At 43.5% G+C, this 230,686-nt stretch carries 203 protein-coding genes, 2 tRNA genes, 3 pseudogenes, 1 riboswitch and 1 other annotated feature (1 of these 210 cut by a window edge); of the genes and pseudogenes, 32 read left to right on the forward strand and 176 right to left on the reverse strand.

Going from position 1 to position 230,686, the window contains the following annotated elements; genetic code table 11:
• Nucleotides 1–61: 61 nt before the first annotated feature.
• The 4 genes from ACZQK9_RS04075 to ACZQK9_RS04090 are packed head-to-tail and all read right to left on the reverse strand — an operon-like array spanning nucleotide 62 to nucleotide 1,678.
• Nucleotides 62–799, reverse strand: coding sequence for a transglycosylase SLT domain-containing protein (locus tag ACZQK9_RS04075; protein WP_483269711.1), 738 nt, complete (start codon nucleotides 797–799; stop codon nucleotides 62–64).
• Nucleotides 765–935 (reverse strand): hypothetical protein, encoded by a 171-nt coding sequence (locus ACZQK9_RS04080; RefSeq protein WP_483269712.1) that lies wholly within the window; start codon nucleotides 933–935, stop codon nucleotides 765–767. The genes ACZQK9_RS04075 and ACZQK9_RS04080 overlap by 35 nt, the downstream gene beginning before the upstream one ends.
• 10 nt (nucleotides 936–945) lie before the next feature.
• Nucleotides 946–1,440, reverse strand: a complete 495-nt coding sequence (locus tag ACZQK9_RS04085) for a helix-turn-helix domain-containing protein (protein ID WP_483269713.1) — start codon at nucleotides 1,438–1,440, stop codon at nucleotides 946–948.
• 28 nt (nucleotides 1,441–1,468) lie between these two features.
• Nucleotides 1,469–1,678 (reverse strand): hypothetical protein, encoded by a 210-nt coding sequence (locus ACZQK9_RS04090; RefSeq protein ID WP_022503222.1) that lies wholly within the window; start codon nucleotides 1,676–1,678, stop codon nucleotides 1,469–1,471.
• Between the two features lie 230 nt (nucleotides 1,679–1,908).
• Here ACZQK9_RS04090 and ACZQK9_RS04095 point away from each other — a divergent pair, with 230 nt between their 5' ends.
• The 3 genes from ACZQK9_RS04095 to ACZQK9_RS04105 are packed head-to-tail and all read left to right on the forward strand — an operon-like array spanning nucleotide 1,909 to nucleotide 4,609.
• On the forward strand, nucleotides 1,909–2,265 hold the full coding sequence (locus ACZQK9_RS04095) for a transcriptional regulator (RefSeq protein ID WP_022503221.1): 357 nt from the start codon (nucleotides 1,909–1,911) through the stop codon (nucleotides 2,263–2,265).
• A 34-nt stretch (nucleotides 2,266–2,299) separates the two neighbouring features.
• Nucleotides 2,300–2,839 (forward strand): hypothetical protein, encoded by a 540-nt coding sequence (locus tag ACZQK9_RS04100; protein WP_483269714.1) that lies wholly within the window; start codon nucleotides 2,300–2,302, stop codon nucleotides 2,837–2,839.
• Between the two features lie 48 nt (nucleotides 2,840–2,887).
• Nucleotides 2,888–4,609, forward strand: coding sequence for a recombinase family protein (locus tag ACZQK9_RS04105; RefSeq protein ID WP_483269715.1), 1,722 nt, complete (start codon nucleotides 2,888–2,890; stop codon nucleotides 4,607–4,609).
• Nucleotides 4,610–4,677: 68 nt separating this feature from the next.
• Here ACZQK9_RS04105 and queA read toward each other — a convergent pair whose 3' ends face one another.
• The 4 genes from queA to ACZQK9_RS04125 all read right to left on the reverse strand — a co-directional run bounded on the left by queA (nucleotide 4,678) and on the right by ACZQK9_RS04125 (nucleotide 10,833).
• Complete coding sequence (gene queA, locus ACZQK9_RS04110; RefSeq protein ID WP_483269856.1) at nucleotides 4,678–5,703, reverse strand: tRNA preQ1(34) S-adenosylmethionine ribosyltransferase-isomerase QueA; 1,026 nt, start codon at nucleotides 5,701–5,703, stop codon at nucleotides 4,678–4,680.
• 135 nt (nucleotides 5,704–5,838) lie between these two features.
• Complete coding sequence (gene pheT, locus ACZQK9_RS04115) at nucleotides 5,839–8,265, reverse strand: phenylalanine--tRNA ligase subunit beta (protein WP_483269716.1); 2,427 nt, start codon at nucleotides 8,263–8,265, stop codon at nucleotides 5,839–5,841.
• A gap of 15 nt (nucleotides 8,266–8,280) precedes the next feature.
• Complete coding sequence (gene pheS / locus ACZQK9_RS04120) at nucleotides 8,281–9,300, reverse strand: phenylalanine--tRNA ligase subunit alpha (protein ID WP_177970109.1); 1,020 nt, start codon at nucleotides 9,298–9,300, stop codon at nucleotides 8,281–8,283.
• A gap of 293 nt (nucleotides 9,301–9,593) precedes the next feature.
• Nucleotides 9,594–9,834, reverse strand: a binding site (T-box leader).
• Nucleotides 9,835–9,918: 84 nt separating this feature from the next.
• On the reverse strand, nucleotides 9,919–10,833 hold the full coding sequence (locus ACZQK9_RS04125) for a hypothetical protein (RefSeq protein ID WP_216507303.1): 915 nt from the start codon (nucleotides 10,831–10,833) through the stop codon (nucleotides 9,919–9,921).
• A gap of 127 nt (nucleotides 10,834–10,960) precedes the next feature.
• On the opposite strand from ACZQK9_RS04125, the gene ACZQK9_RS04130 reads away from it, so the two are divergent.
• The 3 genes from ACZQK9_RS04130 to ACZQK9_RS04140 all read left to right on the forward strand — a co-directional run bounded on the left by ACZQK9_RS04130 (nucleotide 10,961) and on the right by ACZQK9_RS04140 (nucleotide 12,254).
• On the forward strand, nucleotides 10,961–11,203 hold the full coding sequence (locus ACZQK9_RS04130) for a hypothetical protein (protein WP_021986210.1): 243 nt from the start codon (nucleotides 10,961–10,963) through the stop codon (nucleotides 11,201–11,203).
• Nucleotides 11,204–11,491: 288 nt separating this feature from the next.
• Nucleotides 11,492–11,983 carry a hypothetical protein gene (locus ACZQK9_RS04135; protein WP_483269717.1) on the forward strand — a complete coding sequence of 164 codons (492 nt, stop codon included), beginning with the start codon at nucleotides 11,492–11,494 and terminating at the stop codon, nucleotides 11,981–11,983.
• 16 nt (nucleotides 11,984–11,999) lie between these two features.
• Nucleotides 12,000–12,254, forward strand: coding sequence for a hypothetical protein (locus ACZQK9_RS04140; RefSeq protein WP_177970822.1), 255 nt, complete (start codon nucleotides 12,000–12,002; stop codon nucleotides 12,252–12,254).
• 60 nt (nucleotides 12,255–12,314) lie between these two features.
• Here ACZQK9_RS04140 and leuS read toward each other — a convergent pair whose 3' ends face one another.
• The 4 genes from leuS to ACZQK9_RS04160 are packed head-to-tail and all read right to left on the reverse strand — an operon-like array spanning nucleotide 12,315 to nucleotide 17,241.
• Complete coding sequence (gene leuS, locus ACZQK9_RS04145) at nucleotides 12,315–14,708, reverse strand: leucine--tRNA ligase (protein WP_483269718.1); 2,394 nt, start codon at nucleotides 14,706–14,708, stop codon at nucleotides 12,315–12,317.
• Nucleotides 14,709–14,735: 27 nt separating this feature from the next.
• Nucleotides 14,736–14,921: a DUF4250 domain-containing protein gene (locus tag ACZQK9_RS04150; protein WP_216507306.1), complete on the reverse strand. Its 186-nt coding sequence runs from the start codon at nucleotides 14,919–14,921 to the stop codon at nucleotides 14,736–14,738.
• Nucleotides 14,921–15,823, reverse strand: a complete 903-nt coding sequence (locus ACZQK9_RS04155; RefSeq protein WP_483269719.1) for a Precorrin-6B methylase 2 — start codon at nucleotides 15,821–15,823, stop codon at nucleotides 14,921–14,923. Before ACZQK9_RS04155 ends, ACZQK9_RS04150 begins: the two co-directional genes overlap by 1 nt.
• Before the next feature lie 35 nt (nucleotides 15,824–15,858).
• Nucleotides 15,859–17,241 (reverse strand): AI-2E family transporter, encoded by a 1,383-nt coding sequence (locus ACZQK9_RS04160; protein WP_483269720.1) that lies wholly within the window; start codon nucleotides 17,239–17,241, stop codon nucleotides 15,859–15,861.
• 142 nt (nucleotides 17,242–17,383) lie between these two features.
• Here ACZQK9_RS04160 and ACZQK9_RS04165 point away from each other — a divergent pair, with 142 nt between their 5' ends.
• Complete coding sequence (locus tag ACZQK9_RS04165; protein WP_483269721.1) at nucleotides 17,384–18,655, forward strand: ATP-binding protein; 1,272 nt, start codon at nucleotides 17,384–17,386, stop codon at nucleotides 18,653–18,655.
• 1 nt (nucleotide 18,656) lies between these two features.
• Here the strand turns inward: ACZQK9_RS04165 and ACZQK9_RS04170 are convergent, their stop codons facing one another.
• The 7 genes from ACZQK9_RS04170 to tig all read right to left on the reverse strand — a co-directional run bounded on the left by ACZQK9_RS04170 (nucleotide 18,657) and on the right by tig (nucleotide 27,812).
• Nucleotides 18,657–20,570: an EAL domain-containing protein gene (locus ACZQK9_RS04170; RefSeq protein WP_483269722.1), complete on the reverse strand. Its 1,914-nt coding sequence runs from the start codon at nucleotides 20,568–20,570 to the stop codon at nucleotides 18,657–18,659.
• A 15-nt stretch (nucleotides 20,571–20,585) separates the two neighbouring features.
• On the reverse strand, nucleotides 20,586–21,575 hold the full coding sequence (locus tag ACZQK9_RS04175) for a glycoside hydrolase family 25 protein (protein ID WP_483269723.1): 990 nt from the start codon (nucleotides 21,573–21,575) through the stop codon (nucleotides 20,586–20,588).
• Between the two features lie 39 nt (nucleotides 21,576–21,614).
• A complete protein-coding gene (locus ACZQK9_RS04180) occupies nucleotides 21,615–23,651 on the reverse strand; it encodes an ABC transporter permease subunit/CPBP intramembrane protease (protein ID WP_216507312.1) in 2,037 nt (678 codons plus the stop codon).
• Complete coding sequence (locus tag ACZQK9_RS04185) at nucleotides 23,648–24,433, reverse strand: ABC transporter ATP-binding protein (protein ID WP_483269724.1); 786 nt, start codon at nucleotides 24,431–24,433, stop codon at nucleotides 23,648–23,650. Before ACZQK9_RS04185 ends, ACZQK9_RS04180 begins: the two co-directional genes overlap by 4 nt.
• 77 nt (nucleotides 24,434–24,510) lie before the next feature.
• A complete protein-coding gene (locus ACZQK9_RS04190) occupies nucleotides 24,511–26,229 on the reverse strand; it encodes an alpha/beta hydrolase fold domain-containing protein (RefSeq protein WP_483269725.1) in 1,719 nt (572 codons plus the stop codon).
• A gap of 264 nt (nucleotides 26,230–26,493) precedes the next feature.
• Nucleotides 26,494–26,577, reverse strand: a tRNA-Leu gene (locus ACZQK9_RS04195).
• Between the two features lie 83 nt (nucleotides 26,578–26,660).
• Complete coding sequence (gene tig, locus ACZQK9_RS04200) at nucleotides 26,661–27,812, reverse strand: trigger factor (RefSeq protein WP_483269726.1); 1,152 nt, start codon at nucleotides 27,810–27,812, stop codon at nucleotides 26,661–26,663.
• Between the two features lie 354 nt (nucleotides 27,813–28,166).
• Between tig and nrdD the strand changes: the two genes are divergently transcribed.
• Genes nrdD through dut form a run of 3 tightly spaced genes read left to right on the forward strand, consistent with a single transcriptional unit; the run spans nucleotide 28,167 to nucleotide 31,287 of the window.
• A complete protein-coding gene (gene nrdD / locus ACZQK9_RS04205; RefSeq protein ID WP_178016334.1) occupies nucleotides 28,167–30,293 on the forward strand; it encodes an anaerobic ribonucleoside-triphosphate reductase in 2,127 nt (708 codons plus the stop codon).
• Nucleotides 30,294–30,313: 20 nt separating this feature from the next.
• The gene (nrdG, locus tag ACZQK9_RS04210) at nucleotides 30,314–30,844 is read left to right on the forward strand and encodes an anaerobic ribonucleoside-triphosphate reductase activating protein (protein WP_178016333.1); all 531 of its coding nucleotides are present in this window, start codon (nucleotides 30,314–30,316) and stop codon (nucleotides 30,842–30,844) included.
• Nucleotides 30,841–31,287: a dUTP diphosphatase gene (dut, locus tag ACZQK9_RS04215; RefSeq protein WP_483269727.1), complete on the forward strand. Its 447-nt coding sequence runs from the start codon at nucleotides 30,841–30,843 to the stop codon at nucleotides 31,285–31,287. Before nrdG ends, dut begins: the two co-directional genes overlap by 4 nt.
• Here the strand turns inward: dut and ACZQK9_RS04220 are convergent.
• From ACZQK9_RS04220 to ACZQK9_RS04280, 13 genes are all read right to left on the reverse strand, one after another.
• Nucleotides 31,284–32,627 (reverse strand): hypothetical protein, encoded by a 1,344-nt coding sequence (locus tag ACZQK9_RS04220; RefSeq protein ID WP_483269728.1) that lies wholly within the window; start codon nucleotides 32,625–32,627, stop codon nucleotides 31,284–31,286. The genes dut and ACZQK9_RS04220 overlap by 4 nt on opposite strands.
• Nucleotides 32,628–32,766: 139 nt before the next feature.
• Entirely contained in the window at nucleotides 32,767–33,573 is an 807-nt protein-coding gene (locus ACZQK9_RS04225) for a hypothetical protein (RefSeq protein WP_483269729.1), read from the reverse strand.
• On the reverse strand, nucleotides 33,567–34,268 hold the full coding sequence (locus tag ACZQK9_RS04230) for an ABC transporter ATP-binding protein (RefSeq protein ID WP_483269730.1): 702 nt from the start codon (nucleotides 34,266–34,268) through the stop codon (nucleotides 33,567–33,569). Before ACZQK9_RS04230 ends, ACZQK9_RS04225 begins: the two co-directional genes overlap by 7 nt.
• Complete coding sequence (locus tag ACZQK9_RS04235) at nucleotides 34,261–34,638, reverse strand: GntR family transcriptional regulator (RefSeq protein ID WP_483269731.1); 378 nt, start codon at nucleotides 34,636–34,638, stop codon at nucleotides 34,261–34,263. Before ACZQK9_RS04235 ends, ACZQK9_RS04230 begins: the two co-directional genes overlap by 8 nt.
• A gap of 376 nt (nucleotides 34,639–35,014) precedes the next feature.
• Nucleotides 35,015–36,196, reverse strand: a complete 1,182-nt coding sequence (locus tag ACZQK9_RS04240; protein ID WP_483269732.1) for a hypothetical protein — start codon at nucleotides 36,194–36,196, stop codon at nucleotides 35,015–35,017.
• A gap of 2 nt (nucleotides 36,197–36,198) precedes the next feature.
• Complete coding sequence (locus ACZQK9_RS04245) at nucleotides 36,199–39,258, reverse strand: cellulose binding domain-containing protein (protein WP_021986232.1); 3,060 nt, start codon at nucleotides 39,256–39,258, stop codon at nucleotides 36,199–36,201.
• Nucleotides 39,259–39,358: 100 nt separating this feature from the next.
• Nucleotides 39,359–40,486 carry a sensor histidine kinase gene (locus ACZQK9_RS04250; protein WP_483269857.1) on the reverse strand — a complete coding sequence of 376 codons (1,128 nt, stop codon included), beginning with the start codon at nucleotides 40,484–40,486 and terminating at the stop codon, nucleotides 39,359–39,361.
• Between the two features lie 167 nt (nucleotides 40,487–40,653).
• Nucleotides 40,654–41,373, reverse strand: coding sequence for a LytR/AlgR family response regulator transcription factor (locus ACZQK9_RS04255; RefSeq protein ID WP_483269733.1), 720 nt, complete (start codon nucleotides 41,371–41,373; stop codon nucleotides 40,654–40,656).
• Between the two features lie 108 nt (nucleotides 41,374–41,481).
• Complete coding sequence (locus ACZQK9_RS04260) at nucleotides 41,482–42,558, reverse strand: peptidyl-prolyl cis-trans isomerase (RefSeq protein WP_483269734.1); 1,077 nt, start codon at nucleotides 42,556–42,558, stop codon at nucleotides 41,482–41,484.
• Nucleotides 42,548–46,084: a transcription-repair coupling factor gene (mfd, locus tag ACZQK9_RS04265; protein ID WP_483269735.1), complete on the reverse strand. Its 3,537-nt coding sequence runs from the start codon at nucleotides 46,082–46,084 to the stop codon at nucleotides 42,548–42,550. The genes ACZQK9_RS04260 and mfd overlap by 11 nt, the downstream gene beginning before the upstream one ends.
• A 200-nt stretch (nucleotides 46,085–46,284) precedes the next feature.
• Nucleotides 46,285–46,842, reverse strand: coding sequence for an aminoacyl-tRNA hydrolase (gene pth, locus ACZQK9_RS04270; RefSeq protein ID WP_483269736.1), 558 nt, complete (start codon nucleotides 46,840–46,842; stop codon nucleotides 46,285–46,287).
• A gap of 10 nt (nucleotides 46,843–46,852) precedes the next feature.
• A complete protein-coding gene (locus tag ACZQK9_RS04275) occupies nucleotides 46,853–47,593 on the reverse strand; it encodes a sugar phosphate nucleotidyltransferase (RefSeq protein WP_483269737.1) in 741 nt (246 codons plus the stop codon).
• Between the two features lie 24 nt (nucleotides 47,594–47,617).
• Nucleotides 47,618–48,532: a hypothetical protein gene (locus tag ACZQK9_RS04280; protein ID WP_483269738.1), complete on the reverse strand. Its 915-nt coding sequence runs from the start codon at nucleotides 48,530–48,532 to the stop codon at nucleotides 47,618–47,620.
• A 210-nt stretch (nucleotides 48,533–48,742) separates the two neighbouring features.
• On the opposite strand from ACZQK9_RS04280, the pseudogene ACZQK9_RS04285 reads away from it, so the two are divergent.
• A pseudogene (locus ACZQK9_RS04285) lies at nucleotides 48,743–48,916 on the forward strand (TrpB-like pyridoxal phosphate-dependent enzyme); the annotation flags it as partial.
• Between the two features lie 160 nt (nucleotides 48,917–49,076).
• Here the strand turns inward: ACZQK9_RS04285 and ACZQK9_RS04290 are convergent.
• Complete coding sequence (locus ACZQK9_RS04290) at nucleotides 49,077–50,657, reverse strand: family 43 glycosylhydrolase (RefSeq protein ID WP_483269739.1); 1,581 nt, start codon at nucleotides 50,655–50,657, stop codon at nucleotides 49,077–49,079.
• 262 nt (nucleotides 50,658–50,919) lie between these two features.
• Here ACZQK9_RS04290 and ACZQK9_RS04295 point away from each other — a divergent pair, with 262 nt between their 5' ends.
• Nucleotides 50,920–51,810 carry an AraC family transcriptional regulator gene (locus tag ACZQK9_RS04295; protein ID WP_118374016.1) on the forward strand — a complete coding sequence of 297 codons (891 nt, stop codon included), beginning with the start codon at nucleotides 50,920–50,922 and terminating at the stop codon, nucleotides 51,808–51,810.
• Here the strand turns inward: ACZQK9_RS04295 and ACZQK9_RS04300 are convergent.
• The 6 genes from ACZQK9_RS04300 to ACZQK9_RS04325 form a co-directional block, all read right to left on the reverse strand.
• Nucleotides 51,788–52,762 (reverse strand): ATP-dependent 6-phosphofructokinase, encoded by a 975-nt coding sequence (locus ACZQK9_RS04300; protein ID WP_483269740.1) that lies wholly within the window; start codon nucleotides 52,760–52,762, stop codon nucleotides 51,788–51,790. The two genes, ACZQK9_RS04295 and ACZQK9_RS04300, sit on opposite strands and share 23 nt — an antisense overlap.
• A gap of 28 nt (nucleotides 52,763–52,790) precedes the next feature.
• Nucleotides 52,791–53,951, reverse strand: coding sequence for a rhomboid family intramembrane serine protease (locus ACZQK9_RS04305; RefSeq protein WP_483269741.1), 1,161 nt, complete (start codon nucleotides 53,949–53,951; stop codon nucleotides 52,791–52,793).
• Nucleotides 53,952–54,592: 641 nt separating this feature from the next.
• Entirely contained in the window at nucleotides 54,593–54,754 is a 162-nt protein-coding gene (locus ACZQK9_RS04310; RefSeq protein WP_021986246.1) for a FeoB-associated Cys-rich membrane protein, read from the reverse strand.
• A 187-nt stretch (nucleotides 54,755–54,941) separates the two neighbouring features.
• Nucleotides 54,942–57,446, reverse strand: coding sequence for a ferrous iron transporter B (feoB, locus tag ACZQK9_RS04315; protein ID WP_483269742.1), 2,505 nt, complete (start codon nucleotides 57,444–57,446; stop codon nucleotides 54,942–54,944).
• A 313-nt stretch (nucleotides 57,447–57,759) separates the two neighbouring features.
• A complete protein-coding gene (locus tag ACZQK9_RS04320; protein WP_021986248.1) occupies nucleotides 57,760–57,981 on the reverse strand; it encodes a FeoA family protein in 222 nt (73 codons plus the stop codon).
• A 32-nt stretch (nucleotides 57,982–58,013) separates the two neighbouring features.
• Entirely contained in the window at nucleotides 58,014–58,226 is a 213-nt protein-coding gene (locus ACZQK9_RS04325) for a FeoA family protein (RefSeq protein WP_021986249.1), read from the reverse strand.
• A gap of 242 nt (nucleotides 58,227–58,468) precedes the next feature.
• On the opposite strand from ACZQK9_RS04325, the gene ACZQK9_RS04330 reads away from it, so the two are divergent.
• A complete protein-coding gene (locus ACZQK9_RS04330) occupies nucleotides 58,469–58,846 on the forward strand; it encodes a metal-dependent transcriptional regulator (RefSeq protein ID WP_483269743.1) in 378 nt (125 codons plus the stop codon).
• 115 nt (nucleotides 58,847–58,961) lie between these two features.
• Here the strand turns inward: ACZQK9_RS04330 and ACZQK9_RS04335 are convergent, their stop codons facing one another.
• From ACZQK9_RS04335 to ACZQK9_RS04350, 4 genes are all read right to left on the reverse strand, one after another.
• Complete coding sequence (locus tag ACZQK9_RS04335) at nucleotides 58,962–60,350, reverse strand: MATE family efflux transporter (RefSeq protein WP_483269744.1); 1,389 nt, start codon at nucleotides 60,348–60,350, stop codon at nucleotides 58,962–58,964.
• Between the two features lie 143 nt (nucleotides 60,351–60,493).
• On the reverse strand, nucleotides 60,494–61,096 hold the full coding sequence (gene thrH / locus ACZQK9_RS04340; RefSeq protein WP_177981444.1) for a bifunctional phosphoserine phosphatase/homoserine phosphotransferase ThrH: 603 nt from the start codon (nucleotides 61,094–61,096) through the stop codon (nucleotides 60,494–60,496).
• Between the two features lie 60 nt (nucleotides 61,097–61,156).
• Nucleotides 61,157–62,002, reverse strand: coding sequence for a L,D-transpeptidase family protein (locus tag ACZQK9_RS04345; RefSeq protein WP_483269745.1), 846 nt, complete (start codon nucleotides 62,000–62,002; stop codon nucleotides 61,157–61,159).
• Nucleotides 62,003–62,026: 24 nt separating this feature from the next.
• Nucleotides 62,027–63,601, reverse strand: coding sequence for a protein kinase domain-containing protein (locus ACZQK9_RS04350; RefSeq protein WP_483269746.1), 1,575 nt, complete (start codon nucleotides 63,599–63,601; stop codon nucleotides 62,027–62,029).
• Nucleotides 63,602–63,778: 177 nt separating this feature from the next.
• On the opposite strand from ACZQK9_RS04350, the gene ACZQK9_RS04355 reads away from it, so the two are divergent.
• Nucleotides 63,779–65,026 carry a CapA family protein gene (locus ACZQK9_RS04355; RefSeq protein WP_483269747.1) on the forward strand — a complete coding sequence of 416 codons (1,248 nt, stop codon included), beginning with the start codon at nucleotides 63,779–63,781 and terminating at the stop codon, nucleotides 65,024–65,026.
• On the opposite strand, the gene ACZQK9_RS04360 is transcribed toward ACZQK9_RS04355, so the two are convergent.
• From ACZQK9_RS04360 to ACZQK9_RS04370, 3 genes are all read right to left on the reverse strand, one after another.
• Nucleotides 65,023–65,673: a sce7726 family protein gene (locus ACZQK9_RS04360; RefSeq protein ID WP_483269748.1), complete on the reverse strand. Its 651-nt coding sequence runs from the start codon at nucleotides 65,671–65,673 to the stop codon at nucleotides 65,023–65,025. The genes ACZQK9_RS04355 and ACZQK9_RS04360 overlap by 4 nt on opposite strands.
• 54 nt (nucleotides 65,674–65,727) lie before the next feature.
• Entirely contained in the window at nucleotides 65,728–66,339 is a 612-nt protein-coding gene (locus ACZQK9_RS04365) for a DUF6796 family protein (protein WP_483269749.1), read from the reverse strand.
• 152 nt (nucleotides 66,340–66,491) lie between these two features.
• Entirely contained in the window at nucleotides 66,492–68,492 is a 2,001-nt protein-coding gene (locus tag ACZQK9_RS04370) for a glycoside hydrolase family 31 protein (protein ID WP_483269750.1), read from the reverse strand.
• A 203-nt stretch (nucleotides 68,493–68,695) separates the two neighbouring features.
• On the opposite strand from ACZQK9_RS04370, the gene ACZQK9_RS04375 reads away from it, so the two are divergent.
• Nucleotides 68,696–69,598, forward strand: a complete 903-nt coding sequence (locus ACZQK9_RS04375) for an AraC family transcriptional regulator (RefSeq protein ID WP_483269751.1) — start codon at nucleotides 68,696–68,698, stop codon at nucleotides 69,596–69,598.
• A gap of 40 nt (nucleotides 69,599–69,638) precedes the next feature.
• Here the strand turns inward: ACZQK9_RS04375 and ACZQK9_RS04380 are convergent, their stop codons facing one another.
• From ACZQK9_RS04380 to ACZQK9_RS04550, 35 genes and pseudogenes are all read right to left on the reverse strand, one after another.
• The gene (locus ACZQK9_RS04380; protein ID WP_483269752.1) at nucleotides 69,639–70,256 is read right to left on the reverse strand and encodes a type II secretion system protein; all 618 of its coding nucleotides are present in this window, start codon (nucleotides 70,254–70,256) and stop codon (nucleotides 69,639–69,641) included.
• A gap of 147 nt (nucleotides 70,257–70,403) precedes the next feature.
• Nucleotides 70,404–71,735, reverse strand: a complete 1,332-nt coding sequence (locus ACZQK9_RS04385; protein WP_483269753.1) for an MATE family efflux transporter — start codon at nucleotides 71,733–71,735, stop codon at nucleotides 70,404–70,406.
• 31 nt (nucleotides 71,736–71,766) lie between these two features.
• A complete protein-coding gene (gene bilS, locus ACZQK9_RS04390; RefSeq protein ID WP_483269754.1) occupies nucleotides 71,767–72,264 on the reverse strand; it encodes a flavodoxin family protein BilS in 498 nt (165 codons plus the stop codon).
• 50 nt (nucleotides 72,265–72,314) lie between these two features.
• Nucleotides 72,315–72,404 (reverse strand): annotated as a pseudogene (locus tag ACZQK9_RS04395) (VOC family protein); the annotation flags it as partial.
• Nucleotides 72,405–72,450: 46 nt separating this feature from the next.
• On the reverse strand, nucleotides 72,451–73,362 hold the full coding sequence (locus ACZQK9_RS04400; RefSeq protein ID WP_483269755.1) for a hypothetical protein: 912 nt from the start codon (nucleotides 73,360–73,362) through the stop codon (nucleotides 72,451–72,453).
• 78 nt (nucleotides 73,363–73,440) lie between these two features.
• Nucleotides 73,441–74,199 carry an arginase family protein gene (locus ACZQK9_RS04405; protein WP_483269756.1) on the reverse strand — a complete coding sequence of 253 codons (759 nt, stop codon included), beginning with the start codon at nucleotides 74,197–74,199 and terminating at the stop codon, nucleotides 73,441–73,443.
• Nucleotides 74,200–74,233: 34 nt separating this feature from the next.
• Nucleotides 74,234–74,944, reverse strand: coding sequence for a gamma-glutamyl-gamma-aminobutyrate hydrolase family protein (locus ACZQK9_RS04410; protein WP_483269757.1), 711 nt, complete (start codon nucleotides 74,942–74,944; stop codon nucleotides 74,234–74,236).
• A 116-nt stretch (nucleotides 74,945–75,060) separates the two neighbouring features.
• Nucleotides 75,061–75,438 carry a hypothetical protein gene (locus ACZQK9_RS04415; protein ID WP_483269758.1) on the reverse strand — a complete coding sequence of 126 codons (378 nt, stop codon included), beginning with the start codon at nucleotides 75,436–75,438 and terminating at the stop codon, nucleotides 75,061–75,063.
• Complete coding sequence (locus tag ACZQK9_RS04420; RefSeq protein ID WP_118546266.1) at nucleotides 75,425–75,913, reverse strand: hypothetical protein; 489 nt, start codon at nucleotides 75,911–75,913, stop codon at nucleotides 75,425–75,427. The genes ACZQK9_RS04415 and ACZQK9_RS04420 overlap by 14 nt, the downstream gene beginning before the upstream one ends.
• Before the next feature lie 75 nt (nucleotides 75,914–75,988).
• A complete protein-coding gene (locus ACZQK9_RS04425) occupies nucleotides 75,989–76,444 on the reverse strand; it encodes a GNAT family N-acetyltransferase (RefSeq protein WP_483269759.1) in 456 nt (151 codons plus the stop codon).
• 49 nt (nucleotides 76,445–76,493) lie between these two features.
• Complete coding sequence (locus tag ACZQK9_RS04430; RefSeq protein ID WP_483269760.1) at nucleotides 76,494–77,105, reverse strand: hypothetical protein; 612 nt, start codon at nucleotides 77,103–77,105, stop codon at nucleotides 76,494–76,496.
• 107 nt (nucleotides 77,106–77,212) lie between these two features.
• Nucleotides 77,213–78,250 carry an RpnC/YadD family protein gene (locus tag ACZQK9_RS04435; protein ID WP_483269761.1) on the reverse strand — a complete coding sequence of 346 codons (1,038 nt, stop codon included), beginning with the start codon at nucleotides 78,248–78,250 and terminating at the stop codon, nucleotides 77,213–77,215.
• A gap of 320 nt (nucleotides 78,251–78,570) precedes the next feature.
• Nucleotides 78,571–79,212, reverse strand: a complete 642-nt coding sequence (locus ACZQK9_RS04440) for a GyrI-like domain-containing protein (protein ID WP_483269762.1) — start codon at nucleotides 79,210–79,212, stop codon at nucleotides 78,571–78,573.
• Complete coding sequence (locus tag ACZQK9_RS04445; protein ID WP_483269763.1) at nucleotides 79,202–79,591, reverse strand: ribosomal maturation YjgA family protein; 390 nt, start codon at nucleotides 79,589–79,591, stop codon at nucleotides 79,202–79,204. The genes ACZQK9_RS04440 and ACZQK9_RS04445 overlap by 11 nt, the downstream gene beginning before the upstream one ends.
• Nucleotides 79,592–79,695: 104 nt before the next feature.
• Nucleotides 79,696–80,781, reverse strand: coding sequence for an HD domain-containing phosphohydrolase (locus ACZQK9_RS04450; RefSeq protein ID WP_483269764.1), 1,086 nt, complete (start codon nucleotides 80,779–80,781; stop codon nucleotides 79,696–79,698).
• A complete protein-coding gene (locus ACZQK9_RS04455; protein ID WP_483269765.1) occupies nucleotides 80,782–82,956 on the reverse strand; it encodes a flagellar assembly protein A in 2,175 nt (724 codons plus the stop codon).
• A 41-nt stretch (nucleotides 82,957–82,997) separates the two neighbouring features.
• Nucleotides 82,998–83,348, reverse strand: coding sequence for an Hpt domain-containing protein (locus tag ACZQK9_RS04460; protein ID WP_483269766.1), 351 nt, complete (start codon nucleotides 83,346–83,348; stop codon nucleotides 82,998–83,000).
• A gap of 93 nt (nucleotides 83,349–83,441) precedes the next feature.
• Nucleotides 83,442–85,463: an ATP-binding response regulator gene (locus ACZQK9_RS04465; protein WP_483269767.1), complete on the reverse strand. Its 2,022-nt coding sequence runs from the start codon at nucleotides 85,461–85,463 to the stop codon at nucleotides 83,442–83,444.
• 106 nt (nucleotides 85,464–85,569) lie between these two features.
• Nucleotides 85,570–88,443, reverse strand: a complete 2,874-nt coding sequence (locus ACZQK9_RS04470; RefSeq protein ID WP_483269768.1) for an ATP-binding protein — start codon at nucleotides 88,441–88,443, stop codon at nucleotides 85,570–85,572.
• A gap of 186 nt (nucleotides 88,444–88,629) precedes the next feature.
• A riboswitch (cyclic di-GMP riboswitch) is annotated at nucleotides 88,630–88,705 on the reverse strand.
• A 101-nt stretch (nucleotides 88,706–88,806) separates the two neighbouring features.
• A complete protein-coding gene (locus ACZQK9_RS04475) occupies nucleotides 88,807–89,352 on the reverse strand; it encodes a histidine phosphatase family protein (protein WP_483269769.1) in 546 nt (181 codons plus the stop codon).
• A 43-nt stretch (nucleotides 89,353–89,395) separates the two neighbouring features.
• Nucleotides 89,396–90,160 carry a TIGR03915 family putative DNA repair protein gene (locus ACZQK9_RS04480; protein WP_483269770.1) on the reverse strand — a complete coding sequence of 255 codons (765 nt, stop codon included), beginning with the start codon at nucleotides 90,158–90,160 and terminating at the stop codon, nucleotides 89,396–89,398.
• A gap of 9 nt (nucleotides 90,161–90,169) precedes the next feature.
• The gene (locus tag ACZQK9_RS04485) at nucleotides 90,170–91,882 is read right to left on the reverse strand and encodes a putative DNA modification/repair radical SAM protein (RefSeq protein WP_483269771.1); all 1,713 of its coding nucleotides are present in this window, start codon (nucleotides 91,880–91,882) and stop codon (nucleotides 90,170–90,172) included.
• 128 nt (nucleotides 91,883–92,010) lie between these two features.
• Nucleotides 92,011–93,189 carry an ABC transporter permease gene (locus ACZQK9_RS04490; RefSeq protein ID WP_483269772.1) on the reverse strand — a complete coding sequence of 393 codons (1,179 nt, stop codon included), beginning with the start codon at nucleotides 93,187–93,189 and terminating at the stop codon, nucleotides 92,011–92,013.
• Nucleotides 93,176–94,342 carry an ABC transporter permease gene (locus ACZQK9_RS04495; RefSeq protein WP_483269773.1) on the reverse strand — a complete coding sequence of 389 codons (1,167 nt, stop codon included), beginning with the start codon at nucleotides 94,340–94,342 and terminating at the stop codon, nucleotides 93,176–93,178. Before ACZQK9_RS04495 ends, ACZQK9_RS04490 begins: the two co-directional genes overlap by 14 nt.
• Nucleotides 94,342–95,280, reverse strand: a complete 939-nt coding sequence (locus tag ACZQK9_RS04500) for an ABC transporter ATP-binding protein (protein WP_483269774.1) — start codon at nucleotides 95,278–95,280, stop codon at nucleotides 94,342–94,344. The genes ACZQK9_RS04495 and ACZQK9_RS04500 overlap by 1 nt, the downstream gene beginning before the upstream one ends.
• Nucleotides 95,281–95,597: 317 nt before the next feature.
• Entirely contained in the window at nucleotides 95,598–96,176 is a 579-nt protein-coding gene (locus tag ACZQK9_RS04505) for a TetR/AcrR family transcriptional regulator (RefSeq protein WP_483269775.1), read from the reverse strand.
• 139 nt (nucleotides 96,177–96,315) lie between these two features.
• On the reverse strand, nucleotides 96,316–98,391 hold the full coding sequence (locus ACZQK9_RS04510) for a heavy metal translocating P-type ATPase (RefSeq protein ID WP_483269776.1): 2,076 nt from the start codon (nucleotides 98,389–98,391) through the stop codon (nucleotides 96,316–96,318).
• Nucleotides 98,375–98,683: a DUF6110 family protein gene (locus ACZQK9_RS04515; RefSeq protein ID WP_483269777.1), complete on the reverse strand. Its 309-nt coding sequence runs from the start codon at nucleotides 98,681–98,683 to the stop codon at nucleotides 98,375–98,377. Before ACZQK9_RS04515 ends, ACZQK9_RS04510 begins: the two co-directional genes overlap by 17 nt.
• 101 nt (nucleotides 98,684–98,784) lie before the next feature.
• On the reverse strand, nucleotides 98,785–99,327 hold the full coding sequence (locus tag ACZQK9_RS04520) for an HdeD family acid-resistance protein (RefSeq protein WP_483269778.1): 543 nt from the start codon (nucleotides 99,325–99,327) through the stop codon (nucleotides 98,785–98,787).
• Complete coding sequence (gene ftsH / locus ACZQK9_RS04525) at nucleotides 99,324–101,159, reverse strand: ATP-dependent zinc metalloprotease FtsH (RefSeq protein ID WP_483269779.1); 1,836 nt, start codon at nucleotides 101,157–101,159, stop codon at nucleotides 99,324–99,326. The genes ACZQK9_RS04520 and ftsH (ACZQK9_RS04525) overlap by 4 nt, the downstream gene beginning before the upstream one ends.
• A 321-nt stretch (nucleotides 101,160–101,480) precedes the next feature.
• On the reverse strand, nucleotides 101,481–102,398 hold the full coding sequence (locus ACZQK9_RS04530) for a ketopantoate reductase family protein (RefSeq protein WP_483269780.1): 918 nt from the start codon (nucleotides 102,396–102,398) through the stop codon (nucleotides 101,481–101,483).
• 131 nt (nucleotides 102,399–102,529) lie between these two features.
• The gene (gene cobI, locus ACZQK9_RS04535; RefSeq protein WP_483269781.1) at nucleotides 102,530–103,267 is read right to left on the reverse strand and encodes a precorrin-2 C(20)-methyltransferase; all 738 of its coding nucleotides are present in this window, start codon (nucleotides 103,265–103,267) and stop codon (nucleotides 102,530–102,532) included.
• A gap of 63 nt (nucleotides 103,268–103,330) precedes the next feature.
• Nucleotides 103,331–104,914, reverse strand: coding sequence for a DUF4153 domain-containing protein (locus ACZQK9_RS04540; RefSeq protein WP_483269782.1), 1,584 nt, complete (start codon nucleotides 104,912–104,914; stop codon nucleotides 103,331–103,333).
• A gap of 338 nt (nucleotides 104,915–105,252) precedes the next feature.
• On the reverse strand, nucleotides 105,253–105,462 hold the full coding sequence (locus tag ACZQK9_RS04545) for a helix-turn-helix domain-containing protein (RefSeq protein WP_178018149.1): 210 nt from the start codon (nucleotides 105,460–105,462) through the stop codon (nucleotides 105,253–105,255).
• 103 nt (nucleotides 105,463–105,565) lie between these two features.
• Nucleotides 105,566–106,018 (reverse strand): DUF2975 domain-containing protein, encoded by a 453-nt coding sequence (locus tag ACZQK9_RS04550; protein ID WP_216507369.1) that lies wholly within the window; start codon nucleotides 106,016–106,018, stop codon nucleotides 105,566–105,568.
• 457 nt (nucleotides 106,019–106,475) lie between these two features.
• Between ACZQK9_RS04550 and ACZQK9_RS04555 the strand changes: the two genes are divergently transcribed.
• The gene (locus ACZQK9_RS04555; protein WP_178018147.1) at nucleotides 106,476–107,933 is read left to right on the forward strand and encodes a hypothetical protein; all 1,458 of its coding nucleotides are present in this window, start codon (nucleotides 106,476–106,478) and stop codon (nucleotides 107,931–107,933) included.
• Here the strand turns inward: ACZQK9_RS04555 and ACZQK9_RS04560 are convergent.
• Both ACZQK9_RS04560 and ACZQK9_RS04565 read right to left on the reverse strand, forming a co-directional pair.
• A complete protein-coding gene (locus tag ACZQK9_RS04560; protein WP_178018146.1) occupies nucleotides 107,930–108,226 on the reverse strand; it encodes a helix-turn-helix domain-containing protein in 297 nt (98 codons plus the stop codon). The two genes, ACZQK9_RS04555 and ACZQK9_RS04560, sit on opposite strands and share 4 nt — an antisense overlap.
• Before the next feature lie 100 nt (nucleotides 108,227–108,326).
• Complete coding sequence (locus tag ACZQK9_RS04565; protein ID WP_216507371.1) at nucleotides 108,327–108,944, reverse strand: sugar O-acetyltransferase; 618 nt, start codon at nucleotides 108,942–108,944, stop codon at nucleotides 108,327–108,329.
• Nucleotides 108,945–109,180: 236 nt separating this feature from the next.
• Here ACZQK9_RS04565 and ACZQK9_RS04570 point away from each other — a divergent pair, with 236 nt between their 5' ends.
• The gene (locus ACZQK9_RS04570; protein WP_483269783.1) at nucleotides 109,181–110,503 is read left to right on the forward strand and encodes a sodium-dependent transporter; all 1,323 of its coding nucleotides are present in this window, start codon (nucleotides 109,181–109,183) and stop codon (nucleotides 110,501–110,503) included.
• Nucleotides 110,504–110,825: 322 nt separating this feature from the next.
• On the opposite strand, the gene ACZQK9_RS04575 is transcribed toward ACZQK9_RS04570, so the two are convergent.
• Nucleotides 110,826–112,196, reverse strand: a complete 1,371-nt coding sequence (locus tag ACZQK9_RS04575) for a hydroxymethylglutaryl-CoA lyase-like TIM-barrel protein (RefSeq protein ID WP_483269784.1) — start codon at nucleotides 112,194–112,196, stop codon at nucleotides 110,826–110,828.
• 128 nt (nucleotides 112,197–112,324) lie between these two features.
• On the opposite strand from ACZQK9_RS04575, the gene ACZQK9_RS04580 reads away from it, so the two are divergent.
• Nucleotides 112,325–113,173, forward strand: a complete 849-nt coding sequence (locus ACZQK9_RS04580) for a LysR family transcriptional regulator (protein WP_483269785.1) — start codon at nucleotides 112,325–112,327, stop codon at nucleotides 113,171–113,173.
• A gap of 59 nt (nucleotides 113,174–113,232) precedes the next feature.
• Here ACZQK9_RS04580 and ACZQK9_RS04585 read toward each other — a convergent pair whose 3' ends face one another.
• Both ACZQK9_RS04585 and ACZQK9_RS04590 read right to left on the reverse strand, forming a co-directional pair.
• Nucleotides 113,233–114,615 carry an ATP-binding protein gene (locus tag ACZQK9_RS04585; RefSeq protein WP_483269786.1) on the reverse strand — a complete coding sequence of 461 codons (1,383 nt, stop codon included), beginning with the start codon at nucleotides 114,613–114,615 and terminating at the stop codon, nucleotides 113,233–113,235.
• A 3-nt stretch (nucleotides 114,616–114,618) separates the two neighbouring features.
• Nucleotides 114,619–115,314, reverse strand: a complete 696-nt coding sequence (locus ACZQK9_RS04590; protein ID WP_483269787.1) for a response regulator transcription factor — start codon at nucleotides 115,312–115,314, stop codon at nucleotides 114,619–114,621.
• A 472-nt stretch (nucleotides 115,315–115,786) separates the two neighbouring features.
• Between ACZQK9_RS04590 and ACZQK9_RS04595 the strand changes: the two genes are divergently transcribed.
• Nucleotides 115,787–117,118: a sodium-dependent transporter gene (locus ACZQK9_RS04595; RefSeq protein WP_483269788.1), complete on the forward strand. Its 1,332-nt coding sequence runs from the start codon at nucleotides 115,787–115,789 to the stop codon at nucleotides 117,116–117,118.
• Between the two features lie 179 nt (nucleotides 117,119–117,297).
• Here ACZQK9_RS04595 and ACZQK9_RS04600 read toward each other — a convergent pair whose 3' ends face one another.
• The 9 genes from ACZQK9_RS04600 to ACZQK9_RS04640 form a co-directional block, all read right to left on the reverse strand.
• Nucleotides 117,298–117,756: a ferritin-like domain-containing protein gene (locus ACZQK9_RS04600; protein ID WP_483269789.1), complete on the reverse strand. Its 459-nt coding sequence runs from the start codon at nucleotides 117,754–117,756 to the stop codon at nucleotides 117,298–117,300.
• 88 nt (nucleotides 117,757–117,844) lie between these two features.
• On the reverse strand, nucleotides 117,845–118,276 hold the full coding sequence (locus ACZQK9_RS04605; protein ID WP_216507386.1) for a GNAT family N-acetyltransferase: 432 nt from the start codon (nucleotides 118,274–118,276) through the stop codon (nucleotides 117,845–117,847).
• A gap of 155 nt (nucleotides 118,277–118,431) precedes the next feature.
• A complete protein-coding gene (locus tag ACZQK9_RS04610; protein ID WP_216507387.1) occupies nucleotides 118,432–118,776 on the reverse strand; it encodes a phenylpyruvate tautomerase MIF-related protein in 345 nt (114 codons plus the stop codon).
• 15 nt (nucleotides 118,777–118,791) lie between these two features.
• Nucleotides 118,792–119,082, reverse strand: coding sequence for a hypothetical protein (locus tag ACZQK9_RS04615; RefSeq protein ID WP_021985982.1), 291 nt, complete (start codon nucleotides 119,080–119,082; stop codon nucleotides 118,792–118,794).
• A gap of 43 nt (nucleotides 119,083–119,125) precedes the next feature.
• On the reverse strand, nucleotides 119,126–119,476 hold the full coding sequence (locus ACZQK9_RS04620; protein WP_483269790.1) for an arsenate reductase family protein: 351 nt from the start codon (nucleotides 119,474–119,476) through the stop codon (nucleotides 119,126–119,128).
• 80 nt (nucleotides 119,477–119,556) lie between these two features.
• A complete protein-coding gene (locus ACZQK9_RS04625) occupies nucleotides 119,557–120,540 on the reverse strand; it encodes a diacylglycerol/lipid kinase family protein (RefSeq protein WP_483269791.1) in 984 nt (327 codons plus the stop codon).
• Nucleotides 120,541–120,564: 24 nt separating this feature from the next.
• On the reverse strand, nucleotides 120,565–120,963 hold the full coding sequence (locus ACZQK9_RS04630) for a hypothetical protein (RefSeq protein WP_178018010.1): 399 nt from the start codon (nucleotides 120,961–120,963) through the stop codon (nucleotides 120,565–120,567).
• A gap of 220 nt (nucleotides 120,964–121,183) precedes the next feature.
• A complete protein-coding gene (locus tag ACZQK9_RS04635; protein ID WP_118374054.1) occupies nucleotides 121,184–121,663 on the reverse strand; it encodes a DUF308 domain-containing protein in 480 nt (159 codons plus the stop codon).
• 82 nt (nucleotides 121,664–121,745) lie between these two features.
• Entirely contained in the window at nucleotides 121,746–123,851 is a 2,106-nt protein-coding gene (locus ACZQK9_RS04640) for an EAL domain-containing protein (RefSeq protein ID WP_483269792.1), read from the reverse strand.
• 602 nt (nucleotides 123,852–124,453) lie between these two features.
• Between ACZQK9_RS04640 and ACZQK9_RS04645 the strand changes: the two genes are divergently transcribed.
• A complete protein-coding gene (locus tag ACZQK9_RS04645) occupies nucleotides 124,454–126,184 on the forward strand; it encodes a methyl-accepting chemotaxis protein (RefSeq protein WP_483269793.1) in 1,731 nt (576 codons plus the stop codon).
• A gap of 103 nt (nucleotides 126,185–126,287) precedes the next feature.
• Here ACZQK9_RS04645 and ACZQK9_RS04650 read toward each other — a convergent pair whose 3' ends face one another.
• The 22 genes from ACZQK9_RS04650 to ACZQK9_RS04755 form a co-directional block, all read right to left on the reverse strand.
• On the reverse strand, nucleotides 126,288–126,626 hold the full coding sequence (locus tag ACZQK9_RS04650; protein ID WP_483269794.1) for a hypothetical protein: 339 nt from the start codon (nucleotides 126,624–126,626) through the stop codon (nucleotides 126,288–126,290).
• Nucleotides 126,627–126,870: 244 nt separating this feature from the next.
• Nucleotides 126,871–128,451, reverse strand: a complete 1,581-nt coding sequence (locus ACZQK9_RS04655; RefSeq protein ID WP_483269795.1) for a PIN domain-containing protein — start codon at nucleotides 128,449–128,451, stop codon at nucleotides 126,871–126,873.
• A gap of 36 nt (nucleotides 128,452–128,487) precedes the next feature.
• Complete coding sequence (locus tag ACZQK9_RS04660; RefSeq protein ID WP_483269796.1) at nucleotides 128,488–129,828, reverse strand: UvrD-helicase domain-containing protein; 1,341 nt, start codon at nucleotides 129,826–129,828, stop codon at nucleotides 128,488–128,490.
• 1 nt (nucleotide 129,829) lies between these two features.
• A complete protein-coding gene (locus ACZQK9_RS04665) occupies nucleotides 129,830–131,596 on the reverse strand; it encodes an ATP-dependent nuclease (RefSeq protein WP_483269797.1) in 1,767 nt (588 codons plus the stop codon).
• A 50-nt stretch (nucleotides 131,597–131,646) separates the two neighbouring features.
• Nucleotides 131,647–132,324, reverse strand: coding sequence for a hypothetical protein (locus tag ACZQK9_RS04670; protein ID WP_483269798.1), 678 nt, complete (start codon nucleotides 132,322–132,324; stop codon nucleotides 131,647–131,649).
• Between the two features lies 1 nt (nucleotide 132,325).
• On the reverse strand, nucleotides 132,326–132,727 hold the full coding sequence (locus ACZQK9_RS04675; RefSeq protein ID WP_483269799.1) for a P-loop NTPase family protein: 402 nt from the start codon (nucleotides 132,725–132,727) through the stop codon (nucleotides 132,326–132,328).
• Complete coding sequence (locus ACZQK9_RS04680) at nucleotides 132,717–133,169, reverse strand: DUF4869 domain-containing protein (protein ID WP_483269800.1); 453 nt, start codon at nucleotides 133,167–133,169, stop codon at nucleotides 132,717–132,719. Before ACZQK9_RS04680 ends, ACZQK9_RS04675 begins: the two co-directional genes overlap by 11 nt.
• 18 nt (nucleotides 133,170–133,187) lie before the next feature.
• A complete protein-coding gene (locus ACZQK9_RS04685) occupies nucleotides 133,188–133,829 on the reverse strand; it encodes a hypothetical protein (protein WP_483269801.1) in 642 nt (213 codons plus the stop codon).
• A 53-nt stretch (nucleotides 133,830–133,882) separates the two neighbouring features.
• Nucleotides 133,883–135,379, reverse strand: coding sequence for a DUF3800 domain-containing protein (locus ACZQK9_RS04690; protein WP_483269802.1), 1,497 nt, complete (start codon nucleotides 135,377–135,379; stop codon nucleotides 133,883–133,885).
• Between the two features lie 13 nt (nucleotides 135,380–135,392).
• Nucleotides 135,393–138,842 carry a type I restriction endonuclease subunit R gene (locus tag ACZQK9_RS04695; protein WP_483269803.1) on the reverse strand — a complete coding sequence of 1,150 codons (3,450 nt, stop codon included), beginning with the start codon at nucleotides 138,840–138,842 and terminating at the stop codon, nucleotides 135,393–135,395.
• Nucleotides 138,843–138,848: 6 nt separating this feature from the next.
• Nucleotides 138,849–139,985: a restriction endonuclease subunit S gene (locus ACZQK9_RS04700; protein ID WP_483269804.1), complete on the reverse strand. Its 1,137-nt coding sequence runs from the start codon at nucleotides 139,983–139,985 to the stop codon at nucleotides 138,849–138,851.
• Nucleotides 139,972–141,576, reverse strand: a complete 1,605-nt coding sequence (locus ACZQK9_RS04705) for a class I SAM-dependent DNA methyltransferase (RefSeq protein WP_483269805.1) — start codon at nucleotides 141,574–141,576, stop codon at nucleotides 139,972–139,974. Before ACZQK9_RS04705 ends, ACZQK9_RS04700 begins: the two co-directional genes overlap by 14 nt.
• 556 nt (nucleotides 141,577–142,132) lie before the next feature.
• Nucleotides 142,133–143,551 carry a hypothetical protein gene (locus ACZQK9_RS04710; RefSeq protein ID WP_483269806.1) on the reverse strand — a complete coding sequence of 473 codons (1,419 nt, stop codon included), beginning with the start codon at nucleotides 143,549–143,551 and terminating at the stop codon, nucleotides 142,133–142,135.
• Nucleotides 143,552–143,946: 395 nt separating this feature from the next.
• The gene (guaA, locus tag ACZQK9_RS04715) at nucleotides 143,947–145,488 is read right to left on the reverse strand and encodes a glutamine-hydrolyzing GMP synthase (protein ID WP_483269807.1); all 1,542 of its coding nucleotides are present in this window, start codon (nucleotides 145,486–145,488) and stop codon (nucleotides 143,947–143,949) included.
• Nucleotides 145,489–145,683: 195 nt separating this feature from the next.
• Nucleotides 145,684–146,946: a S41 family peptidase gene (locus ACZQK9_RS04720; protein WP_483269808.1), complete on the reverse strand. Its 1,263-nt coding sequence runs from the start codon at nucleotides 146,944–146,946 to the stop codon at nucleotides 145,684–145,686.
• Between the two features lie 36 nt (nucleotides 146,947–146,982).
• Nucleotides 146,983–148,170, reverse strand: coding sequence for a murein hydrolase activator EnvC family protein (locus ACZQK9_RS04725; RefSeq protein WP_178018029.1), 1,188 nt, complete (start codon nucleotides 148,168–148,170; stop codon nucleotides 146,983–146,985).
• A gap of 11 nt (nucleotides 148,171–148,181) precedes the next feature.
• Nucleotides 148,182–149,090 carry a permease-like cell division protein FtsX gene (gene ftsX, locus ACZQK9_RS04730; RefSeq protein ID WP_178018030.1) on the reverse strand — a complete coding sequence of 303 codons (909 nt, stop codon included), beginning with the start codon at nucleotides 149,088–149,090 and terminating at the stop codon, nucleotides 148,182–148,184.
• The gene (gene ftsE / locus ACZQK9_RS04735) at nucleotides 149,080–149,769 is read right to left on the reverse strand and encodes a cell division ATP-binding protein FtsE (protein ID WP_178018032.1); all 690 of its coding nucleotides are present in this window, start codon (nucleotides 149,767–149,769) and stop codon (nucleotides 149,080–149,082) included. Before ftsE ends, ftsX begins: the two co-directional genes overlap by 11 nt.
• 31 nt (nucleotides 149,770–149,800) lie before the next feature.
• Nucleotides 149,801–150,889 (reverse strand): PucR family transcriptional regulator, encoded by a 1,089-nt coding sequence (locus ACZQK9_RS04740; RefSeq protein ID WP_178018033.1) that lies wholly within the window; start codon nucleotides 150,887–150,889, stop codon nucleotides 149,801–149,803.
• Nucleotides 150,890–151,119: 230 nt separating this feature from the next.
• Entirely contained in the window at nucleotides 151,120–152,232 is a 1,113-nt protein-coding gene (locus ACZQK9_RS04745; RefSeq protein WP_021985955.1) for an ABC transporter ATP-binding protein, read from the reverse strand.
• Between the two features lie 188 nt (nucleotides 152,233–152,420).
• Nucleotides 152,421–153,251 carry a YitT family protein gene (locus ACZQK9_RS04750; RefSeq protein WP_483269809.1) on the reverse strand — a complete coding sequence of 277 codons (831 nt, stop codon included), beginning with the start codon at nucleotides 153,249–153,251 and terminating at the stop codon, nucleotides 152,421–152,423.
• Nucleotides 153,252–153,344: 93 nt separating this feature from the next.
• Complete coding sequence (locus ACZQK9_RS04755) at nucleotides 153,345–153,899, reverse strand: LytR C-terminal domain-containing protein (RefSeq protein WP_178018037.1); 555 nt, start codon at nucleotides 153,897–153,899, stop codon at nucleotides 153,345–153,347.
• A 198-nt stretch (nucleotides 153,900–154,097) separates the two neighbouring features.
• On the opposite strand from ACZQK9_RS04755, the gene ymfI reads away from it, so the two are divergent.
• Nucleotides 154,098–154,826 carry an elongation factor P 5-aminopentanone reductase gene (ymfI, locus tag ACZQK9_RS04760; protein ID WP_483269810.1) on the forward strand — a complete coding sequence of 243 codons (729 nt, stop codon included), beginning with the start codon at nucleotides 154,098–154,100 and terminating at the stop codon, nucleotides 154,824–154,826.
• A gap of 37 nt (nucleotides 154,827–154,863) precedes the next feature.
• Here the strand turns inward: ymfI and ACZQK9_RS04765 are convergent, their stop codons facing one another.
• From ACZQK9_RS04765 to spoIIID, 15 genes are all read right to left on the reverse strand, one after another.
• Nucleotides 154,864–156,138 carry an ABC transporter permease gene (locus tag ACZQK9_RS04765; protein WP_483269811.1) on the reverse strand — a complete coding sequence of 425 codons (1,275 nt, stop codon included), beginning with the start codon at nucleotides 156,136–156,138 and terminating at the stop codon, nucleotides 154,864–154,866.
• A gap of 1 nt (nucleotide 156,139) precedes the next feature.
• The gene (locus ACZQK9_RS04770; RefSeq protein ID WP_483269812.1) at nucleotides 156,140–157,087 is read right to left on the reverse strand and encodes an ABC transporter ATP-binding protein; all 948 of its coding nucleotides are present in this window, start codon (nucleotides 157,085–157,087) and stop codon (nucleotides 156,140–156,142) included.
• Between the two features lie 250 nt (nucleotides 157,088–157,337).
• Nucleotides 157,338–159,110: a Na/Pi cotransporter family protein gene (locus tag ACZQK9_RS04775; RefSeq protein WP_117780036.1), complete on the reverse strand. Its 1,773-nt coding sequence runs from the start codon at nucleotides 159,108–159,110 to the stop codon at nucleotides 157,338–157,340.
• A gap of 66 nt (nucleotides 159,111–159,176) precedes the next feature.
• Nucleotides 159,177–161,534: a sensor histidine kinase gene (locus ACZQK9_RS04780; protein WP_483269813.1), complete on the reverse strand. Its 2,358-nt coding sequence runs from the start codon at nucleotides 161,532–161,534 to the stop codon at nucleotides 159,177–159,179.
• Between the two features lie 4 nt (nucleotides 161,535–161,538).
• A complete protein-coding gene (locus ACZQK9_RS04785) occupies nucleotides 161,539–162,237 on the reverse strand; it encodes a response regulator transcription factor (protein ID WP_118670987.1) in 699 nt (232 codons plus the stop codon).
• A 127-nt stretch (nucleotides 162,238–162,364) separates the two neighbouring features.
• Nucleotides 162,365–163,210 (reverse strand): nitrilase-related carbon-nitrogen hydrolase, encoded by an 846-nt coding sequence (locus ACZQK9_RS04790; RefSeq protein WP_483269814.1) that lies wholly within the window; start codon nucleotides 163,208–163,210, stop codon nucleotides 162,365–162,367.
• A 21-nt stretch (nucleotides 163,211–163,231) separates the two neighbouring features.
• A complete protein-coding gene (locus ACZQK9_RS04795) occupies nucleotides 163,232–164,155 on the reverse strand; it encodes an alpha/beta hydrolase (RefSeq protein ID WP_216508098.1) in 924 nt (307 codons plus the stop codon).
• A 403-nt stretch (nucleotides 164,156–164,558) separates the two neighbouring features.
• Nucleotides 164,559–165,221, reverse strand: a complete 663-nt coding sequence (locus tag ACZQK9_RS04800) for a DUF6320 domain-containing protein (RefSeq protein WP_483269815.1) — start codon at nucleotides 165,219–165,221, stop codon at nucleotides 164,559–164,561.
• The gene (locus ACZQK9_RS04805; protein WP_483269816.1) at nucleotides 165,214–166,611 is read right to left on the reverse strand and encodes a hypothetical protein; all 1,398 of its coding nucleotides are present in this window, start codon (nucleotides 166,609–166,611) and stop codon (nucleotides 165,214–165,216) included. The genes ACZQK9_RS04800 and ACZQK9_RS04805 overlap by 8 nt, the downstream gene beginning before the upstream one ends.
• 130 nt (nucleotides 166,612–166,741) lie before the next feature.
• Nucleotides 166,742–166,814, reverse strand: a tRNA-Thr gene (locus tag ACZQK9_RS04810).
• Between the two features lie 58 nt (nucleotides 166,815–166,872).
• Complete coding sequence (locus tag ACZQK9_RS04815; RefSeq protein ID WP_216508099.1) at nucleotides 166,873–168,558, reverse strand: ATP-binding protein; 1,686 nt, start codon at nucleotides 168,556–168,558, stop codon at nucleotides 166,873–166,875.
• Between the two features lie 2 nt (nucleotides 168,559–168,560).
• Entirely contained in the window at nucleotides 168,561–169,628 is a 1,068-nt protein-coding gene (locus ACZQK9_RS04820; protein WP_216508100.1) for a metallophosphoesterase family protein, read from the reverse strand.
• Nucleotides 169,625–170,008, reverse strand: coding sequence for a DUF3783 domain-containing protein (locus ACZQK9_RS04825; protein WP_216508101.1), 384 nt, complete (start codon nucleotides 170,006–170,008; stop codon nucleotides 169,625–169,627). The genes ACZQK9_RS04820 and ACZQK9_RS04825 overlap by 4 nt, the downstream gene beginning before the upstream one ends.
• A 167-nt stretch (nucleotides 170,009–170,175) precedes the next feature.
• Nucleotides 170,176–170,952 carry a PocR ligand-binding domain-containing protein gene (locus tag ACZQK9_RS04830; RefSeq protein ID WP_305855478.1) on the reverse strand — a complete coding sequence of 259 codons (777 nt, stop codon included), beginning with the start codon at nucleotides 170,950–170,952 and terminating at the stop codon, nucleotides 170,176–170,178.
• Nucleotides 170,953–171,040: 88 nt separating this feature from the next.
• Complete coding sequence (gene spoIIID, locus ACZQK9_RS04835) at nucleotides 171,041–171,295, reverse strand: sporulation transcriptional regulator SpoIIID (RefSeq protein ID WP_177969395.1); 255 nt, start codon at nucleotides 171,293–171,295, stop codon at nucleotides 171,041–171,043.
• Nucleotides 171,296–171,824: 529 nt separating this feature from the next.
• Here spoIIID and ACZQK9_RS04840 point away from each other — a divergent pair.
• The 3 genes from ACZQK9_RS04840 to ACZQK9_RS04850 are packed head-to-tail and all read left to right on the forward strand — an operon-like array spanning nucleotide 171,825 to nucleotide 173,410.
• Entirely contained in the window at nucleotides 171,825–172,457 is a 633-nt protein-coding gene (locus ACZQK9_RS04840; RefSeq protein ID WP_483269817.1) for a class I SAM-dependent methyltransferase, read from the forward strand.
• A 16-nt stretch (nucleotides 172,458–172,473) separates the two neighbouring features.
• Nucleotides 172,474–172,887 carry an RHS repeat domain-containing protein gene (locus ACZQK9_RS04845; RefSeq protein ID WP_483269818.1) on the forward strand — a complete coding sequence of 138 codons (414 nt, stop codon included), beginning with the start codon at nucleotides 172,474–172,476 and terminating at the stop codon, nucleotides 172,885–172,887.
• A 55-nt stretch (nucleotides 172,888–172,942) separates the two neighbouring features.
• Nucleotides 172,943–173,410 (forward strand): hypothetical protein, encoded by a 468-nt coding sequence (locus tag ACZQK9_RS04850; RefSeq protein ID WP_118374358.1) that lies wholly within the window; start codon nucleotides 172,943–172,945, stop codon nucleotides 173,408–173,410.
• A 98-nt stretch (nucleotides 173,411–173,508) separates the two neighbouring features.
• Here ACZQK9_RS04850 and ACZQK9_RS04855 read toward each other — a convergent pair whose 3' ends face one another.
• Complete coding sequence (locus tag ACZQK9_RS04855) at nucleotides 173,509–173,637, reverse strand: hypothetical protein (RefSeq protein ID WP_279217384.1); 129 nt, start codon at nucleotides 173,635–173,637, stop codon at nucleotides 173,509–173,511.
• A gap of 123 nt (nucleotides 173,638–173,760) precedes the next feature.
• Entirely contained in the window at nucleotides 173,761–174,546 is a 786-nt protein-coding gene (locus ACZQK9_RS04860) for a Uma2 family endonuclease (RefSeq protein WP_483269819.1), read from the reverse strand.
• Between the two features lie 266 nt (nucleotides 174,547–174,812).
• Between ACZQK9_RS04860 and ACZQK9_RS04865 the strand changes: the two genes are divergently transcribed.
• Nucleotides 174,813–176,201, forward strand: a complete 1,389-nt coding sequence (locus ACZQK9_RS04865) for an MATE family efflux transporter (protein ID WP_483269820.1) — start codon at nucleotides 174,813–174,815, stop codon at nucleotides 176,199–176,201.
• 141 nt (nucleotides 176,202–176,342) lie between these two features.
• On the opposite strand, the gene ACZQK9_RS04870 is transcribed toward ACZQK9_RS04865, so the two are convergent.
• The 5 genes from ACZQK9_RS04870 to ACZQK9_RS04890 all read right to left on the reverse strand — a co-directional run bounded on the left by ACZQK9_RS04870 (nucleotide 176,343) and on the right by ACZQK9_RS04890 (nucleotide 183,793).
• Nucleotides 176,343–177,332 (reverse strand): aldo/keto reductase, encoded by a 990-nt coding sequence (locus tag ACZQK9_RS04870; protein WP_483269821.1) that lies wholly within the window; start codon nucleotides 177,330–177,332, stop codon nucleotides 176,343–176,345.
• A gap of 330 nt (nucleotides 177,333–177,662) precedes the next feature.
• Nucleotides 177,663–180,497 (reverse strand): excinuclease ABC subunit UvrA, encoded by a 2,835-nt coding sequence (gene uvrA / locus ACZQK9_RS04875; RefSeq protein WP_483269822.1) that lies wholly within the window; start codon nucleotides 180,495–180,497, stop codon nucleotides 177,663–177,665.
• Between the two features lie 27 nt (nucleotides 180,498–180,524).
• Nucleotides 180,525–180,845: a hypothetical protein gene (locus tag ACZQK9_RS04880; protein ID WP_118374354.1), complete on the reverse strand. Its 321-nt coding sequence runs from the start codon at nucleotides 180,843–180,845 to the stop codon at nucleotides 180,525–180,527.
• 353 nt (nucleotides 180,846–181,198) lie between these two features.
• Nucleotides 181,199–183,190: an excinuclease ABC subunit UvrB gene (gene uvrB / locus ACZQK9_RS04885; protein ID WP_216508160.1), complete on the reverse strand. Its 1,992-nt coding sequence runs from the start codon at nucleotides 183,188–183,190 to the stop codon at nucleotides 181,199–181,201.
• Nucleotides 183,191–183,493: 303 nt separating this feature from the next.
• Nucleotides 183,494–183,793, reverse strand: a complete 300-nt coding sequence (locus tag ACZQK9_RS04890; RefSeq protein WP_178018066.1) for a Dabb family protein — start codon at nucleotides 183,791–183,793, stop codon at nucleotides 183,494–183,496.
• Nucleotides 183,794–183,967: 174 nt separating this feature from the next.
• On the opposite strand from ACZQK9_RS04890, the gene ACZQK9_RS04895 reads away from it, so the two are divergent.
• Nucleotides 183,968–184,510 (forward strand): accessory gene regulator B family protein, encoded by a 543-nt coding sequence (locus ACZQK9_RS04895; protein ID WP_483269858.1) that lies wholly within the window; start codon nucleotides 183,968–183,970, stop codon nucleotides 184,508–184,510.
• A 59-nt stretch (nucleotides 184,511–184,569) separates the two neighbouring features.
• On the opposite strand, the gene ACZQK9_RS04900 is transcribed toward ACZQK9_RS04895, so the two are convergent.
• From ACZQK9_RS04900 to ACZQK9_RS04980, 17 genes are all read right to left on the reverse strand, one after another.
• Entirely contained in the window at nucleotides 184,570–185,568 is a 999-nt protein-coding gene (locus ACZQK9_RS04900) for a sensor histidine kinase (RefSeq protein WP_483269823.1), read from the reverse strand.
• 244 nt (nucleotides 185,569–185,812) lie between these two features.
• A complete protein-coding gene (locus ACZQK9_RS04905; protein WP_178018071.1) occupies nucleotides 185,813–186,538 on the reverse strand; it encodes a LytR/AlgR family response regulator transcription factor in 726 nt (241 codons plus the stop codon).
• Between the two features lies 1 nt (nucleotide 186,539).
• Entirely contained in the window at nucleotides 186,540–186,938 is a 399-nt protein-coding gene (locus ACZQK9_RS04910; RefSeq protein ID WP_178018073.1) for a helix-turn-helix transcriptional regulator, read from the reverse strand.
• A 115-nt stretch (nucleotides 186,939–187,053) separates the two neighbouring features.
• The gene (locus tag ACZQK9_RS04915; protein WP_178018075.1) at nucleotides 187,054–187,383 is read right to left on the reverse strand and encodes a helix-turn-helix domain-containing protein; all 330 of its coding nucleotides are present in this window, start codon (nucleotides 187,381–187,383) and stop codon (nucleotides 187,054–187,056) included.
• A gap of 342 nt (nucleotides 187,384–187,725) precedes the next feature.
• Complete coding sequence (locus tag ACZQK9_RS04920; RefSeq protein WP_483269824.1) at nucleotides 187,726–189,822, reverse strand: glycoside hydrolase family 13 protein; 2,097 nt, start codon at nucleotides 189,820–189,822, stop codon at nucleotides 187,726–187,728.
• A gap of 356 nt (nucleotides 189,823–190,178) precedes the next feature.
• Nucleotides 190,179–192,074 (reverse strand): ATP-dependent zinc metalloprotease FtsH, encoded by a 1,896-nt coding sequence (gene ftsH / locus ACZQK9_RS04925; RefSeq protein ID WP_483269825.1) that lies wholly within the window; start codon nucleotides 192,072–192,074, stop codon nucleotides 190,179–190,181.
• 30 nt (nucleotides 192,075–192,104) lie between these two features.
• Nucleotides 192,105–192,626 carry a hypoxanthine phosphoribosyltransferase gene (hpt, locus tag ACZQK9_RS04930; RefSeq protein WP_178018078.1) on the reverse strand — a complete coding sequence of 174 codons (522 nt, stop codon included), beginning with the start codon at nucleotides 192,624–192,626 and terminating at the stop codon, nucleotides 192,105–192,107.
• The gene (gene tilS, locus ACZQK9_RS04935) at nucleotides 192,610–194,028 is read right to left on the reverse strand and encodes a tRNA lysidine(34) synthetase TilS (RefSeq protein ID WP_483269826.1); all 1,419 of its coding nucleotides are present in this window, start codon (nucleotides 194,026–194,028) and stop codon (nucleotides 192,610–192,612) included. Before tilS ends, hpt begins: the two co-directional genes overlap by 17 nt.
• 69 nt (nucleotides 194,029–194,097) lie before the next feature.
• A complete protein-coding gene (locus ACZQK9_RS04940; RefSeq protein ID WP_483269827.1) occupies nucleotides 194,098–196,095 on the reverse strand; it encodes a SpoIIE family protein phosphatase in 1,998 nt (665 codons plus the stop codon).
• Between the two features lie 189 nt (nucleotides 196,096–196,284).
• Nucleotides 196,285–196,596, reverse strand: a complete 312-nt coding sequence (locus tag ACZQK9_RS04945) for an FtsB family cell division protein (protein WP_178018084.1) — start codon at nucleotides 196,594–196,596, stop codon at nucleotides 196,285–196,287.
• Between the two features lie 31 nt (nucleotides 196,597–196,627).
• Nucleotides 196,628–196,999, reverse strand: a complete 372-nt coding sequence (gene yabQ, locus ACZQK9_RS04950) for a spore cortex biosynthesis protein YabQ (RefSeq protein WP_483269828.1) — start codon at nucleotides 196,997–196,999, stop codon at nucleotides 196,628–196,630.
• Nucleotides 197,000–197,002: 3 nt separating this feature from the next.
• Nucleotides 197,003–197,266, reverse strand: a complete 264-nt coding sequence (locus ACZQK9_RS04955; RefSeq protein WP_483269829.1) for a YabP/YqfC family sporulation protein — start codon at nucleotides 197,264–197,266, stop codon at nucleotides 197,003–197,005.
• Between the two features lie 59 nt (nucleotides 197,267–197,325).
• On the reverse strand, nucleotides 197,326–197,565 hold the full coding sequence (locus ACZQK9_RS04960; RefSeq protein ID WP_178018089.1) for an RNA-binding S4 domain-containing protein: 240 nt from the start codon (nucleotides 197,563–197,565) through the stop codon (nucleotides 197,326–197,328).
• A gap of 109 nt (nucleotides 197,566–197,674) precedes the next feature.
• On the reverse strand, nucleotides 197,675–197,947 hold the full coding sequence (locus tag ACZQK9_RS04965) for an HU family DNA-binding protein (protein WP_177969617.1): 273 nt from the start codon (nucleotides 197,945–197,947) through the stop codon (nucleotides 197,675–197,677).
• A 174-nt stretch (nucleotides 197,948–198,121) separates the two neighbouring features.
• Nucleotides 198,122–198,670, reverse strand: a complete 549-nt coding sequence (gene spoVT / locus ACZQK9_RS04970; RefSeq protein WP_483269830.1) for a stage V sporulation protein T — start codon at nucleotides 198,668–198,670, stop codon at nucleotides 198,122–198,124.
• A gap of 101 nt (nucleotides 198,671–198,771) precedes the next feature.
• Entirely contained in the window at nucleotides 198,772–199,602 is an 831-nt protein-coding gene (locus tag ACZQK9_RS04975; protein WP_483269831.1) for a substrate-binding periplasmic protein, read from the reverse strand.
• Nucleotides 199,603–199,717: 115 nt separating this feature from the next.
• Nucleotides 199,718–201,835: a glutamine synthetase III family protein gene (locus ACZQK9_RS04980; protein ID WP_178018094.1), complete on the reverse strand. Its 2,118-nt coding sequence runs from the start codon at nucleotides 201,833–201,835 to the stop codon at nucleotides 199,718–199,720.
• A gap of 175 nt (nucleotides 201,836–202,010) precedes the next feature.
• On the opposite strand from ACZQK9_RS04980, the gene ACZQK9_RS04985 reads away from it, so the two are divergent.
• A complete protein-coding gene (locus tag ACZQK9_RS04985; RefSeq protein ID WP_483269832.1) occupies nucleotides 202,011–203,366 on the forward strand; it encodes a sodium-dependent transporter in 1,356 nt (451 codons plus the stop codon).
• Nucleotides 203,367–203,467: 101 nt separating this feature from the next.
• Nucleotides 203,468–205,081, forward strand: coding sequence for a SulP family inorganic anion transporter (locus tag ACZQK9_RS04990; RefSeq protein WP_483269833.1), 1,614 nt, complete (start codon nucleotides 203,468–203,470; stop codon nucleotides 205,079–205,081).
• An 85-nt stretch (nucleotides 205,082–205,166) separates the two neighbouring features.
• On the opposite strand, the gene ACZQK9_RS04995 is transcribed toward ACZQK9_RS04990, so the two are convergent.
• The 19 genes from ACZQK9_RS04995 to ACZQK9_RS05085 all read right to left on the reverse strand — a co-directional run bounded on the left by ACZQK9_RS04995 (nucleotide 205,167) and on the right by ACZQK9_RS05085 (nucleotide 227,511).
• Nucleotides 205,167–205,727 carry an alpha/beta hydrolase gene (locus tag ACZQK9_RS04995; RefSeq protein WP_483269834.1) on the reverse strand — a complete coding sequence of 187 codons (561 nt, stop codon included), beginning with the start codon at nucleotides 205,725–205,727 and terminating at the stop codon, nucleotides 205,167–205,169.
• A 67-nt stretch (nucleotides 205,728–205,794) separates the two neighbouring features.
• Nucleotides 205,795–206,799: a hypothetical protein gene (locus ACZQK9_RS05000; RefSeq protein ID WP_483269835.1), complete on the reverse strand. Its 1,005-nt coding sequence runs from the start codon at nucleotides 206,797–206,799 to the stop codon at nucleotides 205,795–205,797.
• An 81-nt stretch (nucleotides 206,800–206,880) separates the two neighbouring features.
• Nucleotides 206,881–208,650 (reverse strand): RNA polymerase sigma factor, encoded by a 1,770-nt coding sequence (locus ACZQK9_RS05005; RefSeq protein ID WP_483269836.1) that lies wholly within the window; start codon nucleotides 208,648–208,650, stop codon nucleotides 206,881–206,883.
• A gap of 37 nt (nucleotides 208,651–208,687) precedes the next feature.
• Nucleotides 208,688–210,508 (reverse strand): RNA polymerase sigma factor, encoded by a 1,821-nt coding sequence (locus ACZQK9_RS05010; protein ID WP_483269837.1) that lies wholly within the window; start codon nucleotides 210,506–210,508, stop codon nucleotides 208,688–208,690.
• Nucleotides 210,480–211,058: an FHA domain-containing protein gene (locus tag ACZQK9_RS05015; protein WP_483269838.1), complete on the reverse strand. Its 579-nt coding sequence runs from the start codon at nucleotides 211,056–211,058 to the stop codon at nucleotides 210,480–210,482. The genes ACZQK9_RS05010 and ACZQK9_RS05015 overlap by 29 nt, the downstream gene beginning before the upstream one ends.
• A 1-nt stretch (nucleotide 211,059) precedes the next feature.
• Nucleotides 211,060–212,115, reverse strand: a complete 1,056-nt coding sequence (locus tag ACZQK9_RS05020) for a hypothetical protein (protein ID WP_483269839.1) — start codon at nucleotides 212,113–212,115, stop codon at nucleotides 211,060–211,062.
• A 36-nt stretch (nucleotides 212,116–212,151) separates the two neighbouring features.
• Nucleotides 212,152–212,481 carry a hypothetical protein gene (locus ACZQK9_RS05025; protein ID WP_021985904.1) on the reverse strand — a complete coding sequence of 110 codons (330 nt, stop codon included), beginning with the start codon at nucleotides 212,479–212,481 and terminating at the stop codon, nucleotides 212,152–212,154.
• 170 nt (nucleotides 212,482–212,651) lie between these two features.
• Complete coding sequence (locus ACZQK9_RS05030) at nucleotides 212,652–213,227, reverse strand: indolepyruvate oxidoreductase subunit beta (RefSeq protein ID WP_117780013.1); 576 nt, start codon at nucleotides 213,225–213,227, stop codon at nucleotides 212,652–212,654.
• A 1-nt stretch (nucleotide 213,228) separates the two neighbouring features.
• Nucleotides 213,229–214,971: an indolepyruvate ferredoxin oxidoreductase subunit alpha gene (iorA, locus tag ACZQK9_RS05035; protein WP_483269840.1), complete on the reverse strand. Its 1,743-nt coding sequence runs from the start codon at nucleotides 214,969–214,971 to the stop codon at nucleotides 213,229–213,231.
• 348 nt (nucleotides 214,972–215,319) lie between these two features.
• The gene (locus ACZQK9_RS05040; protein ID WP_483269841.1) at nucleotides 215,320–216,954 is read right to left on the reverse strand and encodes a class I adenylate-forming enzyme family protein; all 1,635 of its coding nucleotides are present in this window, start codon (nucleotides 216,952–216,954) and stop codon (nucleotides 215,320–215,322) included.
• Between the two features lie 16 nt (nucleotides 216,955–216,970).
• Entirely contained in the window at nucleotides 216,971–218,614 is a 1,644-nt protein-coding gene (locus tag ACZQK9_RS05045; protein WP_483269842.1) for a hybrid sensor histidine kinase/response regulator, read from the reverse strand.
• 48 nt (nucleotides 218,615–218,662) lie between these two features.
• Nucleotides 218,663–220,198, reverse strand: coding sequence for a serine/threonine protein kinase (locus ACZQK9_RS05050; RefSeq protein WP_483269843.1), 1,536 nt, complete (start codon nucleotides 220,196–220,198; stop codon nucleotides 218,663–218,665).
• A gap of 50 nt (nucleotides 220,199–220,248) precedes the next feature.
• On the reverse strand, nucleotides 220,249–220,821 hold the full coding sequence (locus tag ACZQK9_RS05055; RefSeq protein WP_483269844.1) for a cob(I)yrinic acid a,c-diamide adenosyltransferase: 573 nt from the start codon (nucleotides 220,819–220,821) through the stop codon (nucleotides 220,249–220,251).
• Between the two features lie 53 nt (nucleotides 220,822–220,874).
• Nucleotides 220,875–222,446, reverse strand: a complete 1,572-nt coding sequence (locus ACZQK9_RS05060) for a cobyric acid synthase (protein ID WP_483269845.1) — start codon at nucleotides 222,444–222,446, stop codon at nucleotides 220,875–220,877.
• Nucleotides 222,428–223,537: a pyridoxal phosphate-dependent aminotransferase gene (locus ACZQK9_RS05065; RefSeq protein WP_483269846.1), complete on the reverse strand. Its 1,110-nt coding sequence runs from the start codon at nucleotides 223,535–223,537 to the stop codon at nucleotides 222,428–222,430. The genes ACZQK9_RS05060 and ACZQK9_RS05065 overlap by 19 nt, the downstream gene beginning before the upstream one ends.
• A gap of 122 nt (nucleotides 223,538–223,659) precedes the next feature.
• Complete coding sequence (locus ACZQK9_RS05070; protein WP_483269847.1) at nucleotides 223,660–224,349, reverse strand: TMEM165/GDT1 family protein; 690 nt, start codon at nucleotides 224,347–224,349, stop codon at nucleotides 223,660–223,662.
• 16 nt (nucleotides 224,350–224,365) lie between these two features.
• A complete protein-coding gene (locus tag ACZQK9_RS05075; protein ID WP_483269848.1) occupies nucleotides 224,366–225,367 on the reverse strand; it encodes a calcium/sodium antiporter in 1,002 nt (333 codons plus the stop codon).
• 318 nt (nucleotides 225,368–225,685) lie between these two features.
• Nucleotides 225,686–226,834, reverse strand: coding sequence for a sensor histidine kinase (locus ACZQK9_RS05080; RefSeq protein ID WP_483269849.1), 1,149 nt, complete (start codon nucleotides 226,832–226,834; stop codon nucleotides 225,686–225,688).
• Entirely contained in the window at nucleotides 226,831–227,511 is a 681-nt protein-coding gene (locus ACZQK9_RS05085; RefSeq protein WP_483269850.1) for a response regulator transcription factor, read from the reverse strand. The genes ACZQK9_RS05080 and ACZQK9_RS05085 overlap by 4 nt, the downstream gene beginning before the upstream one ends.
• A 98-nt stretch (nucleotides 227,512–227,609) precedes the next feature.
• Here ACZQK9_RS05085 and ACZQK9_RS05090 point away from each other — a divergent pair, with 98 nt between their 5' ends.
• The 4 genes and pseudogenes from ACZQK9_RS05090 to ACZQK9_RS05105 all read left to right on the forward strand — a co-directional run bounded on the left by ACZQK9_RS05090 (nucleotide 227,610) and on the right by ACZQK9_RS05105 (nucleotide 230,300).
• Nucleotides 227,610–227,753, forward strand: coding sequence for a CD1871A family CXXC motif-containing protein (locus ACZQK9_RS05090; protein ID WP_483269859.1), 144 nt, complete (start codon nucleotides 227,610–227,612; stop codon nucleotides 227,751–227,753).
• Nucleotides 227,746–228,660 carry a 4Fe-4S binding protein gene (locus ACZQK9_RS05095; RefSeq protein WP_483269851.1) on the forward strand — a complete coding sequence of 305 codons (915 nt, stop codon included), beginning with the start codon at nucleotides 227,746–227,748 and terminating at the stop codon, nucleotides 228,658–228,660. Before ACZQK9_RS05090 ends, ACZQK9_RS05095 begins: the two co-directional genes overlap by 8 nt.
• A 31-nt stretch (nucleotides 228,661–228,691) precedes the next feature.
• A complete protein-coding gene (locus ACZQK9_RS05100) occupies nucleotides 228,692–229,600 on the forward strand; it encodes a TlpA disulfide reductase family protein (protein WP_483269852.1) in 909 nt (302 codons plus the stop codon).
• Between the two features lie 262 nt (nucleotides 229,601–229,862).
• Nucleotides 229,863–230,300, forward strand: a pseudogene (locus ACZQK9_RS05105) (MerR family transcriptional regulator).
• Between the two features lie 56 nt (nucleotides 230,301–230,356).
• On the opposite strand, the gene ACZQK9_RS05110 reads toward ACZQK9_RS05105, so the two are convergent.
• A protein-coding gene (locus ACZQK9_RS05110) for a GNAT family N-acetyltransferase (protein WP_483269853.1) crosses the window boundary here: on the reverse strand, nucleotides 230,357–230,686 show its 3' portion. 129 nt of this gene lie beyond the right edge of the window; the window shows 330 of its 459 coding nt (coding positions 130–459); its start codon lies beyond the right edge, outside the window; the stop codon is at nucleotides 230,357–230,359.

Consider the following 230,686-nt stretch of genomic DNA (forward strand, 5'->3'; position numbering starts at 1 on the left):
CCAAGTGATATTGAAAGCCAGTAGTGCATGATGAACCGTTTTGTTTTTTTCAGAAATTGTTTCATTGTGATAACTCCTTTTCGATTTCAGCGGCTCTATTCAATACCTTTTCGGAGTATTCCGTCTGATATTGTCCTTTATCCGCTAAGTCCAAAGCTCCTGTACCTGAATCATTGTGTGCTCCTCTGTTATAAGCAGAAACCGCAACTGGTGTCTGGTATTGCCCCAGAAGTTCAGCCATATAGTCAATTCCAACTCTGACATTTTGATATGGATTTTTCAGGTCGGTAGCTCCCAGCCTTTCCATTCTGTCTGTGTGCCATTCCTGATTTATCTGCATATAACCTATGTCGCCGCCTTTACCGACTGCGTCATATTTATAGCCACTCTCAATCTCTATCATGGCAATAATCAGGCTGTAATCTACGCCGTAATCCTTGCAGATAATGTAGGTGTATTCCTGCATTTCCAGCGGAAAATAGCCTCCGTAAAGCTCGTAATCATCCGGTATCTGATACTCTTTGAATCCAGCTATCTGTTCTCCGCTCCAATCAAGCGACATTGTATCGAATGGGTATGGCAACTTTGAATACTGTTCTGTATGCTCCTGTGTGCTTATTGTCTGTGCCTGTATAGGCTGTGAGCTTTCCACAATTCTTATTACCGTTGGCTTGTCCGTCTGTCGGAAGTTTGCATTTGTGATATTCATAATTATTCCAGAGACCATAAAACCCAGACTGCAAACCACAACTCCCATCTTTACCCTACGCTGTAACCTTAATTTCTTTCTGATATTCACTTTCAGCACTCCTTTCAGGAAGCGGCTGTGTAAATATTCCAAGGTTGATTCCTGCGAAGTTCCTTACTGCCGCTTCAAATTCCTCTTTATCGTTGATTCCATATTCGCTTTTCAGGACTTCTTTCAGCTTTTCCACCATACCTGCTTCATCTGCCTTTCAAAATCTTCTCTCCTGCCAGTTTTAACTCACTGATTATCTCTGCCAGTCTGTCCAGATGTTCCATTAACTTCTTAAGCTCCGTCAATTCATCATCTGACACTTTACCGTCCTCCAGAATGTCAATCATGCTGGTTTTAAGTTCCTGCATATCGTCATCATTCAGACCTTTCAGAAGCCTAAGTGCGATTCCTTGCAAGTTCTTTTCTTCTGTTGCCAGCGGCATGAATCCATGTATCGGACACTGGTATTTGCAGTAGCCGGTAATCAGTTCTGGTGCGTTATAAAGATCTGCCATAAGAACTACCTTATCCACCGGCACAACCTTTGTATTTCCAAGTTCGTAATCGGCAAGTGTATATGGGGATATTCCCAATAGCTCCGCTGCATTTTCACGACTGAAAAGCCTGTCATTACTCATAGCCGCTCTTTTTCTGGCTTGAAAATACACATTCGTATTCTCTTTCAAGGGTTCCTTTCCCATGTGTTTTCCTCCATAAATGCCTTATAATTTATTCAGAACTTGTTAAGGCTGTCTGCTCGATATTCAGTACATCACTGATGACTTTAACCGCTGGCTCTGAAATCACTCTACCGTTGATGACTGCGGAAGTATATTCTTTTGTCATCTTAACCGCCTGTGCCAAGTCAGCCACGCCCCAGTCTTTCTGAATCATTGCGATTTTGACAGCCTTACACCAAGGCGATAGTTTTCTTTTCATTTGCCTTACCTCCTTAACCTTATATTTGTGCTTTACTTTTTTAACATTTTCCCTTAAAATCAAAGGGAGCCATTTTGAAAAATTCACTCACAATGGCAAGTTACAAAGCTCGCTATCTCGCCAGAAATGCTTTAACTTTGTAACTTATGTATATAATATAACTCACAATTAGTAGCTTGTCAATACTTTTCGCTACTTAAAGTGAGCTTATTTTCAAAAGGTGGAATTTTATGTTTTGGGATAATTTTTTGCACATTTGCAATGAAAAGGGCTTAAAGCCTACTCCAGTTATCAAAGCTGCCGGTCTTGCTACCAGTAGCATTGCTCGCTGGCAAGGCGGTGCGGCTCCTAATAGTGATTCGTTAATAGGGCTTTCAAGATACCTGAATGTTTCCATTGACTATCTTTTGACCGGTTCTGAATTTTCCAGACCCGGAGAAAAGCAGGTAAGCAGCGACGAATTAAAAATGCTGGAGATGTACCGGTATCTGCCGGAGGCTTCACAGGAATTTATCTACGATTCCATAGAAGCGGCATACGAAAAAGAAATTAAACGCAAAGAAGCAAGTTCACAGTCATTAGCATAAACGACCGTCATAAAAAATGAATGGAGGCTTGCCTATGGATTTTGTGCCGGTTGCCGGAGATACTGCCGGTAATAACTTAAAATGGGATTCCATGAAGATTGAGGCTGATATGTACTTGAAAACAGGGAACTATTCTCTGCTTCGTGATGTCCGTATGCGTCAGGCTCGCTTTACGGAGCTGGAGGAAAATGAGCGTATCGCCATATCCTATTACTGCATGGCGTTTTATGCGGACCTGAATGGTTTTGAAAATCTTGACCGGCTTATTGCAGCTCGTGACAGTTCTTTTTCTGACTGGAAGTGTATGGCTCATGTTGATGTTGGTGTTGTCAATAAGATATTCTACCTCTGCTCCAGATGTTCCGTTTCTGAATCAGAGCTTTTGAATGTGTTTTGCCGCTCTGCTTTCAAGCCGCATACATACCAGTATCATATCTTCACAATCAAAGAGTGTCAGGAACTCTTGTTACTCGCAAAGAACGGACAAATAGGAGAAATCAACAACCGCATACAGCACGCTACGGCTCGTTTCCTTGCGGATAATTCCCCTGACAATAAAAATATTGCTGTTTGAGATAAAGCCCCTGCATGGGGCTTTTCGCTTTATATGGAGGTATATATTATGGCGTACAACGCACAAAACAAGACCGGTGCAAGGGTGGCTATCTATGTCAGGGTATCGACATTGCACCAGATAGACAGGGATTCTCTGCCTATGCAGAAACAAGACCTGCTCGCATACGCAAAATTGATGTTGAATACAGATGATTGTGTCATATTTGAGGATGCCGGATATTCCGGCAAGAATACAGACCGTCCTAAATTTCAGGAAATGATGTCGCAAATGAGAGCTGGTGCCTTTACGCACCTGCTTGTCTGGAAGATAGACCGTATCTCTCGTAACCTGCTGGACTTTGCAACCATGTATAATGAGCTGAAAGCCCTCGGCGTTACCTTTGTTTCAAAAAATGAGCAGTTTGACACTTCTACCGCTATGGGCGAAGCAATGCTTAAAATCATTCTGGTATTTGCCGAACTGGAGCGTAACATGACATCAGAGCGTGTCACTGCAACCATGATTTCAAGAGCCAATAATGGGCTTTGGAATGGCGGCAGGATTCCTTTTGGCTATAATTACGATTATGAAACACATGAATTTTCAGTGAATGAGGAAGAATCGAAAGTTGTTATCCTTATGCACGATATGTACGAGCAGGAACGCTCTCTTGTGCGTGTGGTTCGTGAACTGAACGAAAGAGGCTACCGCTCCAGAGCTGGTAATCTCTGGTCGCCGGTATCGCTCCTGATTATCCTTAGGAATGTGTTTTACTGCGGCGACTACCGCTACAATATGCTCAAAGAGGGCGACCGCCAGAAAGTCAAAGACGAATCCGAATGGGTTACTGTTGAAAATCATCATGTAGCAATCATTCCGAAAGACCAGAAAGAGCGTATCATGGCTACGCTGGATTCCAACTCTAAATTGTGCAAGCAGCGGAATATTTACAAGTCATCAAAACATACTCATGTATTCGGTGGTTTGATTTACTGTGGTTCCTGTGGTAAGCCTTTAGGCAGCACTCCGGGGAATCTCACAAGGGACGGCTGGCATTATTCAAAATACACCTGTCCTACCAGAAGAAAGTCCGTTACACTGTGTACTGGTAAATCTACCTCTGACCCAATCATTGGAGAATTTGTTTTTAACTATATCCTGAATATGCTGAATGCTCAAAATGACTTTGAAAAAATCAGCTCCCCGGAGGAACTGGAAAAGCTGTTGCTTATCGGAGATACATTTGCATACATAGACCATATCGAACCAAACGGACTTAATGACCTGTTCAATGTCCTATCCTCTGGAGCCGCTAAGGGTGCTGTCTTTGGCAAGGGTGCCAGCCTGCCAACCAAGAAAGCTACTGTTGAACCGGAGGTTGCCAGACTTCGGAATGAAAAGCAGAAAACAGAGCGTGCCTTAGACCGTCTGCGTAGCCTGTACCTGTATGCTGATGAAGCCATGTCGGAGGCTGAATACATGATACAGAAAAATAAGCTGGAGGAAACTCTGGAAGATATAAACGACCAGATAGGAATGATGAATACCGATTCATGGCAGCAATCGGTTTCTGATGAAGAATTTATACAGCGTGCCAGCGAATTTATCATAGCCCAGAAGTTATCCGGCAGAAAGTATGTCAATTACAAACGACTTGCCATGTCGGTAGATTCAGAAGTGTTAAAGAATTTCGTCGTGAGCATTATTGACAGCATAACCATACAAGACGGTCTGGTGTCAAACATTGTATTCAAGAACGGCTTATGCCATACATTTATTTTCAGGTAAGCAAAAAGCAGGGAACTAAGCCCTGCTTTTCTTCTTTTCCGTTATCCTTACAAATATAAGATTTTAAGTTACAAAATTAGCATAGCGTCTCCAAATGAGAAAAATCTATACTTTTCCTCCACTGCGATCTTATATGCTTCGAGAATCTTCTCCCTGTCATATAATGCAGAAACCAGCATCAAAAGTGTCGATTCCGGCAGATGGAAATTCGTAATCAGCCGGTCAACCACCTTGAATTTATATCCCGGATAAATAAAGATATCCGTCCAGCCACTGCAGGCACGCACATGCCCTGTCTCATCTGCGACCGTCTCAAGCGTACGCGTACTCGTGGTACCAACCGAAACGACCTTGCCGCCATTTGCTTTCGTCTCATTGATCGTATTGGCAGCTTCCTCGTCGATCACATAGAACTCACTGTGCATGTGATGCTCTAAGATGTTATCGACCTTCACCGGACGAAATGTACCAAGGCCGACGTGCAGAGTCACTCTTGCAATCTTGATGCCTTTCTCCGTGATCTCTTGCAGAAGCTCCTTCGTAAAATGCAATCCCGCTGTCGGTGCCGCTGCTGAACCGGTATGTGTTGCATAGACTGTCTGATAACGGTCCTTGTCCTCCAGCCGGTGTGTGATATACGGCGGAAGCGGCATCTGCCCAAGCTCGTCCAACACTTCCTCAAAGATTCCTTCGTATTCAAAGCGGATCAGACGATTGCCTTCTTCGACTATATCAATCACTTCGCCGACCAATTTGCCCTCACCAAAAGAGATACGCGCACCCACACGTGCCTTTTTGCCCGGCTTTACCAATGTCTCCCAGACCTTATCATCATGGCGTTTTAAGAGCAGCACCTCAATGGATGCCCCTGTATCTTCCTTCACGCCAATCAGTCTGGCCGGAATAACCTTTGTATCATTGATGACCAGACAATCACCCGGATTTAAGTATTCGATCACATCCGAGAAATGCCGGTGCTCGATTCCACCCGTCTCACGGTTCAACACCATAAGCCGGGAATCGCTTCGCTTCAGGAGCGGATCCTGTGCGATCAGCTCCTGCGGCAGTTCATAATTAAAATCACTTAACTTCATTTCGTTCATATCTATCTGCTCCATGTTTCTTCTATATACACTGGGTGCAAAGTATAAAATGCGGTACTACGCATAAGCCATATCCATTTTTCCACACACAATGTACAAAAAGGCTTCCCACACTGCACAATTTTATTATGCCCGGATTTCAATACCCATCTTCAAAAGCTCTGCAAGAAGCTTCTCTACAACCGGATTGACATCTGCATCGGTCAAAGTCTTTGTCTTGTCACGGAATACAAGTGAATATGCAACAGACTTCTTGCCAGGTGCTACCTGCTCACCTTCATAGACATCGAACAGCTTGTAGCTTTCTAACATCTTTCCGCCACACTTCTTGATGACCTTCTCGATCTCACCAACGAATACGCCCTTATCCACAACCAACGCCAGATCTCGTGTAACGCTTGGGAACTTCGCGATACCTTCGTACTTTCTGTCAAAGGTTGTAAGCATCGTAACTGTCTGCATATCGAGAACTGCAACATAGACTTCCTTCTTCATGCCATAGTTTTCGACAACCTCTGGATGAAGCTGTCCGAGATAACCAACCGAAAGCTTGCCCTTCGTGATATTTGCCTGACGTCCCGGATGTAAGAATGGATGCTCAGAAGTTGGCTCGTAGCTTACTTCCTTTGCAAATCCAAGCTTCTCTGTCAGCTCTTCGATTACACCCTTCAGATCGAAGAAATCGCCCTCGCCGAACATACCGAGGGTTAACATCATGCGTTCATCCGGAAGCTCTGTCAGTGGAAGTGCCTTTGGCAGATATACATTTGCAAGCTCATACAATCTTGCATGCTTATTTCTACGGTTATAGTTGGTAGAAAGGGATGTCAGCATACCATTTAACGGAAGTGTTCTCATGATAGAGAAATCCTCGCCAAGTGGGTTCATGATCTGGATTGCATTTCTATATATGGAATCCTGTGGGATTAACAGCTTATCAAATACCTTCGGGCTCTCGAACGAATAATGCATAGCTCCGGAGAAACCATCGCCCTCGACAATATTTCTTACAATGTCATTTACACGCTCTGCATAGCTCTTCTTACCGGCAGTGGACTCGCCGTGTGGCAGAGTCGTCGGAATATTGGCGTAGCCATAGAAACGTGCCACTTCCTCTGCAAGATCTGCCATACATTTCAGATCCTGACGGAAAGTAGGAATCGTCAGCATGTTTGTCTTTTCATCATAACGAAGCTCCAGCTTCTTGAAGATAGAAAGCATAACGTCAGAAGAAATGTCGGTTCCAAGCAGCTTATTCATCTTCTCTGGCTCGAACGGAAGTGCAATCTCCTTGACCGGGTTTGGATATACATCCACCATACCGTCAACGACCTTACCACAGCCAAGTTCCTCTATCAACTGACATGCACGATTGATTGCCTGTTCTGCTAAGTTTGGATCAAGTCCCTTCACGAATTTTGCGGCTGCATCTGTAGCAAGACCGATTCGCTTTGTTGTGAGACGGATATTCGTACCGTCGAAGCAGGCTGCCTCAAACAACAATGTCTTGATGTCATCCGTAACCATGGAATTTTCGCCACCCATGATACCGGCGATACCGATTTCCTTCTCGCCGTCACAAATCATCAGAACGTCTTTATCCATCTTACGTTCCTGACCGTCCAGTGTCACAAATGTATCACCGTCATTTGCACGTTTTACAACAATCTTCTTGCCTGCGATCGTATCTAAGTCATACGCGTGCATTGGCTGACCGTACTCTTCCATAACATAGTTTGTGATATCAACCAGATTGTTGATGGAACGGATTCCCTGCGAAGCCAGTCTCTCACGCATCCATTTTGGAGAAGGTCCGATCTTCAAATCTGTCACAACTCTGGCTGTGTAACGCGGGCACAGATCCGGTGCCTGTACATCCACGGTAATATAATCATTTACATCGCCACCGCTGCCCTGTACTTTAATCTCCGGCTCGTGGAATTCCTTGTCAAAGGTTGCAGCGGTTTCTCTTGCCATACCGATCATAGAGAAACAATCCACACGGTTCGATGTAATCTCATACTCTACAACTGAATCATGCAGGCCAAGTGCTGCGATTGCATCATCGCCCGGCTTTACGCCTGACTCTTCGTTGAAAATGTAAATACCATACTCCGGTGCCTCCGGATACAGATCTCTGGATGAACCAAGCTCTTCGATGGAGCACATCATACCATCGCTCTCAATACCACGAAGCTTGCCTTTCTTGATCTTGATGCCGTCCTCCGGAAGTGGCTCGCCATCATGTCCGCCTGCAACCTTGCCGCCATCTAGGACAACCGGTACGAGGTCACCTTCCTTTACATTTGGAGCACCTGTTACGATCTGGATCGTCCCGGCACCGATATTTACCTGACAGATAATCAGCTTATCTGCATCCGGGTGCTTCTCGATCTTCTCGATCTTACCAACGACTATCTTCTCTAAGTTCTTATCTTTTTTCTCGTATCCTTCTACATGGGAACCGGACAGAGTCATCGCATCTACGAAGTCCTGTACGTCCACATCTAAATCAGGAACATATACTTTTAACCATGAAATCGGTGTATTCATCTTCTTACCTCCATCTTAAAATTGATTCAAAAATCTTGTATCGTTTTCGTACAAGAGACGCATATCATCGATCTCGTACTTTAAGAGTGTGATACGCTCAAGTCCGATACCAAATGCGAATCCCGAATACTCTTCCGGATCAATGCCACACATTTCCAATACATGTGGATGAACCATACCACAACCAAGAATCTCGATCCAGCCGCTGCCCTTACATACACGGCAGCCCTTGCCACCACACTTGAAGCAGGTGATATCCACCTCTGCGGAAGGCTCTGTAAATGGAAAATGATGCGGACGGAACTTCGTCTTTGTCTTCTCACCGAAGAATTCCTTCGCGAACTGATCGAGTGTTCCCTTCAGATCCGCCATTGTGATTCCCTTGTCAACAACCAGTCCCTCAACCTGATGGAAGGATGGTGAATGGGTTGCATCTACTTCGTCTGAACGGAATACACGTCCCGGTGACAGAATACGGATTGGCAGCTTGCCCTGCTCCATGATTCTTGCCTGTACCGGTGATGTCTGTGTACGAAGCAGAATGTCCTTTGTGATATAGAATGTATCCTGCTCATCCTTCGCCGGATGGTTTGCAGGGATATTCAAAAGTTCAAAATTGTATTTGTCATATTCGATTTCCGGTCCGGATACAATCTCATATCCCATACCGATAAATACTCGCTCTAAGTCTTCAAGTGCAATCTGGTTTGGATGTCTGTGTCCGTCGATTTTCTTCACACCCGGAAGTGTAACATCGATTGTCTCACGCTTCATCTTCTCTGCACGCAGAGCAGAATTGATGGACTTCATCTTCTCCTCGAGCTTTGCTTCGATGTTCGCACGTGTCTCATTTACCATCTGTCCAACCTTCGGACGATCTTCCGGAGCCACGTCCTTCATGCTCTTCAATACCTGAGTTAATTCACCCTTCTTACCAAGGATCGACACCTTGATATCATTCAAGAGGTTGATATCCTGTGCCTCTGCGATCTTGGAAAGTGCCTGTTCTCTGATGCTTTGCAACTTTTCTTTCATTTCCTGTTTTCCTCCATGTTATACCAATTTCAGACGATTGCAATTCAGAAACACATCATACCATACGAGCGATTCATAATTACCATTTCTATGCAGACGCGCTCTCGCTCGGTTCATCACGCAGTGGTACTAAATTCACGACGATGAATCCGTCGTTCATTAAGTACCAGCGTGCTTCAACGGTCTGCTTTAGAATTGGTAATTATGAATCACTCAATCCACATATTGGAATTGCAATCATCTGATATGTGTTTCTAACCAGTCATAAAAGGCAATAAAAAACTTCGCCCTTGACTAGGGACGAAGTAATATCCGCGGTACCACCCTGATTCGACTTCTATAGTCGCACTCATTGTATGCGTAACGTGCATAACACGACGAATCCTACTTTCCACTGCACCACGACAATGGCATGTTCAAATCCGCGACTTCGGTGTGAAAATGAGATCTTCCTCTACTGAACAGGGCTTGCAGCCGTGACCCCGTCTCTCTGTCAGGTCTTGAAAATCCTTGTTGCACCTTCAACGTCTTTCTCCTTATTATGTTCTTGCAGGTGCATCATCATTCATTCCGCAAACACACCTATCAAGAAATATTCTAGCACAATAAATAACTGTGTCAACCCCGAATTGCATCCACGCACGCATCGATCAATTCTTCTTCCCTGAAATCAATCTCATAGAACAAATCCGTCTCCGGTTCGGACAGAGTCAGCCGATACAATTCCCTGCCGCCTTTTTCCTCCACCCGGTTCTTGGACAGATACCGTACATCATCGAGCCGGATCACGTCCGTATGGAACCAATACGTTGCAATCAGGAAATTATCCGTCACATAAATGCCATGATAATGGAAATACAGTTTGTCATGCAATTCTGTATTGAGTTGTTCAATTACCACACTTCTCCGTCCATACGCACGCAGCTTCTTCGCCTGTGGATTCTTGTATGGGCGCATCCAAAGCCGCACAATATAAGCCAGAGCAAACACATATACCATCGAGAATGCCGCAACGATAATATATGCAATGCCTGTATACACATACGGATAATCCGGTTCGCTGATGACATAGGTGTCGTAAAATCCATCCAGAATGTTCATCGGAACATCCCCGTTTTTAGACAGACCCGCTATGATATGTTCTGTGACAACCTCATCCTTTACAATCCGTCCTTTGACGATCCGCTTATCGATACTGTTTTTCGGCTGTGTTGTCTTGATCAGCAGGAATACCATATGGTCATCCTCAAAGCAGTAATAATATGCACCTTTGATCTTATTTTCAACCAGATAATTGTACCCGGTATAATAAAGATTAACCGCATTGTATTTCACACTTGTCATACCGTCCTCATACAGCCGCTCGATCTGATCCTCCACCGGTTCAATCTCTGTAATCTCATAACACTGCACTGCATGGAACAGCGAATAGCGAACACCCACAAAAATGAGCACAAGCAATAAGACCATGATGGGGAGCATCATCGCCAATGTATTCTTTATCATTATGATTTCAAACTTCTTGTGCTTCATCGAATCCTGTCGCCTTTTGTCAATTTTTCTCTATCTTATCATTTAACGTACTTCCATTCAACTTTTTTTAACACTTCGCAGGCAGGCGCATAGTATAAACCATAAGAATTTTTAGCGGAGGCATCTCATGAGCGATTTGTCAGCTACACAGTGCGGTTGCGGCTGTGGAAATGGTTTTAACATCGGAAACGGCAGCAACTGTTCCTGCATCTGGATCATCATCCTGTTGTTATTGTGCGGTGGCTGTGGCGGCGGAGGATTCTGCGGTGGAAACGGTTGCGGTTGCGACAATGACTGTATCTGGATCATCCTGATTCTCCTCTTCTGCTGCGGAAATAACAATGGCGGCGGTTGCGGCTGCGGTTGTTAATAGAGGAATTCTTCGGGACTCCCTTGCAAGTTCACTTGTAGGGGAGTTTTTGTTATCTATTGTGTGACATTGGTTGCATCCTCTTCTTCCGGCTCATATTTTCAAATATGCACACATATATTAGACTAATAAGATTTCAGAGCATCCGCCATGCTGCATAATCATCCACTCGATCAACTGATTCATGATGACTCTCTGTTTTTCTTAGAAGCCATGATTCCTTTTGTGGACTATGCCTACAAAAAGCCGTTGATCCTCTTAATTAAATATCAGGAGATCCGTGCTCTGATGCAATGCTTCGATCACCCGGACTATGTCGCCTCCTGTGGGTTCGACTGCCACCCGGAAAACTCCGAAGAAATGATGGAATGTATGTGCCGTTTTCTGCCGGGCGATTTTGCAGGCAATATCAAGAACATGCAACAGATGCTCAAAATGATGCAGGTTATGCAGGCAATGAACGATTCCGGGGCTCCGGGATCACCACCAAATAATTATGGGAATCCCTGCGATCCCCCTCCACCACCAAACAACTGCGGAAATCCCTGTGATTCCCCTCCGCCACCACCGGGGCACGGTCCCCACTATGATTTTCCCCCACCACCAGGCTGCGGTGCACCACCTCCGCCACCGGACTATGCGCCGCGGCAAAGTCATAGTCCAAATTCCATGAGGAACTATACGCAACAGACGCAGAATCCCAAGGACAGCCAAATGCAGCAGGCATCTACGCACAAGAATCTGTATTCCAGTGTCATGGATATCCTGAATTCCCAATAAATAGAAAGGTTCTCCTATGTTTGAACAAAACCCGAAACTTCGAAACATTCATCCAACCAAACTGAAAATCATCAACGAAATCAAAGAGCAGAGCAAATACCAGTCCGCCGAAGAGCTGCTGCCACAGATCCTGCAGATCAATCAGGAATTAAAGCGGCGGAACTTAAGCTTCACAAAAGAAGAATCCGCATTGCTTCTCGAAGCAATGGAAGAAAGCATGTCCCCGGCAGAGCGGCAGAAATTCCAGATGATCAAATCATTTTTCCTGTAACAAAAAACGGTTGTCTGACATGGTACAAACCACTGTCAGACAACCGTTTTTAATTATTTATTACTTACATACAATATTTACAATCTTTCCTGGCACGTAAATCTCCTTTACGACGTTACCAGTCAGCTTATCAGCAACAATCTCCTTGGCACGGGCAAGCACGGCATCCTTATCCTCATCCTTTGCAACAAGAACGGTACCTCTTACCTTACCATTGACCTGTATACCAATCTCAATCGTTGCATCAACGGTCTTTTCTTCCTCGTACTGTGGCCATGCACTGACAGATAAGAAGTCATCATGTCCGAGGGACTCCCAGATTTCTTCAGTCAGATGTGGTGCAAACGGACAGAGAAGCTTGATGAATATCTCAAGCTGTTCTTTACTCAGCTTACCGGCACTGTACACAGAGTTTGTGAGTGCCATCAGGGTTGCGATTGCAGTATTAAACTTCGTCTCTTCAATATCACTGCTTACCTTCTTGATTGCCTTGTGGAAACTTACTTCCAGAGCATCTGTAGACGGATCATCAGATACCATATCTACCATACCTGCTACACGCTCTAAGAAACGCTTACATCCCTTTACAGAACTGTCACTCCAAGGTGCCGCAGCTGCATAATCGCCCATAAATAATACATATGTCCGAAGAGTATCTGCACCGTAATCTTCTACGATATCAAGCGGATCAATCACATTTCCCTTCGACTTACTCATCTTATCGCCATCCGGTCCTAAGATCAGTCCCTGGATTGTACGCTTTGCATATGGTTCCGGTGTATTTACCTCGCCAAGATCATACAGGAAACGATGCCAGAATCTGGAGTAGATCATATGTCTTGTTACATGCTCCATACCACCGTTATACCAGTCAACCGGCATCCAGTAGTCAATCTTCTTGCGGTCTGCAAATGCCTTATCGTTGTTTGGATCAATATAACGAAGGAAATACCAGGATGAACCTGCCCACTGAGGCATAGTATCTGTCTCACGCTTTGCATCGCCGCCACACTTTGGACACTTACAGTTTACATACGAATCAATCTTTGCCAGTGGAGACTCACCATCCTCACCCGGCTCAAAATTCTTCACATCCGGAAGTTCCAGCGGAAGCTCGTCATATGGTACTGCCACGACACCGCAAGATGGACAATGTACCAGAGGAATCGGCTCACCCCAATATCTCTGACGGTTAAACGCCCAATCCTTCATCTTGAACTGTACGCCTGCTTCACCAACACCCATCTTCTTGATCTCTTCGACCATACGGGCGATAGAATCCTTCTTATTTGTAAATCCATTCAGGAACTCAGAGTTGATCATCTCGCCGTCACCGGTATAGGCTTCCTTCGAGATATCGCCACCCTTGATAACCTGGATGATGTCAACACCAAATGCCTTCGCGAAATCATAGTCACGCTGGTCATGTGCCGGCACCGCCATGATTGCGCCGGTACCATATCCCATCATTACATAGTCAGCGATGAAGATCGGAATCTTCTTGCCATTCATCGGGTTGATTCCCATAAGTCCCTCGATCTTCACACCTGTCTTATCCTTGACAAGCTGTGTACGCTCGAACTCGGTCTTCTTCTGACACTCCGTACGATATGCCTTGATGGCATCCATATTGGCAATTTTATCTGCATATTTATCGATCAGCGGATGCTCCGGTGCGATAACCATGAAAGTTACGCCGAACAAAGTATCTGGTCTTGTTGTATAGATCTGCAGCTTCTCATCGGTACCGTCCACATCGAAGTTTACAAATGCACCGGTAGACTTACCGATCCAGTTTTCCTGCTGTTGCTTCACATTTGCAGGATAATCGACATCTTTGAGTCCCTGCAGAAGCTTATCTGCATATTCTGTAATCTTCAGATACCATACAGTCTTTGACTTCTGTACAACCTCGCTGTGGCAGATATCACATTTACCCCCCTGGCTATCCTCGTTAGAAAGAACGACCTTGCAGCTTGGACAATAGTTAACGAGTGCTGTATCACGGAAAACAAGTCCCTTCTCGAACATCTTCAGGAAGATCCACTGTGTCCACTTGTAGAACTTCTCATCTGTCGTATCGATCACACGGCTCCAGTCAAACGAGAATCCAACCCGCTTCAACTGATCGGTAAATCGCGCGATATTCTGATCGGTAATCTGACGTGGATGTGTACCTGTCTTGATTGCATAGTTCTCTGTTGGCAGACCAAATGCATCGAATCCGATTGGGAACAAAACATTGTAGCCCTCCATGCGGCGCTTTCTGGATACGACCTCCACGCTGGAATAAGCCTTGATATGTCCTACATGCATACCTGCTCCACTTGGATAAGGGAACTCTACCAGACCGTAGAATTTCTTCTTGTCTGAGAAGTCCTGTGCTTCAAACACCTTGGCGTCTTCCCATTTCTTCTGCCATTTTTTCTCGATTACTTTGAAATTGTGTCTCATAATATCTCCTTTTGCTAAAGCCGCATCCTATACGAAGCGGTTTAATTTGTCGTCATATTTATAATCCATGGTTGCAAGCGTTTGCTCGAGATCTTCTCTTGCAGTCTGGAATTGTGAACAAAAACTGTCCAAATCGATGCCATCATCGCGCAGCCTCGTATTCACGAAGCTTAAGAGCATCATCGGATCCTTCGGTAAATTTTCGATTGCCATTATAGCACCTCTCCGGTAATCAGCCAAGGGGCTGGTTGATTTACAAACATACTGTCTTTGTTCGTCTTTGCCACGTTGATCTGCAGTACTTCCATATTCGAGATACCATACTTATCAAAAAGCGGCTTGATGCCGGACAAAATATTTAACTCTAAGGTATAGATAACAAACTGCATCTTCGGATTTTTCTTCAGCAGTCTCTGGATATCTTCCTCTAAATGCTTATTGGCAACGATAAAAGAAAGTCTTGGTGTCGGAATCTTCGCCATCGACTCTTCCGATAAATCCGGGATAATCTGAACATTGTGCACGCCAAACTGCTTGACGTTGTCCTCCATCGTATCCTTCGCGCCCTTATCATTCTCCACACAGATAATCGTGCCATCGCTTGCCACAAACGCTGCCTCGATTGCAATACTCTCCGCATCAACTAAGCAGATTGTATCCTGCGAATCAACCCCAAGCAGACTCATAATCACCGCACGGATTTCTTTGCCTACATACTTGATCGGTCCTTTTGAAAACATCTCGTTGCGCATACCAATCCGGTATGATTCCCGCGTCTTCTCATTCAGGATGAAGATGACTGTCGGTCCTGTAATCTTTCGGTTAATCACCTCTTTGATCTTAACATGCTTGACCTGTCCTTCTTCCTCAATTCCGACCGCATACCACATATCATAATCGCCAAAACCAGCCTCCCAGAAATCATAGAACAGATCTTCATGGGATTCATCCGCGAAGATCAACACACGTTTATGTCCTTCCACCGTCGGTATTACGTTTTTCTGTTTTCCACAGATATCCAGAAGCTTGATTTTCTCCGGACTCACCTGCATCTCCTTTGAAAAATATTCCATCCAGTTCAGGATCTGCTTCGTTGCATAACTACCCTTTGCCATACAAATGCCTCCTTGTCTCTCTTTGTTGTATCTCGTTATTTCTTGTCTTTCTCTGTTCCCGATTTTTCTTCTTTCTTCACTGCATTTTCATGTTTCTTCAGATGCAGCTTCTCCATCCAGCGTCGAAGTACCTGCTTCAGGCGGCTTTCACGCAGCGTTTTTCTCTCATCATGACGTTCCCGGTAGACCGGCTCTCCAGTCTCCTCATCAAACTTCTTCAACCGGATATAATCACCTGTAGCTGAAGACAACTCTTTCGCCCGCAGCTTGTCCCGGAGCTGTACTGCAAAAAACGCATACAGACACGCAAATACCGGCACCCCTAAGATCATACCTGCCACACCGAACAGATCCCCGCCAACCAGGATTGCAAGCAATACCCAGATACCGGAGATTCCCGTTGCATCGCCTAAGATCAATGGTCCTAAAATATTTCCATCAAACTGCTGTAATACAATAATCCAGATGATAAATACTACAAACATAATCGGATCATCCATGAGCGCAAGTAATGCTCCCGGCACTGCACCAATAAATGGTCCAAAAAACGGTATGATATTTGTCACACCGACAACTACACTGATCAACACCGCATACCGCATATGCACAGCTGAGGTAAATACAAAACATATAATTCCGATAATGCAGGAATCCAGGATCTTTCCATTAATGAATCCGCCAAACACAACATTTGCATAGGAACAGCCTTCCATGATCTTGTTACCTGTTTTCTTTGAAAACAGACAATAGATTACTTTCTTGCATTGTGCCAGCAGTACATCCTTACTCATCAAAAGATAGATCATAACAACCAGACCGATAAAGAAATTCAGGATTGCCTTAATACCGACAACCACGCCGGAAGAAAGTGTCTTGACGATCGTGTCAAGATTCGGCATGATCTTATCTTTTAATATTGTAAATACATTATTTTCTGCATAACTGAGTACTTGCGACAGCTTATCTTCAATCATCTTGTTCTGCGCAAATACTTTCTTGATCCACGCTTCCGCGTTGTTAATATAATCCTCCATACTGTTTACAAGATCAGTCAGACTTTCATAGACACGCGGAATCACGAGCCACAACAATCCAGTAAGCAGTCCAAGGAATAAAAGCACTGTCAGAATCAGTGCAGGTACCTTAACTTTGCGGTAAATAGTATCATATTCTGCTTCTTTTTTTATCTTACAAACCAAAAAGGAAAGTCCACGCCGGAGATAGATCATAATTGGATTCAGCATAAACGCAATCACTAACCCGATAATAATCGGCGTCATCGCAGAGACAACATTTCCAAAAAAGCCGAAAATAGACTTCCATTGCTTGATCACTTCTGCAAATAAAATACATGCACAACCAGCAAGCGCAAGCATAACTCCAAGTTGAAGAATATTTTTATTCCACTTATTTTTCACGCTTCCTTCTCCTTTTGTTCATAAAATAATTCCGATTTATTATAGCATTTTTAATCGGTAGAAACAACCTAATTCTTGTTGACACTCCCTATATTATTGACTAAAATATTTTTATATAACACGCAAAGGGGTGTATGCACAGATGTATCGGAATATTATCAATGATTTTGCCAGCTGGTACGATCAGGGAAAGCGCAGAATCTTATATGTAAAAGGAGCAAAGGGCGTTGGTAAAACATGGGCAGTCCGCGATTTTGCCACAGCCTTTTTTAAGCAGCAATGTTATATCAATCTGGCAGTGGATTCTGCCTGTCAGGATGCACTTCATGGTGATTCCAATCTGGATCTTCTGTTGTCACAACGATTTCCGGCGGAAGACACCTCCGATTGTATTTTTATCTTTGATGAGGTACAGGCTGTACCTGACTGTGCGGAATACTTTTATGCATTTCGCAGGAATCATCCGGATTACACAATCTGTCTGATTGCATCATCCATGGAATTTACGGAATTTGAATATAGTCACCCTGACGTTTTTGAGATTTTGCGTATGCGGCCGATGACTTTTGAAGAATATATGATTGCCAGCAAAGCACATCCTTTTTTAGACGCAATCTCCAAACACAAGAATACACCACTTACCAATCTTGAGATTGGAGCTATTTCTTCCATGTTACGAGAATATCTGTTGGTCGGCGGAATGCCCGGCATCGTCCACGCATATCTGAAAAACAGGGATCTGTCTATCATCCGCCCAATGCAGGAATCCATGCTGGAAGACTATGTCCAGCTCACAAAACAGACCTATCCAACTGCATTGTATCAGCGTTGTAAACGTATCTTCCGTAGTATTCCGGAGCAGCTCGCCCGTGAAAACAAGAAGTTCATGTACAAGTCCGTTGATTCCAATGCCCGAAGCCGCGAATATGCAGAAGCCGCACAGGCGCTCTGCAATCTCGGGATTGCGAGAAAGCTTCCACGCCTGACTGCCGGTACACTGCCATTGGAAGAGCATGTCGATTACAAATCATTCGAACTGTTCTTTATTGATCACGGTCTGCTTCGTGCCGCTTATGGACTTCCTATGAATGAAGAGATTGATGTCAATGATATATTGGCAGAAAAATGCGGAGCTATCGCAGAACAGTTTATCTTTCAGGAGTTAAGCTCCAAGATTCCTTACTTGTATTACTGGGTATCCGGTGCGACTGCACGTGTGCCGTTTGTTTACGAGGGAGAAGATGCCCCTGTTCCGGTCGATATCCGTTTCATACCGAACACAAAGGCTCAGAATATTAAGACATTCCGCAGTAAAAATGCGAATACAAAAATCGCAGTCAAGGTAAGCTTCAATCAGGTGTCCCTCGATGGAGACACCCTGAATATCCCGGCTTACGGTTTGTGGAATATGTAAGTCACTGCATCTCAATCAGATGAATAAACTCTGTATCTGATACAGCCTTACTGTAATACCACCCCTGCATATAATGGCAGCCAATATCGGCAAGGTGATCGCGCATTTCCGCGGTCTCCACGCCCTCTGCCACAATGTGTAACTCCAATTCATTCAGCATACCAATCGTATGCTTCAGTGTAATTCCGGCTTTCGTACTCTTAAATGCATCCCAGATAATATATTTATCCAGTTTAATAATTGAAAATGGCATATGATTGATATAATCAATATTGGCATAACCGGAACCATAATCATCCAGCGAGAATTTGATTCCATACTGTACAAGATCCATAATGTTGGCATTTACGGTATCTGCCATACTGATTGTCGCAGTCTCCGTTATTTCAATATTAATCTGTTCCGGCCGCACATCATATTTCTCCATGATCTGTTTTACCCTGTCAGAAAAATGCTGCTGCATGAGCTGTACCGGACTGATATTGACTTCAATATACTCGACTGTCGTCTGTGCCAACTTGAAATCGTGGATAAACCGGCATACCTTATCCAATATTACCTCGCCCATCTCAATGATCATACCATTACGTTCTGCAATCGGGATGAAATCCTCCGGCGATATCCATCCAAGCTGTGCATCATGCAGACGGACCAACGCCTCTGCCGAATTATAAACACCTTTTTGCACCGAGAAAATCGGCTGATAATATACCATCAGCTCATCCCGGTCAAGTGCCTGCTTCACCGCCTTTTCAAACGCTTTATCCTGTTTGATCTTTCCCAGATCATAATCCTTTGCATAGGTGATCATGCCCTTTTTCAGGCGTTTTGCCATCGACATGGAATAATCCATAACCTCAATCAGCTGTCCGTATGCCGACGCATCTGCCGGACAATTCACGCAACAAATCGATGCAGACATCATAATCCCTATCTGATTCTCACTATACCACGGATGACGAAACCGTTCATGTACTGTCTGTGCCACATTGTCAATCTGATCCAATTCTTTATATAATACAATACAAAACTGATCCGCACCCAGGCGGAACACCGTCTTTGCAAACGGAAGCTTATCCATAAAAGCCCCAATCTGACGGAGCAGATTATCTCCATTTTCGACACCATATGTCTTATTGATAAACTTAAAATCATCCATCGCAACAACAACGATGCCAAATGGTTTTTCATTTAAAAAAAACGTATGCAGATATTCTCCAAGGAAGCGGCGGTTAAACTGTTTTGTTACTGTATCTATCACGCTGTTTGGATTTTGTAGATAATAATACAATGTCAGGCAGACCGTTGCTGTCACAAAATTCAAGAAAAGCACATGCGTTTTTAACTGCATAATTACCGCTATCACAACAAGCAGCATATGAAACATCACAACCATCGTCTTGGCAAACAGTGTGTGGTTGACACGGCATATCGCTACAACTGAACTTGCTACAATCGTGAGAATCGCAACCGTAATTAATACAATCACACCATAATCATATATATACCGTCCCTCATCTACTTCATACACCCAGTTTGTATATGGATTTGTCACAAGTACAGCCACATCGATAACTCCACAGACAGACAACATCCATTTCGCCTGCAGCATCTGCTTTGCATTGATATGTACGATCTGTAACACATAATATGCAAACAACAAAGGAATTGCATTCAGTGCAAGATGCTGCAACGTGCTTGTCACCCAAAAAACGGTACTTCCTGCAGTTCCGGTTGTCTGCGCAAGCTTTGTGCTTACAATCTCCAATCCTGTCGACACAAAAACTGCAGAAAGCGCAACTAAAAACGTCCGATGGCTTGCAAGAGGTATTCTTTTTTCATGAAAATACCACATGATTATAATCAGCAGCAGATAAATCGCCGCATAATCATATGCCAGATCCCAATTCAACATAAACATACTCCGTTCTTAATATACACTACCATCCATCCATACATTCAGATCCAGCTCCTGCCCGATTCCCGCAATTGTTCCGTTTCCGGTATACTGCCATCCGGCATACAGGTAAGGAAAATCAGGCTGATTTGCATAATGTGCCAGCCACAGCTTGTAATTTCCCAGTCTTGTCATATCCAGTTTCTGCACAAACCAGTTCCGGTTTGAATAAATCATTGGTGTATATCCTGCATTTTTCACAGTCTCACAGAATCCTACAACTCCATCGGTCCGTACATCATTGGAAATATCCGCTGTTCTTGCGCCATCTGCGTAAACCTCTTCCGTATCAATCACAACCGGCATATCCAGCGTATAAGAAGATGCCAGACTCAATGCAAACTGCGCTTCTGCAACTCCCTCATCATAGCTGATTGCCTGACTGTAAAAATAAATTCCAACCTTGATTCCGGCAGCTTTCGCACCCTCGATATGCGTCTGGAACATCTCATCCGCCACAAGTTTTCCCTCTGAACCATAACCGCGATAACCCACACGGATAAACGCAATCGTAACACCTGCCTGCTTCAACGCGTCCCAGTCAAGCTCTGTCTGATACGATGACACATCAACCGCAAGTGCAGACAACCGGCTGCCATCCTCTGCATGGTAAGCCATGATCGTACTATCGCCATCCTCCATATAGAAGTTGTCCGTCTGGAAGTCATTCCGTGGAACTTCCTTTACAATCTTATAAAATTCACAATTCGGGATATCCCCGACCAACACATAGCTTGCCCTTGCAAACTGCCAGAAATTCGTATAAATCATCTGCGCTTCCGCTCCCGGCTGCAATGTCCATGTATATCCCTGCCCTGTCACAGGAACCGGCTTATATTTCTTACGATTTCCAATATTCACTCCAATGACAACACCGATCAGTACAAGTACGACCGCAATCGCTCCAACCAGAATTACATGTGGCCAGTTTATCTCATAATCTCTTTTTTTCTGCTGTTCCATACTCTTTGGTGAACCTTTCTTAACCTACTTCTTATCATATCACAAACGGGCATCTGACTCAACCGGAAACGCCTTATTTTTCGAGCGATTTATCATGTAACCGCCAAGCACGCACAACCCGACACCCATGACAATAACGATGAGCGCCGGCACTCCTTTCTCCGAAAAAAACGGCAGGACACGGGCCACCTGTTTTGGATAAAATGCAGCTGTCACGGACAACGCATTGTTGAAAAAATGCATGAGCATCCCCGGAAGCAGACTACCCGATTGAACAGCAACATAGCAGAGTGCCACACCGATGAGTGCTGTCGTCGGTGTCTGCACCAGATTCATATGATACAGCCCAAACACGATCGCCGCCGTCAGGATTGCAGCCCGTTTCTTCATCGTATGTTCCAGCGAAGATAAGAAAAATCCCCGGAACAACAGTTCCTCGCACACTGCTGGAAGCAACGCAATCAGCAGTAGGCAGATGCCATACCCATATGTATAGATTGCTTCCATAGATCCTGTCATGCTCTCTGCACTCTTCGGGAACAACATGCTCGTGATACTCGTCAGGATCATACCAACCAGGATCGTTCCCATCATCAATATAAGCCCGCCAGCAAAAAAGCCCGGGTGGCAAAGCCGGATACGAAATGTCTTTCGCATGTCCTTCTTCGTATACCACGCAGTGAAAAGCGGAACTCCACCGACAATTCCCTGTGTGACAAACAATCCAACAAGCATACTCTTCGCACTGGCAAAGCCGCCGACATAGATCATCAGCACCAGCACGACCGGAAGCACCAGACAGGCATCTCCAACTGATGGAACATCGCCTTTTAACATGTTACTTCTGCGCTCAAAAATCTGTACGTTTCCAGTTCCATCGCCGAACAGAATCGCTTCACTGTTATAAAGTTTTCCGAGCATAAGCACCGCAATGATTCCGTATGCCACGTTGCTGAACAAAACGATCGTGATTGCGGAAAAACTGAACTTAAATGCCATCAGATCGCGAATCAGCAGACAGATATTGGCAACCGGGACAAGTGCCATGTTTCTGGTGAGTGTTACATTTGGCATAAACCCAATAAATGACGCAAACATCACAAGCAGCATAAGCGGCGTAATATAATTATTTGCCTCCTTATACGTCTTCGCAAATACGCAGAAGCACATAGAAAGCGCACTGATTAAAATCGCAAAGGCAAGAATACACAGGCAGCAGACTAAGATTGCCGGAACGAATTTTGACACCTGTATCCTCGAAACCATACCGGTCGTCTGCACCGCCAGTTTGTACAGATATACACCGATTCCACCCATCGAAAGGACATTTAACAAGGCGGAAGCAACTCCGATCGTTCCAACTGTCAGGAACTTACTGAAAATCAGTTCCTGATTTGTGACCGGCAGCGTCAATATCGTCTCCAGTGTTCCACGTTCCCGTTCTCCAGCGGTCGTGTCAATCGCCGGGTACATCGTTCCCATCAGCAGGCTCACAACAAGCATAAACGGCACGATCACGCCGAGCAGGCTTCCGGTCGACTCCTCAGTTGTCGCACGATCGTCGGCCTCTATCTGAAATGGATGTAACACCGTATCCGGATCTAAGCCTGCCGCCTCCAGACTCTGATTCGTCAGAGAATCTGAATATGCTTCAAGTACCTGACGCACCTTCTGTTCCGCATAGCTTGAATTCGTAACCGAGGACAGATACGCGATATTATATCCGGTTCCATCTTCATTTTCATATACGATTGCATTGATCTTTTCTCCCCGCAGAATGATCGAAATATCTGCATTCATGACATTCAGATCTTCCAGCTTGAAATGCAGCGTGTCATCGTCCGGATGCAGAAACATCTGGACAAGCTCCGGATTCGTATCCATAAAGTCAACCGCAATTTCATACGTTTGTTCATCCATCTGCGTTGTCACCTTCGACATCATAGCCATACCACCGACAAACATCAACGGATAGATGAGAATCGGCACGATCAGCATCATGATCACGGTTTTCTTGTCCCGCAGAACGTCCAGCATTTCCTTCTTATATAACTGTTTTATCACTCGAAAATTCATGTGTTCCCCTCCATCTGTCCTGTCTCTTCTTTGATTTCTTCTGCCATGAATACACGAAATGCGTTCCTCAGGTTTTCACATCCGGTCTGTGCATAGATCTCATCCATCGTCCCCTGTGCGATTACCCTTCCACGCGAGAGCATCACGATCCGGTCACAAAGCATCTCCGCTTCTTCCATATAATGCGTGGAATACAAAACCGCCTTGCCGCGTGCCTTCTCCTTCTGCATAAAATCAATAATCGCACTGCTGCTCATGATATCGAGTCCCAGCGTTGGTTCATCAAAGATATAAAGCTTCGGACTGTGGATCAGACACCGGGAGATAGACGCCCGCTGCGTCTGTCCGGTAGACAGCTTCTCAATACGGTTATCAATAAAGTCCTCCAGAGACAGGATCCGTGCGATTTCCTCAATCCTCGCCTGTATCACGTCCTCCGACAATCCATAAATATTCCCCGCGATCGTAAGCAGCTCCCGCGTAGAAAGCCTGCCATACAGCTTCGTATTGCCTGACAGATACCCGATCTGCCGTTTGATTTCCGTCTGATCTGTAACGATCCGGTTACCATCTGTATATCGGACAATGCCCTCTGTCGGCTGCATCAGACAGCCAAGCATCCGGAGCAGTGTTGTCTTTCCGGCGCCATTCGGTCCCAATACACCAACGATTTCGCCTGCATTTACATGCAGGTTCACATGATCGACTGCCGAAAATACTACTTTCCTGTGTTTTTTCTCATTTTTTACGAACTGTTTTACGAGATTTTCTGCTTCTAACATTCCTTCTCCTTTCCCTGTTCCCGCTCCGATTATCCTGATCTAAAAAGAAAAGGCTGTCCGGATTTACACCGACAGCCCTAATATTGGTAATTAATCTTATATTCTTCACTGCCAAGCTTGACATGTATGATTCTATGGTTATAACCGATCCGATTATAACGGCACATTAATTTTGTGATCCATCCGAGTTTCTTTGGAATCTCCATATATCGGAAAATGGGTTGTTCCTCAATAACTCGGTAATCCGGTCTCCATGCGCCAAACAGCTGTGCAGCATCATTCACCGAAAATTTCCGTGTCTTCCGTTTTTGTACAGTCTGGCTATGCTTCCATGTATTCGCTGTTGCATTTGCCAGTGTCGTAGATGCAGTAAATACCAGATGGGACCCCGGGAACAATTCCCGGATCTTTGCAATCAGATCCCGGACCTCATTCTTGTTCAGATACGAAAATCCATCATCACATACAAACATGACACCCTGATTCTGTTTACACCGGATCTCATCTAACCATGAGAAATCCATCAGTCTCCGGCCTATTGTCTTTTCTCTCTCACGTTCCCCGTACATCGCCCGGCGAATCGACATAATATTGTGCGAATCGACACTATACCACTGGATTCTTCCATTATCCACCCTGCCAAACATATTATCCAGCCGGCATGCCATATGTACGACCGTTCCCCAAGGGAACTCTTCCGTAAATCTTCGCACCAGCGTATCACAGGCACTCGCATCCGCCGCCATCCGAATATTCTGATACTCACTAATATGCGGATTCAGTCTGGAAAAATCGAATTTGTGATCATATATAAACTTTGAAGCCCAGTCATCCTTGAAATATTCCGGATATTTCTTCGACCACTCTGACATCATTTTCAATGGATAGATTGCCCGCAGCGAAGTATCAAACGTTCCATTGATGCAATCGGTCAAAAAGCCCTGTGCCTTTTTGTATTCCTTAGTTTTATCATAAATCATGAAATCCTCGGCTTCTTCCTCAAACTCAAAGAATCGGATATTCACGCCAGCTTTCTTGGCTTTTTTATAAAACTCCCGTGCATAACAATGGTATAAATCCTGCACCCCGGAAAATAACACCACGTCGTCACAGATATCTGTCATATCTCCATAATACGGACTGGTATACTCTGTTTTTACCGCATAATCACGCACCCAGTATGAATTCAAAAACTCTTTTACATGTTCATTATAAAATGTCCATTTTGCATGTTTAGAATTCTCAATCAACTCCTGTTCCATGCTCTTATCAAAAAACTCTGTATCCATCATCGGAGAGAGCAGATACAACTGATCCGGTTTACGCAAACCTTCCCGCCATGCCGCCATAGCAAGTGACAGAGCCAGTCCGCCGCCGGCACCGCACCCCATCAAAACAACCCGTTCTACGTCCTGTCCCTTCGTACAGTTTGCATATGCCGGCTCCAGCATCTGGAAGACCTCCCGGCAGCAATGTTCAGGCGCCAACGGATACATCGGCAGAAAAATCCCCGCATGACAGGCAAGTGCCGTCTTCGCAAGGAACATCCATTCCGCTGAATTCATCTTGAAACAGAGCTTGCTGGAATACAGGTACATAATGTAAGTACCATTAAACCCCTGTTTCGGTACGAGACGATAGCACAACCGTCCTTCTTCATGCAGCTCATCAATGTCAAACTGCTTGACAACAAACGGTGGAATTTTAAACTCTGATTTCCGCTTGCCAAGTTCCACCTGCCGCTTTAAATCCTCTGCGCGCATCCTATGAAATTTTGAAGATATCGCTTTTCCCATAATACTTACATTTTACCAAACTTATCTTATATGGGCAAGTTGTTTTCCTTCTCATTTTCTCCATGCGGAAGATGGGGTGAGGCGGAAGCATTTACCTCTGTCCGATGCGGAAGATGGGGTGAGGTGGAAACAGAAAAAGGTCCAGTGGACCTTTTTCCCACCGAACCGACCGACGAGCCATTTATGGCGAGGAGACCTTGAACCCATGGGTTCAAGGTCTTTTCCGCATCAAAAAAGGGATAGGCAATTGCCTATCCCTTTTGATGCGGAAGATGGGACTTGAACCCACACGGTATTGCTACCACAGGCACCTGAAGCCTGCGCGTCTGCCAATTCCGCCACTTCCGCGTACTGCGTTTCGTATCATATCATTTCTTTTCACAAATGTCAACAGAAATTTTAATAATTTCGAAACGCTTTTTCATTTTAAATTATTCTGCATCTGTAGAAGACGCATTACTGTCTGTAGCAGCCGGTGTCTCCACTGTTGCATCTGTGGCAGTTGCCTCTACACCCTTACCGTTCTCTAACAGGTAATCAACGACCTTCTGTGCCAGTGCATAATAGACAAGATCTTCTGAACTGTAATTTTCCTCCAGTGTAGATGAATCATAACCATAATAATCCATCACTGTCTTCTTGTAATCATCGACTTCTTCCTTTGTCACAGTAATTCCGGCATCCTTCGCCACCGCACAAACGGCAATCTTCTCTTTCATGTAATCCTCTGCCAGTCCCTGTACATACTCGCGGAAATCATCCTCACTCCGGAAACCATATCTGGCAGTTACATAATCACCAAGAGAATATCCATACTGGGATGCAGCTTTCTCCTGCTGCGCGATGCTCTGATCGATCAGATCCTGCATTTCCTTCTGTGGGTACTCATTGTAAGTCGTCTTCTCTACAAGCACCTGCATAACAGCACTCTCATTTGCACTCTTATCAGACTTTTCATACTGTTCCACCAGATCTTTTCTTACAGAATCCTCATATTCAAGAACTGTTGTTGCATCTGTATAAGAAGCAACAAATGCATCATTATACTCTGGAAGCTGTGTATCTGTCATATAATTGATTGTAACCTTAAAATCTGCTTCCTTACCGTTCAGATTTTCCTTCCCATAATTTTCCGGAAAAGTTGCTTTGATATTAAACGTCTCGCCAACCTTGTGTCCCATGATACCATCCTCAAAGCCCGGAATCATGCTTCCGCTGCCAAGTGTCAGATCGTAACCGGCACCGTTCGAATTGCCACCATCGAATTCCACGCCATCAATACTTCCAACAAAATCAATGTTTACATTATCGCCCTCTTTGACTGTTCCTTCTTTGACCTGTGTCTTAGTCGCATACTGCTGTAAAAGAGAATCAATCTTTGTCTTTACATCTGCATCTGTCACAGTTGATTTTGTCTCCTCATATTCCAGTCCCTTATACTCCGGCAGGTCACAATACGCTGCATATTTGTCAATCATGCTCTCCTGGTCAACGCCATCAACCTTCTTTCCACATCCGGTCAGCATTGTCATACCAAGTGCAAGGCTCAGTACATACCCAAGTGTTCTAAACTGCTTCTTCATAATACATATCCCTTCTAAACCTAAATATAGGATTCAAAAACTTAAATCCCTAGCATTTATACCATATTTTAAGGAAAATGAAAAGGTTATTTTGATATTTCACAAAGAAATCACAGGGCGCATACTATTTTTCTATCCCGTATAAGGCACAAAAATGGCTTGAATACGCGGTTTTCCGGCATTTTAGGTGTCCAAAAAATCGCAACATCTAGTTTTTGTGTAATTTTTCGATACTATATTTAGTGTTTTTATGTTTACAAAGCACAAGAGGGATGGTATAATGTGAAACCGTATTCACGTTTTTATTTGGATACCAAAGAAATATACTGAACAGATAGTTTTAGGAGAGGGTTTATGAAAGTTATCAAACGAGATGGTCATACAGTGACCTATGACCGAAGCAAGATCATCACTGCCATCAAAAAGGCAAATGCTGAGGTTGAACCATGCGAAAAAGTAACAGATGAAAAAATTGAGGAGATTGTCGAAAGTATCGAGAGTAAGAACCGCCCACGTATGCTCGTAGAAGATATCCAGGATATTATCGAGCAGAAATTGATGGCAGACGGCAAGTTTGTTCTTGCAAAAACTTACATTATTTACCGTTATTCCCGTGAGCTTGTCCGTAAAGCTAATACAACTGATGATTCCATTTTAAGTCTGATCAAGAACCGTAACAAGGATGTTATGGAAGAAAATTCCAACAAGAATGCAACGGTTGCTTCTACCCAGCGTGATCTGATTGCGGGTGAAGTATCCAAGGATCTGACACGTCGTGTTCTGCTGCCGGAGAAGATTTCCAAGGCGCACGATGAAGGCGTTCTGCACTTCCATGATGCAGACTACTTCTTACAGCCGATCTTTAACTGCTGTCTGATTAATATCGGAGATATGCTCGATAACGGAACCGTGATGAACGGCAAGCTGATTGAAAGCCCAAAGAGCTTTCAGGTAGCCTGTACCGTTATGACGCAGATCATCTCGTCTGTTGCCAGCAGCCAGTATGGCGGTCAGTCCGTAGATATCCGTCATCTTGGCAAATATCTGCGCAAGAGCTACAACAAATATAAAAACAAATTAGTGGAAGAATTTGGAGATAAGATTGACGACACGATCTTAGAGCAGATGGCTCAGGACCGTTTACAGGACGAGCTTCGTTCCGGTGTTCAGACAATCCAATATCAGATCAATACCCTGATGACCACGAACGGACAGTCTCCATTCGTGACATTATTCCTGAATCTTGATCCAAATGACGAATATATCGAGGAAAACGCGACTATCATCGAAGAAATCCTCCGGCAGCGACTCGAAGGTATCAAGAACGAAAAGGGTGTGTATGTAACGCCTGCATTTCCGAAACTTATTTATGTCTTAGATGAGCACAACTGCTTAAAGGGTGGCAAATACGATTATATTACAAAATTAGCCGTCAAATGTTCTGCAAAGCGTCTCTATCCGGATTATATCTCTGCGAAGAAGATGCGTGAGAACTACGAAGGCAATGTCTTCTCCTGCATGGGATGCCGTTCTTTCCTCTCTCCTTGGAAGGACGAGAATGGAAATTACAAATGGGAAGGTCGTTTCAACCAGGGTGTTGTATCTCTGAATCTCCCACAGATCGGTATTCTGGCAAAGGGCAACGAAGAGAAGTTCTGGAGCATGCTGGATGAACGTCTGGATCTCTGCTATGAAGCATTGATGTGCAGACACCATGCTCTGCTCGGTGTGACATCCGATGTCAGCCCGGTACACTGGCAGTACGGTGCGATTGCACGTCTTAAAAAGGGAGAGAAGATTGATCCATTATTGAAGGATGGCTACTCTACGATTTCCCTCGGCTATATCGGTTTGTATGAGGTAACAAAGCTTATGACCGGAAAGAGTCATACGGAACCGGGCGGTGAGGAATTCGCACTCCGCGTCATGAACCGTCTTCGCAAGGCATGCGATACCTGGAAAGAAGAAACCGGTCTTGGCTTCGGTCTGTACGGCACACCTGCAGAAAGCCTCTGCTATCGTTTTGCAAGGATTGACCAGGAGCGTTTCGGAACAATCGAAGACGTCACAGATAAAGGTTATTATACAAACTCTTATCATGTAGATGTCCGGGAAAAGATTGATGCTTTCAGCAAGTTCCGCTTCGAGAGCCAGTTCCAGACAATCTCCTCCGGTGGTGCAATCTCTTATGTAGAGATTCCAAACATGCGTCACAATTTAGAAGCACTTGAAGAAATCGTCCGCTTTATTTACGACAACATCCAGTACGCAGAATTCAACACCAAATCTGATTACTGTCATGTCTGCGATTATGATGGCGAGATCATGATCAACGATGACAACGAATGGGAATGTCCACAGTGCGGTAACAAGGATCATTCAAAAATGAATGTCACACGTCGTACCTGTGGTTATCTCGGTGAAAACTTCTGGAACGTCGGCAAGACAAAAGAAATCAAAGCACGTGTATTACATCTGTAAATCGAGGTTGAAAAATAGATATGAATTATGCTGATATTAAGCGCATTGATGTGGCAAACGGGCTCGGCGTCCGGGTTTCCCTGTTCGTGTCCGGCTGCTCCCATCACTGTAAAGGATGTTTTAACGAAGAAACATGGGATTTCAATTATGGAAAACCTTTCACCGAAGCTGAAATTGAGCTGATCCTGAATTATCTGAAACCTGACTACATCAAAGGCCTGTCGCTTCTTGGCGGCGAGCCTTTTGAATATGTCAACCAACAGGGTTTGCTTCCATTGCTTCGCAGATTTAAAGCGTTGTACCCGCAAAAAGATGTGTGGTGTTACACCGGATATGATTTTGAAAAAGATATACAGGGAAAAATGATGGTCACGTGGCCGGAGACGCGAGAAATGCTCCGCTACATTGATATTCTGGTCGACGGAGAATTCGAGATGGACAAGAAAGACTTATCACTTCGTTTCCGCGGTTCCTCCAACCAGAGAATCATTGATGTCAAACGTTCCCTCGCAGAGGGGAAAATATGTCTGAAGGAGGAATTCTACAAATGATTACACACATGCAGATAAAAGTTAAGAAATTACACGAAAATGCAGTATTGCCAACCTACGGTTCTGTCAATGCTGCGGGTGCCGATTTGTACGCATGTACTGATACTCCACTTACGATTGCGCCGCACGAAACTATAATGGTTCACACCGGTCTTGCCATGGAGATTCCTGAAGGTTACGCCGGCCTTGTCTATGCCCGAAGCGGACTGGCTGCCAAGCGTCATCTGGCACCGGCAAACAAAGTTGGTGTTGTAGATTCCGACTACCGCGGGGAGTTCATGGTTGCTTTGCACAACCACAGCAACGAGACACAGACAATTGAGCCGAAGGAGCGTATTGCGCAGCTTGTCATCACACCGTATATCGTTGGAGATTTCGCTGTGGCTGACCAATTAGACGAAACCGAACGTGGCGCAGGCGGCTTTGGATCCACCGGTCGTTAATCAGATACCACTTTCTGGATATCCGAGGAAATGTCACGCACTGCAAAAACCACTGCAGTGACATTTCCCTGTGGATCCCAGCTTTGCGGTGTCATAATTGAGCATACCCAGCTTTGATTATCATCTCTGGAGATATTTGCGATATATGTTTTTGCTTTCAGGCGTTTTGCTATTGTTCCTAAATCAACAAATTTGCAATACGCCTCCTGGCACTCCTTTGCCACAAAGTTATCAATGTAACAATCCAGCATTATCTCTGCCGTTTTGGCTTCTTTCAGAATGGCTCCCATCTCTCCCGGGATTTTGATAATCTCCCACTCTGACGTTTCAAGCTGGATCAAAATATTCAGCTTATAAATACTCCCCACTGCATTAATGATCCGGAACTGTTTCTGCATCTCCTGCATTGTATTTTGTGCAGAACGGTCACGCAGAAAAGCCAGGATCAACAGGAAAAAGATATAAACTGCCGTACTGAATGCAAGTATTGTCGTACGCGTTGCAAACACTTCTCTAACCGGATATACCACATATAATCTGTACTGTTTATATCTCATTTGTTTTCCATACCAATGTTTACCATTATATTTTATTTTTGTGATTTTCCCTGCCTGCCACGCTGATTCATCTGTAATATCAATCGGACATCCATCAATCAACTGTCCCTGAACATGTTTTTCATTTGTATTCAACACAATTTCTCCGTTCGTTATAACTACCATACCATCCATTTTAAACTGATATCCGGAAATCATGGTATCAAGAGAAATTTCATTTACTCCCATTGGCCGCAATTCCACTTCGTGGTAACAAAGAATCAGTCCTGCGGCATCTTCTCTTGCAACGACCGCAAAATCATATGTTTTTTCTCCAATCTGCAGCCGCTCCATATAGGATTTTTCCGGATATTCCAGAATCTGTGATACGGAATCATTTTTCAGTTCCTTCTCAAACAGGATCTGTGCATCCTCTCCACTGGAAATTACGCACTCTCCCCTCTTGTCTGTCACGACAACACCTGTCAGATTCTCATCCAAAACATATGCATCCAGAATATCCTTGTGTATTGCAACACCATGCTGCTCATACAGAGCAATCGAGATTGCTTTCTCCTGCAGATTGATCAGATCTTTTGTCTTATCATCACTCACGTAATTATCATAGCGTTCACAGGTACGGCGTGCATACAATAATGTCTCATCCGCCACACCACTTACCGTCTGCTTTGCCATATAGGTTGTAAGCAAAAAAATAAATGCCAACAATAAATTTCCCGCTATAATCGGAAGAAATCTTATCATGACATTTTTCTTTGCATTTTTTGTATGTTTCACCATCATTTATCCCCCCTACTATATACCCGGTGTTTTACATTTTCCCCGCACCAATTATATGTCATGATATAAAAACTGTCTACCATTTATTTACAAAAATCCCCCGGAATTTTGACATTCCAGGGGACCTATAGATAGAAGACTCTTACTCCAGATTCAGCTTATGCTTACAGGTAAGCGTCGTAGCCACGGAAAGTATCGCAATTCCGACAACCTCTATGATCGTAACCGTCACAAGCACAACCAGATACTGCTTTGCCGTCGATGAGATCTGCTCCAGAAATAAGTCAATATCCTGCTTTGACAGAATCTCACTGAACACAACAACAAGTATGCCGTATATCATCTGGATCAGAGCAAAAAACACAACTGACCATATGCGTTTTCCCTTTGTGAATGCATGGCCAAATGCATAGGCGGCATTGATCGTCCAGATATTGCACATCACACCGAGCCACATCATAAGAAGTGCCAATACACCATCCAACACAATCAGACTCCGATCCACTGTCATCCCGGACATCGAAAGGAATTGCTGTACGAACCATACGAAATCACTGAACACCTCGAAATTCCCGGTTGCGACGCAGACAGCAAGCCCATAAACAGCAACCATCCAGGCAATCATCACCAGATCACAGATAAGTCTCGCGCCGATGAGTGTGGATGTCTTTACCGGCAGGGTATGGGTAAGATACCCCTGATCCTTGAAGAAGCGATTCCTAAAATCAAGGCATGGAAGCAGTACGACCATCACAATCACGGCAAACATTGCCAGAGCAAACATCACATCTACAAGCTTTACAAATACGGCAAATGCAGTCGTACCAACCACGTTATATAATTTATCCAGCCCGAGCACGATAACCGCAAAAATCATCACACCGGCAGATATCATTCCGACTAATCCGGAACGGTTTACAAATTCATTTTTAATACATTTTCCTAGCATCGAAATACCTCCCTGAATATCTCATCGATTGACTGTCCTTTTTCTGCCCGCAATGCATCCGCATCCTTCTGACAGAGGATCTCGCCCTCCTTGATGAAGATGACTTCATCCAATATGTTCTCAATATCCGAAATCAGATGTGTGGACAGCAGGATCGTCGCTTTCTCATCGTAGTTTGTAAGAATCGTCTGCATGATATAGTCTCTGGCTGCCGGATCGACACCTGCGATCGGCTCATCTAAGACATAGAGTCTTGCCCGGCGGCTCATCACCATAATCAACTGTACCTTCTCTTTGTTACCTTTCGACAGCTTCTTCAAGGTCATATCCGGGTCGATATTTAAGAGCTTCATCATGTCATACGCCCGCGTCTCATCGAAATCCGCATAGAAGTCCTTGAACATATTGACAAGCTGACGGATTTTCAGGTACTCGTTGAAATACGTCCGCTCCGGCAGATACGAAACAACCGCCTTTGATTCCGGTCCAACCTCATGTCCGCAGATGCGGATGCTTCCTTTCTCCGGTTGCAGCAGACCAACCAGCATCTTGATGAGTGTTGTCTTGCCACTTCCGTTCGGTCCCAGCAGACCGATAATCTTTCCTTCCGACAATGTCAGGTTCAGATTCTCAAATACAGTTTTCGAGATTCCATACCCTTTCTTCACACCGGATATTTCTACTAAATTACTCATGTGCTCCCTCCTCGTGTAAATATCCTTTCAATACTGTTATAATCTCACCGTCTGCATATCCAAGTGTTCGCATGCTATCCACAAACGCCTGTAAATGCTTCTGGCTCAGTTCCTCTCGCATACTCGTTCCTCCTGCCTTTTGCTCTGCTACGAATCGCCCTGCCGTCCGCTGGGAATAAAGCACGCCTTCGCGCTCTAACTCCGAAAGTGCTTTCTGCATCGTATTCGGATTCACACCTGCGGTCAACGCAAGTTCCCGCACTGCCGGAACCTGATCGCCCGGCTTCAGGATACCCTGCGCGATCTGCATCTTTATCGCATCCACGATCTGCAGATAGATCGGGGATTCATTGTTAAACTTCCATGCCAATCTTTGCTCCTCCTTTTTGTATTATTGTATTATCTGAGTAGTACAATAATACAGTAGTACAGTTTTGTCAAGTACTTTTTAAAAAATATGCTGAACATGTTTCATCATTGCTTTTATATAAAAAAAGAAGCCATCTGCATACACAGACAGCAGGTGGTTTATTTTTCTATCTATACAAAAAATCGAGCAGGTTAACACCTGCTCGTTATAAAATAATGTTAGACTGTATTCGAATTTAAGAAGAACAATTAAACTATTATATTTTCATTACCCAAACAATCTCTTCAACCAATTCCAAATATCTGACTGCAATAAAATAATTTATACCCCCTTTCTTAATTGCTCTATAAAAGCTTACACTTCACATAACATTTTCTTACTTTGGATGTTGTTTTAAAATCCGATAACTATTTTTATATGAAAACACCAGCCAAGCAAGCCATAACCATAACAACAATTCCAAATAGTAACAGCTATACAAAAATAAGCATATCAAAACCGCACCCAATATTCCATTTGTTTTTTTGCTTCTCAATCTAAAACAATCTAACAAAACATATATACTAAACAATATAAATAGAGCAACATATTTAACACCTATTTGTACCGCTTCTACACCTATACACATACCATAAATTATCAACGTCAACAGAATGCATGCCATTTTCACACGTCGCTTAGTTTCTGTTAAGGTATCCCCACTGTTCCAGACAGCCACAAGCAACACTATCATACCAATACAAAAATTCACATTGGCACAGTACCGATGATACAAATATGATACACTCGGTTTGATATGGAATCTTAGTTTTTCATCAACCGTCACTGGATATTCTACTTCTACATTTCCTTTCAAATCCCCACTCTGTTTTATACGGATTACATCTGTTCCCGGCTTTTCTGCCTTCACCACGCAACCTTGAAAATCCTTATGATTCCATGCCAATCCGATGATTACATATTCATGCTCTATCGTTAAATCTGCATACGGATAGTAACTAGACAAATCCTCACATACAACCGTCGTCCTCGTTTCCTCTGGAATATATGCATAAAACGTCTTCTTTGGTGCAAATATATATGCAAGATTACATACGATCCCACATATTGCAAAAATTATTACAGCTCTGCGCACTGACTTTTTTGCAAATGCATCCCTGACAGAACACCATGCACTTACCCGTTGTTCTATCTTACCTGTCAATATCAGGTATACCACAACTGATGCAATATGCAGGTATATTATAATAGTCATTTTATCTACCTGTGGGAACAACCGAATTAACATCTTACATATGCTGATTCCTGCAAACAAAAAGCTCTCTGAAACAGCTACATTTTTAATCACTGTATAAACCATACAACATGCAAGCAACACAGGCACCCAGTTAATCAGCCTTGGCACCCATAACCATGGAATAATTGTATAGCGTACAGTTTCCGTTGTTTGATTCCTTACAACTGTGGAAAATATGTTATAATCCTGCACAGAAATGCCAACGATCAAAATATATGTAACAATATAAATTATGGTACAACAAATAATTTTTCTTTTCATGTTTAATATATACTTAAGATATTACTAAAGTAACTAATCTTTTTTTCAAAACTAACAAGCTTAATATAATATTCCTCACCCCATGAACATATCCTACAATATGTATCATATTTGCCATCTTCATAGATTTTATATATTCCTGTAATCGTAAAAAAATGTGATTTTATTTTCTGATTAACAGGATATAAAGCCCCCGCATTGTTTTTATAAAGTTGTAACGGTTCCCTTGGTGCATAATACGATGCAACAACTGGTATATTATCATCAAGCATATTAATAATGCCATATTTTATATTATCTCCATCATAACTTTGTGCCCAATTAACTCTATATTCAGCACCATTATTATTTAACGTTATACGAAGTCCTTTTTCCATAGTTTTTGGAAAAACTCCAAAAACTCTGTCTACTTTATATGTTTCAAATTTTTTATTCACAAATTTTTTATAGCTATCATTTGTATATGCGCCTGCATTTTTTTTCAAGATACCTGCATCACTTATCTGATAAGCGCGTGTATCTAACAAATACAACTCTAGATCACTCATTGCAATAAGACCGCATCCACTGTCTTCTATATTCTTATTCTCATTTTTCCACCATCCTTGATTTCCCCCCATCAAGCAGTTTCCATTAGGATCTAATATAGACAAATAATTATATTTTCCCAAATATGCAATATCAACTATATCTTTGCTGAATGGTTTTTCATCAATAGTATCTGGAATACCATCCCCATCTGAATCTTTTTTCCCCGGATGACTCTTCATATGCGCAATAGTACACGAGTATAAATTACCATCCACGTAAACAACTTCTTGAGTGGGCACCCCTCCTAATTCGTCATAATCACTAATCCCATCTCCATCCGAATCTACAAGATTAGGATCTGTATATACAATTTTGTTATTAGATAGTTTTATTCCATTAATTTCATATATATCATATATTCCATCTCCATCACTATCCTTCATATCTATATTATCAACGGTTTCTTTTTGAAGGTTTTCCATCACTTTTATCAAATCTTCAGACCTTGCTGCATAATAATAATTCCCACCTGTAGTGTATGCCAGATTTTCCATCACTCCCGAAGTTCCGCTTGCAACATTAACACAATAAATAACTATATTATTATCATTGGCACATGTTATAATTTTGAGGGACTCGGATACGTCCCCATCACATATTAAAATTATCATTTTTTCATTATCTGATTCCTTATTAATTAATTCAGTAATTGCCAGTTCTAACCCCTCTTCTGCATTTGTCCCCCCCATTGCTTTCAATTGGGTTATATTATTTTTTATTTCTCCTTTACTTGATGTTAGTGGAACTTTGACAGTTGCATATGTATTAAATTCAATCAGCGCAACCCTATCTCTATCCATCAATGCATCTACAAATGCATTTAATGCTGTTTTAGCAAGTTTAATTCTTTGTCCTCCCATACTTCCTGATGTATCCACTACGAGTGCAACATCATAATATGTCAACTGATCTAAATCACGATAGCTAATATTCTGTCTGGATGCATCAAGCCATATAGTTCTATCAACAATTAGATAAGTAGAAAAATGGTTCGTTTCATATTGAACAATATTATTTACAGTGTCCACTTCTGTTTCCTCATCTAATAATACATATTTATCATTTTCCTCATCATACCACATAATACGTAAATCATTTTCATTTACATTACCTAATTTTGTATCATCATAATAAAATTTTAAGATTGCATTATCAAAATCAACTCCTACAGAAATATCCACAGGACAACCAATTAATCCAACAACCTCTGACGATTTCATATCAATGTTCATCATATTTTCCACATTCACAGTGTTATCAATCAATCCTTGGCATTTTAACTCAACACAAACTTTATCTATTATATTATCTTGTATAATTTCTGTATATGTTTGTTCAAAAAATTCATCTGCATCATAAACTCCATTACCGTCTGTATCTTTTAATAATGGGTTCAAACCCAATTTAACTTCATCACCATCACAAATTCCATCGCCATCTGTATCTGGAATATTAGGATTTGTAAAATATATGTACAATTCATCGCTATCACTTAACCCATCATCATCTGTATCATAGCAGAACGGATCTGTATTGTGTTCCATTTCCTGTAAATTAGTAAGATTATCTTTATCGAAATCTTCATCCCCATCGTCTATGCCATTATTATCCGTATCTCTTTTTAATGGATCTGTTTGAAAAATATTCTCTTCATCCTCATCGCTCAATCCATCTCCATCACTATCTTTAATATTGGATTTATCACTATATTCATAAAATTGAATATTATTAATTGATTTATCATACATCCCTTGTTTAACGGTTAATCCTATTTTTAATTGCCCCTGTGCTGCAATATTTTGATCATGATCCATCCCCCTTAGTAGGTAAATGTTATTTTCATATGAAACTTGAATCGCATTCCATACATTAGTAATAATATTTTGTCCAAAATCAAAAGAAAGTCTCCAATCCTCAATTATAACATCTCTATTATTTTGAATCGTTATTTGTGCATTATACGCATCTCCCCAATCTTCAGTAATTTCATATATTATTGTATAATCTCCCTCATCCACTCGTATTTTATTTCCCAATAAAGTATAATACGATGGAAACATTTTCAAACTATTTTCTGCTATAAATCCAAAGGAAACACTTTTTCCTGGCAAAATATCCTGATTCCATCCAGCATTTTTTACAACATAATATTCATCATATTGTTCACCGATTTTTGCATTCCAAAGATTATTTATTTTTTCTTTCAAAGGAAATGCTATACACCAGTTTTGTATTGTTTCATCTCCTGTATTTTTTATAGTCACGGTTGCTTTATACCCCGACTCCCATGTATCAACTAATTCAAACACAACCGAATAATTCTCACCCTCAAATAAATTCTCCGTTTGCCGTTCTCCATCCGTATTCGTATGAACACCCTCATTTGCATAAATATAGTTTTGATCCCCAATAAATAAGGTAAAATTCAGTAATAACATTAACACAATTATTGATAGTATTCTTTTTTTCATTTTTCTTTCTCCTCTCATGGTTATTTTATAAATACTTATATTTTATATACAACCACAAGAATTTAATTCTTTCAACGTTTGCTTCGTGAAACGGAAGTTTTTATTCATTTCGAGTACTTTCAAGAATGATACTTACTATAAATATATTATTTATATCCTGCACCTCTATTTCCCCATCATATTTTTCTACGATCTCTTTCACATTTTTCAGTCCGTATCCATGCCACCCTTCTTCCTTTACACATTCCCCGCCCTGTGTATATGGATTCCTTATATTGATACAAATCAGACTTTCTTTTCTTCCGATTTTCAGTCCGATTTGTCTCTCACCCGTATCTAATTTTTGTACAGCCTCCTTCGCATTCTCCAGAAGATTCGATATCAGTAAACACAGATCTAAATCATCGATTCCAATCTGTTGCGGTATTTTCCCACTGTAATTCAATGTAATTTCATTTCGTTCAAGTTCTGCTCCCAACACGCCATCAATCACGGCATCGACGATTCGATTTTGCGAATAGATAATTTTATTTTTTGTTCCCTCTGACTTTTTCCATTTTTGAATAAACGCCAGAGTTTTTTCATATTCACCCTCTTTCATCATGGCCTCGACGGTCTGTAACATATGATGCATGTCATGCTGTCTTGCTCTTGTCTGTTCATTTTTCTCATACAATCTTGTATAATAGTTCTTTGTAAGTTCCTGTTCTCTTCTGTATATTGCAATCTGCTGCTTCTGCAAATCCCTTATCTGTTCAGACTTATGAATATATAAGAAATATAACGCCATACAAAATGAGGAACCCAGCATAACTATAATCACATATGTATTTTCCACCCGTACATTATTTCTGACGCCATTCCCCAATACATATGTCACAAATGCTATTTGCAAAACAACCAGCAGTTCAACGAGCAGTGCAAATATGAATGTCGGTATTGTAATCGTAACCGTTTTTCTGTTTTTTCTTAATAAATAGGATATCAACGCCAAAAGAACACATTCCGTGGCTGTATTTATCATATCTATCAATGGATTCTCATAAAAACTATCGATCCTTATCGCAAAGCAATTCGAACTTGCTAATGCTATGACCGTACCAAATGCTTCCACCAGCAGATATGCAAGTATCGTTTTCCGCGTGCAATCCAACGGTTTCAGATTCAATACCAGCCAAGCACTCAGCAAATGCAAAATCGGGGATATATCTGCCACATTATTAGTCATTGCCACATATTCCATCCATGTCTCTATAAGTAGCACGCACATACATATTACAATACGAAAAATCCATCCTCGTTGCTTCCACCGCGTCCTGCTGCCAAAAACAATCTGCATAACCAAAACGATACATGTAAACTTGATACATAAAACCAAAAAGTGAAGCACAAAATTCATAGAATCACCACCTGTTTTCTCATATATGCATGGTAAGCAGTCCGGAATTGACGTACCTTCCCCTTTGGAATTTTAAAACATTTGTCATCCGTCATATATACCATATCCCTGTCTATCTTTTTTACATTGCCGTAATTTAATATTACGTTTCTTGCCACTCGGCAAAACTGATTCTCCGGTAATATCTCCTGCCAGCGTGAAAGCGTATATCCTGACAACAAATAATCGTTCTTTATATCCCCCGGCTGTCTGTAATACACCTCACTATATTTATTTGATGCCTGTATATATAATACATATTTCAATTCCAGTTCCTTTGTTTTCCCTTCACATTGTATTTCAAGTACCTTCGAAAGCTCCTGTTCATACTTCGTTAGAATCTCAGCCAGTCGTATTTCATAATTATCTTTATTCAAAAAAGCAACCACATTTCTCCCAAATGCCTCTTGCATCATCTCGCTATGAGATGTCAGATATATGATGTCTATGTCCATCTTATTTTTCTGTAACTGCTTTTGAAATTCCAATCCAGACACTTCTGGCATCTCTATATCCAAAATCAGCAGATCCGGTATGATTCCTCGATAAATACCTTGCATTAAATCTTCCGGTCTTGTATATGAAAAAACTTCTGTCTTTTTCTGCACTATTTTTTTACAATAACAATACACCTTATCCAGCATGCTTCGTTCGTCATCACAAATTGCTATTATCATATGTGTTCTCCTTTTTCACAATAAAAAACACAACGAAAAGTATCGCCACATACTTTTCGTTGTGCCTGTTTTCCTTTATCTCCCCAAGTATGCATCCCCTATGCATTTTTATTTTGTCCCAACTGTATCATTTACGATCGTATCATACACGTCCATATCTACGCTGTCCGGGTACTTGAAGATTGGATCGATTTGTGCCTGCCACTTCGTAAGCGTATCCGATAACGCTTCCTGTACCTGCTGATTATAAAGCACGATTTTCTGCTCATTTGTCTTCGTCTGATCAGTCAGAGCAATCATCTGGAATACATGATAGCCATACTGCGTCTCCACAACCGTGCTGTACTGTCCGTTCTCCATATTGTACAGCAGATCATACACATCCTGCCCATATGTTTCCAGAATATCCTTTGGGCTCATCGTCTGTATCTTCGCCTCGTTCAACTGATAATACTCTGCCAGCTTCTCGATTGCTACGCCTGTGACGTCTTTTGTGTCTGTCGTAGCCAACGTTGCGCACGCTTGTAAAGCATTTTGATACTGTTGATTCTTCTGTTCCTCTGTATAAGGTGTCACTACCCCATTCTCATCCATGCTGTAACACTCAAAATACATGTCATAGAAGGTCGTCATCCGCGCCTCTTCATCAGAAATCTCAATCTTCCGGTCATCTAAGATCTTCGCTTCCACCTTCGATGCGATTGCATTTTCCTGAATCACTTTCTCTGCCTTTTCCTTCGTGATCTCCATCTTCTGCAACTGTTCGTCCGTCAGTCCCTCGCAGAAATCGTCTGCCTTCTGATTTAACTCTGTCAGTTCATCGTCTCCCAGTGTGATTCCAAGCTCCTCTGCATGCGCGCACAGTGTCTTGACACGTACGATCTCATTTACAACTTCCTCACGTGTCAGATTCTCCATAGAAGTTCCCGCACCACCATCCGGAAGCACCGTCTGCCAGACATCACTGCCATACTGCATCTCATACCGCTCCCGCACAGTTTCTATATAGATATATACCTCACCCTTGGTTACCAGATTATTTCCATATTGAAACACCAGGGTTCCGCTGCTTGTCTGCTGTGTTTCTTCTTCCTTTTTCTCTCCACAGCCGGAAAGCATCGGCACCATCAGGCAGATACACAACAATATTGCAATTAGTTTTCGACAACGTCTATTATACTTCATGGTTCACATCCTCCGTATTATACAATGTGCGGATATCCTCAATAACCTTCTCGCAGGAAGATACCATCTCTTCCTCGATCAGCTTCGACATACGGATACGGAAATAGGTCTGCTTGCCTGCGGTAAGCCGCAATGTGTTCTTATACCGTTTCAGCAACGGGTTGACGCGCTCCGCCTGCACAGGTGCCTGCGGCAGCATGTAAAACCGCACCTCATCGCCTACATATTTGATATCCGTAATATAGACCTCATGTGCAATTGCTTTCAGATATGCCACATCAAGCAGGCGGAAGAACGGCTTTGGCGGTTCGCCAAACCGGTCACGCACCTCCTCTAAGATGGCATCATTATCCTCGCGGTTCGCACATTTTGAGATTCTCTTATACAAATCCAGCTTCACATATTCATTCTTCACATAGCTGTCTGGAATATAGGCATTGAGCGGAAGTTCTACGTTTGTCACAAACTCCTCACGCACCGTCTCACCAGACAGACGCCGGATCGCATCGTTCAACATCTGACAATACAAATCGTATCCGACCGCCTCGATATTTCCAGACTGCTCCTGTCCAAGCAAATTTCCGGCTCCACGAATCTCCAGATCCTTCATTGCTATCTTATACCCGGAGCCAAGATCTGTAAACTCCCGGATTGCTTTCAGACGCTTCTCTGCAACTTCTTTTATCATCTTATCCCGCTTATAGAGCAGGAATGCATAGGCACTCCGGTTGGAACGTCCAACACGTCCTCGCAGCTGATAGAGCTGTGACAGACCAAACCGGTCTGCATCATGTATAATGATCGTGTTGACATTTGGAATATCCAGTCCCGTCTCAATGATCGTCGTCGACACAAGCACGTCAATCTCACCTTTGATAAAACGGCGCATCATCGCTTCAAGCTCCCGCTCCGGCATCTTGCCATGTGCAAATTCAATCGTTGCATCCGGCAGTACCTGACGGAGTTGTCCCGTAATGTCCGCGATCGTCTCTACCCGGTTATACACATAATATACCTGTCCGTTTCGTGCAAGTTCCCGGTTGATCGCCTCTTTTACAAACTCCAGATCGTATTCCATAATATACGTCTGAATCGGAAGCCGGTCGACCGGCGGCTCTTCCAGCAAACTGATGTCTCGCAGACCAACCAGACTCATATGCAGCGTTCGCGGAATTGGTGTCGCAGTGAGTGTCAGCACATCCACATTTTTCTTCATCTGCTTGATCTGTTCCTTGTGCTTGACGCCGAACCGCTGTTCCTCATCAATGATCAGAAGTCCCAGATTTTTGAATACAATATCCTTGGAGAGCAGCCGGTGTGTACCAATCACGATATCTACCATACCGGATTTCATCTGCTCCAACGTCTCTTTTACTTCCTTCGGTGTACAAAACCGGGACAGCATCCGGATATTGACCGGATAGTTCTTCATACGCTCACAGAATGTGTTGTAATGCTGTTCGGCAAGAATCGTCGTCGGTACCAGATATGCTACCTGCCGGTTATCCTGTACCGCCTTAAACGCTGCCCGGATGGCAACCTCTGTCTTTCCAAATCCTACATCCCCACAGACGAGACGATCCATGATCTTGCCACTTTCCATGTCATGCTTGGTATCGTCAATGGCTTTCTGCTGATCCAGAGTCTCCTCATATGGGAACATCTCTTCAAACTCCCGCTGCCATACGGTATCCTCCGAATATTTGTAGCCCTGCGTACTCGAACGGATCGCATACAGCTCAATCAGTTCCTTCGCAATATCCTCCACATGTCCTTTGACGCGCGTGCGCACCTTCTCCCACTCCGGACCTCCAAGCTTGTTCAGCTTGACACGCGCACCATCCTTGCCGGACAGCTTGCCAATGCGGTCGAGCTGCTCCACAGGCACGAACAATTTGCTGCCCTTTGCATACTCGATACTGATATAGTCCTTCATGCGTCCATCGGTTTCCACCTTGTCGATACCACGGTAGATTCCGACACCGTGATTTTGATGTACGACATAATCGCCAACGGAAATATCTGAAAATCCGGCAATCTTCTCACCTGCATATTTCGGCAGCTTCTTCCGTTTTTTCAGTTCCTTCGAGGTAAATATATCGCCCTCAGCGATCACAAGCAGATGACACTCCGGGATTTCAAAGCCCGTCTCCATTCGTCCGACACTGATGCGAACCTCGCCCGGTTTAAGCGGCTGTTCCCGGTTCTCAGTAAAGTAAGCCATGACATCATTATCCTGTAAGTTCTTCGCGATACGTTTCCCTCGCGTCGCAGACGGTGACAGAATCAGGATCCGATAGTCCTTCTTCTTATATTTCTCGATGTCCTTCATCAGATCCTCGAAGCTGTTGTTGTAGCTGACAAGCCCCTTTGCATCAATTTGGAATGCAAACTGTTCCTTCCATGCCGGCTGTTTCTTATACAGTTCCGAAAGCAGCACCGGTGTACGGTTCACCAGTCTTGCCACAACTGTCTTGGCATCATAGAGCACATTTGCCTGTGTTGGCAGGACATAACCGCCCTCCAGACGGCCTTCCATCGACATGCCAAACTGCATCGCATAGGCACCGGCACGCTGGTTTACACGCTCCGGATCATCAATGAAGATATCCGTATCTGCCGGGAAATAATCTAAGAATGATACTGTATCGTCGTAGAAATATTCCACCATACTGTCTAATCCCATCGTGGAATTAAACTCCTTTAACTCCTCTAAGACCGACGCCACCATCTTGTTCAGCCGTGCATACTGCTCTGTGTGGAACTGTTCCTTCAAAAGCTTCGCCTGCGCCTTATGTTCCTTCTCCAGCTTTGCAATACCCTTGCTGATCCGCACGTCATCGAGCACCATCTCCGTAGATGGATAGATGACAAACTCCTCGACACGTTCCATTGAACGCTGGCTTTCCACATCAAAGCTCCGGATACTGTCGATATCATCCCCCCACAGCTCAACACGATAAGGGCACTCTTCCGTCAGGGAGAAGATATCGATGATTCCTCCTCTGACCGAAAACTGCCCCGGTGTTTCTACGATTGAAGTTTTTTCATATCCAAGTGTTGTGAGCTTTCTCGAAAATGTATCGAGCTGCAAGGTATCTCCGACCTTGATCGTCAATATATTTTCTATAATATGCGAGATAGATGGAATTTTATCCATCAATCCCTCTATGGTCGTAACAACGGTACAAGGACGTCCTTCTGCAATCTTCTTAAAAATCTCCAGCCGCTCCTGCACGGTATTGTTACTGTGAATATCTGCGGAATAAAAGAGAGCGTCTTTCGCCGGATAATAAAAGGTCTGACGGCTGTAAAACCGATAGTCCTCGACGATTTCCCGCGCGCGTCGCTCCTCATATGTCACAATCAGACGAAATCGTTTTGCGTCCGACAGTGCTTCCATCAAAAGTGGGGTGATCCGGCGATCCATCCCCCATACATGGTGGATACCGCCTGCTTCATCCCGGTGTTTTTTTAACTCTGCAAACCTTGGATCATCCTGAAATGCAAGTGTCAATGCCTTCATTTGCGGATCCTCTTTTCTACTAATTTACATATTTGTAGATGAGACATACAGAATTATCATTCGACGCAGACACGCTCTCGCTCGATTCATCACGCAATGGTACTAAATTCGCAGCAACAAGTTGCTGCTTATTAAGTACCAGCGTGCTTCAACGGTCTGCTTACGAATTGATAATTCTGCATGTCTCTATCTACATTTTATTAATTAAATTTGTTCATGGCAGAGGCTATCCCTTCGGTAAGGATGGTTGCAACTGCCTGTGTTGCGCGGTCTGCGCTCTCCCGGATAACCGGCTGTTCTTCCTTTGAAAAACGCCCGAGCACATAATCTGCAAGATCCATCTTCGCCGGTTTTTCACCGACACCAATCTTGATGCGTGTAAACTCCTGTGTTCCAAGCTGTGCAATGATATTCTTGATTCCATTATGTCCGCCGGCACTACCCTTCGCGCGGATGCGAAGCTTGCCGACATCCAAACTGATATCATCATAAATGACAATCAGATCAGACAGCTCGCATTTATAATAATCCATCAGCTCTCGCACACTCTCGCCACTTAAATTCATATATGTCTGTGGCATGGCAAGAATCACCTTCTCACCCTCAATGATACCTTTTCCGATCAGCGCTTTATGCTTCTTCGTCTCGACCGGAATATTATATGCATCACTGATATTATATATCACGGAGAACCCGACATTATGCCTTGTTCCGGCATATTCCTTCGTCGGATTTCCCAGTCCCACGATTATTTTCATCGTCTGCCTCCTAGTCCTCACGGTGACACATGATCTGCTCCGCTTCTTCCAGCTGGTCGATCGTATTCACACCGCGGATCTCGTCACAGGCATCTCCGGTAAGCGGAAGTGCCGATACCTTGAGACCGATCTTCTTGATCAGTGCAATCGTATCTGTCAGATAATATTCACCTGCGGCGTTATCGTTGCTCAGCAGATCCAGGCTTGCAGAAAGTGCCTCGGAATTAAAGATATACATACCGGAATTCACTTCCTTGCATGCCCGCTCCTCTTCGGTTGCATCCTTGTGCTCGACGATCTTCTCAAAATTGCCTGCCGCATCACGGATGATACGTCCGTACCCGGTTGCATCGTCCAAAATCGCTGACAATACGGTTACACCATTTGCCTCCTTGCGATGCTTCTCAACAAGCTCGGTCAGGGTCTTTCCAGTAATCAGCGGCGTATCTCCACAGAGCACCAGTGTATCGCCCTCTGTGCCAATAAAATCCTTGGCGCATTTCACGGCATGTCCGGTTCCAAGCTGCTCCTTCTGCTCTGCATAGTCGACAACATCATAGATTGCATCCTTGACTTCTCTGCCCTTATAGCCAACGATCACACAGACCTCGCTGGCACCTGCATCCTTACACGCCTGAATGACATAATGCACCATCGGTCTGCCTAAACATTTGTGAATGACCTTCGGTAAATCCGAATTCATTCGTGTTCCTTTTCCTGCTGCCAAAATTACTGCTTTTAATTTGTTCATTTTCTTTCCAACCTTTTTCTATATTTAATACAAACTATCCCGTAGTTCCTTTGCCTTGGCGACTGCATCGTCCGCATCCACTGTCTCGTATACATAGATTTCGTCTGTCATAACCGGTTCCTGCACGCAGAACGTAAATGCATATGCACTGTCCTGATACACCTTGTAATACATCGCATTATCTGCTGCGCAGCCCTGCGTATCGGTCCGCAGCGTCTCTGCCCCTGCATCTGCAAGCAGAACTGTCACATAATAATTGACCTGCTCCGGTACATCTGCGGTTGCTGTCTCGTCATACCGTGTATGTTTTATACCATAAGTCACATAGACATCATTGATATAATCACTTGCAACCACTGTTGCATCCTGCATATCCGTAATATACACATTCCTGTTTTGTTCCATCGAGATGGCTTTCTTCTGCATCTCGGCAAGCTTTGACCGATACCGGTATTCTGCCTCCCGAATCTGATCTTCCACATATTCATACAGTTTCAGAAATTCCCGGTTCGATGGGTTCAGCCCCCCTGAGACATGTTCTCCGGCTGCCGTATACAATGTCAGTTCCTTGTATTCTCCATCCTTCAAATCCCGGCTTCCAATATTTCTTCGCATATGATACAGATCTATGTCCTCTATGATGTCCTTGATCTGTTGGATTGTATCCATCGATAGCTGGATATTTTCCTCCGGACAGGGATCACTTGGCACCCAACGATTAAAATTGTCTGCATAAATACGGACATTTCCATTGTCACTGATCTCCGCATGCAGTGTATACATCTCGTAGGTTTCCACCGCATCCCCTTTTGCTGTCGACGACAACATCAGAAACACTCCGTCCGCAAGTGTCGTCTCTTCTTTCTTTCCGCATCCTGCCAGACTCATAATCAGGCAGCACACAGAGAGGAAATATAAGGTTCTTTTCTTTATGCTCACTGTTTACACCTCAAGTTCTATTGCATAATTAGTGTAATTATAGCACATTTCTATTCGTACTGTCATTATTTTCACTGTAGTTTCACACTTCTTTTGTTGTTTTTACTTGAGAATATTGTGAAACACATAAAAATAATGTAAAACAAATTATATTTTGTTTTAGAGCTTATTTACAACAAAGAAAATACAAAAAAGAAAAGGAGAACAAGCATGGCAAAAGAAATCCCTTACAAGATCTATCTTGAAGAAAACGAGATGCCAACCCAGTGGTACAATGTGCGTGCGGACATGAAGAAAAAGCCTGCACCAATTCTGAATCCGGCTACGTTACAGCCTGTGACACTGGACGAGCTGTCCCATATCTTCTGTACTGAACTTGCAAAGTCATTTGCAACCCTGCCAACCGTATAATTTATATTTACATCATTCATATCTAAAAAGAGTACATAAAAAGCTATGTGTATTTTCTGTTTTCCATTGTCTGACTATCAGCGGTTACGCAGACATATACACATAGCTTTCTTTTTATCTGTTCAATTGCAATCTATAAGAATTTCAGTTCTTTCATCTGAAATTTATCTTTTCCGTGGTAAACCAGATACAACGCATGTATGCCATCTGGAATCTGGACGTCCCCGGTGAAACATTCCCATGCATGCTCATCTTCTGCATCTGTTATGTTGATTTTCCCGCAGGCTGGTCCTTCTGGTTCCAAACGCAATTCGAAGAAATTATTTTCAGGCACCGGCATATCTACTGGTTTATGAATCAGTCTGCTCCGTGCATCGAGCCGGGCTGGTGCATCGAATCGCGCCTTATTTTCTTCTGTCTCAATTCGTCCAACAATTCCGATTCTGGTTACATTCTTAAATTCAAAATACTTGTACCCTATCAACGTTCCATGATCAATCTCGCCAATGAAACGTTCTTCTCCACTATTGGTTATATTGGGGAATTCTTCTTTATATATGCTGTTATTTCCATGCGGCATACTTCCATTCGTCAGATTGCAGGCAATCACTGCTGGGTAGCTCCCCTCCGCAACAAGCGGTCCCTCATTTAATCCACAGCTTGTAACCTCCACCTGCCGAATACTTCCATCTGCTTCGATCTTTATCTTCTCTGCACACGCCTGTCTGCTATAGTCGGATTTGTGTGTGAGTCTGTGATAGAACGCATACCACTGACCATTTATTTCAATAATGCTTCCATGTGTCGTACCGGTCATATTAAGTTTCTCTTCCAATGGTCTGCCATCCAGCCCGACATCGCCGTTTGAGACAATCGTTCCTCCAAACGTAAATCCACCATCCGGCTGGTCACTTACAGCATAACAAAGTTCATGATTCTGCTTTGATGAATAGACAAAATAATATTTATCTCCAACTTTTCGCATGGAAGAAGCTTCAAAAAACGGATGTGCCTCGAATGATGTTCCTTTCACCTTATACGGAATAATATGCTTCGGCTCTTCTTTCACGGTCAGCATATCGTCCTCGAGCACCAGCATCACAGGTCCCATAATGCTGTCCGGGTATGACAGGATTTCTTCTCTTGTACGCCCAAACATCTCCATCTCCTGTTTCACATAGGCATCATTTTCCGGGAAGTCTGGCTGTTCTTCGTAATCATACTGTGTACCATAATAGAGTCTTATCACGCCATCATCATTCAGCACCGCCGGGTCAAAGCATACATACCGCATCATCGGACTGCCATCTTTATTGCGCACATGCCCTAAAAATTTATATTTTCCCGCTGGCGTATCACATACAGCCACGCTGATCGGACATGTATAACCACCCACGCCATAATCGCCGGACATCGCGTAATACAGGTAATATTTTCCATCATTTCCCTGCACAACATCCGGTGCATACATATAACAAAGCTCTGGGTAAGCAGGATCCTGATCTGCCTCATATATCACTCGTTCTTTTCTCCAATCTGTCAGATCATCTATCGGTGCCGAATACACAGTATAGTCATCCATACAGAATGTATATCCCCCCTCATGATCATGGGAACCATACAGATACACCCGGTCTCCGAACACATGTGGTTCCCCATCCGGGATATACTCATTCAAAGGTAAAAAAGGATTAAACACTTGTTTCTTTCTCATAATCTTGTCCTCCTGCTCGTTCTATTCATGCAAAGTGAGATATTATTTCCTCATGCCCTGATCTGACTATATCTTATCGTAATCTTTTTTCACTATCTACCGAATCATTGCTATTTAGTTATTAATTATTGCTATTTTTTTACGAATATTTTTGCTGTTTTTCATAATTTTCTTGATATTTTTTTCTATTTCGTTATGATTTAATAAAATCATCAACGCTCAAAAGCAATTATTGATTATAGAATGGAGACAAAATATTAGCATGGCACTTAACCTGGATGGTTCTTATGAACAGATAAAATTTCACGATTATGAATCTGTGTTGTTATATAACAACACGCAATACGAAACATATGAGCCACATTGGCATGCATCCACAGAAATCATCATGCCTGTCAAAGGCGATTATACTATCATCTGCAATGGGACAAACTATTATCTGAAGGAGCGGGATATCCTGATCATTGCGCCTGGAACTGTTCATTCCATTCCAGCCTGCCATGGTCAACGTTATATTTTTCTGGCAGATTTCTTCCATTATATTAAATCTGACTGTTTTTCAACAATTCAGGCAGCACTCTCTCCAGTTACACTGATCAACGGGAACACACTCCCTGAAATTCATGATACATGTGCCCAACTGATTTCCTCCTGTGCAGAAGAGTATTTCGGCGAAAACCGGTTCCGTGAGACTGCAGTGTTTCATTTCCTTGTTCAGCTTTTTTTGCTGGTTGGGCGCACACTGTCTGACGAAAGTGCAGTCTTCCATGATATATCTCCTGACAAGAAAAGACATTATACCGAAGCATTTTCATCTGTATGTGAATACATCCATCAGCATTACGCAGAAAATCTATGCGTTGATACAGCGGCATCCATGACGGGATTTTCCAAGTATCATTTTCTTCGGCTTTTCAAACAATTTGCAGGCGATACCTTCTACCATTATGTAAATGCACAGCGCATTTATCATGCATGCCTGTTGCTCTCTGACCCTGAAAAAAATATAACGGAGGTCGCAATGAGCTGTGGATTCCACTCTATCTCATCGTTCCTCCGTATCTTCAAACTACAAAAAGGGTGTACCCCGACTGAATTCCGCAGAATTCATAATACAACCAATACCTCCATTACTCTGCCAGCATCAGACTGAGCTGGTACTGGAAGGAATCCAGATTGTTGTTCTGCAGGTCGATTGCCTCCGCAATATCGTAGTCAACCAGAATATCGTTTTTGATCGCAACGATCCGGTTACCTCTGCCCTGTCGCAATATCTCGATTGCATACGCGCCCATCAGCGAACCATACATGCGGTCCTTCGCTGTTGGCTGTCCGCCTCGCTGGATATATCCAAGCACGGACACACGCGATTCGATGCCTGTCTCCTTCTGAATCAGATCTGCCAGCTTGCCTGCATCGGTCACGCCCTCTGCCACAACGACCAAATAACTGTTTCTGCCATCGGTATGTCGTTTGCGCAGTGCATTTATGATGTAATCAAAGTTTCCGTCCCATTTCTCCGGTAACACGATGGCATCTGCGGATGTCGCCATGCCTGCCCAGAGCGCGATATAACCACGCTTTCTGCCCATGACCTCTACGACACTGCAACGGCCATGGGATACCGATGAATCGCGGATCTTATCGATTGCCTCCATCGCAGTATTCGCTGCTGTATCAAACCCCAGCGTGTATTCAGAGCAGGCCACATCCCGGTCGATTGTACCGGGAATACAGACGATATTCACGCCCTCGTCCTTGAATCTAATCGCACCGCGAAGCGTGCCGTCTCCGCCGATTGCGACAACCGCATCCACGTCATGTGCACGCAGGTTCTCCGCTGCAATCTGTCTGTATTTCTGTTCTAAAAAACGTTCACTCCGGCTTGTAAAAAGAATCGTACCACCTTGATTATTGATGTTTCGCACATCGTCTAATCCAAGCGGAATCGTCTCCCAGTCAATCAGACCTTCATAGCCACGCAATACACCGACCACATCAATTCCAAGATTGTTCGCGCTGAATACAACTGCCCGAACTGCCGAATTCATTCCCGGTGCATCTCCTCCACTTGTCAGTACTGCTATCTTCTTGATTTCATTCATTTTGTCTTATCCTCCGGATTATTTATAATTAGTCACATATTGTTTTGAAAAATGCATCTACCTGATACCAGTTACATGCAGTCCCGTCGAACGCAAAATACGACAGCTCATACGATTCGCAGTCACCCGTGATCAAAAACTGGATGATCACTTCCTTCTCGCTTCCCTTATAATACGCGTTTCCATTGAATTGTACGACCTGTTCTCCACTTTCTGCGGTAAAGGATTCCCATTTTGTATTCGTGCAGTAATCATCTAAGGCTTCGCCATATGTTTTTGTTCCATAGCTTTTCATCTCATAATCTGCCACCGGCTGTTCCCGGATATACATTACCCGCTTATCCATCAGAGAGGACTGATCCTTGCCAATATGTGCCTCACCAACGCCCATCACGCAGAGCACGATTGTCGCTATAATCGCCAAGATCTTGCAGAACTGATTCTCTATGAAGCCCTGCCATTTCTTTACATTTAACGCAAACGCCAGAATACCTCCGACAATCGCGCCACCGATATGACCATAGATATCCACATTTCCGCCTGCAGAATAAATCGCATATCCAATCACGAGTGCAATAGCGATAATCATATCCTTCCGCTCGGCATTCTTCCGTCCCATAATCTGGAGGAACACTGCTGCACATATAATTCCGAAGACAGCCCCGGACGCGCCCGCAGCAAACCGTGGACTCTCCGGATGCAGCTTGTGTGCAATCTCCATCGAGAGGAATCCTGCTCCAACGCCGGAACCAAAATAGATGATTGCCATCCGCAGGGAACCAAGCCTTTGTTCTACCAGTTTACCAAACAGAAAGAGCGTCACCATATTTCCTATCAAATGCTCAAAATCCGCATGTATGAACATATAAGAGATCAAACGACGATATTCGTGGTTTATCGTGATGTACTCATAGTTAATTCCTGCAAGCTGGAATGTGTTTTCGATACCAATACACATAATCGCCGCAATCACATTCGCCACAATAATCAGGATTGTAACAATCGGAATCGTCTGCTTTGCACGCACGGGCTGAACCGGTGGCACTGTATGAACCACATACGGATCTTCATATGCATAAGGATTCTGGTTTGTATATGGATTCTGATTCTCATATTTCCGCGACGGCATGCCATAATATGGGCCTGATTTTCTCTCCTGATCCGTTTCATTATCTCTTCTTAACTGCACTTGTACATCCCCTTTCTACTTGTGCATATCTTTTGTTTCTATCACACTGCAACAATTATATTCCACCTTCCCATTCTAGGCAACCAAAACTTGCATCCCGCTTTATTTTATCTTCCGATTGGGGCTTTTTTCTTGTTCCGCCATTTTTCCCCAAACCTGCTTGCTTCTCTTATGCTTCCGGTTGGGGCATTTTTCCTATTCCGCCATTTTTCCCCAAACCTGCTTGCAAGCAAGCTTGCAGCGATGCATGTGCTTGGCTTGTTGCTCCGGATAATCCTGCAGGCTTTCGCCTACACATAACAGGCACTTCGTCTCCGCTTCGCTCCGACTCAGTGTCTGTTATCCCCCAAATACATGCATTCGCTTGCAAGCAAGCTTGCAGCGATGCATGTGCTTGGGCGATTATCACGCAAAAATTTACCCCGCGCTATGTGGAGTAGCGCGGGGCTGTTAGAGAAAGGAGTCGATTATAAATTCCATGTACGCGAATTTATGTTTCGTTGCAGTTAGTTGTTGCTAACTACATGTTGTATGTTAGCGTAAACTAACTAAAAAGTCAACCACTTTTTTCATATTTTTTACTTGTTGATAATTATTCTTAACTGGACGATATTCCTTGCGGATTACTCCGCTTGTTTGCTCTATTTCTGTGTTTTTTTCGGTGCATGACAGACACTTCCACAGTGACTGCAATCCCCGCCACAGCTTGACTTGCCGGCACGCTTATCCTTCACCATCCCCCGGATGACCAAACCAACCACCGCAACAACTACCAATAATATTAAAAATGTACCTAAATTCATTTCCACGACCTCCTACAAGGTAATATTTATTGTATTTACAATCCAGATAAATCAATGATGTAGATGAAAGTGTTTTATGTACAACTTCTACACCAACTGTCTCCATGGTTTGAAACACAATTCCCACATACTTAATATAGCACCGGATATGCTCCGGTGCTATACAATCTTTCTTGAAAACTATGAATTAGTTTGTCTTAATCTTTGCAAACTGCGCATTCTTGTTTGGTCTAAACAGCATATACAGGAAGAAGGCGATGATCAAGAACGCTACAACCGTTCCTACACCAAATGTACCTGCTGTAATGAGCACACCAATCTGATATACAACGAGTGATACAAGATAAGCAAGACCACACTGATATCCGATTGCGAACCAGAACCACTTTGCACTGTTCATCTCTCGCTTGATCGCACCCATTGCTGCGAAACATGGCGCACAGAGAAGGTTGAACAACAGGAATGACAAACCACTTGGCTCTGTAAACTTGCTTGCCAGTGTCTGGTAAACAGTTGCATCTCCGCCACCGTACAGAATACCCATCGTACCAACGATATTCTCCTTTGCTACAAGACCGGTTACACTTGCAACCGTTGCCTGCCAGTTGCCCCAGCCCTGTGGCTTGAAGATCCAGCAGATTGCGTTACCAATCTTAGCGAGGATACTGTAATCCATCTGATCCTCTGAAAGCATTCCGAAGCTTCCGTCAACCCATCCGAAATATGTTGTGAACCATACAACGATGGTAGAAAGAAGGATGATTGTACCGGCCTTCTTGATGAAGGACCAGCCACGCTCCCACATGCTGCGTAAAACAGCGCCAACCTTTGGCCAGTGGTAAGCCGGAAGCTCCATAACGAATGGAGATGTATCACCAGCAAACATCTTTGTCTTCTTCAGGATGATACCTGAACAGATGATTGTAATAACACCGATGAAGTAAGCACCGGTTGAAATGATTGCGGAACCATTGAAGATAGCACCAGCGATCATTGCGATAAATGGAACCTTTGCACCACAAGGGATAAAGGTTGTTGTCATAATTGTCATACGACGGTCTTTCTCGTTCTCAATTGTACGGGAAGCCATGATACCCGGAACACCACATCCCATACCTACGAGCATCGGGATGAACGACTTACCTGACAAACCAAACTTACGGAAGATACGGTCCATGATGAATGCAACACGGGCAAGGTATCCACAGTACTCAAGGATTGCAAGGAGGATGAACAGTACCAGCATCTGAGGTACGAAACCAAGTACTGCACCGACACCGGCGATGATACCATCAACGATCAATCCCTGTAACCAATCTGCACAATTTGCTTTCTCGAGTCCCTTTGATACAAGATCCGGGATAGAAGGAACAAATACACCATAATCTGCAGGGTCCGGCTCTTCACAGCCATAAGACTTGTATGTATCAACTGCGCTCTGCAGATCTGCATATGTAGACTCTGTCTCGTCAGTTGCCAGTGTCTCCTCATCTTCTACAAGATAAGTTGCTGTTGTATCTGCATCAAATACTTTGAGCAGTTCGTCAGCAGCCTTTGCAGCGTTTGCTGGATCAAACTCATCAGATTCTGCATCCATGGCATCTGCAATATCGCCAACTTCTACACCATTTTCTTCACCATAAGAGATGAATCCATCGATTACCTGCATTGCCTCTGCGTAAGCATCTGAATCGTCGCTGTAAGCAACGCCATCGTCATTCTTCTCCATACCAAACAAATGGAAACCATCGCCAAAGAGGTTATCATTTGTCCAGTCTGTTGCAGCAGCACCGACGGTCTGCATTGCAATAAAATACACTAAAAACATAACAAGCGCGAAGATTGGAAGTGCCAGGATACGGTTTGTAACAATCTTATCAATCTTATCAGATACAGAAAGCTTCTTTCCTGACTTCGCCTTCTTCAGACATTTTCCGATGATAGAAGAAATATAAGCATAACGCTCACTCGTCACGATGGACTCTGTATCGTCGTCGAACTTATCTTCCAGTGTCTTGATCTCCGCAGATGCGTCCGGAACATTTTGAAGCTGATCGCCAATCTTGCTATCCTTCTCAAGCACCTTGATTGCGAAGAAACGCTTCTGTGCTTCTGCTACGGAATCATCCAGCTTTGCCTCCACTGCATCGATTGCGGCTTCCACTGCATCGTCAAACTTATGAACACGTGCAACTGCCTTTTTTGCATTTGCTGCTGCAACTGCCTTATCTGCAGCTTCCTTGATTCCTTCGCCCTTTAATGCGGAGATCTCAACAACTTCACAGCCAAGTGCGTTCGAAAGTGCTTTGATATCGATCTTGTCGCCGCTCTTTCTGACTACATCCATCATGTTGACAGCCATAACAACCGGGATGCCAAGCTCGATGATCTGTGTAGACAGATACAGGTTACGCTCCAGGTTCGTACCATCAATGATATTGATGATTGCATCCGGATGCTCACCGATCAGATAATTTCTTGCTACCACTTCCTCCAATGTATACGGAGAAAGAGAATAAATACCAGGTAAGTCCATGATGGCAACATCTTTATGTCCCTTTAACTTACCTTCCTTTTTTTCTACCGTAACACCCGGCCAGTTACCAACATACTGGTTTGCGCCTGTCAGGGCGTTAAACAATGTCGTTTTACCGCAGTTCGGGTTACCTGCGAGTGCAATTGTAATTGCCATGATTTCTCTCCTTATCTTTCTTACATTTCACACAATCGTGAAAGTCATCATATATTTCCATATTGATTATTCGATATACAATGTATTGATGCTAAGAAGTTCTAATTGTTCTGATTACACGCATTACAGCAATACGCCACCGTCGCCAATTCGCCATCCATGGCTCAGTGGCGACTTGTTTGAACATCGTGTTCAAACATGGCTTCTTTTTTAACAGAACAATAAGAACTTCTAAGCCTCAAACATATCGTATATCCTCATTCATCAATATGGAGATATATGATTCGACTTATTCTTTACGATTATGTGAGAATTACTCTACTTCGATAATCGCTGCATCTGCCTTACGAACGGACAGCTCGTAATTACGCACCGTTATTTCAACCGGATCTCCAAGTGGAGCTACCTTGCGTACGTAAATCTCGACGCCCTTTGTGATACCCATATCCATAATTCTTCTCTTGATCGGGCCTTCGCCTGCAATCTTCGTTACCTTTACGGTCTCCCCGACTTTTACCTGATTCAATGTCTTCATTGTTTCACTTCCTCTCTTACGAATACGTTCTTCTAGGCTACCTGGATTTTACTTGCCATGTCACGACCAAGAGCCACTCTTGAATCTTTTACCTTCAAAATCATGTTTCCGCCAAGAGATGATACAACGGTTACAACGGTTCCATCCACAAAGCCGAGGTTCTCAAGGAATTTACGAACTTCCTCTTTCCCACCCACTTTCACGATGGTTTTTGGTTCTCCTTCTTCTACCATTGACAGTGGCATAAAAATCACTCCTTTTCTGTAGTATTCATACTTTATTTTAAGTTAGTTTACAACAACTAACTTTCTGTCGTCACAATATTAGCCCAAACTAACTGTTTTGTCAACAACAAATATAATAGTTTTTTATATTTATTTTTCTTATTCACCATGCATTTTTTCAAAGCGTTTGCAAAGCCGTAAAAATTATGTTAGTATGCAAACATAACGATGTTAAAATCATTATTTGTAAAGGGGATTATTTTATGAAGATACAGGAATCAGCGGAAGATTACCTGGAGGCGATTTTATATCTTGGTAAATCTCGCGAGCACGTCCGTTCTATTGATGTTGTACACCATCTCGGATTATCAAAGCCAAGTGTCAGCGTGTATCTGAAGAACCTCCGTGAAAATGGATATATCAATATGGACGATAAAGGTTACTTATCGCTCACAATCGAAGGCATGAAAATCGCCTCGAAGATTTATGAGCGGCACGAAACACTGGCACATCTGTTTATGGCATTGGGTGTTAATGATGAAGTTGCATATAAGGATGCCTGCCGGATTGAGCATGACCTAAGCGATGAGACATTTCAGGCACTAAAGAATCATTACATCAATCATATGAGTCAGGCATAAACAGCCCATATCTCATAAGATAAGGATATTTCCGGATAATCATTTATTACATACCAAAAGCACGATTTGAACCATGTCAAACCGTGCCTTTTTTGTATGATTAAACTCCATCCAACTAAGCTTTCCCGACTTCCAATTGCCGTGCAACCTTCCGCTTACACAAGAAGAACGCCGGAATCAGGAATGCATCCGCAAGCAGCCATGCGAGCGGGCTGGAATAACAGGCTCCGATATAGCCAAACGCCGGCACGAGCAGCATACCCGCGATACCGCGCGCGATCATTTCCATCACACCTGCGATAATGGCGAGTGACGAAAATCCCATACCCTGAATCGTGAATCGAACCGTATTGACCAGGGTAAGCAGACAGTAAAATGCGGATACAATGATCAAAAACTGTGTTGAATTCTGCATGATAACCGGATCCTTCTCATCTAAGAACAGCATTGTAAGCTGCCCGCCGAACAGCTTCACAACGACCACCATCAGTCCGGACACGATAAATCCAATGATACATGCGGCACGCAGGCCTTTCCCTACACGATCCAGTTTTCTTGCTCCGATGTTCTGTCCGGCATACGGTGCCATCGTCTGACCGAGCGCATCAAACGGGCACGCAAGAAATATATTGATCTTCGAGCCGGCTGTCATAGATGCAACATAGATGGAACCAAGTCCATTGACCGCGGTCTGCAGAATCACCGATCCGATTCCCGTGATGGAATACTGCAGTCCCATCGGAATTCCAACACCCGTCAGTTTTCCTGCCAGATGTCTCTCCAGCTTCCAGTCTCCCTTCTCCATCGCGAGAATATCGAATTTCTTCTTAATGTATATAATACTGATCACACCTGATACGCCCTGGGAAACAACAGTTGCAAGTGCAGCACCCTCGACACCCATCCTGAACACTATAATGAGCAGCAGATCCAGACCGATATTGATGGCAGAAGAAATCGCAAGGAAGATAATTGGCGATTTGCTGTCTCCCAGCGCACGCAGGATAGCTGCCGTCATATTGTACAGAATCGTACACGGAATTCCCGCAAAGATTATAAATATGTAAATATATGCGTATTCAAAAATATTCTCCGGTGTGTTCATCAACGTTAAAACCGGGCGGCAGAACACAAGCATCAAAGTTGTAATTACAACACTGAAAAATGTGCACAGCCACACAGAATTTGTAACCATCTTACGAAGCAGCGGAAAATCCTTGGCTCCAAAACTCTGTGAGATTGGAACCGAAAATCCACTGCAAAGTCCCATACAAAATCCAATGACAATAAAATTCAGACTGCCTGTAGAGCCAACGCCTGCAAATGGATCCACACCCAGATATTTTCCGACAATCATCGTATCAACCAGACTGTAAAACTGCTGGAACAGTAACCCCAGAAACATCGGGAATGCAAATCCGAGAATCAGTTTCATCGGCGATCCTACGGTCAGATCCTTCGCCGGGCTCGATGATTTCTTTAATTTCTTTCTCTCTTCTGTCATCTTCCAGATTCCTCCTATAATATTAATATCTCTCAAATCTTACACACAGCAAAAAGAAATCGCCATAAGCAAATACAGGCGTTGCTCACAGCGATTTCCATCATTTTCCTATTATAAGAGAGCTATTTCTATCCGGTTACCGATTAATCCAGATGCTCTTTGATTGCAGCAAGCAGCTCATCGTAAGTCTCATATGCTGCAAGCTCCGGATTATCCTTCTTAATCTGATCCGTACTCTTAAACAGGAAGCCTGCCTTACTTGCCTTGATCATACCAAGGTCATTATAACTATCTCCACTGGCGATGGTTTCAAATCCGATTGACTGCAATGCCTTAACCGTTGTCAGCTTCGACTGCTCACAACGCATCTTAAATCCTGTGATTTCCCCGCTTTCTGCAACCTCCAGAGAATTACAGAAGATGGTTGGCCAGCCAAGCTTCTTCATCAGCGGTGTTGCAAACTGCGCAAATGTATCACTGATAATGATTACCTGTGTCAGACTACGGAGTTCATCCAAGAATTCCTTCGCGCCCGGAATCGGATCAATCTTCGCGATTGTCTCCTGAATCTCCTTCAGTCCAAGTCCATGCTCCTTCAGGATGCCAAGTCTCCATGTCATCAGCTTATCATAGTCCGGTTCGTCCCTCGTTGTTTTTTTGAGTTCAGGGATTCCGCTCGCCTCTGAGAATGCGATCCAGATCTCCGGTACCAATACGCCTTCCAAGTCCAAACATACAATATTCATTGCCATAATTCTATCCTCCGTTTTTTATTTTTATCATCATGTTAACCTGATGTAAAATTTTTATTGAATTACTATAAATGGATGCATCGTTTCATCCAATTTCTTCAAATATTCCAGCACCATTTCCTCTGACGTGGCAACACATCCAAGCGTTGCGCGATCCCCGATATGAAAAAATATCGCAGATCCCCTGCCAGCCTCAACCGGGTTCATATTGTACCCAATCACGAATCCATATTTGTACGCATCCGGATACTCGATCATATGCTCCGCACTCTTCCATGCCTTCTCGCCGGCAAGTTCTATGCGTTGATTATATAATTCACTCTCCACATCGTCAACCCAATATGTATTTTCCGTGATCTGAAATGTCGTAAGCCCCGTCTCCGGTTTATCTTCGATATAAAATGCCTCTTCGATTGGGAATACGCCCGCGGGTGTCATCCGGCTTCCCTCGTAGGATTCCCGGCTCACACCATTTTCGCCGACGTAGCCTTCTGTTGCCAGCCCTGCATCTGTCCACAAACCATTTTCACCACAGACATACATCGATATTGACGCTTTCTCCTGATCCGCATCCACCACGATTAACTGCCTGCACGAAACATCCGCAAGCTGGGAATAGTTCACCAGACTGCGTCCTAAAATCTCTGTCAGTGCCTCCGGCTGTCTGTCATCCGATACACACGCATCTGCCGGTGTCGTCGCAGCATCGGTCTGTGTCTGGATTTCTTGTGTATTTTCCGCCGCATCCATCGCAGTGGCTTCTTCCGTCACAGCCTCCGTCGTCCTCTCGGTTTGTCTTTTCTTCTGCTGGCTGTGCATGACATTCGTCAGCACAATTCCGGCTACTGTACCAATCAGCAGTCCCATCAACATACAAAAAAGCAATCGCAAATTCTTCATCGCTACCCCCCTGTGCCGCTACCTTTAATTCAATGTAATCTCAATATAAGGATTCAGGCTGCCATCCAACATTGAAAGCAATGTTGCCATATCGTCCACATCTATATCGATACATCCGGCTGTCTCGCTGATCTCCTCATAGCTGTAATTTCCGCATATCGTAATAACAGAGCCTTTGCCCGGTGTCACACCTTCCGGCGAGCTTCCATCTCCGTTATGCTCAATAAAAATGATTGCCTTGAGCTTACCGGATACAATGTTATTTCCGATGCGGTCCACACTCACGTCCCCTGCCTGGGAGGTGTCAACAAGTGTATTGTAAAGTTCTGATTCAGCATCGTCCACGATTCCCAGTGTACTGCTTGCAAGCTTAAAATCCATACCATTGTCTGGATTCACATTTGCCATCACGAATCCAAGCTTGAAGGTTCCCATCGGAGTTACGCCTTTTCCTTCTCCATAATCTGAGCCGATGCCGTTTTTTCCTAATTTACATCCGCATGAAAACTTCTCTGTCCAGTCTCCATTCTCCCAGTTATAGACTGTCAGCGTTCCGCTTGTGCTTCCGGCATGCGCAGTTACCGTTACCTTCTGCGAATACTCATACGGACATTCCGCTTCTTCCGTTGTTGCCTCGGTTGTGGCTTCCGTCGTTGTTATCTCCGTTGTGGTTTCACTTGCCGCTTCCGTTGTTGTGACCGGTTCCGTCGTCGCCTCCGGTTCATTCGAAGGGCGTATCAATATAACATATACAGCGACAGCTGCGCCTATGATCAATACAAGCAGAATCGGAAGCAGGAAATGTAATGCCAGCGATTCTTTCTGCTTTTTCTGTCTCTGCTTTGTGTCTTTTTCTTTCTTCGGCTGCAGATGCATCTCTTCCTGCGGCCGTGTCCGGTAGGAATCTGTCTCCTGCGGATGCCGGTTATTTACAAGCTCCGTCGACTGCTGTGCGTGCGGTACCGGTTGGGTATACGGCTGCTCATACGACTGCGGATTCGGCTGCTGTGCGTGCGATACCGGTTGGGTATACGGCTGCTCATACGACTGCGGATTCGGCTGCTGTGCGTGCGATACCGGCTGGGTATACGGCTGCTCGTACGACTGCGGATTCGGCTGCTCATAGACCGCCTGTGGAGCCGCTGCCACCGTATCCTGCATCAGATCTGCAAGTGTCTGCAACTCCTCTGCGAACTCCAACGCCGTTGTGTACCTTCTGGCCGGATCCGGCTCACATGCTTTGCGAAGAATCTCATCAAGCACACCACTCACGCCCTGCCTCGGAATCAACGATTTCATCATCATGCCAAGTGCATACACATCCGTCCCTGCCTGATACGTGCCACCCTGCTCAAGCTCTGGTGCAACCGCTACCGGAATTGTACCTTCCGGATACTGCCGCACCGGCTCCATACCAATCAGCTGATACGTGCCGGGGGCTGTGATCAGAATATTTCCCGGTTTTACATTTCCATGTACACTTCCCTGCTGATGGATTGCCGCTAATGCATCTGCAATCTGCGCACCCATGCGTACCAGATCCACTTCACGCATCGGCATCTGCACAATATATTGTTCCAAAGTCATTGGATAATTCATTCGTACGTCCTCCGTTCGATTCTGCTGCAAACAAAACTATGCTTAGTTTACCACCATTTCCATGCATTGACTAGCTATTTCTTCTATTTGCTTTCCTTCCAAAATGTGGTATGCTAGAGATACTAGTATACACGGATTCATATGCCACTCAGGCTGTCACAATCATGAGGATAAACTATGCGAAAGATAATTGTTTTTTTAATAATTTTGACATTTGTCGGCATCGCCGGTCTGATCACAATGAATATCCTGAAAAAAGAAGATAATGAAAATCCGGCGACGACGGAAGGAACCGTCCAGCCAATCGACCTTTCGGGGCTTGATTCCTACCAGCCTGCCGGCAGCATGGCAACGGTAACGGATGCCGGCGCAGTTGACGCATCCGCTTCGCAGTCATTTACTATCAGCATGAATTTCGTCGGCGATATCATGCTCGCGGGTAACGACACAGCTACGAGCAGCATCGACGCCATGGCGAACAGCCAGCCGAGCACGTATTTCTTTGAAAATGTGCGGGATTATTTCTTAAATGATGATATCACGATTGCGAATTGTGAAAATGTTTTCTCCGACAATGACAATCTGGTGAAAACGGATAAGGGCGAAGCCGCAGCACTCGAACAATACAATAATGCGGTTGCGGAATATAACTCTGCAGTTGCACTTGCGCAACAATCCGGAACGACTGTCAGCATGGAGAAGCCGGAATATACCTTCCGTGCATTCTGGTTCCGCTCCCACGCTGCAACCGCCAAGCTTCTGCCGGAAAATGGCGTCGATGTTGTCTCGATTGACAACAACCACACCTATGATTTCGGAACCGACGGCAACATGGATACGCGCGCTGCCTTAGATGTTGCGGGTGTTGACTGGGGCAAAGACGGAAAGATTGTCTACAAGGAAATCAACGGATTTACAATTGCATTTGTGTTCGGAAGCATGTACTCTGCCGGAGCCGAACAGGCAATGTTAGTCGATTTGGAAGAAGCAAATGCGAACAGTGATTATCAGATTGTATATTTCCACGGTGGCGAAGAGAAGGTTCACGCCTACGAGGACTGGAAGCAGGCGTCCTGCCATAACTTAGTTGACCACGGTGCTGATCTCGTCATCGGCTCGCACCCACATGTGTTACAGCCGATGGAGACTTACAACGATGCGAACATCGTATATTCGCTCGGGAATTTTATCTTCGGCGGAAATAATTATCCAGAAAACCGGACTTTGATCTATAACCAGACTCTGACTGTCACGCAGGATGCCACGACCGGTGCATTCTCCGTAACAAACACAGATGTAACTTTAATTCCATGTTATGTCTACACCGGGGAATCCAACAACTACCAGCCTGCCGTCATCGAGAATGAAACAGACAAGCAGCTTGTAATCGACTTTATGCAAGGAAAGCGGGAACTGCCTTATTAGGCATCCCGCTTTTTTCTTCGATACTTTTTTCTTTTTTTGCGCACGGTCTTGCCGCGTTTTGCCGCCTGTGCCCTGCGAAATTCCTGAATTTCTGCAAGCATCGCGTCATAGTCCCGCTCAAAGAGCGCATCACTGATTTCCTTATGAACTACCTCGACCGGCAGCCGGTCCACGATGACTGTCCGCACGAAATCCTTGCTCTTCTGCTTATACATCGGCAGTCCGTATTTCTCCTGAATATGGGCAAGCTCCGGGCGCCACAGCACACGGATCGTCCGAAGAAGCTGTGCATGCGGATTGTCCTGCATCTCGCGCACGATATAGAAATCCACATGGTCTTCTTCCTGTTCTACTGACACGATACCCCAATATCCCGGCACATGCTCTGCAACATGGCTTGCATGTGTGCTTCCGACAACCACGATATTCGCATCGAAATACAGATCGTAGTCTGCAACCTGCCGCTCTAACCGCGTATATGTATCCGCATCACTTTTTATCTCGATTCCAACAATCTTTTCGGGAATCACCATCACGACATCCGCCCGCGAACGCCCGACGGTTTTCTCCTCTAAGATGCGCACCTTGCCGTACCGTTCTTCGAGGAATTCAAACAATGGCTCCCGTATATCTTTATCTAGTAACATTGTATGTTCCATCCTGTTTTTCTAGCACATTCTGAACACCATTTTAACAAGATATCACATCAAAAACAAGAGTCCGAGGAACATCCCTGCGCCGATTACATTTGCCTTCGCAGGAAGCTTCGTCGGCAATGTGACGACAGCTAACGGAAGCAGATTGAAGATACATGCCCATCTTGGCATGCCTGTCTTACCTGTTACTACAACAATCAAAAATGCAACTGCAAACACGATCATCGCGAGATATCCAATATACATTGTGTAGACGGTACATTTGAAGAAATCCCACACGCTGTCAAGCGCGTCCTTCGTCAAGCCCTGCCGCACGAAAAACCATTCGCAGGCACAGCAGATGATATGGTGCAATGGCAGTGAAATAAACATCACGAGCGCAGATGCATACATAATCCGGTAATATACGATCGAATAGTCGCGCACATAATTGCAAAGCTGCATATATCCAAACAATTCCAGTGTCATAGCTGCAACGCCCAAGATCATCGCAGTCGTCAGATTCCTGAGTGGCATCCCCCGAAACGAAACACTCGACTTCTCATAATCTTTGAAATCCGTCAGATTCACCTTGCCGTTTGGCGCATAGGTGAGCAGACAGTCCGATGCTCCACAGAAAATATGTCCGATCAATCCCAACAATAACATGAATTTCATTTGTTCTTCCCTCCCACAGTGCGTTAGTTAGTCTTTTCTAACCATCCTCATTCTACCACAGGGACAGGGGAGAAAACAAGAGGGATTACCAATGCAATCCCTCTTTCAGCAATCAATCTTTACTTCTCAGTGCTTCTTCACGCCTTTTTAATTTATTTATTTTCTTCCTTCTTCAACCAGACGGTTGACTTCTCCAGATCATATGCCCTCGTATAACCGTCATCATCATATAACTGATAGGTGCTATTCTCATATCCTATCATCTGCAGGCTGTCCATATCAATCTCATCCACGCACTCTGCAGCATCCACAAGCGGAATACACTTGCCTTGACGGATAAATAAGATAACCTCATTCAACGGAATCTCGACAAAATGATGTCCCTTCGGCATTTCCGTCTGTTCGATTTTTCCGTCCGGGCAAAAACGGACAAGCATCATCGCTTCCGGCAGGTACACATATCTGCCGATTGCATTCTGCGTATACACAGGTGCGATCATGATTTCATTTCCGAGCATCAACTGATCTTCCACATTTACAGCCATCCGATCTTCCGGGTACTCAAATGCAAGTGGCTTGAACATCATGTCATCGGTCAGTGCAGCCTTCATATATTCGCTGTAAATATACGGAATCAACCGATACCGCACACCGATTATATGCCGGAAATCCTCTATGTGTTCAAACTGGTAACATTCCTGTTCTCTAGTCTTCTCACAGGCATGATCCCGCATAAGCGGCGTAAATACACCGAGTGCCAACCAGCGGAGCAGCAGATCCCGTGTCGTGTTACAGCCAAAACCACCCAGATCGGCACCGGTATATAAGAACCCACACATATTCAAGGATGGCAGCATCTTCAGATTCAGCAGAATATGTGACCACCATGATTTATTATCACCGGTCCAGATTCCACCATAGCGATGCATTCCAATGTAGGATGAACGTGAGAACAACAGGCAACGCTTATCCGGCGAAATCTCACGGAGCCCTTCACCCGCTGCACGCGTCATGTTATATCCGAACAGATTGTGCACCTGATCATGCCGCACCATCTTGCCATCTACATTGTGATACATAGATGCATAATCTTCCGCGTTGTTCGCAAGACCGGTCACCTGCGCCCCGATTGCCCATACGTCCTGCACGGTTTCCTCTTTGTCTATGAACGCTTTCATCGCTTCCTTTACATCTTTTACACCCTCCGGTGTAAAAAATATCGCCGGTTCATTCATATCGTTCCAAAATCCCTCTATGCCGGCATCGGTCAGGCGCTTATATTTCTCTCCAAACCATTTTCTGGCATCCGGATTTAATACATCCGGAAAATGTGTATATCCCGGCCAGACAGCGGCTACAAAATCACTTCCATCCTGTCTCTTACAGAAATAATTCTTCTCGACTCCTTCCTCGTATACATCATATCCTTCTTCGATTTTTACACCTGCATCAATAATTGGTACAAGCCGGATATGATCCTTCTTCAGGTTCTCTACATACTGCGGGAAATCACGGAACGCATCATTTACCGTAAAATCTTTATAGTTATCCATATAGTCAATATCCATATAAACCATATCTATCGGAATATGATTTTCCCTGTATTTTTCTGCCACCGTAACAAAATCCTCCGGCGTTTTATATCCCCAGCGGCTCTGCCCGAATCCAAACGCAAATTTCGGTGCAATATAGCTTCTGCCAATCATCTTCCGAAACTGCTTTGTAATATCGTATGGATTTTCGCCTGTAATAACATACAGATCAAGATCTGCCCTGTCACAGAAGATATGAAGCTCGTCCGATCTTGTGTAACCGACATCAAAGGTAAGTGTTGACGGATAATCAAAGTAAAGTCCAAACGTCTGCTCCCCTGACACGATAATAAAATTATGCGCAGCATACAGCGAATATACATCTTCATGATGATGGGGATTATCTGAATTGTTGCTGATATACTGGTAGCCGCGTTTGTTGATGCCACGGTTTGCTTCACCGAGTCCATATACGACATCCTCATCACGAAGCTTATAAGTGAAAGAAAATCCTTCCTGTAAATGAATGACGCCAAACTCCGGCATTCCTTCCGATGCTGCAAATTGCTCTGTCACTGACTCTGTTGGAAACGGGGTTCCATAGGTATATTTTTTAATCATTTCGCATTCTCCTTCCGATTGTTTTGTCTTACGTTTTGTTAATATCATTATATTGTCAAGCAAGCTAATATTCTTGCATTATCTTCGTTATTTTATGACACAATATTGACTTTTCTTAAAAAATAGCATATTTTAACTATAAGAACCTATGCAGGCACAGGTCTGGTGCGAATCTACTTTCAAAAAAGGAACGATTATACGATATGAACCAGGACATTTCTCTAAAAGAAAATATTCATTACGGAACAAAAGAACATCCTATTTCCAGATTACATTTTGATACAGGGGCCGGTACACCCTATCCGGAATATTTCTTTGTTGCGCGCCACTGGCACCACTATATGGAAATTCTCTATATTGAGAAGGGGAGCTTTGAATTTGAAATCAATCTGCAGAGCTTTACCTTATCACAAGGAGATATCTGTATCCTGAATCCCGGTGACCTGCATCAGATCAAGGGGAATTCCTCTGATACCAAGCACAACGTGATCTTATTCGATCCGTGTATTCTGGATTTTTCCTATGAAGATGAAATGCAGGAAAAATGTATCAGACCACTGATAAACCAACTGGCTCTATTGCCAAATATCTACCATTGCGGTTCATCCATCCATGCCGCCCTTTCACCTAAAATCAAGGCTCTTATGGATACTGCCGCAGAAATGGATTCCGGCTGGTATATGACAAGCAAACTACTGATTCTCGATATTATATCATCCATTTATACAGCCAATCTCATGCAATCAGTCCAAAATGCACACGCACAGACAAACCAAAAGAAAATACAGAACTATAAATCTGTCATCTCTTATATGGAGCATAATTATAACCAGCCGGTCACTTTGCAGGACCTGGCGGATACCATCCCGTGCAACAGCCAGTATCTCTGCCGTTTTTTCAAGGATATTGCGGGTGTTTCTCCGATTCAGTATCTGCTTAATTACCGCATTCAAAAGGCATGTATTCTGCTTGAAACGACAAACAATCCAGTGCTTGATATCGCACTGGATTGCGGATTTGAAAATGTCAGTTATTTTATTCGCAAATTCAAAGAAATTATGTGTTGTACGCCCAAAGTCTATCGGAACAAACATACGCAAAGGTAATACAGGCGAATTATTCTCCGTACTGTCATCCGATCTTTTATTATTCCCAGGATGGCAGGCAATTTCCATCATAAACACAGGTTGTTTCTTTGCCTTCTATCATCGTTACCATATACCCATCCTTTGCGAAATTCAAAGCGACCATCTTCCCTTTATCTGTATGAAAGATCTGAATAATCACATCTGTCGGTTTTGAATCCTCCCCAAAATAATTACTTGGTTTCACTCCTCCGCCGGTAACTTTACCGCTTCCAAATGTGTAGCGGGGATTTGCATTTTTGTCTGCACTGTCCAGATACTTTAACACCTGCCCGGCAATCCTGCGGCTGGATGTTCCCGCTTCCACCATATCGTTCGGATCTTTCTGCAGTGCTCCAAGGGCACCGTTCGATATTCTTCCCAGATTTTTCACGGTCCTTCCACCTATGGACGAAGTAAACTTACAGGAAGTCTTAAAGCTTTCCGGATGCAATCCATAACATTCTGTCAAAGCTGCCTGTGAAGCAACCCAGACATCCCGAGCTTCATTTATAATCATCTGTTTTTTTGTCTTATCGATATACCCAAGCAATGTCGGAACCAGAAACGCCGCAAGGATTGCAAGAATCACAAGCACAACAGCCAGTTCCACTAATGTAAAGCCACGATTTTTTTTCATTAATTTCTATATTTATCCTTTATAATGTAATATATCCACATACAACTATATTATATTTCGGGAATTTTCTTCAGATACTTAATAGTTTTGTGTTCTAATTTCCCGCCTTAAGCATCAGAGCGAACACGCCCTGTGCACTGTGTTTATTCAGTGCAGAATCTTCGGCCATGATTTTCTGAGCGCCACATAGGAGATCAGAAAGTTTGCAAGCCAGCCGGCCGGTACGGCAAGCCAGACAAATGCAATTCCAAACCTCGGTGCACAAATCAGAGCAACCGCCAGACGGATTGCCAGATTTACCATATTGGCAACCAGAAACGGCCGCATGATTCCAAGTCCCCGAAGGACTCCATCTGTCGCCATCTTGATACCCATGAAGATAAAGAAATACCCAAGCCATCTCATATAATCCCCGGATACCTGATATGCAAAAGCAGTTCCGTCTTTCCCAAGGAACAACGAAGAAATCTGCGTATGCAGTGTTTCAATGACGACAAAAGCAAGGATTGCAAAACACGCATCTAACACCAACGCAGCATGATAGCCCTTCTTGATACGCTGTGGTTTCTTCGCACCAAGATTCTGGGAAACGTATGGGGACACCGCATTGCCAATAGATACAAATATCAGTGAAAAAACATTTTCTACCCTCATCGTCGCAGCATAACCGGCAAGTGCCTGCGTACCGAACGGATTCACAACTGCCTGTACAATCATCATACCGATCGACACGGTGGACTGCTGGAGAACTGATGGGACAGCAATCTTGAGCATGGAATACAGCTCCTGCCGTTCAAACCAGCGAAAAGGACTCTGATACTGCCGCATCCGATAAATAAAAATCAGGAAGGACAGCACTGCGGAGATTCCTTGTGCAATAAGAGTCGCAAGGGCTGCACCGAACACGCCCAGCCCCAGGCCGGCCACCATCCAGAGATCCATAAGAATATTCAATACCGACGATACGATCAGAAGCACCAACGGAATCTTCGACTCTCCGATGGAAGTAAACATGGTTGATAGAATGTTATACATAAACAGAAACGGAAATCCCATAAAATAGACCCGCAGATACAGCACCGCATCATCCAGTATATCCGCAGGTGTGTGTAATAACCGCATCATCAAATCGGAAAAGCAAAATCCAAGGACGCTCAGAAGTATGCTCAAGCTTAGAAAACTAATCAACGATGTTGATACAATTGTTTTCATTTTTCCATAATTTCGGGCACCAAAATAACGGCTTACAAGCACACCGGCACCTACACCGGCGCCCAATGCCACACAAATAAAAACATTGGTAAGCGCTGCACAGGCGCCAACAGCCGCAAGCGCCGAGGAACCAACATACTGACCGACGATTATGGAATCAGCCATATTATATACCTGCTGGAAGAAGCTGCCGAGAATCATAGGCATTGCAAATACGGTCAACGCTTTCAGAGGCGCATCTGTGATTAAATATTCATCTTTTGACATTATAGTTCCCTCCTGAACTTTCCCGGTCTGTTCATAATGTCTTTTTTAATCTTTCCAGATCATCCGCATCCGGGTGGGATAAGGCGCGGTCAAAATTCTCAATCAGCATATCCAGATTCGCCGGATGTTCCGGATTCTCTTTCATTTTGATATAACGGTCGCGCACAGACTGCGGCATCTTTCCCTGACACATATACGCTCCGATAACCTCATTGCTGGAATCAATAGATTGTCTGACCTGCTCAAGAATTTTGTTAAAATATGTGTCGCTTCCACCGAAGCCGGCTGTTCCAAACAAAAAAATCTTCTTATTTTTTAATTTCGATAACAATTCTGATGTCTTATTATCTGCGTTTCCTTTGTCCGTCCAAAAACCGATATACAGCAAATCAGATTCCGGTACCTGTAATTCATTCCCGCCAAAATAATCACACATATCCTGAGGCAGCGTTTCATGGATTATGTCTGCCAGTTTCTTTGTATTACCGGTTACGCTGCTGAAAATTATTGAATAATTATTTGTTGTCATCCTTCATTATCTCCCTTCATTTCCTGCTAACTTCTATTGGAGTAACATAATAATAGCATATCCAGTCCAAATAAGTCGTGATAATATTTTCTTGCACGCTCTATGTCTTTCACGACAATGAGTATATTTCTTAATTTCATATTTGCTTCTCCTTATAATGCAGGAACTTCTATTCCGCATTTCTCCTCAGATCAGATCCAACATATTATCCAGATAAATCGCTTCCCTCACATGAATCTGATACTCCGGCTTCGTCATGTAATAAAGCAGGAATTCCAACACCAACGCACTTCCCAGTCCGCGTCCTTCAATCTTGAAATTGGAAAATCCCATCGGCAGATAGACGTCTTTTATCGCATCAACTCCAATAAATCCCGGATTCGACATTGCCTTTGAAAACCGGTATCCCTGTTCCGACTCTGGTGCCGTGCATCTATGATCCGGTGCTTTTATGCCAAGTGCTTTCCGGCTCACATCCTCATAACATACTTTCCGTTCTTTGCACCCAAACCAACAACATTCATTGCACAAAAACTCAACCTTCGCCTTTTGCTCATCCGTCAACGTATGCAGATCTTCAAAACGTTTATTCAACCGAAAATCCGGCACTACATACTGAAACTCATCCCGCTTTAACTCATCCCGGAACTGTTCAAACTCCGTCAGAACCTTTGTGGTCGATGAGACAAGATACAAGCCCGGATACTGCCTCTTCAGATACGCCAGTAATAAATCCGAATGCACAATCACTCCATTTTGCACTGTTCCACCTTTTTCAAATAACGTGCAAAGTGTGTTGCATTTTTTGTCGGATAAATGCTCTTCCTGCAATAACGAATTACTGAATGTCAGCCTCGCCGAAATACCATATTCCTGCATCAGATGCAACACTTCCTGCGCACTGTGATCTCCGTCTCCGATCCGTCCGCCACCCCAGATACAATCTGCCGGTGCCCCATAGATGGAGCCAATCTCACACCAATCATAAAAGTATTCCCGATGCTCACGGAATAACGGCAGAAATAATTCATATAACTCATAGAATTCAAATAACCCCGGAAGGTGGTAATATGCCGTTTTCTGTGTTTTTTGCTTCATTTATCGTTTCCTATCCCTTCATACCCTAACCTCTGGTACAAATTTCTTGCTCTTGTATTTCGCACATTTGTATCCAGCTCAACTACAACAATAACTACGCAAAAATCGAAACAGCTCTACATTTGTCTTACCATTTACACCCTCTGCCTGAAAATATTCCGGCAGGGCAATCGCCGTAGAGCTTTCCCCGCAAATATCTATACCATATACAGGTGCCCGCTCCAGAAAATATTGAAGCATATGTTCAAGCATCCCCAGCGTCAGTTCGCCTTGATTCCAATTTGTTTCACTGTATTGTTCAGAAAGCACATCCTTGTCGATTGAAATGTACAACGGTACACCGCCGTGAATCCGTTTTAACCGTTCCACACCTTCTCCTTTACGGATTTCCTCTGCGGAAAAAGTTATGAGTTTATCCAGATGCTTCGTACGAATTTGTTTTATATCGTCTTCCGCCGGCCCGATCAAAATAAATTGTTGCAATGCCGGATTCTGATCAAGAACCATTCCCGCCCAATCGCCACAGCTCATCATTCCTTCCATTAACGGTTGCTGCATATCTGTGTGATGATCGAAAACAATCAAAGAAAATGGGCTGTGAATCTGATCTGTAAATATCTTTGTAACATAATGATAATTGCCAGAATCCACAAAATGGATTCCATGTACTCCATACGGCTCTATTCTCCTGCGGATCTCCCGCTCTGCCTGTGGCGAACAATACAGGTCGCTGCCTTCAATATCCGAGCAGTCAATCCACGAAAATTGCTCTCGATCTGCACAGATTTCATCATCGTATACGTGTGTAAAATCCAGAATCAAATGATATGGTTTCATCTGTAATTCCCCCTTACTATACACCCCGAAATTTTCAGACGGAACTAACAAACGCATTTACTATTTTCCTGCTGTTTTCATCTACTGTATAGGAAAATTCGGGATGCCATTGTACGCCCACTATAAACTTATTCGATGGCATATAGATACTTTCAATCAACCCATCTTCCGAAAATGCCATCGCCTGAAAATCGAGTGCCAGTTCTCTGATTGCTTGATGGTGATAACTGTTTACTCCTATTTGTTCCTTACCTAAAATGTTATAGAGCAATGTATCCTTTTGCAGTGTAACCTGATGTGCCACCCTGTCGTATGGCGGTTTCATATGATGGTCAATACAACTGGTATGCTCTGTTGCCAAATCCTGATACAAAGTCCCACCATAGCAGGCATTCATAAACTGGATCCCTCGACATATACCCAAAACAGATTTATCCCTCTCTACGGCTCCTGTTAAGATATATTGTTCCATTTCATCCCGTAGTTCGCAACAGGAACCACACCACGATTTCTTTTTTTCATGATACACAGACGGGGACACATCATGTCCACCAGTAAACAAAAATCCACCACATATTTCGAGAAAATAATCAAGTTCCTTCTCATTTGCTGTAAGAGGGAGCATCATAGGAATCGCATTTTCCGCCTCTAGCATTTTCATATATCCGGGCAGCATCCAGTAGCTTTCTTTTTCATCATCATAAAGTGGCATAATACCAATCACTTTTCGCATTGTCGATTTCATTTCTCATTCCTCCAAATGCTGATTTTTGCTTTACCCTAGCTATATTTATTGTATTTTTCTTATCTAATCATCTGTGTACCAAACCTCAAGTCACGCCTATTAGAAATAATAAACTTTTACTCTTGAGGATATGGTTCGATTCCCAAAGAATACTTCACCTCGTCACACAATTCTTCATAGGACAAATCAAATGGAAATGGCTCTGCATCCTCCATAATATTGTTCATTAGCTCATCCAGATCCCCACATTCTATTACAATAAAGGGCTTTTGTCTAAAAAGGACTTCATCCACTCTGAAAAATAATCCTTTATATGTAAATACTGATCGTACAGAATGATGCGTTTCTTCAAAATCGTCTGAATAGTTTGTTGTTTTAACCTCATAGGGTAAACGGATTTCGTATTTTGAAGCGCCTAATCGAAACATAATTTGCTCTATCATATCTTTAACCGCTTCAAAATCAACTCTTGTTACATTTTCATACCACCACATCTTTGTCCCCTCTGCTATTTCCAATGTTACTCTCTAGCCTTTTATTATATGCAGTCAATATTCTTCCTGAATGATCCTCTGTATGTTCAAATAAAAGCCATTGTTCACATTCCTCTTCATAATGCGGATAAGCATTGGAAATATAGCATTCTATTCTCACGCCGTTATCCATTTCAACGAACAAATCATTGGATTTACTAATGGATATGCTTGTCACTTTTCCACCAATTATCTGATTCCGAAACTTATCTGTATTGAACCATTCATCATTATGTTTGCTCTCTTCTTGATCCCAAGAATTGTAATCCATCGTTGTTATTATCAAGTCATCATTAAGAAAAATTCTAGTCAATCCCAATCCATGCAATACGAGATTATCGCTGAAACAGAAATCCAGCATTTCACATATGCAGTTAAGCCCTTCAAGCCGTTTTCCAACCCAAAGATTAATAAAATCATTTATCGTTTTATCCATGATAATCCTTTCCTTATGAGTGGTCTCACCTAACACTCATATATTTTTCTGTACTTTCACTGACAATGGTTAGAATCACGAAAGTTTATATTGCATAAAATTTTTATTCGGAACAAATCCAAAGTTCGAATATAACTTAACGCCCATATCTGACGCTGTGATCTGCACTGTTCCACAGCCATATTCTTTTGCATCATGAACAACGCGTGTTAACAGCTCTTTTGCGATACCTTTTCTTCTGTAGTCCGGATCAGTAAACATGCTGGATAGTAACCCTATCTTTCCACTTGGGCAGCCAAAATATGGCGGTTTCTCTACAAAAGACATACCACTCGTTCCAATAATCTTATCCCCGTCAAAAGCAAGCCATGACACAAAAGTCCCATCTCCCATATGGCGTATATAATACTGCTTTAATGCAGGTACCAAATCCATATCCTCCTTAGCACCTTCTTCTCTCAGTTGCTTTATCCGCATATCAATAAACGTATTCAGTTCTTTCTCTGTCAGTCTTCTATACTCTATTTTCATGGTATCCTCCCCTTGATTTTACTTATAATTTTCTCGTAATCCTTGGCAGCTAATCCACCCCATGCTTTATCTTCGCCTCAATCTCTTTCAGCTCAGTTATTCTATCTATCCTGATAATTGTCTTTATGTTATTATCGAAGCCATTAAACAGGCAAATCAATTCATATCCAATTTCCCGAAGTTCTTTGGCAACGATATTTGCTTCCAGTATATCGTAGTTTATTTCAGATGTAATCTCTTTTCCAGACAAAGAATAATTCATAACTTCACGTCGATATTCAGAATTTACCCTCTCCGCGTTCAATTGTTTTCCTGAACCAATACTCAACAAAATTCTATTAATTCCTTTTACAAAGCTATCTATTCCGATGGTATTGTCCAATAAAAAAGCAAAACCATTTTTCTCCAATTCTCTTATCCAACAGTCATAGAAAGTATTGAAATGTTCCTCATCTTTACGGTCAAGCAGCACATGATACTCCGGCAGAGTATTTATATCATATCGCCTGTCCGTAATTATCTCATTGAATGATTCGTAAAGTTTTGCATCTATAGTCCCTTCCTCAAAGACTAAATCATAACCATCATATTCACATGAAATGCTGAATAACTCCGGTTTCATCTGTTTTTTACTTTTTATAAAATCTATAAAATGTCTCACTTTTATGCCCCTTATTGAGTTTCAAACAACAAAATGCCTGTTATATATGTAAAGCAGGACAGTTGACTTTCTATCAGCTATCCTGCCTTTATTTACCTCATAACGTTTTACACTTTTTCGTTTTCCCGTGCTTCCAACACTTCCGTGGTAATTGCATCTACATCATATTCTGGCGCATGCTCCTTCACGATATCATAGATTGGCTGGATATCTTCGACAGATTCTTCAAGTTCATCTGCAATCTGTTCAAGCGACTTATTCTTCTGAAGTTTTTTGATAATTGAATTCACAAGACGACGATACCCTTCTGCGCGACCTTCTGCAATTCCAGATGTATGCCCTTCTGCGATTCCAGATGCACGTCCTTCTGCAATCCCAGATGAATACCCTTCCGCACGTCCTTCTTCCACACCATCGTTAAACCATTCCCGTTTTGCATTCTCCATCTGCTTTTCGTATGTCAGATCAAACATCATAATTTTCTGCACATCCTCTCCGCGTTCCAGCAAAAACTCCTTTAGGATATCTTCTGCAATGCAACGGTTCACCGCATCTCTAATTGCAGTTTCATAATCCTTCTCGCCCTTTTTTGCCTTTGCAAGATTCTCATTTACATATCCAACAAATATCATATACTCCCGCAGCGTCTGACTCCGCTTCTTCAGATCCTCATTATTTCCCGGATTGATGTTATACACGGTACACATCAGCTCTAACTGCGGCTCGTCCGACTGGTTTTCATATGCATCGGACAATTTCAGCACTTCACGCTCTGGTCTGTTTTTGTCTCCATTATAGAACACTGCGAATTTCGGTGTCGGTATCTTCACCAGCTTATGACTAAGCAGATATCTATTTTCGACCAGCTTCTTGATGATTGTCACAAAATAAATCAGTTCACGAAGCGGCATGTTCGGGTTATACGTCGACTGATGCTCGTAGATATTCAGAACCGAATCCATACTCACCACAAACGATGCATCATTGTGCACCGTAAGTGATACACCACTTTCCAGCGTATGAATCTCGATGATCTCCGGATCGGTATACGCCGTCCCAGCCATCGCATTGTAGACATCCAACGCTCTCGCCCTGTCCTCCAACAACATACTAAACACGTCACTTTTGTACTCTCTGTTTGCCATATTTCGTCCTCCTTTGGCTTTCGCAGGAGAAATCCATCGGCAAACATAATCTTAAACTATCTTCCTTGAATACTCCTGCATCTTAAATTAAATGAATTGAATTTAAAAGCATGAATGTTCAAGAATAAATAATTTGACTATTCGTAGAAAGTAACTATCTAGCAGCTACTATATGAAACTTATGCTTTGGTAGTAGACTAGCATAATCGAACTGAACATGTCAAGGACTTTTTCAAGAACGCTTGACAGCGTTTTGTATTTATTTCGGGGATTAATATATTTTCCAAATATTGTTGGATACACCAGAAATTGCCAGTTAATCACTTGGTATCTAACAATGCTATCGGATGCCGGATAACCGTTTTCCATTTTTCAGGAGCAACTTTTCTTGCATCTGAAAGATAAATTTCATGATGCAATCTATCTTTTGACAGATCATTTTCATATCCATTTTCCTGTAAATATGTATCCATGATTTCAACAGTCGCCGGTTCATCATCAAATGCTCCGAAATGCATAATCTGAACGCATAAGCCTTCTTCTATCGTGATAAACTCTGCCGACGAGCAATCCAGTTTCTTCTTTTTTGTAGCGGTTTCTACCGCCCAGTCAAAATCCTTCTTCGTAATAAAATCTGGAAGTCTTATCACGGAAATCCAATTAAATGCATCCTTGTTCGAGTAATCAATCCCATCAACATCATCCTGCCACCAAAAGCCTTCGAGCGGCGGCACAACATATTCGAAGAATCCTTCTATTTTGTAATCCGTCTTGTAACTCATCTTAAGTGTATATGCAACTGCATATAAAACGCCAATCGCCTGCTGATACGCACCATCCTTTTCATTCGGATTGCCTTTTCCTCTTACTGCGATATAGTTTGCCTTTGGAACATTCACTATCTCCGGCTTGTTCTTCGGCATATAAATTTCCTTGTATTCCTTCTTAAAATCAAACGCCATATTTTCTCCCTTTTACCGCCTTTCGCTTCAACACCTCATACACGCCAAGAAATATACACCCGACAGCATAACACAGGATATCTTTCCAATCAAATACGGAACCCACCAGAATGCTTAAGAAACGATTATTCTGCCAGCCTAATGCTTCCACAATATGGAACATCTGCAAAAACTCTACCAGTGCCGCAAACATAAATACGTAAAGCGGTAACAGTTTGCATCGCTCCGGTACAAATATTCTTATAAACGTATATATCACAACCACAACCAGCACGTCGCCAATATATGGTCTTACAAATGCATCATGCACATATATCGCAATCAACACTTCGATCAACAGCAAAACCACAGTTGCGATTGCATATCCGATTCGCTTCATGTTCTTCTCCATTCACATATAAGGTCTCGTAAGCCTTCCACACTCTTCTTCCATATAATTTTCTCCCCATATGCCAAGAAACTCCTATATCTTTCCGCTATTATTTATTTTGCAGTGGCTATTTTTTCAAACTGCGGTCGAACCTTGCGGAATACTTCCATCAGTCTGGGAGAAAATACACCACATTCCCCATTAACAATCATGCGAAATGCTTCCTCGGGAGAAAAGGCGTCCTTATAGCAGCGCTCGTTTACCAACGCATCATATACATCTGCTACGGACACAAGCTGTGCGGAGAGCGGAATGGCATCCCCCTCCAGGCCATCCGGATATCCCTTGCCGTCAAAGCGTTCGTGATGATGACGGCATATCTCACTACTGACCTTTTCATACTTCGGATCGAGTACATTTTTCATAGACTCTAACAGTTCACAACCCCTGGTTGTATGAGACTTCATATACTCGAACTCATCCTTTGTCAGTCGTCCCGGCTTTAATAAAATACTGTCAGGAATTGTAATCTTACCAATATCATGAAGAGCGCTTGCGGATACGATTACGTCAATCTTGTCCTGTGTCAAATCATATTCCGGATACTCCACCATAAAACTCTCTGCAAGAATACGTGTATATTCTCCTACACGCTTGACATGTTCTCCGCTCTCCAGATTACGATATTCTACCACCGTACCCAGAATTTCAATGATATCCTGATTACGACGTTTCAACTGTTCTGCCTGACTCTTCAATGTTCTATAGGCCTTGCGCAGTACATTGGTCTGTTCTTCTACTTTCGCTTCCAGTTCGTTACGATTCGCGTAATGCTCCGCCGCATTCTGAACTCTTTTTCTTACCAAGCGCGCATTAAAGGGTTTCCCGATAAAATCCGCAATACCAAGTTCAAAACAGCGCTGTTCATTCTGTGTGCTGTTCTCTCCGCTGATAATCAATACCGGAATTTTCTCAATCATATTTCTGGCATTCAGTTCTTTCAGCACCTCAAAGCCATCCATCACCGGCATAATCAGATCCAGCAAGATTGCCGAAATCTCATATTTCTCAGCATCCAGTATTTCCAAAGCTGCTTTACCGTCTTCCGCTTCCAATATGTCGTAGGTATCCTTTAATATTTCCTTCAGAATATCCCTGTTCATTATTGCATCATCCACAATGAGAATCTTGTTCTTCATTTATTTTTCCTCCATCGCATTCCGAAATACAGAAATGGTGCCATCTTTTTTCTTCAGTGTAACGTTCTGAATGGTTTTTGAATTCCATTTGAAACCATTGATATTTACCAGTACTCCCTGATAAAGGATGCCCCGGATCACGATTTTCACCTGATCAACGCTGTCTCTTTCCTTCTGCAGTTCTTCCTTCCTCTTATTGAGTTTATCAATTTCAAGATCCTTGGTATAGATGGAATCCTCTATTTTCAGATAGATTGGATTACTGTTACGTACTTCCGGCGCATATTTTCTCCTGAAATCTCCATAGGCATTTTTTAAAAGGACTAACTCCCTCTGGGCAGAACAAAGCTTTTCTTCCAGCATATTTATTTCCGCAAGGAACAATTCATCTCCTCCTACGGAGATATCGGTCCTGATACCGGCTGCATTTCCGATGTTACAAGCACTGATACCTTGTGCGGCATAGGCACTTCCACCTGCCAGACTTCCGTTTCTACCGGCAATTTCAATTCTGCCGCCTGACCAAAGTACACTGTTCAGGCAGTAGTTGGCATGGATGTTTTTCCCTGCCTTGACATCGGACCGTTCGAAGAATCTGCCCATGATGCTTCCCTTAGCCTCCAGTCTTCCTCTGCCGTCACCGTTGTTGCCCCTACGCAGAATGATATCTCCCCCGGCCTCCAGCACAGCTCCTTCTACAAAACCATCCACCAGAATATCCTTCTCCGCGTGGATGACCGCACCATCACCTACCTCGCCTCTGACATAGACCGAACCGTTGAATTCTACCTTACCGGTAGCCTGTGTCACACTGTCCTGTACCAGGATATTCGTGATCTCCAGTCCGCCTCCCTTGTATTCAATCTTACCGTCCATAGATGCGATGTAAGTCTTCTTGTCCGGCTCCAGCGTTACACCCTTGCGGGGCAGATGCGGCAATTCTCTTCCCTTCTTCGCAGGGACTTCATCTCCTAAGATATTAAGCCCCGGATTCCCTGGTTCCGGTTCATGGTATTTCGCTACCACATCCCCCTTTCGCACCAGTTCAAACCATTTGATATTCTGATAGTCTACCGAACCATCTTCCAACAGCTTCGGCTCCTTTTTTATATTTATATCGAAAAAGAACTCATACCATCCATCCGCACCGGGCTGTGGGTTCCTGCCGGCAGCCAGAATGATCATATTACTGTCTGCCCCCTGATTCTCCAACCGTTCCAGCATCATGGTATCAATCCCTGTCTTCACGCCTTTTTCTTTCAGGGACTGTAACAGTCTGTCCTTGCTGATTCGAATGCCCTTTTTAGCCACCAGAATAAAAGCTTTCATTTTATCTGCACTAACCAACAGAGAAAAGTCTTTGTAACTCTCTTCATTCTCTGTCTTTTCCGGATGCTTCCGCTCTTCTAACAGCTTTTTACGTTTCTCTTCCATGCCCCTGGCAGTGTTCATCAGGCTGGAATACAATTCCACTGGCAGATCATCCAGCATTCCCAGACGAATTTCCCGCATCTGCTGCCAGGAATATAACGGATTCGAATATTTCGATACATCGACTCCTTCTTCCATTCCCAAGCGTATCTCACGCATCTGCTGCCAATTCAAATGTTCATCTTCATATAACGATACGTCCAGTCCCTTTTCCAACCCTAAAGCGATTTCCCTGATGGACGGCCCCCTGTGATAGATCTTCACGTGGGATTGAATATCGATTCCTTTCTCCATGGCAATGCGGATCTGCCGAAGCTGTTCCTCCTCATAGCCTTCTCTGATATACATACGGATATCGACCTTGTCCATTATGGCCTTCCGCAGTTCCTTCAGCAGACCGGCAGGGATCGTTTTGGCAAATGACAGGTCGATTCCCTTCATCAACCCCTTACGGATTTGATGCATGACCTCAAAAGAGAGCTTGGGATCTGCGTATTTTTTCACATCCAGATGGCTTTCCAGCCCCTTACGGATTTCCTTCATCTGGAACCAGTCATATGCTTTATCCGCATAAACTGACACATCCACGTTTGCTTCCAGTCCCAGACGGATCTCACGCATCTGAATTGCCAGGAATTCCGGGTTCCGGTAATAGGAGACATCCAGACCTTTCTCCTGCCCCTCTTCTATCTCCTGCAATTGATCTGTGGAATATTGTGTTTTATCCAATATTTCATCTTCCATATAATCCTTATCCTCTCATATGTCTGTTCCTGTCTCTGGTACTATTCTTCCATAGTTCGGATTGCATCTACGGTATTGTGATACTCCTGCTGCACTTTCTCGTAAGCTTCTTCATATCCGTCGAACGCTCTTCCCCGGAGTTTCTCCGTTAGGCATGCACTGACTTCGTAAAGTCTGTCTAATCCCAGATTCAGACAGATTCCTTTTAATGTGTGAGCCGCGCGGAAAGCTTCCTCTGCATTCTGTTCTTCCACTGCCTTTACCAGATTCCCATAGCAGGGATCATCAGGGAATTTCAGGGCGAATCGCTTTACCATTGCTTCACTGCCCATTCTGCCCAATACTCCTTCGAAATCGGAGCCCATACTCTCATAGCATTCTTGTACTGTCATCTACATTTATTCCTTTCTATATTCATATTCTTCCCGTACTCTGTCCTCAATATCTACCGGACATTCCCGTCATCTATACAAATCGTTCTGCCGCTATCCTTTATTATGTATTTTTATATGGTTGTTTTGGGATAAGCATTTTTGAATGGTTCTCTCAATTTTTTCCCTATCCAGCGGTTTTGCAAGATGTGCATTCATTCCTGCAAGCCGGCTTCTGATCATATCATCAGAAAAAGAATTGGCTGACATTGCTATGATAGGAATGATTTCCGCATCTGTTCGTTTCAGTGCCCGGATTTTGCGGGTCGCATCTAATCCGTTTAACACCGGCATCATGATATCCATCAGAATTACATTGTAGTATCCCGGCACTGATTTTTCAAACATTTCTACCGCTTCCTGACCATTTACCGCACCTTCCACTGTCATTCCCTGATCTTCCAGAATAAATCTTGCAATTTCCATATTCAGTTCATTATCTTCTACCAGAAGTACCCGAAGTCCCTGCAAGGAAATCGTTTTGTAGTCCTGAACTGCATTGATATCGTTGTCAGTGCCTATCTTAAATGGTATCCGGACAGTTGCTGTAGTACCAACACCTTTTTCACTCTCCAGACAGATGGTTCCGTGCAGCCGGTCTGTCAGTTTTTTTGCGATTGCAAGTCCAAGACCGGTTCCTTCATATCTGGTACGGCTGCTTTCGTTTTCCTGAGAAAACAGTTCAAATGCATGTTCGGTAAACTCTTTGCTCATTCCAATTCCATGATCTTTGCAGACAAATTCACAAATCACATTCTTATCATCTAACTGCTCTTCGATGCAGTTCACAGATATGGTACTTCCAATGTGCGAAAATTTAATCGCATTATCGGCAAGAATTGATAAGATTCTCGCTGTATAAAGAGGGTTACCCACCAGATACTGATTGGTAAATGAGCTTTTTCCCCACTCAACGATATACTCTATCTGCTTTTCTTCTGCTTTGATCCAGGCTGCTTCATTTACTGTTCTTAACATATCTGTGATATCAAACGTCATATCCTGGTTGACGCTCTCACCAGATTGCAGCTTATTCATATCCAGAATGTCATTCACCATAGATAACAGGTATTTTGACAATTCTCTAATCTGCTTTCTACATTTTTCCTGCATCTGCAGATCATCTGGAAATTCTTCCGCCATATCGAGCAGACCTATGATCCCATTCATCGGAGTGCGGATATCATGGCTCATATTCGACAGAAAACGGGTCTTCAACGCAGTTTCATGCTTGGCTTCTGCCGCCCTTAAGGCAAGCCGCTGTTCCTTTCTTTTTTCATCATTGATCGATCTGACTGCACACAGGACATGGGTTACACGTCCGTGCTCATCTCTTTTCTTCACGATCAGGCGGGTTCTGTGCCAGTCTCCATTCACTGTACGATATTCCATGGATATGGATTCCTTGTCCTGTAAGCGTTCTGCCATTGTTGAAACATCACAGAATAACAGAAAAGCCTCCAAATACTCTTCTGCGACTATCTGCTCACAATTATGGCGGAGTGTCTTACTCATCTCCCCTTTAAGCTTTGCCGTTGCCGGAAAGTTTTCTTCTCCGGATACAACCTCATAATAGTCAGCTTCGAGGTCAATTCTGGAAATATAATTATAACTTTTACCGATTGCTGAAATAATCTCGTTTTTCAGCGTTGCATCTTCCAGAGCCTTTTTAAGTCTGTCCTGAATCTGTTTTTCTTTCACCATGACTTCATCAATATGACGGATTCCCACAAGGATTATGAACTCCGAATCCTCTGTTTCACCATTAAGTTTCACTGCCTGTACTTCAAAATACTGTCGATCTCCCGCATTTGGAATACTCCTGTAATGAAATACGAATCTATCCATGCTGCAAAGCTGTTCTTTCAAATATTGATACGAAAAACATTTTTTGAATTCCGCTCTTTCGTCTTCCGGCACATACTCCTTAGCATACTGAGCCACATAGTCGTGAAACATTTCATACGTCTTCTGTTTTTCATTCAACATTTTAAGCGCATTTGTATTTTGTGCCAGTTTTAGTGTCTCAAACTTTCCGGAATTGAGATCCACAACATACACTGACGTAAAATCCATGCAGAGCTTTTCCATGATATATTTGCTGTATTCTAATTGTTTCAGAATTTTTTTCAATTCTTCACCGTCTTTCTCAATTTCATTCACACAAGATTATTTCATATTTTCAATTATCCTGTTTATTCAATACAGAAAGAATGATTTTTTCCATCTTCTCAATATTAATCGGTTTGGCAATGTGTCCATTCATGCCGGCGTCTAATGCTCTTTTTCTGTCTTCTGCAAAGGCATCTGCTGTCATGGCAACGATCGGGATCTCTGCCTTCTTGTTGTCATTTAAATGCCGGATACACCGGGCTGTCTGATAACCATCCATATTTGGCATCTGGATATCCATAAGTATCAGATCATATGTTCCGTATGGCATCTGCTCGATTCTGTTCACACACTGAATTCCATCTTCCACACGTTCGATAACAATACCTGTATCTTCCAGAACTGCCATCGCAATTTCTGCATTCAGATCATTATCCTCCGCCAGCAGAACATGCTTTCCACGCAGGGGTTCTACTATATCAGATACATCTGCTGTTTCTATCTCCTGGTTGTAATATTTCTTATCCGCTATTTTATGCATCAGCGTAACTGTAAATACGGTTCCTTTTCCCAGTTTGCTTTCCACTTCAAGACTGCCGCCCATCAGATCAACCATTTTCTTTACGATTGCCATTCCAAGACCGGTTCCTCCGACTTTTCCGGTCGTTGTATTATATTCACGGCTGAACGGTTCGAATAACGTTGGAAGATATTCCTCGCTCATGCCAATACCGGTATCCGCTACCTCGGATTTTATCTTTATATATCCTTCTTTTTCACATGGCAGTTCCTGTACAGTGATTGTTACATCTCCACCTCTCGGAGTGTATTTAATAGCATTACTGACAAGATTTACATATATTTCCCTTATTTTTGTACCATCACACAGGATATTTCTATGTGTAACCTGCATACTGCCGCTTAGATGAATTTCCTTTTCTTCCGCTTCCGACGAAAACGTACTTATGATTTCATCTACTACCTCGCCAACTCTCTCATAATTCTCATCTAGGTTCATCTTGCCGCTTTCAATCCGGGCCATATCCAGTACATTATTGATGATGGACAATAACAGTTTCCCGGATTGTTCAATTTTCTTCTGATAATCCAGTTGCTTTGGTTCTGTCAACAGTGATTTCATCAGCTGGTTATATCCCAGGATCACGTTCATCGGCGTCCGGATGTCGTGGGACATATTATTCAGGAATTCTGTTTTGGCTTTATTGGCATTTTCGGCAGCAGCATATGCTTTCTTCAGCTTTTCTTCCTGGTCACGCTCTTTTTTTATCAGACAGTCAATATTTCTTGTTCCGACTACAGCCATCCTTGTTCCATCTTTTTTCTTTACGTATGCCACTCTTACCTGATAATATTTAATCCCTGTTTCCGACTTAAACTCGTATGTCAAGGAATAATCCTCTTCCTGTGAACGCAGGGCTTCCAGACCCAGCTGCTTTTCAAATTTTCCGCTGGTGTTATCAGATACCATCGTCTTGGCATAAGAAGGAATTATTTTTGACCATCTCTTCCCACATTTTCTGCAAAAATCCGAAATAATCTTTCCACTCTCACCTAACTCGCGATAGGGAAACACCTGATCCTTGTCCAAATCTACTGCGAGAACAGAGAAATATACTTTTCCAAGACCTTCGAGAATCTCTCTTTGAAACTCTATCTCCTTCTCTTTTTTAATAATTTCATCTACAGAATAGAAACCAAGGATAATCTTAAAATGCTCTTCCTCATCGGATAGTCGTATTGCTCTTGCCAGGAAATGTGTGGAACCCGTCCCATTCGGTATGGTCTTATGATAAAGCTCTATATTGTCCTTTTCTTTTAATTCGTTCATAAGATGATCCGGCAAAAGTCTTTCCAGATACTCCGGGGCAGATTCTTTGATCAGAACATTTTCAAAAAAATATCGGACTCTCTCCGAATAGCAGTTACTCCCACAAACTAACTGCTGCTTTTCTTCAGGGGCATTGTGTATAAAGGTATCCCCTTTTACCACTTCAAATGTATCCTGCTTTAAATCACACAAAAGTACCGTTGTATAATCCATGGTCAAAGCTGATAAAACCCTGTTACGTTCGTTTAGAATCCGGTTGCTGTATTCCTGTTCTTTCTCTTTTTTCTCTTTTTCCTTCACAAAATCCGTAATATCTGTAATATTTCCCTGAAAAAAGGTCTGGTTCCCGGATTTCACCAATGTTGTGGCATCTGTGACCCAGTGATAGCCATCCTTTCCAAGCACCCGGTAAATCTGATCCTGCCCGGTAAATCCATTCCCGCATGTATCAAGAATCCGGATAGCATATTCTGCGCAAAGATTTCGGTCATCCGGATGCAGCATATTATCAAATTTATTATCGAATTCTGTCTTGATCTCTTCTCTGGTCCACCCGAGAATCGCAAGAAACCTGTTACTGATATATATAAATGGGTGACCCTCCTCCAGGGAACATCTGTGATAACCACCAGGCATTTGATCGATCGTCGCCTGCGACAGCATAGTTTGCTCTTCCAATTTCTTATGTCGTTCCACGAAAGATGTCATATCATAGCAGGCACTGATAATCGCCAGTTTTCCCTCCTCTGTCCGCATGACTTTTCCTTTATCAACCGTCCAGAACCATGATCCGTCTTTTCGTGACATACGATATGTGGTCTCATAAGTTAATCCCTCATAATACTCATCCCCGATATCCTTTAGAACCTGTCCTCTGTCATCAGGATGAATCGTATTAATAACTTTTCCGTCAATTGCTTCAACCAATTCTTCCACTGTATCGTAACCAAGCATCCGTGCCATCTCTTCATTGGCATAATAAACCGGAAACTCATCCTCACAATATCCACCGATTAGTCCGCTGGTTTCCCCCATGGACATAAAATCTGCAAGCAGCTCCTTTTGTACTTTGTCTGAGATTATTAACTGTTTCATATTTCTCCCCTTGTATCGGTTTTTATACTTCCTACCGCCTCTTCCAACGTCTTCTTATCAACCGGTTTGAAATACAAGCTTCATACCGGCTAACCCCAAATTACATACATTTTTCTTTCCTGCTAAACTTATTATGACTATTTCAACAAAAAAAGACACTCCCAAAAACAGACAGTGTACATAGTTTCATGCAACTGGCTGCCATTTTACAGGCCCTCTAGCTTTGCGTCACAGACTTTCGTCTGCTTTGCCCACAATTTTTTTATTATACTCTTCATATTTTTTAGTGTCTATGTTTTTTTGCATCATCGGCAAAAATTGAAAAAATATCTGCAAATCCATCAGAGAACCGTCAACTTTCCCTTAAAATTCATACTTTCTTAACTCACAATTCTTTATCCCAAATGCTGCAAATTCCTCGTTCGTCATATCACGGAAATACGACTCAATAATACGTGAAATTCCGTTATGTGCCACCAACAGGTACACCGTCCCTTCGCTTTCCGCTTCTTTCTTAATATCATCCAGCAGATTATAGATTCTCTGGGAAAGCTTCAACATGGACTCCCCACCACCATAACTGTTGACAAACTGCGCCTTGGCAACAGAAAATTCCGCACCATTTCGCGGGGTGGACTCATACCGTCCAAAATTCTGCTCCTTCAATCGCAGCTCTTCCTCTGCCGGAACGCCGGTCACTTCTGCGATATGCTTTGCGGTATCTGCCGCACGCACGAGCGGTGAATACAGAATCTTATCAATATGGATTCCTGCTGCCTTCATCCGTTCACCCAATTCTTTTGCCTGTGTATGTCCAAGTTCTGTAAGTGCAATATCCGTCGCGCCACAGATTTTATTCTCTACATTCCAGATTGTCTGTCCATGTCTTGTAAAATAGAAGTATGCCATCGTATCTGTTCCTCCTGTCTTTTCTACCAAGATACTACCATATCTAATCCTTAAATTCCACCGCATGTTTCCGCTTCCAGATCGGGAAGAGATTCCGCTGGCAGATATAATTCTCACGCTCTTTGATTCCAACCGCGTGAAAAAATGTCTTCCACATATCGGTATATTCATCCTCGTACTCCTCCGTCTTCCGAAGCGTCTCAAATTCCGCATCGGTCAGATAGCGCAGGTAATTCGTCCCATCCTTCGGATGTACACACGCGGTCTTCCTTGTATCATCAATGATCATCCAATGCTCCGATGGCATACGATCTGCAAAATGTCTGCCAACCAGCATGATCACATCGCTTTTCGGTTCCAGATGACTCACATAGACTTTCCCATTTAACGACTGAAACCGCGCAAATTCCCGGAAATGGTGGCTCTCATTCCCCACCTTCCGCCGTAGCTCCAATATCCGCATCACATGCGGGTTCGTATAATAATCAAGCACACGGCAGCCAGCGGCGAATCCTACCCGCAGGAAATTATAGATTACCTGCAATGCATCTTCCTCTGCGGAAAGCGTCGCATAATAGACATCCAGATACGCCTCATCCGAGATATCTCTCCGGATGGAACGGATCACCTTCTCTGCCTTTTTGGCATCGCCGTCCACATGAATGTACTCATCGAACATCGTCTGTTGAAATACCGGCTCTTTCTTCACTTGTATCTGATCATGACCGACCTGCAAGGCTTCCACCCATGCATCATAGATGCAGGTCATAATATCCTCCAGCCGGTCTTTACATGTATATATCTTCATAACTACAATCTACCCAATTCCGAAATCCGCCAGAGACATCTGCGTGAACGATTCATTCGCATGCTCTGCCCTCCATATATCCTTCTGGTCGACGCCGGTCAACTGCCTTGTGATATACCCTTCCTCGACCGGTGTGTGATACATCTGCCTGCCGTCGCAGGTAATGAAATATTGCGCCCGTTTCAACACGACACCCATCTTCTTCAAGGAAGCGAAATCCAGCCTGCCATAACGTCTTGCATATGTGATCCGCCCTGCCGATTTCGGTCCGATGCCCGGCACACGCAAGAGCATCGCATAGCTTGCCGTCTGCACTTCCACCGGAAATTGCTCCAGATGCCGCAGCGCCCAGTCACACTTCGGATCAACCAGTTCATTGAAATTCGGCTTCTCTTCCGATAACAATTCTCCCGCCTGGAATCCATAGAACCGGAGCAGCCAGTCCGCCTGATACAACCGGTGTTCCCGCAGGAGCGGTGGCGGTGTTCCAATCTGCGGCAATACTTTATCCTCATTCAGCGGAATATATGCCGAATAAAAGACTCGCTTCAAATCGAAGCCCTGATACAACTGCTGTGTCGTCTGCAGCAACGTATAATCGCTCTCGCCGGTTGCCCCGATAATCATCTGCGTGCTCTGCCCCGCCGGTGCAAACCGCCGCTTTAATTTCGACATATCAAGTGGTGCAAGCTGGTATGCGTTGTCCCATGTGAGAGCGCTATCCAGAACCGTTCCATTCATCTTCGCAGCCAAAGCCTCAATCGTAGATTGTGCCTGATCATGCATGGTCTCTCCATTCCCCGACCGACCGTTCCGCTCTTTTTCCTCTTTTAATTTTCCTGCATCCAGTTTTCCATTTGTAATACTATTTGATTCTACAACACCATCCTGTACAGCAGACCTGTTTCCATAAGCACTCGCAGACTCCCGAACCACTGCCCCATCCGCAGCGATTTTCCCTGCGTCCTTCTCCTTCATCAATCCATCTGCAAACTGCTTCTTTGACGCAGTCCCGAAGATACTCTGACTTAAGAACTGATTGCCCTTGCTCCGCTCCATGTGTGCGGATTTCCCGATTGCCATCCGATGGGACGCAATCGTGTTCCGCACCTTTCCCATCGGATCTAAGATTGTCTGCATCGTCTTATTCGGTGCCAGTGTCCGCAATCCTTCCTCTGTCGGCAGCTCCATATTCACGCTGATACGGTCTGCCAGATATCCCGCTGCCGCAAGCAGTTCATCCGATGCACCCGGAATCGTCTTCACATGGATGTATCCGTTAAAATGGTATTTCGTCCGAAGCAGAAGCAACGTCTCACACATCTTCTCCATCGTGTAGGTCGGGTTCTTCAGAACACCGGAGCTTAAGAACAGGCCTTCAATATAATTCCGCTTGTAAAACTCCACCGTGAGCTCGCAGATCTCCTGCGGCGTGAAGGTCGCGCGCTTCACATCATTGCTTGCGCGGTTGATGCAGTATTTGCAATCATAGACGCAGTGATTCGTCATCAATATCTTAAGCAGGGAGATACATCTGCCATCCGAAGCAAAGCTGTGGCAGATGCCGCAAGCTGCCGCATTGCCAAGTTCTCCTTTCTTCCCCCGGCGATCCGATCCGCTGGACGTGCACGCCACATCGTACTTGGCAGCATCCGCAAGAATCTGCAGCTTCTCCTGTGTTGTATATTCTTCTATGTAATTGTTCGTCATTTCTATACTCATAGTTTCATTATACGAACAAATGTTCTTGATTGCAAGGACTTTTGCAAACATTTGTTTGCATTTGTTCAAATTTATCTGAAAACAGCAAAACAGGCGATGCAGAAATTCCACTTCGCCTGTTTTTAGGATTACGCCACCACCCGTTTCTTAGCCGACACGATATTTGCCACAATAATATAGAACGCACCATATCCAGCCATCGCCAGCATATTGATAAATACCGGTCTCAGTGCAGATACACTTACCGTCTCCAGCGTCTTAAGATATTCATTCGTCTGAATATACCAGTACGCCGGGAAGATACGACCCACGGCAAGCACGCCATCCGGCAGCCACTCAACCGGGATAAATGCACCACACAGAAATGCCGAGCCAAGTGCCACAACATTCACGATTCCATTGACCGCCTCCTTGTTGTTGAAGATGCTTGATATCAGGAATGCCATTGTCAATGCACACAAGGTGAATACGAACGAATTTGCCAGATACATGGCTCCCTGCGCACTGAACATTACCTTCCCGACGATCACGAAACTGATCAGACTGTAAAACAACCATAATGCGATTGCAAAAAGCAGATTCGATGCAAGCAGGATCGCATTGTGCTTCTTATAATTCATACTGCTGACCGTGATACGTTTGCGGATTGGCAGCTCCTGGAAACTCGTAAGCACCAGACAGATCACGAAGATCGCACCGGCAAGCAGACTGTAGCTTGCAAAATTATAATAACCCGCTGCCTTAGACATACTGTTTGTATCAAGTGTCGTCGTCACATGTACGGTTGATGTCTGTTCCAAAGTCTGCGTGATATCCTTGCAGACTTCCTCCTCATTCAGAGATATGTTTATTTCATCCGGATTCGCCTGCAGTGCGACATCCACGTAGTTTTGCTGTATGGCAAGATAGCTTTCAACCATCATCTGTGCGAAGCTCGCATCCGCGGTCTGGCTGCTCTTATATCGAAGTTCCGGGTTTTCGCCGTTCAGTACCGCCTGCCGGTAGCCCTGTGGAATATAGATTACAAATGCCACCTGCCGGTAGAAGATTGCATCGTCGATTTCCTCCTCGCTTTTCAGTTCCTTCCGTTCACAGTGCGCTGCGATATAATCCGTAAAATTCTTCGTGATTCCGACATTTTCATCCTGATTCACAATGACGATTTCCGGCTTGTCTGCGGTGAACTGACTCGCCGTATCCCCACTTTTTGCGTTGATGCCACCGAACAATAAAAGCAGCACCGTATACAGGATCACCATGCCTTTACATTTGTTCAACACATGCAGAAATGCTTTAAATACTGTCATACTTCTGCCTCCTTAATCCCTGCGCGGACACAAGCAGCATGAAGGCAGAGAAGATTCCAAGACTCGCTACATCCATCCAAAAACGCTTGTCCACACCATAATAATACAGCGCATAATATCCATCCGTGATCATCGCCGCCGGGTTGATCTTGTCTAAGAACGGCACGTGCTTCTCGATGATATATTTCATGGTAATTCCCATCATGCCAGACAGGAAACAGCACGCCATCGTGATGCCGATCAGGATTCCAAGCTTTCCATTCTCGCCGGTCTTGACAACCGTTGTCACCATAATCGCAAGCGTCAGCCCCGCCAGACTTCCCGCAAGTGCCAGCAGGATCACATATGGCAGATTCTCCCCGTAATCGACTTTCATCACAAAGATCGTATACACAAACAGAATCGCAAGCCCGATCAACTGCGTACAATATGCAGCAAGCAGAGAAGAAAACATCGTCTTTGCCTTACTGATTGGAACGATGGCTGTACGCTTTCCGAGATTCCCCATGTTCGGCAGATTCCGGCTCAGCGCTGTCATTCCAAGGATACCGCCATACAGACACGCCATCGCAATCAATGTGTAATACTCAATCATCGTATAACTCATATTCGCACGGGATGCATCGACCAGGTTCGACTTTCTGCCTGCAACCTGCTCCATTACATCTTTGTAGAGCATCTCGATATCCGGCATAGCGCCCTGCTCAATCTCATTTTGTACACGTTTTTCCATGATTGCAGAGGTATGTACGATCTCGTCCACCACATATTGAAGCACCGTCTGGTTGATGCCATTTTCGTGAATCCAGATCTCCGGCTCCAAGCCATTCATGTACAGCACGCCGTCGACATCCCCATCCGAAAGCAGTGTATCCGCTTCGTCCTTCGACACATACACCGTATCAAACATCTGCTCATCGCCTGATTCATCACTCAAAGTCTCAAATGTCCGGCGGAATGCTTCATTTCCCTGGAAATCCTCGTTATCGATAATCGCAATCGGGATCACGTTCAGCTTCTCGCTGTTCTCGATATTGGAGAACGCCAGCTTGAACATCGTGCCAAGCACGAGCGGGAATACAAATGTCCAGAACAGAAGCATCCGGCTCCGCATCAGGACTTTGAATGTATACTTAAAGTTATGTCCAAACATCAGTCTCTAAGCTCCTTTCCGGTCAGCTCCAGGAACACATCGTTGAGCGTCGGCCGCTCAGAGAAGATCTTGTTACAGGTGATTCCCGCCGCACTCAGTTCCTCGATCAGCTTCGCCACGTTATTTTTTCCGCTCTTATAGGTGATTACAAGCTGATGGTCGGCATATTCTGCCTTGTCGACATTCGATGCCGCCTGCAGCTTCTCTAAGAATTCCGGCTTGAAATGCTTCGTCTCGATCGTAACCTTCTCCTCGATCTTCGCAAGTGCCTTTAACTCGTCGGATGTTCCCTGCGCAATGATCTTTCCCCTATCCAATATGATGATCCGGTCACACAGGATCTCAACTTCTTCCATATAATGTGTCGTGTAACAGATCGTCGCGCCATCATCCCGCAGCTTCCTGATACCATCCAAAATGTTGTTCCGGCTCTGCGGATCGACCGCAACCGTCGGCTCATCTAAGAAGATCAGCTTCGGCTTATGCGCGATACCACATGCGATATTCAATCGCCGGAGTAATCCGCCCGACAACTGCTTCGGATAATATTTGCGGAATTCATCCAATCCAACCAACTTGATTGCATCCTCAATATCCTTCTTCCGCTCCTGCTTATCCTTCACATACAAGCCGCAGAAATAATCGATATTCTCATACACTGTAAGCTCTTCAAACACCGCTACCTCCTGGAAGATGACTCCGATATCCCGCTTGATCTTATAGGCATCCGGTGTCATTTCTTCACCGAAAATCTTGATACTTCCCGCGCTGTATTTTAACAGCGAGAGGATGCAGTTGATCGTGGTTGATTTTCCACTTCCGTTTGGACCAAGCAGCCCAAGGATTTCTCCCTGCCGGATCTCAAACGACAGGTCATCGACCGCCTTCTTCTGTTTATATTCCTTTGTCAGATTCTTTACTTCTACAACTGCGCTCATTTCGCTTTTCCACTCTCCTTTTTATTCCCAGCAATTGCGATATTGTTTCTATATATTTCAATATTGATTTATACGATATACAATGTATTGAATCTGAGAAGTTCTAAATGTTCTGATCTATATTTCCATCCAATACGCCACCGCCGCCAATTCGCCATCCATGGCTCAGTGGCGGCTTGTTTGAACATCGTGTTCAAACATGGCTAATATAATTACAGAACATTAAGAACTTCTATGATTCAAACATATCGTATATCTTTATAAATCAATATTAAAATATATACTGAAATCAATATCGCAATTTCTGCGGTTCATATTCAATCATCCTTCGGCTTCTTGTCATACATGCTTCCGATCTTCATCTGCCTTACCGTGTCGGTCAGAAGTTCTTCAATCTGTTCATCCGTAAATGCGACGGTTCCGTTTGCAACCATGCTGGCGATTCCATGTGTGAAGATCCACACCTTCAGATGAAATGCCTCCTGTTTCTGCCTGTCATATCCTGTGAACTCTGCGCCCTTCTCTAAGATCTGATTTCCAATATTATCCTTCTCGATAAATTCCGTCGGAGAAATCTTCGAATCCCCCATAAATAACACCTTGAAGAAATCCGGATAATCCTTTGCAAACCGGATATACGCAAGTCCCATGCCCCGATATGCTTTTTCTTCCTTAGAACCTGCAATCATATACGACTGGTATATCTTCTGGATATGTGCGATCGTCGCCTGCTTTAAGTCTTCCATATTTTCAAATTGATAGAAGATCGGCTGTACCGAACAACCAAGCTCTTTCGCCACCCGGCGGGCATTGATTGCAGACAGGCCTTCTTTCTTCACCACAGCACACGCCGCCTCAATAATATCTTCCTTCAAAAACTTTGTTGCCCTTGGCATATTATCCTCCATCTTCATTTTATAACATTTGTTATGTAACTTTCGTTATATTATAAGAAATAAAAAAAGAAACGTCAAGCAGATATCGATGAAATGCAGCTACATTCCTGTCACCTGCCTGACGTTTCTATTTTCATTTTTATAATACAAGATCCTTCATCGAATGTAGCCCAATTGCCAGTGTCGATGTGTTGTGCATCAACGCTGATGTTGTCGGCTGGATCACACCTGCCACACCAAGCACGATCAGTCCGGTATTAAATCCGACGATTGTTCTGTAATTCCGGCGGATTCTTCTTGTCAGTGCGGTACTGATCTTCCGCAATGTGATCAGTTCATTCAAGTTATCTGCACCAACGGTTATATCCGCGATCTCCCGTGCAATCTCTGCACCATCGCTGATCGCAATACCGATATCCGCTGCCGAAAGTGCCGGTGAATCATTGATGCCATCACCGATCATAATAACCTTGTGCCCCTCTGCTTTTGCGCGCTCCACGTAGCTTGCCTTATCCTCCGGAAGCACCTCAGAATAATACTCATCCACACCAACCTTGCGCGCGATTGCACTCGCTGTCCGCTCACTGTCTCCGGTCATCATAACGATCTTCGCAAATCCAAGTTCCTTTAATGTCCGGATCACATCGGCTGCCTCATCCCGGATTGGATCTTCGATACAGATCACGGCAGCCAGCCGTCCTTCCACCGCCATATATAGGTGGGAGTATTCCTCCGGCAATGCATCAAACTTCTCCTGCATACCTTCCGGAATCACGCAGCCCTCATCCTCAAATACAAAATGATAGCTGCCGATAATTGTCTTTCTTCCTTCTACCGTAGTAGAAATACCATGTGCCACAATATACGACACCTTCGAGTGAACCTCTTCATGTACCAGATTCTTTTTGCTTGCTGCATCAACAACTGCACGCGCCATCGAATGTGGGAAATGTTCCTCGAGGCATGCGGCAACCCGTAGCAGTTCATCGCTATTTTCATCGCAGAAGGATACAACATCTACTACGTGCGGTGTTGCCTTTGTCAAGGTTCCGGTCTTATCAAATACAATCGTATCTGCTTCTGCCATCGCCTCTAAGAACTTGCCACCCTTCACCGTAATGCTTGACTTGCTCGCCTGCCGGATCGCAGATAAAACTGAAATCGGCATTGCCAGCTTCAGCGCACAGGAGAAATCAACCATCAATACAGACAATGCTTTCGTCACATTCCGTGTGAAAAGATACGTTGCGGCTGTTCCAAGTAATGTATATGGTACAAGCTTGTCTGCCAGATGTGACGCCTTGCTTTCCAGAGAAGATTTGAGCTTCTCGGATTCCTCGATCATCGTCACAACCTTCTCATATCGGCTCGAACCACCGACCTGTCGTACACGGATGCAAAGCTCGCCTTCCTCCAGCACGGTTCCTGCATAGACATAGGAATCTGCCTGCTTATGTACCGGCAAAGGTTCACCTGTCATAGACGCCTGATTGACCATCGCATCGCCATCGACGACGATACCATCAAATGGAATCACATTTCCAACATGAACAACAATCTCATCGTTTACACGGATAGACTCCGCAGATACCTGCACTTCCTGTCCGTCCTTCTTCAACCAGACTTTTCCGATATTCAAGGACATGCTCCGTGCAAGATCACCGACGGATTTCTTGTGTGTCCACTCCTCTAAGATCTCACCGATTCCAAGCAGGAACATGATGGATCCTGCCGTCTGGAAATCTCCACGGAATACGGATACACCGATCGCCGTGCCATCTAAAACCGGAACTTCGATCTTACGTTTTGCTAATGTTTTCAATCCGTTCATGATGTATTTTACCGAACGGATGGCAGTCAGGGTGTTCGCTATCGGCACCGGCAGTAACGCCCGGTTGATGCACCGCAGCAAAACCTTATCTACCAGTTTCTCTTTGTACTCTTCATTCACCTGTCTGCCGGAATTTACCAGATATGACTCCGGCACATCTGCCGAATCATAATGGAACCGCCGGAGTGCTGTTATCATCGCTTCCCGGCTTCCCTCATAACAGACAACCGCATCACAGGTCGAATGATTCACCTTCGCAGAACTGACATGTTTCATGCTGTCAAGATAATACTGAAGGATATCGGCTTCCCGGTACGACATATTCTTCTGTGCAACATGAAAACGAATTCTGCCCCGTATCTCATGTTTAATCACAAATTTCATTTTCTTCCGCCTGCTCTTCTGCTTCATCCTCAACTACTTGTGCCTCAGCCTCGATCTCGCGGTCTGCGTTGATCTGCTTTGCCTCAGCATAGATGTCGCTTGCATTCTCCTGTACATTTGTCACAGTTTTCATGACACAATCCTTTGCACGAAGAACTGCGGCTGTACCATGTGAGTAAACCTTCTTTGCATCACGGCTTGTCAAAAGCTTGATTCCAGCTGTTCCAAACAATACACCTGCTGCAAAAATCCCTGTTTTCTTTCCATCGATCTTCTTAAAAATATTTGACATATCTGCTTCCTCCTTGCATATAAATATTTTTTCTAAAAGAAAAGTATAGCATAATTATGTATTTTAATACAAGAAATATGCTTACTTTTTTTGCAAATCATTTACCAATCCCGACCGAGCTTACTGCAAGCCGATACTACGCTGTCCACCCCTAATATAATCAGGTATGTACCTATCAAAAATCCGACTGAGAACAAAGCTATCTGCGGCCAGAATATCATCAGTACACCTACTACCAGGCCGATCACATTGATGAACAGCGTGACACAGAAATACCTTCCTCTGTACAAACTCCGGATGAATCCAAGGTGACACAACTTCGATACACTATGTGCGATAAACCATAGTGGAAGCAGCAATGTTACAACCAGTTCGCCTATGTGCGGATATGCCATCAGCGCCAGACCGGTGATCACGCTGATCACCCCAGCAGCCAGAGACACGCACGGTGCAAACCCAATGTAACGTTCCGTCTTGGCGTAGAAGATAATATCGGTAATTCCGGTCACGATTGCCATCACACCATAGAAGATCGTGATCCAGCGCAGAATCCCACCCGGTGATATAATCGACAAAGCACCAAGGATTATAAGAAGAATACCCTCGATCAGCTCCAGCCATCCATACCCTGTATGTCTTTTCATAGGGCAGCTCCCCCTTCCTTATTCAGGATCTCCATGAATTCATCCCCAGTAATTGTCTCCTTCTCATAGAGATGCATCGCCAGAATATCCAACAGCCGCTTGTTATCGACAAGCAGCTTCTTCGCCTTCTCATGCTGTGAGCGCACAAGTTCAACCACCTTCCGGTCAATCTCCTTCTGCGTCTCTGCCGAACAGCAAAGCGAAGTATCCCCGCCCAGATACTGGTTCTCCACGGTCTCCATCGCTACCATATCGAACTCATCGCTCATACCATACCGGGTAATCATCGCACGCGCCAGCTTCGTTGCCTGCTCGATATCATTCGAAGCACCGGTTGTGATCTCTCCGCATGCTACTTCCTCTGCGGCACGGCCACCGGTGAGTGTCGCAATCTTGTTCTCGATTTCTTCCTTCGTCATCAGATATTTGTCGGCCTGCTCCACCTGCATCGTGTATCCGAGCGCACCGGATGTACGTGGGATAATCGTAATCTTCTGTACCGGTGCAGAATGGCTCTGCAACGCAGCCACCAATGCATGTCCGACCTCATGATATGCAACCGTCTTTTTCTCCTTATCCGAAAGCACGGCATTCTTCTTCTGATAACCGGCGATTACAACCTCGACACTTTCTTCTAAGTCTGCCTCTGTCACAAATGTCCGTCCTGAACGAACAGCGCGAAGCGCACCCTCGTTGATGATATTCGCAAGCTCCGCGCCGGATGCACCGGATGCCATACGTGCAATCGTATGGAAATCAACATCATCGCCAACTTTGATTTTTCTCGCATGTACCTTGAGGATTGCCTCACGGCCTTTCAGGTCAGGTAGTTCCACAGGTACTCTCCGGTCAAAACGTCCCGGTCTGGTAAGCGCCGGATCGAGTGATTCCGGACGGTTTGTTGCTGCCAGAATGATAACGCCGTTGTTCCCTTCAAATCCATCCATCTCCGTTAAGAGCTGGTTCAATGTCTGCTCCCGCTCATCGTTGCCGCCGTACTTGCCACCGTCACGCTTCTTACCGATCGCATCGATCTCATCGATAAATACGATACAAGGTGCCTTCTCCTTTGCCTGCTTGAACAGATCACGCACCTTCGATGCACCCATACCGACAAACATCTCGACAAACTCCGAACCGGAGATTGAGAAGAATGGTACATTTGCCTCACCGGCAACCGCCTTCGCAAGCATTGTCTTACCGGTTCCCGGAGGCCCGACTAACAAAAGTCCCTTCGGCATCGATGCACCGACGTCCGTATATTTCTTCGGATTGTGCAGATAATCGACAATCTCGGCTAAGTTTTCCTTCGCCTCATCCTCGCCGGCAACATCTGTAAAATGAATTCCTTCGGTGGACTGTACATATACCTTCGCATTGCTCTTTCCGCCCATACCGAACATCATGGAATTCTTGCCGCCTGCCTGTTCCATCAGCTTCTTCGCAAGGAATCTTCCAAGTATCCAGAACAGCAGAAGCGGCACAACCACAGACATCAGAAAGCTCATAAACGGGGATGTCCTCGTCTCGATTTCTTTCGAGAACTTCGCGCCACTGTCATAGAGCCGCTGTGTCAGGTCATCGTCCGGCATGAGTCCGGTCTTGTAGATCGCGCTTTCCGCCTTATCCGTAAATGTGATCTGCGTACTGTCGATCTGAACCTGACCGATATCCTTATCCTCGGTCATCTTCATGAATGTTCCGTAATCAACTTCCTTTACCTGCCGTTCTGCCAGCATCGGGGTGATAAATAAATTAAACACCAGCAATACTACCAGCACGATTCCGTAATAGAAGATCAACGGACGTTTGGGTGATTTTACTTCTTTCATCTCTGCATACTTCCTTTCCATACTATAATGCACAACGTATTCTACATCTATAACATGTATTTCAATATAATTCACTCCATATGCGATGTATTGAAACCAAGAAGTTCTAGATGTTCTGATCTACATATTCTTACCGTACGCAACCGCCGCCGATTCGACATCCCTGTCTCAGCGGCGGCTTGTTTGAACATCGTGTTCAAACATTGCTGATTACAGCAGAACATCAAGAACTTCTAAGTTTCAAACATATGCATATTTCGCGAAATTATATCGAAATACATGTAATCTACACGGATGAATACGTTGTGCAATTTACTCTTTCTACTCTTCGTACTTCTCCTTCAATACCTTCACGATCATCTCGTAATTCGGCATCTCTACTCCATATTGTTGTCCGAGGCGGAGCGGTTCATACACCAATCCGTCCAGTTCAGATGTTTTTCCTGCCCAGATATCCCGCTGCATGGAGGTTGAAGCCTCCGGTACAAGTGCATCTAAGATGTCCAGATTCGTCTTCTCAATATCAACTAAAAATGGGATTCCCATTGCTGTTGCAAGTGCGTCAATTTCTTTCATGCACCGGATCAAAAGCATCCGCTCTTCGCCTGCGCGCTGGAATACTTCTGCCTTTGCATCGTAATACAAACCGCAGGCTGCCATCGGCGACACATATGCGTATTTCTGAAATGCATCCCGTTCAATCTGGTCAGAAAGCACCGCATCGATACCTGCCGCCTTTAACTCCTGTTCCAAAAGAAACATCTTCCGGCAAAGTTCCTGTCCCCTCCGTGCGCCAAATACGATACGGAAGATATCGCCTTTTTGTAAGATCACGCCCGGTTCCTTAATCTCCGCCGCAATGTAGATACATCCATCTACAACTGTCGTATCCGGCAGCTCCTGCTGCAGCTTTGCCCCAGTTCCGTAAATATTTAAGATCGGAACGATCAATGTATCCTCGTTGCTATGTTCTTTCAAAAATGGAATGATATCCGGAATCGAATATCCTTTGACACACACAAACAGGACATCCGGAATCTCCGCATATCCTGCTTCATCAACTGCCTTTATATCTGTCACGGTAAATGTCTGGCTTGGTGACTCCACACATATACCATGTTCTTTGATTGCTGTAAGATGCGCGCCGCGCGCAATCAATGTCACATCCTGTCCGGCTCTCGCCAAAAATGCGCCGATGCTTCCGCCGCATCCGCCGGCTCCTATAATTGCATATTTCATATACGATCAGCCACTTTCTATATGCTCAAGTGGTTTCTCCTTCCCTCTTTTTTCTTCTATCTCTAATCTGTGATACATATTCTATAACAGATTTATGTTTGTTTTGTGAACAAATCCGTTATTGAGAAAATTTATTGTAAATATCGTGATTTGTCCTCTTTTTTCACCTTCACGATCACAATTGTAAGGTAGCTTACTGCCTGTGTCAACGCATCTATCCCATGCATCACACGTTCATCCGGCAGTCCGCAGTTCGAGACGCCATAGACCTCCAAATATTCTCCCTGCTGCCTTCTCCGCACAAGCTCTGTCCGAAGCATGCCGATCAGCCTCTCCAGCTTCTTCCCCGACTTCATATAGATCCGTGTCCCGTCATAGTCCACGGTATCCTCCACCGCGTAGCTGCCCGGAATAATATGGATCTCCTCTCCCTGATCCGCAAGCGAGATTCCAAGTCTTGCCGCCACCGCACAAAAAGACGGCACACCGCTGATTATCGATGCGGACATGCCTGCTGCAAGCACACGCCGGTGAATATAATGGTACGTCGAGTATACACTTGGATCTCCGATTGTAAGAAATACAAGGTTCTTCCCCTGCAGCATCCGCGCCCGTACCTCGGCAAAGCAGCGATCCTGCGCCGCGTGAAGCACGTCCGCATCCTTCGTCATCGGAAACTGCATCGGACAGATCTCCTTTTCCTCGATCTCCGGTACGACCTGCCGCACGATCTTATAAGCATAACATTCTTCTTTCTTCTCATTTGGCAGTAAGATGCAGTCACTCTCACGGATTGCACGCACCGCTGCCAGCGTCAGAAGCTCCGGATCACCCGGGCCGACTCCGACGCCAATCATTCTTCCTTCCATCTATCTTTTTCCTCCGCAGCACATACCAGCCGGACTTACCGGCTGATATCTGTCTGTTGTAGTTTAATTGTCTAAGTAATCCTCCAGTGCCGTCTTCCCGCGATAGGTACTCACATTAAATGTCCGTACGCCTCTCCGGCTCGTGCACATCTCACTGTGATACGAAAGCAGATCCGAGATCTGCCAGGCATCATTTTCATCCGTCCAGATACCGCGTGCCTGCGCCCAGTCTACAAACTCAAATACCGCTGGTGTCGTGTCCGCAGAGCGTTCTTCCATATACCACAGCTCATCCGCCAGCCGCACTTCGATCTCTTCTGTGCTGACATCCGCATCCAGCCACATCTGTACCTCGCCACGTGCACACGCCAGGTTAAAGCGCATCACATACGTATCCGGATGGGAAAATGCAAACGCAATATATAAGCCGCCGCATACAAAAATCATGTATTTCATCAGCGGAAATGTATTCTTATATAGATAGATTATTGTTCCCGTGAATAATGCAATCAGTACAATCAAAGCAAACAGCACAAGCACGCGCAGGTACGACAACCGGTATGCCTGAATGTACATCAGCATCCGTACTGCCGAAGACCCGATCATCACATAGGTGCAGCCACACATAACTGTAAGAATCGTCCGAAGCACACAGCTTTCCGCAAATGCGCGGTTGCAGACCAGCACAATCACCAGATTCACAGCCGCCACAAAAAGCAGCTGGAAAAATCCCTGTCTCGCATATTCCGAATACGAATACCCGGCTGGCAGCATCTGCTTCCCAAGGAATGGAGACAGAATCTGAATGACTGCAAACACCGCATACAGGGCGGTAAGCAGACCACAAAACGTAATACCGATCATCGGCTCCACCATCCGCTTTTCCTCACACTCAATCTTCGGCGGCTGTATTACCATCTTACAGAAGATTCCATAGACGATGATAAATACCGCAACGAGCATCATCACGAAGCCAGCCAGATTCCCGGACAGCCGCAGATTGCCGATACTCCGATCAACCATATATTTGAAGATGGCATCTGCCTGTGAGAGCACGATCAGCATCAATACCAGAAACGGCAGGGCAATTAACACGCCAACCAGAACATAGATTGCCTTGGATTTCTTTTTTTCCCGAAGCTTCACATACACGTAGCAGTCACTGAACCCGCGGAACAGATACCCGAGCGGCGAGAACACTGTACCGAGCACGGCACGGATGTATTTCCCGACGCCCCATTTGTCCGCATCGCAAAAGCAGGTAAAAAATACGGTCATCGAAAGCAGATAAATGCCTATGTAATTACATGTGATCAGGAATCGGTCTGCGGTCAGGAACGTTGATACGCCAAGCAGAAGGATTCCTATATAGTAGATCATCGTATGCGGGTTCGACGTCTTATCCTCGCGGTTATCGTACGCCTTGCTCTGCGGTGCGTGCGAACAGACGTAATATAAGAAGCCAATCGTTGCTGCGGCAAATAAAACTGTCATGATGCCATACGAATTTTTATACAGGCAGATGGTTGTCACAACCGCATAGATGACAGCAGCAAATCCCCCCGTCCGAAACCGGTCTGCCCGCTGCTTCATATCCGCATCCGGGACAGACATATCTAAGTTCTCCTGTCTAATCTCTTCATTCATCTGTATCACTCCTTTTCCGAAATTTAAATGATAATTGCATATTATCCGATGTAATTGGCAGTACATATATTTTATTTTGAATTGTTTCATATACGATGTATTGAAACCAAGAAATTCTAAGATGTTCTGATATTAGGAATTGATAACGGACGCAACCGCCGCCGATTCGCCGTCCATGGCTCAGCGGCGGCTTGTTTGAACATCGTGTTCAAACATTGCTGATAAAAACAGAACATCAAGAATTTCTAGGTTCCTAACATATTGTATATGGAAACATATTCAAAAATAAAATATATGTATCTACAAACGCTATTCGGATAATATGCAATTATCTATAATCAATCCTCGTCCTCATACACCAGTATATCTCCCGGCTGACAGTCGAGCGCCTTGCAGATTGATTCCAACGTGGAAAACCGCACTGCCTTCGCCTTGTTATTTTTCAGGATAGACAGGTTTGCCTGCGTGATGTCGACCTCCTTCGCAAGCTCTGTCAGCCCCTTTTTCTTCTGTGCCATCAACACATCCAGATTCACCTTTATTGCCATATCACCACCGCCTTCTCTTATATGGTAATGCCCCCTCGTTTTGCTCGGCGGCAGGTCGCCGGATGCATCCTGAATCACACGCTTCGCTCATAATAGCATCCTCCTAAATCGTAAAATCATTTTCTTCCTTGTACTGCACTGCCTTGTCAAATACGATGGCAAGCACGCGGGAGAAAAGACCTGCGATCAAAAATACAACAACAATGATAAATACGGCTGGCGTAAAGTAAAGTGGAATCCGGCAAAGCATCACTGCCATGATTGCGAAGCTGTATATGCCCATCCGGTTCAGACTCTTTACATTTTCCTTCACGAAGCAGTCGTCAGCAAGCACGGTCCTAAACATCTTCCGAAGTTCCCGCAAGATCAGCACCGCGAACACACCTGCCGTCATGAAGATCAACACCATCCAGATATAATATTCTCCGAAAAATGGATTGATCACCGTTCCATACCATTTGAACGATACCGGCAAAGTCAGCGTCACGACCATTCCAACAAAATACATGATATCCAGTAAGGTCTTCGTTGCACCGGCAATTTTATTTTCTTTCATATGCAATACACCCTCCTACATCTTTTACAAATCGTCTGATATTATCTCTTAGTTTTTTTACACCATACACCACGCATTATTGATTGTCAATATATTTTTATCGTTTTTCGATATGTTTTTATTGTTTTTCAATCTTTCAGATGTTTCGTAATACAATTTCCATCTTGCTTATCAACAAAAAAAGAACCTGGTACTCAATACCTCCGTTTTAAAACGATATTGAGTATCAGGTTCTTTCATATGTGCAAGGAGTTTATATAATCAATGTCACAATCACATATTTTACATTCTCCCCTATTCTCCGTACACCTTGCCTATATGCATTTATTATATTTCAATAAAGTACATTTTCAATATGTGACAGAAAATGTGACAACTTTTGTCATTTTTGGTCATGGAATTTTTTACGTTGATATTATAAAATAAATTTGGTATGACAATTCAGGGAGAAATAAATATGAACACAATTCAGGAATTATTAAAACACTATATTGAGTCAGATGGATATACGGTATATTCCATTTCCCAACAAAGCGGCATCAACCGCACTACACTTCAAAAAGTACTTTCCAAACAGAGAAAAATCTCAAAAGAACTGTACGATAAGCTGCTTCCATTTCTCTCGCTTTCCCCAATTGATAAGGAAGAATTAGAGCAGGCTTTTTTAATTGAGCAGATTGGAATGGATCGTTTCCAGACACACATGGAAATTAAGCGAATTCTGGAAATGTCCGCATCTACGCTCTATCAGACAGAAGAAGCACCTTATGATGCAGCGGTTTCTAACATTGAGTCATGGTCCGACTGCATGTTGATTCAGGGAACTTACCAGATTGTAAATGCAATTTATTCCGTTGCTTTGAAAAATGTCACAACCGAAGAACAGCCGTTTTTATATACGTTTGCAGATATGAGTCATCCATATGCCTCCATTTTCTTCAAACCGCTATATCATCCGGCCTTTGAACCATTACATGTAAAGCACCTGATCGAATATCAGAAAACGCAGATAGACGGCGAGAACTATGATAATATTCACAACATTCAGATTTTGACAAATCTGCTGCCATCCTTTGCCGCATTTCCTGGTACATTTGAGGTTCATTATTATTACTCTGCCCGGAATCGGTTTAAACAGCTGGCTACCGCATTCCCTTATTATGTCATCACAAACACGCATGTAATCTTACTGTCTCCAACCTACGAGACAGCCATGATACTGAGTGACAAAGCGATTCACGAATATTATCTGCACAACTACGAACAGCTTCTCACAAGGTCTAACACACTGACTTCCGGGGCACAGACACCGCTCGACCTGTTAAATGTATTAAATGGAGTAGATCCATCGTTAAATTATCCGATCTGCCTGAATATCCAGCCAACCATCGAGAAATATCTCACTCCGGAAATGATCGACAAATATATGCTGGAATCCCCTTACAAGGAAGCCATCCGTGCCAAACTATTAGAACGGATCAGCCAGCTTACAAAGGAAAGACATACGATTCTCTTCACAATGGAAGGTTTAAAATTGTTTGCTGAAGAAGGAAAAAACGTAAACTTCCCAGATACACTTGCAGATCGCTTTGACATAACAGACCGTATTTACATTCTCCGCAAATTTGTGGAGGCAAACCAAAATGATTCAGATAATCATTTTCTTCTGTTGGATCCTGCAAAAATACATACGTCACTCAATATCTCGATTGCCTTTGCTCCACCATCCATGACGTTCCTGATGTTGGTACGCAACGACGGCAATTCCATGATTCTTCCCCTGGAAGAACACACCCTTTGCAGCAGTATCATGGATTTTATTCAGACACTTCCAGAATATGGTTTTGTTTGCAGCATAGAAGAGACAAACCGGTATCTTACAGAAGAAATCGAGCAGTTGAAAAACCAGCTTTAAGCAGCAAAACTCCATATAACACAAGAAGAGGGCGATTCGCCCTCTTCTTCGTATCCGCAGGAAACAACGCTTCCCCGGATGATATCTTCCGGTGTTGCATCATACAAGTACATCAACGCAAGCAACGTATCTGCCTGCGGATAGCTGATGCCCCGCTCATACTTATAGACTGCCTGTACGCTTCCAAGCATCAGATACTGACGCACATACTCAACAGACAAGTGCTTTGCTTCGCGCAACTTTCTAAGGTTTGTTCCAATTACATGGAGATCATATTCAGGTCTGTAGTTCATATCATACTCCTTTCAACACTAGTTAATAGAGCGATATTGCAGAATACCTTATTATGTTGTAATTGTCAATCATTTTTTGGTTTTTTCTTTGTCAATACTTCTACCATAATTCCTCGCGATCACGGATAGAATCCGCCTCTGTAATTGGACGAATCACCTTACACGGATTCCCCACTGCCAGCGAATACGGTGGAATATCCTTCGTCACGACGCTACCTGCACCGATCACGCAGCCCTCGCCGATCGTCACACCACCTGTCACTACCACATTGCTTGCAAGCCAGCAGTTATCACCAATCGTGATTGGCTTTGCGTACTCATCATCGTATGCCGTACCATCCGGCTTGAACTTAATATTCCGTTCCTGATGGCGGAACGGATGCATCGGTGTCACCAGTGACACATTCGGTCCAATAAACACATTGTTGCCAATATTCACCGGACAGGTATCTAACACGGTAAAATTAAAGTTGGCAAATGTATTTTCACCGATTGACGTAAATTCCCCATAGTCAAAATAGATCGGTCCCTGCAGATACACGCCCTTTGCGCAATTAGGAATTAGCTCGCGCATCATCTGTCCGCGCGCTTCCTCCTCGGTATCTGCAGTCTGGTTATAGGTCTGGCACAGCTTATGTGCCTTCGTACGGATGGCAAGCAACGTCTCGTCCGACGAATCATAGATCTTGCCTGCCAGCATTTTTTCCTGTTCTGTCATCTCTTATTTTCCTCCTATGGTTTATATCTGCCGGGCATTGCCTGTATTCAATTTCCCCGTTATTGCTCATTCTGGCTCTTACTCATTTATAGCATAGTAATACACACCCCATCAAAAAACAACTACATATCATGCGTTTTTTAACATGCATTTTACTTTTTCTGCGTTATAGGGTATAGTAGGTGTTGGTTTTATTAAAAGGTATTATTAAAAATAAGAAGAGAGAGAGAATATTTATGAACAAGCGAGAGTCTTTTACAAACCGTCTCGGATTTATCCTTGCCTGCATCGGTTCTGCCGTCGGCATGGGCAATATCTGGATGTTCCCGACACGTGTATCCTTATATGGAGGCGGTTCCTACCTTATCCCGTATTTTATCTTTGTTGTATTGATCGCATCGACCGGTGTCATCGGGGAGATGAGCTTCGGCCGTGGCACGCGATCCGGTCCGATTGACGCCTTTGGTGCCGCCTGCGAATCCCGCGGCAAACGTAAGGTCGGCGAAGCACTCGGCTTTATCCCGGTGCTTGGTTCTCTTGCGATGGCGATTGGGTATACCGTCGTCATGGGATGGATTTTGAAATACATGGTCGGAACATTTACCGGAAGCACACTTGCACCGGACAGCGTTGATTCCTTCGCTTCGTCCTTCGGCAGTATGGCATCTGCCTTCGGCAACAATCTGTGGCAGATCATCGCACTTGTAGTTGCAGTAGTGATCTTGATGTTTGGTGTTGGAAATGGTATCGAGAAAGCAAATAAAATCATGATGCCGGTATTCTTCCTGCTGTTTTTGATCCTTGCGATCTACACTGCCTGCCAGCCGGGCGCCATCGACGGCTATAAGTACATCTTCCGCGTCGAGCCTTCTGCTCTGGCAAAGCCGGAAACATGGATCTTCGCTTTGGGACAGGCATTTTTCTCCCTGTCTGTTGCCGGAAACGGAACCCTCATCTATGGTTCGTACCTGCCGGACAACGAGGATATCCCAGCTTCCGCTGGTCGTGTTGCCTTATTCGATACCATCGCTGCGATGCTTGCAGCACTTGTTATTATCCCGGCGATGGCTACAACCGGTGCACAGCTTGACCAGGGTGGTCCGGGACTGATGTTTATCTTCCTGCCGGGCTTATTTAAGTCTATGCCGGGCGGACATATCGTGGCGATCATCTTCTTCGTGGCAGTCTTCTTCGCAGGACTTTCGTCTCTGCTTAACTTATATGAGGCGCCAATCGCAACGGTACAGGAGAAGCTTCATTTAAACCGCAAGCTCTCCTGCCTTGTCATCGGTGTCATCGGCGTGATCGTGTCCATCTGTATTCAGGGAATCGTATCCGACTGGATGGATATTCTGTCCATCTACATCTGCCCGCTTGGTGCAGGTCTCGCCGGTATCATGTTCTTCTGGGTATATGGTAAGAACTATGTCGAAGAGCAGGTCAACCTTGGACGCGACAAAAAATTTACAGACAAGTATGTACCTGTCTGTAAATATCTGTACTGTCCGATCTGTATCCTTGTGCTGATCCTCGGTATCGCACTGGGTGGAATTGGGTAGGACTTCACCAATTGACAGAGTTGTAAATAGAAACGTGCAGATTTTTGTATATAGACATCTCCCGGGTTTGAAATATCAGATGTATTGAAACTAAGAAGTACTAGGATGTTCTGTTGTACATCTTCTTATCGCACGCAAACGCCGCCAATTCGCCATCCATGGCTCAGTGGCGGCTTGTTTGAACATCGTGTTCAAACATTGCTGAATACTGACAGAACATCAAGTACTTCTAAGCTTCAAACATATTTATATTTCAAACCCGGGAGACATCCACATATACAAAAATCTGCACGTTTCATTATGTTTCTTTGTCACTTAGTTACTATTCTGCTTCCATCGCAAGCTCAGTCTGTCGTGTGAGTTCCGCATCACTGATAATGGTAATTCGTCCCTCGTCGTACTGTTCCTGTACCCAATCGTACACACGGCGCACGAGGGGCGATTTTTTATCGACAGGCGACATGCCCTTCTTCTTGCGGTACTGGTTGATCCAGTAGCCGACACCGGCAATACCGGATGTGGAGTTTACTGATACCTTTGGTGGGCGGTCGAGCAGCGTGTCGGTGTCGAAGATATTGTAAATCTCATGGTTCTTGAGCATACCATCGGCATGGATACCCGCTCTTGTCAGGTTGAAGTTCTCGCCGACAAATGGTGTCATCGGCGGGATCTCATAACCGGTTTCTTTGCTGATATAGTCTGCAATCTCTGTGATCACTTTTGTATTCATCCCATTTAAGTGTCCGCGCAGGGATGCATATTCAAATACCATTGCTTCAAGCGGCACATTTCCGGTACGTTCCCCGATGCCAAGCAGCGAACAGTTGACGGCACTTGCGCCATACATCCATGCAGTTGTTGCATTTACGACGCCCTTATAGAAATCGTTGTGTCCATGCCACTCCAGCATCTCGGATGGCACACCGGAATAATGCTGCAAGCCATAGATGATACCGGACACGCTTCGCGGTAAGGATGCACCCGGATACGGCACGCCAAATCCCATCGTGTCACAGGCGCGGATCTTGATCGGTATGCCGCTTTGCTCGGACATTTCCATCAGACGGTTTGCAAATGGAACGACAAATCCATAGAAATCCGCGCGCGTGATATCCTCAAAATGACACCTTGGGCGAAGTCCTGCTTCGATACAGTCTGACACGATCCCAAGGTATTTGTCTAATGCCTGCTTCCTTGTCAGTCCCATCTTGTGGAAGATATGGTAATCCGAACAGCTTACAAGCACGCCCGTCTCCTTGACTCCGATGGATTTCACCATCTCGAAATCCTTCTTATTCGCACGGATCCATGTCGTGATCTCCGGGAATTTGTATCCTAACTCCATACATTTCTCAAGCGCCTTGCGGTCCTTGTCCGAATACACAAAGAACTCGGTCTGGCGGATCATACCGTTTGGTCCGCCAAGTTCGTGTAAAAGTTTGTAGATGTGTACCATCTGCTCCATCGTGTACGGGGCACGTGACTGCTGCCCGTCACGAAATGTCGTATCCGTGATGAAGATATCCTCCGGCATATTTTCAGGCACCCGGCGATAATTAAATGCAATCTTCGGCGTTTCGGTATACGGGAACATCTCGCGGAAAAGCTCCGGCGATTCCACGTCCTGTAACTGATAGCTGTATGGGTCTAATTCCAATTTGTTCGTCTTGTTGCTTAGTCTGATTTCCTGCATATGCCGTCCTCCATCCTTCGGATGTTTCATCCAATTTTGTTGCACTCATTATAAGCACATGCTATATTATATGTAAAATAGATAATTTTGATAATAATAATCGAATTTACGAATAATAGGAGATTTTTATGGATATCGAAGCATTGAATACATTTCTGATACTTGCCAATACGAAGAACTACACGCGCACCGCCGCGCAGCTTTTTGTCGCCCAGTCTACCGTGACAAACCGCATCCACGAGTTGGAAAAAGAGCTGAATATCGCACTCTTTACACGCAACAACCGCAGCGTGGAGCTGACCGTGGAAGGTGAGCAGTTCAAGGACTACGCCGAGAAGGTCATCACGCTGACAAATGCATCGCTCTCCGAGATCAGTTCCTTACACAAATACGAAAACCACTTGCGCATCGGCTGTTCCGATTCGATCTACGAAGGACATCTGGCGCCGATTATCTTGGAGCATCAAAGACAATTTCCAAATGACGCATTAAAAATCACGATTGGTCTTTCCAATCTGCTGATGGAGCAGCTGCAAAACGATATCTTCGATGTGATCTTCACCTATCTTCCTATGAAAAAATCATCCTATCACTGCGAGGTTTACAAGCAGGATAAGATGATTTTAGTGACTGATTATTATAATACGATGTATGCGCGCGGTATCACGAAGCAGGCGTTGATTGCCGAGAATTATCTGATGTGCAACTTCGCCCTGCAGGATGTCGGACAGTTCATCCGAAACTTATTTCCGCGCTATCACCAGTTTTCATTGGAAATTGATGACTGTTCCAAGATCATTCCTTTTTTGCTTGGCTCGGAAAGCTATACGTTCCTGCCTGCAGATACGGCTCGACCATTCTTAGAAGCGGGCAAGCTCCGCGTTATTCCACTGCTGGACTTAGAAACACCGGTTATCAACAGCTACATGATCTGCAAGAACAGTAAGCGGGAACTATGTCAGGTGATTTTTATGTAATTTCATGTCACCACGCGAAAGCGCAATGACCTGCGCACGCATCAGCGTGCTACATTTTACTATAAACGAATGGTCACTTCAAACACGCCATCCTCCATCCGAATCTCCCCGGTATAGCCGCAGGCATCTAAGAAACGCCGCACAATTCCAAGTCCCATGCCTCCACCATTTCTGCCGGTCCGCACATTGTCCCCTTTCTTTGTCGGATTCCACAGTTTCTCCGGCGTACAGTCCGGGATATGTGCCGCCTGATTCCGCACGGTCACAGAATCTTTGTCTATCTGAATCTGCACCTCCGTCTCTGGCTTTGCGTATTTGACTGCGTTCGTCACCAGATTATCCGCAATATAGCCGAACATCTTCGCATCCGTCTGTAGCTTCACATCTCCGCAAATTGCGATCGTCAGCTTATTTTTGTCGATCAGATCCTGATATTGCACAGCTTTCTTCTCGAATATCTCCCGGATGGAAACTACGGATTTCTCACTTTTATCTGCCTCCTGGTCTTTCAGATAACAGATCATGTTCGTAATCATAGCGTTCATATATGAGACATTTGACAGGATTTCGTCCCGGTAATGCCTGCCCTCTTCTGCTTCAATCAACTGTCCCATATTCTCCGCATATCCGCCGATTGCCATCAGAGGACCGCGGATGTCGTGTGCGATGGCGAGCATCAATTCCTCATTTTGCTCTTTCCGAATCAAAGCTTCCTTTTTCTTCCTGCTACACCACACCACCAGAAATGCTGACACCAGCAACATACAGGCGCAACCGCAACCGCCAATTGTCAACAGACGGAATATCTGCAGATTCCAGGTAAACGGATTTGCATACATGGCTGATTGTACATAATAAACCTCATCATTCCAGATTACTTTCGTTGCATACCGAAGATAATCGCCACGCACTTTGCCATATATACTCTCTCTACGTATTTCTTCCAAAATTAATTCGCCTATATCATCAGAGGTCTGATTATTTGTTTCTGATACATGTATTTGAAACATTTCGCTCTTTACATGCAACATGTTCTCATTTCGTTCTCCAATAAATTTTTCCAAACGCTTATCCATCTTTCGCATTGGATTTTCAAATACGGTTTCCATCGTACTGTTTTTGTATACAATCGTTGCAAACGAAAAACTGTCAGTATCCTGAAATTTATCTGTTTCCAACAATATTTTATCTATATACTTTTCTTTATTTGGCGTTCCCGAATCAACAAGCACACGAATAATCTGGTTCTGCACCTGTTCTTTCCGCTCATCAAAATAACTTTGGATCTCAATATTTGCTTTCTCCCGCACCCACAGTCCTGCTGACACAAATATCACCAACGCCAGTATATTGACCAGCACTGCTTTCCAGATCAGATTCCAGCGGTACTTCCGCATTTCCCGCTTCCATCTACCGGTCAGTTTTCTCTTTTTTCCTTTCATATGTTACGCCCCTTTCTTCGGTAACATCTCCTCGATCTTATAGCCTTTTCCAATCACTGTTTTGATACATCTGCCAGCACTTCCAAGATGCTTCCGAAGCTTTCTTACATGGTTATCCACGCACCGGTCTGTACCCTCATAATCATATCCCCAGATGCCGATCAACAGGCGTTCCCGTAACAACAGTGTGCCTTTGTTTTCAAGCAGCATCCGAAGCAGAGCGAATTCCTTCGGTGACAGGTCTACTTCTTTCCCGTCCACAGTCACACGATATTTCAGCACATTCATACGGATGGTGTCGCACACCAGCTCGTCTTCACGTATTGTGCCCTTCGCGCGCTTCATAATCGCCAGACATTTCGCATATAACACAGACAAGGAAAATGGCTTCACCATATAATCATCGCACCCGGTCGCGTATCCCTGCATCATATCCTGCTCGCTGTCCTTCGCCGTCAGGAAGATAATCGGAACAATACTTCGTCTGCGCATATAGCGACATAACTCCAGTCCATTCATCCCCGGCAGCATAATATCAAGCAGCACAAGATCAAATTCGTTTTCATAGAATTTCTCCAATCCCAGCTCTCCATCCTGTGCGTTTTCTATCTGAACCGTTCCCTTGCTCTCACGTGCAAAGAAATCCTGCACAACCTCGCAGATCTGTATATCATCCTCTATCATTAGAAATTTGTACATGTATTTCCTCCTTTCGAAGAAACCTTATCACTACAAAATGACTTTTATATGTTCATTTCTGTATTTTCTTTTTTCCATTGTATCACATGCCACCACGCATCAGCGTGCTTCATTTTATCATATTGCCTGATGGATCCATACATTTTTCGTGGGTCCCCTTTTATTTCCATTATTGGGGAGTTTTGCGCTATTTTACGTTTTTTACCCAACCTGCTTGCTTCCCAAAAGCTTCCGGTTGGGGGACTTTTCCCATTCCACCACTTTCTACCCAACCTGCTTGCTTCTCAAAAGCTTCCGGTTAGGGAGTTTTTCCTATTCCACCACTTTCTACCCAATCTTCCCTGCATATGCATTCTTCCATTGGGGAGTTTTGCGCCATTTCACATTTTCTCCTCAACTCACATTGATTGATTGCAAGCTTTTATGGTAGAATAGATAAACTACAAACTAAATTAGACAGGTATGGTACATTATGAAAAAAGAACAAACTCGAACATCGTTCAAAAGCCGCTGGGGATTTATCCTTGCATCGGTCGGTTCCGCAGTCGGCATGGCAAATGTCTGGGGATTTCCAAATAAAATGGGAAGTAACGGCGGTGGGGCCTTTCTTCTCATCTATTTACTATTTATATTTTTATTCAGCTACGTCGGACTTCCGGCGGAGTTTGCGATCGGGCGTTGGTCGCGCACCGGAACGCTCGGTTCCTATGAAAATGCATGGCGTTCGCGAAACGAAAAACTCGCCCCTGCCGGGCGTGCACTTGGATGGCTACCACTTGCAGGTTCCCTGTGCATCGCAATCGGCTACTCGATCATCGTTGCCTATGTATTAAAAGCATTTGTTGACTCTGCTTCCGGTCTTTTGATGCAGGTCAATACTTCGGAATGGTTCGAATCGTTCTCCATGACGGATTTCTCGGTTATACCATTCCATATTATTGTCATCATCGGCACTTTGCTTACGCTGTTGCTCGGTGCCAGCAGTATCGAGAAGAGCAACAAGATTATGATGCCGCTCTTCTTCCTGATCTTCGTTGTGCTTGCAGCCCGCGTAGCTCTGCTGCCCGGTTCAACAAACGGGTATGAATTCATGTTTATTCCAAGATGGGAAGCATTGAAAGATCCAACCGTCTGGATCACTGCCATGGGACAGGCATTCTTCTCCCTGTCCGTAACCGGAAGTGGTATGATCGCATATGGCTCCTACTTAGACCGGAAAGAAGACGTCATCGCAGTGTCGAGACATACCGCGATTTTCGATACGATTGCTGCCTTGGTTGCCGCGCTTGTGATCATCCCGGCATGCTTCTCTTATGATGTCAGTGTGGACGCAGGGCCAAGCCTGCTCTTTATCACATTGCCATCGATCCTGCAGGATATTCCGCTTGGACAGGTCTTTGCGATCATCCTGTATGCAGCAATGATCTTCGCCGGTGTAAGTTCCCTGCAGAACATGTTTGAAGCTGTTGCCGAATCCCTTCTGCACCGTTTCCCGAAGCTGCGTCGTACTGTTGCACTCGGCATTATCTGCGTGATCTGCCTTGGTGCCGGAATCGGCATGGAAGCCATCACCCGCTGGGGGACCTGGATGGATCTTGTCTCCATCTACATCATTCCGATTGGCGCAACACTTGGTGCAATTTCCTGGTTCTGGATTATGAAGAAAGAAGATTTATTTGCAGCGATCAATGAAGGCGGCAGGAAGCCACGCGGAAAGCTGTGGTATTTCCTTGGGCGATATCTGTATGTGCCAATCGCGATCATTCTGTGCGTGATTGCGCTCGCAATGAAAGTGGCGTTTTAAATGAACCGAACGGGCTGACACCTATTTGATATACACACATTGTCATCCCGCCTATCAGCTTGATGAACACTGGTCCTCTTATAGAAATCTGTACAAGCACAATTTCTGCATGACAGCGTATTACACAGAAAACGGATGATTGCACAATGTCAACCATCCGTTTTCTGTTTTATAATAACTTACGCCATACCATTTGCAGTTTTGTATTTGTAGATCATCTCTGCATGATTCTGTTCTTCAATCTGTATATCTGCAAGCAGCTTCCGCAGTGCTGTATTCGCAAATGCAAACACATCGGTATTATATTCACCGGACACCAGCTTCTCTGTTCCGATACAATCCGTTGCGAGAAATGCGTCGTGCTTCTTATCCTCAGAATTATCCAATGTCCCATACGTCACCTTTGGCTCATAGTCTTTGCCCTGTGTATCGTTGCAATCGCACGCCGGAACAGAACCATCTAACACCTGCTGCAACGTATCGTAATGCTTCTGTTCTTCCTTCTGAATCGTCTCAAACAGACTTTTTAACTCCGGATCCTTCGCCTGCGCTGCGTATTTCGCATATTTTTCCACACAACTCTGCTCCTGTGTCTGTAAATCCTGAATCAGGGTACGTTCTTTCTCTTTTAATTCCATTGCTTTGACTCCTTTTATTTTGTCTTATTTTTATCGCAATGGTATTATTGACAGATCTGTTTGGTTTTATGCCTTTGTCTGCATCAGACTACAAAACAAGCTGAAACCCATAGCAATTTTTTGCAAATCCATAATGTTCGTAAAAGCCATGCGCCTCGACGCGTGGCAATCCGGAATCCAATATCAATGCTTTACAATCTTTCTCTTTTGATTTTTCTTTTACATAATCCAACAAAAACTTTCCATACCCTTTTCCGCGATCCTCTTTGTTCGTGATCAGACTTGCCACATAACAGGTACACCCTGTCATCCAAAATGTTTCAAAATAGCTACCATGACACAATCCATGATAATTTCCTGCGTCATCTAACACAAAGTACACAAAACTATTTGCGTCTGCAAGCACTTTCTCATATACCTTTTTCGTTTCTTCATAGTCATATGTGTTAAATGTCCAAAGCTTCTCAAAATAGGAAAATGCAATATCATAATCTTCCATTGTTGCAATTTTTATCTGCATAAGCAGTCACACTCCTCTTTTACTGATATTTTCCCTAACTTATATCATCCTCCAAGGATATGCAACAGACATTCTACAGAATCTTTCAAATAAAAATATAAAGGCACTTTCGTTTTTATATTTAACAAAAAGTGCCTTTATTCGTTCTTTTATAATTAGAAATTGCCGCCGTTCCAGCCCCAGTTTGCAACTGCCTGATACTTCACATACACATGATCCGGTGCAATTCCGAGCACATCCTCGAATATCTTGCAAATCTCGCCGGTCAACTTGGAAAACGCAGACGGATTCTCGCTCCCATACACACTTACCTCCACCATTGCCATCGGCTGATCCTTTGCTCCTCGGAAGTAAAGCTTATACTCCGGCTCAAAGCCAACCATAAGCCAGCTCTCCGACTTCCCTGGAATCGCTGTAATCGCCTGTCCCAGTCTTGACTTGATTTCCTGCTCCTGATCCTCACTCAATGCTACACTGATTTTTGAATTGATAAATGGCATTTGTTTGTCCTCCTCTTATTCGTCCTCATCCGGTATTCCCGTATGAAGAAATTCATTCCACTTCTTATTGATCTCTTCCAGTTCCTTCTTCTCCATGATTCGGTTCCGGTCATCCAGTATCGCCAGCATCTCATCCGCCACATCCTCCAGTCTTGGATTCGAATACCGATACAGATATCCCATCATCCGTGTCGCCGTAAAATCTGTGTTCAGATTCTTCGTCACAATATCCGCAAACTCCTCCGGATATCCAAGGCGAAGCATAATGTTATAAAGTTGTATGCTCTGTGGAGATTTTGGTTTCATTGTATGTTATAGTCCTTTCCGTACTTTGTCAATTAGTTTGTTGCTATATTAACTTTTCCTTCCACTCTGCTTCCTTAAATCCGACTAACACCTTATCTTCATCCACTATCAAAGGCCGTTTCACTAACATACCATTCGTCGCAAGGAGCTTGATCTGTTCTTCTTCGCTCATCTCTGGAAGCCTGTCCTTTAACTTCATTTCCTTATAGAGCATGCCACTTGTGTTAAAAAACTTCTTAAGCGGAAGCCCACTCCTGTCATACCACGACTTTAACTCCTCCTCCGTTGGAGTCGCTTCTACAATATGACGTTCGGTATACTCAATCTTGTTTTCATCTAACCACTTCTTTGCCTTCTGGCAGGTGGAGCATTTTGGGTAACATATAAATTCCATTGTAGATCTCCTTTTCTGCGTGCGTATTTATAACTTCACGCCTTTTTATCATATCTTATTTTATTTCTTACATTCTGAATTTACCGCACAAACCGCAGCTTGCCCCTGCTCTCCCAGATAATCTCGCTCACCTGGTATGGCGTCTCACCATCCATATGTATCCACTGCGGTGTCTCCGTCACCAGACGCATCTTCTTACACCTGTGATTCGTAATGTTCTTAAACAACAAATGCTTTTTGAAATAAACAAGCACAACCGCCATAAGAAGCTTCAACCTTGACATGCCTTTCACAAGGCAGACATCCAATCTTCCATCTGTCGGATCTGCGTTTGGGCAAAATGGGATTCCACCACCTTCATACATATGATTCATCCCAACGACGAAGAACAGCTCCGGAAGCTTCATCACCGGCGCATCGTCCAGGTATAATTTTGCGCGTACCGTTTTCTTTGCAAATATCTGCTTAACGCCGATCATCACATATACCAATTTACCAAGATGAATCTTATTTAACACCGTTTTCAGCCGGCTCCGGCTGACCTCTTCGCAGATATTTGCATCATAGCCAACCCCAGAACTAATTAAAAATCGTTTTGCACTGTTTCCCTGATGATTCGTTGTCACTTCTCCATAATCAAGCGCAATTTCCTCCGGATTTTCAAGCAGATGCGTAATTGCACGTTCCACATTCTTTTCCAAATGCATATTTCTGGCGAAATCATTTCCGGATCCTGTCTGAATACACGATAACGTCGTATGATCAAATTCCTGAATCCCATTTAGGACTTCATTTAATGTTCCATCGCCGCCAATCACTAAAATATTGATATCTTCCTCATTTTCCCGGACCACTTCCTTGCTTTGATCCATAACAGCCGTTTCGTTTAAAGCCATGTTCCTTCCTGCTGTAAGTTTCCCTGCAACCATCGTTGCTTCTCCCGGCTTCCGCAGTACATACACCTTATACGCCACGTTTTTTCGGTCTAATATGTCTTTTATCTCCCTCCATGCATCCATTCCTTTTCCAGAAGATGAGGTCGGATTTACGATTATATGGTACATTCTTGTTATCCTTTCCACACGCCGCTATCTCTCGATAGCAGGCGTATCTTCATACAGCTGATACTGCAACTTCGTGCGTGCTCCACGGTAGTCGTTTTGCACAACCAATGTGTAACGGGCTCCCTGGAAGGCAACATAGTTCCTGCCGTCCCTCGCAAAGAACGATACCTGCACCCGCTCCTGCCAGATCTCCTCTGGCAGCTGCTTCTGCAAAACCCGCTCCGCAAAACGGATTGCAATATCCTCAAAGCTGTACTGGCGCTCCCGCTTATTCTCCACATAGTAGAGATACAGCTTCTGGACATAACACTCGGACACAGCTTCCATCTGCTTGAAGTAGCTGCCGAGCATCATATAAACTGCATAATTAAATGCATTCTGGTTATTTGTTGCCTTATCGATTGTAGTTGTTGTATTCATCATACATACCTCCTTGAATAAAAACAATAGATTTTTTGATAAAAATAGGCAGACTTGTAGAACTGTCTATCTTCGTCCACAATCTGCCTTCTTCGTTCTATTTAGTTTCATTCAAGAAAAATACTCTGATTTTCCGAAGCTGTTGTCAGTATAACGCATTCCGTTTAGATATACAAGACTTATTTCACCATTACAGTTAAACTCATAGTTCAATTACCTATACCTAATAGGTTTTATTTGCGCCAACCAACGTCATGATACCATTTATTACCAACAGCACACCAGTTGCAATAAATGCCCACGCAATCGTTCCACTCTGATTAAAGAGCAGACATGCTCCGGCAACAACCATCAGTCCCGGTTTAAAATACTCCTGAAACCGTTCTCCCACAGTCAGATTTACAGGCATCGTTTTCTTGATTGACGATATCTGTAACAGTCCCATCAGAATGATTCCTGCTGCCAGAATATAGAATGCAAGACTTGCAAATACCCAGCCAAATACCAAAATACAGATTCCGGCAACCGACTTCACAATTCCATAATTTACGAGTCCTGCCACAAAATCCATAATGGCTCCAACAATTACAAATACTGCCAGAAGCGTAATGGCTGCGGTAATAATTTTTCCTTTCATAACAATCAGCAAAATTCCAAGCAATATGGATCCCAAAGCTGACGCTACGTTTCCTTTCTGGTTCATATGTTGTTCCTCCTTATCAATTATCTGCTATAATAACTCATCCAACAGCTTACTTCATATCTGCCTCAAATGCAACGGACAATTATGAATCTCTGTATGCTATAAGCCATTCAACCAGATCTTCATACCCGATTGCCCGGCTGTAATAAGCGCCCTGGAATACATCACACCCCAATGCTTTCAGCTTCTCTAACTGTTCTTTTGACTCCACCCATTCTGCAATCGTTGTAAAATGAATCGACTCCCCAAGCTTGGTGATCGAACCGATAATTTCCGCATTGGTTTCGTTTTCAAGCACATTCCGTGTCAAAGATCCATCCAGTTTCACGACAGCAAAAAATCCCGTCTGCAAGTAGAGCAGGGAGGTATGCCCCATCCCAAAATCATCAATCAAAAACCGGTGTCCGTGCGCTTTCAATTCTTCTATTTTATGTACCACATCCTCTGTCGAAGATATCGCGTCCTGCTCAGTGATTTCAAGGCACAACTGGCTACAGGAAATTCCATGTGTCTTCACGCTGTTTTCCACCGCTTCCACCAATCCATCCCACTGCAGTGACGCATTGGTCAGATTGACAGAGATATCAAAGCTTTCGTCTACATAATCAGTCAGTCTGGCTCTCGCCGTTGCCGCTTCATCTAAGATTGCTGCATCAAGCGCATGCATAATTCCAAGTTCTTTTGCAAGCTGAATGATAAGTGGTGGGTAAATATTTCCAAACACGGGATGATTCCACCGAATCAAAGCCTCCGCGCCAGAACAATGCCCATTCTTGTCCACCTGTGGCTGATACATCAGAAACAGACTGTGATTTTCAATTGCCTCCTTCAATTCGCCGGCCAGCAGCCGTGCCGTATTTCCACATACATCTTCCCGCTTTGTAAATGCGAACAGAACACCACTTTCTTCCTGCTTTTTGTATTCTTCTACCAATTGGTTCACATTCTGTATCATCTGCTGCCGGCGCTGCATTTCAAACATCCGGATAAACGGACGATATACAAACACGCCGATCACAATGCATATAAGCTGAAGCACTACTCCTTTCCACGAACCAGTTGCCTGATATCCACTCAGAAGAACTGGCGTTGTCCACTCCACCGATGCTACCACATGTGGAACAATGTCAAAATACATTGCCGCATATGTAATCAGGAAATTCAGGATCGGAACTACCAAAAATGGTACAATAAAGATCGGATTCAAAATGACCGGAACTCCAAACAACGCAATCTCACTGATATTAAACAAAACTGCCGGCGCCGCCATACCCGCAACATTCCGCAGACTCTTCGTCTTCGCAAACAGCAAAACCGCGATTACAAGGCAGATCATCACGCCGGTTCCCCCCATGATTACGAACACATCCTGAAAAGACTTGCTGAATATACCAACAGATACATCTGAGAAATTCTGTTTGATCACAACATCCAATACATTGTTTCCATGCACCCCCAAAAACCAAAATATATGTGTCTCCACAATGATTAAGATTCCAGACCAGAAATTATTATTAATCGAACCAAACAGACGATTTACTCCAAGCTCAAACAATTCCTGTACTCCATTTACCCCACTCGTCACATATAGTACCTGATGAAACAGGTTAAACACAAATAATATCCCCAAAGTACAGCCAATTCCATTGATTGCATGCATATAACCACTGTCCGTATCTATTTCCTTGTTTCTCACTGACATAAAATTTATATCCTTTAATTTGAAATACAAAAATCCTGCACCAAGGGATACAAACAGTGCAGTGAATGTATTCATATTGCTAAATGCCTTTATCGAAAAACTCCCATATTGGATTCCTGCACATCCAGCAAAACTGGCAAGCGTAACAACCGCCAGTACAATCGCATCCCCCGTCTCCACAAATCCACATTTCTTTCTGGATTTGATCAGCGCATAGCTGACACTCGTCGTCACTGCAAGCAAAACTGCAAAAATATCATTTACACCATGATATATAAATTGCAGCATATCCATAACATGACCTGACCAGATATGTGCAATAAAATCCTGATAGCCTGCTATCGGCAGACTCATAATCATCAATGCGCCATAGCCAACAACAAGCAGGGGAATAAGCATAATCATCCCCTGGCGGATCGCACCAAAGGCACAGCTTTTTTCTATCTTATTCGTTGCTTTTAATACTCTGTTTTCCATTTTTTTCATTTGTATATTCCTCAATTCATAATATTTTATTATAACATGGATACAGCACAAGCTCAACCACATCTGAACTTTCCTATTTACCAATTCTTTCACATTCACCCCAGAAGAAAATACATTTTCTGTAATTACATTTAAAACAATACTATGCTATAATAAAGTTTACGACAGATGTATTTACAGACACCTTATAAAAACGAATGAAACTGATGAGCAACAGGTTGCCACGGATATATATTCCACGAAGGAGAAAAATTATGAATTACGACGAATCTGTTTTTTAGGAAAAAGCGAATCGAAGAGCCAGACGGATCTGGATTATTTTCGTAGCATTACTTTCTGCCAACTATGGTGCTGATGTAGCAAACCATCTACGTGGCACTTCTTATTATATTGTTTTTTTAGTTCTCTGCTGGCTTCCGATTATCTCGGGCGAGATTCTGCTTCGTGTAAAGGGCTTTGACACCGGCCAATACAAGTTTAATCTGGTCATTGGGTATGGTATTTTCTATACATTTGTGGTATGCACGACAGAATCCCCGATTGCATTCACGTATATTCTTCCTGTGACAAGTCTTCTGGTTCTCTATAAGAGTATCAAATTCATGGTTAGCTGTGGAATCGCGAACTCCCTGATCATTGCGGGCAGTGCTGCATATCATATTTCCCAGGGTTTTAATTCAGCTTCCGACATAAAGAACTATCAACTGGAGCTTGCCTGCATAATTTTATGCTATGTCTGCTATGTCATGTCCATCAAACATCTGATTGAATCGGATGGTGCCATGACGGACAGCATCAAAGCAGATCTGCACCGCGTTATCACGACCGTGGAGCAGGTAAAACAGGCATGTAACACAATCACCAGCGGTATCACAGTTGTCCGCGAGCTTGCATCCGAGAACACACACGGTGCCACGATTGTTGTCGATAGCCTAAATCGTCTGAGTGATCATAACTCCGACCTGCAAAACAGTACAACTTCTTCGAACGAAATGACATCTGATATTCACGCTCAGGTCAACCATGTTGCAGAACTGATTGAACAGATGGTTGCTCTCACAACCACTTCCATGCAGCATGCGAAAGTCAGCTCTGCAGATCTGGCAGATCTGGTCACAACAACCAATACCATGGCTTCCCTCTCCGGGGAAATCGAGCTGACGTTACAGAATTTCAAATCCGAATTTCCCATGGTGAAAAACGAAACTGCTGTCATCGAGAATATCACATCCCAGACGAACCTGCTTGCTTTGAACGCTTCGATTGAAGCTGCCCGTGTCGGCGAATCCGGAAAAGGCTTTGCCGTTGTAGCTGAGCAGATCCGGACATTAAGCGAAGAGACCAAGGCTTCTTCCGGTCAGATCCGGCAGGCACTGGAACATCTGGAAGAAACCTCTGAACGGATGACTGCTTCGATGGAAGAAACATTGAAACTGATTCAGCTCACATTGACGAAGGTTACGCAAACTGGTAAGAGTATGACGGAAATTGCTTCCGATACAAACAAGATCGGTGAGAATATTCAGGTCATCGACCACGCCATGAAGGAAGTCGAGGCTTCCAACATCCATCTTGTGGACAATCTGAATCAGGTAACGGATATCGTCGGCGACATGACAACCTGCATCAGCGACTCCAACGAGATCAACAACCGGATGCTCAGCAAATACGACGAATCCGCGAATAACATTGATTCCATCGAGACAGTCATTGAGTCTCTGATGTGCGAGCTCGGAATCGGCGGTTTCATGGGAACCGAAGATATACAACCCGGCATGAAACTGAGTGTAACACTGAAGGATGGAAAGAACTATTACGGCGAGGTACTGACACGTGAGAATAATACGTTATCAATCTCCCTTGCAAATACACCGAAGCTTACGGAAGTGACAGAATGTAAGCTGCAGGTAACCGTCGGCAACGTGCTTTACTGTTGGGATCCGGCTAAGATTGTGCATACCGCGCAAGAAGAGGATTCCCACTTAACAATCCAGATTGAGTCGCGTCCAAAGATCAACAACCGGCGGAAATACCCTCGTCTGGACATCTCCAATGCCTGCACAATCACACTTGCCGATGGATCGACAACCATCGAAGGCAAGCTGGATAACTTGAGTGCAAACGGCTTTGCGTTCCTGACACATGACAACTACTTTGCTACCCATAAAGGCGTCGACATCCGTGTGAAAATTCACAACTTTGACCTGCCTCAACATGACGTACTGGAAGGACGCGTTATCCGCTGCTCTGATAATGAGGGGCTTTACATCGTCGGTTGCCAGATGCCGGGAGATGATTTCTTTATTCGGGATTATGTGAAGGGGAAGTTGTAGAGAAAAGATAAGCGGATCTACTTTTCAGTGTCTTAATTGAGTAAAAAGAAAAGACCCAACGTGGTCCGCATCGTTGAGAGGCGCGTTGGGTTCTGTTGGGAGATTATAGATGTAGTTGTGGAAAATAGCAACTACTTTGTTCGCAAACTGTATATTCTTTTTTGCAAAGTTCAACAATTTGTATATATAGACTATTCGCGGCTTCTGCGTCACCTAGCTGGTCTAACGGCTTAGAATACATTCCTGGCATCTTGCTTAGTGGGATAAATATATCGCTGTATTTCATATTATTCTCAATCACTTTTTGCTCAACACCTTTTCTGTCAAAAGGTTGTTTTGTATACTTACTCATTGAGGATACTATATCTTTTTCTAAGGAAGATAAATCCTTTTTCTGTTCTAGATATTTTAAGACGACGTCTATAACCAGTTTCCTATCCATAAAGATACTCCTTTGTTCCATAATAATTCTACACGTTATTATGGGACATTGTTATGATATCTTCAAGTTAAATCGTTCGACAAATAGCGACACATATTTCATTCCATCACTTTATTACCATCCTTATAATTGAACTCTTTATATTCCAGAAATTAATTAACTTATTAAGTTCCACTCGGATATTTGGCATATTTTTATGTTTGTTAAAATATCAATTTTATTATTTATATAGCATCCACTGTTTCTATAAATCATACTTCTCCTCGCAATTTATACAAAATGTACCTGATCCTCCTCTCATCATTTCAGGATATTTCAAACCGCAGTTAGCGCAAACAAAGCCATTTTCATTCGTAGTCATACAATCATCACAAATCGGATTTCCCTCATAATCACGCTGATACGAATCCCATTCATAGCCTATTCTCTCTCCACACTCTGAACAATATACATCATATTCAGATTCATCATCTTCATATTTATCTTCTGAAATAATACAATCGCTTATTTCTGTATCTTCAAATTCAAAATCCTCATTCCAATTTATTACATTCTCCACTTCTCGTGTTACAATCACATTAACTGTACCGGAACACTCATGCATTCTGTCTGGCGACATAATTACCTCTTTTGTACCTTCATCCCTGCCCCAATACTCATGTGATACGCCTGTTATCCTAATTTGATATGTAAATATATACTTTGCTACTCCTGAATCAATCTCTATTCTTTCATACTCATCAAATTCTACATCTTCTAATTCCCATTCATCAACCCCTTCTGAACCAATATGTGCATTTTCTTCATCAATGAAATTTGTACCTGAATATGTAATATCACTCCATATAGAATCAAACACTTCTTCTGATACTTCATCTACAAATGCTTCATCCGTGGCATTTAGAATCATCGTTACCGCATCTGGTGCTTCGATATTATAATCGCGTGCAATTGCTCTATAAAAATCATAACCCACAAATGGAACTAAACTTAAACACTTACTTGAATTTGCTGAAATCCTTGTTTTCTTAGAAAATTCTTTTATTAACTCTTTTCTAAACGAAAGACTTCCATCTTCAAGTATATTCCACCAATCTTCTTTTATATCATCTGTTACAAAAATAATATTTTTATTATTTGATGCTGCGTAAGTATATGTTTCAGCCCACACAAGTAAATCACCATATTTACTAACCCCATCCTTTTTTACGTCTTTATATCCTGGCGGTGTTTTCTTTTTATATCTATATTCACCTTCTTGACACTGCTTATATATAAATGATGCTTGGGGTTCTGGCATTCTACAAAATTTTTCTTTCAGTATAAGCACCTTGTCTTCATCCCATTTATTAAGGAAATCTAAATCCTGATGTTCATCAAAATATGTTTCAAATTCATCATTAAGTGTTTCCACTTTTTTCATCATTTCTTCAATAAGTTCATCAATCTCAGGATATCCATTTTTTGATAATTCCTCACATTGTACCTGTACTTTATTCTTTATTGATACGATAAGCTGACTGCACATTTGAGATGCATTTTCCAAAGATTTTATTTTTTTACCATACTCATCTTTCCTATGTTTTTCGTACTCCCAATGTACATTAAATGGCACACATACATAATCCTTTATACATTCTAAGCATTCCAATACAAACTCTGCGTAATCTGGTGATGCACGATATATTTTCAACAATATATTGGTATCTAGAACTACAACATAATTTCCACATTCTAGCATTTCTCTGATTTTAGCACCAGAATTACTATGTCCTTCATCCCCATATATTTTATCCTCGTCTTGCATATCATAAGTATCTTCCATATTCATTCTCCTTTTCATTATGCACAAATTTCAATTTCAAAAAAATCGTTCAAAAAAAACCTGTATTTTCTCCTTTGTGTATTTATCCTCAACCTCTTTTAATATGAATATCGACAATTCATATAGTGAACGTGTAAGTGCTACATAAAGTTTATTCTTTGTCTTATTCGTCTCTGTATTATCGTTAAATAAATGTGCTGCCAAGTCATTTGTGAGAATGAATAAACACTTCTCACCCTCCATTCCCTTTATGTAATCTATAGATTTTACAAAAATCTTATCTTCTTGTTTTATTGGGCTTTCGTCTTCAAAAAGATTTATGATAATGCCATATCTTCTTGAATCTATTTTTTCCCATTTGCTCAGCAATGTCATTGCAGCTTTTTTCTCTCTAGTACTCCTGTACTTTTCAATCATCTTCCCTGCATAATAATATGCTACTTTTTTAACTGTCTGAGCATCTTTGGTTGGATGATTCTCAGACAGCAATGGTTCAAGCTCTTCCGCTAAATTCTCTCTTATGTTATTCTTCTTGTAGTCGTGTGTTTCATATACTCCTTGCTTCTGGGATATATACATCAAATCATATTTTTGTCTTTCAATTAATGTGTGGCAATCAATTTCACTTTCATAATATACTGATAATTGACCGGAATTCTTTTCAGATTTCTGTTTTTCATTTTCATCTACCAAACGATTTGACAGTTCTAAATGTAATTGCGGACATCTATGACATTCTGATATATATATAACATTTTGCTCGTATATAGACATAAGATTTCTTAAGCATTTAAAGCCTTTTAAATCCTGCTTCGGATCTCCCATCAGTAACATGGGGATTCCCATTCTACTTAATTCTTCTATAATTTCTTGCATATGTTTATCTATGTCCTGTACTTCATCTATACAGATTGCACCGCAATATTTTACAATTGCATTTTTAATTATTTGTCTCCCATCTTTTATATTTTTTGTATCCTTTGATTTTTTACATAATACCCATTTAGCATGTTCAGGAATTACTGTTTGATGAAGTACATTCATATCATCAAGTCTTTTAATCTTTGCATTTTTATACTTTGCGTCTTGTGGTAATTCTGCAATAGAAATTTTTTCATATTTCTTTCCATAAAGCAAATGATAATATGGCTTTATTATCTCCCTATACAAAAATGAATGAATCGTACTCACTATTACATTTTCCGGAATTTGCAAATAATGTTCGCACAACTTTCTACGAATGCAGTCCACGGCACTATTAGTAAATGCAATGCAAAATATTTTCTTTTCCACATCAATTTGATTACGAAGAAGTATTATTTTATCAGACATCTTTGTAGTCTTGCCTGCTCCTGCACCTGCTATATTTATTTCCACTTTATAACACCTCTCCTGACTCTTCTAAAAGAAAATCTATAACTTCCTGGATATGTTTTGGCATTTGAAAACCTTCTAATTTTCCTCTAGCTAAATCTTTACAAATTGTAAACATATCAGATGCTTTTGCATTTTTCCACGCTTCTGTAAGCTGCTTAGCTGTTATATCTTTCCAACCAAAAACATCTCCATATTTGTTCTTCAATATCGTATAGTTGTCACCCGTATTTACAATTTCCGGTTCTAAAGTATAATACTCGGTTGTTCTAACACATATTTCCTTATCATCATTATATTTATCATGTTGCTTCTTAGCGTTAGGTTGATTATCATAATCACGAATAATGCCCAATTTATTGCCAGAACCTTCATTGACTTTTTTCCAAATATTCATTATTTTTTCAAACCCTTTATGAAATGACAGCACTTCAATGTCACTTAAGGTTTCTTTTGAGTCAATATAAGATCGAATTAATAATTCTTCCGATATTCCCTCAAACAGAATACATTTCTTAGAGAAAAATAATTTAAATAGATCCAAATTAGGGTTCTTTGCTAAATATGTAAAATCAGCTTCTTCCAATTCATCAGCAAATGAGTAAGCTTTTCCATTATGTAAAACCACCACATTTTTTAAATTCATTTTGTTAACAAATTCTGTGCTATGTGTGGAATAAAATAACTGAACAGTTTTATTCTTATCCGTAAATGCTTTTAAAAAGCTTACCATTAATCTAGTATTATTAATACACAAATGAGCTTCCGGTTCCTCTATCGTTAAAACATTCAGAGCAGTATCTGTTTCCTTTCCAAGCAATGAATTAATCAACACAAACAACAATACTAAGTTGCGATGTCCCAGTCCTTGCATTGACAATTCTTCTTCTGAATATCCCAACCTTACACTACTTAAAATAGATTGCATTGGTGGCATATTCGGAAGAATATTAATGTGTGAAAAAAACTTCTTTGCATCCTTTAGCTCAGATGTTTCTTGCCAGTTAATTATATCATTAATATCACTAATTTCTTTTAGCGACTCAAAGAAATGACTATATTCTTTTTCTATTTTCAATTTATCCTGATCAGAAAGTCTATCTTTCAATAAATCAACCAAAAATTTTGAACCCAACTGATTCTTAGTTTTTGAAAAATCATCTCTTTCTGCCTCAAGAGCCTCGTACTTGAACATTCTCAATGCATCATATGGCACATTACTGCCATCCGGAACTTTTATTGAATAATTATAATATTCTACTGGTAAGAGATTCATTTTAACCTCTTTTAAATTTGCATCGTTAATTTCAGTCTGAGATACAACTTCTTTTACCACTCTGAATATATCTTCGCAATTCTTAGGAGCAAACTCATATTTTATTCCATATTGAATTTCTCCATCTTCGATTGCATACGACATATCCTTAACATAATATTCCTCTGCACCATTTGCATGAATATTCACTTCAACACTTACTATCGGTAAAAATTCTGCAAATTGCTCAACGGTAATCTCATCATACTTAATTTTATTCTGATTCTGAATAATTTTCTTATAATAGCATTTCTTAGTTTCATTGTTTATATCAGTCCATGATAATTTCTTACTGATATGTGTATTATCATCCGTCAAAAAAGGAAGCGTAATTGCTTTTAAAAAGTTACTTTTACCACTATTGTTTTCCCCTATAATTGCTACTGTTTCTGCTAAACCTATATCTATATTCCTTAAATTTCTATAATTACGTATTTTAACATGTGTAATCTTCAAATCTTCACTTCCTTTTTACAATACAGCTATCAATTGTTAGTAGATATAATTTAAATAATGACTTCTCTAATTATTTTCTGCACTTCCTCCGACTGTATCAGTATCCGCATCTTCTCACTTCCATCCTCAACCTCCGGCTTACCACACCTCAGATTATCCGGATGCTCCGACACACAGCAATCCTTATACCAACATTCCCCCATAAGCGCTCCTTTAACAGACCACTTTTCGTTTTGTGCAAATTCACCTACTAACGACTTCATCACACGTTCTGTAGAATATCTCTTAAAACCGGCTATGTACTGCAAAGTCTTCTCGTCATCAATCTTTGACAAATTAATTCTATGACCCTCAACTGCAGCCAATACTTCTTTGCGAATTTTGATTTTATCTGTCTTTCCAGTACCTGTCCATTCCACCAGCCTATCAAAAGCAAGAATCAGGTATTCAAAACAAATCATATCCAGAATTATAATCTTCCCTTCTGCCTTATCTGCTATTGATTTCAACCTACGATACTTGTTACGAATATCCTGATTATCTACCACATAATCAAATGCAATATAATACTTATTGTCCTCTTTCATGTCGATATCTGACAGCGCATCCAATAAGCCCTGATTGCTTCCCTTGCTTTCGATTACATATGCATCATTAAAGAAAAGTTGATTGACCAATTTCCAGAAGTGAAGTCCTGCGCCAGTATCTTCCGTCCATAAATATTTCATATCACGACTCCTCTTTCAGTGTTATCCTATTATTGTCAAATTTCAATACCTTAAAGCTTTTATCAGATACATTGAGGCCATCGCAATTTCGTAGGAAAAGCATATATTGATTTGACGGCTCAAAATTAATGAACCTTCTGACCTCATCATTAATCAAATTATCTGCGTTATCGACCACAATAAAACTATCTCTGCACTGTTCAATTGATTCCAAGAAATTATCTGATTTGTAATTAAACAATTTTATAGCACTGTATTCTTCAGTTAATCGTAAATCTTCTAACATTTCATAAAGCACAGTTTTACCGGTACCGCTATCTCCACCAACAAGGGTTATTCTGTCGTCAAATTCTAAATCGTATGAAAATGGATCAGCTTTGAATGCAATATTCTTATAAATCATCTGCTTCTCTCCTTTCATATTCCTTACTCCACCATACATTATAACCTCTGCCACCGGTCACTATATCAGTCTCATTGAATCTGATTTGCACATCATCCGGAATATCAAAAAGCGTTGGTCTGGACATATAAATCTTAATATTATCCATAGTAAAAATGATTCTAAGTACATTCGGACCACATTCCTCAACATTTACCACCTTATCAGGATGCTTCACAATATTAAGCAATGTCTTGCATCCGGATGACAAATTGCGTATTGTACCTAAGCCATATTTTGTTTCAATGTGCTTATCTGGAGTAAGCTTTGCCTCATCTACTTGCTGAATGAGATTTATTTCATTTTGGGACATTTCTTCATTACTTGTATTCAAATTGAAATACCAATCGTTTTTAAGTATCCAGTCTTTGGAATCTTTTTTTTCTGTATATATGTCTATCATTCGGTGTCACTCCTTCTCTCAATCATACTCAGGAACAAACGTTGCCATTTCTTCATAATATCCAGCAATACAATTTAAGTTATCACCTATCTTTTTGAATGCCTCCACAAACATTTCCAAATCTACAACCTCATTTCCATAATTCTCAATATAAAAATGATATTCGTCATCTGTATTAAACGGATACCGTGAAAAATCCATATTTTTCATCTTTGCATTAGCATTATGGTCTTTATCTATTTTGTCATATAATTCTAAAATATAGTCGTCCAGTTCTTTTGTCATTTCCTTAAACTGTTTTCTCTGGTCTTTATCGGATTCAAAACTCATCATACGTTTTTTTACTGTATTCCATATCTGCCTGATATCGTGCCCTCCGCAAAAGGACTCTTTCGCATTAAGTAACATATTCAAAGACCAGTTTATAGATTTTAGATACAACTCTATTGCATGGTTTGCCGAAAACAACATTGGGAAAACCACAATATCAGCCTTCTTATCCATATTGTCCTGCAAACAGTCCTGTGCAAGCATTATCGCTGCCTTCATATATCCGTCAGCAATAATCATCATATCATGAATCGGTTGATGCGGTCTGGTTCTCCAATTCATATATGCTGTTTTATCTATATCTACATTATATGAAAAAATTTTTTTCATCTATCCACCTACTTTTTAATACTATAAATATAAATTGCTGAACTCACTAAATGTTATAAAATATCAACCAAATACCTTCCATCAATTAACGAAAACACTACTTTAGATGGAAATAATCTTTCACCCATATTAGCCATTCCAACTACATTCATTGCCCACTCACCATATTCGTCTGGTGATCTATAACATATAGGCTTTTCATTCTCCGAAATCGTCACCAAAGGAGCCCCATTTCGTGAACATCCTACTGATAGGACATAATACTCATTCTGTCCACTGTGTAATGGTAACATAGGCTGCTTACTAATATCCCTATAAACCTTTGCGCCTTTTTGATTACGAAAAAAATCTTTTGCATCATCCACAATAGGATCAATCGATAATTTGTTTCTCATTATTTTATAACGCTCACTCAACCTCTTACATGCGAAAGCATTATAATACTCCGGTTGCATTTCTATATTACAGTTACGAATTTCATCTGCATCCGAAAAATGATTCATAAATTGAAGAAGTGCTACCAAAGACACCAAATCATCTGAATAAATCCCAGAAAAAATTTTATACCAATATTTATTATTCTCACAAATTACCCGATATAATTTTTTATACAAATCAAGTTGCCTTTGACTCAATGCAAACCAACCAGAATCCAAAAGAGTCTTCTTAATTTTCGCTTCATTATAATTTCCAGTTAACGATATCTTCAACGATTGCATTAATCGAGATATTAATCCAACAATCATATCCGCCATTCTGATTCCAACATAATCCTTAGAATCTTCTTCGGTGACATTTTCAAGGCCTACACCTATTGCAGAATTCAATGTATGAGATTCTTTCCCTTCTTGGTCAATCATCAACTGATATTCATAAATATTCATCTCTGTCAACAACTTCTTAAATCCATCAAAGGGTGCAAAATAGGACCAATCTAATGTTTCGGGTAGCTCTGTGTTCGCAAGCAATAATAGGATTTCTTCAAATGCTTGATTCTCATGTTCTTTCAACGTACTATTAGCTTGATTTTTAATAATCCTATCCTCTAAAAAAGACCGTAGTTCTTTAACAAATATTTGTGGTTCTTTATAAATTGCTTCTATCACTTTTTGTGGTCGATATATATTGATAGCCTTAATTATTGAGTATTTCATGTAATCAACATCAATAAACATAGAACTGTGATAATTTACAAATAATTGGTTAATAACATATTCTATTTTGCTGAACACAGAGAAATATATAACTATTTTATCATCAAGCAATGATACAAGGTCTTCATAAAACTCAATCGTATGATTATTAAGAGACGCAAACCCCAGCCTAAAATCTTTTGCTTTCATAGTCTGGCTTTTTAGTTCTCCTTCTTTTTTTCTATAAGCATACTTCGATTCAAAAGCAAGATATCTGTCAGAAATACATTCATTTTCTTCTGCTTTCCACCCTACAATTCCAGTTATAAAATTATCACAGTAATTATTCGCAATAACAGTCTCATAATTAATTTTTCTACTATGCTCTGTTTCATCATAGAAAAACATGTATTTCATATTCAGCACCTCCCTACTGATTATTTTTTGAATCACCATACTTCGACGAATCTTCCGCAACCATCATCACTTTATACTCTGGCGCATACTCATAAATCTTTCCAGAAGTAGTTGCTTCACTTCCTATACCTTCTGTTCCAGAATACTCCTCAAAATTCTCCACCTGTTCCATAACTTTGTTGAATACTTCCGGACTATATTGTGGCGGATAACCATTCTTTACCAAGCAAATCTTTATATCCAATTTTAATTGGTTACGAACATTCTGATTATTAAGCCAATCAGCAAACGAAGACTTTGTATCAATAATATCTTTTATTTTCTTTGCTAATTCTTTACACTTGTCGTTGACTATAACACCATCCACTTCTTTATCCGTTCCATACTCAAAGTTATATTGGTCACGCATCGAAATCAAGATATCATAAAATGCCTTTTCCTCAAAAGTGAGTCCAATCTTTCGAAAACTCTCTCTATTTTCATTCATCTCTTTAAGAATAGCCAAAGCTTGTTCTGTTGCGATTTTTATAATATCTTCTGAAGTCTGTTCCTGTGCTTCGCCAGCTTCTTCCGCAGAAAGATGTTTTCGTCTCTCATGATATTCAGCAATAGTTTTTTCCAACATTTCCTGATATGTCTTTGCCGCTAATCTATTAACCTTGCCGTATTCCTTAATCTGTTTCCTAAGCATTTTGACAAGAAGTTCCAATTTAGTCGCCGGCATCTTAACATCAGATAGCTTTTCAAAGTACTCCGGCGAAAAGATATCCTCTTCCTCACCACTTTCAAGGACGCTTTCAACCTGATTATATTTTAATGCTTCTTCCACCATCTTAGAAACCGTTCGATTCATGCTATCAGTATCCACGTCACTTGTCCCATTCATTTTTCGAACAAAGCCTGCTATTGCCATGAAGCACTGTGCAAGTGCAGATTCTTCCTCTCCTAGATAACCGGATGGCTGACATATATCAAACGCCATCCTCATTCGCTTGACCGTATTCAAAAAATATGTTTTAAATGATACTGTCTGAGAACCATTCTTCCCCTCAGACTTTAGCTCCTGCGTTGATGTAAAAACATATTCTCCAGCTTTTGAAAGAAGTCTATATCGATCAAGCGGATCGCATTCCAGATTTATGAATGGCGTTAAATCATATCCTATCAACATATTTTTTAACACTTCCAATTTTTCACGAAAGACAGATGTAGCCTGTTCAACATCATCGGAAGTTGGTGCAACAGAAGTATCTCCACCATATAGTTTCATGGCTTCCCGCATATTATCGCGAATTCCGATATAATCTATTACCATACCAAACGATTTTCCTGGATACTTTCTATTTACACGACTTATAGTCTGTATTAACAAATGCTTCTTTAATGGTTTATCATTGTATAAATACGTAAGGCAAGGAACATCAAATCCAGTAATCCACATATCTACAACAATAACGATATGAAAATTTGACTTTTCTTGTTTAAATGCAGCATCTAATTCTTCAGAGCGTTTATCATTCTTAACACCACCAAGATAATTATACATGTCCGGTTCATCATTTTTTCCAGCACTGGATACCATTGCAATAAACGGCATCGGACTCAATTCATTTAATTCTTCTTCCGTTGCAACGATACCATCCGGCACTTTCTTTTCTTCGAACCACTCAGGATACTTATCCTTGAATTTTGACAACAGAGCATACGCAATTTTTCTATTAGAGCAAACCACCATTGCCTTTTGGATTCTATCTGGATCACCAGCACAGGATGCAACATAATGATCATGAATATCAATAGCAAGTCTCTCTAATCGAGAAGGTTCGCCAAGAATTACTTCCATAGAACTCATTGCCTTTTTGCTTGCTTCTATATCCTCATAAGTTGCACCATCATCCGCACATTTTTTATAATAATTCTCAATTTCTTTTACTTTGGTATTATCTAATAACACTTTTGCTATACGGGGATGATATTTGATAGATACAGTCAGACCATCTGCAACAGCCTGATCCATCGTATATCGATCAATCTCATCGCCAAAAGTCTGATAGGTTTCTGCAATAGGCGTTCCTGTAAATCCTACAAATGTAGCCTGCGGAAACGCTTCTTTTAACACCTTTGCATATGGTTTTGAAACCATTGCCCTCATATTTGCTTCTGCATCTTTACTAAATTGAATTTTCTTAGAATGTTCAAGCTGCGTTCTGTGAGCTTCATCAGAAAAACATATAATATTCTGTCTGTCATTGATAAGGCCTATTTTATCCTCTTCCCTGTCACAGAATTTCTGAATAGTGCATATGTAAAATCCACCACTTTGTCTAGCGCCTAATTCCTGTCTTAACCGTGCTCGATTCTTAACAACAGAAACCTCTCCAAGATTAAGGAATTCTGTACTCTTTGTAAAAAGCTTAGCTCCCTGTTTTTGTAATTCATCTCTGTCAACAATCAATATAATCGTTGGGGAACCAATCTGCGGAATATCTGTACATCTCAATGCCAACTGACGCGCCAGAAAAGCCATCGTATAAGTCTTACCACATCCTGTGGCGCCAAAATATGTACCTCCTTTACCGCTCCTTGTAACAACAGAATCCACAATACTTTGCTTCAGAAGTCTAGTAGCAAAAAACTGTGGGTAACGGCATACAATTTCTACTTCATCACTATCATAGATACTATCTTGAAAATAAATGTAGTCCCTAAAGATTTCTAAGAAACGTTCAGGAGAATAAACGCCCTTAATCATGGTTTCTGTTTCCTCAAAAGGAAGCGTTGATACAGCATCTCCATCATTCACGCGTCTCCAAGCATAAAAATGTTCATATGGCGTACGAACTGTTCCTAGTCTGGTCTTAACGCCATCAGAGATACATGCTAACGGACAGTAATGTAACAAATGTGGTATATCTCTCCAATAACGAATATTAATCTGCTCCCAAGCATCATAAATGGTCGCATTTGCATCAGCAGGATTCTTCAATTCCATGACACATAATGGCATACCATTTACAAAGAGAATTACATCCGGTCTGCGGTTCTCTTTTTGACCATTATTGGTGTATTCTACTGTAAATTGATTCACTACTCGAAAGATATTCTTATCAGAATCCTTTTCAAATTTAATGAGTGGTATCATTCTTGCAATGCCATCTTGAGGTGTAAATTGGATTCCATCCACCATCCAATTATATACCTTGTGCAATATTGCAAAATCACTCTCTGCACCCACAAGCCGTACACTATCATAAATCTGTGTCACTTCATCTTCCGTCAAATCAGGATTTGTTTCCGCAATAAACGTCTTGAAATCATTCTCTATCAATACATCTCTTTTGGTAACACGAGCAATCTTATTACCTGATGTGTAGTTCCAACCTTCCGATTCTAAAAAGTTGATGAAGGCATACTCATAATCCGATTCACAATAATGACCATTATATTCTTTTAATCTAGCCATAATTTTTTATGCCTCCTTTGCTTTTCTCGCCTCTTCTATAGATCCTTTAATAAGAATAGGACAAATATCTTTTATTTGTGCTTTGAGTTTTTCACATATTTTTATACGCTCTTGATAACAAGTATATATATCAATAATACTTTGCTGAACACTCACATCAGGTAGAGGAATGGATATTTCCTTCATATCTTCAAAAGTAAAAATATCTCTAGTTGTCCCAAATGATATAAAGCCCGCATATCTTTGTGTTTCAGCACGATTTAGCCAAAGTAATAGATATTGGGGTAATAATTTATCCGTATTAATTACCTCAAATACTTGATACGAGTTAGATACTACACAGTCAGGACCTTCTCGCAAAGCAATCGGAAGTTTTGTATTATGAGCTTTCATAACTTTATTAAATGCAAATTGTCCTGTCCTAACCACACTACCATTCGCAGAATCCTCGGCAACCCTTTTGGGTTCTATGAAAATATGATCTACATTAACTCCCTGAAATAGAGTGATTGCATTACCTTCGTTCTTTTCGTTTCTTTCTTCAATATACGGACCAATGGGGTCACAAGGTATTTGTCTCCTTAACGCTTCAATATAAGCGTCACAAACAAGTTTCAAATCCTCCAAACCACGCTCATAGCTTAGTTGATTTGAAAGCATTGCATTGTAGACTTTGGCATATTTTTGTTGGATCTCAATATCTGGTAATGTCAGTTCAATTGCTTGTACATCTTCCCAATTATAGAATTCTGTAGAACTTCCCCAAGAGTTGGTAATGACAAATCTATCAAATTCTGGGCGATTAAAAAAAATGTATAACCATCTAGCATTCAAAAGTGTTTTACAATCTTCTCGAATTCGAAACACAACATAGTCTTCTGTACAAATAACAGGTTCTTCTCCATCATTATAAGCAATGCTAAATTTAGATCCGTTTCTTGATGTTCTATGATTAAAAACAAAATCTCCAGGATAAACAATTTGAAATTTACTCAAATCTCTGCCGTTAAGATCTGCCTTGGTAGACATCATTTTCTTTTGGTTGTTAACTCCTCGAACATCGTCAATGCCAAATAACAAATCCGTGTTCTTATTCGAGCATAATTCTAAAAAAGTTCCAAGAATACATTTAGTCAATCCCATATCCAATCCCCCTAAATGCATCTTCCAGCATCTGCTGTGAATTTTTTTCCTGTTTCACTACTTCCTGCATTTCAGCCTGAATACGAGACATTTCCTTTTCATAATCAATCTCTAAATCATGGTCAATGAACTCAATATATTTACTAGGCGTTAATGCCCAGTTGTTCCTTTCAATCTCATCAATATTAATTGATCGGTATAATTCAGGAGATTCATAATTACTGCCATCTGTCCCTCTGTTTTGCCAAGTATGATAGATATTAGCAGCACTTTCAATCTGTTCAGTAACTAAACGGACTTTCTTTTTGTTTTCACCCTTTACAGGATTTTCAGTCCAAGTACGTAAATCCATTACTAAGATTTCGTGTTCTCGATTACGTATATCTCTTCCGTGATATTTTCCACCCTTTTTATTCTGATTCAAGATCCAAAGAGTAACACTGATATCAGTAGTAATAAATAACTCTCTTGGAAGAACGATAATAGCTTCAACCTTATCATTCTGAATAAGTTTTTTGCGAATTTCCAATGTATCACTGTCATTCAATGCCCCATTTGCAAGTAAAAAACCGGCAACGCCATCCGCTGGTTTTAAGTGAGAAAGCATATGTAAAATCCACGCATAATTCGCATTACTTTCAGGCGGTGTTACATAATTTGCCCAGCGTGCATCATTCTTCAAATTCTCATTATACCAACCTTTAAGATTGAACGGCGGATTCGCCATAATATAGTTAAAATACAATCCCTTATGTAAATCGTGAGTAAAGGATGAGTCTGCCTCACCCCCAAGGTTATGACTAATACCGCGAAGTGCTAAATTCATTTTAGCAAGGCGGTATGTCGCAGGTTCTTTTTCCTGTCCATAAATATTGATACTATTAAGATCCCCCTGTTTTGATTTCACAAGTTCTGCACTCTGAATGAACATCCCCCCAGAACCACAAGCAGGATCATAAAGCGTTCCTTCAAATGGTTCAATCATAGTTGCAATAAGTTGAACAACATCGTGAGGGGTATAGAATTCTCCTTCTTCCTTTGTTGCGTTAACTGCAAATTCCTTTAGAAAATATTCATACACATATCCAATTAAATCTTTTTCCTCTCCAAATGCCTTATGACTAATTTTGTTCACTTCATCAACGATTTTCTTTATATCATTCGCAGCCAGATTACGTGCTGTAAATGTACCTTTTACAAAACATCCTTTTAATTGGGGATCTTCTTCCTCCAGTCTTTGTAATGCTGTATCAAGTGCAACATTTAACTTTGGGGCAGGAGTATTGATAATCGTTGACCATCTGGCTTCTGGAGGCAAATTGTATGTACCGTCTGCAAATGTAGCATCATCAAAGAATGCTGCTCTAATATTTTCATCTTCTGGATCTAGCCCCTGTTCTTTAAGTGTCTGCTTTAATTTTTCAACTCCATCTTCATATTTTTCTCCAATAAATCTAAGAAATACAAGAGTCAACATCATATCTCTTTTTTCAAAAAAAGATCCCGAATTACGAGCCGCACGTAAGTAATCTCTGCAGTTAAATAAGATACTATCTATATTCAATGTTTTTTCAACGTTTTTCTTCGCCATGTAACTTTTCCTCTCTTCATTCGCAACAATTATATACTACGATCTGTTTAACCAATTATCCACTATGATTTTTCGTTACTTTTTATTATATCATCGAATTTAATAGATTCCAAATCAAATTTAAGCATTTCAGCCTGATATAGCAACAAATATAATCAGTCCTGAGAGCAGCCATGCCCCTCATCTTACCTGCCACGCTACCGCTTACTCCCCTCAGCTCGATTCCGCTTCGCTCCATCTCGCTGTATGTTGTCGCCGAGCACTTCCATTAAGAAATACAGCATCCGGCTGATTCAGCCGGATGTCTACACACAAGAAAAGGATGAACCGTTTCATGCAAGCATGACGGCTCATCCTTTTCTTGTGTGACATCTGCTTCGCAGATACGGTATTTACTTATGTCGTGTTTGGATCGTTATCACTCAAACTCTTGGGCTGAGAGATTTGTCTGGCTGTTTATCAGTACACATTTGTGTGTTTTATTCTTCATATTCATCTTATTTCGCATTTTTGTGTACCTCGTCTAATATTTTTAGAGCCAAAATAGAGCCATTTTTTAACACACAATTGTATTTATCGCAATTGATGCGGCATTGGCTGCAGCACGTGAATCTCCAGGTGTCTTTCCTAATGTAATCATATATCTATCATCACCATGGAAATATAATTTGTTATGTTTATTTTCCCGACTAATAAATCCCAATTCAATTAATCTTTTTTTGTCTTTTGAACTAATTCTATCTACTTGACTTAATATATTTTTCAGTTCTCGTTCTAATTCTTCTCCTTTTCCAATAATCTCATTGCTCTCCAAAAGTGCTTTTAATACATGATATTTTCTCCAACCTACTTGGTTTGGATCAGTATCCATTTGCGACTTTTCATTCTGCAGCAATCCCATAATCATATCTTTAATTTCTCCATCATAAAACTCTGTTTCATCACACTCAAATACTATATTGCCATGCTGCTCTCTTCTTTTATTTTGAAACGCATATTCATAATTCTGAACCTTGCTTCTAAGCTCATTAAGTTCTGCTTCCATCTCTTCCACTATTTGAGCATGCTCATTTTCCTTAATTTTAAGTATTTCTTCACATGCATTTTCCAGTTCTGAATTTTGTTGTTGATTCTGCCTATATTGAGCTAACAAATTTTGATATCTAATAGTTCCCCATGTATATTTGTCTTCCACTTTAACTTGTGCCAGTCTCCTACATAAAGAATTGACTATCTTCACTCTAAATGAATTTCCATTTTCAAACTCGTCTGGTATAAATCTTGAACCAACTTTATCAGTATAATAAATATGTACAGCACCATTAAATGGATTAATTCCATCTGTTTTTTCTTTCAACTTTGAAGATAATTCCGTACTGTCCTCAACCATTACATGTGCAGTTCCAGCCAAATCTTTTGCCAACTCATTTGTATCCAAAATTGTATTATTATCAATAAACTTTTTTGTTACATATACAACTGGAAGTAAATATTTTGTTTTTCCAGATATAATTTTTTCTGCTTTCTCCAAATTATCCTCTTTTATAAGAAATGGTTTATCTGAGATTGGCAAATCATTATCCATTGCTCCGTATCCTAACTTCAATATCGTTTTCATTAATCTTGGACGATTAAATTTTCTGGATACATAACTCTCCTTATCCGCTGCATCACGTGCCAATCTCACTAATATTATATTATTTATGTCGCCTTCCTCATAAACAAAATCATTCGTCCAAATAACATTCTCATCATCTCTATTTTCCAATCTTAATGCCAATATTTTTTTATCAATAGATTGAACAATAGATAGTTTCTGCTTTTCCGTCTCTATTTCATATAGTGGTTCACCATTCCAACATATTGAATTAAATCCATAATGTGGACTACCATTAACCCAATCAAATGCCAATTCAATGAATTTTTCCATTGTTAATTCTTTATTCACATAAAACTTTGTAGAAAATATAATCATACCCTCTTCTCCTTTGTCATTTATTAATTAAATTTATTTCCTTGCTTTCTTATTATTAGTTTACCATAGAATAATCTGTTTTCCAACATAATACCGCTTTTATAGATATTTTTCAAAGCATGTAGGATTACAATTGATGTGAGATATCTAAGGCTACCCTCATCTTACCTACTGCGCTACCGCTTATTATCCTCCTCAGCTCGATTCCGCTTCGCTCCATCTCGCTGTATGTTGTCGCCAAATACATAAATTCAAATTCAGCATTCGGCCTATCAGCCGAATGTCTCTATACAACAAAAGAGAGGATACTCACATGCAAGCATGTGTATCCTCTCTTTGTTGTATGACATCTGCTTCGCAGATGCTGTATTTGATTTTATGTGCTTGGCTCGTTATCATTCAAACTCAATCGTTCCAGGCGGTTTACTCGTCAGATCATACATTACACGGTTTACGCCCTTTACTTCATTTATAATTCGTGTCATAACTTTCTGCAATACTTCAAATGGAATCTCGGAGCAATCAGCGGTCATGAAATCGCTGGTATTGACTGCACGGAGTGCGATTGCATAATCGTAGGTACGCTCGTCGCCCATAACACCGACACTACGCATGTTGGTCAGTGCTGCGAAATACTGTCCAAGGTTCTTGGCAAGTCCTGCCTTGGCGATCTCCTCGCGGTAAATGTAATCTGCATCCTGCACGATTCGAACCTTATCTGCGGTTACTTCACCGATGATACGGATGCCAAGTCCCGGTCCTGGGAATGGCTGACGGTATACGAGGTATTCTGGAATACCAAGTTCCAATCCAGCTTTTCTTACTTCATCCTTGAAGAGCAGGCGGAGTGGTTCGATGATTTCCTTGAAATCAACATGATCTGGAAGTCCACCTACATTGTGGTGGCTCTTGATCACTGCAGACTTTCCAAGCCCAGACTCGATCACGTCTGGGTAAATCGTTCCCTGTACTAAGAAGTCAACCGCGCCGATCTTCTTTGCCTCTTCCTCGAATACGCGGATAAATTCTTCGCCGATAATCTTACGTTTTGCTTCTGGCTCGGTAACACCGGCTAATTTCTTATAATAACGCTCCTGTGCATTGACACGGATAAAGTTCAGCTCGTATGGGCCATCCGGGCCAAATACTGCCTCTACTTCATCGCCCTCATTCTTACGAAGTAAGCCATGGTCAACGAACACACAGGTAAGCTGCTTTCCTACTGCCTTTGAGAGAAGAACGGCTGCCACAGATGAATCAACGCCTCCAGACAGAGCACACAATACCTTTCCATCTCCAACCTTCTCACGGATTTCACGGATGGTTGTCTCAACGAACGAATCCATCTTCCAGTCACCGGAGCATCCACACACATTATAAACGAAGTTTGACAACATCTTCTGTCCTTCTTCGGTATGCATAACCTCTGGATGGAACTGTGTCGCATACAATTTGCGTTCCGAACATTCCATTGCTGCAACCGGACATACAGGTGTTTTCGCAACAACCTTAAATCCCTCTGGTGCCTTTGAGATATAATCCGTGTGGCTCATCCAGCAAATTGTCTGCGATTTTACTCCCTGGAAGATAGCACTGCTATTATCGACATCCACCTCCGTTCTGCCATACTCGCTGACCGGTGCAGTTTCCACTGTACCTCCAAGCATATATGCCATCAACTGCGAGCCATAGCAGATTCCAAGAATTGGAATTCCCAAATCAAATATTTCCTTCTGATAGCGTGGCGACTCATCGCCATACACACTATTCGGACCACCCGTGAAAATGATTCCCTTTGGATTCATTTCCTTGATCTTGTCGAGCGACAAGGTGTACGGATGCACCTCTGCATACACATTACATTCACGGACACGACGTGCGATCAACTGGTTGTACTGACCACCAAAATCAAGCACGATAATCATTTCCTTATTCATGTGCGTCTCCCTTCTTCTCTATACTTATTGTATTTCATATCTTATAATCACGCCATAGCGTAATGACCTGCACACGCATCAGCGTGCTTCATTATATCATGTGTTGTAACCACGATTATATGGAATTACTCATCCTCTATTCTATAAGAAAATAAGCAAGAGTCCCATCTTTCGATAAAACCCCTGCTTATTATACTAATTATTCAGCATCTCTGCAATAACTTCCTGAGCTTTTTGTAACTGTGTATCATCTGCACGGTCAATATTGACTGCGGATGTCTGTCCATCCGGAAGCTCTACCTCATAATCCGGGGTTATTCCCTTCTTATGAATATCATTGCCATTTGGAGTGAAATACTTTGCAATCGTAAGCTTCACAGCTGTTCCATCGGAAAGCGGAATGACCGACTGAACAATTCCTTTACCGAACGTCGTTGTGCCAACTAATTTTGCCTTACCGGAATCCTGCATTGCACCAGAGAAAATCTCAGATGCGCTGGCACTGTTACCATTTACAAGTACAACCAGCGGAATATCCACGCTGTGCTTTCCACTATCCTTGTACTCGCCAATCACATTTCCATCACGATCCTTCGTAGATACAATCACACCATCATCCATAATATAATCGCACATATCAACAACCGCTGTCAGAAGTCCGCCTGGATTATCTCGCAGATCAATAATCGCTGCCTTGGCACCATTTGCCTGTACTTCATCCATGGCATCCTCAAATTCCTGTGCCGTGTTATCATTAAACTGTGTAACTGCGATATAACCGACCTGATCATCCAACATTTCATTTTCCACCGTATAATTCTCCACCGTACGGCGTTCTACATCAAACTCCAGATAATCCGGTTCACCCTGACGATAAATCTTCAAATGTGCCTTCGTACCTTCTTTCCCACGAATCATATCTACAACCACAGAAAGTTCCTGATCGGTAATCTCCGTGTCATCTACCTGTACTAAGACATCGCCTGCCTTAAGTCCGGCTTCCTCTGCCGGGCTGTTTTTGATCGGACGCACAATCTCCACACGCATATCGGAATTCATCGTCACAACTGCACCAATACCAACATACTCACCGGAAGTATCTTCCTGTAACTCAGCATACTCTTCCTTTGTATAATATACAGAATATGGATCATCCAGACCTTCCATAATTCCGTCATATAATGCCTCTTCCTGCTTATCCCGGTCAACATCAAAATAATAATACTTATCAATCAGAGAATTGATTTCATCCACCTTTTTTGCTACCGAACTGTCCTCCCACAGATCCGATGCAACAACGGACTCCGAATTTGACGGTGTTCCATCCGTTTCTGTCTGTACATCGATGGACTCCCGTGTATTTTTCTTCGACTCGGTCTGCTCACTACAGCCAATACAAACTACAGATAACATAGTTGCCAGAACCAAAGCCCATAGTTTTTTCATATTCTTTTTCACGTCTAGTTTTACACTCCTTTTATCTTGCGCTTCATCTTACTGTAAATAAGGCAATGGGTCAACATAACTACCATTGATTCTTAATCCAAGATGACAGTGTGGACCGGTAGAATTTCCGGTACTTCCCGCAAGTGCAATAACCTGTCCACGTGATACGGTTTCTCCAACGCTCACACACAGGCTTGAGTTATGCATATATGTTGTCGACATAGAAGCGCTATGCGCAATTGTCACATAATTTCCCATAGAACTTGAATATGCTGCCGCAATCACCGTTCCAGCCTCGCATGCTACAATCGGTGTTCCAGCCGGACATCCAATATCCAATCCCTGATGATATCTTGAACCGATACCACCAGGACTCTCTCTCGGTCCAAATTTGGAAGTAATAGTTCCGCCAGTTGATACCGGCCACTGTAAACTGCCACCCGTATACGTAATCTGTACATCGGAAGGTGCGGTGTTTCCTGCTGCAGCCGCCGCTGCCTGTTGCTGTCTGTAAGCCTCCTCTGCAGCCGCGATTGCCTGATTTGTTGCCTCGATATCTTTCTCCAGTTCTGCAATCGTTGCCTCATAATCACCGATAGATGATTCATAATTAGCAACCTGCACCTGCTTGCCTTCAATCATAACCTCAACAGCTGCTTTGTTGTCTTCCACTTCCAGTTTAATATCTTCGACATCCTGCAGATCCTGTTCCAGACCTGCCTTTGTATCTGCAATTGTCTGACGTGTTTCAACCAGATCATCAAACATATTCTTATCATAAGAATAAATCTGATCCGCATACTCCGTCTGATTTACAATATCTGAAATATCAGATGTTGAAAAGAGAACATCCAGATACGATGGATTACCATTTTCGTACGAATACTTGATTCGTTCCTTCATCGCCGCATACTGTTCCTGTTCCTTTTCCTGCGCTGCTGTAAGCTCAACCTGTTTTGTCTCAATATCGGATTCGAGCTGTGCCTGCTGTGCCTCCAGATCAGTGATTTCATTTGTGTATTCTGTCACCTGCGCATCCAGTTCTGCTATTGCATCCAGAATCGAATTCTGTTCTTTCTCCAGCTGTGCAAGAACGGCTTCTGCCTCTTCCTTCTTGCTTTCTTTCTGATCCTTCTGATCCTTCAAGTCCGAAATACTAGTCGCATTTACTGTCATACTCATGCTTCCAGCTACAGCAAATGCAATAATTACTCTTATGAGCTTTTTACACTTCATATGCTTCCCTCCTAGACTTTCAAATGTTTCCGTGTTGTCAATAAACTGCCAATCAAACCAAGTCCGATACCAATACCCGCAGATAACGGAATCAAAACTGCAAAGATCTCCTTAGCCGGTACGAATGCAAATAAATTCTGAACCACAGAGAATCTGCCAATGATATATTGCACAACTGTATCATACATATAATAGATCAATACAAGCGGAATGAGCGAACCTACAAGACCAATTACCACACCTTCCACAATAAATGGTGCACGTACAAAAAAGTTTGTCGCACCAATCAGTTTCATGATACCGATTTCTTCCTTACGCACTGTAATACCAATTGTGATAGTATTGCTGATCAGGAAGATTGATACCAATAACAAAATAACAATAATTCCAATAGACGCATAGCTCACTACACTGTTCAATGCAGCGACGCCATCTGCTGTCACCTCAGAGCTCAGAACCTTACGAACGCCTGTCAGCCCCTTCAGATATTGTACAAACTCTGCCTGATTAGAAAGATCCTTCAATGTAATCTTATACGATGCACTGTTTTTCAAAGGATTGTCTCCCTGAAATGCATCTATCGCTGCCTGTGGGTCGTCGAATTTTTCTTCTGCATACTGCTTCCACGCCTCATCTGCCGAAATGAAATCCAATGTATTGACCTCATCACGTAAACGGATCTGCTGCCCGATCATCGTGATATTCTCATCGGTCACACCTTCATCAAAGAATACAGAAATCGTAACTGTATTCTCCAAATCCGTCATCGCAGTACGGAAATTCACAATCACACAATAAAATAAACCAAACAAGAACAGACAGGAAACGATTGTTCCGATGGATGCCAATGAGAACAAAAGGTTTCTTCTAATATTTTTAATACCCTGTCTGATACTATACATGAATGAACTAATCCTCATCGATATACCCACCTTTTTGCTCATCGCTGATTATTTCGCCATGCTTCAACGTAATTACACGTTTCTTCATCATATTGACGATTTCTTTGTTATGCGTTACAACCACAACGGTTGTTCCCTTCTTATTGACATCCTCCAGAAGTCGCATAATTTCCCATGAATTCTTTGGATCCAGATTTCCAGTTGGCTCATCCGCAAGCAAAATCTCCGGTTTATTTACCAATGCTCTTGCAAGTGCCACTCTCTGCTGCTCACCACCGGATAACTGCTTCGGAAATGATTTGTACTTATCTGCAAGTCCAACCAGTGTCAGCATCGCAGGCACCTGACGACGGATATACCGGCTCGGTGTCTCAATAACACGCTGTGCAAATGCAACATTCTCATATACAGTCCGGTCCTTCAGCAGACGGAAGTTCTGGAATACAACTCCGATCTTTCGTCGGATCTTTGGTATATTTTTTCTCTTTAATTTACTGTAATCCGTATCTGCCACCCGAATCTTACCAGAGGTTGGATCTAATTCCTTTAACAACAGCTTAATCAATGTTGTCTTACCAGATCCGGAAGATCCTACAATAAATACGAATTCACCTTTTTCTATTTTCAAACTCACATCGTTCAAGGCATACGTCTTACTAGCCGGATACCGCATCTTCACATGACTCAGTTCTAACATCTTACTATCTATCTCCTTTTTGGCATCTTTCCTAGTACTCTAGCGATTCCATATACTTCATGTATTTCACAACCATAAGGGCGATTTTAAATGTAATGGCATCTTCAAATACGCGAAGGTCAAGTCCGGTACTCTTCTGAAGTTTATCCAGACGATAAACCAGAGTATTTCGATGAATATACAACTGACGGGATGTTTCAGACACGTTCAAGCTGTTCTCAAAGAACTTATTGATCGTCATCAATGTCTCCTCATCGAACTCATCCGGTGATTTTCCATCAAAAATCTCCTTGATAAACATTTTGCAAAGCGGAAGCGGTAACTGATAAATCAATCGGCCAATTCCAAGATTGCTGTATGCAATAATCTTTCTGTCACTGTAGAAAATCTTTCCTACATCCAAAGCAAGCTTTGCTTCCTTATATGAACGGGATACTTCCTTGATCTCGTTGACAATCGTACCATATGCAACATTGACGGATGACATAGCTTCCGTATTCAGCATATCCACGATCACCTTTGCAGTCTTTCGCATATCATCATACGTTTCACTCGGTTTTACTTCCTTCACCAGAATGATATTCTTCTCATCCACCGCCGTAATGAAATCCTTTGTCTTGCTGGAGAACAGAGTTCTGACTGTCTCCAATGCATTGGTATCCTTCTCCGTCTTTGTCTCAATAATAAATACAATTCTCTTTACATCCGTCTCGATATGTAACTTTTTTGCACGATTATAAATATCTACCAAAAGCAGATTGTCAAGCAGAAGGTTTTTAATAAAGTTATCCTTATCAAAGCGTTCCTTGTATGCTACCAGAAGATTCTGGATCTGGAAAGTCGCCATCTTTCCAATCATATATACATCCTCGGCATCCCCTTTTGCCAGTATTACATATTCCAGTTCGTTCTCATCATACACTTTAAAGAACTGAAAGCCACGAATCACCTGGCTGTCTGCGGCGGATTCTGAGAATTTTACAACCTCATCCTCATATTCTTCCATTCCACGCATCGTTGTCGCAAGTATCTTACCTTCCGTATCCATCACGCAGAGTTCCACTCTTGTAATCGATTTAATTCCGGTAACTGTATCCTGCAGTATCTGATTCGAAATCATTCGTCCACCCCTATTCTTTGTTGTGAATTTTAAAAATTCTGTAACAAAATTGTAACATTTGTGTATTTCTCTGTCAATGTTAAATATTTTCCATACACTTAACATTACCTATACTCATACAAAGTACATTCTACACGAAAAATGCGAAAAAAAAAAGAGGAAACGCATAATTTTTATGCATTTCCTCTGAAAAATCACACTTTGTTCAAATTTTAGAACCAAGCACCTGACTAGTTGATGATGATCTCCTCTGTCTCCTTATCGAAGATGTGGATCTTGCTCAGGTCAAATGCGAACTGAACTGTATCACCAGGTCTTGCTGTTGTACGTGCATTTACTCTTGCTGTGATATCGAACTGATCGATTGTGAAGTACAGATATACTTCAGCACCAAGCATTTCGTAAATATTGATTCTTGCATCGATAACACTCTCAGGTGAAGACTCGATGAAGAGCTGCTCATCATGAATATCCTCTGGACGGATACCAAGAACAACTTCCTTATCAAGGAAATCACCGCTGATAAGCTTCTGAGCCTTAGCATCAGGAACCTTGATTGAGTGAGAACCGAACATAAGTAATACGTCTGCTCCAGACTTAACAACCTTACAATCGATGAAGTTCATAGGTGGCATACCCATGAATCCAGCTACGAACAGGTTGCATGGCTTGTCATACAGATTCTGAGGTGTATCAACCTGCTGGATGATACCATCCTTCATAACTACGATTCTTGTACCAAGAGTCATAGCCTCTGTCTGGTCATGTGTTACGTAAATGATAGTTGTCTGCAGTCTCTGGTGAAGCTTAGAGATCTCAACACGCATCTGAACACGAAGCTTAGCATCCAAGTTTGAAAGAGGCTCGTCCATAAGGAATACCTTAGGCTCACGAACGATTGCACGTCCCATAGCCACACGCTGTCTCTGACCACCTGACAAAGCCTTTGGCTTTCTGTCAAGCAGATGCTCGATATCAAGAATCTTAGCAGCCTCATGTACCTGCTTATCAATCTTCTCCTTTGGTACCTTTCTAAGCTTCAGACCGAATGCCATGTTATCATAAACTGACATATGTGGATACAAAGCGTAGTTCTGGAATACCATCGCAATATCTCTGTCCTTAGGCTCTACATCGTTAACCATCTTGTCACCGATCCAAAGCTCACCGGAACTGATATCCTCAAGACCTGCGATCATACGAAGTGTTGTTGACTTACCACATCCTGAAGGTCCAACGAAGATGATGAACTCTTTATCTTCAATATCCAAGTTGAAGTCCTTTACAGCGTTGAAGCCATTTGGATAAATTTTATAAACATTCTTAAGTTGTAAACTAGCCATTTTGATTTTTCCTCCTTAGATTTTAGCTATAATCATCTGACTCATGATGTTTGTATGATACACCAAACAGCCTGAAGTTGCCATATTACTATTCAACAAATAAGGTAGAAAAATATTGTGTAATTTGTATATGAAAATTTTTTTCATGTTTTTTTTGTGGATTTTTCACAAATTTTACACAAAGTATCCTAGTTATATTTTGTGAAACCTTCACCATAAGCCTCACGAATATCTCCAACAAAACAAATTGCCCGGTCATCCAGTTCATAAATTTTACGCTTGACATTTACCATTTCTTTCGAACTGAGTGCACAGAGCAGCATCTGTTTTGGACAGCCCGTGTAACCGCCCTGTGCCGGAACCCTTGTCACACCGCGTCCAAGCTGTCCGATGATATATTCCGCGACTGCTTTTTCCTCATTTGAAATAATATACATCAGCTTGGCACGATTCGGTCCCTCCAGCACAAAATCTGACACCTTTGTCATAACAAATAATACAATCAGTGCGTAAATTCCATTTCGAAGTCCGAAGACACCGATGCCAAATAAGATAATGATCCCGTCCACACCTGCCATCAATTTCGGAACAGATATATGCGAGATCCGCCGGTTCATAATCTGTGCTGCCATATCCGCGCCACCCGAAGATGCATTTTGCAGAAAAATCAATCCAAGTCCTCCACCCATGATTACACCGCCACACAGGCCATCTACCAGCACATCCCCTGTCAAAAGCGGCAACGGGCGGATCAGTCCAAGGAACACGGACAGACACACCGTCGCATAAACGGTTCGATAAAACGAAAGCTTTCCAAGTACTTTATATCCTATAAGGAACAGGGGGATATTGACCAGCACATTTACCAGCCACATCGGAATCCGAAACAGATGCTCCAGCAAAACCGCCAGTCCCGTCACACCGCCAGTCACAAGCTCCAGCGGATTAAAATATACAACCACAGAAAATGCCATCAGAAATGCTCCGACTGTCATCAATCCATACCGTTTACCTGTCATCCATCAAACCTCCAATCAATTTATTTTTTGACATAAAAAAGACTCCATACTGTATCTTAGTATGAAGTCTCCTGTACATTTTTATTCTCAACACTAATGATTGCTGTCCGATGCGCCAATGATGATAACAACATCATAACCATCTGTGGATTCTGTCACATTGCTTGTGACGGTTCCCACTTCATAGCTTGCATTCGCAAAATACTGCACCAGTTCTTTTCCTACACCATCTTCTCTTGCAACAATCTTGGTATCAGAAAGTGCTTCTGTATAATCGGATGCATTTGTATCCGCATATCCATTTGCATTCAGAGTATCGCACCAGCGTCCTGCAAGTCCGGCTATATCTGTGCTGTTCAGAACTAAAATTTTCTTATCCGTTGCGCTGACTGCTTCCGTCTCCTGAGCAGCTTCCGTTGTCTCCGCTTCCGTGGAAGGTGTGATTTGCAAATCATCCACCTGGGAATCTGTCAATGCATTCTGATCCAATGTTGTTGCCGGTGTATCCTTTGCAGTATTCCCTTTAAATACCTGCAATACAAAAAACGCACCAAATACAACAATCGCAATTCCTAATATAATAACAGCTGCCCGAAGTAACATCGAAAAGAACAATCCAACCGCCGTCTGCTGCTTTCTTCCACTCATAATTTTCTCCTATCTGCAATATACAACTTTTCTTGTAGTTCCTATGTTTCTGTTTTGCACATAATTTCAATACATTTGTCAAGTATAGCAAATGTTATTGTTTTTTTCAACCGTTTATAGCATAATCATAGTATGGTTTTTTTGTGAAAATTTTGCATCCTGCTATATATAATTTTTTATCAAGGAGGTTCTGTCCCTATGAAAACAGCACTTATTACCGGTGCTTCCCGCGGAATCGGCGAAGCCACCGCCTATCAGTTAGCAAAAGAATTCGACTGTGTTGCCATTGTGAGCCGGAATACCGACGGAAAACTAAATACCGTCGCGAATCAGATTCACACCACAACCAATTGTGAATGCATTCCATTTACCGGAGATGTGTCTGACTTCGCATTTGTCGAAGATTGCGTCCGGTCACTTGCCGCATCCGGGCATCCGGTCGATACACTCGTCAACAACGCAGGTATCTCGCTCGTCGGACTTTTTCAGGATCTGACTCCGGAAGAATTCGACCGCATCCTGCGCATCAATGTAACTTCCGTCTACAACACCTGCCATGCTGTGATTCCTAATATGGTACGAAACCAGTATGGACGTATCCTGAATATCTCCTCGGTCTGGGGACTGGTCGGTGCCTCCTGTGAAGTCGCTTATTCGGCAACGAAGGGTGCCATCAACAGTCTGACGATGGCGCTTGCAAAGGAGCTTGCCCCAAGTCATATCGCAGTCAATGCGATTGCTTTCGGTGCCGTGGACACGACCATGAACGGTCATCTGTCTGTCGAGGAGAAGAAGGCACTCTGCGAGGAAATCCCGGCAGAAAAAATGGCGGCTCCCAAAGAAGCCGCCGCCTGTATCTCTCATATTTTGGCAATGCCGGATTATATGACCGGCGAAATATTGAAATTCGATGGTGGCTGGATCTAGCCACCATTCCCCTTTTCCGAATTCTTTTCCAAACTCATTACGAATCCTTCTTACGCAGGTTTTTGATTGCTGTTGTAAGCTTGATCGGATTTCCGTAACGCAATGTCGAACTCCGGAAGATCTTACCGCCGATCACACCCATAAGTGCAACGGAAATATACAGAATGACCGCAGATACGATGATCTCCCATGTCTGTACATGTCCCATCGCCACGCGCGCAAACATGGCACTGTAAGAGCTAAACGGCAGGAAGGAACAGACTTTCATCGGTACACCGTCTACCTTGTCAAGCTGAAGCAGCACAACAAAATATACAATCATGATAATCATCTGCACTGATCCGGCGGACTTATTCAGATCCTCAATCTTCGATACCAGTGCCCCAAGCGCACCATACACAAACGCATAGAAGAGGAATCCGCCAATACCGAATACTGCAAATACAACCAATACATTGGCTGGGATATCCAGGAACATGCCAAGGTCAATGCTCCAGAAATCTTTATTGTACTGGTATGAACCAAGCAGACAGACAGCAATGATTCCGACCTGAAATACCGTTGCCACGGCACCTGCAAATACCTTGCCGAACAGCAGCGCCGTTGAATCGGTACTGGTAACCAGAATCTCGATGGAACGGTTGCTCTTCTCATTTGTAACAGAAGACGCAATACTCATGCCATACATGATGATGAGCATAAATATCAGGATCACAAGCACATAGCAATACCAGAAATTCTGTGTGCTGTCCTTGCCAAGGACATACTCATCATGGGTAATCTCCTTATATGACGCCTCCATGAATTCATTCAGATCCAGGTCATGCTTCTCACAGTAATCCAGCTTGACAAGCATCCCCAGATAGCTGTCAAAGACAGCTGCATCGGAATTATCCATGCTCTTGTTATATACATAATAATCGTAATCAGACAGCGAACGAACCGCAAATCCGGCGGCTGCTTTTTCGTCTTCAACCGCTTTTTTCAAAGCATCCTCACTGTCAAAGCTGACCAGATTTATTCCTGTTTCCATAGACCCCCATACCGAGCCATCCACGTCAATGATCAAATTTCCATCCGGATCGTAGACCCCGTATGTATGCTCTGCATCCGCCTCTGCGGAAGAATCCTCCTTTGAATTGCTGTCCTGAACGGTAGAATCCTTCTTATCTCCCGTAATTGCATCCTTGACACGCGGCACGAACATGATGCCCGCTGCCAAAACAGCAATCAGGATTGTGGAGATCACATATGACTTGCTCTTAAAATAGTTGTCCAGTTCAAACTTTAATATCGTGAAAAACTGTTTCATGTTATACCGCCTCCTTTGCTGCTTCTGTGTCCGGTTCTTCATCTCCGACACATGAGATAAAGATATCATTCAAGGATGGCTCATAGGCTCCAAACTGGTGAATTTCAACTCCTGCCTGTTTACAAATATCAAGAATCTGCCACATATCGGCCTGGGGTTTCAGTTCAAGCACCACGTACTTTTTAGTCACGCGCTCAACAGCTGCATAAGAAGACAGCTTCTCCCTACAGATATCAGCCAGCTCCTGTGGGCTGTAATTGTCCGCCGATATCGTCTTTCTGCCACGTCCGTACGTATCCTTGATATCATCGAGATGTCCGGACAATACGACATCGCCATGGTTAATAATTGCGATATCCTCGCAGAATTCCTCCACATAGCTCATCTGATGACTGGAGAAAATAACGATGCGGCCTTCGCGGATCAATTCCCGGATGACGTCCTTTAACACCTGTGCATTGACCGGATCTAACCCGGAAAACGGCTCGTCTAATATGACTAACTGTGGCTCACCGACCAGAGTTGCCGCAAGCTGTACCTTCTGCTGGTTTCCTTTTGATAATGTCTCTAAATTCCGGTCAATATATTCGGATACATGAAGACGATCCAGCCATTTCACTGTGCTCTCATTCGCCTGTTTCTTATTCATGCCCCTAAGCATTGCCAGATACACCATCTGGTCACGTACTTTCTTCTTCGGGTAAAGTCCCCGTTCCTCCGGCAGATATCCAACCTGGCTTGCCGTCGGACGAAATATTTCTCCATCAAGCATAATCTCGCCGGAATTTGCATGGAATACATCCATGATAATCCGGATAGTTGTCGTCTTACCTGCACCATTTCGACCAAGTAGTCCGAGTGCCCGTCCGCTCTCCACCGCGAAGCTGACCCCGTGCAGGATTTCTTTTTCCCCGAAGCTTTTTCTTATATCTTTTAATTCGAGCTTCATAACCTCTTCCTTCTTTCCTGTCTACCGATTTTGTTATTCCTACGTACTATACAAATCCGAAATTTTGTATAAAAATAACATGTTCCCAATATAGCAGAATCCATTGTCATTTACAACTATCTGCTCCTGCATTTCATCTGTCTGCCAGATAAAATGCCGGTCTATCGAAAACATGTTATGATCCGTCACCATGTATCCGCATGATGACCTGCATGCACATCCGCGCATATCTTTCTATTATTATCAACTGTTATGGCAGTGCATACTTCTGTTCATATGCACGATACTGTTCATCGTACCACTTCGCATCCTGCTCCTTCACTTCTTTGCGGTGCTCATGTGCATCGAGTTCATCATCCTCCACCTGAATTACACAGGTAGCAATATTCGAGCAGTGATCGGAGATACGCTCATAAGTATCCGAGATATCTGACAGGCTCAGTCCAAGCTCAATCGTACATTTGCCTTTACGCAGACGCTTGACATGTCGTTTCTTGAGTTCTTTGTTCATATCGTCCATCAACTCTTCCAAAGGCTGTACAAGTGCCGCCTTATAACGGTCATTTTGCTCAAATGCATTAACTGTCATCGTCAGGATATCTTTGAGTGCCTTGCTGTAGACAGCAAGCTCATCCATCGCCTTCTTCGAGAAGATCAGTTCTTTCTTATGCATCTGTTCCACTGCCAGCAGTATATTCACAGCCAGATCCGAGATACGCTCGATATCTCCCAGCGAATGAAGCATCAGTGACAGACGGTGTCCATCTTCCTTCGAAAGATCTTTCGTAGAGAGCCGGAGCAGATACGTGCCAAGCTGATCCTCGTATTTGTCGACGGTATCCTCTTCCTTGCGGATCCGTTCCGCTATCTCCTCATCGTATGCGGTAAGCAATCCAACTGCGCGGCCAACGGATTTCATAGAGAGCTCTGCCATCGCAGAAGCCACCTTCTGGCACTGCATAATCGCAAAACCAGGTCTCTCTAAGAATACTGGATCCAGAAGCTGCAGTACCTTGTCATGCTTGCTAAGCTCGTCTTCTTCCTCGTCATCATCCTTGATGGTCTTGACAGCAAGAAACTCCAGGAATCCGGAAAGCGGAAGCAGCACAATCGTTGCTGCAATATTAAAGATCGAATGGATCGTTGCAATTCCTACCTCATTTGCTGCCTGCGGCAAGAATGCATAATGTACAAATGCATTGGAGATATAAAATACTAACATGAACACAACCGTTCCAATTACATTAAAGTAAAAATGAACCGCTGCCGCACGTTTCGCGTCCTTACTTGCTCCCACACTTGAAATCATGGCAGTCGTACAGCTGCCGATATTCTGTCCCATAATGATAGGGAGGGCAAGTGCATAGGAGACTGCACCTGTGGAACAAAGTGCCTGCAAAATACCTACGGACACAGAGGAAGACTGCATGATTGTCGTCAATACAAAGCCTGCAATAACTCCGAGAAGCGGATTCTCAAACTTCGTCAGAATCTGTGTGAACTGCGGAACATCCTTGAGCGGTTCCACTGCCGAACTCATTGCGGTCATACCATACATCAAAATCGCAAAGCCAAGCAAGATTGTTCCGATGTTATGTTTCTTCTCACTCTTGCAAAATACAACTAAAATCGCTCCGATTACAGCCAGAATCGGTGTAAAAGAGGTCGGCTTCAGCATCTGAAGGAAGAAGCTTCCTCCGTCAATACCGGACAGTGACAGCAGCCACGAGGTTGCCGTTGTACCAATATTCGCACCCATGATAATACCGACTGCCTGATTGAGCTTCATGATACCGGAGTTAACAAAACCAACGACCATAACCGTCGTCGCTCCGGATGACTGGATGACTGCCGTTACACCTGCGCCAAGCAACACAGCAGACCACTTATTGGAGGTAAGGCGTTCCAAAACCTTTTCCAGCTTACCACCCGACATCTTCGCTAATGCGTCTCCCATTATATGCATACCGTACAGAAACAATGCGAGACCACCAACCATGGATAGAACGTCAAAAATATCCATCTTTTTCTCCTATTCTCTTTATTGACATTTTTAAAGCCGGTCTGCTGGATTTTACCCAAAATTCACCTAATTTTTACAGTTTCCGGTCTTTAACAATAATACAACCTTAAAGAGGTCTCCGTCAATCATTATTTCCACTTTGCCGTTCTGTAATTCCATCAGGCTCTGCGCAATGGATAGTCCTAATCCATTGCCCTCTGTATTTCTTGAACGGTCACCACGGACAAACCGTTCCTTTAATTCATCGCCGGAGATGTTGAGTGGTTCCCTCGAGATGTTCTTGAAGGTCACTGTGATTTCTCCCTGTTCTGCCTCATCAATATCGACGTATACCCGGCTGTTTGGCTGGGCGTACTTGATGATATTTCCGATCAGATTGTCGAACACGCGCCACAGATGTCTGCCATCTGCCATGACATGGCAGTCTGCCTGTGCGCCATATTTCTTCGTCAGATAATTCGTCACTACCGGTTGCAGCTTACATGCCGCAAGCCGCTCTTCGAATTCTCCGAGTGCCTGTTCTAAAAGCATTTCCACATCGGTCGGCTCCATATGCACTTCCAGATTACCCGTAGATGCTTTGCTTGCCTCAATCAGATCCTCAATCAGCTTCTTAAGCCTTGCAGACTGCCTCTGCAGTACCTCCAGATATTCTGCTTCCTTGTCACTTAAATCTCCCTCCTTGGAGAGAATATCCACGTAATTGATAATAGACGTAAGCGGTGTCTTGATATCATGGGAGACGTTCGTGATAAGCTCCGTCTTCATCCGCTCGCTCCTCATCCGCTCTGCCACTGCCACGCGCACGCTGTCCTGAATACAGTTTAATGTCTCGCCATGTGCCGCAAATTCCGGCAGCATATGTGTCGTGTCGATCTTATAATCGGTCTCACCGTCTGCAATCTTCTTTGCACCATCCTTCAACCGATACATCTGCACGATCACGCGGATCACGAATACCGCAAGCAAAACCGCGCATACCAGATCCAGCACGATTGCCAGTCCGGCAGAACCGCTTGCAGCCACGAGAATAAACCGGAGCAGTGCGATTCCTGCCAATCCGCCAATCCATTTCCAATAGAGGTTAAAATGTCTTCCAAGGAAACGGAATGTATCCCGGAGCTTGCCAAACACCCATTTCACAAGCCGCACAAGCAGTTTACAAAGCCGCCAGATCAATGTGTTTGCAAACATTGCCCAGCCATCTGCCTTCATCCTGGTCGATGTCGTCATAAGAAATGGTGGGAAAAGGACTGCCACAACCGCTACGAAAATCCCGATGCCGATAATCTCTTCCATCGTGGAATATGTATACCAGATCAATACATTCTGCGCAACGGCAATCAGTGCAACTGTAAGATACAGAAATATATCATACGGAATCCGGTCAAATGCATTGCAGGTAATCCCTGCCTGTCCTCTCCGGTGTCCGGATGCTGCAATCAGAAATCCTCCCATAATAATCATACAGATCAACGATACACCAAACAACCCGGGTGCCGCCTTCACGACTGGTCTGCAATAGTGAAGCACGATAGACTCTGCATACATATCTTCCGCTGTCAAATCAGATTTTACATATCCGTATAATGTATAAGAAACCGGAACACTCTGTTCCACTACCTGCGAAACCGTCCCGTCATCTGACAGAGTCATTTCCTGATATTGAATATTCCCTTCTCCCAGTTTTTTCGTCGCACGTTCCAACGCTTTCACGTACCCTGCATCATTGGACAGGTAATAAACGAAATTCGTATTTATCAACTGCACATATGGATTCCGGTTGTCATAATCGCAATTAATTTCCAGATCGTTAAAGGTTATATTACTCCAATCCCAGTACTGGTCCCGCACTGAACTTGGAACTTCCCGGTTAGAAGAAAACGCTGTATCATCTTCATCATATACGCACCAGTCGTCATAGCTGTATTCGTCCGGTACATAATTATCTTTCCAAAATGTAATTATATCCGACAGAGAAAGTTTGTAACGAGCCTCTGTCGTTCCGGTAAATATCTCCGTCTGCTGCGGCAGCACGGCATGGAACTGGTACCCCGCCGATTCATAATTCGCAAGTCCCGGATATTTCTTCACATCATCCGGTACGACCCGAAAAAAGAAATTGCTGTTTTTCTCATCAAAATAATCCTCATAATACCGGATGACATGGTTTTCACCGGTCGCCTCCGCATCCTGTATTTCCTGCAGATATTCCTGATAATATGTCTGCACACTGCTTGCGGATTCCTCTACCAGCTGACTCATATACTCATCATAGACGGCATCCGCCTGTGTCTGTCTGGAATTACCATAGGAAAAAGCCATTACTACAACAAACCCGGAAACCACAACCGTAAGGATCGATACTGCAAGCACAATCGCAGCCGCTGTCTTTGCCACTGCACTTTTCTTTAATTTGTCCATTTTATCATTCCTTCCCAAACATATACCCTTGTCCCCAGACTACCTTGATGTAGCGCGGTTCCGAAGGGTCTGCCTCGATTTTCTCACGCAAGTGGCGAATATGTACCGCAACGGTGCCCTCCTGTCCGAACGGTGCATCCTCCCAGACAGCCCGGTAGATATCCTTCGGTGCATAGACCGTATTCGGATGTTCCATCAGGAATTTCAGGATTGCATACTCTGTTTTGGTGAGGTTTACCATATCTCCGTCAATCGTAACCTTCTTCGCCCTGTCATCCAGACAGACGCCGCCGATGGTAAGCGTATCCGCTTCCGGTTCCTTCGGAACATTTCCGCCAAGCATCATGTAACGGCGCAGCTGTGCTTTTACTCTTGCGATCATAACAACCGGGTTAAATGGTTTGGTAATATAGTCGTCGGCGCCAACCGACAAACCAAGGATCTTATCTGTATCTTCACTTTTCGCTGTGAGCAGAATGACCGGAACATTGGACGTCTTGCGAATCTCGTTCATCGCTGTGATACCATCCATCACCGGCATCATGATGTCCATCAGTACAAGCTGCACATCACCGGTTTTCAGCTTCTCACATGCCTCCTGTCCGTTGTACGCTTTCGTCACCTGGTACCCTTCTGCAGACAGGTAAATACCAAGTGCCTCCACGATATCCTTCTCATCATCACAGACTAAAATGTTATACATATGTCTCTCCTCTTCCCAATCGGTAATCTCCGACCATACAGGTATCCCTGTTGTTATGATACCTGTATTATCGCAAAATGAATTTTAAGATACTAGATTTCATATATTTAAGATTTTATTAAGAACGTTACATTTCTTTTCGATCCTGCAATACCGGAAATGCCTTGCGGATCTTTACCACATCGTTTTGTATGTCATATACGAGCAGTTTTTCTTCCTTACAAAGTGCATCCGTAAGTCGGATTTCCTTTGTCGGCACAAGCAGGCTGCCCTCCGGCGCATATATACCGGAATCCCCGGAATAATACTGTCCGTCCATATCTCCGCAGCAATTGATACCTGCCACATAGCACTGATTCTCGATGGCACGTGCAGCAAGAAGTGTCTTCCAATGTGACGTACGTGCTTCCGGCCAGTTCGCAGGCACGATAAAAAACTCTGTCTCCGGCACCATCGCCCGGAACTGTTCCGGGAAGCGGAGATCATAGCAAATTGCAAGTCCTGCCTGAAATTCTCCGAGCCTTCTGGTACAAAGCTTCTCTCCACCACGGAAATGTGCATGTTCTTCCCCATAGGAAAACGGATGAATCTTGGCATAATCCATTGCAATTTTTCCATCCGGTGTCACGATTGAATAATGATTCTCGCAGAGAGGTTCGGTCTTTTTCACCCAGCCAATGCCGATTGTCCTGTGGTGCCGCTTTGCAAGTGTTTTTATCTGTTTAATCGTCCAGCCGGTTGTTGGTAGGTTCGTCATATCCGGAGTGCTATCCATTTGCGTACGCGATGATATCTCAGCATCCGATTGACAAATTTCTGCCGTCACATCAGTATGCATCGAGAATCCCGTCAGACTCATCTCTGGGAACAATACGATCTCCGCGTCCGCGGCTATCACAAATTCCTCTGCCCGGCCGAGATTCGCCTGTTTGTCTTCCCATAAGATATTCGTTTGTGCCAGTGCAATCCGCATACGCTGTCTACCTCCACACTTTTACCACTGTCCCATCACTTTATGCATAAATGCGCCAACCTCTTCCCAGGCGCGCTTTGACTCCGGTATCACTGTGCCGCTCATCTGAAACACATGAAACATACCTTCATATACTGTGAATCGTACCGGAACGCCTTGTTCTTTTGCCTTCTTCGCAACCGATACCGCATCATCATACAACATCTCATGCGTCCCGACCTGGATCAGCATCGGTGGAAATCCGGTAAAGTTACCATACATTGGAGAAATCAAAGGGTTCTTCGCATCATTTTCCCCGATATAAGGGCTGTGCAGCAGCATCTCACCACCGCCATCCGCACCAAATACCGGATCGATCTCCCGGTTCTTCGTATACGATTCTCCCGTGATTGCCAGATCCGTCCACGGTGACATTGCCACCAATCCTGCCGGCATCGGCTCTCCGTTTGTGCGCAGTTCCATGCAGAGTGCCATTGCGAGACCACCACCAGCGGAATCACCTGCAACGATAATCCGTTCTGATTCATAGCCTTTATCACGCAGCCATTTGTATGCAGCGACTGCATCTTCTAATGCCGCCGGAAATGGGTGCTCCGGTGCCAGCCGGTAATCGATGGAAAGCACTGCCGCACCACTGCTGATCTCGGCGTAAAGTCCTGCCATCTTCCGGTACTGTCCCTGTAATCCGGACATATACCCACCGCCGTGAAGCTGCAAGATCACATAGGGATTCTCTGATCCGTTCCATGTCAGATATTCCATCTTGAACAGTCCCATGTCGATATGTTCCACGGAAAGGTGCTCCGGGTATTCAAATTCTGTGTTCTGGATGGATTTCTCCTTTTTTCTCTGCCATGCCTGCTTTAAAACCGGGTTTTGGTTGACCATGGCTACGATATCACGCATCAGTTCTGCGCGGTGACTTGTCTTGTCGTTCTCCTTCATACATACCTCTCTTTTTATTTTTATTGCGAGCTGCCATCTACTCTACACCTATCCATGTGGTGTGTCGCGCATTCCCAAATATGCAATGTCTTGAAGCAAACAAGTTCTAGCCACCCTGATAAAATCATTCCAACCGTACGCAACCGCCGCCAATTCGCCATCCTTGGCTCAGTGGCGGCTTGTTTGAACATCGTGTTCAAACATTGCTGATATTCCACAGCGCGTCAAGAACTTCTAAGCTTCAAACATATGCATATTTATGAATTTCGCGACACACCACATGATAAGCGTATTTCTCGCTGGCACCTCGCAACTAATCATATAAACTATACGGATGGATGAGTTTGTACGGTCAAGACAAGTCAGCCATCCGCTTGCCTTCTTTTATTCTTCTATAACGAAACTACACACGGAAGCGGCGGTTTAGTTCGAGCGTAGTGCTTCGTCCACCGATCATGAAGATCCCGAAGAGCTGGACGAGTACGGTGAATACTGCAACCAGTGTCAGAGGCTTCCATGTGACAACTTCCAGGCTGACCAACAGCAGCTCAATGGCTGCGATCAGGGTCAGTTCGAGCTGCGGCATAATATAGCTTCGCCAGTCGCGGCGGCGCACCATCATAAATACAAAGATTGTAATATTCGTTGCAATCACGACAACCGGAATTCCGATATTGACCGACCAGCCTTCATAGCCAAGAGAAAAATCGACCGCAAGCACAAGTGCCATGCTGATCAATCCCTGAAATATGATTTTTTGCTGTTCATCTGCAAGTGGCTGTGCAGTAAACGTAAATGTAAAATACAGATACGCAATTCCTGCAAGACTCACCAGCGACCAGCGAACACCATGGTACGTCATATAATTGACAATTCCAAGCACGATTACTCCGACAACTACGCAGAACGTCACGATGCGGATTGCCAGACGCATCCGTTGCTGTTTCGGGAACATGTCCGGATAGACCGGCTGCACATGCTCCGTCTCCGATAGTGCGCCCTTGCAAAGCGGGCAGATCAGGCTGTCATCCTTCACTTTTATATTACAGCGATTACATTTACTCATAATATACTCCATTCGTCTCCACAGAGACATCAATTCCATCTTCTGCAAGCTTGCGGAAGAATACCTTCTGCACATCGACTTCCCGCACTGCCGAGCTGAATGTGAACACCAGTGTATCCTTATATGACACAACCGCTGCCTTCAGGTTCTGGTTCTTCGACATGGACAAGATCGCATACAGTGACTCCACATAAGCGTCATATGGACTTGCAAGCTTTACCAACCCTAGATTCGTCACACAGCCGGAATTTGCCTTTGCAGACATCTGATAGACGATTTTCATCGCGATATTCTTGATAAAGAGCGGCGTTGCGCGCAGTGCCTTGTTCTTCTCATTTGACACATTGTAAGCCATGATCTCTTCGAGATGTTCCTTCGTGATCTGGCTTTTCAGGCTCTCTGCCACTTGTGCCAGCACCTCTTCAAACGTATAATCCTCCCGCTCTGCCCGGAACATTGCCGACACGACTGCGAAGAAATTCTTCGTTGTAGCAGACCCATAATATGGCCGCAGATTCACCGGTACGCATACCGCAAGCGGACGCCGATGTGGAATACTATGCATATATCCTTTATACACCGACCACGCAAATACACCAAGCAGATACTGATTGACGGTCACGCCATACTGCTTCGCCACACGCTTAACATCCGGCAGGCACAGATAGCCATGCATGATTCCGAAATACTCCCGCGGGAACATCTCCCCACGGATCACAAGTGCCTTCTCCGTCTTATAACTCTTCTTCGCCGGACGCTTATAATGCTTCAGATAGCTGTCCTCCCGGTCGACAGTTGTCTCCTCGTGCAACTCCATCCGGTCGCCCTTGCCGATCTCCGGATGCACCAGACGCAGATACTGGTACACAAGTTCCTTCAAGAACATCAACGCACCATTTCCATCTGTCAAAGCATGAAAGACTTCCAGACTGATTCTTCGTTCATAATATAAGACACGGAATAGATATTCCCGGTTTAACAGTGGGTTGATATACTGGCAGGGACTCATATCCTCCTGCAGCACACGCGGTGCCGGGTTCGGGTTATCCTCAAAATAATACCAGAATGCACCCGTCTTCATACGCACATGCATGACATCAAAATACGGAAGCACCATATCGAGTGCCTGCTGCAATTTCTCCGGCTGGACTTCTTCTGTCAGTGTTGCCGCAATCCGGTACACATTGCTTGATTTACGGCTGGCAATCACCGGAAAGAGATTCGCGGTATTGTCCAGCTTATCAAACCGTGCCTCACGGATACGTTTCGGCTGTTTTCTCGAAGATTTTGTTTTTGAAGCTATATCTTTCAGCTCAGGCTTTGCATCCGGTTTCTTCTGCATTTCCTTCATTGTATTCTTATTTGTCGTTTTCTGTTTTTTCTTACTCATTTTTTCAGTCCTAACTTCACCATCTACCTGCATGCGTCATTTTGTATCCATACAATTTCTTGCATTCCCGCTCACAGACCTTACAATAAGAAAAAAGCGGGCTGACATATCGTCAACCCGCGTATTTCCAAGCTACTGATCGGATTCGAACCGACGACCTATTCATTACGAGTGAATCGCTCTACCAACTGAGCCACAGTAGCATGACAACCATTCTCCTGTTCACACAGAAGTCTTAGCTGCATGTGATACTCTACCACACTAACTCAGATTTGTCAAAGCATAAGTTGACTTTGTATCCTTTATTTTTGACACCAACTGCTTATCCTCCGTCAGAATCAAAATCTGCCCGGACGGAATCTCTTCTATACTCGCAAAAAATCCCTGCATCTGTGCATCGTTCATCTGCGGTAGTCCATCAATTATAAGAGGCATTTTTTCTTTGCACATCCTTGCTGCTATCCCTACACGCACCGCCATTCGCACCAGCGGGAAATCTCCTGCATCTATCTGCGTAATATCCGTAAATGCACCGTTTTTCTTGACTACCAGTCGAAGCTTTTCATCAATCTTCGCATCCTCATACAATCCACCTGTCACACGCTGCATGATATCCGTCATGTGATCATTGATAATATAATCCCATTCTTCTACATAACTTCGGGAAAGCTCCTGGATTGTATTGATGGCAAGCGTCGTCGCATATATTTCTCGCTCAATTGCCTGTTTTCTGCCCTCGCACACACGAATTTCATCCTCCAGATGCGCTTTCTGTTTCTTCCGCTCCAGAATCTCATTCTCTGTCGCACGTAAATCTTCCTTGATATCCATGTATTTCCGGGCAAAGCTCATGTCAATCTCGACATCCTCATATGCCTCGTTTTTGCGTTCCAGTTCGTAGACAATTTTCTTGAATTCCTCTTCCGAAGGTGCCTGATTTTCCCCGTTCAGCACACCCTTCCGGTGTAATCCATCTATGATCGTCATCACAACAAACAACGCCGTACAGAACACAAAGAGCTGCCGCACGCCATCATCAAACGGAAGTATATACACCAGCGCAGCAATCACGCCAATTACAACCAAACCGGTCAGTGCAATCATCCACCAACGATCAGTCAGCTTCTTCGGTGCCTTATAATCCTTCAGCAGATCTGCATTCAGAAATACACTGTTTTCCTGCAAAGAATCCAGATGCTCATTTAATTCCTCATCTTCCTCGTATTTCGTGCCCTTTTCCGTATCAATCAATCGTCTGGCTTCACGCTTCCGTTTTGCCGTCTCGATTGCAAACTCCTCATCATTGTCCACAATCTTCTTACGGACTTCTTTCAAAGCTTCCTCGTCCCCGTCGTACTGTTTCAGTTCTTCCTTTAACTCTATAATCTGTTGCTCTGTCTCTGTCACATCCAGTGCGTTTTTCTGATCACGCAAGATAGAAAGTGCCCGCCGTTTATCCAGATTGGAAGAACCGGTTGTCGCCAAATTTGTGACAAATGTATTGAGTTCCTCTGCTTCATTCCCTGCATTCTTTTGCTGACGGATATAAAGCGCATCGCTGAATGTCTTTTTATCCACACCGGTTAACGACTCATACAGACTGTTCATATGCTTGAGCTTACCGACACGTCCATTCTTCACATTTAACACCTGCGTTGTCATGTTATGCCTGCTGAAGCTATGCTCTACCAGATATTCATCGCCATCCTTTATCACATACGCCTTTCCAGAAAATCCGCGTCCATCCATCGGCTTATGGTGTGCCAGATCATCGTCCTCTGTCTCCGGAAATGTACCTATGCCATACAGCGTTGCATATTCAAAATCCGCAACCGTACTCTTACCTGCATTTCTCGTACCATACAGTACATTCACGCCCGGCTTCAGGTTGATCTCACGATTATGAAATTTTCCAAAATCTTTTAATAATAATTTACTGAAATACATTGTTATTTGTCTCCTGCGCCAAGCAGGGCTTCCATACAATAATGCAGTGCTTTATCGCGAATTGCCTTATCGCCGCCTTTTTTGTCATCTGACAATTCGTCCATCAACCTGCCAAGCAGATTGTCGTGATTCGACACATATAACTCGTCCATATCGTAATCACATTCTGTCTTATCAATCACTTCGTTGATACAATAACGGCGTGTCAGTTCGCTCAGATTAATTTCCATATTCTGTGCGCTGCGCCCACGCAGCAAAATCCGGTAAATGTTATCCGCCCCCAGCTCCTGCATCTTTCCCTCTACGAGATTACAGATATCGCCGTTTGTATAAGTTGAATTAATATCCATCGCCATATTCACATATTTTCTACACGCAAACGGCACAAATGTGATTGTCGTCTCACCGGAGGTTGTTACCTCTCCTAAAATATAGCCATGCTTTCCGGTCTCCATATAAGAAAGGGGTTCCAATGTTCCGGCAAATGCCATGTGATCTTTCAAAATGTGTGCCGGCTTATGCATATGTCCAAGCGCCACATATTGAAATCCAAGCTTTGCCACATGTTCCTTGGAAAATGGCATATGTTCCATATCTCCACCATGTCCAAGCAGAATGTTATATGCATCTGGCTTGCCTGGCCGCATACGCTCCAGAATCCGTCCAGTGTAAGTCGCATGTCCATAGCTATATCCGCTGATGCAGACATTTAGGTCTTCAAAATACACGCTTGCCGCCTGATCGCGTGGCATCACAACCGTGTTGCTTTCAAATGTATATGTCTCCCATGCAGAACCCGGATCAATATAGTCCTGATCTCCGGCAATAATCACTGTCTTTGTATTCGGAATCTTCCTAAGCTGGAAGTCCAGATCCTTCAAATCCTGTTCTGTCGGCTTTGTATAGAATAAATTTCCTGCAATCAACAATAATTCAATTTTCTGTTCTTCGCACACTTCAATCAAGCGATGAAATGTACTGTAAATCTCCTTTGCCCGCACATCGCTCCAGAGCCTGCCCCGATCCGGCTGTGCGCCCAGATTTACGTCTGCTATATGTATGAATTTCATAGTGTTACTTTGCCTCCATGCAGGCTCTCATGCTCCTGCACCAGTTCCTGATATAAATCCAGCACATTCCAGTGAATGTTATGTTCTGTCACAACTGCCCGATAATTAATCTGTGGCATACCATCTTCTTTACATGCCGCCAGAAAACGATTCAACAACCCATCCGAAAATTCTGAAAATAATATCATCGGATCCGGCAAATCCTTCCCTTCGTACCAATCCCCGGTCTGTTCAAATCCCGGCAATCCGGCATGACATCCAATTGGCTGAAGAAAACGCTTCCGCGCAATCTTCTTGCAGGAATACCCAAGGTGCATGCCAAGTGCTTCTAATTTTCTATGCTGTTCCGCCGGAACACTGTATAAAAATATCGTCGGCATTGCATCCGCCTCCATTCCCTCATTACATACTTCTGATTATTTTATCGCATCGGTACATTGAAATCAAGCTTTTCCAGAAATTCACGAGAGTTTCACAAAACAAAGGACTGTCCACCATTTCCGCGAACAGCCCTTCTTAATTCGATCCATCATCCATGGATTTCCCTTTATTCATTTAACTCATGAATGTTCTTCGACAGTTTCTTCAACGAGTCCACGATCTGGGAACTCGCCTGACTCATGCCATCTGCCAGCTTCTGTACTTCCGATGCAACCACTGTAAAACCACGTCCGGCTTCCCCTGCACGTGCTGCTTCTATCGCGGCATTTAAGGCAAGGATTCTCTGGCGGCCGCTGAATTCCTCGATTTTCTGTGTCTTCTCACTTGCATCATCAATGTATTCCACGCACTCCTGAATCCCCGTCTGCAGTTTATCCAGCAAACGCTTATTCACTGCAGAAGTATAAGATGCGCGCACAAACATATTAATCACATCGCCAAGCAGCGTCGCTGCTGCCTCGATTTCTTCCCTTGTCTTAACATTCACTTTGTGCAATGCCCGGACATAGGCCTCTGCATCGATACCAAGTTCTCCCGCCGTCTTCCGGAATGCATCGTCATCCGGATGTTCCGGCAGCACCTGTCCGCCAATCACGCTTCCCAGCACCGTTCCGTCATCCAGTGTAATCGGAATACCGAAATCCACCAGTCCTGCATGGCAGGAATATACACCCTTTCCTTCCCGGTCACACTTCTCACATCGTCTGCGTCCCTCTGCACTTCCACGAGTCAGATCAATACAAAACTCTGTAAAGTTGTAGCATTCGCTGATGTACTTTCCATCTGCCCCAACAGCCACTGTTGCAAGCCCGGTACTCATCGCCCAGTTCTTCATGATGTCCTCAAACTTCTTCATGTCACAAAAATCTTCAATACGAATCATATACTTCCACCCCATCTCTCATGGCTTCGCCATTTCGTAATAATATACAAATCAGTATACCATTTTTGGTGGTTTTTTACAATCTTAATCAACGTTCCATGTGTGCATATTTTTCTTTGGTCGCAAGTCCTCCCCGGATATGGCGTTCGGACTTGTTGACATCTAACACCTTCCTTGCCTCGTGTGCAAGACGCAGGTTGATCTGCTCTAAGCGTTCCGTGACATCTTTATGTACGGTTGACTTCGAAATACCGAACTTCCGCGCAGCCTGTCTGACCGTTGCCCCTTCCTCAATGATGTATTCACCGATTTCAAGTGCCCGTTCTTCAATGTAATCTCTCAACTATACAAACCTCTGTTTGACTGTTTGTACAGTGTATGAAGATGGTTACGGTAATATGATACCGATTGCTCCCTATATTTCTCAGATAAATCTTGACAATGTTGACTACATTGAAGCACTTGCAGCAAAGGATACAAAACTTAGAAAAACACTACCGGCGTATTGAACAATTCGCACCTAAAACAGGAACCGTCAGGCTTCTACGTCTTACCGAAAAACAATATCAAAATATTTATATGGTGTCCGGCGAAACTGATTATCAAGAAAAAACAGTTAGTAGCAACTGTCATATTATGTTATAATTTAATATAAGCAAGGAACAAATGACTACATATTGTATATATGATGGTTTGTCGCTACTAGATATAATGGTTGAACGCCACTCCAAAAATAGTGTATCGTTCAACTTAAAAGTTGATGAGGATATGCAACAAAGCAGAGATTGCAACAAAAGGAAAATGAGGAACATGGATTAGAGTAATATGAGTCCACTTTGCGAAAAGTAATCAGGGAAACGGAGGACAATTCTATGACAGATAACACAAACAAAGGCTTTTGGGAAAGAATGGCAAGAATATATACTGCATTTATGTCAAAAAACGATACTGCTTATGGGCAAATCTGCAAACTGTCAGAACAGTATATAGACAGTGAGAAGTCTGTCTTGGAATTGGCTTGCGGAACGGGACAGATTACCTTTTTAATGGCAGGAAAATCCGGCTCGTGGGAAGCAACAGATTACTCGGAAAATATGATAAAAGAAGCTGAAAAACGCAATCAAGGCGAACACAAATGTGAACAGCTCCGATTTTGTGTGCAGGACGCAACGAATTTGACTTATGAAGATGAAAAATTTAATGTTGTCGTGATTGCAAATGCTTTACATATTATGCCACAACCGGAGAAAGCATTAAAAGAAATTCACAGAGTTTTGAAAAAGGACGGAATTTTGTTTGCTCCTACCTTTGTTTATGAAAGGGGCTATCCCAAATTGCCGATATGGCTTATGGAAAAAGCCGGGTTTAAAACCTATCATAAATGGCAAAGCAAAGAACTGAAAGAATATGTCGGTAGCGAAGGCTTTCAGGTTGTTGGAGCGGCATTGATAAAAGGCAAACCACTTTCGGAATGTGTTTTGGTTGCAAAAAAATCAATTGATTAAGTCGCTGTGAAATCGGGTGCAAAATAAAAATTATCAATTTATAAAATATTTAGTTGAACACCACTCCAAAAATAGTGTATCGTTCAACCTTGAGAATCGTCCGGAAAAGCAGATACAACCATTCGGATATACGGGCTATCAGATGGAGGCTGCAGGAGGATTATATTTTGCACAGGCTAGACGGTATGATGCCGGAGTGGGAAAGTTTGTCAGTGAGGACAAAATATCGGGATTTACTTCTGTACCGGATACATTAAACCGCTATAATTACTGCTGGAATCAGCCGATGGAGCATGCGGATATGAATGTTGTGGGGATAAATTTCGATGAATATGAAGAAGAAATGACTGGAGGCAAAAGAGTAGCACTCGTTGTTAATCCAAATATGGAGATACGATTACTGACTATACAATTGCAGCAGATATTTTAGGATATAAAGTGGTTGGAGAATATTACATTACTAGACAAGATGGGAGTTGTTTTGAATGAAAAATTATCAGAAATATTTAATTAGTGTATTTTGTATTATTATGTTAATTAGTATATTTAGTTTGGGTTATCAAGTTGGAAAGAAGGAGGAAAATATTGTGAAAGGAAATAATAGTATAAAATCTGAGACAGAGATTATTGCAAATGAGACAAAAGGGGAAAAAACAGGAAATTCAATAAGCGTGGCGGGGATTCTTGCATCGTATAAGTATGTTGATAGGGATATAAATCTCGAATATTTTTATAAATTGAATAATACAAGTACATATGAACAAATTCTTGAAGAAATAGGTGAGCCTAACGGTCAGTTTGGTTCGGGAATAATATATCAATATTACGAAATTGATAATAATTTGTATGTGAGCATTTTGTTTTCAAGTAGTGAAAATAAGGGATATGATAAAATAACATTAATAAGGTTATGCACACAGGAGGAAGTATTAGATACTATATATCCAAGATAAAGTATAGTTGAACACCACTCCAAAAATAGTGTATCGTTCAACCCAATAAGCATCCAGACCTTTGTATTATAATTTCACTTACGTACTTTCTTACTCTATTATCCCTTCCGCTCCACATATCTGGCGATTGTCGCCTTCACTTTTCCGATATCGAGTGGTTTCAATATATGCTCGTTCATACCGGCATTTTTCCGGATTCTGAAATAACAGATACGTAATCCGTACATATTTATTCCATACTGAATAGTAAACATTTGCCTCAAGCTTTGTCAACGCTTCCAACAGGATATTTTGTTGCATGTTATTACACAGAATCTTTAACCTCTATTCGAATAACTACTACTTTTTCATTACAACAGTTTCTCAATCTTCTTTATTAACGCCGCCAAATTGATCGTTAACCTGCCATCATACAGACCGACCGGGATATCCGCATCAATTCCATAAATCACAGGGAAGATTTCTTTGTTAAACTCATACACCATAATGCGCTTCTGGTATGGGTCCACAATCCAGTATTCCTTCACACCGGCATCCATGTATTTGGAAAGTTTCTTTCCATAGTCGCGAAGCCGGGTGGATTTTGAGATTACCTCCAGCACAAAGTCCGGCGCACCATATATACAACGCACCTTCATCCGGTCAATGTCGCACAAAATGACGACGTCCGGCTGCAGCATCGTCTTATCATCACAGTCAAGCTGTACGTCAACCGGAGAAATAAATGGCATGCATGGTCCATCATGCTCCAAAATATAATTCGATATCTGCCTGTAAACCTCTCCTGCGATCAACTGGTGAATCGTCGAAGGTGCCGCCATATCATAGATACAACCGTCAATCAACTCTACCCGGCGATCCTCCGGCAGCGCATAATAATCCTCCAGCGTATACTGTCCCTGAACCTTTGCCGCGTATGCTGTTCCGGAATCCTCTACCATATCCGCATACAGGTAATCACGGTCGCCATTTTCAAAGATACGTGCCAATGCCTCAAGCGTATCATAGCGCGGCGATTTCGTTTCGCCCGTAAATATCTTCTGCACGGTTCCAAGCGGAACCCCCGACATCTGCGACATCATGTTATACGTGTATCCATGTTCCCGCTTCTTTTCTTTCATTTCTTCGATTGTCATATGCATCGCTCCTTTGAAAAATTCTTTCATTACCGATACCTTTATATTTAGTATAATACTCTTCTATGTATAAATCAACCGTTTTTTACCCGTTTTATATCCAAATATTTGATTTTTTATTCTATGTTACATCCGTTAAGTATCCGTTTTTATTCAGTTAAGAACTCGTTTCTACTAAAAATGCAACTTATAATTGACATTTTTTCTCAGATAGTGATAGTTTAATAATCGATAAATGGACATACTACAGAAAAATGGTGAAAAATATGAATGAGAACATAAAATCTGCCAATCCGCTTGGCACACAAAAAGAATCAAAATTACTTGTAAAATTCGCAATTCCATGCATCATTTCGATGCTGGTAACTGCTCTTTATAACATTGTCGACCAGATCTTCATCGGGCAGGGTATCGGAATCAACGGAAATGCAGCGACAAATATTACATTTCCACTCTCGACAACATGTACGGCAATTTCCCTGTTGCTCGGAATCGGAAGTGCGACCAATGTCTCCCTGAAGCTTGGCGCAAAAGAGGATGAAGAAGCTGCCAATTACGCAGGATGTGGTATCTGCTTAATGACGATCTTCGGACTTGCATTATTCACATTTACCTCCATCCTGCTTACACCGATGCTCAACTTCTTCGGTGCAACAGCAGAAGTCCTGCCGTATGCACAGGAATATACGCGTATCGTTGCGATCGGATTCCCATTTCTGATTGCCAACACGGGTATGAGCAAGCTGATCCTTGCCGACGGAAGCCCGCGTTATTCGATGATATCCATGCTGATCGGTGCCATTGTAAATACGATCCTTGACCCAATCTTCATCTTTAAATTAGACATGGGAATGCGTGGGGCCGCACTTGCAACGATTCTTGGACAGATCGTATCATTCAGCATCAGCTTACGCTACATGTTCCATTTCAAGACCATCCGGTTGCGCAGACGGTGTTTTAGAATCCGCGGAAATTATTTTGCCAACATTATGCGCTTCGGTGCCAGTGCATGCTTCAACCAGATTGCTATGACCGTCGTACAAATCGTGATGAACAACGTCCTGTCGCGTTACGGCGCATCATCCGTCTATGGAAGTAATATTCCGCTTGCCTGTGCCGGTATTATCACGAAGGTTAACATGATCTTCATGTCCTTTGTCATCGGTATCTCACAGGGCATCCAGCCGGTCATCGGATTTAATTACGGCGCAAAGAAATACAACCGCGTGAAGAAAACATATCTTCTGGCACTTGCTACCGCTACCTTCCTGTCGCTGATTGCATTTGCATGCTTCCAGCTTTTCCCAAGACAGATCATCCGTGTCTTCGGAGAAGGCAGCGAGCTTTACTATCAGTTCTCCGAGCGGTATTTCCGGATTTATATGTTCTTCACTTTGATTAACGGCATCCAGCCTGTAACTGCGAATTTCTTCAATTCCATCGGCAAATCGCAGCTTGGTATCTTCATGTCGCTGACGAGGCAGATTCTCTTCCTGCTGCCGCTCATCGTGATCTTCCCGATCTTCATGGGAATCGATGGTGTCATGTATGCAGGTCCGATTGCAGATATCGCAGCCGCTGTGGTCTGTGGTGTGTTTACGATCAAGGAATTGCGCGAGCTATCACGGCTGAATTCGCAACAACAAAATGTATAAGAATCGGTTGTCGTTCCGCATTACCAAACATATATTTATTCCATATTAAACAAGCCGTGCACAAGGTATTTCTACAACCTATGCACGGCTTGTTTTTATAAGCGAGAGGACTCCCTCATGACAAAAAATCTTCCCTTATTTCTATTTTGTGATTCGGTCGATCTTCTCGCGTTCTTCCTGCGTAAATGTCATATTCGCGAGCATACCGATATTGTCTAAGATCTGGGAAGGTCTTGATGCACCGATCAGTACACTTGTAATATCATTATCACGCAGAATCCATGCAAGTGCCATCTCTGCCAATGTCTGACCACGGTTTTCTGCAATCACATTCAGTGCACGAACCTTTGCAATCGTCTCCTCATTGATGGCTGTCTCCTGCAGGAATCTGCCATCGGTACGGATACGGCTGTCCTCCGGAATACCATTTAAGTAACGGTTTGTAAGCAATCCCTGTGCCAATGGACAGAATGTGATGATACCGATGCCGTTTGCGACTGCGTAATCTTTCAGTCCATCCTCTTCCATCTCACGGTCAAACATATTGTACCGTCTCTGGTTGATGATAAATGGTGTTTTCATCTCCTTGAAAAGCTTTGCAATCTCGATTGTCTGCTCTTTATTGTAATTGGAGATTCCGACATACAATGCTTTTCCGCTCCGGACAATACCATCAAGTGCGCAGGCAGTCTCTTCGAGCGGGGTATTCGGATCCGGTCTGTGGTGATAGAAGATATCCACATAGTCAAGTCCCATCCGCTTCAGGCTCTGATCGAGACTTGCCACCAGATATTTCTTGCTGCCCCAGTCGCCGTAAGGGCCCGGCCACATCGTATATCCAGCCTTCGTAGAGATAATCATCTCGTCCCGGTATGGACGCAGGCTCTTGTCTAAAATCTTGCCGAAGTTTTCCTCAGCAGCTCCATCATATGGGCCATAATTATTCGCCAGATCGAAATGCGTAATACCGTTATCAAAGGCTGTCTCACACATATCCATCATCGTGTCAAAATTTCCGTTCGAACCAAAGTTGTGCCAAAGTCCAAGTGATACCGCTGGAAGCTTCAAGCCACTTGCACCACAGTAATTGTACTTCATATTGTCATATCTTGTTTCTTTTGCAATATACATGTTGTACCCTCCTTATACTCCGCAAACTGCCTTTTTATCTCTGATGGAAGCAATATAATACACGATTCACAGCAGACGCGCTCTCGCTCACTTCCGCATGTAGCGGTACTAAATTCGTGACTTTGTCACTCATTAAGTGCCGACATGCTCCAATGGTCTGCTTTAGAATTGTGTATTATATTGCTTCCCAATCTACACAATGCGCAGTTTGCTCATCTATAATGGTTATTATAAACAAAAGGAAAATCGAAAAGAATATAATTTCTTACGATTTTCCTTGAATTTTTTGCTTGTACAACTACCTGAAAATTCTTATTTCCAGGCAGCTCCTTACTTCTTCAAATATTTCTTCAGATACTGCCCCGTATAACTCTTCTTGCACTTGGCAATCTCTTCCGGCGTTCCGGTTGCAACAACCGTTCCACCGCCTTCGCCGCCTTCCGGACCGATATCAATGATATAATCGGCGGTTTTGATAACATCCAAGTTGTGCTCAATGACTACGACCGTATTTCCGCCCTCACACAAACGGCGCAGGATATCGACCAGACGATGTACATCCGCGAAATGAAGTCCCGTTGTCGGCTCATCTAAGACATAGATGGTTCTGCCTGTGCTACGGCGGGAAAGCTCTGTTGCAAGCTTGATTCGCTGTGCTTCTCCACCGGACAATGTTGTCGATGGCTGACCAAGCTTGATATAGCCAAGTCCAACCTCCTGCAGGGTTGATATCTTACGCAGAACAGATGGCACATGTGCAAAGAACTCGCACGCTTCATCGACTGTCATATCAAGTACATCGTAAATGCTCTTGCCCTTGTACTTAACTTCCAACGTCTCCCGGTTGTACCGCTTTCCATGACAGACCTCACATGGCACATATACATCTGCTAAAAAATGCATCTCAATCTTGATGATACCATCTCCACGGCACGCCTCACAACGACCACCTGCAACATTGAAGGAGAATCTACCCTTCGTGTAGCCCATTGCCTTTGCATCCTTCGTGTTCGCGAACAGATCACGGATCAGATCAAAGACACCTGTGTAAGTCGCCGGGTTCGAACGCGGACTTCTCCCTATCGGCGACTGGTCGATGTTGATAATTTTATCCAACTGATCCAGTCCTGTGATATCGTCATGCTTACCCGGTTTTACCTTCGCCCGGTTCAGCGTTCTCGCCAGGTGCTTATATAAGATCTCATTGACAAGTGAACTCTTTCCGGAACCGGATACACCTGTCACACAGGTCATCACACCAAGTGGGAACTTCACATCTATATTCTTCAAATTGTTCTGTCTGGCACCAAGTACCTCGATATATCCGGTTGGCGTTCTCCGTTCTTCCGGTACCGGAATCTTGATTCTGCCGCTTAAGTAGGCTCCCGTGATAGATTCCGGACATTGCATGATCTCCTCTGCAGTTCCCTGTGCCACAACTTCACCACCGTTTGCACCTGCACCCGGTCCAATATCGATAACATGATCTGCTGCAAGCATCGTATCCTCATCATGCTCTACGACAAGTAGGGTATTTCCCAGGTCACGCAGACGCTTCAATGCTGCGATTAACTTATCATTGTCACGCTGATGCAGTCCGATACTTGGCTCATCCAGAATGTACGCAACTCCAACCAGACCGGAACCGATCTGCGTCGCCAGACGGATACGCTGTGCTTCTCCACCAGACAGGGTTCCTGTTGCACGAGACAGTGTCAGGTAATCCAGACCAACATTGATCATGAATCCAAGTCTCGCCTGAATCTCCTTTAATACTTGTGCACCGATTATCTTCTGCCGGTCGGTAAGCTCTAACTTCGAGATAAAATCATGCAGGGCTACCACAGAGAGATCTGTGACATCCGCAATGTTCTTTCCACCGATCGTAACTGCCAGAGACTCCGGTTTTAATCTCTTACCATGGCACACCTCACACGGTGTCACGGTCATGTATGTCTCATAATCCTGCTTGATTGATTCCGCAGTTGTCTCTCTGTACCGGCGTTGCAGATTCCGGAGCAGTCCTTCGTAGTTTGCATAAAAAGCATCTTTCCCATTATAAGCACTCTTATAGTGCACATATATTTTCTCGCCCTCAGTTCCGTACAGGATTACATGCTTTGCCTCTTCCGGCAGATCCTTAAATGGTACATCCAACGAGAATTTGTATTCCTCCGCAAGTGCTTCGAGACATGCATGGGCGTAACTCTTCTTATCTCCACTGGACTGCCAGCCCGGTACGGCGATTGCCCCTTGATTCAAAGTCAGACTGTCATCCGGGATAATCAGGTCAATATCAAATTCCGTCTTAAACCCAAGTCCGGTACAGCAAGGGCATGCGCCAAACGGATTGTTGAATGAGAAACTTCGCGGTTCGATCTCCTCGATGCTGATGCCACAATCCGGGCAGGAAAAACTATCAGAAAATAACATCGTTTCTCCGCCGATGACATCAACCTTCACCAAGCCTTCTGCCAGCTTCAGGACAGTCTCGATGGAATCGGTCAGACGGCTTTCAATGCCCTCTTTGACTGCAAGCCGGTCCACAACAATATCGATATTATGCTTCTTGTTCTTATCAAGTTTGATCTCCTCTGACAGATCATACATACTATCATCCACGATCACACGCACATATCCGCTTTTCTTCGCCTGCTGCAGCAGCTTGACATGCTCCCCCTTCCGTCCGCGCACAACAGGCGCGAGCAACTGGAATTTCGTACCCGCAGGTAGCTCCATAATCTCATCGACCATCTGATCGACTGTCTGTCTGGCAATCTCTTTGCCACATTTCGGGCAATGCGGGATACCGATACGCGCATACAGCAGACGCAGATAATCGTAAATCTCAGTCACCGTTCCAACCGTGGAACGTGGGTTCCGGTTCGTTGATTTCTGATCGATGGAAATGGACGGAGAAAGACCTTCAATCGAGTCAATATCCGGCTTGTCCGCAAGTCCTAAGAACTGCCGTGCATAGGACGACAGAGACTCCATGTATTTCCGCTGTCCTTCCGCATAGATCGTATCAAAAGCAAGAGAGGACTTACCGGAACCGGAAAGTCCTGTCAATACTACAAACTGATCACGCGGAATCTTAATGTCAATGTTCTTTAAATTATGCTCTCTTGCACCTTTGATGGTGATATACTTATGTTCACTCATGACGTCTGTTTCCGCTTACTCCTTTGTCTAGCTGAATTTCTTGATCTTATCCATATACTTATCTGTATATTTCTTGACGTTATCTTTCACCATGTCCTCTAAATCTGACATGCTGATCTTCTCCTTCTTGTCAAGGACAAAAAGTGCACACACCGCACCTGCAAGGAAGATTGTGATTGTTCCAAGCATGCACATCTTCTTTCTTCTCTTCTTTTTCTTCATCTGCTGTACAAATTTTTCTTCCTCTTCTAAGCAGATTGCATCCTCCTCATCTAAGATTTCCGCAACCTCTTCCATCGCAATTCCTTTTCTTCTTGAGATCTCCTCAATCAATTCATCTCTTTCCATCGCAAGCTCCTCCTTATTCATTTTATTTACTACCATATATTTGTGAAACATGTTGTGATTTGTGTGTATCTGTCTATATCAGATTCTAATAATATAAATATGTTTGGAACTTAGAAGTTCTTGATGTTCTGTTCTTACTCAGCAATGTTTGAACACGATGTTCAAACAAGCCGCCACTGAGCCATGGATGGCGAATTGGCGGCGGTTGCGTTCATTGCCAATTCATTCATCAGAACATCTAGTACTTCTTAGTTTCAATACATCATATATCATTAGAATCTGATATAGACATTTATACACGCAAATCACATACGTTTTACTATTACCCATAGTATAACTAAAATAATTGTAAACTAATCATCATAATCACGCAAGGCAATCTTTAATTCTTTCAACTCATCCCGAAGTACTGCTGCCTCCTCGAAGTTAAGCTCCATCGCCGCCTTGTTCATCTTCTTTGTCAGACGTGCAATCTCGGCGTTCAATTCCTTCTTCGTCATAGATTCCGGATCCTTCTCACGCTCCTTCTTCGTAGTCACGCTCTCACCGGTATCCAGGCTGATCAGATCCCGGATGTCCTTCTTGATGCTCTGCGGCGTAATGCCATGTTCCTTGTTATAAGCGTCCTGAATCTTCCGCCTGCGGTTCGTCTCGTCGATCGCATGTCGCATCGAATCCGTGACCGTATCGGCATACATGATCACATGTCCGTCCACGTTACGCGCAGCCCGTCCAATCGTCTGTACAAGCGAAGTCTCCGAACGTAAGAAACCTTCTTTATCCGCATCCAGGATTGCAACAAGTGTAATCTCCGGAATATCGAGTCCCTCACGGAGCAGGTTAATTCCGACCAGCACGTCAAATACGCCCATTCGAAGATCACGCACGATCTCCAGACGTTCCAGTGTATCAATATCGGAATGCAGATATTTGACCTTGATATCTAGCTGCTTCATATAGTCGGTCAGATCCTCTGCCATACGCTTTGTCAGTGTCGTAACAAGGATCTTATTGCCCTTTGCGACCTCTTTATTCACTTCTGATACGAGATCATCCACCTGCCCCTCCACCGGACGTACCTCAACCTCCGGATCTAACAATCCGGTTGGCCGAATGATCTGCTCGACACGATTTTCCTCATGTTCCTTCTCATAATCGGAAGGAGTCGCCGATACATATAAGATCTTATCAATCTTGGATTCGAACTCCTGAAAATTCAGTGGACGGTTATCAAGTGCCGATGGCAGACGGAATCCATAATCCACCAACGTTGTCTTACGAGACCGGTCACCCGCATACATACCGCGCACCTGTGGCAATGTGATATGCGACTCATCCACAATAATCAGATAATCGCCATCAAAGAAGTTCAGCAGTGTATTCGGTGTGGCGCCCGGTTTCATGCCAGCCAGTATCCGGGAATAATTCTCGATGCCGGAGCAAAAACCTGTCTCCTGCAGCATCTCCATATCGAACTCTGTCCGTTCGCGGATACGCTGTGCTTCTAACAGCTTGTCATTCTCCTTAAAATATGCTACCTGCTGCTTTAGTTCCTCTTCAATCTCCACGATTGCATGCTTCATCTTCTCCGGTGCAACAACATAATGGGATGCCGGGAAGATACATGCAAAAGAAAGCGCGCGCTTGATCTCGCCGGTCAGCGGATCAAACTCCACGATCCGGTCGATCTCATCACCAAAAAACTCGATCCGGATTCCATCTTCGAATGTTGAGACCGGAAGGATATCTACGATATCACCCTTCACACGAAAAGTTCCACGCGTGAAATCCATCTCATTCCGTGTGTACTGAATATCAATCAACTGACGAATCAGTTCATCCCGGTCTTTCTCCATGCCTGGTCGGAGTGAGAGCATCATGTTCTTATATTCTTCCGGATCACCCAGACCATAAATACACGATACGGAGGATACAACTACAACATCCTTTCGCTCAATCAAAGCAGATGTCGCACTGTGCCGCATCTTATCAATCTCGTCGTTGATGGCTGAATCCTTCGCAATGTACGTGTCCGTCGATGGCACATACGCCTCCGGCTGGTAATAATCGTAATAAGACACAAAATACTCAACCGCATTGTGTGGAAAAAACGCCTTAAACTCACTGTAAAGCTGTGCTGCCAATGTCTTGTTGTGGGATATAATAATCGTCGGTTTATTTAATTTGGCGATGACATTCGCCATCGTAAATGTCTTTCCGGAACCTGTGACACCGAGCAGTGTCTGGCACTTCTTCCCTTCCTGAAAGCCCTTCACCAGTCCTTCGATCGCCTCCGGCTGATCTCCGGTCGGTGCATATTCCGATACTAATTCAAAATGATCCATACTTGTCTCCAGCTTCTGATACAAAAGTATCTTATCTCTTATCCTTATTATGCATCTCAGTTATATCAATATCTGCGGTTCGCACATTCCTGAATCTATTCCTTACAGGGTCGAGACCTCATTTGCTAACTATTTTACCACATCTTTTTTTATTTGTATAGAACAAACGTTCTTTTTGTGAGATACAACAAAATCTTCTTCATAGTCTTATCGTATCATCCGGATATATTACATTTCCGGTAAAAAATAACGGGAATGTCTTGCACTCCCGTTATCCTCTGCGTTTTCAATTCTATTTATTCATTACACTTCGTAATCCATACACATGCGCACATCTGTATATGGACGCACATACGTATTTGCAACCTCTACATGTGCCGGGTGCTTCTGGTATCCCTTCAGCATTTCTTCATTCTCCAGCGTTGTATCCAGCATTACCTCTGCATTCGAAGACGCAAGTGGATGAATTCTTACCTGTACTTCGAGAAGTCCCGGAACTTTTCCAACCAGACCTTCAAGATGTTCTTTCATATCTGCAAGAATCTTTGCCTTTTTCTCTGCATCTGTTTCCTTCAATGTCCATAATATAATATGCTTTACCATAGTTTGTCTCCTTCCATATGCACAATTTGTTGTTTTAGAGATATCACAGGATTCCTTCACTGTCAATATTATTTTAATCCGTTTTTTTCTCATTTCAATTCTTAAATTATTATATACATTTTTTCTTTTTACAATGATTGCATAAGAGATCAACCCTTGAACACGGAGATTGCAATGCGCGAAAAAAACAACCAGCCTTTATCAGAGTATGAAAAAAAACTTATAAAATTTTACATACAATGTCTCATAAGCGAAGGCAGTAAAATACTAATCTACTTTTTCTTTTTCCATGCACTCGGATTGACTCTCCCCTATCTTGCTGCACTGGCATTTCTGGCAATATTCAGAGTATCCGGGGGCGGTCTGCACTTTAAAAATTATATTACCTGCCTTATTGTCAGCTTTCTGTTTCTGGGTTCCGCTGTTTTTCTGCGGAACTGCTATCCAGAGCCTGTCTTTCTCAGATATGCAGCCATATGGATCTGTACAATTCTATGTTGCATACTTGTTCCGATTCAGGCACCTACCAGACCAGACGCAACAAGCTTACTGATTCAAAAATCAAAACGCCGGACGCTATGCTGTTGTATGCTTCTGCTTGTTTTAATCATAATATTTCCGTCCAACCCTTATATCAACATCGGATATTGGACGCTTATGATTCACACAGTCCAGCTTATGATTGCCAGAAGTCTTATCCTAATCCACCGGAGGTGATAATATGTTTATTTTACACGGGTTCCTTGATTGGTTAAAAAATTTTCCAAGCATAATCTTCACGGGAGAGCCTGATTTTCCCAAGGAATAAGTAATTCCAGAAAAAAGTAATTTTCCTGTTCAATACGTTTATTCCCAACTACAATTTTCCCATTGCAGTTGTTTATGATCTTTTGAACACTATGCAGACCGATTCCCCGATTTTTTCCTTTTGTACTGTATCCATATTCAAACATCTTTTCAATCTCTTCGTAAGTGATATACTCTGTCGGATTCAATACGCTTACAGCGATGCCGTCTCCTTTTTCAATCATGGAAAATAATAGCTTATCCTGTCCGGTCAATATGTTATTTTCATATGCATTATCCAACAAAATTCCAACTATCCGGATCAACTCTTTCAACGAAAGAACGGTATCCGTATTCTGTATATGTACCGTATATTCCGTTTGGACTCCTTCTGCCTCAAACGCTCTGATCTTGCTGTACAAAAAGCCAGCCAGCAATGAATTTCCGCATCCTGTCACCAACGATATGTACATGCTATCCTCTCTAAACAGATCTTGTGCCTGATCAGGAATTGCATCGTCCGCTGCCGCACATGCAAATTTAATCGCCTGAATCTCATTTTTATAATCGTGTTGCACCATGCGGACCTGTTGCAACAAATCCTCATAGTCTCTTTGATATTCCGAAAATTCTTCATTCTCAGAATCTCGTTTTATTTTATGTTTATTCTGATATAGTGTCTGAACAAACCGTGCAGCCAAAAGAATCACGGACAAACCAAAAATCAAAAATGCGAATATGTCACTGTCTGTATCCGTTTTTACATACAACACAATCAAATTAACAAGTATCGTCACAAACAACAGCCCTTTATCAATTCTCTCTACCGCTATTTTTCCGTAAATACATATGCGGCAGTAAAAAATAAACATAAGAATTGACATTCCTGCGTTAATCGTAATATACACAACCAGCGGGTCCGACGCGGTTTCATACCATGTATTTAACTCTGCACGCAGAATTGTTTCCAGTACCGCAATCACTGCCATCGCGAGTGCCATCTTTATAATTGTATCTGGAAGTTTTTCACGAAACCGGATAATTGCATAAAGAAAAAATAAAATATGTACTACATAAGTAAGAAGGGGTATCTGCGTAAGATAAGCAGTATATAATATGAAAATTGACAAAAAGAACAAACCAAATACTTCCAAACACCATACAATTCTTCTGCCAAAAACAATATGTACCGCAAGAAGAATCGATATAAATTCTAATAAGTAAATCACAAAATTAACCATGTTCGAATTCTTCTTTAAACCTCCTGAGCATAATCGGACCAATCTCCAATATCTCACTTCGTGTATTCAAATGGATCATCCGATTTGTATAATCTACCGATGCGACATAATCACGATTTACAATCACAAAACGACTACACGGAAGAAATCTTGCAGAATCCAATTCCCGAAGCATTTCCTCCATTGATCTGTATGGAAAATGAAAATCATCCCGAATCGTATGGATCACCATTCCTTTCCGCGCAATCTCAATAAACACGATTTCCGGAATTGAAACTGAGTATATCAGTCCATGATTCCTCAAATACAGAGTATCCTTCTCTTCCATAACCGGAGACTGAAGCGCACTTTTTACCAGTGAATAAAGCTTCTCCTTATCATATGGCTTTTCAAGATATCCATAACAATGCAATTCACTATATGCATATAATTTAGGATCCTCCAACGATGTCAAAATAATAACTGGTGTAAATGCATATTTAGAAATATTACGAATCGTCTGAATGAAAGACATTCCCGAAACATCCCCCGGAACAGATGTTTTCAATATGATATCAACCAAAAACACATGGATACGATGCTGACTTGCTATTACAATCGCCTCTTCAAAAGTAAACGCCTTGAAAATTTTCACATTCACGTCCATATTCTGTAATAATTTACAGGCTTGTTCCATATGCAAAGATTTATCTTCAACAACTAATATGTTCTTCTCCATGTCATTTTCCTGTTTTCAACAAATCCAGTATATCCTTTAAATTTGTTTGCACAAACTCTATATTCCCTACCTGAAACGCCTTTTTCTTGGTCTGTGTAAAGTACAGCATCAGCTGAAGCATAATCGAGAATTTATCCTCTTCAGAGCAGCGTTCCAATTGGTTCCATACAGCCTGTGTATCTTTCATATCTCCAAAAATAATATAATCAACCGGAAATCCAAGCTTATACAACATCAGAATAATATCCAGAGATAAACCATTTTCACCACTTTCAATCTTCTTATAACCAGAACAGGATATCTCCAAATCAGCCGCAAATGCCTCCTGTGTATATTGACATTTTTCACGAACCTCTTTCAACCTATTTGCAATTGCTATTTTTTCAGATTTACTGGCCATCGTATATCTCCTGTTTGTATTATTCCCATGTTTTTGATTATACTTAGTTTTCCAAAAGCAAAACAGCCATTGAAAAGGAACCTTTTATACCTTTTTAATGGCTGTTTCATGAATTTTACTTATTTTGGAGATTATAAATTGCACTTATTACCTGTTCAATCTGTATTAGATCCTCCTGTGAAAAACGATTCAGCATGTACTCTATTTTCGAATCCTGCATATCCCATGCTTCCAATCCCAGCATGGAATCCGCATTTACACGCAACATCCTGCAAATCCTATATAAAATCTCACAGGAAAATCCTTTCTTTCCTGTTTCTATCTCGTAGAGAAATTTTGAGGAAATATCGATCATTTCCGCTAATTTTTCCCTTGTCAGATGACTTCGTTCCCGTTCTCTTTGAATCCTGCTTCCTATCTGTTCATAAAAGTGCTTATCTTTCATCCAGCAGCCGTCCTTACCTGTCTTCTTCCATTGTTTTTCCCAATCATATCATGCTCTGGACTAAGATTGCATCTTCGACATCTAACGTTGTTTTTTTCGTCTCAAACAAGCCATAATTCCCAATGTAATACCTATCAGCAATACAACAATCAGACATCCAATCGCTAAATAAAATATGGCATTTCCCATAAATACAAATCCTTCCACAAAAATTAATAGTAATTTTTGCATATTTCTTTCTCACATAAAACCAGCTATAATTCCTGATCATATACTTTTAGGTATAAAAAATCCCTGTTTGATGATCAAACAGGGATTTTATCTGTTATTCTATTGTCTATCTTATTCTTTATATCGTAAAACTACGGCAGAAATTGGACCAACTGTAATCTTTAATTTATTATTTGCAACCACGTATTCCGCCTCGTCCATCTGGTAGTCACTCTCATTGGTTGTGATACACGTCTTCATAACTGCCCCATCCTGAACGCCCAGTCTGCGCACATGCAGATTCAGTTCGTGCGGTTCATAATCATTGTTCAAAATCACAACCACAGCCTCACCCGGAAGGAAACGTCCATAACTGACAACCTTATATGTGCCATGCAGAAACATAACCGAGCCTTTCATCAACGCTTCGCTGCTCTTGTGTACCTTGATAATATCCCGGTGAAACTGAATCAGCTCCTGATCCTCTCTGCCCCACGGATATCCCCTTCGGTTATCCGGATCGGTCCAACCACAGAGTCCTGCTTCATCACCATAATAAATCGTCGGAGCACCGGGCCATGTCATCTGGAATACAACTGCCTCCCGGAATACACCTTTGTTTATATTTTCCCCAGCCGCTTCCGGTCCCATTGTATGGATACGTCCAACACGACGATTCGTACGTGTCAGGAATCGGGAATGATCATGGTTTGACAGCTCATTCATCGCAATTTCCAGAGAATTCTGGTTAAACCGCGACATATGATGCCTCAATGCACCCGTAAATGCATCCGGATTTCCAAGCAGATCGCCCCGGAACTCATCACTATGTTTTTCCACGCCGGTCAGGAACCACGTGATTGGCTCCATAAACGCATCGTAGTTCATTACCGTATCCCACTGATCGCCTAAAAGCCATGCCTTAGGATCGCCATAATGCTCTGCAAGGATCAGAGCATCTGGGTTTGCTTTCTTGACTCTTGTCCGGAAATCACGCCAGAAACGATGGTTAAATTCCTCTGTATAACCAAGATCGGCAGCCACGTCCAGACGCCAGCCATCCACGTTGTACGGTGGAGAAACCCATTTCTCACCGATACGCATAATATATTCATATAGCTTCTCGGATTCTTCGTAATTTAATTTGGGAAGGGTATCATGTCCCCACCATCCATTATAAGTACCATTATATGGCCACTGCCATGGATCCTGGAACTTAAAAAAGCTCCTGTAAGGACTCTGGTAATCAACATAGGCACCCTTTTCATAGCCCTCCTGATTCTCATAAATACATTCACGGTCCAGCCATTTATTGAAGGAACCGCAATGGTTAAATACACCATCTAAGATCACACGCATGCCACGCTTGTGAATCTCCTCCACGAGCTGTGCAAACAATTCATTGCTGGCTTCTAAGTTTGCCTTATCCGTCACGCGCATAATATATTTGCTGGCTTCCTTATTTATCTTGCATCCCTCTGGCAGACACTCCCCGCCATCCTTGACAATCTTGCCAAAATGTGGATCTACATAATCATAATCCTGAATATCATATTTATGATTGGATGGCGAAACAAAAATCGGATTCAGATAAATAACATCGACACCCAGCCCCTGCAAATAGTCCATTTTATCCATAACGCCCTGCAAATCTCCACCATAGAAGCTGCGGACGTCCATACTATCCGGATACTTAAACCAGTCTGTGACTTTACGTGTGCCTTCGCCAATATAACAGTATTCATTGTCCTCTACGTCATTGCTTGGATCTCCATTATAGAAACGATCCACAAAGATCTGGTAGAATACAGCGCCTCTTGCCCATTTCGGTACGGAGAATCCTGGCGCAATCTGGAAATTATAATCCGGATTCAGATCCTTCTGTGTGCCAAGCTTGTTATAATAACAGGTAACATTTCCAGCAAGCACCATATAATAATAATCAATATCATCCGTTACCTCGGAAATTGTATATGCATAATAATCAAACAACTCGTCGCTGCTTTCCACCTGCATAGCACAACGCTCCCCATTATAAACCAGATAGACCGCATCTACATTATTTCTTCCCGTACGGAATCGTAACGTCACCGAATCTCCAATCTTCAATTCTGCCGGATGCCGGTAGCTGTCTGTTCCATCCGCAAATAATGCACCAAAATTTAATGCTGTCTTCGTATTATATACATACTGTAATACTTTGAGAGCCTGTCTCTGATTCTCCACCATCAAGAGTATCCTCCCTAATTCTTTTTAGACCATTATCTATTATTTTAATACAGGACAGGAATTTACACAATAAAAAAATAAAAATAGAAAGGGAAAAGGACAGCCAACGATCGGCTGTCCTTTTCGGAGAAGGTATTTTGTTACTTTGGGGTGTAGCAAAAAACTATATAATGTATTGGGGGGTTACAAGTATTATTATACATAGAAACCCTGAAAAGTCTGCCCAAACATTCATTTTTTTTTTATTTTTTTTGTGCAAATTCTCTTGAATCATGTCATAAAAAATCGTTTTTTGGTCCGTTTTTGTGTATTATGCACAATTTCAAGGTTTCTATCACTACAATTTACACAATTGTTTAAAGATTCAAACCGGTTGTATCCAGACCATCTGCATGATTCATCAGCGGATCTACCTCAAAAAGTGCTTCAAATTCTGCACGATTAATACGTTCTTTCTCCAGCAAAGCTGCTGCACACCGATGCAATACATCAATATGGCTCTCAATGATAAGCTTTGCTTCCTGATAACATTCGTCCATGATCCGGCGTACTTCCTTGTCGATCAATGCAGCGACCTTCTCACTGTAATTTCTCGCATGTCCAAGATCTCTGCCAAGGAATACCTCTTCCTCACTGTTGACCTCGTAGTTGATCAGTCCGACTTTCTCAGACATTCCATACTTGACAACCATCGCCTGTGCAGTCTGGGTTGCCTGCTTGATATCCGCAGAAGCGCCTGTCGTGATATCTCCGAAAATCAGTTCTTCCGCGATTCGTCCGCCGAAGCTGACCATAATATCCTGCTGCATATGCTTCTTCGTCATAAACACATTATCATTCTCCGGCAATGGCATCGTATATCCGCCGGCACCACGTCCGTTCGGAATAATGGAAACCAGATGCACTGGTCCAACCTCACTCAGCAGGTGGAATAAAATCGCGTGACCACTCTCGTGGTAAGCTGTAATCCTCCGCTCCTTCTCTGGCACAAGACGGCTCTTCTTCTCTCCGCCAATTCCAATCTTGACAAAGCACTTGTCAACATCTTCTTTCTTAATAAACTGACGGTTCTGCTTGGCCGCACAGATTGCGGCTTCATTCATCAGGTTCTCCAGATCTGCACCCGCAAATCCAGCAGTTGTTCTTGCAATCTCATGCAAATCTACGTCATCGGACAATGGCTTGTTTCTGACATGGACACGCAGAATCTCCTCACGTCCCTTGACATCCGGTCTGCCAACCATGACCTTACGATCAAAACGTCCCGGTCTTAAGATAGCTGGATCCAGAATATCAACGCGGTTTGTCGCTGCAAGCACAATAATACCCTCATTTGTACCAAATCCATCCATCTCGACAAGCATCTGGTTCAGTGTCTGCTCACGTTCATCATGACCACCGCCAAGACCAGAACCACGCTTTCTGGCAACCGCATCAATCTCATCGATAAACACGATACATGGTGCATTCTTCTTCGCATCCTCAAACAGATCACGCACACGGCTCGCACCGACACCGACGAACATCTCAACGAAATCCGAACCGGAAATTGAGAAGAATGGTACACCGGCTTCTCCTGCCACTGCCTTAGCAAGAAGTGTCTTACCGGTTCCCGGAGGTCCCTCTAACAAAACACCCTTCGGAATACGCGCACCCAATGTATTATATTTCTTCGGATTGCGCAGGAAGTCCACGATCTCCGCCATATCCTCTTTTTCCTCTTCCAGACCGGCTACATCCTTAAATGTATACTTCTGGTCGTTCTCGTTCGACATATGCGCCCGGCTTTTGCCAAAATTCATCATCTTGCCGCCACCGGCGCCACCGCCGCCACCAGCACCAGACATATTCGCCATAAAAATCATAACAACGACCAGCAACACCACAATAAGCACAACTGTCGGCAGCCATGTCCAGATATTACTCTGGCCACTGACATCATGCAATTCCAGGCGGATATTTCCACTGCCCTTACTCATGATAATCTGTTGTACCTTATTGACATCCGATACATAGAATTCTTTTTCCTCGTTTGTCTGCCGATATGTGATGTATACCGTTCCTGTTGGTATCTCCTTATTCTGATAGATTTCTACGGAACCTATCAGATCCTCGGATACTTCTGCCTGAAAATCGACGATCGTATAACCGGCATCTGTCTTTGAACTTTTGTTCATGTACCAAATAATGCCACAAAACATTGCAAAGAACAGAATCAGGTAGATTCCGAGTCCTTTCTTTAATCCTTTCATGCTCTGCTCCCTTCTGGATAAATTTATGTATTACTCAGAAATCACTCCGATATATGGAAGATTTCTGTATTTCTGTGCACAATCAAGACCATATCCTACTACAAAACGGTCCGGGATCACAAATCCGGTGATATCCGGCTCCAAATCTACAACCCGGCGGTCCGGCTTATCCAACAGTGTTACCACCTTAAAACTTGCCGGCTTACGTTCTTTCAATATATTGATCAGATAAGAAAGTGTACGGCCGGAATCCATGATATCCTCGATCAATACCACATCTCTTCCCTCGATACTCTCATCCAGATCCTTGATCATCTTTACAACGCCAGAGGACTTTGTATCATTTCCATAACTGGAAACAGACATGAAATCCATCGTCACCGGTACAGTAAGGCGCTTGGCAAGCTCACACATAAAGAACACGCTTCCCTTTAAAACACCGATAATATGAATCGTCTTTCCTTCATATTCCTTGCTCAACTGCTGTGCAATCTCTGCAATTCTTGCCTCGACAGCTGCCTCATCAATCATAACGTCAATCTTTTGTTCCATCCTGATCTCCTTTACCTTCATATTGTATTTTCAAAACTTTATTCGTCTGTTCATCCACATGATACGCAGGAGAAAAACGAAGTCCGACAACCCACACGATTTCATGTCCGCATGCGATAACCGGCCAGTCCGCCCGTTTTGTACGATCTACTTTCGCATCAATAAATACGCGGGACAATTTTTTTGTTTTTCCGTCTGTATCAATCACGATGTAATCTCCGTCTTCCGGTGTCCGGACACACAAAGTACCTTTTATTTTAGCATAATCAATAAATTTCGTATAGGCTTTTTTCGGAATCGGAGCTGTAAATATAAAATCCTCGATGGATACGGAAAGTGTTCCCTGTTCCGGAACTTCATAATCACCCTCCCGGGCAATTGTAAACCGGTAATCATTCATCGTCTGCACCTTATCCGATACAATCAGTTCTCCATAATTTCTTCTCGCATGAATTCCATACGGCAGCTGCACACTGCTTCCGGAATCCTGATAAATAAGTGCTGCAACCGCCTGGATATGCCGCCTTGTAATATCTTTCTTACACAGAGCAACCTGCCCGATTGCTTCCCAGACAATATGCTCCTGCAGCACAGGCCCAACCTTATATAATTCCGCGACTGACAATGTCACTGTTCTGCCAAAAGCATCCTCTTTTTCCATCGAATCACACTGTTCGAGTGCCTGTGCATGAATATATTCATAGCTTTGCGCCGCATCCTGTGCCAACTGGCAGATATGCTCCACCACCCGGCCGTTCAGCTCTTTCATAACCGGCAATATACTATGCCGGATCTTATTACGCGCATAAGTAAGTTCTGTGTTTGTTGAGTCCTGGCAAAAGTCCTGTCCGCAGTCTGCCAGATACGCTTCTATTTCCATCCGCGATACACCAAGCAGCGGACGGATGATATTCCCCCGGCTTGCTGCGATTCCTGCTAGTCCGTTTAATCCGCTGCCACGCATCATATGGAACAGTACCGTCTCCGCGACATCATCCTGATTGTGTGCAACTGCAATCTTATCGAATTTCAGCTGCATTACCAGTTCTTCCATACACTGATAACGATACTCCCGTCCTGCTTCTTCCACTGACAACCCAAGCTTCTTTGCATACGCCGGAATATCCTTCTGATACTCCTGATACAAGAATCCAAGCCTCTCACACAGCGTCTTCGTAAATACCGCATCACGATCTGCCTCTGCACCGCGGATTCCATGATGTACATGTACCACGACAATTCCCTGTGAAGGAATCTGCAAAACCGGCATAAGTGCCTTTAACACGCAAAGAAGGCAAACCGAATCCGCACCACCGGACACACCAACCACCAGCCGGTTACCCGGTTCAATCAATGCATGACTCTGTATATAATTATAAACCTTTTGTTCAAATAAATTCATGAATTCTCCGTTGCATGTCAGTTTTTTCCATGCTTATATTAGCACAAACATCATCATTCGTATAGCAATTCACAGATTTTTTACAACCTTACATACTACAATTGTTGCATCATCCTTTAACCTTCTTCCACAAACGCTTCGTATTTCCCGTACCATTGTATCCACTACAGATTCTGGGGTCTCATCCTCCAGCTCCGAAAGCAGTGTATTCATATAATCATCCTTGTTTTCAAATAAAATGCTGTCCAGCACGCCATCACTTACCATGACGATCAGATCTCCCGCATAGTACTTCTTGCTGCTGCATTCACACCCGGCATCCTCTATCACCCCAACCGGAAGCGATGTGGATTTGATACATTCCATCCACGTTCCGCGTCGGATATACGTCGTTGCAGCACCATATTTCACCAGATGTCCTACCCCTGTATACAGATCCAGAAGCAGCATATCCAGCGTTGTAAAATGTTCTCCTTTATTTTTTTCCGCCAGATATGCATTGACCAGACGCACTGCCATCTCCTGTTCAAATCCGGTTGCCACCAGTTCTTCAACTGCCGATAACAGTTCCTCACTGTCCCTTGCCGCCTGCACACCATTTCCCATTCCATCTGCGATCATCAAAAGAGCCTGTCCGTTCTTAAGATTTCCAATATAGAAATTATCGCCCGATATGACATCTTCCTGGCAGGAAAGCCGTCTGGCGGCCGTCTGTAACTGAAATGCAGGTCGTTGATTCAGGATTACCAGGTCGTAATTTCGGCCCACTATCTGGCGGCTGTCCTCGCCGATCTCAAATGGAATCCCGGTCTCTTTACTGGCTATCTTGCGCACTGCTTCAGCGCCAACCAGCCTGCCACGTCCCACCCGGGCATCTGCATAAAGCTGATATCTGCCATTTTGCGCCTTTAACAAAGTCAGTGACTTTACATGGACTCCCATACGTCCAAGTTCAGACACGATTGCCATCTCCGCATCCTTACGCATTGCAACCGGGCTATCCAGCTGTTTTGTAAATGTCTCCAGCATTGTACCAATCTGCGAGAAGCCAATCCGCTGTCCTTCCGTTCCAGCAAATGTATAATCAATCCGTTTTAATGCATCCGAGAATTTCCGCACACGGGAAAGCGTAAGCCTGCCCCACTCTGCCCCTTCGAGTTCTCCGGAGCCACCCTGTTCCCGTATCTGCACAAACAATCGGCCCGGCAGAAATGCCAGAACAAAAACTGCGGTTACGATTGCCTTAATGCCGCCCTCTGAAAGCATCTGCGGAAATATAAAATAGCCAAGCAGGCAATCACAGGCTGCAAAAATCACAAGACTGCCATACCGTCCCATATGTAACACTTCCGTCAGACCATTTACCAGCACCGCCAGAAATACCCACGCGGCAAGCATCTGCATATCCTCTGTCCGAAGTGCATAGATGGCTCCTGAGATTGCAGCCCATGACACACCTGCGGAAAAGCCAAACCGGTAAGATATATAGAAAATGGTAAACAGACTGACACTTGCCAGCACTTCAACCTCATCGGCAATCTGAATCGGCATCCCGGCAAAAATTGTCGTTGCCAGAATGAGGATTGCAAGCATCGTCTGCGTATCAGCCAGAAAATGCAGCCTGTCCTCCATGATATTGTGATAAGAAAAACAATATGCAAGCATAAAAGAAAAAACAAGCACCCCTTCTGCACATGCGCTGGGAATGCCGATGGCATCCGTAAGCCAGACAGCCGCTCCTATTTGCAGGATAACCGTCTCCAGTCCCACAAGCACAGACAGTAAAAAAGAACGCGGATACAACAACTGCAATTTTCTGACACGCACAAGCACTGCAGCAACCACCCAGATCAACGGATAGATCATCTGACCCTGTATCTCAAAGCCCCCCTCTTCGAAAAACGCACTGAGCAATCCAAGTAACAGCATCCACGGACTTCTTCCGCAGGCACTGCCCGCGCCAATAATCGCGATTCCAAATGGTGCCGTTCCAAGCAGGCTGCAATGTCCCACGCAATATGCAGTCAGAAAATCTGTGATACCAGAATAAATCTTTGCCATCTTCATTCTCTCAATCCCCTCTACCAGATGGTTATTGTCTATTACAAATTTGCCATACAAGTTTATATAATTCTTCCGGTGCTGTATGTCTAACAGTGACAGTTAACTGACAGAATTTATAGACATTTTTACGCAAAAAAGCTCCCGACCCGTGTCGGAAGCTTCTTATTTCTTCTTGTGTCAATCCTGTTATCTTTATTCTGAAGGACGGATTACCAGCTCATCTGGATGTACCAGACCAAGCTTGTCTTTTGCAACATCCTCTATATACTCATTTGTCTGCATATATTTTTCCTGTGCATCGAGATCTGCCTGTTCCTGCTTTGCCTCCTGCACCTTTAACTCCATCGTCTTTTCTGTCTCAGCCAGCTGTTTACTCTTCGTATGCAGGCTTGTTGCACGTACAACGGAAGTCACACATACAAATATAACCGCAACGATAACTAAAAACGTAATGACCGGCGACTGACGATATCGAACTGATTTTCTTGCACTGTTTTTTGCCATTTCCATACCCACTTTTCATACCTAAAGATATTTACATTTTACCCTTATTATCGCTATTTTTCAACATTTTCTTATGCTTTTTCGTGGATTTTTTTATCTTGTACAAGATGTTGTTTATATTTTTTAATAGAGTACAACTTATAGTATAGTGAAACAAAACAACACCAAATAAAATGCCGATTGCCATATACCAGTGCAGAACGCCATCTCCATAAGTATGGATTCCGTCCAGCGTAATGTATGTCCACACCAGCCAGAAACAGACATCTTCCATCGCTATTAAAATTGAATTATGAGATACTATGCGTCGAAAGATACGCAAAAGATCATACGACAGTGTGAGGGCGATTCCCATGGCAACGCTCATCAGAAACATGGCACCCTGTCGTATTAAAATATCCATCAATTATCGAAACAGCCGTTTGGCGATTGCCGCGGCTTTCTTCTTTCCCTTTTTATCGGAATACAGCATTCCCTGTATCGTACCGGTCAACTGGAGTTCACCCTTCTCCATATCCAGCTTCTCTGCATGCAGATTCTGCCCTTTTATAGCCAGATGCTCTGCCGTCGTTTCCACCTCCACCAGCTCCGGTTCCATGGATATCACCTTTTCCAGTCCGGTGAGGCTCATATGTGCGCGTTGCGTGAGATGTATCATATGACTTTCCATGTATGCTCCTGCACACTTGTTATAGCTTATATATATGCTGCACGCACATCACTTATGAATCAGAGATATTCAAACATCTCTTTTGCATCTTCTTTTTTCGTAGAATCCGCAATCATTGTGACTTTAACCTTGACCGATTTATTTCCAAATGATATCTCAATCACATCGCCAACCTTTACATCATAAGATGCCTTTACCACCTTATCATTTACCATTACTCTGCCCGCATCACACGCATCGTTTGCCACAGTCCGGCGCTTGATCAGACGGGACACCTTTAAATATTTATCCAGACGCATACTATATCCTCCCTGTTATTGTACAACCATTACCTTTTTATATGAAAAAGCTGCCGCAATGTGCGACAGCTTTTCACTCTTTATCGAAATTCTATTCGTAAGAATCAGATTAGTTTAAAGAATCCTTTAAAGCCTTACCAGCCTTGAACTTAGGTGTCTTAGAAGCAGCAATCTTCATTGTCTCGCCTGTTCTTGGGTTACGTCCCTCACGAGCAGGTCTCTCAGCTACTTCGAATGTACCAAAGCCAACCAACTGAATCTTCTCACCATTCTTTAACTCTTCTGCTACTGTCTCTGTGAAAGCCTTAAGTGCCTTCTCAGCTTCTGTCTTCTTAAGTCCAGCCTTCTCAGCCATCTTTGCAACTAATTCATTCTTGTTCATCGAAATTTCCTCCTATAAATAAAACGATGTTTCCTGACCACATCCCCCGCGGTCGAATCTTATTTTATCAGCACTTTCGAAAAATGCCCTACGCATATTTATACCTTGTTGCCCTTTGTTTGTCAAGGAAAAAAGCCAAGTTTTTGGCACTTTTTGGGAATTTCGATGTCATTTTTAACCTTCCATCTGCTTCCCGAGAAAATTTGCCGCTATCGCTGCTGCTTTTACCTCAGATTCGCCTATTTGCTTGCTTCCTTCACGACTGAGCAGAATTACCGCACCAATCGCATCACCTTCACAGATAATCGTCTGTACGATTTCTCCTTCATACTCATTGTCACCATGCCCAAGAATCCGGATAAATTTCTTTTCTCCTTTTCTGGCAAGGATTGCCTCCCGGTCATTGATGGCATCCTCCAGTTCCTGATGCAGGGCTTTACCGAGCAGATCTCGTTTGGGGATTCCCGCTACTGCGATAATCTGATCCCGGTCACAGACGCAGACGCCACAACCAAGACTTGCCGCTATCGCCTCTACATATTCCTGGGCAAATGCAGAAAGCTCTCCGATTGGAGAATATTTTTTTAGCACGATTTCTCCATCTTTATCTGTAAATATTTCCAGCGGGTCGCCTTCCCGGATCCGTAATATCCGTCGTATTTCCTTTGGAACGACAATTCTGCCAAGCTCGTCGATCCGTCTGACAATTCCTGTTGCTTTCATTTGATTATTTCCTCCTGTTCTCCTGACATACTTTCCATTTTTGTACTGTATGGGTAGTATGTGGAAAATTGAAAGAAATATTCGATACTTATTTAAACAAGTCAATAAACTTCTATAGTATCCTTCATGCCGCCAAATGCTGTCTTGGGATTTAATCCATATTTCTCTATAATCTGTCTTGTTGTTCCATCTTCCCGCATCTCATTCAACGCCTGTGCCAACTTTCCAATCGCTTCATCCGTGCTGTCTTTTGAAAATGCAACTCCCAGTTCTGAATTATATAAGCTCTCATCCAAAATCCGGTAATTCTCCGGGTCAGTTTCTACAAATGTGCGTAGTGCGCTCTCATGCCCGGCAATTGCATCCACATACCCTTTCCGAAGACTCGCATAAATCTCATCCATCGAGGAAAAACTGAATAAACCACCCACCTGCGGTGTCGATGGATTGTTCTGATTTAAAAACTCCCGTTCCGGTTTGCTCGTTGCCTGCACAGACACACGTTTGCCTTCCAAATCTGACAATTGATAGATGTCACTGTCTGTTCGTACCACAACAACCTGCCGGCTGTTCAGATATGGACCTACCCATGTGTATTCATCCTCGCGGCCAGTCATCGTAAAGCTGCCCCACAGACAATCCACGCTGCCTTCCTTCAGATATTCGTCCTTATCCTCCCACACAATCTGGGTGAATACAGGTTCGTATCCAATACGACGGCACGCCTCCTGTGCAAGCTCAACATCTACACCTGCAAACTCACCATCCTCATTGATATAATTAAACGGTTCATAACTGTCGCTGCCAATCACTAACTGCGGCAGATCTGACAGTTGCTGTGTATCCTCCGTCACAGTTGTCCCACAGCCTGTAAGCAGCAGACAACCTGCTATACACGCAGCCATGAGCTGACGAATCTTCTGCACTCTCATCAATTCTCCCCCCTATTGTTCTCCCCACAATATCTTCGTATGCATCGCAATCATCGTCTACTCGTCAAACTGCGATGCATACAGAGATGATTACTGTTAGATGCCTGTATTGGTATTACAGTATAAACATCAAATCCCCATAAGAAGGCATCGGCCACATCTCTTTGTCTACGATCATCTCCAGCTTGTCAACCGGTGTACGGAGTGCTGTCATAGCCGGCATGATCACATCCAGACAATATCTGGCGCGTTCCGGTCCCTCTTCCTTCTTCTCAATCTCCTCTGTCACTTCTGCCAGATGATTGAGAGCCTCATAGCTTTCTGCAAGCAGGGCAGACGTCTTCTCCAGAAGGCGCTCCTGTACACTGACATTGTAGTTTCTGCCGGCTGTACGTACCTGATTGACAGACTCTGCAAGCACAGTTGTGTATTTAACAACAGCTGGAATAATCTGCTTCGTTGCCATATCGATCATCGTTCTTGCCTCAATATTGATTGCCTTTGCATAGATCTCATACTGGATCTCTGCTCTTGCGGAAAGCTCTGCCTTTGTAAATACTTTGAAATGCTCAAACATCTCAATAGATGCATCCGTCGTAAGCGCCGGAATTGCATCAACCATCGTCGGAAGGTTCGGAAGCCCTCTGCGCTGTGCCTCTTCCTGCCATTCCTTAGAGTATCCGTTTCCGCTGAAGATAATACGCTTATGCTTCTCTGTATATTCTACAATCAGAGCATTTAATTCCTTGTCGAAGTCTTCTGCCTTCTCCAGTCTGTCACAGGCCTCCTCAAACGCCTCTGCTGCGATTGTGTTCAAAACAACGTTGCAGTTAGACAGGGAATCCTGGGATCCAAGCATACGGAATTCGAACTTATTTCCGGTAAAAGCAAACGGTGATGTACGGTTACGGTCTGTTGCATCCTTGCGGAAATCCGGAAGTGTTGCAACTCCCGTTGCAAATTTTTCACCCTTGATACTGTGAGTTGCCTCGCCATTCTTCAGAATCTGGTCAAGTACATCCTCAAGCTGATCACCAAGGAATACAGAGATTACGGCTGGTGGTGCTTCATTTCCGCCCAGTCTCTGATCGTTTCCGACATCGGCTGCAGACACACGGAGCAGATCTGCATGCTCATCAACCGCCTTCAGGATACATGCAAGTACGAGGAGGAACATCTTATTTTCATGTGGATTCTTACCCGGTTCCAGCAGATTCACGCCATCATCGGAGGTCAACGACCAGTTGTTATGCTTTCCGGAACCATTTACCCCGGCAAACGGTTTCTCATGAAGCAGGCAGCGCATACCATGACGGCTTGCTACCTTCTTCAAGATCCGCATCATGATCTGGTTGTGATCCTGTGCAATATTCACCGGTGCATAGATCGGCGCCAGCTCATGCTGTGCCGGAGCAACCTCATTGTGCTGTGTCTTCGCCGCAACGCCAAGCTTCCAGCACTCCTCATTTACTTCCTTCATATAGGCACTGACACGCTGACGGATCGTACCAAGATAATGGTCATCCATCTCCTGGCCCTTCGGCGGCATTGCACCAAACAACGTACGGCCTGTATAGATCAGATCCTTACGCTTTAACCATTTTTCTTTATCAACCAGGAAATATTCCTGCTCGGCACCAACGGATGGTGTCACACGTTTTGCAGTTGTATTTCCAAACAATCTTAAGATACGGAGTGCCTGCTTGTTGACCGCCTCCATCGAACGAAGCAGCGGTGTCTTCTGATCGAGTGCCTCCCCTGTATACGAACAAAATGCGGTAGGAATACAAAGGATACCGCCTGCGGAATCATGACGTACAAACGCTGGAGATGTACAATCCCATGTCGTATAGCCTCTTGCTTCAAAGGTTGCACGAAGTCCTCCGGATGGGAATGAAGATGCATCCGGCTCTCCCTGAATCAGCTCTTTACCTGAAAATGATAACAGTACCTTTCCGTTTTCCTTCGGTGCCGTGATAAATGCATCATGCTTTTCGGCTGTCACGCCGGTCATCGGCTGGAACCAGTGACTGTAATGTGTTGCGCCCTTCTCGATTGCCCATTCCTTCATCTCATGGGCAACTACGTCTGCAATCTCTAATGACAATTCCTTGCCCTCTTCGATTGTCTCCTTAAGTTCCTTGTAAACCTTCTTCGGAAGTCGTTCTTCCATGACTGCATCGTTAAATACATCGCAGCCAAACAGCTCTGTTACGTTTACATTTTCTTCCATGTTGTCTTCTAAACCTGTCCTTTCACGTTTCCTTAATTAATTTTGAAAGTTCTCCCCTTGTATTATTATTTTTTTTATAGTATATTTTATGAAGTTTGCTTTGTCAAACATTATAATAGGTAATATGCCGTAATCTTTCATTATCTGACGGCATTTTTATTCAGGAGGAAAATATATGCAACGGGAATCTTTTAAATCCCGTCTTGGTTTTCTGCTTGTTTCGGCAGGATGCGCCATCGGTATCGGAAATGTCTGGCGTTTCCCTTATGTCGCAGGCGAAAACGGAGGCGGTCTTTTTGTACTCTTTTACCTGATTTTTCTGGTAATCATGGGACTACCTGTTCTGACAATGGAATTCGCGGTCGGTCGTGCAAGCCGCAAGAGTGCGGTACTCGGTTACAAAGCGCTTGAAAAGCCCGGCAGTAAATGGCATATCCACGGCTGGTTCGCCATGGCCGGATGCTATCTGCTGATGATGTATTACACAACCGTATCCGGCTGGATGCTTTCATATTTTTATAAGTTTGCAACCGGCGCATTTCATTCCGGTATGAACACAGACGCAACTTCTTCGGTGTTCACCGAGCTGCTCGGTGATCCGCTTCAGATGACGCTCTGGATGGTAATTATCGTAATCGCGGGATTTCTCATCTGCAGCCGTGGCTTGCAAAATGGTCTGGAAAGGATCAGTAAATTCATGATGCTGGCACTGCTGGCACTGATTTTAATCTTAGTAATACATAGTCTGACATTATCCGGTGCAAAGGAAGGCTTGAAGTTCTACCTCGTGCCAAATGCAAAAACCGTCTCTGAAGTTGGTCTCAAAAACGTGGTTTCCGCTGCTATGAACCAGGCATTTTTTACCTTAAGTTTAGGTGTTGCGGCGATGGAGATCTTCGGAAGCTATATGAGCAAGGACAATACACTCGCCGGGGAGGGCGTCCGTATCTGTGCACTTGATACATTTGTCGCAATCATGGCAGGACTGATCATCTTCCCGGCATGCTTCAGCTATGGTGTGGAAGTCGGTGCCGGTCCGAGTCTGATCTTCGTCACACTGCCAAACGTATTCGTGAATATGGCAGGCGGCAGGATCTGGGGAACGTTGTTCTTCCTGTTCATGACATTTGCCAGCTTCTCGACGGTCATCGCCGTATTCGAGAACATCATTTCTTTCTGTATGGATATGTTCCATATCAGCCGGAACAAAGCATCGCTTATCAACTGTGTTATCATTCTGATTGCAAGCATGCCTTGTGTCCTTGGCTACAACGTATGGAGCAATGTGCATCTGATTGGCGGTCGTGACGTACTCGACACGGAAGACTTCTTAGTAAGCAACCTGCTGCTGCCGCTTGGATCACTCATCTATCTGTTGTTCTGTGTTACCAAATGGGGATTTGGATTTGATAACTACATTGAAGAGGCAAATACCGGAAAAGGGCTTAAAATCAGCCGGAAATTAAAGCCGTATTTCCAGTTTATACTGCCGGTTTTGATTCTGATCATTCTGATTCAGGGATTGCTGTAGCCGGATCCGGGGGAGATCGTTACACTACTTTTTAATAAAACGAAAAGGATTTTACTGATATGGAAAAGCTCAAATATATAAAGCCGAAACTTTTTAGCACTATGAAAACATATACAAAGGAACAGTTTGTGAAGGATATCGTCGCAGGTATCATCGTGGCGATCATCGCATTGCCTTTGTCGATTGCACTTGCCATTGCCTCCGGTGTCAATCCGGAGCAGGGCTTATACACCGCAATCATCGCAGGATTCTTCATCTCCCTGCTCGGTGGCAGCCGTGTGCAGATCGGCGGTCCTACCGCAGCATTCGTTGTTATCATCTACGGCATCATCGCCCAATATGGAATGACAGGACTTACAATCGCCACCCTTTTATCCGGCATCATCATGATCATCTTGGGGCTGTGTCATTTTGGCAATCTGATCAAATTCATCCCGAAGACGATCACGGTCGGCTTTACATTTGGTATTGCCATCGGCATCTTCGCCGGACAGCTCAAAGACTTCTTCGGTCTGTCCATGGGGGCTGTGCCATCCGAATTTGTTGATAAATGTGCTGCCTATGCGAAAGCATTTCACACGATTGACTGGATGACGTTCGGTATCGGTATGCTCGCGCTGCTGATCCAGATCTTCTGGCCGAAGGTATCTGCGAAGATTCCGGGCAGCTTAATTGCCATTCTTGTAACCACACTGATCGTCCAGCTCGGCAAGCTTCCGGTTGCTACGATCGGCGATCTGTACACGATTAAGGCAGGCTTCCCGAAATTCGCCGCCCCGCAGCTTTCGTTTGCTCTAGTGAAAGAACTGATCTCACCGGCATTTACAATTGCAATTTTAGCTTCGATCGAATCGCTGCTTTCCTGTGTTGTATCCGATGGTATGATCGGTGGACACCACCGCTCGAATGCGGAGTTAGTCGGTCAGGGCGTCGGCAATATCATGTCATCGCTCTTCGGTGGTATCCCGGCAACCGGAGCGATCGCCAGAACCGCAGCCAATGTCAAAAACGGCGGACGTACCCCGATTGCCGGTATCGTCCATGCGATCACCCTGCTGTTGATCCTGCTGTTCCTGATGCCGTATGCATCTATGATTCCGATGACCTGTCTTGCCGCAATCCTGATTATGGTTGCCTACAACATGAGCGGCTTCAAGACATTTGGCCACATGATCAAAACCGCACCGAAAAGCGATATTCTCGTCCTGATCACCACTCTGCTTCTGACGGTATTCTTCGATCTGGTTGTGGCTATCGAGATCGGTATGGTCATGGCAGCATTCCTGTTCATGAAGCGAATGTCCGATGTCGGTGAAGTGAAACCATGGATCTACAAGGAAGATCTGGACAAAAACGAGATCTCCGAGCACACGGACCTGAAGAATGTACCGCATAACACAATGGTATATGAAATTCTCGGTCCGATGTTTTTTGCAGAGACAAATGACTACCTTGCATTTACACACGAAAAACACAAGAATGTTCTGATTCTTCGTATGCGCGATGTCCCGGCGATGGACATCACCGGACTGGAATCACTGGAAGAAGCATACAAAACATGCCAGAAGAAGGGCATCCACTTACTGCTCTCCCACGTGAATGAGCAGCCACGCCATGTAATGGAGAAAGCCGGCTTCGTAGAGAAACTTGGCGAAGAGAACTTCTGTGTGAACATCAACGTTGCGTTAGCAAAAGCGGCAACGTTTGATAATTAAACATTCTGCTTACCATAACAAAAAGCCCCGATTGCGTCTGTGGACATATTTCCAATCACACCGGACTGCAACAGGGGCTTTTGTATTATATAATTGCTTTGGTCTTCTCCATCACATCCTGCAGGATTTTCAGGTTGTGCAACGTATCCTCAGTCTCCAGTGAATGGTTGGCGTTCTCGTAGACGTGCATTTGGACGCCCTGCGCTTCACTCATCCGGATCACCGCAGGCACATCACTCCACGGATCAGCCGTTCCGATAAATGCAGCCGCATGCTTCGGGGCAAAGTTGTAGGTTGCCTCAAGCGGCGTGTATAAGATATGGCGGAGTTCTGCTTCCGTTCCCGTTTCTTCGAGTTTCTGTGCATAGGCAGATGCGATAATCGTACCAACGCTTTTCGATACAAACAGCACTTCTGCATATGCTGCAAAATCAACATCTGCAAGCTGTGCTTCCGCCTGTGCATACAATGCATGGAAAGCTGCCTCCATCTTCTCTTTGTTCCCGCGGATATTTCCCGCCTGATAATCGTATTTCAAAGCGATCAGCTCATATCCTGCCTCGCCAGCCAGCTTCCGGCTGTAATATAGAAGCGGCTTGTCCGCATGATACCCGATTCCCGGAAAAAATATTGCTAATTTCTTCATAGTTCTGTTCCTCATTTTCATTTTGATTGTATTATACGTCTTGGCATTTTTATCTCAAGCATATCTTTTATTGAATTGCATTTACATTTTCTGTTGTAAAGCTTTTATAGTCAAGCTGCATTTCTTCTCCCAGATTTAATCCCTGCATAAATGCATCATACTCTAGTTTATCGACGGTTCGTGTCTCCCCAGTTGCACGATCTGTTATGTAATAGATACAACCATCCCCATCAAGATCCTGTTCATCCGGGAATTCATAACTCGACAATGATTTATCCCAGTTTGATACGTCATAAAGCAGGACAATCTGTCCATTCTCGAATTTACCGTATGTACATGGCCAAATGCTGGATGGTCTCTGATTATGTGATATGTCAAATCTCACATAGCCTGTGGCATAATACGTCGCATAAGGACCCGTATTATATTTTACTTCTACGGTTTTTGTATCCGTATTATACGTATATGCAAGACCCCAGTACCCAGCCACGCATGCAGCTAATCGTTTAAAAGTGAGTTCTACTTTTCCATCTCCGTCAATATCTGCAATTGCAAACAAATCATCTTCAACCCAATTAAATCCAGGTTCCGTAGTATCCCAAGAAACTCCATCCGTTCCCAATAATGTTCCCGTCGAAAGGCCAGACAACAAAAACTCCTTGTACGCCGCTTTCGCCGCTTTGTCATAATCCATTTTTGATACACCAATGTCATTGGATTCGTCCATAGCAGCCACTGTCGTCTCCTGCGTTGTCTCCTCCGTGGTCACCACTGTAGTTTCTTCTGTTTCCGTCGTATTCTCTGTTTTCTCTACAACTGCGGTCACAGTTGGTGCATCCGTCGGTTTTACACTCTCCGGTTCCCGTGTTGTTACCGCATGATGCACTCCAAAGCCTATCGTAGCTGCAATTGCCACTCCTGCAACGCCAATCGCGATTTTCCCACCGATCGTATCAAGAAATCCTGCCCGTGATCCACCTCTAGCACTTCCACCTGTAACTTCCGGTCCTGCCGCCGCACTACCATCCCCTGTTTTAAATTTATTTTTTTGCTCCGTGTTGTTTGAATTCATTGGTTCTCCCCCTTCGTAAAACATATTGCTTATTATATGTACGATATTTTACAGTACACTCACAGGCTTTTATCTTTTTATTTAGAACTTCCCATCCGCATCCGGGATTGGACCACTATCCGTGTTCATATAGGAATTATCATCATATAAGGTCTTCCAGCTTGTCTTATATATATTTAAACCATCACCCAAGTCTTCATTTACCGTCGGTTTTATATATATTTCTGGCGCAGAATCAACAAGATTCTGCACTGCCGAAAAACCTGTTTCAACTGTGTTATCAAACATGCTTAATGCCTTTTCATCATGAATAAAAATTATTTGATATGCACTTCTACCTTCCCCATCTGCACTATATGTAATCTTTGCAATATCAAAGTTACAGGTTCCGCCTGCAATTCTCCATCTGATATTATAAACATATTTACACTCCAAAGCCTGTTCATTTTCAAAGTTTATCTTTTCTGCATTTTCATATATGATTCCATCATTATAAAGAACCGCGCTCTGACCATTGTCTCCATACCCATAATTGCAGGTGAAAATCTTTATAACGTTTCCGTCACGCATCGTAAATACATCCCCAATATCCATTCCTCCAATCACCGCGTTCCACTGACCAATTATTAACTCATCCGTTCCATCCCCATCGAAATCACCAATCACATAAAACGCATCTTTATTTTTACTCTTATCTGTAAAATTCTCGCTGGCTTCATAGGTTGTTCCCTGTTCAATGCACTGTTTTAAGTCCGCTAACACCGCTTCATAGGAAGTATACTTCGTAATAATTTCGTTTTCCGAAGCATCTCCCATTGTCGCCACAGCCGTCTTTTCGGTAGTCGACTGATTTTCTGTCACAACGTGATGCACACCAACGCCAATTGCTGCTACCATTGCAGTCCCAACGATACCGATTGCAATTTTTCCACCAATTGTACCAAAGATTGCTGCCACACCTCCACTCGTACCAGAAGCTCCGACACTTCCAGCCGCTGCACCCGTTGCTTCTCCCGCGGGCACACCAGCTCCAACTGAGGACGCACCATTTGACACAGCTCCGGTTGCAGTTCCTTCTGCATCCATTCCGCTTACTGCTATCCCACTTCCTACTATCTGTCCAAATATGTCAGCCAACCATCCTGCAATGCTAATCGTATCAATCCCAAGTGTATATGCAAGGAAATTCTGATATGCAATCCACATCCATGGCACTTCTGCCAAACGATATCTTCTGATATTGGAATTTCCATTTTCCGAATCATCCACAGGCGCCAGTGCGATTGTCTGCAAAATAGCTGTCCGTGTCTGACTCAGTGTATATCTGATATCCGAATCTTTACATCCTGTCTTCACTGCAATCTCTGGCACACTAACACCAAAATAATAATAGTCCTGAAAAACGACACGATTCATCGGTGACAACGTAGTTACAATTTCCTGCACTCTTGTAACAAAAGAAGTATCCAAAACTGCATCTTCCGTTATAGTTAACGCCTCATCTTCCACCGCATAATCATAAAATTTCCCGTCTACCGCCTGTTCATAAGTATTCTCAACAGAATCATTATGAATCTCTGTCCATCCATTTTCCTTCAGATATCCCAGTGCCTCCTCATTTGCAAGCTCTGCAGCCCATTGGTAAAATCCGTTGGTCTGTTCCAAGCTTGTCACATTCTGGTAGATTTTATCGTATACCTGTGGCACCAACGATGTCGCTACATTTGAATCATGGACAACTGTATGAAGCATCGTGTAGACCGTGTTTACTGTCTCATTATAAAAGCTTTCACACCCTCCAAAATCTCCATTTTTAAATTTGTTAAGTTGCTCTGTAATGATTGGATTCATTTACTCCCTCTGATTGTTCACTTAAATGTTTTTTTACTTAGAATTTCCCATCCGCATCTGGGATTGACGGATCTTCGTTCAGAATTGTTTCGTCCTCAAACATTGGTTTCCACGATAATTTCTTATATGGATGTGCTTCTTCCTTCCCTGCCCATGTTGATTCATCAATTTCCGTATACTGTAGACTTTGATAATCATCGTCTAATTGCTGAAGGAATGTATCATATGTAACCTCTATCGGTCCACTGAAATAATCTGGTTGAGCACCATAACCTAATTCATAATATCTAATTACGCCATCTCTTCCACGCAGTTCTAATAAACATGTACAAGAATAATCATCCTCCAACGACGAATCATAATATACCAAATCATAATTTTGATCATCGGAGGCATGTACCGACATAACATTTCCTTCACTATAATAACAATTTCCATATCTGGCTTCAGGGTGGTACTCCCAATTACAGATATCACGGATTTCTACCATTCTCTTCTCTGGATTCCAACAACCAAACAATAGTTCATCTTCTCCATCCTCGTCAATATCTTCCAGTGCATAAAAACTATTTTCCTTACTGTACGTTGTAATTGTGTAATAATCTGAATACTCACTTTTCCCGGTTGCAGCATAATCTTCCATCCCCGTTCTCGCCTGTTCCAGCATTACTTCTAATTGTGACTTTACCTGCTGCTCATCTTCGTTCTCCGGCATTGTCTCCTCTTCCGTTTGTTCTGTCTCAACTTCAGGTGCCGGACCATCCTCCCACATAAGCGCACCATTGCCATCCTCTTCTTCTATCGCTACAATGTGTCTTTCCGGTTCGGACGATGCGTGATGGATTCCCAGACCGATTCCGACAACCGCTGCCACTCCGGCGACTCCAACTGCCACTTTTCCGCCAACCGTACCAAGAAATTTTGCAATTCCATGTGCAGATGCCTTGGCTGCTGTCCCAGCCGCTCCGCCTGCCTGTCCGGTTACTGCTGCCCGCGCCGCACTTCCTGCCTGTCCTGCCGCACTTCCCGCAATACCACCTGCCTGTCCGATTACCGCAGATGTTCCTGCCACGCCACCAGTCTGCCCGACCATCGCGATTGCACCAGCCGCACTTCCTGTGATTCCGACATGCGCGATACCCGTCACCTTTCCAATATAATTCTGGAACAAAATATACAGCCAAGGTGTATCCTTCAAGCTGAATTTATGCGAATTCTCATGCTTTACCTCATATGCCGGTGCCGGTCCATGCGCTGTGATTGCTGAAAGCATGGCTGTCCGTGTCTGTCCAAGTGTATGCTTTACCGCCCGTGTCGTACATCCCGTTTTTTCTACGATCATTGGCACGCTCTCGCCAAAATAATAATACGACTGGAATACGACCTTTTCCATCGGTGATAACGCCTCGATCACAGCCTGCACATGCTCTGTAAATACGCGATCCTCAGATAAATCCTCCGTAATCGCGAGGGCTTCATCCTCCGCTGCATAATCATAGAACGGCATATCCAAACTGCTATCTGCCGATTCCATAGTCTGTGCATTTACAGAATCCATCTCTGGCTGCATATCAGAGCTTCCTGCCTGTACTGCGTTTCCCTTTAAATACTCCAAAGCTTCCTCATTTGCAAGTTTTGCACTCCACGCATAAAATGTCTCCGTCTGCGGAAGCGTCTGTACATTTGCATAGATTTTCTCATATACCTTCGGCATCAGTTCTGCCGCAGTGTTCTCATCCGGAATAATCGTATGCAGCATCGTATAAACCGTCTGCGATGTTGCATAATAAAAGCTCTCATATCCGCTGAAATCTCCGGATTGAAATTTCTCAATTTGTTCTGTAATAATTGGTTCCATCTGTACTCCCTTTACTTCCCATCACCTTGAGCGGTCCGATCACATAGGTAAGCGCACCCATATAGATCACCATCCCGTGTTCACATTCTACCACACTTCCCGGCTCCGGGGTCGCTAATTTCATCCGGGTATCTCCATCCACGATCAGGAATTTGCTGCAGCCTCGCGAATCCATCGCCCGCCACGGCGCATCATAGTACCGCGTCCGAAAGAACGCCCATACTGTTGCCGGACTTACGACCGCATCCTCGCCGCCACCGAAGACGAACACATCCCCCGGCGAAACCATCACCGGCTTGACGCGCCCATGCAGCCCGGAAGAGAGCTTCTTCTGATTGCGGATCGTACCGTTCTTCGGATTTTCGTCCATGTAAAACCAGATACCGTCCATATTCTGGAACCGTCCATGTCTGCGGCTGATCGTCGTTGCATGCATCGGGATATCCGGCGTATGCTCCTTCGACATCCGTCCAACCTCCCAGGCGACCTGATTGTCCAGCAAATAGATATTCAATTGTCCATTTTCAATTACGATTAAATTATTTTCCATCCTACCATATATCCGTATCGAGATCCGGAAGCTCCGCGAGAAATGCGTCAATCTCCGGCAGGTCAAGCTCCAGCAGCACCTTGCGCGCATAGCGGCATAACTCATCCGGATCGAATTCCTCCGATTCCGTATCAAGCATATTGTTCAGTTCCGCATCATCCAGAATAAACAGGATCACACTCTCAAACAGGTTCTTCGCACACAAAGGTTCCATATGTGCCAGCGTAAGCATCTCGTCGATCTGCTCATGATCCATGCTCAGATGCAGTCCCAGCGAGATAATCTTGTTCCGCGTCGGATACCATTTGTTCTGCCGTATCGCAGACACGCACTGCCGCAGCGACGACGACCAGCCCTGTCCCTCTGCCAGATTCGCCACGCTCGACGAATACCGCTGGTAATTGATCGTCACATACATTTTCACATAGGCATAAAACTTCTGATATGCTGAGGAGAATGTTGCAATATTGTCATAGATAAACTGCGTTAAGGCATCTGCATTCTCCACCTGTGATAACTGCTCGGCAAACTGTGCCGTATTGATATCCGGGATTTCCATATCTGTATCCGCCGTCATGTTCTCCTTAATCTGCGACAATATGTAATCATAGGCGGTCAGTTCATACGCTTCCCCGCGCTTTTCAGATGCACTGTTTCCGAAACCATCCATTTCAACCCTGTGGTTTAACACATAGATACACACGCAGTCTTCCAAGCTCTTCGAATAAAGCTCCGGGTACTGCCCGTATCGACGCAGAAGCTGGTTCATCTTCTCCAGATCATACTCCGCCGCCATGCCGATTCGAAGAAATGTCTCGCGGTTCTTCGGGATCGCTCCCTTACACCATTTGTCGACTGACACCCGGCTCACGCGGCACCGCTTCGCAAATGCAGACTTCGTAAGTCCGCTCTCCGCAAGGATTTCCAGCATCTTCTGCATCCACAGCTCCTGCTGTGACTGCAGCAGTGGAAAAATACGCGCTTTCAGCTCATCCAGATCCTCACATCTTCCGATCTCTTCTCTTATAAATCTTGTCTCATAATCATTTTCTTCCATACATCATCCTGTGAGATGCCTGTCACAGGCATCCGTTTACTCCATCGACTGTTCCTTGTACGCCTTACGAATCGGAATAATTGGCAACGCCATAAATACGAAAATCGAAATAAAAAATGCAACCAGACCGGTCACGATATCATACGGAAACGGCAGAATGATCCAGCCCCATTTTGCAATCTTTCCCGCCATCTTCACTGCGGTTTTGATTCCGCCGAAAAAGTATGAGATCAATCCGATCATCACACCATATCCACACATCGTTATGCTCCATCTGCTCTGTGTGGCGAGGTTGATTACGAACCCCAATACTGTCATACAAGTTGCTCCAAGTGCAATATACTGCGCAATTTCCAATCTTTTCATTTTTACCTCTCCTTTGTTCGTTTGTTTTTCAGCTCTTGCTGATGTCCTTATATTACACGAACAAAGGAAAGGCGCTTTCAGGCAAAGTTTACACTTATCTGTAACAGCCACGCAAATACATCACATATGTAAAAAGGGCACACCAATTATGCCCTTTTTACGCTTATTATCTATGCATTTCTTCCAAGCTCAAATGCTTTATGGTTTAAAGCACGGAACTTCTCCGCAACGATTGCGTCGATTGCTTCCTCCCATGCATGCTCCGGAATCTCCGGGAAATACTTCGAAAGTCTTCCCATGAGCGCGATATTTACCGCCTTGGCAGAACCCGCCTCCTCTGCGATCGCGAGGAAATCCTTCGCATCGACATTCGCACCGGCTGCCTCCATCTTGGAGACAAGCTCCTGCGGATATTCCGCAGCGCCTGTGATGACAGGCATCGGCTCTACCTCCTGTGTATTCACGATGATCTGTCCACCCTTCTTCAGGTAGGATATCCATCTAGCCGCTTCGAGCTTCTCAAATGCGACAATCGCATCTGCCTCGCCCTTATCAATGACCGGTGAATACACCTTCTCACCATATCTTACATATGTGACAACGCTTCCGCCACGCTGGCTCATACCATGCACCTCGGAAACCTTCACATCAAAATTCTGTGAGAGCAGCACATGTCCTAAGATCTTGCTGGCAAGCAACGTACCCTGTCCGCCGACACCGACGATCATAATATTCTTTGTTTCCATCTTACCTGCCCTCCTTTGCTGCCGGACACAATGCGCCGAATTTACACATCTGTGTACATACTTCACAACCGATACACAACGTCGTATCAATCACTGCCTTCTTATCCCGCACGGAAATCGCAGGACATCCGATCTTCATACACATCTTACAGCCAACACATTTATCGGTATCCACCTTGATTGGCGGCTTATGTACCGTACCCTTGATCATAACACACGGGCGGCGGCTGATGATGATACTTGGCTCCTCTGCAGCAAGCTCTTCCTTCACGACACGCTCCACCTCTGCGAGATCATATGGATCAACAACCGTGACACGGTTAAATCCAAGTGCTGCACAGAGTGCTTCGAGATTCACCTTACCGGCCGGTTCGCCACGCAGGTTCTTACCGGTTGTCGGATTCTGCTGATGTCCGGTCATACCTGTAATCGAATTATCCAGGATGATCACGGTCGAATTGCTCATATTGTAAGCGATATCTGTAATACCAGTAATACCGGAATGGATGAAGGTCGAATCACCGATTACACCGACACTCATCTTCTCGCCCTGTTCGCCCATCGCTTTATTAAAGCCATGCAGACCGGAGCAAGACGCACCCATGCAGACATTTAAATCCATCGCATTCAACGGTGCCACGGCGCCCAATGTATAACATCCGATATCACCATAGACCATACACTTTAATTTCGAAAGGATGTAGAAGATTCCACGGTGTGGACAACCCGCACACATCACAGGCGGACGTCCCGGAATCTCATCGGCAATCGCCAGTTCATCTGGTGCGTCTCCGCCAAGTGCCGTACGTACCAGATTCTGTGAGAACTCGCCACAGATTGGGAATGTCTCTTTGCCGACAACCTCTAAGCCAAGCTTTCTGCAGTGATTCTCGATAAATGGATCTAACTCCTCTAAGACAACAACCCTATCCACATGCTCTGCGAAGTCTAAGATCAGCTTCTCCGGAAGCGGCCAGATCATACCGAGCTTCAGGTAGCTTGCATTATCCCCATATACTTCCTTCGCGTACTGATAGGATGTGGAGCTTGTGATAAATCCGATCGATGTATCGCCCATCTCCACGCGGTTTAAGTCACAATCCTCCGCAAATGCGATCAGATCCTTCGTCCGCTGCTCCACGCGCACATGTGCGTCGCGGGAATTCTTCGTCATCATAACCTTTGTCGGATCCTTCTTATAAGGGACCTGCTCCGGAACGACCCGCTCCTCCGTATTTACAACACTCTGGGAATGTGCCACACGTGTACACATCTTGATAAATACCGGTGTGTTAAACTGCTCCGACAACTCATACGCACGCTTCGCAAATACGCGTGCCTCCTCCGAATCTGACGGTTCTAACATCGGCACCTTCGCTGCTTCTGCATAATGTCTCGAATCCTGCTCATTCTGGGAAGAATGCATACCCGGATCATCTGCCACGCAGACAACCAGACCGGCATTTAATCCCTGATAAGAGATCGTGAACAGCGGATCTGCTGCCACATTCAATCCAACATGCTTCATCGCCGTTGCGCTTCTGACTCCACCCAGACTCGCGCCATGTGCCACTTCCATAGCCACCTTCTCATTCGGTGCCCACTCACAATAGATTTCATCATACAGGGCTGCTTCCTCGGTAATCTCTGTACTCGGTGTACCCGGATAACTGGAAATCACTTTGCATCCGGCTTCGTACAGGCCGCGCGCAAGCGCCTTGTTTCCCAACATCAATTCTTTCATTTATAATTTACTCCTTATCTCTTAAACGGACGATTCTTCATACGATAATGTGACAGTCTATCCCCTGCTCTGCCATAGCAAATCCGATTCAACACAGACCCGCTCCCGCTCACTTCCACACGCAGCGGACACTAAACTCATCACAGTTCCTGCGTCACTGTGTGATTCGTTAAGTGCCGGCGTGTTCCAATGGTCTGTTTATGAATTCGGATTTGCCATGACAGAGCTTGAACATATCGCTTCTTGATTCCATTATCGCATGAAAAATCTGTCTGGTATATTTTAACTACTAGTATTTAACTCACTCCATATAATATTTTGTGGAGCAAATTCGACATTCAAGCTGCCTTATGCCTCATTTTCCTTCTCGACCAGCTTGTCTGCGCCGTACATCTCGCGCAGCTTCGGCTTCTCGATCTTGCCGGTTGCATTTCGCGGGATCTCGTGGAAGATGATCGTCTTCGGGCGTTTGTATCGTGGAAGTTCTAAGCAGAAGTTCTCGATCTCTTCCTCGGTACAGGTCATACCGTCCTTAATCTCGATGATGGCGGCTGTCTTCTCGCCCAGCCGGCGGTCCGGAAGTCCGATGACTGCCACATCCTTGATCTTATCATGCTTACGCAGGAAATCTTCGATCTGTACCGGGTAGATGTTCTCGCCTCCACTGACGATGACATCCTTCTTCCGGTCAACAAGGAAATAGAATCCATCCTCATCCTGTCTTGCCATATCTCCGGTGAATAACCAGCCGTCCCTGATTGTCTCTGCGGTAGCTTCCTCATTTCTATAATAACAAGTCATCACGCCCGGTCCCTTGACACAGAGTTCTCCGACTTCGCCCTGTTGGACGGTCACGCCGTTCTCGTCCACAATCTTACATTCCCAACGATAGCCCGGCACGCCGATTGCTCCGACCTTATGGATATTCTCCACACCCAGATGCACACAGCCAGGACCTGTCGACTCGGAAAGACCATAATTCGTATCATACTGGTGATGTGGGAAATATTCTTTCCAGCGCTTGATCAGGGATGGCGGTACCGGCTGTGCACCGATATGCATAAGCCGCCACTGCGAAAGCTCATAATCCTCTAACTTCAGGTCACCGCGGTCTAACGCGTCCAGAATATCCTGTGCCCACGGAACGAGCAGCCAGACAATCGTACAATGCTCACTCGACACGGCGGAGAGGATTGTCTCCGGCTTTGTGCCCTTTAAGAGCACAGCCTTGCTGCCTGCCACCAGACTTCCCATCCAGTGGAACTTCGCACCAGTATGGTAAAGCGGCGGGATACACAAAAACGTATCATCCCTGCTCGTGCCGTGATGCTTCTGCTCCATCTCGGCTGCCTGTGTTAAGCTCTGGTGTTTATGTAAAATTGCCTTCGGGAATCCGGTCGTTCCGGATGAAAAATAAATTGCTCCGAAATCATCATCTGTGATCTCCACATTTGGAGCATGGCTCGAACAGTCTGCCACAAGCTGATGATAGCTCTCCGCAAACTCCGGGCAGTTATCCCCGACATAGATCAACAATCTTCCCTTGGAAAGCCGCTCTGCATATGTCTCGATTCGACCGATGAACGCCGGACCAAACACGATCATATCAACCTCTGCAAGCTCTGCACAATATAAAATCTCTTCTGCATCATACCGGAAATTAAACGGCACGGCGATGGCTCCTGTCTTCAGTACACCAAAATAGATCGGCAGCCATTCCAGACAATTGTACATCAGGATTGCGACCTTATCGCCCTTCTTGATACCTCTTCCGATCAGCATGTTTGCAAACCGGTTTGCCTTCTCATCGAAGACACTCCATGTAATCTCTCTTCGATACGGCTCAAATCTCGATGGCTGTATCAGCTCAAACTCCTTCCACGAAGTTCTTCTCGTATCCGGTTCATCCGGATTCAGCTCCACCAGTGCAACCTCATCCGGGTACAATCTGGCATTTCTCTCTAGGTACTCTGTAACTGGCATTTTCTTTTGCGACTCCTTATTTTTCTATATATTTCCGCACGGCCTCAACCAGTTTTTTTGTGCTGACTGGTTTTTGAAGCCTTGCTTTCATTCCATATTCCTCTTCACCAAGCTCATCATCCGCATACAATCGTGAGGTAAGTGCGATTACAGGAATCTTCTTTCCATCCTCGCGAAGCCGGCGTATTCCCATCGTCGTAGCATACCCATCCATATACGGCAGTCCCATATCCATTAAAATCAGATCAAAATAATCCACCGGGGATTGTTCAAACATGCAAAGTGCATCTTCACCATTGATTGCACGTTCTACAACAAGGCCTCGTTCTGTCAATATCTGTTCTTCTATCAACGCTGTAATATCATTGTCATCCACGATTAAAACTCTTTGTCCGGAAAACATTGTTTTATCGGAAGACACCTGTTTCCAGTCAGACCAGTCAAAATACTGATCTCTTTTTTGATCATCCTTATTTTCTATGCCATATTTCAGCTGCATCCCGACAGTTACCTTAGTTCCAAAACCACTCTTGGTTTCAACCTCTATCTCTCCATCCAGCAGACGTACCAGGTTCTGTACAATCATCAGACCAAGTCCGGATCCCTCCACCCACTCAATCCGGTCCGAATGTTCTCTCGCAAACGGTTCAAACATAATCTTCCTGAATTCATCAGACATGCCTACACCATTATCCTGCACATAAAACTCAAAATATCCAGACGTTTTGCCCAGCGGTTTCTCCTTGATTCCACAAAATATTTCTCCACCATACGGAGTATAATCAATCGCATTCTGCAGTAAATTAAGCAGGATCTGCTGCATTTTCTGTACATCTCCAATTACAATCGGATGATATAACTGTGCCATATCCAAATGCAGTGTATGACGCCGCAATTTCATGGACGGCTTCACAATATCCAATGTATTTCGCCATAAGCTTTCCAATGAGGTCTGATGCATCTGTAAATTCAGGGTTCCTTCCTGAATAGCATCGGTATTGGTCATCTGACGCACCATGCGGAAGATTGCTTTCGCAGATAATGATATCTCTTCAATACACTCTGTAACACGCTCTGGCTTTGTGACAAAGGTTCGTGCGACAGATGCATTTCCGACAATCATATTGATCGGCATCTGTAACTCCTCGTTCAATCGTCTAAGGTACATATTTTTAATTGCATATGCCTGTTCACTTTGCAGATACGCTTCCCGAATTGCCTGCCGCTGTCTTAACTCTGCAGACTTCTTACTATCTATATTCATGTGGAACCAGTTCACAATTTTAGGTTCATTCGCCTTCCACTCTGCCACCTTGAATACATCTCTGCGCCATACATTTTTTCCTGCGCAGACTTTATATTCACACTCAGCCGTATCACTCTGTTTCAAAATCCTGCTTAGATTCCGTCTGTCACAGAACGTATAACGATACTCCTGATACCCGGGTTCTATCAATTCCTGTATCTCAAGATTCTGCTCACTGTAACTGCAATTCCGAGGTACCGGAATCCCATGTCTGTATAGATTATCGTGCAAAATTTCAAACGAATCGTTTTCCAGATCAATTTCTTCAATCAACAGCCATTCGTCGCACATTGATGCAATCGCATGGTTTAATTTTTCCCTTGTTGTTCCTGTAGAATCCCCATATTTATCCATATCTAAAATCCCCCATGATTTTCTGTTCTTATGGTCTTCTGTTCTTTATTATTGATAAAACACTGCCCAGAAAAATGTACCATCCTGTGCACGTGCAACACTAACACCAAGATATGTACAATTATCCAAATCCACGGTTCCCTGATTTTCCTCGTTCATCTGTGCAATATAAGTATCCAATGCCTGCTTTACCGTAGTTACATCCTCTTCCAATGAAAAAGTATATGTCACCCATCCGGTATCTGGTATCTTATAAGTGGCAATCATCTGATTGCCAATCTCCGTTAATGCGGCGTTTAATTCGTCTGTGCCGGTATATGCCAAAGCCGCACTTTTTACTGCTGTCTCCTTCGCAGCATACATAAATTCATCTCTCTGTATAAGTGTGTTCCCCTTTGCTTCATGCTGCTCTGCACACAACTCATAAAACGCCTGCGCATACGCCATACAATCGACTTTCTTCACCGGACTCGCATCTATCTCTGTCTGTAAGATCTGCTGCATCGTTTCTTCTGGCTCAACCGTCGGTTCGGTGCCGTCCTGCCTCTTCTGTAAATATACAGACACAACAACAGCTAACAACAATACGATACCACAGATCACACCAATCCGCTTTTTCCTGTATACCTGTTTCTTCTGTTCTGCCTGCATATCGGATAACATACGGGATATCCCGCTGTATGTCACAGATGCGGAAACCTTCCGTGATTCCTGCGTCAGTTCCTCATATAAAGCCTGATACAGACGTTCTGCATTTGCAAACCGGTGTACCGGTTCAATCGCTAATCCTCTCATCAAAACAGCTTCTACTTGAGGAGGGATCGTGATACCTATCTCTGATGGTGGCACAAGCACATCCTGCTTCACCCGTTCTTTTGCCCTTGGCACGTTCACTCCTGTCATACAGCGATACATCGTTGCACAAAGTGCATACACGTCGGAATATGGACCAACCTGCCCTTGCGGTGTTACCTGTTCAACCGGTGTAAATCCACCTTTTTGTACCTTGCCTGAATTATATTCGCCATACTGTCTGGCTGCTCCAAAATCAATCAGTTTGACTTTCCGGTCATGCGTAATCATGATATTATCCGGACTGATATCCCGATGCACCACACCATGTTTATGAACACCTGCCAATGCAAGAATCACCGGACGCATAATCGCCAACGTTTCGGTCACAGACAACCTTCCACCCTGACTTTTTATATATGCATCAAGCGACTGCCCCTCCACAAAATCCATGACAAGATATGCCGTATTATTTTCCTCAATAAATGTATAGATGTTAACCACACCCGGCTGTTCTCCCAAGACAGCCAACACCCGGCCTTCTTCGATATATTGTTGTTTCATCCGCTCGAATGCCGCACCCTTTTCACCTTCGCACGCGTAAACATTCGGATCTCCGGAATTCCGGTAACAGTATCCGCGCATATAAAATTCTTTAATTGCAACCTTTCGTTGCAGTTTCACATCAAAGCCCAGATATGTGATTCCAAATCCGCCATCTCCAAGCACCCGGTCAATATAATATTTGTTCTGTTCCAGATACGTTCCCGAAGGTAATTGATGTGCTTCCATGCGCGCTCCTGTTTTTGTCCATGATTGGATTTATTTTATCACAACAAGCATTAGAATTCTATCCCTTTTCTGGCAGAAATTCCCTGTTCATACGGATGCTTCTCTTTTTTCATTTCCGTAACATAATCCGCAAGTGCAAGAAGCCTGTTCGACGGATTGCGCCCTGTCAGAATAAATTCGACCTGCGAATGACTGCCCTCTAGCACTTCCATCAATTTCTTTTCATCAAGCAGACGATATTTCACAGCATGCAAAACCTCATCCAGTACCACAACCGCCTTGATAACATTTTCTTCCGGTGTGTGGATGCGCTGTTTTTCTTGTCGTTCAACCCATGCCACAACCTGTGCCAGCATAGCAGCAAAATATGTGCGCGTCTTTGCAAGTTCTTCCACACCCATCCGGCTCACAAATCCATACATTTCCGTTGCATGTAACGTCTCAATGCCAAGTTTGTGCAGCATTGCAATCTCCCCGGATGTATCATCCTTCAAAAATTGGACAAAAAGCACTGGTATCTTATTTCCCGCAGCCCGCACAGCAAGTCCCACGGCTGCCGTTGTCTTTCCTTTCCCATCTCCATGATAGACCTCAATCATACCTGTCTCCTTTAATTTACTCATTATGGATTCCCATGTTTCAAGCCGGATGCCATTTCACAGGAATCGTTTTATCTTCATTTACCCTGTTCCAGAATTTCGTAAATTTTCTCCATATACAGGCTTTCCCGCAGAATCTGTGCCAGCTTGTCAAACTGCTGTTCCCGGTACTCCTGCAACGTCAAATTCTCACTTTCTCCCCGTATTTTTCCTTTCCGCGCATACAGCAGATTGATAAATGCTTCCCTAACATCCACCTCATCGAAGATGCCATGAATATAACTGCCTGCTACAGTTCCTGCCGTGTAGCCAAGTAGATGTCCTGTTGAATCCTGAACAAAAGGGGAAATCTTATTTGTAGCTTTCCTTGTGCATACAGAATTATCGACAATCGTTTTCATATCAAATTGTTGTGATGAAGCATCGCTGCCGATGGCTTCCGTCCGCCCCATGTGTATCTCATAGCCAACAACTTTTTTTCCGCTAAGTGATGCAAAATCTCCTTCCAACATTCCTATCCGGTATATGCGGTTCTCCAACTTTTTTTCTTCTTCGAATATCGTTGTAACCGGAAGCAATCCCATGCCCCGCACACTTCCAAGTGCACTCTCCGTCTGAAGCGGGTCCATCAGTGCTTCGCCAAGCATCTGATACCCACCACAGATACCGAACACGATGGTGCCCTTCTTCGCCAGACGCGTAATCTTCGCTTCAAGTCCGCTCTCCCGCAGCCATAGCAGATCCTGAATCGTGTTCTTCGTGCCCGGAAGCAAGATCACATCCGGCCCTCCAAGCTCTGACGGTTTTGTCACATAACGCACCGACACATCCTGCTCCATGCTAAGTGCCTGCATATCTGTAAAATTCGAGATGCATGGGAACCGGATCACAGCCACATCGATTTCCGCCTGTATGTGCGTCTCCGTAAGGCTTGCCGCAAGAGAATCTTCATCCTCGATGTCGACATCTGCATATGGCACTACACCGAGCACCGGCTTACCGGCACGTTCTTCCAACATCGCAATCCCAGGATCTAAAATCTTCTTATCTCCCCGGAATTTGTTCACGATCAGGCCCTTGATCCGCGCCTGTTCTTCCGGCTCTAAAAGCATCACCGTACCGATCAACTGTGCAAATACACCCCCGCGGTCGATGTCGCCAACTAAAAGCACCGGCGCATCTGCAATCTTCGCCATTCCCATATTCACGATGTCATCCTGTTTCAGATTGATCTCCGCCGGGCTTCCCGCACCTTCGATTACAATAATATCATGCTCTGCGGCAAGCTGCTCATAGCTTTCCCTGATCACCGGAATATATTCCTTTTTCTTTGCGAAATAATCCATCGCCCGCATATTTCCTACGACCTGTCCCTGCACAATCACCTGTGAACCCATATCGGTCGTCGGTTTGAGCAGGATCGGGTTCATCCGCACAGACGGTTCTACGCCTGCCGCCATCGCCTGTACGACCTGTGCACGTCCCATCTCTAACCCTTCCTTTGTTACATAGGAATTTAATGCCATGTTCTGGGATTTGAATGGTGCAACCTTGTAACCATCCTGTTTGAATATGCGGCAAAGTCCTGCCGCGATAAGGGATTTGCCGGCATTGGACATGGTGCCCTGAATCATGATTGATTTTGCCATTTTGTATCTCCTTTCACACGAACCAGCCTGCGAATGAATTCCTGGTTCTCACTGTGGGAACGGATTCCAATGCGGAAGTATGTATCATCAAGTCCCTCAAAATCATTACACACACGAATCAGAACACCCACGTCAAGCATCCGCTCTTTCAAGTCCGGTTCATCGCGGAATAACAGAAAATTCCCATATCCATCATACACTTCTGTCACCAGCTCGCGCAGACGCGGTACGAGATATGCACGTTCCACCTGCAGATTCTCCCGCGTCTTCGCCAGATATTCTGTATCCGATAATGCCGCAATACCTGCCATCTGTGCCGGAATCGATGTGTTCCACGGCTGAAGCTTCGCACGAATCCTCGACTGTAACTCTGCATCCCCGCAGACCAGATACCCAAGCCGGAGTCCCGCCATACAATAAATCTTTGTAAATGCCCGGAGTACTAACAGCCGCGGATGCTCTGCCAGATACGGCAACATGCTATATGCCATTTCCTCCTCTAAAAACGGCAGGAAGCATTCATCCACGCAGACATACGCCTGCAGCGCTTCCGCCTTCGCAAGCACACGCAGAATCTGTTCCCGCGTAAACAATGTTCCGGTCGGATTGTTCGGATTACACAGAAATACAAGGCGGATGGAATCGTCCATTTTTGCAAGCAGACGCTGAATTACAGTTTCAGAATCAAACTGCAGCTTATCCTGTCCTTCCATATCAGCAGCGCGTCCATCCGCATCTTCGCATCCTGCATAACTCATCTCCCCGCCGCCCGCAGCGACAGCTTCCGCATACCCGGTAAAGGTCGGTGCAATCGTGAGTGCCTTCCCGGGGATTGTCTGTCCAAGTGCATACAGAAGCTCCGCTGCGCCATTTCCCGGAATAATCCGGTCTGCCGGTATCTGCTTCGCTTTCGCAATCGCATGACACAACTGTTCCGCCTTGTAATCGGGATATCTGCCAGTCAATACAACGCCCTCATGCGCCGCCTGAATACTTGCAAGCGGCATACCAAGCGGATTGACATTGATAGAAAAATCATATTCGATTGGATTTCGGTAGACATCTCCACCGTGGGTATAGTTATATTCCATGTTTTATTCCTCGCATTTTTTAAAACGGATTATTGCTTCACATATCTTTGATTCTTACTATCCGGTTTATCCGGTAACGTCATTCTGATAACTCCATCTTACTTATTATCTTGCTTATTATCTTATGCAGCTTTTTTCTTTTTCTCTCTTCTTATAAAGAGGAATGCACACAAGCCTGCAAAGACAATCGTCACAACTACAAGCACCGGAATCACCGGAATCGGAGAAACGCTTGCGCGAACAAGCTTCAGCCCCTGATATAATGTGTACACACCGAAGATGGAGAAGATTGCAAATGCAAGCATGCTAAGCAATCCTTCCGGCGTCTTGCTCTTCAGCAGATATCCGATCAGCATACCAAGCATATCCGCAGCGAACAGTCCGAGCGAGCAGCCAATCCATACAACCAATGCTGCACGCATACCTTCATTTGCACCAAATGTGATCGCGGTAAGCTGTGTCTTATCACCAAGCTCTGCTACAAAAAATGTACAAAATACCGCAAGCGGCGCAAACTTGATCTTCGTCTTACCGCCTTCTTCCTCTTCTTCGTCGTCACCGGCAATCGTCGATGCGGCGAAATAAAGGAATGCGAGTGCTGCAATCATCTTGATCACCCATTCCGGCACAAACTCGCTTACAAGTCCGCCTGCCAGAACCGCAAGTCCGTTCAGCACAAGAATCGCAACACCGGTACCGAGTATAATGTCTCTTAATTTGTATTTCGAAGTAAGCGCGATCAGCATAAGCTGGGTTTTATCGCCCATCTCAGCTATAAACTCCGTGAAAAATACTTTGAAGAATAATATCATTTGTCCGAGCGCCCCTTTATCTTACTATGATGTAAACCGCATATGCCGCGTAAAGCGCAACCATGCAAAGTCCTTCTGCTCTTCCGATTTTCTTCTTCGTTCCTGCAAAGATCCATGCACATATGGTAAATACAATCAGTACACACAGGTCAATGATATTTTCTGTGATAATGCTGATTGGACTGATCGCCGATGCTATACCAAGCACCATCAATATATTAAATATATTGGAACCGATTGCATTTCCAAGTGCCATATCCACTTCATTCTTTCTGGCTGCTACGATGGATGTAACAAGCTCCGGAAGTGATGTTCCGATTGAAACGATCGTAAGCCCGATCAGTGTCTGGCTCATACCGAGATCGCTTGCGATTCTGGATGCGGCATCAACCGTCACATCTCCGCCGACAGCAATTGCGATTGCGCCGCCAATGATAAACAGTATACTCACGGGAACAGAAACAAGCTTGATCTCCTCGTCCGATCCACCTTCGATCTCGACCTTCTTACCTTCCTTACTTGCTTTCATCGCAGTCCGAACCATGTAGATAATGTAACATGCAAAAAGCACTATAAATATCACACCATCCAGATGTCCAAGCGTCATACCGGTCTTGTCGCCAAGTCCGACAATTCCGAGAAGCATCAGAAGTCCGGCACAAATAAGTGATAACGGGATATCTCTTCGGATTGTTTCCCTTGCAACATTCACTGTTGCCAATATCGCGCACACGCCAATGACGACCATCAGATTAAAGATATTGGAACCGACAACATTGCTGACTGCAAGCTCATTGTTGCCTGCAAGGGAAGCAGACACACTGACTGCGGTTTCCGGAAGGGATGTCCCCATCGCAACGATGGTAAGTCCGATAATGATCGACGGCACATGCAGCCGCTTCGCCACGCTGGAACTTCCCTCCACAAAGAAGTCCGCGCCCTTGATAAGCAGTACAAAGCCTATCACAAGGAATACAAGCACAAGGGCAAATGGGGCATTGTTAATGATTTTTTCCATGGTTTCCTCCTTTTCTCGTTCAAAGCTTCCGTCAGCCGAAATCCTGCTATCATAAGTATGGATAGCTTAAAAAAAGACTCATGTATATCAATCAGCTGCCTGTGTAGATTATTGCACAGACGGTTGATCAATATACATGAGTCTCATTATTTAAGATTTGCCAGATTATACTCTCAACTTATAATCAGAATGTTGACAAACCACACTTTCGCGCTAACTACTCCCTCATGGACTGTTCAATTACCTGATAAATTTTATCAAATATAGCGAGGTGTGTCAACAGGGAAATCCGAAAGAAACGCTTCCCATAACCGAAAATCACTGCGTAAACATCACCTCAAAAACCGTTCCTCCTGACGGGTTTGATCGGACAGTAATGCTTCCGTCATGTACTCTCACGATTTCATGAACGAGTGCAAGTCCGAGTCCGACGCCGCCAAGTGCGCGGCTTCTGGATTTATCCACACGAAAGAATGGCTCAAAGACACGCTCCCGAAGTTCCTCCGGGATTCCGTTCCCCGAATCGGCTACCGACAGGCAAACGTGCTTTTCCTTCCGGGATGCCCTTACGGTGACCTGTCCGCCCGGATGATTATATTTGATTGCGTTCTCAACAAGATTATATACCAGCCTATAGATAAGAATATCGCTTCCAACTATCGTTATATCCTCGCAGTTCCCGGTCAGTTCTACATGCTTCTCCCTGGCAAGCGGTTCTAAGTCTGCTAATACCTCATCCACAAGAGCGTCGACCATAATTGTCTCATCCCGTCCAACTGTCTGAAGCTCACTCATGTCGAGAAGCGTCTTCACCATCTTGCTGAGTCTGTCGTTTTGTTCCGTAACCATCTTGATTGTCTGTACGGTGTCGGCATCGCTGCCCGGATGCTGCCCGGAATTATAGGAATCGAGCTGCACCTGCATTAAAGCTAACGGCGTTCTCAGCTCGTGTGCTGCATTTGCGGTAAATTGTCTCTGTACCTCAAATGCAGCCGAGAGACGTCCGAGCATCTTGTTATAGGAGACACTCAGCTGGTTCAGTTCTTTCACCTTATTTTCTTCGAGTCTTGAATCAGCCAGATTCTGCGCCTGCACCTCTTCGATCTTATCCGAGAACTCACGAATCGGCCGGAGCGCATGTCCGCTTATAAAATAAGTCGCCACTCCGCCAAGCAGCGCCAGCACCGCCGAGATTATCAGACTGTTTTTTTTGTAGTCGGTCTTGTTATTATATACCTGGACGGAAAAATCATTCGCAAACTCATCCCAATTATCTTCCGGAATACTGATATAGATTTCATCTGCATCATCCGCCGTCTCATCTCCCCTGGCATCGACAGTCTCCTTCAGGGAGTCAATATAATACACACCATTTTTATAGACAAACATAGTCAGACATCCACATATAACCGCGATATATACGGTAATTATACAGGTCAGTCTCCACTGCAGTGACATTTTTTTCATCGATCGGACTCCTCTCGTATCTTATATCCCTCGCCGACCTTGTTCAGGATCGGATCATATCCAAGCACCGCCTTGAGCTTTCTCCGAAGCGAAGACATATGTACCCGGATGGCTCCGCTGAAGCTGTCCACAGATGCATCCCAGACATGCTCCATCAGCTCCTCCTGGCTTACCGGTCTGCCCAGGTTGAGCAGCAGATATTCCAAAATGCCATTTTCTTTTCTAGTCAGAGGAACGATCTGCCCTTTGGCGTATGCTTCGCGCCGGATCGTATCGAACTTTATCCCGCCGCATTCCAGACATACATCCTTCTGCACAAATTTCCTTCTTGTCAGGCTTCTGATACGTGCCTCAAGCTCCTGCAGATGAAACGGTTTTTCCATATAATCATTTGCCCCCGCATCCAGCCCTTCAACCTTATCCGCAATCTGTCCTCTGGCGGATAATATAAGCACCTTCGTCTCCTCGTTGCTCTGTCTGAGCTCGCGCAGAATCTCCATCCCATCCATGCCGGGCAGGTTCAGATCCAGCACGATCAGATCATAATTCTCCGCCAGGATGCATTCAAGCGCCGTTTCCCCATCATAACAGGTATCCACCTCATATCCGGTATCATACAGACTTTTCGCAACCGTGTCGCATAGTTGTTTCTCATCTTCCACAATTAATAATCTCAAAATCTTTCTCCTGTTTCTTAACAATAATTTTACAACTGCTATTGTATACTACCAAAGTCAGCCGGTCAACAAATACAACAAACGAAAGGAGCAATCATATCTTGAAGCGCAAAAAAATATCCCAAATTGCTTTGCTCATCACAGGTATCGCCATGATCAGCTATGGTGCAGTCAGAGGTGAAGCTGCTACCGTGCTTGGCAAAGCTATAAAATTATGTCTGGAGTGTGTCGGAATTGGATAAGAAAAAGAAATCACTATCACAAAAAACTGCCCGGATGCGCGGATGGATACAGGCAGCCGCCACGCTGCTTACCAATATCCATATTCCTAATCTGTTTAAGGGCAAAATATACCAGGGCAAAGCAAAAACAGTCTGTGTGCCGGGATTAAACTGCTATTCCTGTCCCGCCGCGACGGGAGCCTGCCCGATCGGTGCCTTTCAGGCAGTGGTCGGCTCGTCCAAATTTAAATTCACCTATTACATAACCGGTTTTTTTATTCTGCTCGGTGTAATACTCGGAAGATTCATATGCGGATTCCTGTGTCCGTTTGGTTGGTTTCAGGATTTACTTCATAAAATCCCCGGGAAGAAATTCTCCACAGCCAGACTGAAACCGCTAAGATACCTCAAATATATCATCCTCGTTGTTTTCGTTATACTTCTACCGATGCTTATGACGAACTCCATCGGAATGGGCGACCCATTCTTCTGTAAATATATTTGTCCGCAAGGTGTCTTAGAAGGGGCTATCCCGCTGTCAATCGGGAACCCGGCTATACAATCTGCATTGGGAAAACTGTTTTCCTTTAAATGCCTGATCTTAATTACAGTTATCGTGCTGAGTATTTTGTTTTACAGGCCCTTCTGTAAATGGATCTGTCCGCTTGGAGCAATCTACTCCCTGTTTAACAAGGTAAGCCTTCTAAGCATCCGCGTGGATGAAAGTAAATGTGTGGGTTGTAATCAATGTGTGAAGGCATGTAAAATGGATGTTGACGTGTGCAAGACGCCAAACCATCCGGAATGCATCCGATGCGGAGCCTGCATAAAGGCTTGTCCGAAAGATGCAATCCATTACCAGTTTCTAAACGGTGCCTGCCAGAAAAAGGAGGACAGCAGGAAGCCGCAATCAACCGATAACCATTAAATTTTTAATATAATTCAAAGGAGCAATAATTATGAAAACGAAAAAAACTTTTATTCCTATTGTAACACTCTGTGCAGCATTATTCCTTACGGCATGCACCGGAAAAGACGCTGCAACCACGGAAAAACCGCAGGATTCCCAGACTGAAGCAAGTACAGAGGCCACTGGAGATTCCAACGCAACACTGGATGATTTATACCAGCAGGAAAATCAGATCTTCGCCGATCATGAGGATGTATGGAACAAAGCGTTCGGCATGATGAGCAAAAGCACTGCCGATCAAAGCGGAAATTATGCGGATTTTCTGGCCGGCACCGTTGAATCAAACAAGGATGCTTTTACAGAAGACGAATTGAAAACACTTACAGCCGATATTGAGACTATAAGAAAGATTGAGGATCAGATCGCCGAAATCCAGAAGAAAGACACAACCTCTGAGAGTGCTGATGCAAACGACAATTCCGGATCCACATCTCCGTTTCGCAATTTCTCCGGTCAGGATTATGACGGTAATACGGTTGATGAAAGCCTGTTTTCCGGAAATGCAGTCACGGTCATCAATTTCTGGTTTACCGGCTGTAAGCCTTGCGTTGCAGAGTTATCCAAGCTTAATGAATTAAACGATGCCATCAAGTCCATGGGCGGTGAAGTAGTCGGCATCAATACAGAAACCTTCGACGGAAACGAAACTGCGATCAAAGAAGCCGCTGCTGTTCTTGAAAGCCAGGGTGCCAAATACCGCAATCTCTCCATCGACGCATCTTCCGATGCAGGAAAATACGCTTCCAATATTATGGCATTTCCTACAACCATACTCGTTGACAGAAACGGTAATATTGTCGGAGATCCGATGCTCGGAGGAATTGATAATCAGGACAACTATGATACTCTGATGAAGCAGATCCAATCTGTAATTGATGCAGATAGCGCAAATAAATAATTGAATCAGGGACAGGCTGATAGACGATTGTTCTCCAGCCTGTCCCTGATTTACTTTATATCTCTTTGTTCTGTTTCCTCTAATTCTCCGGCTGAAATTTGAGATTCAGAACTATTGTCTATTATTTCTTCTGTTTTCAACATATTTATCATCCTCCATATGCAAAATTTCTTGTAAATACACTAACAATCGTATATGATATAAATATCATACAACCTAAAGTTGGCTTTAGGTTAAGCATAATTTTGAAAGAAGGTTTATTATGTATACAATCGGTCAGGTCTCTGCAATGTTTAATCTCCCTGTTTCTACTTTAAGATATTATGACAAGGAAGGTTTTTTCCCTAATCTGGAACGCAAGGGAAATATCCGTTATTTCAGCGATAATGAATTGGAGGCTCTTCGAGTTATTGAATGACTGAAGAAATCCGGTCTTGAGATCAAAGATATAAAACAATTTTTTATCTGGGTATCGGAAGGCAGCTCCAGCTATGCAAAAAGGAAAGAATTATTTGAAGCCAGAAAATCAGCTGTTGAAACCGAAATCCTGGAACTTCAAAAAACTCTCTCCCTCTTAAAATTCAAGTGCTGGTATTACGAAACAGCATTGGAAAATGGTAACGAAGATGCTATAAATGCCATGTTACCTGACAAGCTTCCTAAAAATATACAAAAACTATATGACAAAGGACATGCATGATTTTTGTTTTCTCACCAGACTGGAAGTTATTTATTCATAATAATGGGGCACAATCCTTACAATTCCATCGTCATACATGAATCCGATGCCTGAAACCCTAATGCTTCATACAAAGGTCTTCCCATCTTTGTTGCATCCAGACTTATCTCTGTCACACCATTTTCCTTTGCCTCTTCAATCAGAATCTCAACCATCTTCTTAGAGATGCCTCTTCTTCTGTGATCTGCACGGGTATAGACATTCATCAAATGCGCCCGATTGCCTGTTGGGTGCGAGAATGTCGGCATAATCCATATATAGGATAAGCTTGCACAACCTACGGGAGTTTCCCCATTAAACGCAATAACTGTAGTCTGCTCACCTGACTCAAAATACTTCCTGCTCTC

This window comes from Wujia sp. (assembly GCF_056872695.1).

Coding starts and splice junctions, on each gene's coding strand:
- ymfI (WP_483269810.1), top strand. CDS start 154,098: ATGAAAACAGCACTTATTACCGGTGCTTCCCGCGGAATCGGCGAAGCC.
- ACZQK9_RS04480 (WP_483269770.1), bottom strand. CDS start 90,160: ATGAAGATATATACATGTAAAGACCGGCTGGAGGATATTATGACCTGC.
- ACZQK9_RS04595 (WP_483269788.1), top strand. CDS start 115,787: ATGAAAAAAGAACAAACTCGAACATCGTTCAAAAGCCGCTGGGGATTT.
- ACZQK9_RS04510 (WP_483269776.1), bottom strand. CDS start 98,391: ATGAAATTTGTGATTAAACATGAGATACGGGGCAGAATTCGTTTTCAT.
- ACZQK9_RS04820 (WP_216508100.1), bottom strand. CDS start 169,628: ATGAAATTCATACATATAGCAGACGTAAATCTGGGCGCACAGCCGGAT.
- ACZQK9_RS04565 (WP_216507371.1), bottom strand. CDS start 108,944: ATGACAGAACAGGAAAAAATGCTGGCAGGCAAGATCTATGATTCGTCG.
- ACZQK9_RS04700 (WP_483269804.1), bottom strand. CDS start 139,985: ATGGGATTGACTAAATGTATTCTTGGAACTTTTTTAGAATTATGCTCG.
- ACZQK9_RS04840 (WP_483269817.1), top strand. CDS start 171,825: ATGACAGATAACACAAACAAAGGCTTTTGGGAAAGAATGGCAAGAATA.
- ACZQK9_RS04220 (WP_483269728.1), bottom strand. CDS start 32,627: ATGATGGTGAAACATACAAAAAATGCAAAGAAAAATGTCATGATAAGA.
- ACZQK9_RS04130 (WP_021986210.1), top strand. CDS start 10,961: ATGAGCGATTTGTCAGCTACACAGTGCGGTTGCGGCTGTGGAAATGGT.
- ACZQK9_RS04465 (WP_483269767.1), bottom strand. CDS start 85,463: ATGGATTTTACGTCAGTGTATGTTGTGGATCTCAATTCCGGAAAGTTT.
- ACZQK9_RS04560 (WP_178018146.1), bottom strand. CDS start 108,226: ATGAACTACAGACCTGAATATGATCTCCATGTAATTGGAACAAACCTT.
- ACZQK9_RS04755 (WP_178018037.1), bottom strand. CDS start 153,899: ATGAGTGGAAGAAAGCAGCAGACGGCGGTTGGATTGTTCTTTTCGATG.
- ACZQK9_RS04495 (WP_483269773.1), bottom strand. CDS start 94,342: ATGTTTGGACATAACTTTAAGTATACATTCAAAGTCCTGATGCGGAGC.
- ACZQK9_RS04150 (WP_216507306.1), bottom strand. CDS start 14,921: ATGGCAATCGAAAATTTACCGAAGGATCCGATGATGCTCTTAAGCTTC.
- ACZQK9_RS04690 (WP_483269802.1), bottom strand. CDS start 135,379: ATGAAATACATGTTTTTCTATGATGAAACAGAGCATAGTAGAAAAATT.
- ACZQK9_RS04685 (WP_483269801.1), bottom strand. CDS start 133,829: ATGAAAAAAATTTTTTCATATAATGTAGATATAGATAAAACAGCATAT.
- uvrA (WP_483269822.1), bottom strand. CDS start 180,497: ATGAGTGAACATAAGTATATCACCATCAAAGGTGCAAGAGAGCATAAT.
- ACZQK9_RS04250 (WP_483269857.1), bottom strand. CDS start 40,486: ATGACTAATAATGTGGCAGATATATCCCCGATTTTGCATTTGCTGAGT.
- ACZQK9_RS04975 (WP_483269831.1), bottom strand. CDS start 199,602: ATGAGAGTGCAGAAGATTCGTCAGCTCATGGCTGCGTGTATAGCAGGT.
- ACZQK9_RS04640 (WP_483269792.1), bottom strand. CDS start 123,851: ATGAAAAAAATGGAAAACAGAGTATTAAAAGCAACGAATAAGATAGAA.
- ACZQK9_RS04710 (WP_483269806.1), bottom strand. CDS start 143,551: ATGATTATATTTTCTACAAAGTTTTATGTGAATAAAGAATTAACAATG.
- ACZQK9_RS04275 (WP_483269737.1), bottom strand. CDS start 47,593: ATGAACAAATTAAAAGCAGTAATTTTGGCAGCAGGAAAAGGAACACGA.
- ACZQK9_RS04360 (WP_483269748.1), bottom strand. CDS start 65,673: ATGTTACTAGATAAAGATATACGGGAGCCATTGTTTGAATTCCTCGAA.
- feoB (WP_483269742.1), bottom strand. CDS start 57,446: ATGGCAATTACAATTGCACTCGCAGGTAACCCGAACTGCGGTAAAACG.
- leuS (WP_483269718.1), bottom strand. CDS start 14,708: ATGAGACACAATTTCAAAGTAATCGAGAAAAAATGGCAGAAGAAATGG.
- ACZQK9_RS04415 (WP_483269758.1), bottom strand. CDS start 75,438: ATGTGGTGGTATGAAAATGTAACAAGAGTTGATTTTGAAGCGGTTAAA.
- ACZQK9_RS04325 (WP_021986249.1), bottom strand. CDS start 58,226: ATGCCACTGTCAATGGTAGAAGAAGGAGAACCAAAAACCATCGTGAAA.
- ACZQK9_RS04225 (WP_483269729.1), bottom strand. CDS start 33,573: ATGCTAGGAAAATGTATTAAAAATGAATTTGTAAACCGTTCCGGATTA.
- ACZQK9_RS04135 (WP_483269717.1), top strand. CDS start 11,492: ATGCAATGCTTCGATCACCCGGACTATGTCGCCTCCTGTGGGTTCGAC.
- ACZQK9_RS04520 (WP_483269778.1), bottom strand. CDS start 99,327: ATGAAAAGACATACAGGGTATGGATGGCTGGAGCTGATCGAGGGTATT.
- ACZQK9_RS04895 (WP_483269858.1), top strand. CDS start 183,968: ATGCGCGAAAAAAACAACCAGCCTTTATCAGAGTATGAAAAAAAACTT.
- ACZQK9_RS04485 (WP_483269771.1), bottom strand. CDS start 91,882: ATGAGTATAGAAATGACGAACAATTACATAGAAGAATATACAACACAG.
- ACZQK9_RS04695 (WP_483269803.1), bottom strand. CDS start 138,842: ATGGCTAGATTAAAAGAATATAATGGTCATTATTGTGAATCGGATTAT.
- ACZQK9_RS05070 (WP_483269847.1), bottom strand. CDS start 224,349: ATGATATTATTCTTCAAAGTATTTTTCACGGAGTTTATAGCTGAGATG.
- ACZQK9_RS04320 (WP_021986248.1), bottom strand. CDS start 57,981: ATGAAGACATTGAATCAGGTAAAAGTCGGGGAGACCGTAAAGGTAACG.
- ACZQK9_RS04980 (WP_178018094.1), bottom strand. CDS start 201,835: ATGGAAGAAAATGTAAACGTAACAGAGCTGTTTGGCTGCGATGTATTT.
- ACZQK9_RS04255 (WP_483269733.1), bottom strand. CDS start 41,373: ATGATAATAGCAATTTGTGATGACGAACGAAGCATGCTGGATAAGGTG.
- ACZQK9_RS04445 (WP_483269763.1), bottom strand. CDS start 79,591: ATGAAGCGAATCGGATATGCAATCGCAACTGTGGTTTTGCTGTTGATC.
- ACZQK9_RS04350 (WP_483269746.1), bottom strand. CDS start 63,601: ATGAATTATCCAATGACTTTGGAACAATATATTGTGCAGATGCCGATG.
- ACZQK9_RS05100 (WP_483269852.1), top strand. CDS start 228,692: ATGAAAACGAAAAAAACTTTTATTCCTATTGTAACACTCTGTGCAGCA.
- ACZQK9_RS04585 (WP_483269786.1), bottom strand. CDS start 114,615: ATGAAAGGAAAAAAGAGAAAACTGACCGGTAGATGGAAGCGGGAAATG.
- bilS (WP_483269754.1), bottom strand. CDS start 72,264: ATGACAACAAATAATTATTCAATAATTTTCAGCAGCGTAACCGGTAAT.
- ACZQK9_RS04575 (WP_483269784.1), bottom strand. CDS start 112,196: ATGCAGGAAATCAGACTAAGCAACAAGACGAACAAATTGGAATTAGAC.
- ACZQK9_RS04900 (WP_483269823.1), bottom strand. CDS start 185,568: ATGGCAGTGATTGCGGTACTGGAAACAATTCTGCGTGCAGAGTTAAAT.
- spoVT (WP_483269830.1), bottom strand. CDS start 198,670: ATGAAAGCAACAGGAATTGTCAGACGGATCGACGAGCTTGGCAGAATT.
- ACZQK9_RS04960 (WP_178018089.1), bottom strand. CDS start 197,565: ATGCGTCTGGATAAATATTTAAAGGTGTCCCGTCTGATCAAGCGCCGG.
- ACZQK9_RS04175 (WP_483269723.1), bottom strand. CDS start 21,575: ATGGAACAGCAGAAAAAAAGAGATTATGAGATAAACTGGCCACATGTA.
- ACZQK9_RS04240 (WP_483269732.1), bottom strand. CDS start 36,196: ATGAAAAGAAAAATTATTTGTTGTACCATAATTTATATTGTTACATAT.
- ACZQK9_RS04645 (WP_483269793.1), top strand. CDS start 124,454: ATGGTTAGCTGTGGAATCGCGAACTCCCTGATCATTGCGGGCAGTGCT.
- ACZQK9_RS04500 (WP_483269774.1), bottom strand. CDS start 95,280: ATGAGCGCAGTTGTAGAAGTAAAGAATCTGACAAAGGAATATAAACAG.
- ACZQK9_RS04400 (WP_483269755.1), bottom strand. CDS start 73,362: ATGAAGCAAAAAACACAGAAAACGGCATATTACCACCTTCCGGGGTTA.
- ACZQK9_RS04890 (WP_178018066.1), bottom strand. CDS start 183,793: ATGGTAAAGCATATTATATTATGGACATTGAAGGAAACAGATGCAGAG.
- ACZQK9_RS04800 (WP_483269815.1), bottom strand. CDS start 165,221: ATGAGTAAATGTAATCGCTGTAATATAAAAGTGAAGGATGACAGCCTG.
- ACZQK9_RS04815 (WP_216508099.1), bottom strand. CDS start 168,558: ATGTATTTCAGTAAATTATTATTAAAAGATTTTGGAAAATTTCATAAT.
- ACZQK9_RS04190 (WP_483269725.1), bottom strand. CDS start 26,229: ATGGGAAAAGCGATATCTTCAAAATTTCATAGGATGCGCGCAGAGGAT.
- ACZQK9_RS04880 (WP_118374354.1), bottom strand. CDS start 180,845: ATGGAAAGAGATGAATTGATTGAGGAGATCTCAAGAAGAAAAGGAATT.
- ACZQK9_RS04625 (WP_483269791.1), bottom strand. CDS start 120,540: ATGTACCATATAATCGTAAATCCGACCTCATCTTCTGGAAAAGGAATG.
- ACZQK9_RS04335 (WP_483269744.1), bottom strand. CDS start 60,350: ATGACAGAAGAGAGAAAGAAATTAAAGAAATCATCGAGCCCGGCGAAG.
- ACZQK9_RS04095 (WP_022503221.1), top strand. CDS start 1,909: ATGTTTTGGGATAATTTTTTGCACATTTGCAATGAAAAGGGCTTAAAG.
- dut (WP_483269727.1), top strand. CDS start 30,841: ATGATTACACACATGCAGATAAAAGTTAAGAAATTACACGAAAATGCA.
- ACZQK9_RS04155 (WP_483269719.1), bottom strand. CDS start 15,823: ATGGCAAAGGGTAGTTATGCAACGAAGCAGATCCTGAACTGGATGGAA.
- ACZQK9_RS04450 (WP_483269764.1), bottom strand. CDS start 80,781: ATGAAGAACAAGATTCTCATTGTGGATGATGCAATAATGAACAGGGAT.
- ACZQK9_RS04370 (WP_483269750.1), bottom strand. CDS start 68,492: ATGATTAAAAAATATACCTATGGAACCCCGTTTCCAACAGAGTCAGTG.
- ACZQK9_RS04780 (WP_483269813.1), bottom strand. CDS start 161,534: ATGGACAAATTAAAGAAAAGTGCAGTGGCAAAGACAGCGGCTGCGATT.
- ACZQK9_RS04680 (WP_483269800.1), bottom strand. CDS start 133,169: ATGATAGACATATATACAGAAAAAAAAGATTCCAAAGACTGGATACTT.
- nrdG (WP_178016333.1), top strand. CDS start 30,314: ATGAATTATGCTGATATTAAGCGCATTGATGTGGCAAACGGGCTCGGC.
- ACZQK9_RS04825 (WP_216508101.1), bottom strand. CDS start 170,008: ATGCCGACGATATTTTTATACAGTGTTCCGGCGGAACAGCATAGAAAA.
- ACZQK9_RS04125 (WP_216507303.1), bottom strand. CDS start 10,833: ATGAAGCACAAGAAGTTTGAAATCATAATGATAAAGAATACATTGGCG.
- ACZQK9_RS04855 (WP_279217384.1), bottom strand. CDS start 173,637: ATGTACGGATTACGTATCTGTTATTTCAGAATCCGGAAAAATGCCGGT.
- ACZQK9_RS04380 (WP_483269752.1), bottom strand. CDS start 70,256: ATGAAAAAAAATCGTGGCTTTACATTAGTGGAACTGGCTGTTGTGCTT.
- ACZQK9_RS04870 (WP_483269821.1), bottom strand. CDS start 177,332: ATGTATATTGCAAAAGAAACAAGATATGACAATATGAAGTACAATTAC.
- ACZQK9_RS04100 (WP_483269714.1), top strand. CDS start 2,300: ATGGATTTTGTGCCGGTTGCCGGAGATACTGCCGGTAATAACTTAAAA.
- ACZQK9_RS04945 (WP_178018084.1), bottom strand. CDS start 196,596: ATGGCAAAAAACAGTGCAAGAAAATCAGTTCGATATCGTCAGTCGCCG.
- ACZQK9_RS04740 (WP_178018033.1), bottom strand. CDS start 150,889: ATGATTTCGAATCAGATACTGCAGGATACAGTTACCGGAATTAAATCG.
- iorA (WP_483269840.1), bottom strand. CDS start 214,971: ATGAAAGAATTGATGTTGGGAAACAAGGCGCTTGCGCGCGGCCTGTAC.
- ACZQK9_RS04345 (WP_483269745.1), bottom strand. CDS start 62,002: ATGAAGAATTTGCGATTGCTTTTTTGTATGTTGATGGGACTGCTGATT.
- ACZQK9_RS04805 (WP_483269816.1), bottom strand. CDS start 166,611: ATGAGTAAGAAAAAACAGAAAACGACAAATAAGAATACAATGAAGGAA.
- ACZQK9_RS04245 (WP_021986232.1), bottom strand. CDS start 39,258: ATGAAAAAAAGAATACTATCAATAATTGTGTTAATGTTATTACTGAAT.
- ACZQK9_RS04090 (WP_022503222.1), bottom strand. CDS start 1,678: ATGAAAAGAAAACTATCGCCTTGGTGTAAGGCTGTCAAAATCGCAATG.
- ACZQK9_RS04830 (WP_305855478.1), bottom strand. CDS start 170,952: ATGATTCGTATTGAAGATTTTTGTGACATGAAGAAGTTTGAGGACATC.
- ACZQK9_RS04675 (WP_483269799.1), bottom strand. CDS start 132,727: ATGATTTATAAGAATATTGCATTCAAAGCTGATCCATTTTCATACGAT.
- ACZQK9_RS04750 (WP_483269809.1), bottom strand. CDS start 153,251: ATGACAGGTAAACGGTATGGATTGATGACAGTCGGAGCATTTCTGATG.
- ACZQK9_RS04470 (WP_483269768.1), bottom strand. CDS start 88,443: ATGAAACAGTTAATAATCTCAGACAAAGTACAAAAGGAGCTGCTTGCA.
- ACZQK9_RS04330 (WP_483269743.1), top strand. CDS start 58,469: ATGAAGATACAGGAATCAGCGGAAGATTACCTGGAGGCGATTTTATAT.
- ACZQK9_RS04355 (WP_483269747.1), top strand. CDS start 63,779: ATGCGAAAGATAATTGTTTTTTTAATAATTTTGACATTTGTCGGCATC.
- ACZQK9_RS04670 (WP_483269798.1), bottom strand. CDS start 132,324: ATGAAATATTTATGGACGGAAGATACTGGCGCAGGACTTCACTTCTGG.
- ACZQK9_RS04765 (WP_483269811.1), bottom strand. CDS start 156,138: ATGAAACAGTTTTTCACGATATTAAAGTTTGAACTGGACAACTATTTT.
- ACZQK9_RS04455 (WP_483269765.1), bottom strand. CDS start 82,956: ATGGAAGATGAAATATTGGATAAAACACAATATTCCACAGATCAATTG.
- cobI (WP_483269781.1), bottom strand. CDS start 103,267: ATGGAAGGAAGAATGATTGGCGTCGGAGTCGGCCCGGGTGATCCGGAG.
- ftsH (WP_483269779.1), bottom strand. CDS start 101,159: ATGAAAGAAGTAAAATCACCCAAACGTCCGTTGATCTTCTATTACGGA.
- ACZQK9_RS04910 (WP_178018073.1), bottom strand. CDS start 186,938: ATGGCCAGTAAATCTGAAAAAATAGCAATTGCAAATAGGTTGAAAGAG.
- ftsX (WP_178018030.1), bottom strand. CDS start 149,090: ATGAGGATTAGTTCATTCATGTATAGTATCAGACAGGGTATTAAAAAT.
- ACZQK9_RS04770 (WP_483269812.1), bottom strand. CDS start 157,087: ATGAAGCTCGAATTAAAAGATATAAGAAAAAGCTTCGGGGAAAAAGAA.
- ACZQK9_RS04290 (WP_483269739.1), bottom strand. CDS start 50,657: ATGAGAAAGAAACAAGTGTTTAATCCTTTTTTACCTTTGAATGAGTAT.
- ACZQK9_RS04140 (WP_177970822.1), top strand. CDS start 12,000: ATGTTTGAACAAAACCCGAAACTTCGAAACATTCATCCAACCAAACTG.
- ACZQK9_RS04905 (WP_178018071.1), bottom strand. CDS start 186,538: ATGGAGAAGAACATATTAGTTGTTGAAGATAAATCTTTGCATATGGAA.
- ACZQK9_RS04775 (WP_117780036.1), bottom strand. CDS start 159,110: ATGGATATTTTTGACGTTCTATCCATGGTTGGTGGTCTCGCATTGTTT.
- nrdD (WP_178016334.1), top strand. CDS start 28,167: ATGAAAGTTATCAAACGAGATGGTCATACAGTGACCTATGACCGAAGC.
- yabQ (WP_483269828.1), bottom strand. CDS start 196,999: ATGGATATTTTAATACGACAGGGTGCCATGTTTCTGATGAGCGTTGCC.
- ACZQK9_RS04850 (WP_118374358.1), top strand. CDS start 172,943: ATGAAAAATTATCAGAAATATTTAATTAGTGTATTTTGTATTATTATG.
- ACZQK9_RS04570 (WP_483269783.1), top strand. CDS start 109,181: ATGAACAAGCGAGAGTCTTTTACAAACCGTCTCGGATTTATCCTTGCC.
- ACZQK9_RS04385 (WP_483269753.1), bottom strand. CDS start 71,735: ATGTCAAAAGATGAATATTTAATCACAGATGCGCCTCTGAAAGCGTTG.
- ACZQK9_RS04940 (WP_483269827.1), bottom strand. CDS start 196,095: ATGAAGATGGCAAAGATTTATTCTGGTATCACAGATTTTCTGACTGCA.
- thrH (WP_177981444.1), bottom strand. CDS start 61,096: ATGAATATTGTATGTTTGGACTTGGAAGGCGTATTGGTACCGGAGATC.
- ACZQK9_RS04650 (WP_483269794.1), bottom strand. CDS start 126,626: ATGGATAGGAAACTGGTTATAGACGTCGTCTTAAAATATCTAGAACAG.
- ACZQK9_RS05040 (WP_483269841.1), bottom strand. CDS start 216,954: ATGCCAGTTACAGAGTACCTAGAGAGAAATGCCAGATTGTACCCGGAT.
- ACZQK9_RS05010 (WP_483269837.1), bottom strand. CDS start 210,508: ATGGAACCAATTATTACAGAACAAATTGAGAAATTTCAATCCGGAGAT.
- ACZQK9_RS04545 (WP_178018149.1), bottom strand. CDS start 105,462: ATGGCAATAAAGGTGAATCTGGATGTGTTGATGGCACAGAAGAAAAAG.
- ACZQK9_RS04180 (WP_216507312.1), bottom strand. CDS start 23,651: ATGAATTTTCGAGTGATAAAACAGTTATATAAGAAGGAAATGCTGGAC.
- ACZQK9_RS04630 (WP_178018010.1), bottom strand. CDS start 120,963: ATGATGAATACAACAACTACAATCGATAAGGCAACAAATAACCAGAAT.
- queA (WP_483269856.1), bottom strand. CDS start 5,703: ATGAAGTTAAGTGATTTTAATTATGAACTGCCGCAGGAGCTGATCGCA.
- ACZQK9_RS04620 (WP_483269790.1), bottom strand. CDS start 119,476: ATGGAATTTATATGTTACCCAAAATGCTCCACCTGCCAGAAGGCAAAG.
- ACZQK9_RS04310 (WP_021986246.1), bottom strand. CDS start 54,754: ATGAATTTAGGTACATTTTTAATATTATTGGTAGTTGTTGCGGTGGTT.
- ACZQK9_RS04170 (WP_483269722.1), bottom strand. CDS start 20,570: ATGTTGAATTGGGATCTGGCATATGATTATGCGGCGATTTATCTGCTG.
- ACZQK9_RS04185 (WP_483269724.1), bottom strand. CDS start 24,433: ATGTTAGAAGCAGAAAATCTCGTAAAACAGTTCGTAAAAAATGAGAAA.
- ACZQK9_RS04725 (WP_178018029.1), bottom strand. CDS start 148,170: ATGAAGTGTAAAAAGCTCATAAGAGTAATTATTGCATTTGCTGTAGCT.
- ACZQK9_RS04085 (WP_483269713.1), bottom strand. CDS start 1,440: ATGGGAAAGGAACCCTTGAAAGAGAATACGAATGTGTATTTTCAAGCC.
- ACZQK9_RS04440 (WP_483269762.1), bottom strand. CDS start 79,212: ATGGCGTTTGATTTTAAGAAGGAATACAAGGAAATTTATATGCCGAAG.
- ACZQK9_RS04600 (WP_483269789.1), bottom strand. CDS start 117,756: ATGGAATTAAAAGAGAAAGAACGTACCCTGATTCAGGATTTACAGACA.
- ACZQK9_RS04105 (WP_483269715.1), top strand. CDS start 2,888: ATGGCGTACAACGCACAAAACAAGACCGGTGCAAGGGTGGCTATCTAT.
- ACZQK9_RS04475 (WP_483269769.1), bottom strand. CDS start 89,352: ATGGCATACTTCTATTTTACAAGACATGGACAGACAATCTGGAATGTA.
- hpt (WP_178018078.1), bottom strand. CDS start 192,626: ATGGAACAAAAGATTGACGTTATGATTGATGAGGCAGCTGTCGAGGCA.
- ACZQK9_RS04555 (WP_178018147.1), top strand. CDS start 106,476: ATGAACACAATTCAGGAATTATTAAAACACTATATTGAGTCAGATGGA.
- ACZQK9_RS04540 (WP_483269782.1), bottom strand. CDS start 104,914: ATGAATGAAGAGATTAGACAGGAGAACTTAGATATGTCTGTCCCGGAT.
- ACZQK9_RS04405 (WP_483269756.1), bottom strand. CDS start 74,199: ATGAAACCATATCATTTGATTCTGGATTTTACACACGTATACGATGAT.
- ACZQK9_RS04635 (WP_118374054.1), bottom strand. CDS start 121,663: ATGAACCAGAAAGGAAACGTAGCGTCAGCTTTGGGATCCATATTGCTT.
- ACZQK9_RS05055 (WP_483269844.1), bottom strand. CDS start 220,821: ATGAGTAAATTAAAGGAGACAGGTATGATTGAGGTCTATCATGGAGAT.
- ACZQK9_RS04375 (WP_483269751.1), top strand. CDS start 68,696: ATGAACCAGGACATTTCTCTAAAAGAAAATATTCATTACGGAACAAAA.
- ACZQK9_RS04410 (WP_483269757.1), bottom strand. CDS start 74,944: ATGAAATCGACAATGCGAAAAGTGATTGGTATTATGCCACTTTATGAT.
- ACZQK9_RS04515 (WP_483269777.1), bottom strand. CDS start 98,683: ATGTCAAATATTTTTAAGAAGATCGATGGAAAGAAAACAGGGATTTTT.
- ACZQK9_RS04260 (WP_483269734.1), bottom strand. CDS start 42,558: ATGAAGTATAATAGACGTTGTCGAAAACTAATTGCAATATTGTTGTGT.
- ACZQK9_RS04230 (WP_483269730.1), bottom strand. CDS start 34,268: ATGAGTAATTTAGTAGAAATATCCGGTGTGAAGAAAGGGTATGGAATC.
- ACZQK9_RS04425 (WP_483269759.1), bottom strand. CDS start 76,444: ATGAAAATAGAGTATAGAAGACTGACAGAGAAAGAACTGAATACGTTT.
- ACZQK9_RS04705 (WP_483269805.1), bottom strand. CDS start 141,576: ATGGCGAAGAAAAACGTTGAAAAAACATTGAATATAGATAGTATCTTA.
- tilS (WP_483269826.1), bottom strand. CDS start 194,028: ATGAATTTATTTGAACAAAAGGTTTATAATTATATACAGAGTCATGCA.
- ACZQK9_RS04435 (WP_483269761.1), bottom strand. CDS start 78,250: ATGGCAAACAGAGAGTACAAAAGTGACGTGTTTAGTATGTTGTTGGAG.
- ACZQK9_RS05005 (WP_483269836.1), bottom strand. CDS start 208,650: ATGAATCCAATCATTACAGAGCAACTTAACAAATTTAAAAATGGAGAT.
- ACZQK9_RS05030 (WP_117780013.1), bottom strand. CDS start 213,227: ATGGAAACAAAGAATATTATGATCGTCGGTGTCGGCGGACAGGGTACG.
- ACZQK9_RS04550 (WP_216507369.1), bottom strand. CDS start 106,018: ATGAAAGAAAATAAAATTGCCGGTGCAACGAAGACCTTACTGGATATC.
- ACZQK9_RS04795 (WP_216508098.1), bottom strand. CDS start 164,155: ATGAAGGAGAACGACAAGACAAGTCACCGCGCAGAACTGATGCGTGAT.
- ACZQK9_RS04860 (WP_483269819.1), bottom strand. CDS start 174,546: ATGACAATCGAAGAAATGAAAGAAAAGAAGCGGGAACATGGATACACG.
- pheT (WP_483269716.1), bottom strand. CDS start 8,265: ATGAATACACCGATTTCATGGTTAAAAGTATATGTTCCTGATTTAGAT.
- ACZQK9_RS05075 (WP_483269848.1), bottom strand. CDS start 225,367: ATGGAAAAAATCATTAACAATGCCCCATTTGCCCTTGTGCTTGTATTC.
- tig (WP_483269726.1), bottom strand. CDS start 27,812: ATGAAGAAGCAGTTTAGAACACTTGGGTATGTACTGAGCCTTGCACTT.
- ACZQK9_RS04530 (WP_483269780.1), bottom strand. CDS start 102,398: ATGAAATATGCAATTATAGGAGCCGGCGGATGCGGCGGAAGCATCGGC.
- ACZQK9_RS05015 (WP_483269838.1), bottom strand. CDS start 211,058: ATGGAAAATAATTTAATCGTAATTGAAAATGGACAATTGAATATCTAT.
- ACZQK9_RS04985 (WP_483269832.1), top strand. CDS start 202,011: ATGCAACGGGAATCTTTTAAATCCCGTCTTGGTTTTCTGCTTGTTTCG.
- ACZQK9_RS04300 (WP_483269740.1), bottom strand. CDS start 52,762: ATGAATGAAATCAAGAAGATAGCAGTACTGACAAGTGGAGGAGATGCA.
- ACZQK9_RS05080 (WP_483269849.1), bottom strand. CDS start 226,834: ATGAAAAAAATGTCACTGCAGTGGAGACTGACCTGTATAATTACCGTA.
- ACZQK9_RS04420 (WP_118546266.1), bottom strand. CDS start 75,913: ATGGATAAAACGATAAATGATTTTATTAATCTTTGGGTTGGAAAACGG.
- ACZQK9_RS04615 (WP_021985982.1), bottom strand. CDS start 119,082: ATGAAACCAAAATCTCCACAGAGCATACAACTTTATAACATTATGCTT.
- ACZQK9_RS05065 (WP_483269846.1), bottom strand. CDS start 223,537: ATGGAATATAACTATACCCACGGTGGAGATGTCTACCGAAATCCAATC.
- ACZQK9_RS04785 (WP_118670987.1), bottom strand. CDS start 162,237: ATGTATAACATTTTAGTCTGTGATGATGAGAAGGATATCGTGGAGGCA.
- ACZQK9_RS04580 (WP_483269785.1), top strand. CDS start 112,325: ATGGATATCGAAGCATTGAATACATTTCTGATACTTGCCAATACGAAG.
- ACZQK9_RS05020 (WP_483269839.1), bottom strand. CDS start 212,115: ATGGAAGAAAATGATTATGAGACAAGATTTATAAGAGAAGAGATCGGA.
- ACZQK9_RS04990 (WP_483269833.1), top strand. CDS start 203,468: ATGAAAACATATACAAAGGAACAGTTTGTGAAGGATATCGTCGCAGGT.
- ACZQK9_RS04590 (WP_483269787.1), bottom strand. CDS start 115,314: ATGTACAAATTTCTAATGATAGAGGATGATATACAGATCTGCGAGGTT.
- ACZQK9_RS05060 (WP_483269845.1), bottom strand. CDS start 222,446: ATGGCAAAATCAATCATGATTCAGGGCACCATGTCCAATGCCGGCAAA.
- ACZQK9_RS04490 (WP_483269772.1), bottom strand. CDS start 93,189: ATGACAGTATTTAAAGCATTTCTGCATGTGTTGAACAAATGTAAAGGC.
- ACZQK9_RS05050 (WP_483269843.1), bottom strand. CDS start 220,198: ATGGAAGCACATCAATTACCTTCGGGAACGTATCTGGAACAGAACAAA.
- ACZQK9_RS04655 (WP_483269795.1), bottom strand. CDS start 128,451: ATGGAAGATACTTATGATATGCAAGACGAGGATAAAATATATGGGGAT.
- ACZQK9_RS04965 (WP_177969617.1), bottom strand. CDS start 197,947: ATGAACAAGAATGAATTAGTTGCAAAGATGGCTGAGAAGGCTGGACTT.
- ACZQK9_RS04605 (WP_216507386.1), bottom strand. CDS start 118,276: ATGCAGATAAAAATTGCAACAATGGAAGATTATGATATTGCATTTTCC.
- ACZQK9_RS04505 (WP_483269775.1), bottom strand. CDS start 96,176: ATGCCAAGGGCAACAAAGTTTTTGAAGGAAGATATTATTGAGGCGGCG.
- ACZQK9_RS05025 (WP_021985904.1), bottom strand. CDS start 212,481: ATGAAAAGATTGGAAATTGCGCAGTATATTGCACTTGGAGCAACTTGT.
- ACZQK9_RS04165 (WP_483269721.1), top strand. CDS start 17,384: ATGTATCGGAATATTATCAATGATTTTGCCAGCTGGTACGATCAGGGA.
- ACZQK9_RS05045 (WP_483269842.1), bottom strand. CDS start 218,614: ATGGATAAATATGGGGATTCTACAGGAACAACAAGGGAAAAATTAAAC.
- ACZQK9_RS04995 (WP_483269834.1), bottom strand. CDS start 205,727: ATGAAGAAATTAGCAATATTTTTTCCGGGAATCGGGTATCATGCGGAC.
- ACZQK9_RS04920 (WP_483269824.1), bottom strand. CDS start 189,822: ATGGTGGAGAATCAGAGACAGGCTCTCAAAGTATTACAGTATGTATAT.
- pheS (WP_177970109.1), bottom strand. CDS start 9,300: ATGAAAGAAAAGTTGCAAAGCATCAGAGAACAGGCACTTTCCAAGATC.
- ACZQK9_RS04460 (WP_483269766.1), bottom strand. CDS start 83,348: ATGACAGTACAAGAATGCTATGAGAGTATGGGCTCCGATTTCGAAGGA.
- ACZQK9_RS04365 (WP_483269749.1), bottom strand. CDS start 66,339: ATGAAATTCATGTTATTGTTGGGATTGATCGGACATATTTTCTGTGGA.
- ACZQK9_RS04610 (WP_216507387.1), bottom strand. CDS start 118,776: ATGCCATTTATCAATTCAAAAATCAGTGTAGCATTGAGTGAGGATCAG.
- ACZQK9_RS04915 (WP_178018075.1), bottom strand. CDS start 187,383: ATGAAAGATAAGCACTTTTATGAACAGATAGGAAGCAGGATTCAAAGA.
- guaA (WP_483269807.1), bottom strand. CDS start 145,488: ATGAATAAGGAAATGATTATCGTGCTTGATTTTGGTGGTCAGTACAAC.
- ftsH (WP_483269825.1), bottom strand. CDS start 192,074: ATGAAAGGATTAAAGAAAGGACTCGGAATCTACCTGATTCTGTTCTTT.
- ACZQK9_RS05000 (WP_483269835.1), bottom strand. CDS start 206,799: ATGAATTCAAACAACACGGAGCAAAAAAATAAATTTAAAACAGGGGAT.
- uvrB (WP_216508160.1), bottom strand. CDS start 183,190: ATGGATCATTTTGAATTAGTATCGGAATATGCACCGACCGGAGATCAG.
- ACZQK9_RS04790 (WP_483269814.1), bottom strand. CDS start 163,210: ATGCGGATTGCACTGGCACAAACGAATATCTTATGGGAAGACAAACAG.
- ACZQK9_RS04745 (WP_021985955.1), bottom strand. CDS start 152,232: ATGGCTAGTTTACAACTTAAGAATGTTTATAAAATTTATCCAAATGGC.
- mfd (WP_483269735.1), bottom strand. CDS start 46,084: ATGAAGGCATTGACACTTGCATTTCAGGATGATCCAAGGTTTGCAGAG.
- ACZQK9_RS04295 (WP_118374016.1), top strand. CDS start 50,920: ATGGCACTTAACCTGGATGGTTCTTATGAACAGATAAAATTTCACGAT.
- ACZQK9_RS04955 (WP_483269829.1), bottom strand. CDS start 197,266: ATGGAAAGTCATATGATACATCTCACGCAACGCGCACATATGAGCCTC.
- ftsE (WP_178018032.1), bottom strand. CDS start 149,769: ATGTTAGAACTGAGTCATGTGAAGATGCGGTATCCGGCTAGTAAGACG.
- ACZQK9_RS04865 (WP_483269820.1), top strand. CDS start 174,813: ATGAATGAGAACATAAAATCTGCCAATCCGCTTGGCACACAAAAAGAA.
- pth (WP_483269736.1), bottom strand. CDS start 46,842: ATGAAAATAATCGTGGGACTGGGAAATCCGACGAAGGAATATGCCGGA.